We start from the raw sequence: 226,626 nt of genomic DNA, 5'->3' as shown, positions 1-226,626 counted from the left end.
TACTTCGGCAATGTCATCTACCGCCACACCGCACAGAACTTCAATCCGCTGATGGCGACCGCCGGGCGTATCACGGTGGTGGAAGTGGAAGAGATCGTCGCGCCGGGCGAGCTGGATCCGGCGGCGATCCACACCCCCGGCATCTACGTCGATCGGCTGATCCAGGGCACCTTCGAGAAGCGTATCGAACAACGCACCCTGCGGGCATAAGGAGAATTCGCATGCTTACCCGTGAACAAATGGCGCAGCGCGTGGCGCAAGAGCTGAGGGATGGTTACTACGTCAACCTGGGCATCGGCATCCCGACGCTGGTGGCCAACTACGTGCCGGCGGGCATGGACGTGATGCTGCAGTCGGAAAACGGCCTGCTGGGGATGGGCGAGTTCCCGACCGAGCAGCAGCTGGACGCCGACATGATCAACGCCGGCAAGCAGACGGTCACCGCGCGCCTCGGCGCGTCGATCTTCGATTCGGCGCAGTCGTTCGCCATGATCCGCGGCGGCCACGTCGATCTGACCGTGCTGGGGGCGTTTGAAGTGGACGTCGAGGGCAACATCGCCTCGTGGATGATCCCCGGCAAGATGGTCAAGGGTATGGGCGGCGCGATGGATCTGGTGGCGGGGGCGGAGAACATCATCGTGGTGATGACCCACGCCTCGAAGAGCGGCGAGTCCAAGCTGCTGCCGCGCTGCACGCTGCCGCTGACCGGCGCCCGCTGCATCCGCAAGGTATTGACCGATCTGGCCTACCTGGAAATTGAAGACGGCGCCTTCGTGCTGCGCGAACGCGCGCCCGGCGTCAGCGTGGCGGAGATTGTCGCCAAAACCGCCGGCCGGCTGATCGTGCCGGATCAAGTGCCTGAAATGCGTTTCTGAGACGGAGGTGAATGTGCAACAACGTGAAGTGGTGATCGTGGCGGCGACGCGTACGCCGGTCGGCAGTTTTCACGGCGCGTTGGCGCCGTTGACGGCGGTGGAATTGGGCACGGCGGCGGTGCAAGGGCTGCTGGCGCAAAGCGGGGTGGCGCCGCAGCAAATTGATGAAGTGATCCTCGGCCAGGTGCTGACCGCCGGCTGCGGGCAGAATCCGGCGCGCCAGACCGCGCTGAATGCCGGGCTGCCCGTTACGACGCCGGCGCTGACCATCAATAAGGTGTGCGGCTCTGGTTTGAAGGCGGTGCATCTGGCGGTGCAGGCGATCCGCAGCGGCGACGCCGACGCGGTGATCGCCGGCGGCCAGGAGAGCATGAGCCAGTCGCCTTACCTGATGGCCGGCGCGCGCGCCGGTCTGCGCCTCGGCCACGCGCAGATGGTGGACAGCGTGATCCACGATGGCCTGTGGGACGCGTTCAACGACTACCACATGGGCATCACCGCCGAGAACCTGGCGGAGAAATACGCCATCAGCCGTGCCGAGCAGGACAGCTTTGCGCTGCGCTCGCAGCAGAAGGCGCAGGCGGCGCAGCAGGCCGGGCGTTTCGCGCAGGAGATCACGCCGGTGACGGTGCCGAAGCCGAAGGGCGAGGCGCTGCTTGTTAAGCACGACGAGCAGCCGCGCGACACCAGCCTGGAGGCGCTGGCGCGGCTGCGCCCGGCGTTTCGCAAGGAGGGCACGGTGACCGCCGGCAACGCCTCTTCGCTCAACGACGGCGCCGCCGTGGTGTTGCTGATGAGCGCGGAAAAAGCCGCTGAATTGCGTTTGCCGGTGCTGGCGCGCATCGCCGGTTACGCCTCGTCGGGCGTCGATCCGGCGATCATGGGCATCGGCCCGGCGTCGGCCGCGCGCCGCTGCCTGGAGAAAGCCGGCTGGCGGCTGGAGGAGGTCGATCTGATCGAAGCCAACGAAGCCTTCGCCGCGCAGGCGCTGGCGGTGGGCAAAGAACTGGGCTGGGAGGCGGAGCGGGTCAACGTCAACGGCGGGGCGATCGCGCTGGGGCATCCGATCGGCGCGTCCGGCTGCCGCATTTTGGTGTCGCTGCTGTACGAAATGCAGCGCCGCAGGGTGAACAAGGGGCTGGCGATGCTGTGCATCGGCGGCGGGCAGGGCGTGGCGCTGGCGGTAGAGCGCCCGTAAACAACCGAGGAGGGCACGATGCAGTCATCTGACTATGCGGTACTGGGCGCCGGATTGATGGGGGTGGGCATCGCCACCCACTTTATTCGCCACGGCCATGAGGTGCTGCTGTACGACCCGGATCCGCAGCGCCTGGCGGAAGCGCCGGCGGTGGCGAGCGGCATTCTGGCCGAGCTGAGCGACGTCGGGCAGTTTGATAACGATGAGCGCGACGCGGCGCTGGCGCGGCTGCGCGTGACCGGCGATCTGAACGACGTGGCGCGCGCCCGGCTGCTTATTGAGGCGATCCCGGAACGACTCGAGCTGAAGCACGCGCTGTATGAGCAGTTGGAAGGGCTGATCGCCGACGACGCGGTGATTGCCAGCAACACCAGCGGCCTGCCGCCGGACGAGCTGGCGGCGCGCATGACCCACCCGCAGCGCCTGCTGATCGCCCACTTCTGGCACCCGCCGCACCTGATCCCGCTGGTGGAGATCGTGCCCGGCCGCGCCACCGATCCGCGCCATCTGGCGGCGGTGCAGGCGCTGCTCGGCGGGATGGCGCTGGAGGCGGTGCTGCTGGCGCGCGCCGCGCCGGGGTTTGTCGGCAACCGGCTGCAGTTTGCGGTGCTGCGAGAGGCGCTGCACATCGTCCACAGCGGCATCGCCAGCGCCGAGGTGGTGGATCAGGTGATGCGCGCTTCGCTCGGGCGGCGCTACGCGATGGTCGGCCCGCTGGAGGCCGCCGACATGACCGGGCTGCCGACGGTGGCGGACATCGCCCACCACCTGTTCCCGGAACTGGCGACCGGCGACGAGATGATGGCGCTGGTGGAACAGCGGCTGCAGCGCGGCGATACCGGCCAGCGCAGCGGCCGGGGATTTTATCTTTGGGATGACGCACGCAGGGAACGCATTCAACGGCGACGGGCGCATCAGCTGCGCTTTGCGCTGAAACCGTAATTTCGCACTCCGTACCTGACAATAACAACAACCACCCCAATGGATTTCGGGTTGCAGCCAGGCGGCAAGCGCGTGAATTCCCAGGCGCTTACTTAAGTAAGTGACTGGGGAGAACGCACGCAGGCAACAACGCTGCGGCACGAAAGACGCAGGGGAAAGAGGTGACCGATGAGCGTTTTGATTGCCCTGGCAGCACTGGGATTACTGATGCTGGCCGCCTACCGCGGCTACAGCGTGATTTTGTTCGCCCCGATCGCCGCGCTGGGCGCGGTGCTGTTGACCGATCCCGGCGCGGTGGCGCCGACCTTCACCGGGCTGTTTATGGAGAAGATGGTCGGCTTCGTGAAGCTCTACTTCCCTGTGTTCCTGCTGGGGGCGGTGTTCGGCAAGCTGATCGAGCTGTCCGGCTTCTCCCGTTCGATCGTCGCGGCGGCGATCCGCATTCTCGGCCGGCGTCACGCCATTCCGGTGATCGTGCTGGTGTGCGCGCTGCTGACCTACGGCGGGGTGTCGCTGTTCGTGGTGGCGTTCGCGGTCTATCCGTTCGCCGCCGAGCTGTTCCGCCAGAGCGGTATCCCCAAGCGGCTGATCCCGGCCACCGTGGCGCTCGGTGCTTTCTCCTTCACCATGGACGCCCTGCCGGGCACGCCGCAGATCCAAAACATCATCCCGACCAGCTTCTTCGGCACCAATGCCTGGGCCGCGCCCTGGCTGGGGCTGATCGGCTCGCTGTTCATCATCGCGGTCGGTCTGCTGTATCTTGAACGCCAGCGGCGCAAGGCGCAGCTGAAGGGAGAAGGGTACGGCACCGATCTGTTGAACGAGCCGGAAACCCCGGACGACATCAACCTGCCGAACCCGCTGATCGCCATCCTGCCGTTGATTTTGGTCGGGGTATTCAACCTTGGCTTCACCCATTGGATCCCGCAGTGGTACGGCGCCAGCCACGAGCTGACGCTGCCGGGGCTGGCCAAGCCGATCGCCACCGACGTGGCGAAGATCACCGCCATCTGGGCGGTGGAAGCGGCGCTGGTGTCGGGTATTCTGCTGGTGGTGGCGTTCGGCTTTCGCAATATTCGCGGCCGGCTGGCGGAAGGTAGCAAGACGGCGGTCGGCGGGGCAATTCTGGCGGCGATGAACACCGCCTCCGAATACGGCTTCGGCGCGGTGATCGCCGCGCTGCCGGGCTTTTTGGTGCTGTCGCAGGCGCTGTCGGCGATCCCCAATCCGCTGCTGAACGAAGCGATCAGCGTCACCCTGCTGGCCGGCATCACCGGGTCGGCCTCCGGCGGCATGAGCATCGCGCTGGCGGCGATGGCCGATAATTTCGTTGCCGCCGCCCACGCCGCGCATATCCCGCTGGAAGTGCTGCACCGGGTGGCCTCGATGGCCAGCGGCGGCATGGACACCTTGCCGCACAACGGCGCGGTGATCACCCTGCTGGCGATCACTGGCCTCAGCCACCGGCAGGCCTATGGCGGCATCTTCGCCATCACCCTGATCAAGAGCGCCGCGGTGCTGTTCGTGATCGGCGTGTTCTACCTGACCGGCATTGTTTAAAGGAGCGATACCATGACTGTACAAGGCAAAACCGCGCTGGTGACCGGCTCGACCAGCGGCATCGGCCTCGGGATAGCGTCCGTGCTGGCCGCCGCCGGCGCGCGCGTGATCCTCAACGGCTTCGGCGACGTGGCGCAGGCGCAAGCGCAGGTCGCGCAGCTGGGCGCCGCGCCGGGCTATCACGGCGCCGATCTCGGCGATGCGGCCCAGATAGCCGACATGATGCAGTATGCCGAACGCGAGTTCGGCGGCGTGGACATTCTGGTGAACAACGCCGGCATTCAACACGTGGCGCCGCTGGATCAGTTCCCGGTGGAGAAATGGAACGCCATCCTCGCCATCAACCTGTCGGCGGTGTTCCACACCTGCCGATTGGCGCTGCCGGGGATGCGCGAGCGCAACTGGGGGCGCATCATCAACGTGGCGTCGGTGCACGGGCTGGTGGCGTCGAGAGACAAGTCGGCCTATGTGGCGGCCAAGCACGGCGTGGTGGGGCTGACCAAGACGCTGGCGCTGGAGACCGCGCGCACGCCCGTCACCTGCAACGCCATCTGCCCCGGCTGGGTGCTGACGCCGCTGGTGCAGCAGCAGATCGACAAGCGCATTGCCGCCGGCACCGACCCGCAGCGGGCGCGCGATGAGCTGTTGGCGGAGAAGCAGCCGTCGCAAGAGTTCGTCACGCCAGAGCAGCTCGGCGAGCTGGCGCTGTTCCTGTGCAGCGATGCGGCGGCGCAGGTGCGCGGCGCCGCCTGGAACATGGACGGCGGCTGGCTGGCGCAGTAGTGAATTCTCTTTCCCGGAGCGCGCAACGCGCTCCGTCGTTATTTCCCGCTATGAGTTAATTCCCCTGCGTGACGGTTTACCTGCGGCAATAATATTTATTTGTTATTTGCTATCTTTATTCCCAGATAATCACGCCGGTTTATTTTGGGTGAAACGTGCGGATTGGTTTATTTTGTGCTGCGGTTATTACATTATTTTTCCCTGCGTTACAGATGAACACGTTTTTGCTGAAATTAAATCCAACCTGAAATAATGGCAGGTTATGGCGTGAGTTTTTATATCTTGCGTGCGCTGTTCACATCGGGTAATTATTTCCGCGTGGCTTAAGACCACCGTGTTAATAACAATAATTTTTTCGGGCAGGGGTAATAATGAGAAAAAATACAACGCCAATATTCATTGGCGGCGTCTTGCTGTCGGCGTTATCCGCCGGCGCACAGGCCGAGATCACCATTCTGGATAAAAACCCGCAGAGCAATGTGTTGCTGGCACCGCTCAGTTTAAAGGTGGGCGGCAGCATTCGCCCCGAGTGGATCTTCAATAACGGCCCGGAGCCGGGCTATGACAAAAACGGCCACGACGGCGGCACGCGTTTTCGCTTCAGCGGCGACTATGCGCTGACGCAGAACACCTCGATCATCGGCTATTACGAGTGGGGCGTCGATCTGGCGCACGCGCTCAGCTGGGACGGGCACTATAACGAAGACGGCAAGCGCGACTATCAGCGCCAGCTGTACGCCGGTTTCAAAGACGATCGTTACGGCACCCTGACCTACGGCCATCAATACGGCATCTATTATTCGGTGGTCGGCATCAAAAGCGACGTCTGGGATAACGATGGCCACGCGGGCGGCACCGGCATCGGTATTTCCGGCGACTACGACGGCGGCAATAAACCGAAAAACAGCATCAAGTACACCAATGATTTCGGGCCGGTAACGCTGTACGCCAACTATTTATTGCCGGAAGACGATCTGCACACCGCGGATAACCTGATTTATCGCCGCAAGGGCGGGGGCGGGCTGGGCTTCGATTACAAGGTGACGAAGGATTTCACCTTCAGCGCGGCCTACAGTTATACCGACGCGAAGATCAAAGACAATCTGTACAACGAAAAGGATTATCACCAGCAGCTGTCCGGCACCGCGTTGACCTGGCAGCCGAACAACTGGTACATCGTCGGCACCGCCAGCTACTACAAAGACTATGTGCCGAGCACCCGCCAGCGCACGCTGTCGCACTTCTTCGCCGGTGACGGTTACGGGTTGGAAGGCTTCGTCGGTTACACCTTCAATATCGACAAGCCGTTCCTCAAATCGATCCAGCCATACGTGGCGGCGGACTCGCTGCGGCTGAAGGGGGACGAGGCGTATCACGCCAACCACGTTTACCTCGGCGCGGGCACCACCATCGGTTACGGTCTGTCGGTGTATGTGGAGCGCACGCTGGCCAACAGCAGCGACAACGAGCCGGACTCCACCTGGATTACGGTGTTCTACGACTTCTGATTTTCACCTGCTCCAAGCCGGCGCCTGCGCCGGCTTTTTCACATGGTAATTGCGCCGCCCAGGGTCTCTCCAGAGGCGTTGCGCTCCGCCAGGTAGCGCGCCGGCGGTTTGCCTACCGCCTTTCTGAACATGGTGACGAAGCCGCTGGCGCTCTCGTAGCCCAGATCCAGCGCCACCGTCTGCACGCTCTCGCCCTGCGTCAAGCGCTGCAGCGCCAGCATCACGTGCAGCTGGCGCCGCCAGTGGCCGAAGCTCATGCCCATCTGTTGTTGCAAGGTGCGGCTGAGTGAGCGCTCGCTCATGCCGATGCGCTGCGCCCACTGCCCGAGGGTGGATTTGTCCGCCGGGCAGCTCAGCATGCCTTCGGTCAACTGCCGGATGCGCGCGTCGTCGGATACCGGCAGGTGCAGATTTTCGATCGGCGCGGCTACCAGCTGATCCAGCAACACCGCCGTCAGGCGCCCTTCGGCGCCCTGTTCGTCGTAGAGCGGTTCGAAGGTGGTGGCCTGCAGCAGCAGTTCGCGCAGCAGCGGCGAGACCGACAGCGTGCAGCAGTTTTGCGGCAGACCGGCGGCGGCATGTTGATCGACGAACAGGCAGTAGGCCTCGGTGGAGCCGGCGCCCTGGGCGTTGTGCAACACGTTGCCCGGCATCCACAGTGCGCACTGTGGCGGCACCAGCCACAGCCCGTTTTCCACTTCGCAGCGGATCATGCCGCGCACGGTGTAAATCAGCTGCGCCTTCTGGTGGCGGTGCGGCTCGACTTCCCAATCCTGCTCGAGGGTCGAACCTTGCAGGGCAAACAGCGGGCGCGGCACCTGATCGATATCCAGACAGCGGCGGGGGATCTGTACTTTCATGAGAACAATTCTCAATTTGGCGGAATTGAAAAGTATTATGTCCTGATTGCGCAATGTGGTCTAGCGCCGGTGCCGATAAAGTAAGCGCCAGTCCTAAACCCTTTCCTGAGGAAACTGATTATGTCATTGGATACCGCCGATTTTCCGCTGGTATGGATGCGCCAAAACGGGCGCGATACCCAGGCCGAGCTGGCCGAATTCAGCGCGCTGCTGGCGCGCGCCGAGCCTTTTGTCCTGATGACCGACCGCAGCGTCGGCGATGAAGAAGAAGAACACGATCGCGATGCCCGCACCCAGGTGGCGCTGTGGAAACGCGATAACCGCGAGGCGCTGAAGCTGTGGGTGAAAGGCATGATCATGCTGGAGCCGGACGACGCCAAACGCGCGGCGGCGGAAGAGTTCGCCGAATACGGCGCCAAGTTCTGGGGCTATCCGGTGCTGGTGGCCGCCGATGAAGCCGCCGGCCGGGTATTGGCGCAGACGTTATTGTTAAAATAAGGGGAATACCATGCACCAGCAACAGGTGATTGAACAGCTGCTGGCCTGGATCGAGCAGAGCCTGGATCAGCCGCTGACGCTGGACGACATTGCCGCCAAGTCCGGCTACTCCAAGTGGCATTTGCAGCGGATGTTCAAGCAACATACCGGCCATATTCTCGGCACGTACGCGCGCCGCAGAAGGCTGACCGCCGCCGCGCGCGAACTGCGCCTGACCGGCACCAGCGTGGCCTGCATCGCCGACACTTACCAGTTCGATTCGCAGCAGACCTTCACCCGTTGCTTCCGCAAGCAGTTCGGTTTGCCGCCGGCCAGCTATCGCCGCAGCCAGGATTGGTCGAGCTATGGCCTGCAGCCGCCGCTGCGGCTGACCGAAACACCGTTGCCGCAGGCCGATATCGTGACGCTGCCCGCCATGCAGCTGGTGGGCCATACCCAGCGCCGCAGCTTTACGCTGGGGCAGCTGGCGGCCTCCAAGTGCGAGCTGCGCCGCCACGCCTGGCGGCAGCTGCTGCCGCCGCAGGCGCTGCCGGAGGTGGTATACGGCCTCACCAGCCTGGAGGTCGATCGGCAACGCCGGGGTAACCCGCGCATGGCCTACACCGCCGCTTTGCCGGACGAAGGGGCGATGGGGGAGCGGGTGACTATCGAACAGGGTGAGTATGCCCGCTTCACCTATCAAGGGCAGGAGGAAGGGTTACAAAACTTTATCGTCCGATTGTATGACACCGCGATGCCGCAGATGAACGCCATCCGTCGGCCGGGGCAGGATATCGAGCTTTTCTACCCGGCGCAGGAGGGCCGCTGCCCGCTCGGCGGCGCGGCGATCCGCTGCGAATATCTGATCCCGATCCGGCGGGTAGAAGCGTTGGCCGCCGCCGGTTAGGCGGCGGTTCTCGCAAAAAATCGCCTTCGTGGCGCTTCAGGTTACAAAAAATTGCGATATTACATCGGTAATGGTTCACACTTTGATTGATGTGCACATATAATGCGCATCCGGTCAAATCCCCCCTGTTTTTCAGGCCGCAGCGCTTGGCTGCCGGCTGAAACCCATCGGGGTAAAAGTGGCCGTAGAAACCGATCCCCCTAATCGCCAGTGGCCTTGACCAACACGAAGATGAAAATGAGCATTCGCGCGTTATTAACCCTGTTTACGGCACTGGTTGCATTCAGCCAGGCTGCCTTCGCCGTCGTTTACCCGCTGCCGCCAAAAGACAGCCGTTTGGTGGGCGAAAATATCCAAATCACCGTACCGGAAGACAGCAAACTGCCGCTGGAAAGCTTCGCCGCCCAGTATCAGATGGGGCTGAGCAACATGCTGGAAGCCAACCCGGGCGTGGATCCGTTCCTGCCGAAGGCCGGCAGCACCCTGACCATCCCGCAGCAGCTGATCCTGCCGGACGCGCCGCGTGAAGGCATCATCATCAACAGCGCCGAGATGCGTCTGTACTACTACCCGAAAGGCTCCAACACCGTGGTGGTGCTGCCGATCGGCATCGGCCAGTTGGGTAAAGACACCCCGCTGAACTGGACCACCACCGTGCAGCGCAAGAAAGACGGCCCGACCTGGACGCCGACCGCCAAGATGCGCGCCGAATACGCGGCCGACGGCGAGATCCTGCCTGCGGTGTTCCCGGCCGGCCCGGATAACCCGATGGGGCTGTATGCGCTGTATGTTGGCCGCCTGTACGCCATCCACGGCACTAACGCCAACTTCGGCATCGGCCTGCGCGTGAGCCACGGCTGTGTGCGTCTGCGCGCCGACGACATCAAGTACCTGTTCGAGAACGTGCCGGTCGGCACCCGCGTGCAGTTCATCAACGAACCGATGAAAGCCACCGTCGAACCGGACGGCTCGCGCTACGTGGAAGTGCACAACCCGTTGTCGGCCAACGAAGAGCAGCTGCAATCCAAAGATCCGGTGCCGCTGACCATCTCCGCGCCGGTCGGCAAAGTGCTGATGGACGCCGGCGTCAACCAGAGCGAAGTGGACGCGGCGATCAAGGCCCGTTCCGGTATGCCGGTGAAAGTGAACTGATTGCCTTCCGGCCTCAGTGAAAATGCCAAAAAGACGCCTGCGGGCGTCTTTTTTTATGCCTGTAAAACATGCTGTTGCGTGTGCGTGCGCAATGATGCCCTCAACGTTGCACTGAAAGAAGTCATTATGCGCGTCATCATGCAAATCGGGTTTCTCATGGTGGTCGTCATCAATGTTTAAAGCGATGCTGGCGGGGGGGAATGCACTGGAAAAGTGTCTCACTAAGTGCTACGTTTTTACGGGAAGCCCATCGCAATGCGTACATTTAAAACTTGTTGGTTTAGCAGGAAAGCTCGGGCTCACGGCATCACCGATAAGGCGTTGTGTCGGGCAGTAAAAGATGTGCAACGGGGTTTGGCTGCAGATTTAGGCGGTGGCGTATTTAAAAAACGTCTTAATCATAATCGCGACCGCGCGTTGGTATTAGCGAAAAATGGTCGGCACTGGGTGTTTGTTTTTTTGTTTGCCAAGCAGGCCCAGACCAATATTACAGGGGCAGAATTACACGCTTTTCGCAAGTTAGCGATGCAGTTTGGCGCGTTGAGCGACGACCAGGTCGAATCCCTGGTTGTGAAAAAAGAATGGGTGGAGATTTGCCATGAAGCAGGAAAAAACGTTTCGGAGTCAGGCCTTTGAGGCGATTCACAGCGCCGCTGAAGGATTGCATCGTGCTGGCGCCATTTCTCTGGAAACCCTACGCAGTTTTGATGAGTCTTGCCTTGCTCCGGTCGAGATGTTGCAGCCCCAGGAGATCAAAGCGTTGCGCGAGCAGTTACGTTTAAGCCAACCGGTTTTTGCCCGTTATCTGAATACCAGCGTGTCGACCATACAGAAATGGGAGACGGGGGTGAAACGGCCGGGCGGCGTGTCGCTTAAGCTGCTTTCGATCGTACGCAAGCACGGGCTTGAGGTCTTGTTGTAGTGACCGTTTGGGCTGTCACTATTATCACATTATCCCCTCTGGCTTTGGTTCTCTGAAATGCCCGCCTCGCAATTATTCCAATAAAAACTATCGCTAATTAATAAGTTATATCTCTTCCGTTATCGCCTGCCATTGAAAAAATTCTCGCAAAAAATCCACACTGTGAAAATAAGATCACACAAGCGTAACAAAAGGTAAACAAACCCCTCCTATATTGGCTGCTTCGCTTTTGGGAGGGAGTGTCATGCGTAACTGGAACGAACCGAAAAAGAACAAAGCGCACATCGAACTGATCCCGATGATCGACGTGATGATGTTTTTATTGGTGTTTTTCGTCTTGATTAGCCTGAACGTCATTCCTGCGCTCGGGCTGAAAACGCAGCTGCCGTCCGCCGGCAGCGCGCAGCAGCTGAAGCCGCAGAAGAAAGCGATCATCACGCTGGGGGCCGACGAACAGCTGCAGCTGGATGGCCAGCCGATCGCGCTCGACGCGCTGGTCAACACGTTGAAGCAACAGCAGCAGGCCAACCAGACCACCACCATCATCGTCAACAGCGACAAGGGCGTGGCGGTCGAGCGGCTGGTGGCGGTGATGGACAACCTGCGCCAGGGCGGTTTCTTCTCCGTCTCCATCGCGACACGGAAGCTGTGACATGTATCTGCTCTATCGCTCACGTCATCTTTTCAGCTGGTTGCCGGCGCTGATTGTCGCCGGTTGCCTGCTGTTCGCCAGCCAGCAGGCGGCGCTGAAGATCCAGCCGCGCTACGACGAAACCGCCATCGAACTGGCGCTGGTGGAGCCTGAACCGGCGCCTGAACCTCAACCGGAAACGCCGCCGGAGCCCCAGCCAGAACCGCCGCCGCCCGAGCCGGAGCCGGAGCCGATCCCCGAACCGGTAGTGCCGGCGCCGGAACCGATCGTGGAAGCCAAGCCGGTGCCAAAACCGCAGCCGAAGCCCAAACCCAAACCGGTGAAAGAGAAAGCCAAACCGGTAGAGAAGCCTAAACCGACGCCGGCGCCCGCCGCCCCGCGCGCGCTGGTCAGCAAACCGGCGGCGCAGCCCGCACCGACCGCCCCGGCCGCGCCGAAGGTGAATGCGCAGGCGATCGAAAACGGCTATCTGCTGGCCTTGCGCCGCGAGCTGGAACAGCGCAAGCGCTACCCAAGCGGGCGCCAGGCCTCGCTCGAGCGCCCGCAGGGCAACGTCGAAGTGTGGCTGGAGGTCGATCGCAGCGGGCGGGTGCTCTCTTCCGGCATCGCCAACAAAGCCGCCAGCATGCTGCTGAACCGCGCGGCGATGAGCAGCCTGCAAAGCATCAGTTCAGTAAAGCCGTTCCCGAGCGAGGCGTTCGCCGGGCAAACAACCAAAAGATTTACCGCGACGTTCAATTATCAGGCGCCTTAGCGCAAGGGTTAATCGTTTGATTTTTATGGGATGCACACAATGAAATCGTTTAATCGTTCTGGGATCTATCTGGCGGTGATGTCGGCGATGCTGCCGGGCGCCGCGCTGGCGGCCGACGCCACCGATGTCGGCACCATCAGCGTCAAGGGGCAGTCGCTCGGCGGCGGCATGATGGTGCAGGATGACAGCGCCAAGGCTCGCTCCACCGTCACCAAAGAAGCGATGGATAAAATGCCGTCGGCGGCCAACGCCATCGATAAGCTGAAATACACGCCGGGCCTGAACGTCAACAGCAACGACGCCAGCGGCCTGAGCGGCGTGGACTACACCATGCGCGGCATGAACTCGGATCAGATCGGCCTGTCGATGGACGGCATCCCGATCAACGACTCCGGCAACTACGCGGTATACCCGAACCTGCTGGGCGATGCGGAGAACCTGGAAGAGGTGTTCGTCACCCAGGGCTCCTCCGAAGCGGACGGCCCGCACATCGGCTCCAGCGGCGGCAACATTGGCCTGGTGACGCGCCGCCCGGCGAAAGACTTCGGCGGTTTCCTCAAACAGACGCTGGGCAGCAATAACCTGAGCAAAACCTTCGCCCGTCTGGAGACCGGCGAATACAACGGTTTCAGCAACTGGATATCTTATTCGCACACCGAGGCGAAGAAGTGGCGCGGCGAAGGGCGCCTGTACTCCGACAAGTTCGAGATGAACTCGCTGTATGAAGACGGCAACGGCAACAGCAGCAATCTGGTGATGAAGTACAACCGCCAGAACAACACCAACTACAACACCCTGAGCAAGGCGCAGTTCCAAAACGATGGGCGTGGTACCGATTACGCCACCACGCCGGAGTACAACAGCAAAGGGCAGTTGAACAAGTATTACAAGATCGAACGCAACCCGTTCGAGAACTTCACGCTATCGTTCACCCAGAAACTGCAGCTGCGCGACGACCTGTCGCTGACCCTGCAGCCGTATTACTACTGGGGCAACGGCGGCAGTTTCAACGGCCAGACGGCATCGGTACTGTCCAGCACGTCGGACAGGGCCGGGCAGTATGACCTCAGCAACCTGCAGTCCAACACCTATTACCGCCCGTCGTGGACCCAAACCTGGCGGCCGGGCATCACCACCAAGCTGAAGTGGGACATCAACGAGCAGCACAGCCTGGATATCGGCTACTGGTATGAGCGTGCGCGCCAGCTGCAAACCCAGCCGTTCATCAGCATCAAGGACGACGGCAACCCGGCGCAGATTTGGGGAAAACCTGGCGGCTCCGATCAGGTGAAGGACGCCAACGGCAATACGGTGCAGGGGCGCAACCAGTACACCATCACCCCGGCGCAGAAGGTGTGGCTGCAGGATACCTGGTTCGCCACGCCGGACTGGACCTTCGTCGGCGGCCTGGCCTATCAGTATGTGGAGCGCAAAGGGGACAACCGCGGCAGCCTGTACAATGTGCCGGAGAAGCGCAAAGCCACCTATCATGAATTCCTGCCGAACTTCAGCGCCAGCTATAAGGTGAACCAGGAAAACCAGGTGTTCTACAACCTGACGCGCAACATGCGCACGCCGCCCAACTACGTGCTGTACAACGTCGGCGACTCGCTCAGCACCAAGCCTGAGCTAAGCTGGAACCACGAACTGGGCTGGCGTTTCCAGCAAGAGGACATGCTGCTGAGCGCCACGCTGTTTTACATGCGCTACAGCGATCGCCAGATCTCCACCACCAACGCGGCCGGCGACTACGAGATGATGAACATCGGCAACGTGGAGAACAAAGGGCTGGAGCTGGAGTGGAGCGGCCAGTTGCCGCATAACTTCAACTACTACACCTCGTATACCTACACCGAATCGAAGCAGAAGAACGATATCGTCAGCAACGGCGGGCTGCCGCTGCCGACCTCCGGCAAAGAGGTGCCGAACGTGCCGAAAAACCTGCTGAACATGACGCTGGGTTATGACGACGGGCTGTATTACGGCAGCGTCAGCGGCAAGTACGTCAGTGCGTTCTACGGCGATCTGACCAACGACGAGAAGATCGGTGGCCGCACGGTGTTCGATCTGGCGGCGGGCGTGCATCTGCCGGTGGACAAGAAAATTGTCAAAAGCGCCGCGCTGCGCTTTGGCATCAGCAACCTGTTTGACAAGGAATACCTGACCTCGGTGCGCACCACCACCTTCAACGCGGCGCCTTACGGCGGCGTGAGGGCCAGCACGCCGTATTACAACGTCGGCGAAGAACGCACCTTCAGCGTCTCGCTGGAAGCCACCTTTTAACTGAATGCCCCGCCGCCTGCCGGGTGGCGGGGAAGAGGACCCCTGTATGGACGCCAATCTGTTGCACGACATTATTTTCTACGTGATGTACGCCGCGCTGGCGATTGCGCTGGTGATCATCATCGAACGCACGCTGTACTTCGCCTACACCCAGCGCCAGGCGCGCCGGCTGGAGCAGGCGCTGACGCCGGACGTGCGCCGCGCCGCCGATCTGCCGGACGAGCTGACCCAGCGCAACAGCCTGCCGATGACGGTGATCGCGCCGGTATTGGCGCAGAAACACCGCGCCGGCGACCGTGAGGCGATCGGCGATCTGATCGACGCCCAGTACCTGCTGAGCAAGCCGCCGATGGCGCGCGGCCTGTGGCTGCTGGAAACCGTGGTCACCGCCGCGCCGCTGCTGGGGCTGCTGGGCACGGTGATGGGGATCATCGAAACCTTCAAGGCGCTGGCCGCCTCGGGGGTGTCCGAGCCGAGCCTGGTGTCGGCCGGGATGGGCACCGCGCTGTACGCCACTGGCCTCGGCATCGCCATTGCGCTGCTGTGCCTGGTGGCCAACAACTTCCTGCAGAGCCGCATGGAGCGCATCAACGAACTGCTGAAGGTGCTGCTGATCCGCGCCGGCCAACCGGCCAGCCGCCCGGAGAGCGGCAGCGGCGAACAATGGGTTGACAGCGGGGCGCCGCGCTATGCCTAATGGCCATCCAGTACGGCGGCCGCTCGGCCGCCTTTATACGGCATTGTGGGGCGGTTGTTTGTTGATGTTGAGCCAGAGCGCCGCGGCGCGTTTTGCTATTCCCGGCTATGAGCTGGTGTACACCGCACCGGTGGAAACCGCGCTGCAGGCCGACGATCTGCGCAACACCGCCGAGGTGTGGCGCGAGATGTTCGACGCGGCGAAGACCCGCATCGATCTGGGGCAGTTTTACGTGGCGAATCAGGACGGTTCGCTGCTGGACGGCGTGCTGCAGCACCTGAAGGCGGCCGGCGAACGCGGGGTGAAAATCCGCTTTTTGCTGGAAGAGAAGGGCCTTCGCATGTCTACCGCCGAGACGCTGGAACAGCTGAAGGCGATCCCCAATCTGGAGCTGCGCATTATTCCTTACCAGAAGCTGAGCGGCGGCATTCTGCACGCCAAATATCTGCTGGTGGACGGGGAGCAGGCGTTCGTCGGCAGCCAGAACTTCGACTGGCGCGCGCTGGAACACATTCACGAAACCGGGCTGCGCATCAGCGACGCCAAGGTGGTGGGGCAGATCCAGGCGATCTTCGAACAGGACTGGCAGGCGCAGGCGCTGTTGGCGCAGGATAAGCCGGTGCCGGCGCTGCCCGATTCGCCGCCGACGGCGCAGCCGCAGGGCAACTATCTGGCGGCCAGCCCGCGCGCCTACAACCCGGCGGGGGTGATTGACTCGCAGGCCGAGCTGCCGCGCCTGCTGGCCGGCGCCAAGCGGCGGGTGCGGGTGCAGGTGATGGACTACGCGCCGCTGTCGTTCGGCCCGGAACGCAGCCGCCCCTTCTATGCGGTGATCGACAACGCGCTGCGCAGCGCGGCGGCGCGCGGGGTGCAGATTGAGCTGATGGTGGCCAACTGGAACACCAAAAAGCCGGATATCGCCTGGCTGAAGAGCCTGGCGCTGGTGCCGAATGTGCAGATCAAGGTGGTGACCATTCCGCCGGCCAGCAGCGGCTTCATTCCGTTCGCCCGCGTCATCCACAGCAAGCTGATGACCATCGACGATGAGATTGCCTGGGTGGGCACCAGCAACTGGACCGGCGGCTATCTGGACAACTCGCGCAATCTGGAGCTGGTGATGCACAGCGCGGCGATGAGCGGGCGATTGGACAAGCTGTACCAACAGCTGTGGAACAGCGTCTACGCCGAACCGTTGCGGCTGGATTACGACTACCCGCCGCCCAAGCCGGGCGGCGAATCCTGATGAGCAGGGCGCGGTTAATCCCCGCGCCCTGTGTTTTTTAGCGCCGCCAGCCGGCCTTCTCCAGCGCCGTCACCAGCTGCTCGGCGCTCAACCCTTCCGCCCGGTGGCCGTTGCCGCTGACGGTATTGGCCGCCAGCAACGCATTGACGATCGCTTCCTCCACCGCTTCCGCCGCGGCGGCGAACAGCGCCGAAATATAGTCGTTGTTCACCATGCGCAGCGGCGTGGTGAAGGCGCCTTTATTGGCGTAGTCGGCGGGCGGCAGGCCGTCGTTGCCGGTAGCGAAGGCGATGAAAATATCGCCGCTCGAATCCTCGGTGCCGCCGCCGGTGCGGGCGATGCCGATGCTGGCGCGCTGCGCCAGCCGCGCACACTGGTGCGGCAGCAGCGGCGCGTCGGTCGCCAGCGCCACCACGATGGAGCCCATGCCGGGATGCGGCAACTGCGGCGTGAACGGCGAGGGGAGATGCCCCAGGTGCCGGCCCACCGGGTAACCGCCTACCAGCAGCGACTCGCGCTTGCCGTGGTTGGCCTGCACGATGGCGCCCACTGTCCAGCCGCCCTGATCGGCGGGCAAGCGGCGCGACGCGGTGCCGCTGCCGCCTTTGAATTCATGGCAGATCATGCCGCTGCCGCCGCCGACCGCGCCTTCCTGCGGCAAGCCGCCCCGGGCCGCCTGCTGCGCCTGGCGCACGTGCTCGGCCTTGACGTGAAAGCCGTTGATGTCGTTGAGCAGGCCGTCGAAGGTTTCCATCACCACCGGCATATTCCAATACACCGCGTTGTCGCCCGCGGGCAGCGTTTCACGCTCCAGCGCGATCAGCGCATCGCGCACCACGCCTACGCTGTGGGTGTTGGTGAAGGCGATCGGGCTGGTCAGCAGGCCCGCTTCGCGCACCCATTCCAGGCCGGTGGCGTCGCCGTTGCCGTTCAGCACGTGCACCCCGGCAAAGCAGGGCGCGTGGCGGGCGGAGCCGGGGCGCGGTTCGATCACCGTCACGCCGGTGCGCACGCTGCGCCCGTCCGCCAAATCGGCATGAATGCTGGCATGGCCGACGCGCACGCCGGGCACGTCGGTGATGGCGTTCAGCGGGCCGGGCGTGCCCTGTCCGATGATAATGCCCAGATCCTGAGCGCGCTGCGTCATGGTTATTCTCCTTCTATTGAGGGGGCGGCGAGGGGCGCCGGTTGGCGGCCGCGCAGATGGTTCAGCGCCAGCCCGAAGCCGATGATGCCGGCAATGATAATAAAGTCTTTCAGGCTGCTGGCGATCAAAATCGTCCACAGCACGTACAGGCAGCACAGCAGCGCCACCACCACCGGCAGCGGCCACAGCGGCATCAGGTACGGGTGGTGGAAGTGGCGGCGACGGCGGCTGATCAGCGCCGCTACCGCCATGATGATGTACACCAGCAGCAGCAGGATCACGGTGAACGAGGTCAGCGATTCGAGATCGGAGCAAAACGCCAGCAGCGCCGACGGCACGCCGAACAGCAGGGTGGCGATCCAGGGGGTGCCGAAGCGCGGGTGGATGATTTTCAGCGCCCGGTTAAACGCCGACAGCCAGAAACCGTCGCGCCCGCTGGCGAACATCATGCGGCTGAACTGCGCCACGATGGCGATGATGGCGTTGAACACTGACAGATAAATCGCGCCGCTTACCACCCGCGCCAGCGTCGGGCCGCCGAGCTCGGTGACCACATAGCCGACCGGATCGGCCTGTTTGGCCATCTCCGTCAGCGACGGCGAGCCGATCAGCAGGGCGGTGAACGGCACCAGTTCCACCAGCACCACGATGACCAGCGTCAGCATGATCGCGATCGCCATCGGCCTGCCCTGTTCGCGCATGTCTTCCGCCATGTACACCGCCGCGCCGTAGCCGTTGTAGGAGAACAGCGCGACCCCGACCATGGCGACGATCAGCGGCAGCGACACCGGCGCCAGGCTGCCCTGCGCGTCCAGCATCACCGGCGCGGTGAGGATCTCCGTGCTCTGATGCGGGTGGCTGAAGCCGAGCCAGGCGATCAGCGCCAGCACCGCCACTTCCACCACCAGAAAGGCGCCGGTCAGCAGGGCGTTGGCCTTGATGTTGAAAATGGCGCAGATGCCGCCGACCAGCACGGTGAGCATGCCGGCGGTCGAGGCGTCGAACTGGGTGCCCAGCGCGGTGTTCAGGTAGGGCACCGCGCCGGTGGCCAGCACCGCCGGCACGAACAGCGAGGCGCTGAGGATAAACAGATAGGTCTGCAACCCGCACAGGGTGCCGAACAGGCGCTTGATGATGCTGTATTCGCCGCCGGCGCTGGGGTGTGCGGCGCCGAGTTCGGCATAGCACAGCGCGATGGCGGCGGCGACGCAGGCGGCGATCAGAAACGACAGAAAGGCGCCGCTGCCGGCGTTGGCGATCGCCAGCGGGGCGATGACGAAGATCGAACTGGCCGGCGTCACGCCGGACGCGGTGATCATCACCACGTCGAGGACGCTGAGATTGCCTTTGAAGGTGTGTTCAGGGGCGGACTCTTTCATGGGATAACGACTCCATTAACGTGTGAGTGAATTATTGTTTTGCTGCACAGGCTGTACGCAGGAATCAAATGGAGCGCGCGGAAAATCCCCTGCGCCTTTCAAGCCGCAGCGTTGTTGGCCGCAGATCATTCGCACCAGTCACTTACTTAAGTAAGTGACTGGAGACGAATGACTTTGCCGCCTGGCTGCAACTTGAAATTCGTTGGGGATAAGTTTGTTATTTTTATCCCGACGGGAAGCTGAAGCTGGCGCGCCGGGCATCGCCGGAGGCCGGCCAGCGCTGGGTCACGGTCTTGCGTTTGGTGTAGAACCTGACGGCGTCCGGGCCGTAGGCGTGCAGATCGCCGAACAGCGAGCGCTTCCAGCCACCGAACGAGTGGTAGGCCACCGGCACCGGCAGCGCCACGTTGATCCCCACCATGCCGACCTGAATGCGGCTGGAGAAGTAGCGCGCCGCCTCGCCGTCGCGGGTGAACAGACAGGTGCCGTTGCCGTATTCGTGGGCGTCGATCAAGGCCATCGCCTCCGGCAGCGACGCCGCGCGCACCACGCCGAGCACCGGGCCGAAGATCTCCTCCTGATAGATGCGCATGCCGGGCGTCACGCGATCGAACAGCGTCGGGCCGAGGAAATAGCCCTGGCTGGGGCGGCCGTCGGCGCCGGTCACGCTCAGTTCGCGCCCGTCCACCAGCAGCTCGGCGCCTTCGGCCACGCCCTGATCGATATAGCCTTTCACCTTCTGATAATGCTGTTGGGTCACCAGCGGCCCCATGTCGTTGCGGTTGTCGCTGCCGGGGCCGACGCGCATGGCGGCCATCTGTTGCCGCAGCCCGGCGATCAGCGCTTCGGCGGTGCCGTCGCCCACCGCCACCACCAGCGGGATGGCCATGCAACGCTGGCCGCAGGAGCCGAAGGCCGCGCCCATCAGCGCGCCGACCGCGCCGGGGATATCGGCGTCCGGCAGCACCACCGCGTGGTTCTTGGCGCCGCCCAACGCCTGCACCCGTTTGTTCTGCGCGCAGCCGGTGTGATAGATGTGCTCCGCCACCGGCGTCGAACCGACGAAACTGATCGCCTTCACGCGCCCGTCATGCAGCAGCGTCTCCACCGCTTCGCGATCGCCGTTGACCACGTTGAGCACCCCCGGCGGCAGCCCGGCCTCCGTCGCCAGCCTCGCGATATACAGCGGGGCAGAAGGCACGCGCTCGGAAGGCTTCAGCACGAAAGTGTTGCCGCACGCCACCGCCATCGGCCACATCCACAGCGGCACCATCGCCGGGAAGTTGAACGGCGTGATGCCCGCCACCACCCCCAGCGGCTGAAACTCGCTCCAGCTATCGATGCCCGGGCCGGCCTCTTTGCTGTGTTCGCCCTTCAGCAGTTCCGGCACATAGCCGGCGTATTCGATATTCTCGATGCCGCGCTGCAGTTCGCCCAGGGCGTCGCTGAGCACCTTGCCGTGCTCGGCGGTGATCAGTTGGCAGATGGCGTCGGCGTGCTGCTCCAGCAGATCCTTGAGCTTCATCATGATGCGCGCACGCTTCAGCGGCGGGGTGTCGCGCCAGGCGGGATAGGCCTGTTCGGCGGCGGCAATGGCGCGCTCCACCGTGGCGCGGTCGGCCAGCTGCACCTCCTGCGCCGATTGGCCGGTGGCCGGGTCGTAAACCGGCTGGCTGCGTTCGCCGCCGGCGGCGGGCTCGCCGTTGACCCAATGGGTAATGGTCATGGTTCTCTCCTTATTCGGTGGCGTTGAGGGCGTCGCCCACGGCGTTGATCAGCGCATCGATCTGCGCTTCGCTGCTGATGAACGGCGGCGCCAGCTGCAGGGTGTCGCCGCCGTAGCGCACGTAAAATCCGCTTTCCCAGCAGCGCATCGCCGCCTCGAAGGGGCGCCGCGCCAGTTCGCCGGGCTGTGCCGCCAGCGTAATGCCGGCCGCCAGGCCGATGTTGCGAATGTCGGCGACGTGTTTGGCCCCCTGCAGGCTGTGCACCGCGCGCTCGAAGTAGGGCGCCAGCGCCTGTACGCGCTCCACCATCTGTTCGCGCTGCAGGATGTCCAGCGTCGCCAGCGCGACCGCGCAGCTGACCGGGTGGGCGGAGTAGGTGTAGCCGTGCGGGAATTCGAGCTGGTAGTCCGGCTCGCCGCCGTTCATGAAGGTGTGGTAAATCTCCGGCCGCACCACCACTGCGCCCATCGGTTGCGCGCCGTTGGTCACCTGTTTGGCGATGTTCATGATGTCCGGCGTGACGCCGAACGCCTCGGCGCCGGTCATCGCGCCGCAGCGGCCGAAGGCGGTGATCACTTCGTCGAAGATCAGCAGGATGTCATGCTGGGTGCAGATTTCGCGCAGGCGCTGCAGGTAGCCGACCGGTGGCACGATCACCCCGGCGGAGCCGGAGAAGGGTTCGACGATCACCGCGGCGATTGTTGAGGCGTCGCGCAGCGCGATGATGCGGTTGAGCTCTTCCGCCAGCTCCGCCCCCTGTTGCGGCATGCCGCGCGAAAAGGCGTTGCCGGCCAGCAGGGTATGCGGCAGGTGGTCCGCCTCGGCGCCGGCGCCGAACGTTTTGCGGTTGCCGGCGATGCCGCCGACCGAGATACCGCCGAAGTTAACGCCGTGATAGCCCTTTTCCCGGCCGATAAAGCAGGTTTTGCCCGCCTGGCCTTTGGCGCGCCAGTACGCGCGCGCCATTTTCAGCGAGGTATCCGCCGCTTCCGATCCGGAGCCGGTGAAGAACACGTAATCCAGCCCCGCCGGCGTCAGTGCCTTGATCTTGTTGGCCAGTTCGAACGACAGCGGGTGGCCGAACTGAAACGCCGGCGAGTAATCCAGCGTCGCCAGCTGGCGCTGGGCGGCGTCGGTGATTTCCTGCCGGCCGTGCCCCAATCCGCAACACCATAATCCGGACAGGCCGTCGAAAATCTTTCTGCCGTCATGGCTGGTGTAATACGCCCCCGCGGCTTGAGTAATGATGCGCGGCTGCGCTTTAAAATTACGGTTACCGGTAAAAGGCATCCAATGGGCCTCTAACCCTTCGGCATCGAGACTATTTAGCGGGTGATTTTCAGCGGCCATGTTTTCCTCCGAACAGGAAAATAAGAGCGATTAATGAAATAAACCGAGTTGTTAACGAATTGTTGTGCGAAATTGACTATGTACCGCTTGTTCTCTACTGTGAATAATCATATGTCGAAACTTACTTAAGGTTTTATGCAAGTAAAAAAGCGCGCGCTGTTAGGGCAATTGTCGGATATGGATCTGCGTTTGCTGCGGGTATTCAAGGCCGTGGTCGACTGCGGCGGCATGAGCGCCGCCGAGCTGGAGCTGAACATCAGCCTGTCGACCATCAGCAAGCACATCAAGGATCTGGAGCAGCGGCTGGGCCTGACGCTGTGCCAGCGCGGGCGCGAGGGCTTTGCGGTCACCGACGAGGGGCTGTTGATCTACCAGGAAACGGTCAACCTGCTGGCGGCCACCGAGGCGTTCCGGCGCGGGGTGGACGAGGTGCACCAGCGCCTGGGCGGGCAGCTGCACGTGGCGATATTCGACCATACGGTCAGCAATCCGCAGGCGCAGATCGGCCGGGCCATCGCGTTATTCAGCGAGCGCGCGCCGGAGGTTTCTTTGCAAATGTACGTGGAGCCGATTAATACCATTGAGCGCGGCGTCATTGACGGGCAATTTCAGGTTGGCGTTATTCCCATGCACCGCAGCGCGGAAAGTTTATCTTATCATTCGTTATTCAGTGAGAGGATGTTCTTATATTGCGGCGCGCAGCATGAATTATTTTCCGCCCCCCATGAAACATTAAATTGGGATCTGCTGCACAATTATGCCTTCGCGGGATTAGGCTACCATTCGCCGAATATGGAACTGAGCCTGCAGCAACATTTGCATCGCAAGGCGACGGGGTTCGCGCAGGAGTCGATCGCCACGCTGATCCTCTCCGGCAAATACGTCGGCTTTTTGCCGGATCACTACGCGGCGTTTTTCGTGGCGCAGAACCTGATGCGGGCGATCAAACCGGCGCTGTTCCGCTATCACTGCGAATACTCCAGCGTGCTGCGCCGCTCGCCGGTGCCGCAGCGGGTGGTGAAGCTGTTCCATGAGTGCCTGCTGGCGGCCCACGGAACAGCGTGACGCTTACTGCTCTTTCTTCTTGCCGAAGATTTTGATCAGCGCGCCGACCAGGATGCCGACCGCGATGCCGGCGAAGATCCAGCCGATGATGCCCATTTCCTTAACTCCTGCTAGTGCGTTGATCTGATTATACCCGTCATACTTGAAACTGCATCTGTGTTGGCTGCGAGCGCGTACGCCAGTCACTGACTTGAGTAAGCTCCTGGCGAGCCGCCTCTTGCCGCCGGGATGCAGCTCCAACTATTTAGAGTAGAAATAGTCATTCGACGCGAAACGCCTCTTCGATCATCCGTTGCCGCTGCGCCGGCGCATAGTCGATCCAGGAATTCTTGCTGTTGGATTTGTCCAGCGCAACCGCCAGTTCCTGGCCGGAAATCGGCAAATCGTCCTGCCAGAACGGCGCGATGGCGTGGCGGGTGATGAAATCGGTCAGGTAGCTCTCCGGGCTGCCCTGCCAGTGCGGGTACAGGCGCGCGGCCAGTTCGGCCATCAGCGCGCGTTGCTGCGGCTGTTCGCTGCTTTCCAGCAGGGCGAGGAACGGCAGCAGCAGGCGGCCGCAGACCTGGCCGTGGTGGTAGTCGCGCAGCGCGCCAATCTCGCCGGCGATGCCGTGGATCACCCCCAGCCCGGCGGCGCTCAGCGTCAGCCCCCCGAGGTAGGAAGCCTGCATAATCGCTTCGCGCGCCGTATCGCTGCGGTTGAGCGCCGGCCAGGCCGCAAGGAAGTGGCGGATGCCGCTCAGCGACATGTCGCGCGTCATGGCGCCGGCGGTTTTCGACAGATAGGCCTCGAACAGGTGGGTGAAGGCGTCGATGGCGCAGTAGGCCAGCACCTTGTCCGGCGCGCCCGCCAGCAGCAGCGGATCGAGAATGGCGGTGTGCGGCACGAAGTTATTGTGGCGCAGCGAGGCCTTCACTTTGCTGACCTGGGTGTCGGTGATCACCGCGTTCTGCGTCACCTCGCTGCCGGTGCCGGCGGTGGTGGGAATGGCGATCAGCGGCAGGGTGGCGCCGCTGATTTTGCTGTCGCCCACCTTTTCCATATAGCGCAGCGTCGGCAGCGGATGCTCCACCAGCGCGGAGAACGCCTTGGCGGCGTCCAGCACGCTGCCGCCGCCGATGGCCACCACGCGCCGCGCCTGGCCGCGCCAGCGCGCCACCCAGGCGTCAATTTCCTGCGGTGACGCCTCGTGGCTGACGATCTCGGTGCCGATGAACAGTGGCGCCAGCGATTCGCGCAGGCCGGCGTACACCGGGCCGTTGAGAAAAGATCGGCAGCTGAACAGCAGCGTTGGCTGCGGATCGGCAAGCAGCAGCGGCGGCAGTTGCCGGATGCTGCCGTGGCCGAACCAGGTCTGGCGGTTGGCGATGATGTGGCTGACGGACATGAGGTCTCCTTGACGGCGTTGCAGGGCGCGATGCCACAGCATAAGCCAGCGGGCGCAGAGCGGCCACCGCTTTCCCCGCTGCGGCAACTTGTGAGTTGTTTAACATGTAAACGATCGCGTTCTTGCATTTCGGCACGCCTGATGCTTTTTTTAACAGTACTGGCCGTCATGCGGCCAACCCCATCCGAAATCGGTAGATTGTTAATGTATTAATAATGGCGAGGCGGGTATGGATATTCAGGTTGAACGCTTGTCTGCGGTGATCGATGCGGTGGCCAGCCCGCGCTTTTATCCCAGCCTGTTGAACTGGCTGGAAGGGTTTTTCGCCTTCGACAACGCCATCGTTTATGCCTTCGAACGCGGCCGGCCGCCGCGCTGCCTGATCAAAACCGAGCGGGATAACAGCGATGCGGTCAACCAGATCTACCAACAGGGCGCCTATCTGCAGGATCCGTTTTACCGTGCGCTGAACGACGGCGGCGCAGGCGAGGTACTCACGCTGCGCCAGCTGGCGCCCTGCGGGTTTTATCACAGCGACTATTACCGTAATTTTTATCGCAAGACCGGCTGGCACGACGAGGCCGGCGTGCTGCTGCAGCTGACGCCGGAGCGCGGGCTGGGGGTGTTCTTCGGCTCGGCGCGCCGCACGGTGGCGGTGCGCTACCCGCAGCGGGCGGATCTGCGCAGCGCGCTGACGCTGGTGAAAAGCGTGGCGCGGCTGCACGGCGAAGTGGTGGCGGCGCCGGCCGAGGCCGACACGGGGAACGACGATGGCGCGCAGGCGCGCTATCTGCTGACGCCGCGCGAGCGCGAGATTGTCGATCTGATCCTCGCCGGCTGCGGTTCGCAGCAGATTGCCGACCGGCTGTTCATCAGCCTCGGCACGGTAAAAAATCACCGCAAGAACATCTACGGCAAGCTGAACATTGGCTCGCAGGCCGAACTGTTCAGCCTGTTGCTGACCGCCCCGCAGCGCCGCAGCGCGTGAATGTATCGATCTATCCCCTATAGCTTTCAAGCTACAGCTAGGCGGCCAGGACGAGCGTCCCCAGGAGCTTACTTAGGTAAGTGACTGGGGTGAACGTCAGCAGCCAACAACGCTGTAGTTTGAAAGATGAAGGGGACGAATGTCCCTAAGGGGACATAGCGGCACGGCTGCCGGCTCCCGATAATCCGATGTCATGGCATAGGCAATCGGGAGTGCGGCAGTGAACAACGAAATCGAGTCCTTAACCTACTACGCGGCGACCAAAAAATACGATCTGCGCTTCCCGACGCTGGAAGAGGATCTGGACGTCGACGTGGTGATCATCGGCGGCGGCTTCTCCGGCATCAACACTGCGCTGGAGCTGGCGGAGAAGGGCATCACCAACATCGCCATTCTCGAAGGCCGCTATCTGGGTTACGGCGGCACCGGGCGCAACGGCGGCCAGGTGATGGCCGGCATCGGCCACGATCTGGAGAAGATCAAGCGCCACGTTGGCCCGGCCGGGCTGGAAACCATCTTCAAAATCAGCAACCTCGGCGCCGGCATCATCCGCGAGCGCATCAAGAAATATGACATCGACGCCGACTTCTGCTTCGGCTACGGCTATCTCGGCAGCAACGCGCGCCAGGAGAAGACCCTGCGCGGCTGGCTGAAGGAGTTCAAGGCGGTAGCGCCGCAGGAGGAGATTGAGCTCTATACCGGGGCGGAGGTGAAGCAGGTGGTGGGCTCCGACGCCTACACCTGCGCGCTGAAACACATGGGCGGCGGCCACGTGCATTCGCTCAACCTGCTGCTGGGCGAGGCCAAGGCGCTGAGCGGCTACGGGGTGAAAATCTTCGAGAACAGCAGCGTGCTCAACGTGGAGTACGGGCCGCGCATCACGGTGCGCACCGCCATGGGCTCGGTGCGCGCCAACAAGATGCTGTGGGCCTGCAACGGCTTCCTCAACGGCATGGAGCCGCAGATTTATCGCAAGACCATCAATACCTACGCCTTCCAGCTGGCCACCGAGCCGCTGTCTGACGATCTGATCCGCCAGATCAGCCCGATCCGCGGCGCCTACAGCGACATCCGCCCGGTGATCGACTATTACCGGGTGACCAACGAAAACCGGCTGCTGTTCGGCAGCGCCACCCGCCTGATCGAATACTTCCCGTCGGATCTCAAGGCCTGGAACCGCAACCTGATGCTGAAGGTGTTCCCGTACCTGAAAGACGTGAAGATCGATCTGGCCTGGGGCGGCCCGCTGTGCTGCAGCGCCAACCTGTTCCCGCAGATCGGCACGCTGCCGGATCGCGACAACGTGTTTTACGTGCAGGGCTACTCCGGCTTCGGCGTGACGCCGAGCCACATCGTGTGCAAGGTGCTGGCGGAAGGTATGAGCGAAGGATCCGATCGCTACGATCTGATGAGCTCGATCCCGCACGTCAACATCTTCGGCAAGGACAAGCTGCGGCGGGTGATGACCACCGCCGGTAAGGTTTGGCACCAGACATCCGGCTACTGGAAAGGCCGCCGTTAACCCTCAGAGGAGAATGACATGAAACCGTTACTGCTTAAACAACCGCTGCCGGAACTGCTGGAGATCGGCAGCGTCAGCAACCTGGGCGCCACGGTGATCGCCGGCACGCCGACCGTCGGCGTAGCCAGCATCTTCGGCGAGCCGACCGACAACCTGAACTGCGGCGTGTTCAGCTGCACCCGCGGCAGCTTCGTGATGGAGTATCCGTTCGCCGAGCACGCCACGGTGTGGGAAGGCAGCGCGACCCTGACCAACGAACGCACCGGCGAATCGGTGCAGTATCAGGCCGGCGATTCCTGGTTCGTCGAGAAAGGCACCCCGGTGCGCTGGGACATCACCTCGGATCGCTTCGTCAAACACTACCTCGCCATCGTCGAGGGCTGACGCCGTCATGCCCCCCTCGGCCCGCTGAGGGGGAGCGCCTTAGCCTAACGCTCGCGCAATAAAATCGGTCACTCGCTTGAGGATCCGATCCTTATTGGTTTCGTTAAAGCTCTCGTGCCGCCCGCCCGCATTGATCATCCGTTCGAAATCGTCGCCGCGCAGACGATCGAGCGCGGTTTGCGTTTCGCTCATCAGCACCAGCCGATCGTCGTTGCCGTGGATCCACAGCGTGGGCAGCGCGCCGAAGCCCGGCCCGGCGTTGATGGCGGCGAGGATCCGCTGCATGGCGCGCAGGGTGGGGCGCTTGAACGGCCCGTGCCACACCAGCGGATCTTCCTGATACGCCGCGCCAACCGCCGGATCGCGCGCCAGGGTAGCGGTATCCAGCGGCGCGTCGGGGATCGTCGGCAGTTCGGCCAGATCGGAGATCGCCGTTCTGTCGCCAAGCAGCGGGCCGGACAGCACCAGCGCGCGCACCTCCTCGCCATAGCGCTGCACGTAGCGGGTAGCGATCATACCGCCCATCGAGTGGCCGATCACCACCAGCGGCAAGGTGGGGTATTGCTGCCGGAAATGGCTGACCACGCGCTGCACGTCGTCGACCACGGCGTCATAATCCTCGATCAGCACGCGTTCGCCCTGCGACAGGCCGTGGCCGAGATGGTCGGGGCCAAACACCCGCGCGCCCTGCGCCTGTAGCGTGCGCGCCACGTATTGGTAACGGCCGAGATGCTCGCCGTAGCCGTGTATCAGCAGCGCCAGATAGCGCGGCTGGTCATTTCCCCAATCATGCACGGCGATGTCGCCGTGACGGCCTTTGATAAAGCTGACGGTTTGTTCGGGCATCTTATTGTTCTCATGGTGGTAGGGTTGCCCTTCAGCGTAGCGGCTGGCGACGAAGTTGTCAGGGGCGCCGGGTGCGGCGCCCGCAGAGAGGGGATTACAGGCCGAACTGGCGCGCCAGTTCGTCGAGCGCTTCGCGCTGGAAGCGGTTGAAGGCGTCGCGCGGCTGCTGTTGCTGGATGAACGCCAGCAGCGGATCCTGCACTTCAGTGCGCACGCCGCTCAGCTGTTCCATCACCGCCAGCCCGCAGAATGGCACGTAGGATTCGGCGTAGCCGCCTTCGTGCACCATCACCAGCTTGCCGCCGCACAGCCGGTCGGCGGCGTCCTGTACCCGCGCGGTCATGGCGCGGAAGCTGTCGCTGTGCAGCTGCATGCGCGCCAGCGGATCGAGCGCGTTGGCGTCGTAGCCGCAGGCGACGATGATCAGCTCCGGCTCGAATTTTTCCAGCGCCGGGATGATGATGCGCCGTATGGCGTGCAGGTAGCCGTCGTCGCCGGCGCCGGCCAGCATCGGCACGTTAACGTTGCAGCCCGCCCCGGCGCCTTCGCCGCGATCCCGTTCGCCGGAATAGCCCGCCGGGAAGCAGCCGTCCTGATGCAGCGACAGCGTCAGCACGTCGCCGCGCTGCCAATAGATGTGCTGGGTGCCGTTGCCGTGGTGCACGTCCCAGTCGAGCACCGCTACCTTGCCGAGGCCGTAGCGGGCCTTGGCGCGCTCGATGGCGATGGGAATATTGGCCAGGAAGCAGAAGCCCATCGATTGATCCGGCAGGCAGTGGTGGCCCGGCGGGCGCGACAGCGCATAGGCGTTATCCAGCTCGCCCTGCAGCACCGCCTCCACCGCCGCGCAGGCCAGCCCGGCGGAGAGTTTGGCGATTTCATAGCTGCCCGGCCCCAGCGGCGCTTCCTCCCCCAGCAGGCCGCCGCCGCTGTCGCTCACCTGTTTGAAACGCTGCAGGTAGTGGGCGGGGTGAATGCGCAGCAGGTCTTCTTCCGTCGCCGGTTCGGCGCTCAGCAGGGTGAGCTGGCGCGACAGGCCGGACACGTCCATCAGGTTCTTCATACGCCGTTTGGTTTCCGGCGACTCGGCGTGGCCGGCGCCCGAGGGCGGTTGTACCCAGCCGCCGACCGGCAGGGTGGTGGCGTGCAGGCCGGTGCTGTGCCAGAAACAGCGTTCATCAAACAAGAAACCGGTTGTTCTTTTCACCTTTCTCCTCCTGTTATACGGCGCGGTGCGCGCGGTGAAGCCAGCGAAATCAACAGCAGCGACAGCAGCGCGCAGCCCAGCGCGCCGAACAGCAAGGCGTTGAAACCGCCGAAAGATTCGATCAGAGAGCCGGCCAGCGTCGGGCCGATGGCCATGCCGCCGCCGATCATCAGGTTGATGCCGTTCATCAGCTTGCCGTCGTTATCCAACCCGGCGACCCGCGCCAGAATGAACGGCAGCACGAAGGTCCAGGTGAATTTGAACAGCAGGGCCGCCAGGGCGAAGCGCAGCAGCAGGGGCTGGCCCGTCAGCAGCGCCACGCTGGCCAGCAGCAGGGCGTACCCCAGTACGATCGGGCGCCCGCCGCCGAAGCGCGCGCCGATCAGCGCCGCGGCCCCCGCGCCGACGATGCCGAGCAAGGTGGCGACGGCCAGCACCTGGCCGCTGTGGGCCGGCGACAGCCCGGCGCCGGCGGCGATGCCGCCGATAAAGGTCCAGACCGCGCTCAGGCTGATGTAAAAGGTCAGCACCGCCAGCACGGCGCACAGCTTGCGCGCCAGCGAGGCGGCGGGGCCGCTGCGGGCGGCGCGGGCAGCGGTGAAACCGTTGGGGAACGCCGGGATGAGCGGCAGGCAGCACAGCATGATGGCCGCCAGAATCAGGTAGACCGCCATCAGGCCGAAGTGCGCGAACAGCGGCGGCAGCACCAGCAGCCCGACCGCGCCCAGCACCAGCTGGCCGAGCACCCAGAAGGCATAGACCCGGCTGGGATTGGCGGTGCCGGCGGCGCAGGTGATGCACAGGATCATCAGGGTGCCACCCGCCAGCGAGGCGATAAAGCGCAGCGGCAGCAGCAGGGTAAAATCCTGTGCCAGCGCCGAAGCCAGGTTGCCGGCGATAAACACCAGCGCCGACAGCGTAGCGACCCGCCGCCAGTTGATGCGCCCAATCCACCACCACGCCGGCAGCGTGGCCAGGCTCATGGCGCCGAGTTCGGTGGAGAACAGGTGGCCGATCTGCGCCGGGCCGAGCTGCCACTGCGCAGCGAGCTGGGCGGCCACTGCGGGGGCGGTCATCAGAATGCCCGGCGCGATGGCGGCGAAGACGATAATGGCGGTCAGCAGCCGCGGAGGGCAGGGGAGCGCCGCGCCGACGGCGGGCGCGGAAACCGAATCACTGGACATAAACCTTATTCCCCAAGCGTTAAGTGACGATGAAATATCCCGCCCGGCCCGATTGCGGGCAGGGGGAGGCCGCGCCATAAATGGCGAATACGTTTTGGCGTTATTTTCCGGCCGTCGGCAGCGGCGGCCGTTATCGGGCGTTAACCGTGGGCGAGAAAGCCGCCGGCGACCAGTTCGGTGCGGTTCACCACGTCGGTTTTGGCGAAAATATTGCGCATATGGGTTTTCACCGTGGACAGCGAAATACCCAGCTTCAGGGCGATGCGCTTATTGCTGGCGCCTTCGCGCACCAGGTTGACGATCTCTTGCTCTTTGGCGGTCAGCATCTGCGCCTCGCCGTCGGGCAGCAGATCGCGCGTCGCCAGCTCGATCAGTGGCAGCACCGCGCGCAGGCGGCCGCGCTCCACTTCGGTAAACGGCGTATCGCGGATCAGCGATACCCCGGCGACGATGCGCTTGCGCTGGCGGATGAAGATCTCCGTCATGTCGCGCATGTCGTTCGGCAGCATAAAGTCATGGTAATAGCGGCGGTTGCCGGCGATCGCCGCCGGGCTCATGCCGACCATGGTGATGTCCTGGCGATGGAAATTGGCCGGCTGCAGCGGGTCTATCTGTTGGAAGTGGTTCAGATACTGCTGATGCGTTTTATCGGGCATGCCATACAGGATGTAGTGATCCGGCCGCAGGTCGCGATCGACCAGATAAAACACCCCGGCGGACACCGGGATCAGGTGCGTAATGGTCGCCAAACAACTGTTGATAAAGGCATCGGATGCTGTGCTGTGCATGATTCGTGTTCCTCCCTTTATCGTTCAATCTGGAGAAGGTTGGCGGTCAATATATGAACGATACAAGCATAGTTGTAGCAATTTGGCAACACAATAAAAACATATTAACAACGTGAGGCCGATTGCAATAAAACACATAAATAACAAGATGACACTGCATTAATCAGGGCTTTTCAGGGCGGATTTTTCGCGATTTTCATTAATAGGTTAATGAAATAATTCACCGCTTTTCCCGCTGAATTTACAGCGCTTTTCAATGTTTGCCCGGACGAAGCCCTCGCCGCCCTGCGCGTGCTACAGCCGATGCCGTCGCCGTCGTCCCTCGTTCTTAAGAACGATAGCCAGGCTTTTCCGCCGCTTCCTACACTGCGAATTGAAGATAGCGCCAGGCGGCGCCAAACGTATAAGACGAAAAAATGATGACCTTTCTCGGGCTGAGGCGTCGGGTTGTTCAGTCCGCATGACCATACGGGGAACGAACGATGCAGAAAAAAACGTTGGCGGTGGCGTTGAGCGGCGCCTTATCGGGCCTGGCGCAGGGGGCGGACGCCGATCGCCCCAATGTGCTGATCATTCTGGTGGACGACATGGGCTACTCCGACATTAGCCCGTTCGGCGGTGAGATACCGACGCCCAACCTGCAGGCGTTGGCCGAACGGGGCGTGCGCATGAGCCAGTACTACACCTCGCCGATGTCGGCGCCGGCGCGCTCGATGCTGATGACCGGCAACACCAATCAGCAGGCCGGCATGGGCGGCATGTGGTGGTATGAGAGCACCGCCGCGCAGCCGGGCTATGAAATGCGCCTGACCGACCGCGTGACCACGCTGCCGGAGCGTTTTCGCGACGCGGGTTACGCCACCATGATGGCGGGCAAATGGCACCTGGGCTATGTCGACGGCGCCAAACCGACCGATCGCGGCTTCGAGCGCGCCTTCGCCTTTATGGGCGGCGGCACCAGCCATTTCGACGATGCGAAACCGCTGGGCACCGTGGAGGCGTTCCACACCTTCTACACTCTGAACGGCAAACGCGTGTCGTTGCCCAAAGATTTCTATTCCAGCAAGGCCTATGCCGATCAGCTGGAACAGTGGATCCGCGATACGCCGCAAAATAAGCCCGTCTTCGCCTATCTGGCCTTCACCGCGCCGCACGATCCATTGCAGGCACCGGATGACTGGATCGCCAAATTCGACGGCAAATACGACGCCGGTTACCAGCAGGCCTATCAGCAGCGCATTCAGCGCCTGAAAGCGCTGGGGCTGATTTCCGAGCGTACGCCGATGCCGACGCTGGCGCTGGATAAGGCCTGGAACGCGCTGACGCCCGAGCAGCAAAAATATGAAGCCAAGACCATGCAGGTGTACGCGGCGATGATCGCTTACATGGACGATCAGGTCGGTGCGGTGCTGAACACCCTCAAGCAGACCGGCCGCGACCAAAATACGGTGATCGTGTTCGCCACCGACAACGGCGCCAACCCCGCCAGCGGCTTTTACTACGGCTCGAAGCCGGAGTATTGGCGGCAGTTCGACAATAGCTACGCCAACCTCGGCCGCAAGGGATCGTTCATCTCCTACGGGCCGCACTGGGCCAACGTCAGCAACGCGCCGTACGCCAATTACCACAAAACCACCAGCGCGCAGGGCGGCATCAATACCGATTTCATCATCTCCGCGCCGCGGCTGAAGGGGCGCGGCGGCATCGACCGCACGCCGATGGCGGTGTATGACATCGCCCCGACGCTGTATGACTATGCCGGCATCGACGCCAACAAACCGCTGAAGGCCAAACCGACGCTGCCGATGGTCGGCGTCAGCTTCAAACGCTATTTCAGCGGCGAGGCCGACCGCGTGCCGCGCGCGACCTACGGCGTGGAGCTGCATAACCAGGCCGCCTATGTGGACGGCGTCTGGAAGCTGCGGCGGTTGGTGAAGGCCGGGCCGACGGCGCAGATGGCGCCGTGGGGGCTGTTCAACCTGCATGACGATCCGCTGGAAACGCGCGATCTGGCCGCCACCAACCCGGAGCGAGTCAAACGGCTGAGCGAGGCGTATCGCCGCTTTGCGCAGCAGGGCATGGTCATTGAAGCCAAAGGCGCAGCGATCGACTACCTCGGCGTCGACGCCGGCACCGGCGACTACATCGGCCTGGATCCGTTGACCCACAAACCGTTGCCGCAGGCGGCGCCATGAACCTGGCCCAGCTGCGCGCGCAGCAGATCCCGGTAGAGAGCGAACCGCGCGCGGCGGCGCCTTTTCATCTGTTGGTGAAGCCGATCGGCGCCGGCTGCAACCTGGGCTGCCGCTACTGCTACTATCCGCAGCGCCAGCAGGAGCGGACGCGCAAGATGGACGACGACCTGCTGGCGGAATTTATCCGCGGCTACATCGCCGCCCAGCCGCGTTACAGCCGCGAGATCAACTTCGTCTGGCAGGGCGGTGAGCCGCTGCTGGCGGGGATCGGTTTTTACAAGCGGGCGCTGGCGTTGCAACGCCGCTACGCGCCGCCGGGCGTGCGGATCAGCAACAGCCTGCAGACCAACGGCACCCTGCTGAACGACGCCTGGTGCCGGCTGTTCCGGCAGCATCACTTTATCCTCGGCGTCAGCCTGGACGGCGATCGCGAGGTGCAGGACGCCCACCGGCCGGACAAGCGCGGCGGTGCCAGCTATGACGCCGCGCTGCGCGGCATTGCGCTGTTGCAGCGCCATCAGATCGATTTCAACCTGCTGATGGTGGTGCACGACGGTGTCGCGGATCGCGCCGAGGCGATCTACGATCATGCGGTGGCGATCGGGGCGCGCTATCTGCAGTTCCAGCCGCTGATGCTGGAAGGGGATGCGCCCACCGCCGGCTATGGGCTGAGCGCCGCCAACTGGGGGCGCTTCATGCTGGCGGTATACCGCCGCTGGCGCAGCCGCGGGCACGTCGGCCAGGTGTTTGTGATGAACATCGAACAGGTCTACGCGCAGTATTTCACCCACGTCAGCCCCAGCTGCGTACACGCCGAACGCTGCGGCGGCAATCTGGTGATGGAGCCGGACGGGCGGCTTTACGCCTGCGATCATCTGATCAACGCGCAGCACCTGCTCGGCCATGCCGATCGCCACACGCCGCTCGCCACCTTGGCGGCAAGGGCGGCGGAGATGCCGTTCGGTAAAAACAAGAGACTGCGCCGCGAGTGCCAATGCTGCAGCGTGAAAAGCGTCTGCCAGGGCGGCTGCCCGGCGCATGTGGGCGAAGATCGTTACAACCGGCTGTGCGCCGGCTATTACGCCTTCTTTTCCGCGCTGCTGGCGCCGCTGCGCGCCTACCCGCGCAGCCCGCAGGGTGCGATGCAGTGGCGCGCCGCCGTGAGCACGGCCGCAGGTTGAAACCGTCTCGTCCTTAAGGACGATAGTCAGCATTTTCCTTTCCTCTCTATAGTGAGATGACCGCCGCTGGCGGTGAAAAACCTGCAAGCACCTGCATGCATCAGGCCAAAACTATAAGAGGAAATAACCATGAACCTGTCGTCGCGGTTGCACGCCCACCTGGCTCGAGGCAAGGTCGGCTTTCCCACCACCCTGGCCAGTTCGGTCGGGGTGATCATGGCCAGCCCGGTGATTCTGACGGTCACCAGCGGCTTCGGCATCGGCGGCGACACCTTCGCGCTGGCGATGCTGATCGCCTTCATCATGATGCAGGCACAGCTCACCACCTTCTCCGAAGCGGCGGCGCTGCTGCCGACCTCCGGTTCGGTTTACGACTACATCTCCTGCGGCATGGGGCGCTTTTTCGCCATCACCGGCGCGCTGTCGGCCTACCTGATCGTGCACATCTTCGCCGGTACCGCCGAGACCATTCTCTCCGGCATCATGGCGCTGGTGAACTTCGAGCACCTCAACACCCTGATGGAAAGCCACAACGCCTCCTGGATGGTCGGCGTCGGGCTGGTCATCGTGTTCGGCCTGCTCAACGCGTTCGGCATCGAGGCCTTCGGCAAAGCGGAGATCGTGCTGACCTTCGCCATGTGGAGCACGCTGGTGATTTTCGGCATCGTCGGGCTGCTGTCGCCGCGTGCGGTGCCGCTCGAGGGCTGGTTCGGCAGCACGCTGAGCCTGAACGATCCCTTCGCGGTATTCAGCCTGATCGGCATGGCGATGTTCATGTTCGTCGGCTGTGAGCTGGTGACGCCGATGGCGCCGGAGATCAAACGCTGCGATCGGGTGATCCCGCGTGCGATGGCGCTGGGGCTGTGTGGCGTGGCGGTGTGCATGGCGCTGTATGGCGCGGCGCTCAGCCACCAGGTGGAAAACGTGGTGATCGACGCCGCCAGCGGCACGCGCCTGCTGGAAACGCCGATGGCCATCCCGGCGTTCGCCGGCCAGGTAATGGGCCAGTTCGGCAAATACTGGCTCGGCGTCGGCCTGCTGCTGGCCGGCGCCGCGACCATCAACACGCTGATGGCGGCGGTGCCGCGCATTCTGTACGGCATGGCGCTGGACGGCGCGCTGCCGCGCATGTTCGCTTATCTGCACCCGCGCTTTAAAACGCCGGTGGTCGGCATTCTGGTGGCGGTATTGATCCCCTGCGTACACGCCTTCGCCATTCAGGGCAACCTCGACAGGATCATTCCGCTGGTGCTGGCGGCGGTGTGCGCCTGGGGCGTGGCCTACCTGCTGGTGACCTGCTCGGTGGTGATCCTGCGCGTACGCCGCCCCGATCTGCCGCGCGCCTATAAATCGCCGTGGTTCCCGCTGCCGCAGATCGTTTCCAGCGTCGGTATCGTGCTGGCCATCGTTTACATCACGCCGCCGGGAATGAACCCGAGCGACATCTACATTCCCTTCGGCTGGATGATCGGCCTGACCGCCGCCTATGCGCTGTTCTGGACGCTGTGCGTGCAGAAAGTGAATCCGTTCAAGCCGGTGCCGGTCGAGCAGGTGCTGGAGAACGCGTTCGCCAAGGGTGAAACCGAGGAGGCGCAGTTTGATCGGCTTACTTCCCTCACTTAATCGCGCCTGGCGGCGAGCGCCGTCGGGCTATCGGCCGGGCGCCGCGCTGGATCGTCTGGCGCGCAACCTGGAACCCTACGCGTGCGAACGCCTGGCGCCGGGCCTGCTGCGGCTGACGCTGCCGCAGGGGCCACAGATCGAGATCGGCGAACAGGTGCAGGGGCTGTTTATGGCGCATATCGTCAGCCACCGCTTTCGGTTGCAGGGCGCGTGCGCAGCGCAGCCCCCGCTGACGCTGGACGTGGTGACCGGCGGCTGGCTGCGGCGGCGCGGGGTGCGTTATCTGCTGCGCCAGCGCCACGCGGCCGCGCAGCGGGTGCTGGACGGCCTGCAGCGCTACCCGCAGATCGGCGAGACGCTGGCGCAGCTGGATTTTCGCCGCGTGCGGCTGACGGTGAACGACGGGCGCTGGCAGGTGGATATCGAGCATTTTGCCGCGTCGGAGGTGGTCAGCCGTTTGCCGGCCGGCCGCCGCTACCTGCGGCTGGATGCCGAACAGCGGCGGCTGCTGTTGAGCAGCCTGCTGATGCTCGGCCAACTGATGGAGAAGCTGAATCATGAATAGAGTGGTTGTGATTACCGGCGGCGGCACCGGCGTCGGCGCCGCCTGCGCCCGTCTGCTGGCGGCGCAGGGCGATCGGGTGTTCATCATCGGCCGCCGCCCGGAACCGCTGGCGGCGCTGGCGCAAGAGATCGGCGCGCAGGCGCTGGTGGGCGATGCCGCCAGCGGCGAGAGCTGGAACCACGCGCTGCTGCCGGCCATTCTGCGCGACGCCGGGCGCATCGACTGCCTGATCGGCAGCGCCGGCGGCATGGGCTTCAAGCGCATCACCGAGATGACCGACGCGCAGTGGCAAGGGGCGATGGACAGCAACCTCAACAGCGCCTTCGCCAGCGCGCGCGCCTGCCTGCCGGAGCTGATTAAAAGCGGCGGCAACCTGCTGTTTGTCGCGTCGATCGCCTCGCTGGCCGCCGGGCCGGAGGTCTGCGGCTACGTCACCGCCAAGCACGCGCTGATCGGGCTGATGCGCTCCATCGCCCGCGACTATGGCCCGCTGGGCGTGCGCGCCAACGCGGTGTGCCCGGGCTGGGTGACCACGCCGATGGCGGACGAAGAGATGCAACTGCTGATGGACGCCCATCAGATTTCGCTGGAGCAGGCTTACCAGATGGTCTGCCGCGACGTGCCGCTGCGCCGTCCGGCCAGCGCCGAGGAGATCGCCCGCGTGTGCCGTTTCCTGTGTTCCAGCGAGGCTTCAATCATTACCGGCGCGGCGCTGGTGGCCGACGGCGGCTCCACCATCGTCGATGTGCCGACCCTGGCTTTCACTTCCCTGTAAGGAGCATTTCCATGAGTTCAGAAGCGGTATTCATTCAGGTTGGCGCGCTGGCGGAAGGCTTTGCGCCGCACAGCAATACGCTGGAACGGCAGCACGGGTTGGCGGGCACCACGCTGACGCTGCACTTTAGCGACGGCGCGACGCAGCGCTGCCGGTTTACCGACGAGCAGACGCTGGAGTGGGGCGAACGGCGCGGCGTCGCCTATCGCGCCACCAGCATTCGCCCCGGTGTGCTGTTTATCGATTTTCTCGATCCCGCCCGCGCCAACGCCAGCATTACGCTGGTATGCGACCGCAATCAGGGCAACTTCACCGCGGTATACGGCCAGCTGCCGGACGAAGCGCAGGCGCGGCTCGATGCCTTCAGCCGGGTGGAACAGGGGCTGCCGCTGACCGCGGTCGGGGCCGAATTCCGCTTCGGTACGCTGGACGACGCCGACGTGGCGCCGCCGGGCTTTACCGATGAGCTGATCGGCATGCGCAATATGTACACCTACAGCCCGACCGAGCGGTACGAGCACATCTACCTGAACGACAACTTCTACGCCTGGCAGTGTCTGGACGGGGTGGAGAAAGGGCTGGCGGACGTCGATCGCTGCCACTACGTGAAGGTGGCGGAGCAGCTTTATCTGTTCGTCTGGCGCGAGAAGATCATCCCGACGCTGGGCGTGGTGATGATCGATCTGCAGGGCATGCGCACCGACGGCAAGATCCTCGGTTATCAGGGCAGCGATTTCAGCGCGCTGAGCAACTTTGCGGTCGGCGCCCATGCGCAGGTGCTGAACACCACACGCCACCCGCGAGGATAGGGCGATGAGCGCAACCTATGCGGCCGACGCCTTCTCGGGGCAGGCGGTGCTGGTGACCGGCGGCGCGCAGGGCATTGGGCTGGCGATCGTCAGCGCCTTTGCCCGGCTGGGCGCCGAGGTGACGATCGCGGACGTGCAGCTGCCGCAGGCGCAGGCGGCGGCGCAGGCGCTGCGGGACGAAGGGCTGAGCGTGCAGGCGCTGGTCTGCGATCTGGCCGAACCGGGGCAGATCGCCGAGCTGGTGGCGGCGGTGGGCGAGCGGCATCAACGGCTGGACGTGGTGATCCACAACGCCGCTTACTTTCCGCTGACGCCGTTCGCCGCCATCGACGCGGCCCTGCTGCAACGCACGCTGAGCGTCAATCTGATGGCGCCGTTCTTTCTGGCGCAGGCGGCGCTGCCGTGGATGCGCCGCCGGGGCGGCGGCTGCCTTCTGGTGACTTCGTCGGTGACCGGCCCGCGGGTGGCCTACCCGGGGCTGGCGCACTACGCTGCCTCCAAGGCCGGGGTGAACGGGTTTATTCGCGCGGCGGCGCTGGAGCTGGCGGCGGAGAAAATTCGCGTCAACGGCGTGGAGCCGGGGATGATCCGCACGCCGGCGATGGCCAACCTGGGCGACGCGCAGGTGAATCAGGCGATCGCCGCCTCGGTGCCGCTCGGGCGGCTGGGGGAACCGGAAGACATCGCCGCGGCGATGGTGTTTCTCGCCTCGCCGGCGGCGGCCTACATCACCGGCCAGACGCTGGTGGTGGACGGCGGCGCGCTGTTGCCGGAAACGAATTCTCTGCTTACTTGACGCTGCAGCGTTGTTTGCTGCAACGCCAATTAATTTGAGAATTCCGGTTGGTTAAATCACTTCTTAGTGGGATGCGCGGTGACGTTGGCGGGCAGGCTGTCGCCCAGGGTGATCAGCTCGTCCAGCAGCGCCATCAGCTGGTCCATTTTCTGCCGCGAAAAGGCGGCTTCAATCTCGGCGTAGCCCTGTTCCACCTGGTGGCGCGCCACTTCATACAGATCCTGGCCCTGCTGGGTCAGCGACACGTACAGCTTGCGCTGATCGTTGACCGGCTTGAGGCGGAAGATCAGCTTGTCACGCTCCATGCGCGAGAGAATGCCGGTCAGGCTGGGGCGCAGGATGCAGGTTTCCGCCGCCAGCTCGTGGAATTCGATCGAGCGGCTGTTGGCCAGCACGCGGATGATGCGCCACTGCTGTTCGGTCAAATTGTGGCTTTTCAGGATCGGGCGGAAGAACCCCATGGCGGTTTCACGCGCCTGCAGCAGGGCGATGGTTAACGATTCATGCATAAGTTTGGCCTTAGCTATCAAGGTGTTCGTTGTTACGGCGCTCGTTATGGGGGCGCCCGCCCCGCAAAGCCCGATTTTGTTAATAACTTAATAGTAGCCAAAGTTACCCGTAGGGATAAAGCAAAAATGCGTGCCGCAGCGAAAAATGGCGAGAAAAATGATTAATACGTTGAATAATCACGCTAATGTTCGTTATTTGTGAATATTTTGTTATCACGATCACAAATCGCTCCAAGCGCGTTGCGTAAAAGCTGCACAGCGTATAAAAGTAATCATTAATATATTAATGAATGCCGGTTGTCATGTTTTGCCATTGGAGGAGTTCGCATGAAAGGCACCGTATTTTCCGTTGCGCTGAACCACCGCAGCCAACTGGACGCCTGGGATCAGGCGTTACACCAGCCACCGTATCAGACCCCGCCCAAAACCCCGGTGTGGTTTATCAAACCGCGCAACACCCACCTCGCCAACGGCGGGGCGATCCCGTTTCCGGCCGGTGAAACCGTGCAGAGCGGCGGCACGCTGGCGGTGATCATCGGCGATACCGCGCGCAAGGTGCCGGTTGAGCAGGTGAGCCGTTATCTGGCCGGCTACGCGTTGGCCAACGACGTCAGCCTGCCGGAAAGCAGCTTCTATCGCCCGGCGATCAAGGCCAAATGCCGCGACGGGTTCTGCCCGCTGGGGGAGATCGGCCAGCTGGAGGCTGCCGATCGGCTGGAGATCGTCACCGAGATCAACGGCGTGGAGCAGGATCGCTGGTCCACCGCCGATCTGGTGCGCTCGGTGCCGGAGCTGATCGCCGCCATCAGCGACTTTATCACCCTGCAGCCGGGCGATGCGGTGCTGATCGGCACCCCGCACCAGCGGGTGGAGATCAAACCGGGGGATGAGGTGACGGTGCGCGCCGCCGGCCTGCCCACGCTGACCAACCGCGTCACCCAAGCAGGAGCCGCATCATGAAACATGCCCGTATTCGCCATCATGGCCAGGCCGTCAACGTCCAAGTGGACGACCAGCTGCGCGTCACGCTGCCGAACGGCGAGGTGCTGCAGGAGCGCGAAGTGGAATGGCTGCCGCCGGCGCAGGGCACGGTGTTCGCCCTCGGGCTGAACTATGCCGACCACGCCAGCGAGCTGGAATTCAAGGCGCCGGAGGAACCGCTGGTGTTCCTCAAGGCGCCGAACACCCTGACCGGGCACCGCCAGGTGTCGGTGCGCCCGGCCGGCGTGGAGTACATGCATTACGAAGCCGAGCTGGTGGCGGTGATCGGCAAGACCGCGCGCAACGTCAGCCGCGAGCACGCCATGGAGTACGTGGCGGGTTACACCCTGTGCAACGACTACGCCATCCGCGATTACCTGGAAAACTACTACCGGCCGAATCTGCGGGTGAAGAGCCGCGACACCCTGACGCCGATCGGACCGTACATCGTCGATCGCGACGACGTCGCCGATCCGCACCGGCTGGCGCTCAGCACCTACGTCAACGGCGAGCTGCGCCAGCGCGGCAGCACCGCCGACATGATTTTCGACATTCCGTTCCTGGTCGCCTACCTGAGTGAATTCATGACGCTGCAGCCGGGCGACATGATCGCCACCGGCACGCCGAAAGGGCTGGCCGACGTGCAGCCGGGCGACGAAGTGGTGGTGGAGATCGAGGGCATCGGCCGTCTGGTTAACCACATTATCAGTGAAAAAGATTACGAGGAGAGCCTGCGATGAAAACCATCAACCATTGGATCAACGGCAAGAACGTCGCCAGCAAAGAGTATTTCACCACCACCAACCCGGCGAACGGCGAGGTGCTGGCGGAAGTGGCCTCCGGCGGCCAGCTGGAGATAGACCAGGCGGTGGCGGCGGCGAAAGAGGCGTTCCCCAAGTGGGCGAATACGCCGATGAAAGAGCGCGCGCGCCTGATGCGCCGCCTGGGCGAGCTGATCGACCAGAACGTGCCGCAGATCGCTGAACTGGAAACTGCCGACACCGGCCTGCCGATCCACCAGACCAAAAACGTGCTGATCCCGCGCGCTTCGCACAACTTCGAGTTCTTCGCCGAGGTGTGCCAGCAGATGAACGGCAAGACCTACCCGGTGGACGACAAGATGCTCAACTACACGCTGGTGCAGCCGGTGGGGGTATGCGCGCTGGTGTCGCCGTGGAACGTGCCGTTCATGACCGCCACCTGGAAAACCGCGCCTTGCCTGGCGCTGGGCAACACCGCGGTGCTGAAGATGTCCGAACTGTCGCCGCTGACCGCCGATCGCCTGGGCGAGCTGGCGCTGGAGGCCGGCATTCCGGCCGGGGTGCTGAACGTGGTGCAGGGCTACGGCGCCACCGCCGGCGACGCATTGGTGCGCCATAAAGACGTGCGCGCGGTCTCCTTCACCGGCGGCACCGCTACCGGCCGCCGCATCATCGAAAGCGCCGGGCTGAAGAAGTTTTCCATGGAACTGGGCGGCAAGTCGCCGGTGCTGATCTTTGAAGACGCCGACATCGAGCGGGCGCTCGACGCCGCGCTGTTCACCATCTTCTCGATCAACGGCGAGCGCTGCACCGCCGGTTCGCGCATCTTCATTCAGGAGAGCATCTACCCGGAATTCGTCAAACGCTTCGCCGAGCGCGCCAACCGTCTGCGCGTGGGCGATCCGCAAGATCCCAACACCCAGGTGGGGGCGCTGATCAGCCCGCAGCACTGGGAAAAAGTCTCCGGCTATATTCGCCTCGGGGTGGAAGAAGGGGCGACCCTGTTGGCCGGCGGTCCGGACAAACCGGCCGGTTTGAGCCACGGCAACTTCCTGCGCCCGACGGTGCTGGCGGATGTCGACAACCGGATGCGCGTGGCGCAGGAAGAGATCTTCGGGCCGGTGGCCTGCCTGCTGCCGTTCAAGTCGGAAGAAGACGGCCTGCGCATGGCCAACGACGTGGAATACGGCCTGGCGTCGTACATCTGGACGCAGGATGTGAGCAAGGTTCTGCGCCTGGCCCGCGGCATCGAAGCGGGCATGGTTTTCGTCAACACCCAAAACGTACGCGATCTGCGCCAACCGTTCGGCGGCGTGAAAGCCTCCGGCACCGGCCGCGAAGGCGGCGAATACAGCTTCGAAGTGTTCGCCGAAATGAAGAACGTGTGCATTTCCATGGGCGACCACCCGATCCCGAAATGGGGCGTCTAAGCCTCGGGCCACAATAATAACGAAAGAGATGAGAACAATGACGACAAAACTTACCACTAATGCTGTCCCTGCTCCCGACGTCGTGCGCTGTGCCTACATGGAAATTCAGGTCACGAACCTTAAAGCCGCACGCGAATTTTACGTCGATATCCTCGGCCTGGTCGTGACCGCCGAGGATGACAAAACCCTCTACCTGCGTTCGATGGAGGAGTTCATTCACCATAACCTGGTGCTGCGCGAAGGCCCGGTCGCCGCCGTTGCGGCGTTTGCTTTCCGCGTGCGCACGCCGGAAGACGTCGATCGCGCCGAAGCGTATTTCAAGGCGCTTGGCTGCCGCACCGAGCGTCGGGTGAACGGGTTCGCCAAAGGCATCGGCGATGCGGTGCGGGTCGAGGATCCGCTCGGCTTCCCGTATGAGTTTTTCTACGACGTGCAGCACGTCGAGCGTCTGGCCTGGCGCTACGATCTGTATACGCCGGGCGCGCTGGTGCGCCTCGACCACTTTAACCAAATCACCCCTGACGTGCCGCGCGCCGTGGAATACATCCAGGGGCTGGGCTTCCGCGTAACGGAAGACATCCGCGATGAAGACGGCGTGGTTTACGCCGCCTGGATGCGCCGCAAGGCGACGGTGCACGATACCGCGATGACCGGCGGCGCCGGGCCGCGCATGCACCACATCGCCTTCGCCACCCATGAAAAGCACAATATTTTGGCCATCTGCGACAAGCTCGGCGCGCTGCGCAAATCCGATTTGATCGAACGCGGCCCCGGCCGTCACGGTGTCTCCAACGCGTTCTACCTCTATCTGCGCGATCCCGATGGCCACCGCGTGGAGATCTACACGCAGGATTACTACACCGGCGATCCGGACAACCCGACCGTGACCTGGGACGTGCATGACAACCAGCGCCGCGACTGGTGGGGTAATCCGGTGGTGCCGAGCTGGTATACCGAAGGATCGCTGGTGCTGGATCTCGATGGGCAGCCGCAGCCGGTCATCGAACGCAGCGCGCCCAGCGAAATGGCCGTCACCATCGGCGCAGACGGTTTTTCCTACACCCGTGAGGGCGATACGGAAAAAGGTTTCAAACTTGGCAATACGCTGTAAATGCCGCTGCGCGGGCCGCGCCCGCGCCTATGCGCCGTCTGGAGAACGCTATGCCCCATTTTTACGCTGAATGTACCGACAACATCCGCCGCGAGGCGGATTTGCCCACCCTGTTCGCCAAGGTCAACGAAGCGCTGGCGGCGACCGGCATCTTTCCGCTGGCCGGCGTACGCAGCCGCGCCATCTGGCTCGACACCTGGCAGATGGCCGACGGCAAGCAGGACTACGCCTTCGTGCACATGACGCTGAAGATCGGCCACGGCCGCAGCCTGGAAAGCCGGCAGCAGGTGGGCGAGATGCTGTTTGCGCTGATCAAGGAACACTTCGCCGCGCTGATGGCGCAGCGTTACCTGGCGCTCTCTTTCACTATGGAAGAGCTGGATCCGGTGCTGAATTACAAACAGAACAATGTCCACGCGCTGTTCAACAAGGCGTGAATAAGGGGTCGTAAATGCTGGATAAAGAGCAGGTTAACCGCGCCGTACAGCGCCTGCATCAGGCGGAAAAGAGTCGTGAACAGATCCGCGCGCTGTCGCTCGATCATCCCGAGATCACCATCGAGGACGCCTACGCCATTCAGCGGCAGTGGGTGGAGCTGAAGATCGCCGAGGGGCGCAAGCTCAAGGGCCACAAGATCGGCCTGACCTCGCGCGCCATGCAGGTGAGCTCGCAGATCACCGAGCCGGACTACGGCGCGCTGCTGGACGACATGTTCTTCAATGACGGCAGCGACATTCCGATCGATCGCTTTATCGTGCCGCGGGTGGAGGTGGAGCTGGCGTTCGTGCTGGCCAAGCCGCTGCGCGGGCCGAACTGCACGCTGTTCGACGTCTACAACGCCACCGACTACGTCATTCCGGCGCTGGAGATCATCGACGCGCGCAGCCACAACGTCGATCCCGAGACGCAGCGGCCGCGCAAGGTGTTCGACACCATCTCCGACAACGCCGCCAACGCTGGGGTGGTAATGGGCGGGCGGCCGATCAAGCCGGATGCGCTGGATCTGCGCTGGATCGCCGCGCTGCTGTACCGCAACGGCGTGATTGAAGAGTCCGGCGTGGCGGCGGCGGTGCTCAACCACCCGGCCAACGGCGTGGCCTGGCTGGCCAACAAGCTGGCGCCGTATGAGGTGGAGCTGGAAGCGGGGCAGGTGATCCTCGGCGGCTCCTTCACCCGGCCGGTGCCGGCGCGGCGCGGCGACACCTTCCACGTCGACTACGGCCCGATGGGCTGCATCAGCTGCCGCTTTGTCTAATAAGCAGGCTCGGCGAACCGGGCCGCAATAAACCGGGCGGGGGGCCATGCGCTACGCCCGCTTGTCAGGGAGAATGCGATGTTAACCAACCACTTCAAGCGTGCGCTGCAGGAAAAACGCCCGCAGATCGGGCTGTGGCTCGGGCTGTGCAGCAGCTACAGCGCCGAGCTGCTGGCCGGCGCCGGTTTCGACTGGCTGCTGATCGACGGCGAACATGCGCCCAACAACGTGCAAACGGTGCTGGGGCAGCTGCAGGCGGTCGCGCCTTACCCGAGCCGGCCGGTGGTGCGGCCGCCGTGGAACGACGCGGTGATCATCAAGCAACTGCTGGACGTCGGCGCGCAAACCTTGCTTATCCCGATGATTCAAAACGCCGAACAGGCGCGCGATGCGGTGCGCGCCACGCGCTATCCGCCGCACGGCGTACGCGGCGTCGGCAGCGCCCTGGCGCGCGCTTCGCGCTGGAACCGGGTGCCCGATTACCTGCAGCAGGCCGACGAGCAGATGTGCGTGCTGGTGCAGATTGAAACCCGCGAAGCGGTGAAAAACCTCGACGCCATTTTGCAGGTGGAAGGGGTGGACGGCGTGTTTATCGGCCCGGCGGATCTCAGCGCCGATATGGGCTTCGCCGGCAATCCGCAGCACCCGGAGGTGCAGCGCACCATCGACGACGCGATTGCGCGCATCCGCGCCGCCGGCAAGGCGCCCGGCATTTTGATGGCCAACAAGGCATTGGCGCAGCGCTATCTGGAAGCCGGCGCGCTGTTCGTCGCGGTGGGGGTGGACACCACCCTGCTGGCGCGGGCGGCGGAAGCCCTGGCTGACGAGTTCAAACAGGGCGGGGTGCAAGCGCCTTCATCGGGAGTTTACTGAACCATGAACCACGTCGATTCGCTGCCGCCGGCCAACCCGGCGCAGCAACATAAAGCGTTAACCGCCGCCGAGCAATCGGTGATTAAAAAGTTGTTTCGGCGCCTGATCATTTTCCTGTTCGTGTTGTTTGTTTTCTCTTTCCTCGACCGTATCAACATCGGCTTCGCCGGGCTGACGATGGGCAAAGATCTCGGCCTCAGCTCGACCATGTTCGGGCTGGCGGCGACGTTGTTCTATGTCACCTACGTGATCTTCGGCATTCCGAGCAACATGATGCTGAGCCGGGTCGGCGCGCGGCGCTGGATCGCCACCATCATGGTGCTGTGGGGCATCGCCTCCACCTGCACCATGTTCGCCACCGGGCCGACCAGCCTGTACGTGCTGCGCATGATCGTCGGCATCACCGAGGCCGGTTTCCTGCCGGGCATTCTGGTGTACCTCACCTACTGGTTCCCGGCGTTCTACCGCGCCCGCGCCAACGCCTTGTTCATGATCGCCATGCCGGTGACCATGGCGATAGGTTCGCTGGTCTCCGGCTATATCCTGGCGCTGGACGGGGTGATGAACCTGAAGGGCTGGCAGTGGCTGTTTCTGCTGGAAGGCATTCCGTCGGTGCTGCTGGGCGTGGTGGTGTGGTTCTACCTCGACGATACGCCGGCCAAGGCCAAGTGGCTGACCGACGAGGAGAAAGCCAGCCTGCAGGCGATGATGGAGGCCGACAAGCTTCAGTTGGTGCAGCCCAACGGGCCGAGCAGCCACCGCGCGCTGCAGCAACGCAGCCTGTGGCGCGAGATTTTCACGCCGATCGTGCTGATGTACACGCTGGCCTATTTCTGCCTGACCAACACCCTGAGCGCGATCAACATCTGGACGCCGCAGATCCTGCAAAGCTTCAACCAGGGCAGCAGCAACGTGACGATCGGCATTCTGGCGGCGATCCCGCAGATCTGCACCATCGCCGGCATGGTGTGGTGGAGCAAACGATCCGACAGGCTGCAGGAGCGCAAGCATCACACCGCGCTGCCGTATCTGTTCGCTGCCGCCGGCTGGCTGCTGGCGTCCGCCACCGATCACAGCCTGATCCAGCTGCTGGGGATCGTGATGGCCTCGGTCGGCTCCTTTACCGCCATGGCGATCTTCTGGACCACGCCGGATCAGTCGATCAGCCTGGAAGCGCGCGCGGTGGGGATCGCGGTGATCAACGCCACCGGCAATATCGGATCGGCGCTCAGCCCGCTGTTGATCGGCTGGTTCAAGGATCTGACCGGCAGCTTCAACTCCGGGCTGTATTTCGTCTCGGCGCTGCTGATCGTCGGCGCCGTGCTGGTGTGGCGCATCCCGATGAAGGATTCGCGCCCGAGGGCGACGCCTTGATGCACAAGTGGGCATGATTGCAGGAGGTCATGAGGTGCGGAAAAGTACCGGCTTTATCGCCAACATCGATATTTGCAAAGAGTATGACGCGCGTTACGCCGCCGACGAGGTGCACTACGAAACCTTCGCCGGGCTGGCGGCATTCTTCGGCCGCGACATGCAGGTGCACTGGCACGACTGCTTCTTCCAGGTGCATTTCCTGGAAACCGGCAAGATAGAGCTGCAGCTCGACGATCAGCACTATTCGGTGCAGGCGCCGCTGTTCATCCTTACGCCGCCGTCGGTGCCGCATGCGTTCTTCACCGAACCGGACAGCGACGGCCACGTGCTGACGGTGCGCCAGGAGCTGATTTGGCCGCTGCTGGAGCGCCTGTATCCCGGCAGCAACCTGGCGCTGGACATGCCGGGCATCTGCCTGTCGCTGGCCGATGCGCCGCAGGAGCTGACGGCGCTCAGCCACTACTGGGCGCTGATCCGCCGCGAGTTCGGCCAGAACCTGGCCGGGCGCGAACAGACGCTGGCGCTGCTGGCGCAGGCGGTGTTCACGCTGCTGCTGCGCAACACCGCGCTGGAAGACAACGCCAACAGCGGCGTGCGCGGCGAACTGCAGCTGTTTCAGCGGTTCAACAAGATGGTGGACGAGCGTTTTCGCGAGCACCTGCCGGTGCCGGAGTATGCGCAGGCGCTGGGAGTGACCGAATCGCGGCTCAACGACCTGTGCCGGCGCTTCGCCAACCGGCCGCCTAAGCGGCTGATCTTCGATCGGCTGCTGCGCGAGGCCAAACGCATGCTGCTGTTCAGCGCCTGCACGGTGCATGAAACCGCCTACAGCCTCGGCTTCAAGGATCCGGCCTATTTCGCCCGTTTTTTCAATCGGCTGGAAGGCTGTTCCCCCTCGACCTACCGCGCGGCGCAACACGCCCTTTCGTAACCGCGATCACAGTTTGCCGCGAAAGCGGCAAACTGACCTGAAAAGTACCGGCGATTGCCGCAAAAGTCTCTTCTCGAAACCGGCTTTGGCAGCTTCAATTAAGCAACCAAAAAAAAACATTATTTTAACAAATGGCCGGATCCACGGCCTGAAAAATGCCGATGACGAGGAAGACCCGATGAAACCAGAAGACTTTCGTGCCGACAGCAAACGCCCGTTTACCGGCGCCGAATACCTGAAAAGTTTGCAGGATAGCCGCGAAATCTACATTTACGGCGAGCGCGTGAAAGACGTCACCACTCACCCGGCGTTCCGCAACGCGGCGGCGTCTGTCGGCCAGCTGTATGACGCGCTGCACGATCCGGCCAGCCAGGATCGCCTGTGCTGGAATACCGACACCGGCAACGGCGGCTACACCCACAAGTTCTTCCGCTATGCCCGCAGCCCGGAAGAGATGCGCCAGCAGCGCGACGCCATCGCCGACTGGTCGCGCCAAAGCTACGGCTGGATGGGGCGCACGCCGGACTACAAGGCGGCCTTCGGCTGCGCGCTGGGCGCTTATCCGGAGTTCTACGGCCAGTTCGCCGACAACGCGCGCCACTGGTACAAACGCATTCAGGAAACCGGGCTCTATTTCAACCACGCCATCGTCAACCCGCCGATCGACCGCCACAAGCCGGTCAACGAGGTGAAGGACGTTTACATTCAGGTGGAGAAAGAGACCGACGCCGGCATCGTGGTCAGCGGCGCCAAAGTGGTGGCCACCAACTCGGCGTTGACCCACTACAACTTCATCGGCTTCGGTTCGGCGCAGGTGATGGGTGATAACCCGGACTTCGCGCTGATGTTCGTGGCGCCGATGGACGCCGAAGGGGTGAAGCTGATTTCGCGCGCCTCCTACGAGCTGGTGGCCGGCGCCACCGGATCGCCGTTCGACTACCCGCTCACCAGCCGCTTCGACGAGAACGACGCGATCCTGATTATGGATCATGTGCTGATCCCGTGGGAAAATGTGCTGATCTACCGCGATTTCGACCGCTGCCGTCGCTGGAGCACCCAGGGCGGTTTCGCCCGGCTGTTCCCGCTGCAGGCCTGCGTGCGCCTGGCGGTGAAGATGGACTTCATCACCGCGCTGCTGCAAAAGAGCCTCTCGTGCACCGGCGTGCTGGAGTTCCGCGGCGTGCAGGCCGATCTGGGCGAAGTGGTGGCCTGGCGCAACCTGTTCTGGTCGCTGAGCGACGCGATGTGCGCCGAAGCCACAAAATGGGAAAACGGCGCCTACCTGCCGGATTCCGCCGCGCTGCAGACCTACCGCGTGATGGCGCCGATGGCCTACACCAAGGTGAAACACATCATCGAGAAGAACGTCACCAGCGGCCTGATCTACCTGCCGTCCAGCGTGCGCGACATGAACAACCCGGAGATCGACAAGTACCTGGCGCGCTACGTGCGCGGATCGGACGGTATGGATCACGTCGAACGCATCAAGATCCTCAAGCTGATGTGGGATGCGATCGGCAGCGAATTCGGCGGCCGCCACGAGCTGTATGAGATCAACTACGCCGGCAGCCAGGATGAGATCCGCCTGCAGTGCCTGCGCCACGCGCAGGGATCCGGCAACATGGATCGCATGATGCAGATGGTCGACAAGTGCCTGGCCGATTACGATCAGCACGGCTGGAAGGTGCCGCATCTGCGGAACAATGACGATATTAATCAGTTGGATAATCTGCTGAAGTAATTCAGGAGGAGGTTGTATGTCTCAGGAAAATGAACAGCGCCTGCGCTTTCGCGACGCCATGGCCAGCCTGTCGGCGGCGGTGAATATCGTCACCACCGACGGCCCGGCGGGGCGCTGCGGCATCACCGCCACGGCGGTGTGCTCGGTAACCGATACGCCGCCGACGCTGCTGGTGTGCATCAACCGCAACAGCGCGATGAACCCGGTGTTTCAGGAAAACCGCAGGCTGTGCATCAACGTGCTCAACCACGAACAGGAGCTGATGGCGCGCCACTTCGCCGGCATGACCGGCGTCAGCATGGAAGATCGTTTCCGGCTGGAAGAGTGGCAGCTCGGCGCGCTGGGGCAGCCGGTGCTGCGCAATACCCTGGCCAGCCTGGAAGGGGAGATCGAGCAGATCCAGAGCATCGGCACCCACCAGATGTACCTGGTGCAGATCAAGCAGATCGCGCTGAGCGAAGCCGGCAACGGGCTGATCTACTTCAAGCGCAATTTCCATTCGGTGATCCACCCGATGGCGGTGCCGGCCTGAGGCGTTGGGGCGCAGCAGGCTGCGCCCCGCATATCAGCTCTTGTTGGCCGCCAGATCGCTCACCAGGCGGTTGACCGGATCGCTCATGTTGGTGAATTTGCTCAGCTCCGAGCGGGTCACCACCACGAACACCCCGACGTTTTTCGCCGGGATCATCGCCATGTAGGTAATGAACCCGCCGCCGCCGCCGGTCTTCTGAATGATGCCCGGCAGCCCGTCCTTCGGCGCCATATACACCCAGCCCAACCCCAGCGCATCCGCTTGCCCCGGCACGTCCATGCCCTTCAGCGACACCAGATCGTGACGCTGGAAGTACATGGTTTGCTCGCTGGCGGCGGTGGCTTTGCGCGGGCCGCTGGCGCTGGAGGAGAGGAACTGCTGCATCCAGCGCTGCATGTCGCGCGGGGTGGAGTAGACGCCGCCGCTGCCGGCCGCGGCGGTGGTGTCGCGGCAGGCGCTCGGGCCGGCCGCCGCCACCATCAGGCGCGAGCACTGTTCGGGGCTCGGCGTCAGCGTGGTGTCGACCATGCCGAGCGGCGCGGTGATTTTCTCTTTCAGCAGCGCGTTGTAAGGCTTGCCTGCGGCGCGCGACAGCGCGTCGGCCAGCAGGTCATACGCCAGATTGGAGTAGGCGGCGCGTACGCCCGGCGGCACCGTGACGTTGGCATGCGCCAACCACTGCCAGCGCTGGGCCTTGGTCGGCCAGGTGAACACCGGCGTTTTCGGCGGCTTTTTGCCCGGCTGCTCGCGCGGCAGCGCGCTGGTGTGCGTCGCCAGGTTCAGCAGGGTAATCGGTTGGCCGGCGTTGTAAGCCGGCACATAGGCGCCTTTGGGGGCGTACTTGCGCAGCGGGTCGGTCAGTTTGACCTGGCCTGCCGCCGCCATTTTCACCATCACTTCGCTGGTCATCAGCTTGGTGATCGAAGCGATGCGGATCAGCGAATCCGGGCGCGGGCGCAGGTTGTTGCCGGGTTTGGTATCGCCAAAGCTGCGGTTAACCACCTGATTGCCGTCGATCACCACCAGCGCCATGCCGGTGGCGCCGCTGTTGTAGAAAATATGTTCGGCATACTGGTCGACGATTTGCGAAGCCAGCTGCGGGGGGGCGGCCAGCGCGGCCAGCGGCGCGGCGCACAGGCCCAGCGCCAGCAATAAAGCGGAGACAGAGTTCTTCAACGGTCGTTATCCATTTAACAATGCAGCGGGGAAAGGGCTTATTCGTCGCCCAGTGTAATGCGCTCAGGCCCCGGCTGCATGTAGAAAAAAGAGCGGTGACGATAAATTTTTTAACCGCCGGCGGCCTACTGCGCGCGGGCGAAAATGGCGATCACTTCATCGAGGTGCACCTTCATCGCCTTGCGGGCGCCGCGCACGTCGCGCGCTTCGATCGCCGCCAGGATCGCCCGGTGTTCCAGCTCGGAACGGTGCGGCATGTCGTCCGGCGTATAGTGGCGCTGCAGCACGCGAAACATGCTGCCGTAACGGTGGCCGAGCAGGTGGCCGATAATGAACGCATAGGCCGGGTTGCCGCTGGCCTGGGCGATGCGGATGTGGAACAGCCGATCGCCGGGGTGAGTGGCGGAGCCGGCGCGGTTATCGCGGCAGTTCTGCTCGTAGGCGGCGCGGATGCCCGCCAGCTCTTCGTCGGTGGCGTGGCGCGCGGCCAGCGCGGCGGTCTCCGGTTCAATCAACAGGCGGGTTTGCAGCAGTGAAAATGGCGGCAGCTCGGCGTTGAAATCCAGTTCAATATTCAGTTCGTCGTCGATCTCCGCCCATTGGTTGCGGCCGGCCTGCGCCATCACCGGCTCCTGCGACGGCGCCAGCGGCGTTTGCGAGCGCACGATCACCCCGTTGCCGACCTTGACGTCCACCAGGCCGATCACTTCCAACGCGATCAGCGCTTCGCGCACCGACGCGCGGCTGACCTGCAACTGCTGGGCGAGATCGCGCTCCGAGGGCAGGCGGCTGCCCGGCGGAAATTCGTTATTTTCGATCAGACGTTTGAGTTGGTCTGCTATCTGTCTGTAAATTCTTGGGTTTTCCAGTCGGGTAATCGGCATTTTTGACCTTTGACGATTCGGCGTTCAGTGATTTGGCGCACAATTATGCGACAAGGCGCTTGAGTAATCGTTATTCAAGTGTAAAAAAATGGTTAATTGAAATGCGGTTTCAAGGCTGTTTTATTAACTTCTTCCCCCAACGATAACGCGTAAAGCGTCTTTTGTCATGTTAGAGGCCTGACCTTTAACCGCCTTTAGTGGCCTGACCATTAGACCTTTAGGCCGAGGAGTCAAGATGGATTTAACCGGGAAACGCGTACTGATCACCGCCGCCGGGCAAGGGATCGGTTTTACCACCGCCAGGCTGTTCGCCGCCGCCGGTGCCGAGGTGATCGCCAGCGACATCAACCTCGAGCGCCTGCAGGGCTGCGCCGGGATCCGCGCGCTGACGCTGAACGTCACCGATCCGGCCGCCATCGCGGCGGCGGCGGAAGCGATCGGCCCGATCGACGTGCTGTTCAACTGCGCCGGCGTGGTGCACAGCGGATCGATCCTCGATTGCAGCGAAGATCAGTGGGCGTTCGCGCTCGAGCTCAACGTTACCGCGATGTTCCGCATGATCCGCGCCTTCCTGCCGGGCATGTTGGCGCGCGGCAAAGGCTCGATCATCAACATGTCCTCGGTGGCCTCGAGCGTGAAAGGGGTGCCGAACCGCTTCGCTTACAGCGCCAGCAAGGCGGCGGTGATCGGCCTGACGCGCTCGGTGGCGGCGGACTACGTCACGCAGGGCATCCGCTGCAACGCCATCTGCCCCGGCACGGTGGAGTCGCCGTCGCTGCGCCAGCGCATTGCCGAGCAGGCGCGCGAGCAGGGGCGCAGCGAGCAAGAGGTGTATCAGGCGTTCGTCGCCCGTCAGCCGATCGGGCGCATCGGCACCACCGAGGAAATCGCCCAACTGGCGCTGTATCTGGCCTCCGACGCCAGTTCGTACACCACCGGCACGGTGCAGATCATCGACGGCGGCTGGAGCAACTGAGCCGCCATTTTTGAGAGAGGAACGCATGAAACTTTTACGTTACGGGCAACCCGGGCAAGAGCGCCCCGGCATGTTGGATGCGCAGGGGCGCCTGCGCGATCTGTCGCAGCATATCGCCGACGTTGGGGGCGCCGCGTTATTGCCGGCGTCGCTCGCCAAACTGCGCGCGCTGGACAGCGCCGCGCTGCCGCTGGTCGAAGGGCAGCCGCGCCTCGGCGCCTGCGTCGGCGGCATCGGCAAGTTTATCTGCATCGGCCTGAACTACGCCGATCACGCGGCGGAGACCGGCGCGGCCATTCCTGAAGAACCGGTGGTGTTCAACAAATGGACCAGCGCGGTGGTCGGCCCCTATGACCAGGTGGAGATCCCGCGCGGCTCGCAGAAAACCGACTGGGAAGTGGAGCTGGGCGTGGTGATCGGCCAGGGCGGGCGCTACATCAGCGAAGCGGACGCCATGCGCCACGTCGCCGGCTACTGCGTGATCAACGACGTTTCAGAACGCGAATATCAAATTGAACGCGGCGGCACCTGGGACAAGGGCAAAGGCTGCGACACCTTCGGGCCGATCGGCCCCTGGCTGGTGACCGCCGACGAGATCGCCGATCCGCACAGCCTGAACCTGTGGCTGGAGGTGGACGGCAAGCGCTATCAGGACGGCAACACCAGCACCATGATCTTCCGCATTCCGCAGATCGTCAGCTACCTCAGCCGCTTTATGAGCCTGCAGCCGGGCGACGTGATCTCCACCGGCACGCCGCCGGGCGTCGGCATGGGGCAGAAACCACAGCCCGTCTATCTGCGGGCGGGCCAGACGATGCGTCTGGGCATCGAAGGGCTGGGCGAACAGCGCCAGCAAACCGTACAGGCCTAACCGGGAGCGCCGCCATGACCACCATTACCGCACTGCGGGTTGAAGACATTCGTTTCCCCACGTCGCTGGGGCTGGACGGATCCGACGCCATGAATCCGGATCCCGACTATTCCGCCGCCTACGTGATCCTGGAGACCGATCGCGCGGATCTCAGCGGCCACGGGCTGACGTTCACCATCGGCCGCGGCAACGAGATCTGCTGCGCGGCGATCCGCGCGCTGGAGCATCAGATCGTCGGCGAGCGGCTGGAAGATATCGCCGCCGACATGGGCGCCTTCTGGCGGCGCTTCACCAGCGACAGCCAGCTGCGCTGGATCGGGCCGGACAAGGGCGCCATTCACCTGGCGACCGGTGCGGTGGTCAACGCGGTGTGGGATCTGTGGGCCAAATCGGTCGGCAAGCCGGTGTGGCGGCTGGTGGCGGAGATGACGCCGGAGGAGCTGGTGCGCTGCATCGACTTCCGTTACATCACCGACTGCATCACGCCGCAGGAAGCGCTGGCGCTGCTGAAACAGCGTGCCGAGGGCAAAGAAGAGCGCCTGGCGCGGCTGCTGCAGGAGGGGTATCCCTGCTACACCACCTCCGCCGGCTGGCTGGGTTATCCGGACGACAAGCTGCGCCGCCTGTGCCAGGAAGCGGTCGACGCCGGTTTCTCCTATCTGAAGCTGAAGGTCGGGCGCGATCTGGAAGATGACATCCGCCGGGTGCGCATCGCCCGCGACGTGATCGGCCCGGATCGCCGGCTGATGATCGACGCCAACCAGGTGTGGGAGGTGAACGAAGCCATTCCGTGGGTGAAGCATCTGGCGTTCGCCAAACCCTGGTTTATCGAAGAGCCGACCAGCCCGGACGACGTGGAAGGGCACCGCCGCATCCGCGAAGGGGTGGCGCCGGTCAAGGTGGCCACCGGCGAGATGTGCCAGAACCGCATCATGTTCAAGCAGTTCATCATGCGCGGCGCGGTAGACGTGGTGCAGATTGACGCCTGCCGCCTCGGCGGCGTCAACGAAGTGCTGGCGGTGATGCTGATGGCAGCCAAATACCAACTGCCGGTCTGCCCGCACGCCGGCGGCGTCGGGCTGTGCGAGTACGTGCAGCACCTGTCGATGATCGACTACCTGTGCATTGCCGGCACCCACGAAGGCCGGGTGATCGAGTACGTCGATCATCTGCATGAACACTTTGTCGATCCCTGCGTGATCAACGGCGCGGCCTACATGCCGCCGAGCCGCCCCGGCTATTCGATCGAGATGCATTCGTCGTCGATCGAGCAGTATCGGTTCCGCGGGTGAGGCGGGAGGATCGCATGCCGCGCATCGATGCTCACCAGCACTACTGGCGCTATCACCCACAGCACTACCCGTGGATCGACGAGCGGATGCGCGTGCTGCGGCAGGATTTCGATCCGCCCCGGCTGCGGCCGCTGTTGCAGGAACAGGGGTTCGACGGCGCGCTGGCGGTGCAGGCGCGCCCCAGCGAGGAAGAGACGCTGGCCCTGCTGGCGCTGGCTGAGCAGAGCGAGGGCGTATGCGGCGTGGTGGGCTGGCTGGATATCGCTTCGCCACAGCTGGCGCAGCGTCTGGAAACTTTTCGTCCGCGTACCGCGCTGCGCGGGGTGCGCCATCAGGTGCAGGACGAAGCGGATCCGGCGGCCTGGCTGGCGCGGCCGGAAGTGAAGCGCGGCATGCAAACGCTGCAGCGCGCCGGGTATGTGTACGAGATCCTGGTGACGCACCGGCATCTGGCGGCCGCGGCGGCGTTCGCCGCCCGCCACGATGAGCACTGGTTGGTGTTGGATCATCTCGGCAAGCCGGATATCGCGCGCGGCGCGCGGCACTGGGCGCAGCAAATTCGGCCGCTGGCGGCGCTGCCGCACGTGGCCTGCAAGCTGTCGGGGCTGATCACCGAGACGCCGGGTGGCCGGTGGCGGGCGGAAGAACTGCTGCCGTTCTTCGACGCCGCGCTGGAGGCGTTCGGCCCGCAGCGGCTGATGTTCGGCTCCGACTGGCCGGTGTGCCTGCTGGCCGGCGATTACCGCCAGGTGGTGCAACTGTGCGAACGGGCGCTGTCGACGCTGGGCGCCGCCGAGCAGGCGGCGATTTGGGGCGACACCGCCTGGCGAATTTACGGTTTAACGGAGTCTGGTTATGGATCTGTATCTGCAAGATAAGGTGGTGCTGGTCACCGGCGGCGGTGCCGGCATCGGCGCGGCGATTGCACATGTGCTGGCCGAGGAAGGCGCGATCCCGGTGTTGGTCACCAACGCCGCGCCGGAGGCGGCGCTGCTGGCCGATTTGCAGCGGCTGCAGCCGCGTACCGAGGTGATCCTCACCGAACTGTGCGACGAGGCGGCCTGCCGCCGCGCGGTCAGCCAGACGCTGGCGGCCTTCGGCCGCATCGACGGGCTGGTGAATAACGCCGGGGTCAACGACGGCGTCGGGCTGGAGGCGGGGCGCGAAGCCTTCGTCGGCTCGCTGGAAAAGAACCTGGTGCACTACTACCTGATGGCGCACCTGTGCCAGGCGGCGCTGCAGGAGAGCCGGGGCGCTATCGTCAACATCGCCTCCAAGACCGCGCTCAGCGGCCAGGGCGGCACCAGCGGTTACACCGCCGCCAAGGGCGCGGTGCTGGCGCTGACGCGTGAATGGGCGGTGTCGCTGCGCCATGACGGCGTGCGGGTGAACGCGGTGGTGCCGGCAGAGGTGATCACCCCGCAGTACCAGCGCTGGCTCAACACCTTCGCCGAGCCGCAGCGGCAGATGGCGAAAATCACCGAGCGCATTCCGCTCGGGCAGCGCATGACCACGCCGCAAGAGATCGCCGATACCGTGGCGTTTCTGTTGTCTTCGCGGTCGTCGCACACCACCGGGCAGTGGCTGTCAGTGGACGGCGGCTACCTGCATCTCGATCGGGCGCTGACGTGAGCGGCGCGACGGCAGGGCGGCGCCGTTTCTGCCAGGCGCTCGATCTGATTGACTCACCGGCGCTGATTGCGGAGTACCAGCAGCATCATCAGCGCATCTGGCCGGGCATCGCCGCGCATTTGCGCGAGCACGGCATTCTGGACATGGAGATTTACCGGTTGGGCACCCGGCTGTTCATGATCGTGGAGGTCAGCGCCGATTTCGACGCTGCGCGCTTTGACGCCGCCAGCCTGAACAACCCCGAAGTACAGCGATGGGAAGCGCTGATGTGGCACTACCAGGCCGCCACCCCCTGGACGCCGCAGGGCGAAAAATGGGTGGAAATGGCGCGGATATTTTCTCTGCAACAGCAATAACGCCAACATCATCATCGCCAGACGATACGAGGGTATCACCATGCTTGCTGAAAAAAGTGCGGCCTCCGCGCAGCCGGGCGTCGCCGTGACCGCCAATCTGCGCTGGGCCTTTATCCTGGTCACCAGCCTGTTCTTCATGTGGGGGCTGTCCTATGGCCTGCTGGACGTATTAAACAAACATTTTCAGGAGACGTTGCACGTCACCAAGGCGCAATCAGGGCTGCTGCAGGCGGCCTATTTCGGCGCCTATTTCCTGGTGGCGCTGCCCGCCGGGTACTTTATGGACCGCAAGGGCTATAAGGCGGGCATTCTGGTCGGGCTGTGCCTGTATGCGCTGGGGGCGCTGCTGTTCGTGCCGGCGGCATCGGCCAACAGCTTCGGCGTGTTCCTGTTCGCGCTGTTCGTTATCGCCAGCGGCCTGGGCTGCCTGGAAACGGCCGCCAACCCGTACGCCACGGTGCTGGGCGACGCGCAGGGCGCCGAACGGCGGCTCAACCTGGCCCAGTCGTTCAACGGCCTCGGGCAGTTTATCGGCCCGCTGATCGGCGGCACGCTGTTCTTCTCCGCCAGCCAGTCCGCCGGCGGCGGCGATCAGAGCGCGGTGAAGATGACCTATGTGGCGATCGCCGTGCTGGTGCTGCTGATCGCGCTGTTGTTCAGCCGCACCCGGCTGCCGGCGATCCGCGAAGAGGAGAAACCGGTGCACGGCGTGATAGCGCAGGGATTATGGCAGCATCCGCATTTCGTCGGCGGGGTGATCACGCAGTTCTTCTACGTGGCGGCGCAGGTGGGCGTGGGGGCGTTCTTCATCAACTACGCCACCGAACACTGGCGCGATGTGTCTAACCAAAGCGCCTCTTACCTGCTGTCGATCGCCATGATCTGCTTTATGGTCGGGCGCTTCTTCAGCACCTGGCTGATGGGGCGAGTCAAACCGGCGACGCTGCTGGCGGCCTATGCGCTGATCAACATCGCGCTGTGCGGCGTGGTGATGCTGAGCGTCGACGGGGTGTCGGTGGTGGCGCTGATCGCGGTGTTCTTCTTTATGTCGATCATGTTCCCGACCATTTTCGCCCTGGGGGTGAAAAACCTGGGTAAACACACCAAGCGCGCCAGCTCCTTTATGATCATGGCGATCGTCGGCGGCGCCATCATGCCGTACTTTATGGGGGCGCTGGCCGACCGTTACAGCACCGCGCTCTCTTATCTGCTGCCGCTGCTGTGCTTCGCGGTGGTGCTGGTTTACGGCCTGCGGCAGCGCCGCGCCTGATTCAACCCGGCGGCGAATCGGCCTTCGCCGCCGTTGTCAGCGCCTGTGGGCGCGTTCGCATCAGGATCGCCAGCGCCAGCAGCAGCACGATGCCGGACAGCACACCGTTTATCGTCAATCCCCCTGCATCCACCACCAGCCCGCCCGCCAGTGAACCGCAGGAAATCGCCAGATTAAACAGCGCGATATACAGCGAAGAGGCGACCTCGACCGCATTGGGCGCCGCCTTGAGCATCCACGCCATCAGCGACACGGAAACGCCGCCATAGGCGATGCCCCACAGCAGGAGGAAAGCGCCGCCGCTCAGCGGCGCGCGGCCCAGCAGCGGCAGCAGCAGGACGGCGAGCGCCAGCCCGAGGGCGATCAGCGCCAGGGTGCGGCGCAGCCGTTTGGCGGCGGCCTGGCCGGCGATGAAATTCCCGACGATACCGGCGACGCCGTAGGCGAACAGCAACGCCCCCACCCAGCGGCTCTCGATGCCGGCGACCGTCTGCAGCAGCGGGCGGACAAAGGTGTAGGCCATAAAGTGGCCGGCGACCAGCAGAAACGTCAGCAGCAGCCCGAGGAGCAACCGGCGATTCGCGCGCTGCGCGGTGAACAACCGCCAGCTCACCGCCTGCGTGACCGGCAGCGGCGGCAGCACGCACAGCAGCAGGAGCAGGGTCAGCGCCGCCAGAACGGCGACGGCCAGAAACGCCATGCGCCAGCCCAGCGCTTCGCCGAGGAACACCCCGAGCGGCACGCCGAGCACCGAGGCCGCCGCTACGCCGCCGAAGATGACGGACAGCGCCAATCCGACGGAGGCCGGCGGCACCAGACGTTCCGCCAATCCGCCGGCGATGGCCCAGATACCGCCGATGCAAAAGCCCAGCAGGATGCGCGCAGCGAACAGCAGCGCCATGGAGGTAGCGGCGGCGGCCAGCAGGTTGGCGGCGATCAGCAGCAGCAGAAAGACGATCAGCAGGCTGCGGCGATCCGTGCGCCGGGCGCCCAGCACCACCAGCGGGGCGAACAGCGCGGCGAACAGGGCAGGCAGGGAAATCAGCAGCCCGGCGCGGCCTATCGATGCGTTCAAGGTGCTGACTATCGGGGTCAGCAGCCCGACGGGCAGCATTTCTGCCGTGACGACGGTAAAGGTGGATAGGCCGATGGCGAAGGTTGCCAGCCAGGGTTTTGCGCCGCCGCCGGCGTGTAAGGCACTCATAATGACTCTCCCAACAGATGAAGAGCCTCAGTGTATCCGCGCAAAAATGGCTGATAAACTGGCCTGAATGCGCAACATTGGGGACAAATCGTGGCTAATTTACCGTCTATGCCGTTGGATAACCTGAGCGACCTGCTGGTGTTCATTCGCGTCGCCGACGCCTGCAGCTTCACGCTGGCGGCCGAGAGGCTGGGCATCTCCCGCTCGGCGGCGGGCAAATGCGTGATCCGATTGGAGGAGCGATTGGCCACCCGGTTGCTGCAGCGCACCACGCGCAGCGTCAGCCTGACCGAAGACGGCGCGGTGTTTTACGAGTATGCGCAGCGCATTCTGTCGCAGGCCGAAGAGGCGGAAACGGCGCTCAATACGCGGCGGCAAACCCCACGCGGGCGGCTGCGGCTGGATCTGCCGGTCTCGTTGGGGCGGTTGCATATCCTGCCGATTCTGCGGGAGTTTTTGGCGCAGTGGCCGGAGGTGGACGCCGACGTCAGCTTCTCCGACGATTACAGCGATCTGGTGCGCGACGGCATCGACGTGGCTGTCCGCGTCGGCGGCAACGACGACAGCCGGCTGGTGCGGCGGGTGCTCGCGCCACATCGCCTGATCACCTGCGCGGCGCCGGATTATCTGGCGCGGCACGGCACGCCTGCAAAACCGGAGGCGCTGGGCGATCACGAGACGCTGGTCTTCAGCCATCAGGGGCTGCCGGCGCCCTGGCGCTATTTGGTCAACGGCCAACTGCACGAACAGCCGGTGCGCGGCCGGATGCGTTTCAACAACGTCGAGGCCTTGCGGGATGCGGCCGTCGCCGGAGCCGGTCTGTGCCAGGTGGGGGCGTTTCTGGTCGGCGAGCAGATTGCGGCCGGCACGCTGGTGCCGGTGCTGGAGCGCTATTGCCGCCCGGGGCCGCCGATCTGCGCCGTCTATCCCAGCCGGCGCCATCTTTCCCCCAAGGTGAAACTGTTCCTGGCGGCGATCGAACGGCGCTGGCAGGGCAAGGCGATTTGGGAAACCGCTTAGCGCGAGCGATTCACGCCGCTTTCAAGGCCAGCGTTCGCCGCATTAAGCGGTAGCCGCCGGCCGCCACCAGCAGCACGATCAGCCCGGCGGTGAGCGTGACGCTGAAGCCGGCCGCTATCCCTGCGGCATCGATCGCCAGGCCCGCCAATGCGGCGCCGAGCGCCACGCCTATCCCCAGGCCGGTGACCATCCAGGTCAACCCCTCCGTCAGCCGGGAGGGCGGCACGATGTTTTCAACCAGCCCCATGGCAATGATCATGGTCGGCGCAAAAAACAGTCCGGCGACAAACATCGCCGCCGCCAGCGTCAAGACATCGTGCACCCACAGCAGCGGCACGGTGGTGAAGGCGGTGGCGAACGCCGCGTATAAGAACAGGCGAGGCAAGGGGACGGGGATCTTCATTGCGCCGAAAATCAGCCCGGCCAGGCAGGAGCCGAACGCATAAACCGACAGCACGATGCTGGCGGCGGCCGGCTGTCCTTGCTGCTCGGCGAAGGCCACGCTGATGACGTCCACGGTGCCGACGATGGTGCCCAGGGCGATCAGCGCCAGCAGCAGGATCTGCATTGACGGCATGGCCAGGATGGCGCGCTGCCGCTGGTTATTGCGGGTGTAGACCGGGGGCTGAGTGCTTTTTTGGGAGGCGAATGCCGCAACGCCCGCCACCAGAAGCAGCGCGGCCACCAGAGGACCGGCTTCTGGGAAGAGTGAAACGCTAAGCCCCACGGCGATCGGTGGGCCGACGATAAAGGCCACTTCATCTAACACGGACTCGAATGAAAATGCCGTGTGCAGCTGTGGCGTGCCGCGATAAATTTCGCTCCAGCGGGCTCTGACCATCGCGGAGATGCTAGGCATGCCGCCCGCGAGCGCGGCGAAGACGAACAGCGTCCAGTCCGGCGCCCGATAGTGGGTGCAGAGCAACAGCAGTAGCAGGGCGAGCGTGCTGATCCCGGTGGCATACGGCAGCACGCGGCTTTGGCCGTGACGATCCGCCGCGCGCGCGATTTGCGGCGCAAGCAGCGCCATGGAAAAGGCGAACGTCGCCGCTACCGCGCCCGCCAACCAATAAGAGCCGCGTACCTGTGAGAGCATGGTGATGATGCCGATACCGGTCATCGAGACCGGCAGGCGCGCGATCAGCCCGGCAGAGGAAAACGCCTTGCTGCCCGGGGCGTTGAACAGGTTGAAATAAGGATTTGCCATGGAAAGGGCTCCAGAAGTTGGCGGCTCAGTATTCGCTCAATGGCCATCGTTGACATACGCCACGTATGTTACGTTAATTGACATACATGGCGTATGTCAATTATAACGTTCATCAATAACGAGGCGGGAGTGGACCCATGGCACGTAAAGCGCGCGCAGAAATGATTGAAGAAACCCGACAAAAACTGGTGGCGGCCGCCCGTCAGCAGTTCGGCAGCGTGGGGTATGCCGAGACGGTGATGGATGAACTCACCGCGCAAGCCGGCATGACGCGCGGTGCGCTCTATCACCATTTTGGCGATAAAAAGGGGTTGTTCCTGGCGGTTGTGAAGGCGATTGACGCTGAAATGGATGCGCGTCTTGCCGACATTACCGCGCGTACGGCGGATGGCTGGGAGGCGTTTGCGGCGCGTTGTCGCGGTTATTTGATCATGATGACGGAGCCGCAAGCGCAGCGCATTCTGCTGCGCGATTCACCTTCGGTGCTGGGGGCTGAATATTTGCAGGCCAGTAAGCTGCAATGCATTGTCTGGATGACGGGCGCATTGCAGGTGTTGATGGCGCAGGGGCGCATCGCCATCGCCGAGCCGGAATCGCTGGCGCATTTGATCAACGGCGGCCTGATGGATGCCGCGCTTTGGATCGCGCACCAGCCGGATGAGAAAACCGCTTTGGAGCAGGCGTTGGGCGGTTTGTCGCTGTTGCTGAACGGCTTGCGGCCAACGGCCGCTTAACCGGGCAGGGTATTTACTCCTGCGGCAGCAGCAGGGCGGGCTGGACGTTTTGCGCCAGCTGAATATTGTTGCGGCCGCTGTGCTTCGCCAGATAGAGCGCGGCGTCGGCCGCGCCGATCGCCGATTCGACGTCCAGTTTTTCCAATGCCGAGATGCCGGCGCTGAGCGTCAGCGTACCGCTGTGCTGCGAGCTGGCGCCGTGCGGGATATTCAGTTCCGCCACCCGTTGGCGCACCCGTTCGGCCAGCTGCGCCGCGTAGCCTTCGTGCACGTTGGTCAGCAGCACCAAAAACTCTTCCCCGCCGTAGCGCACCACGATGTCGCGCGAACGCACCGCATCGCGGATGGCGATCGCCACCTGCACCAGCGCCCGGTCGCCCATGGCGTGGCCGTAGCTGTCGTTGTAGACCTTGAAGTGGTCGATATCCAGCAGCAGCACGTAGTGGCGGCCGGTTTGCGGTTCCAGCAGCATGTTGATCTTATTCTCCAGCCCGCGACGGTTATAAAGGCCGGTCAGGGGATCGAGCATGCTCAAATTATTGAATTTGTCCCGCTCGTTATACAGGTTGGCCACCAGCGCGTGGGTAAAGATTTCACTGCGTTTCAACATCAGGTGATGAATGGAGAAAGCGATAATAGGCAATAGCGTGGTGAATAATATCCGCAGGGTATTATGCATACCGTCTAAAGCCAGGATCATCATTGCGGAAGGCACAGCGTGTAAACAAAAGGCGGTAAAGTTGTCCGTCAGAGAAATAGCGCTGATAAAAAAGATGCTGAACAAACTAATTAATAAAAAATCTTGGTTATTCGGCAGGCAATATTGACTTTTAACGTAGATATGCGCAGCCCACAGCAGGCCGAGCACGCTGGCGAACAGGTTGAGTTTGTACAGGTATTGCCGCGGCGTATGCAGAGAAAATAGCGCCGCCGCCAGACAAAATAACGGGATGCATAATAAAGGCAGAGTAAAAGAAGGGACATCCCTAAAAGGGAACAATAACGTAAATATGGAAGAGGCGGCATTCATCATTAGAAAAAGAAATAATGCCAGGCGCTGCTTGCTGTTCAGTAATTCCTGATAAGAACGGGCGTTCATACGGAGGTCACTCTTTGCAAAGTCGTACTGTCGAATAATTAAGGTTGAGAAGCATTCCCTTGGCGCGAAATATCCACTTGAATTGCATGGTTGACCGTTGTGATTATTATCATGCAAACAGGACTAGGAATTTTCTTATGTCAAATTATCATTTTTTCCTGCTGGTGTCATCTGGGTTTGGTCATCGCAGCGAAAATGATGCGGCGGCCAAAAAAGTGTTATATGATATTGGTTATCATTATCACTTGAGGGGATTGTCATGCTCACTGCCATGATTGCCGCATGCGGGCTGTGGGGCGTCAGCTGGTGCCTCGGCGATCGCCTGGCCAGCGCCTGGGGCGTTTTGCTGCCGTGCGCGCTGATGCCGCTGCTGGCCTTGATCGATCTGGATATGATGCAGCTGCGCAGTCTGATCGTGATAGCGATGTTGGCGACGCTGGTGATGCTGTTCAACAGCCGGCTGCGTCATTATCTGCTGCTGCCTTCCTGCATGGCGCTGGCGGGTGGCCTGGCGGCGGTCAGCCTCAACTTCAGCTTCGGGTAAAACGCCGGAAACGGCAAAACCACGCTTAGGCGTGTTGTTCATCAATGCGTTGGGATTTTTTCGAAGGGACTATCGGAGAGATCATCAATTGGTGCGAAGAGAGGGACTTGAACCCTCACGTCCGTAAGGACACTAACACCTGAAGCTAGCGCGTCTACCAATTCCGCCACCTTCGCACAGTCGATGTTGTTGCTTTGATTTATATTACGTCGCCAGCGTGGTGCGAAGAGAGGGACTTGAACCCTCACGTCCGTAAGAACACTAACACCTGAAGCTAGCGCGTCTACCAATTCCGCCACCTTCGCATCGATGCTGAGTGCAATATAAATCATGTGGTTATTTGGTGCGAAGAGAGGGACTTGAACCCTCACGTCCGTAAGGACACTAACACCTGAAGCTAGCGCGTCTACCAATTCCGCCACCTTCGCGTACCAGAAACATTACCGGAGTAACGTTACCACGGAGGCGAATTCTAGAGATTTTGGCGGGTACGTCAACAGTTATTTCCCCGCATTGCGGGCGTTTGCTGGAAAAACAGCCATATCGCCGCTTTTCCGCTGGTCAAACAGCCAAATCAGCCAATCAATCAACACCCTGACCCGTGGCGCCAGGAAACGGCCGGGCGGATACATGATGTAAATCGGCATCGGCGGCGGCGGCGTGTCCGCCAGCACTTCCACCAGTTTGCCCCGTTCCAGCCAGGGGGCAAGCGAATAGCGCGCCGCCTGAATCAACCCCATGCCGGCCCGCGCGCCGGCGATGTAGGCGTCGGCGCCACTGACGCTCAGCCGGGCGGGGAGTTCGCGCAGTTCCACCTTGCCGCCGCGGCAGAATTCCAGCGGGTAATCGCGGTTGCTGGCCAGGGAAAAATACCCTACCGCGCGGTGCGGCTCCAGGCTATCAATGTCGAGCGGCGTGCCGCAGGCCTGCAGGTAAGCGGGGGAAGCGCAGGTGACCTGCGGCAACTGGGCGATGCGCCGCGCCGCCAGGCTGTCGTCCTCGGTTTCCCAGGCACGCAGCACGCAGTCCACGCCTTCACGCAACAGATCGACGTGGGTGTCGTTGGCGCCCAGCGCCAGGGTGATGTCGGGATAGCGGCGGTAAAAGTCGTCCAGCGCCGGAATGACGATCTGGCGCGCCAGCGAATGGGGCATATCGATGCGCACTTTGCCGGACGGTTGCAGCTTATGGTGGCTGAACAGCGTGTCCGCCTCCTCAAGCGCCCCCAGCAACTGTACGCAGCGTTGATAGTAGAGGCTGCCTTCGCTGGTCACCTGCACCTGGCGGGTGGTGCGGATCAGCAGGCGCACGCCCAGCCGCTGCTCCAGCCGTTTCAACGCGTTGCTGACCGTGGCGCGCGGCAGCTGCAGGCGCTCGGCCGCCCGGCTGAAGCTGCCCAGTTCGACGATGCGGATAAAAATGCGCATGGCTTGAACCTGATCCATGTCCACTCCGGATTGTTGGTGATTTTTGAACAGTTATGTGCAATCTGCATTATTTATCTTTGTAGCGTAAACAACCAGACTTTGCTGCGTTATCCGTTCATCGCATGAGGGCAGCACAATGCAACAACGTAAACTGGGTTCTCACGGCCCCCTCGTCTCCGCCTTGGGGCTGGGATGCATGGGCATGAGCGACTTCTACTCCACCGGCGCCGATCGGCAGGAAGCCATCGCCACGCTGCACCGGGCGCTGGAGCTGGGCGTCACGCTGCTCGACACCGCCGACATGTATGGCCCGCACACCAACGAGGAATTGGTGGGGGAAGCGATCAAGGGCAAACGGCAACAGGTGTTCCTGGCCACCAAGTTCGGCATCCTGCGCGATCCGGCGGATCCTTCGGCGCGCGGCGTCAGCAGCCGGCCCGAGTATATCCGGCGCTCGGTGGAAGGCAGTCTGCGGCGCTTGGGCGTAGAAGAGATCGATCTTTATTATCAGCATCGGGTCGATCCGCAGGTGCCGATCGAAGACGTCGTGGGCACGATGGCGGATCTGATCCGCGAAGGCAAGATCCGCCATATCGGCCTGAGCGAGGCGTCGGTCGCCACGCTGGAGCGGGCGCACAAGGTGCATCCGATCACCGCACTGCAGACCGAGTATTCGCTGTGGACGCGCGATGCCGAACAGGGCGTGCTGGCAGCCTGTGAGCGCCTCGGCATCGGCTTTGTGCCTTACAGCCCGTTAGGGCGCGGTTTCCTCACCGGCGCTATCCGGCGGCCGGAGGATCTGGCCGAGGACGATTTCCGCCGCGGCAACCCGCGCTTCCAGGGGGAAAACTTCGCCCGCAACCTGGCGCTGGTGGAGAAGGTGGGTGAGCTGGCGGCACAGAAGGGCGTCAAGCCTTCACAGCTGGCGCTGGCCTGGGTGTTGGCGCAGGGCGAGCACATCGTGCCGATCCCCGGCACCAAACGCCGTCGCTACCTCGAAGAGAACGTCGCGGCGGCGGAGATAACGCTGAGCGCGGCCGAGCTGGCGGCGATAGACGCGGTGTTTCCGCTGAGTGCAGCGGCCGGCGATCGCTACGGCGCCGAGTCGATGACCTATATCAACGGCTAAAAAAAAACGCGGCCTCAGGCCGCGCTCTGTCGTTTTCCGCCAACGGCGAATTATTTCTTCTTCGGCGCGCGCGGTGGGCGGCCGACGGTGGCCTGATACACCTTGAAGCGGCCGTTCTGCGCCAGCACTTCGTGGCTGCCGAAGGTGGCGTCCAGAATGTCCGGGTACGGCAGGAAGGCGTTGGCGACGATGCGTAGCTGGCCGCCGATCGGCAGGTGTTTCACCGCGCCGCGGATTAGGGTTTCGGCGGCGGTCAGGCTGGTCTGCAGCCCGTCGTGGAACGGCGGGTTGGAGATGATCATGTCGAAACGGCCGGTGATGTCGGAGTAAACGTTGCTGACGATCACGTCGCCTTCGATGCCGTTGGCGGCCAGCGTCGCGCGGCTGGATTCCACCGCGGCGGCGTTGACGTCGCTGAGGGTCAGTTTCACCTTCGGCGACAGCTTGGCCATCACCGAGGCCATCACGCCGGCGCCGCAGCCGATGTCCAGCACCTTGCCTTTCATGTGTTTTTCCAGCGTCGACAGCAGCAGTGAGCTGCCGACGTCCAGGCCGTCGCGGCTGAACACGCCCGGCAGCGTTTTCACTTCCAGATCGTGCAGCTGATAGCTGTCCCACCAGTCGTTCAGGTCGAATTCGGTCTGCGCGTCCAGGCGGCCGTGATACAGGCCGCAGCGGCGCGCGCTGTCGATTTTCACCAGCGCAACGTGGCCTTCCAGCGTTGGCTCGGCGCTGCGCACGCCGCTGCGGTTTTCACCGACCACGAACACGTCTACGCCCACCGGCAGCAGCGACAGGATGTTGCACAGCTGGAATTGCGCTTCCTGCTTGCTCTTCGGCCAGTAGTAAACCAGCGTGTCGCAGTCGGCGACGAAAGCGGGATCGACGGTCAAACCGAACTGCACGTTATCGCCCATCGTCCGGTTCAGTAACTGCCAGTGATGGTATTGCTGAGTGTGGACGCGCACGTCCGCGGCCTCGAATTGGGCCGGCAGGCTGTCCTGCAGGTCGCCGGCAAACAGCACGCGGCGTTCGATAAATTCATCACTGTGGCGCAGCATGACTTCACTGGCGGGGGTTAATGCAGACATCAGATATTGGCTCCTGGAAATGAGACCGGGGATTATAGAGCTTTGTGGCGATATGTTCGACGGGTTTGTTGGCGCGGGCTGCGCGGGTTTGTTAGCATAGCGCGGCGCATGGCAGGCATGGCGCACCACAACGGGTAGGAATCGGCATGGCATCAAAACGCGACTGGCTGTTACAACAACTGGGTATTACGCAGTGGACATTGCGCCGCCCGGGCGTGTTGCAGGGCGAAGTGGCGGTCAGTCTGCCGCCCGAGGCGCGCCTGCTGGTGGTGGCGCAGATGCTGCCCGCACCGGACGATCCGCTGTTTTGCGACGTGCTGCGCAGCCTGGGGCTGACGCCGGCGCAAACTTACAGCCTGACGCCGGAACAGGCGGCGATGCTGCCTGAAGAGACCGCATGCAACAGTTGGCGGCTGGGCGTGGCGGAACCGCTTGCGGTCGCCGGCGCGCAGCTACACAGCCCGGCGCTGGCCGAGCTTTCCCAAGACGCGGGGGCCAAACGCGCCCTCTGGCAGCAGATTTGTCATCATGAACACGATTTCTACCCTGACGGCGGCCGACCTGGCCACGGCCTTCACCATTGAGCAAGCCAGCCACGCTTTTCCCTGGACGGAAACCACCTTCGCCAGCAATCAGGGCGATCGCTACCTTAACCTGAAGCTGAGCGCCGACGGGGAGATGGCGGGGTTCGCCATCACGCAGATCGTGCTGGACGAAGCCACGCTGTTCAACATCGCCATTCATCCGCAGTACCAGCGCCGTGGCTTTGGCCGCCTGCTGCTCAACGCGTTGATTGAACGGCTGGAGAGCCGCGGCGTGGTCACGCTGTGGCTGGAAGTGCGCGCCTCCAACCAGGCGGCGATCGCGCTGTATGAAGATCTCGGTTTCAACGAGGTTACCGTGCGCCGCAATTATTACCCGAGCGCCCACGGCCGCGAAGACGCGATCGTGATGGCGCTGCCGCTGGCGTAATCTAAACACATCCTGTTTATTGTTTTCCTTTCCTTTTACAACTAAAAAGTTGTTTTCTGATTAATTTACATCGAATAAGTTGTTTTTTGCCATGGCGACAACTAATTTGTTGTTTATTGTTGGTGAGACAATCAATGCGTAGTTGGGAGGTGCGGATGAGAAAATTATCAGAAATATCAGCGTTGCTGAAAGAAAAACGCATTGAGTTGGGCTGGAGCCAAAAAGACTTTTTAATGAAGATTGGCATGACCCAACAGCAATATCAGCGTATTGAAACGGGTAGCGATATGCGGGTAAGCACGCTGCTACGGATATTGGCGGCGATGGATTTGGAATATGTCATCGTGCCGAAAAAGCCTGCCCGTGATGTGGAGTGCTTGCTGCAACAGGAAGTGAGTCGCGCGCCGGAAGCCGGTAAGCCGCATAATTTCGAAAAAAAACTGAAAGATCTCGAGGACTAGCTGATGAAAGGGCCGCGACAGGTTGAATCGGTGCAGGCATTAGCCTTGATATTGCATGGCGTGCGTGTTGGCGTGCTGGCGCATTACAGCGGCGGCAGAAACATCCTGACCTTTGATCCGCACTACCTCGCTTTGCCGGAGCATGCTCGTCCCTTGTTTACGCTAAGGCAGAGGGCGCACCCGGGGTATCTTGAGCAAGTTTTACAGTCATCGCAGCGCCTGCCGCCCGTCTTATCCAATTTGTTACCCGAAGGCGCACTGCGCGGTTGGGTGGCCCAGTCGTTGAAAGCCCATGTGAACGAGGAGTTTCCCTTAATTGCCTGGGCCGGGGGAAACCTGCCGGGAGCGCTTGAAGCCCGGCCGCTGGCCGCCAGTGACATACCCGCCTGGGCGTTAACGTCGCGCGGCGAGCTGGAAGCCGTGCAAATTAATGTTGGCGTGGAGGCGCAAAAGTTTTCTTTGGCAGGGGTACAAATGAAGTTTTCCTCTGTGCGCAAAGAGGGCCGCTTCAACATTTCTTCTCAGGTCGGCGCCGATAGCTGGATCATTAAAACGCCTTCAACGGTCCATCGTCATCTCCCTGAAAATGAATATACGGCAATGCGCTTGGCGCAAGCCATCGGCGTGGATATTCCTGATATTGAGTTGGTTGAGCTGACACGACTTGAGCACTTGCCTGATATTCGCTTGGCGGATGAACCTTATGCTTATGCCATCCGTCGTTTTGACCGCAGCGAAAACGGGCGAGTACATGCAGAAGATTTTGCTCAGATATTCGAGATTTACGCGCACGATAAATACCGCGGTAAAAATTACGATCAGATAGCGGCTTATCTCTATGAGTATGGCAGTGAACCTTTAGCGGATGCGCAGCAAATGGCACGCCGTCTGTTGGCGAATATTTTGCTCGCCAATGGCGATGCTCACGTAAAGAATTGGTCCATGATCTATCCAAACCAGACCGATGTTCGGCTTTCTCCCGCTTATGACATCGTCACTACGTTGGCCTATATTCCTGGTGAATCTGAGGCCGCGCTCAATATGGCGAAGGAAAAACGCTGGGATAGGATCTCAATGCAAACCTTCGAGCGCTGGGCTGAGCGGGTCGATATTCCCTGGCCTGCGATTCGTGTGCACCTTGTGGATGCCATCGACAAGGCGCGAAATTTGTGGCCGGAATTATTGGAAAACCTGCCGATGGCGGACGATCACAAATCGGTATTGCGTCGGCATTGGGCCGCTTTGCCCCCCGATTTCCGCCTGCGTTAGCGGGAAATCGGATCCATTGATTGTCACCGGTTGGCAAATCGGCGAAAATGCCCGGCTGTTATCTTTTATTCACCGCTTTGCCCGGCGCCGCGATCGGCGCGTTCTGATGATGTCGCAGGGCGGACTAACCGTAGAACCTGAAAACCATGTCTCCTAGTGAATTTGCCCGCGAAGTCTTCAAAAGAAGAACTTTCGCCATCATCTCGCACCCCGATGCCGGTAAAACCACCATTACCGAAAAAGTGCTGCTGTTCGGACAGGCGATCCAGACCGCCGGTACGGTAAAAGGCCGCGGCTCCAGCCAGCACGCCAAATCCGACTGGATGGAAATGGAAAAGCAGCGTGGGATCTCGATCACCACCTCGGTGATGCAGTTCCCGTACCGCGACAGCCTGGTCAACCTGCTGGATACCCCGGGGCACGAAGACTTCTCCGAAGATACTTACCGTACTCTGACCGCCGTCGACTGCTGCCTGATGGTGATCGACGCCGCCAAGGGCGTTGAGGATCGCACCCGCAAGCTGATGGAGGTTACCCGTCTGCGCGACACGCCGATCCTGACCTTCATGAACAAACTGGACCGCGATATCCGCGATCCGATGGAAGTGATGGATGAAGTCGAGCGCGAACTGAAGATCGCCTGCTCGCCCATCACCTGGCCGATCGGCTGCGGCAAGCTGTTCAAGGGCGTTTACCACCTGTACAAGGATGAAACCTACCTGTACCAGACCGGTAAAGGCCACACCATTCAGGAAGTGCGCATCGTCAAGGGTCTGAACAACCCGGAGCTGGATGCGGCGGTGGGTGAAGATCTGGCGGCGCAGCTGCGCGATGAGCTGGAGCTGGTGCAGGGCGCTTCCCACGAGTTCGATCAGGAGGCTTTCCTGAGCGGCGAGCTGACCCCGGTGTTCTTCGGTACCGCATTGGGCAACTTCGGCGTGGATCACATGCTGGACGGCCTGGTGGCCTGGGCGCCGGCGCCGATGCCGCGCAAAACCGACACCCGCGAAGTGACGGCGGCGGAAGAGAAATTCACCGGCTTCGTGTTCAAGATCCAGGCCAACATGGATCCGAAACACCGCGACCGCGTGGCCTTTATGCGCGTGGTTTCCGGCCGCTACGAGAAGGGCATGAAGCTGCACCAGGTGCGCACCGGCAAAGACGTGGTGATCTCCGACGCGCTGACCTTTATGGCCGGCGACCGTTCGCACGTGGAAGAAGCCTATCCGGGCGACATCATCGGCCTGCACAACCACGGCACCATTCAGATCGGCGATACCTTCACCCAGGGTGAAGACATGAAGTTCACCGGCATCCCGAACTTCGCGCCGGAACTGTTCCGCCGCATTCGCCTGCGCGATCCGCTGAAGCAGAAACAGCTGCTGAAGGGGCTGGTGCAGCTGTCCGAAGAGGGCGCGGTGCAGGTGTTCCGTCCGATCGCCAACAACGATCTGATCGTCGGTGCGGTCGGTGTGCTGCAGTTCGACGTGGTGGTAGCGCGCTTGAAGAGCGAGTACAACGTGGAAGCGCTGTACGAGTCGGTCAACGTGTCGACCGCGCGCTGGGTCGAGTGCGACGACGTGAAGAAGTTCGAAGAGTTCAAGCGCAAGAACGAGATCAACCTGGCGCTGGACGGCGGGGACAACCTGTCCTATATCGCGCCGACCATGGTGAACCTCAACCTGACGCAGGAACGTTATCCTGACGTGACCTTCCGCAAGACGCGCGAACACTGATCAATCGGCAGGGCGCCCAGTGCGCCCTGCACGCCTCTCCTATTCCCACTGCGCTAATTAATAAACCTCCCTCATATTTTTCTTGCGAACCTAGGACACCAGGCGATGTTCGTTCGGCCTGCATTTTCTGTCTAATGGTCTATCTTTAACGGGATGTCCGCACATTGCTTGAGAGTAAATCACTGTAATATGTTGTTTGTTTGGTGAGTTATTCTGATGTGTTGCCGATAGGAGACAGTCAGTGTCTTTAAATATCAATGAGATAACTATATTTCAGTTTTGTGTGACTTAGCCTGTCGTCAATAGGCGACAGTTTTTTGGCTAAAAATCCAACGTCTGATTTGTTTTCTTTGATTTTTAAGGTTTTTTTTGAGTTGGCACGGCCGTTGCAATATTCCCGTCGTGAACGCTTAATCGTATAGCGATGATGAAGTATTTACCGAGAAGGCCGCGTGAAGGTGGCCGCAGGGTTCCGGCGCTCTGGCGTTGTGAGCCCCCAACAAAAGGAAGAGATCGATGAAAAAGACCAAATTTGCACACTCGCTGATGGCTGTTGTATTGGGTTCTGTGTTGGTCAGCGGCAGTGCGCTGGCCGAAGAGAGTCTGCTCAACAAGGCGTCTAACGCCGCGGACAGTGCCGGTGCCAAAATCGATAGCTCCATGAAAAAAGTTGACGGTTACATGGATGACAGCGCGATAACGGCTAAAGTTAAAAGTGCGTTGGTGGAAGATAAAACCATCAAAAGTTCCGACATTTCGGTGAAAACCGAAAAAGGCGCCGTGACCCTGAGCGGGTTCGTCGGCAGCCAGGCGCAGGCGGAGCATGCGGTCGCTGTCGCCGGCAAGGTGGAAGGCGTCAAGACCGTCAGCGACAAGCTGCACGTGAAAGATGAAGCCAACCAGTCGATCAAATCGTATGCCGGCGACACCGCCACCACCAGCGAGCTGAAAGCCAAGCTGCTGGCCGATGACATCGTGCCGTCGCGCAATGTGAAAGTGGAAACCACCGATGGCGTGGTGCAGCTTTCCGGTGAGGTGAAAACGCAGGCGCAGTCTGAGCGTGCGGAAAGCATCGCCAAGGCCATCGACGGCGTGAAAAGCGTGAAAAACGACCTGGTGGTCAAGCCGTAATCCCGCCAGGCGCCCGTAACAAGTAACAACAAGCCGTATCGGTCGGGCCGTGAAGGCGGCCCGACATGTACCACCAAAAAAAGAAACTGATTTGCCGTCGACGCCCCGTTGTCGGGGCGGTAGACAGCAGCGAATTTTTTCACAATGGTAAGGAGAAGCTTATGTTTCGTTGGGGCATTATCTTTTTAGTCATCGCGCTTATCGCTGCGGCACTGGGGTTCGGTTCGCTGGCGGGCACCGCCGCTTGGGCGGCTAAAATCGTGTTTGTTGTCGGCATTATCCTGTTCCTGGTCAGCCTGTTCACCGGCCGCCGGCGCCCTTAGCCGGCCGGTATTTTCCTGCAAACTGTAACAAAGCTTAATTCCTTTTCTCACGTCGGGGAGGGCCGGCCATGAACAGCGACATCATCGTCGGGCGCTGGAAACAGCTGAAAGGCCAGGTATGGCAGGCATTGGCCGAATGGTCCGGCAGCGATTGCGTCTGGCTGGCCGGCAGCAATGATTTCCTCGCCGGCGTGCTGCAAGAGGATTACGGAAGAGAGCGAGACGCGGTATCCTCGGAGAAAACGTCTCACTGAGGATGCCAAGTTGGGATACAGAATACCCATCACGCTCGGCAATATAGAACCGCTGGCGTCTAAGCCCTTTCGGCCAGGCAAGATGGCGCTGGTCTGCGAAGGCGGCGGCCAGCGCGGCATTTTCACCGCCGGCGTGCTGGACGAGTTTCAGCGCGCGGGCTTTAACCCTTTCGACCTACTGATCGGCACGTCGGCCGGCGCCCAGAATCTGTCCGCCTACATTTGCGGGCAGGTGGGCTACGCGCGCCGGGTGATCACCCGTTACACCACCTCGGCTCAATTCTTCAATCCGCTGCGCTTCGTGCGCGGCGGGCATCTGATCGATCTCGATTGGCTGGTTGATACGGCGGCGGCGCAGATGCCGCTGGCGATGGACGTGGCGGAACGGCACTTTACCGACGGGCGCGAGTTTCTGCTGTGCGCCTGCCGCAGCGACGATTTCGAACCGACCTATCTGCCGGCGCAGCGCGAGCGCTGGCTGCCGGCCATCAAGGCGTCCAGCGCCATTCCCGGCTTCTATCGCCAGGGCGTGGAGCTGGACGGCATCAGCTATCAGGACGGCGGCATCAGCGATGCGATCCCGGTGGAAGAGGCCTATCGCCGCGGCGCCGACACCATCGTGGTGATCCGCACCGTGCCTTCGCAGATGTACTACACCCCGCAGTGGATGAAGCGCATGGAGCACTGGCTGAGCGACAGCAGCTTGCAGCAGATGGTGCGTATCCTGCAGCATCACGAGCAAAGCTATCACCGCATCCAGCGCTTTATCGAGAAGCCGCCGGGCAAGCTGCGCATCTTCGAGATCTTCCCGCCGAAGCCGCTGGCCAGCAATGCACTGGGCAGCCGACTGGGGTCGCTCAATCAGGATTATCACCTGGGGCGCCGCTGCGGCCGCTATTTCCTGGCCACCGTCGGCCAGTGGATGGCGCAGCCAGAGCCGGACGGCATGAAGGTGAAAAAAGCGCTGTCGCGCCGCCTGATCCAGCCGGAGAACGTCAGAATGCCTTCGCCGATCGTGACCGACATCGTCATGCCGTCCGATCTTGGCGCGCAGCCGGAGGCCGCGGTGGTGGCGCCGAAGATCATTCTGCCGGGCGATCTGCCGCCGGGTGAAGGGGGCGCACTGTGAGCTATGCCTTTACCGACACCCACTGCCATTTCGATTTCCCGCCCTTTACCGGGCATGAGGGCGAGAGCCTGGTGCGGGCGGCAAGCGCCGGCGTCACGCGCATCATCGTCCCGACGGTCACCGCCGATCGCTTCGCGCGGGTGCTGCGGCTGGCGCAGGATCACGCGCCGCTGTTCGCCGCGCTGGGGCTGCATCCGCTGTATATCGCGCAGCATCATGGGCCGCAGTTGGAGCAACTGGCGGCGCTGCTGGCCGAACGGCCGCGCAAGCTGGTGGCGGTGGGGGAGGTCGGGCTCGATCTGTATATGGACAACCCGCAGTTCGAGCGCCAGCAAAGCGTGCTGCTGGCCCAGCTGCGGCTGGCGAAACAGCATGACCTGCCGGTGATCCTCCATTCGCGCCGCACCCACGATCAGCTGGCTGCGGCGCTGCGGCGCGTGCAGCTGCCGCGTCGCGGCGTGGTGCATGGCTTCGCCGGCAGCCTGTCGCAGGCGCAGGCGTTTATCCGCCTCGGCTATTACATCGGCGTGGGCGGCACCATCACCTATGAGCGGGCGCAGAAAACGCGCGGCGTGATGGCGCAGCTGCCGCTCGAGGCGCTGTTGCTGGAGACCGATGCGCCGGACATGCCGCTGGCGGGCTATCAGGGACAGCCGAATCGCCCCGAACGCGCCGCCGAGGTGTTTCAAACGCTGTGCGAGCTGCGGCCGGAACCGGCCGACGAGATCGCCGCCCATCTGCAGTGCAATGCTCAGGCGCTGTTTGCCATGCCGGATTGATGAGGTTATAACGTGACCTGTGTCACGTTATAAGATTTTCATTTGCGTCTCGTTGTATGCATTTGTGACATAAATCGGTGCGAGAGTGACCTCGCTCAGTATAATCCCCCCGAAACTCTCCAATAGCAGACCTCTCTTTATGAGCAGGGATGTATTTTATTTTTTGCAACAGGGAAACTTTGCATGCAACTCATCATGAGCCTAGTCGGCATGGCGGTGCTGATCGCCATTGCGGTGCTGCTCTCAAGCAACCGCCGGGCCATCAAACTGCGCACCGTCGCGTGGGCGTTCATCATTCAGGTCGGCATTGGCGCGCTGGTGCTGTATGTGCCGCTGGGCCGCAGCATCCTCGGCAGTATGTCGAACGGCGTGGCAAACGTTATCGCCTACGGCAATCAGGGCATTTCGTTCATTTTCGGCGGGCTGGTGTCCGACAAGATGTTCGAGGTGTTCGGCGGCGGCGGCTTCGTGTTCGCGCTGCGTGTCCTGCCGGTGATCGTGTTCTTCTCCTCGCTGATTGCGGTGCTGTACTACCTCGGCATCATGCAGTTGGTGATCCGCGTGCTGGGCGGCGGGCTGCAAAAGCTGTTGGGCACCTCGCGCACCGAATCGCTGTCGGCGACCGCCAACATTTTCGTTGGTCAGACCGAAGCGCCGCTGGTGGTGCGTCCGTATATCGCCACCATGAGCCAATCAGAACTGTTCGCGGTGATGTGCGGCGGCCTGGCCTCGGTGGCCGGTTCGGTGCTGGCGGGATATGCGCAGATGGGCGTGCCGCTGGAATACCTGATCGCCGCGTCCTTCATGGCCGCGCCGGGCGGGCTGCTGTTCGCCAAGCTGATGGTGCCGGAAACCGAGCAGACCCACGATAAAGACGATGCGATGAAGCTGATCGCCGAAGAGGATCGTCCGGCCAACGTGATCGACGCGGCGGCTTCCGGCGCGGCCTCCGGCATGCAGCTGGCGCTGAACGTCGGTGCGATGCTGCTGGCGTTTATCGCGTTGATCGCCTTGCTTAACGGCATTCTCGGCGGTATCGGCGGCTGGTTCGATTATCCGCAGCTGTCGCTTGAACTGATCCTCGGCTGGGTGTTCTCGCCGATCGCCTTCCTGATCGGCGTGCCGTGGAGCGAGGCGATGACCGCCGGTTCGTTCATCGGCCAGAAGATCATCGTCAACGAGTTCGTCGCCTACATGAACTTCGGCGCCTATCTGCGTCCGGACGACGTAGTGGCGGCGGAAGGCCTGCAGGTGCTGTCGGCCCATACCAAGGCGATCATCTCCTTCGCGCTGTGCGGCTTCGCCAACCTTTCCTCGGTGGCGATCCTGCTGGGCGGTCTGGGCAGCATGGCGCCCAATCGTCGCCACGACATCGCGCGCTTCGGTCTGAAGGCCGTGGCGGCGGGCACGCTGTCCAACCTGATGAGCGCCACCATCGCCGGCTTCTTCCTGGCGCTGTAAGCCATCCCGAGGCCCGCGACGGCGCGACCGATCGCGGGACTCCGCCTATACTCTAAGCAACGCGGGTGCGTGCCGCACCCGCGATCTTCAGCCGCTTCTTTAGCGAATTTGTGAACGATATCGCGTTATTTTGTGATGTTCTTCACATATAATTCCGGTCTGTTACAGTGCTATTTCATATAGTGTGACGATGAGCGCGAATCGCCCCCGGCATTCGTGTTCAAATAGCTATTACTGGCCGGCCGCAAGGCGGGTGGCCATGTGCGGTGAGAAGGATCTCAGTTGCCGCCGCGGGAACGCCGTTCCCCAGCGCTATCTTCATGGAACCAAGTCCGCTCGCCAACACCCAGGTACTCAGTTGGAGAGTTTTATGACCGAATTAACCGCAGCAGCGCAACGTGCGCTGAATTTGATGGATTTAACCACGCTGAATGATGATGACACCGACGAGAAAGTGATCGCGCTGTGTCGTCAGGCCAATAGCCCGGCCGGCCACACGGCGGCCATCTGCATCTACCCGCGTTTTATTCCGGTAGCGCGCAAGGCGCTGCGCGAGCAAGGCACGCCGGATATCCGCATCGCCACCGTGACCAACTTCCCGCATGGCAACGACGATATCGACATCGCGCTGGCGGAAACCCGCGCGGCCATCGCCTATGGCGCGGATGAAGTGGACGTGGTGTTCCCTTACCGCGCGCTGATCGCTGGCAACGAACAGGTCGGCTTCGAGCTGGTGAAACAGTGCAAGCAGGCTTGCCAGGCGGCCAACGTGCTGCTGAAAGTGATCATCGAAACCGGTGAGCTGAAGCAGGCCGATCTGATCCGCAAGGCGTCCGAGATCGCCATCAAGGCCGGGGCGGACTTTATCAAGACCTCCACCGGCAAGGTGCCGGTCAACGCCACGCTGGAAAGCGCCGAGCTGATGATGTCGGTGATCCGCGATCTGGGCGTGGCGAAGACGGTGGGCTTCAAGCCGGCCGGCGGCGTGCGCACCGCAGAGGATGCGCTGCATTATCTGCAGCTTGCCGATCGTATTCTGGGCGAAGGCTGGGCCGATGCGCGGCATTTCCGCTTTGGCGCTTCCAGCCTGCTGGCCAGCTTGCTGGCCGCGCTGGGCCACCAGACCCAGACCGCCGGCGGCGGCTACTGATCGATTTCGTTGGCGGGCGCCAGGCGCGCCCGTCTGCACCGACTCTCGGCGACACAGGGGGATGCCTTGTTCCTGGCTCAAGAAATTATTCGTAAGAAACGCGACGGCCAGCCGTTAAGCGAAGCGGAAATCCGCTTTTTCATCAACGGCATTCGCGACAACGTGGTGTCGGAAGGGCAGATCGCCGCGCTGGCGATGACCATTTATTTCCATGACATGAGCATGCCGGAGCGTGTGGCGCTCACCATGGCGATGCGCGATTCCGGCACCGTGCTGGACTGGAAAAGCCTGGCGCTGAACGGCCCGATCGTCGACAAGCATTCGACCGGCGGCGTGGGCGACGTGACCTCGCTGATGCTCGGCCCGATGGTGGCGGCCTGCGGCGGCTATGTACCGATGATCTCCGGCCGCGGCCTGGGGCATACCGGCGGCACGCTGGACAAGCTGGAAGCCATTCCGGGCTTCAATATTTTCCCGGACGATAACGCCTTCCGCAAAATCATTCAGGACGTCGGCGTGGCGATCATCGGCCAGACCAGCTCGCTGGCGCCGGCGGACAAACGTTTTTACGCCACCCGCGACATCACCGCCACCGTGGATTCGATCCCGTTGATCACCGCCTCCATTCTGGCCAAGAAGCTGGCGGAAGGGCTGGATGCGCTGGTGATGGACGTGAAGGTCGGCTCCGGCGCCTTTATGCCGACCTATGCGCTGTCACAAGATTTGGCGCAGGCGATCGTCGGCGTGGCCAACGGCGCGGGCTGCAAGACCACCGCGCTGCTGACCGACATGAACCAGGTGTTGGCCTCCAGCGCCGGCAACGCGGTGGAAGTGCGTGAAGCGGTGCGCTTCCTGACCGGCGAATACCGCAACCCGCGCCTGCTGGAAGTGACGCTGGCGCTGTGCGTGGAAATGCTGCTGTCCGGCGGCCTGGCGCAAGACGAGGCCGACGCGCGCGCCAAACTGCAGGCGGTGCTGGACAACGGCAAGGCGGCGGAGGTGTTTGGCCGCATGGTGGCGGCGCAGCAGGGGCCGATAGACTTCGTCGAACGCTACGATAGCTATCTGCCGGCGGCAACGCTGAGCAAGCCGGTGTATGCTGAAAAGCCGGGCATCGTCAGCGCCATGGATACCCGCGCGCTGGGCATGGCGGTGGTTGCGCTGGGCGGCGGCCGTCGCCGGGCGAGCGACGCCATCGATTACAGCGTTGGCCTGACCGAGGTGGCGCGCCTGGGCGAGAAAGTGGATGCCCAGCAGCCGCTGGCGATGATCCACGCCAACGATGAAGAGAGCTGGCAGCAGGCGGCCGATGCGGTGCGCAGCGCGATGACGCTGAGCGACAAGGCGCCGGAAGCGACGCCGGTGGTATATAAGCGCATCACGGAATAACCCAAGAATCAGGAACGGTCGCGGCTTTTTCGCGGCCGTCCAAAGCGTGAGAACACGCAGGAGAGCACAGATGAAACGCACATTTATTATGGTATTGGACTCCTTCGGCATCGGCGCCAGCGAAGACGCCGAACGTTTTGGCGATCAGGGTTCCGACACCCTGGGCCACATCGCCGAGGTTTGCGCGCGCGGTGAGGCCAACGTGGGCCGCCAGGGCCCGCTGACGCTGCCTAACCTGAGCCGTCTGGGCCTCGGCAAAGCGGCGGAAGAGTCCACCGGCAACTTCCCGCAGGGGCTGGATCGCAACGCCGACATCATCGGCGCTTACGCTTACGCCAGCGAACTCTCTTCCGGTAAAGACACGCCGTCGGGCCACTGGGAAATCGCCGGCGTGCCGGTGCTGTTCGACTGGGGCTATTTCAAGGACGAGCACAACAGCTTCCCGCAGGCACTGCTGGACAAATTGGTCGAACGCGCCAAGCTGCCGGGCTACCTGGGCAACTGCCACTCATCCGGCACCGTGATCCTCGATCAGCTGGGTGAAGAGCACATGAAAACCGGCAAGCCGATTTTCTACACCTCCGCCGACTCGGTATTCCAGATCGCCTGCCATGAAGAAACCTTCGGCCTGGATCGCCTGTACGAGCTGTGCGAAATCGCGCGTGAAGAGCTGACCGAAGGCGGGTATAACATCGGCCGCGTGATCGCGCGTCCGTTCGTCGGCGACAAGCCGGGCAACTTCCAGCGCACTGGCAACCGTCACGATCTGGCGGTAGAGCCGCCGGCGCCGACCGTGCTGAAAAAGCTGGTGGACGAGAAGGGCGGCGAAGTGGTGTCGATCGGTAAAATCGCCGACATCTACGCCAACGTCGGCATCACCAAGAAGGTGAAGGCGACCGGCATCGACGCGCTGTTCGACGCGACCCTGATCGAAATGGAAAAGGCCGGCGACAACACCATCGTGTTCACCAACTTCGTGGACTTCGATTCCTCCTATGGCCACCGCCGTGACGTGGCGGGCTACGCCGCCGCGCTGGAGCTGTTCGACCGCCGCCTGCCGGAGCTGTTGAAGCTGGTGAAAGACGAAGACATCATCATCTTCACCGCCGACCACGGCTGCGACCCGACCTGGCCGGGCACCGACCACACCCGCGAGCACATTCCGGTGCTGGTTTACGGCCCGAAAGTGAAGCCGGGCTCGCTGGGCCACCGCGAGACCTTCGCCGACATCGGCCAGACCGTCGCCAATTACTTTGGCCTGTCGCCGATGGATTACGGTAAGACCCTGTTCTAAGCCCTGTCTTTCAAGCCGCAGCGTTGTTAGCTTCATGCGTGAACCCCAGTCACTTACTCAAGTAAGCTCCTGGGGATTCACCCGCTAGCTGCCTAGCTGCAACTCGAAATTCAAGGCTTAGATGTTTGACGTTTTTATTAAATAAGATTTCTAAAGGAAGAAAATTATGGCTACGCCGCACATTAATGCTGAGATGGGTGATTTCGCTGACGTAGTACTGATGCCGGGCGATCCGCTGCGTGCAAAATACATCGCCGAAACCTTCCTGGAAGGCGCGGTGGAAGTGAACAACGTGCGCGGCATGTTGGGCTTCACCGGCACCTACAAAGGCCGCCGCATCTCCGTAATGGGCCACGGCATGGGCATCCCGTCCTGCTCCATCTATGCGCGCGAGCTGATCGCAGAATTCGGCGTGAAGAAGATCATTCGCGTGGGCTCCTGCGGCGCGGTGCGTGACGATATCAAACTGCGTGACGTGGTGATCGGCATGGGCGCGTGCACCGACTCCAAGGTGAACCGTCTGCGCTTCAAGGACAACGACTACGCGGCGATCGCCGACTTCGACATGGTGCGCAACGCGGTCGACGCGGCGGCGGCGCAGGGCATCCCGGCGCGCGTGGGCAACATCTTCTCCGCCGATCTGTTCTACACCCCGGATCCGGACATGTTCCAGGTGATGAAGAAGTACGGCATCCTGGGCGTGGAAATGGAAGCGGCCGGCATCTACGGCGTGGCGGCGGAGCTGTACGAAGAGTTCGGCTGTAAGGCGCTGACCATCTGCACCGTGTCCGACCACATCCTGCGTCACGAAGCGACCACGGCGGCGGAACGCCAGACCACCTTTAACGAAATGATCGTTATCGCGCTGGAATCCGTGCTGCTGGGCGACAAAGCGTAATACCCCGGCGGGCGTCATCATGGCGCCCGCCCGTCAATCTATTCATTCCGCTTGGCCAGTTTTGGCTAACGCTTTACCTTTCAACTGGTTATTGATGAAGCCGTTACGGGCAATCTATTCACCGAAAGGACAATAAACGGCACGATCACATTCAGCGCCTGGCCTGAGTTACCCCTTCTTCGGCGCTTCCTGTTTTGCCTCCGGCGCATCCTCTTCGTCGTCTTCCACCGTATTGCCTTCTGCCAACGGCGTGTTGGCGGTCAACAGGTACGGCGACTGCTGCCAGCGGCTGCGGCGGTGTTGCAGCAGGGTGCGCGCCAGAATGATGCCGATCGCCAGCGCCAGCAGGATCATCAGGCGCAGCAGGTTGGTGGTGTTGTCCACCTGCTTGGACTCGGTCGCCAGCACGTGGGTGTCGAGGGTGATGCGGATAAAGCCGATCGGGCCGTCTTTGCCCTGAATGGATTCGACCAACTGGTGGTTGAAGTAGCTGCCGGCGCGTTTGCCGTCGAGCGACAGGCGATCGCGTATACTTATCTGCTCCCCGGCGTGGGAGACCAGCGTGCCGTCCAGCTGATACACGCTGACGTCGAGAATGCGGCTGTGATCGGTGAGCTGCTTGAGGATGGCGTCGATGCGCGGGTTGTTGCCGTCGTCGTCCAGCAGCGGCGCCAGGCTGTAGGCGACCTGTTTGGTCAGCGTCTGCGCCAGCTCTTCGACCTGTTCGGATCGCGCCATTTGGTGACTCAGGCTAAAATAAGAGGCACCCTGCATCAGCAGCACCAGCAAAGCCAGGCAAATCAGGATAATAGCGGTACGGTGCAGGCGAAATTTCAGTTTAGCGCGAGCCATGCAGGTTCCTTGGGCATCGGGGACACTTTATGTTGCCAGAACCGCTGGCGATAGGATAGCTTGATGCGTCGTTTTATCATGCAGCGTTTTTGTCCATTCAGGAGTCAATGATGTCAAACAGTCTGACCTATTGCGATCTTCCGGCGGAGATCTCTCAATGGCCGGGTCTTCCCCTTTCGCTCAGCGGCGACGAAGTGATGCCGCTGGACTACCGGGCGGGCAATACCGGGTGGCTGTTATACGGCAGAAAGCTGGACAAGGCGCGCATTACACAATTCCAACGCAAGCTGGGCGCGGCGATGGTGATCGTCACCGCCTGGGGCGTGGACGACTATCAGGTGGTGCGCCTGGCGGGCACCTTGACGCCGCGTGCCAAGCTGCTGGCGGCGGAGAGCGGGCTGGACGTGGCGCCGCTCGGCAAGATCCCGCACCTGCGCACGCCGGGGCTGCTGGTGATGGACATGGATTCGACGGCGATCGAGATCGAGTGCATCGACGAGATCGCCAAGCTGGCGGGCGTCGGCGAACAGGTGGCGGAAGTCACCGAACGCGCGATGCGCGGCGAGCTGGACTTTACTGCCAGCCTGCGCCAGCGCGTCGGCACGCTGAAAGGGGCCGACGCCAACATCCTCAAGCAGGTGCGCGACGAGCTGCCGCTGATGCCGGGGCTGACCAGCCTGGTGGGCAAGCTGCAGGCGATGGGCTGGCATGTGGCGATCGCCTCCGGCGGCTTCACCTACTACGCCGAATACCTGCGCAACCGGCTGCGGCTGGTGGCGGCGGCGGCCAATGAGCTGGAGATCCGCGACGGCAAGCTGACCGGCGAAGTGCTGGGGCCGGTGGTGGACGCGCAGTTCAAAGCCGATACGCTGCTGCGGCTGGCGGAGAAGCTGGAGATCCCGCTGGCGCAGACCGTGGCCATCGGCGACGGCGCCAACGATTTGAAAATGATGCAGGCGGCGGGGTTGGGCATCGCCTACCACGCCAAGCCGAAAGTGTATGAAAAAGCGCAGGTGGCGATCCGGCATGCGGATCTGATGGGCGTGCTGTGCATTCTCACCGGCAGCCTGAAACACGAAGTGCGATAACGAAAGATTGAGGTAAGACGTGGCAAAAGTGGCAAAACGGGCATTTGTGTGCAATGAGTGCGGGGCGGACTATCCGCGTTGGCAGGGGCAGTGCAGCGCCTGTCATGCCTGGAACACCATCACGGAAGTGCGTTTGGCCGCGTCGCCCGCTGCGGCGCGCAACGATCGCCTCAGCGGTTATGCCGGCGACGCCGGCGTCAGCAAGGTGCAGAAGCTGTCGGAAATCAGCCTGGAGGCGCTGCCGCGTTTCACCACCGGCTTTCTCGAGTTCGACCGCGTGCTGGGCGGCGGTGTGGTGCCCGGCAGCGCCATTCTGATCGGCGGCAACCCCGGCGCCGGCAAGAGCACCCTGTTGCTGCAGGTGCTGTGCAAACTGTCCGAGCAGATGAAAACCCTGTACGTCACCGGCGAGGAGTCGCTGCAGCAGGTGGCGATGCGCGCTCATCGTCTGGGGCTGCCGACCGGCGGCCTGAACATGCTGTCGGAAACCAGCATCGAGCAGATCTGCCTGATCGCCGAGCAGGAACAGCCGAAGCTGATGGTGATCGACTCGATCCAGGTGATGCACATGGCGGACATTCAGTCTTCGCCGGGCAGCGTGGCCCAGGTGCGCGAAACCGCCGCCTACCTGACGCGCTTCGCCAAGACGCGCGGCGTGGCGATCGTCATGGTCGGCCACGTCACCAAAGACGGCTCGCTGGCCGGGCCGAAAGTGCTGGAACACTGCATTGACTGTTCGGTGCTGCTGGACGGCGACGCCGATTCCCGCTTCCGCACCCTGCGCAGCCACAAGAACCGCTTCGGCGCGGTCAACGAGCTGGGGGTGTTCGCCATGACCGAACAGGGGCTGCGCGAAGTCAGCAACCCTTCGGCGATCTTCCTCAGCCGCGGCGATGAAGTCACCTCCGGCAGCTCGGTGATGGTGGTGTGGGAAGGCACCCGGCCGCTGCTGGTGGAGATCCAGGCGCTGGTGGATCACTCGATGATGTCCAACCCGCGCCGCGTGGCGGTGGGCCTGGAGCAGAACCGGTTGGCGATCCTGCTGGCGGTGCTGCACCGGCACGGCGGGCTGCAGATGTCGGATCAGGACGTGTTCGTCAACGTGGTCGGCGGGGTGAAGGTCAGCGAGACCAGCGCCGATCTGGCGCTGCTGATGTCGTTGGTGTCGAGCCTGCGCGATCGGCCGCTGCCGAACGATCTGGTGGTGTTCGGCGAAGTGGGGCTGGCGGGAGAAATCCGTCCGGTGCCGAGCGGCCAGGAGCGCATCTCCGAAGCGGCCAAGCACGGTTTCAAGCGCGCCATCGTGCCGCACGGCAACATGCCGAAGAAGCCGCCGGCCAACATGCAGGTGTTTGGGGTCAAGAAGCTGGCGGACGCGCTCGACGTGCTGGAAGAGTTTTATTAATGTCGCCGACGGCGAGTAAGATATGCTATTTTGTTTAGCATACTAAACGGAGGTGGCCATGCCGCAATTTGATTACCTGAAGACGTCCATTAAGCAAAAGGGCTGTACTTTGCAGCAGGTGGCGGATGCCAGCGGCATGACCAAGGGCTATCTGAGCCAGCTGTTGAACGACAAAATCAAAAGCCCGAGCGCGCAAAAGCTCGAGGCGCTGCACCGTTTTCTCGGGCTGGAGTTCCCGCGTAAAGAGGTCAAAGTCGGCGTGGTGTTTGGTAAATTTTACCCGCTGCACACCGGCCACATCTATCTGATCCAGCGCGCCTGCAGCCAGGTGGACGAACTTCACGTTATCTTGTGCCACGATGAACCGCGCGACCGCGAGCTGTTCGAGAACAGTTCGATGTCGCAACAGCCAACGGTCAGCGATCGCCTGCGCTGGCTGCTGCAGACCTTCAAGTACCAGAAAAACATCCATATCCACTCGTTCGACGAGCAGGGCATCGAACCCTATCCGCACGGCTGGAACGTGTGGAGCGACGGCATGAAGGCCTTTATGGAACAGAAGGGCATCGTGCCGAGCTTCATCTATTCCAGCGAAGCGCAGGATGCGCCGCGCTACCGCGAGCATCTGGGCATCGAAACCATCTTGGTCGATCCCGAGCGTTCGTTCATGAACATCAGCGGCAATCAGATCCGCCAGGATCCGTTCCGCTATTGGGACTACATCCCGACCGAGGTGAAGCCGTTCTTCGTGCGCACCGTGGCGATCCTCGGCGGCGAGTCGAGCGGCAAGTCGACGCTGGTCAACAAGCTGGCCAACATCTTCAACACCACCAGCGCCTGGGAATATGGCCGCGATTACGTGTTTTCGCACCTGGGCGGCGACGAGATGGCGCTACAGTACTCCGACTACGACAAAATCGCTCTCGGGCAGGCGCAATACGTGGATTTCGCGGTCAAGTACGCCAACAAGGTGGCGTTTATCGATACCGATTTCGTTACCACCCAGGCGTTTTGCAAAAAGTATGAGGGGCGTGAACACCCCTTCGTGCAGGCGCTGATCGACGAATACCGTTTCGATCTGGTGATCCTGCTGGAAAACAACACGCCGTGGGTGGCGGACGGCCTGCGCAGCCTTGGCAGCGCCGCCGATCGCCTGGCGTTCCAGCACCTGCTGGAGGAGATGTTGCGCGCCAACAACATCGAGTACGTGCACGTTGAATCCAGCGATTACGAAGAGCGTTTCCTGCGCTGCGTCGAGCTGGTGCAGCAGCTGCTGGCGGCGGACGCTGGCCGGTTGGCGAATGCGCCCGCCCATCGCCACGCCGGAGGCTGAGAAAATTAGCGGAATGTGCGGTCGCGGCGGCAGAAACGCCTCTGTGGCGCACATTTAACGGCTTGTTTAAACATGGTTCATTCGGTAGCGACTAGGTTAAGATTTTCTTTACAATAACGCTCAGAAGAAGACATGTCTTATCGCTTACTCGTTCTCTGGTTGATCTGCTATGCCGCAGCCTGGACGCTGCTGACCGTTCATCTCGATCCCACTCTGCCTTACGACGCCGTCGAGGCGCTCAACTGGGGCCTCAACGCCGAGTGGGGCTCACCGAAAAATCCTTGGCTGGTCGGTGCGGCGATGCAGCCGGCGATCTGGCTCCCGTGGCTGCCGCTGAACCTGTACTGGTATGGCGGGCACTTCATCGCCATCGCCATCGGCATGTTGGGCGTCTGGCTATTGGCGCGCCGCCTGAGCGGCAGCACCTCGCTGGCCTGGATGGCGCTGCTGACGCTCAACCTGTCCGGCATCATCAATTTCGACATCATTCCCTACAACGACAATTACCTGTTGGTGATGCTGTGGCCGTGGATGGCGCTGTTCTTCCACCTGGCGATCTCGCGTTCGGCCAACTGGTGGCCGGCTTTCGCATTGGTGGCCGGTCTGGCGATGATGGCGAAATACTCGACCTTCGCCTTCGTCTATTTCGCGGCGCTGTCGACGCTGTTCGTACCGCAGATCCGCCGCTGCTATCGCCAGCCGCAGTTCTATCTGGCGGTGGCGATCTGGTTGGCGCTGGTGCTGCCGAACCTGTTCTGGCTGTGGAACCATGACTTCGCCGCCTTCAAGTGGGTGGATTCGCAGATCAAGATGCAGCTCAACCTCGATATGCTGCAGTCGCTGCTGCTGGTGTTCTATCCGTCGCTGGCGCTGTGGGTGATCCTGCGGCGCAGCGGGGCGGTGCTGGCCTGGCCAGCGGCGTTGCCGATGCGGGTGTTGCTGTGGGTCTACCTGTTGCCGCTCGGCATCATTACCTTCTGGTTCTCTTTCAACGTCGGCGGCCGGCTGACCGAGTGGCTGCAGCCGTTCTTCATGTTGGCGCCCGCGCTGCTGGTTGGCTGCGTGCGCCAGCCGCCGGTGCGTTCGCTGCGCGCGGCGACCATCGGGCTGATGTGCGCGGCGCTGGCGGTCTATCTGGGGTATGCCGCGGTGATGCTGGGCAACGTGCGCAACGCCGGCCAGAAAATGGTGGGTATCAAGGCGTTCAGCGTCGGAGTGGAGCGGCTGTGGCAGGAGCGGTATGGCGTCAGCCTGCGCTACGTCGGCGGCGAATACCTGTCGCAGTGGATGACGGTGTACGCCGGCTCCCGGCCGCAGACCATTACGCGCTGGTCCAATCATACGCGGCCGAATATCTACAACGTCAACATCAGCTATCCGCAGATTGCGCAGCACGGCGTCGCTCTGTTCGGGCGGTTGGGTGAAGACTGCGCGCACAGCGACTTCGGCGGCGAGCTGGCCCACTGGCCGAAGATGCGCCTCGATTGGCAGCAGACGCTGACGTTCCGCGCCGATCCGCATGCCGACGAGCAAGCGCTGTGCGTCGGCTTCGTTCGTCCGCAGTAACGGCGGCGCAAAACGCCGCCGCGATTCAGGCTTAGTAAGCGATAACCAGCTTGCCTTGCATATGGCCGCCGAGCAGCTGTCGATGCGCGGCGGTCAGCGTTTCTACCGACAGCCCGTGCAGAGTTTCGCTCAGCGTGGTGCTCAGCTTGCCCTCGTCCAGCAGCTGCGCCACCTGTTGGAGGATCTGGCCCTGCTGCGCGATGTCCGGGGTGGTGAACATGCTGCGGGTGAACATGAATTCCCAGTGCAGCGCGGCGCTCTTCAGCTTCAGCGCGTTTTGATCCAACGGCTGCGCGTTCTCGACGATGGTGCAGATATGGCCCAGCGGCGCGACCAGCTCGGCCATCGCCGGCCAGTGGCCGTCGGTATCGTTCAGGCACAGGATGTAATCCACCTGCTCGATGCCGTGCTGCGCCAGCTCGCCCTTCAGATCGCGGTAGTCCACCACCAGATCGGCGCCGCGCTCACGGCACCAGGCGGCGGATTCCGGCCTTGAGGCGGTGGCGATCACTTTCACCTTGCTGCGCAGCGCGGCCAGCGGAATGGCCAGCGAGCCGACGCCGCCGGCGCCGCCGATGATCAGCAGCGTCTTGTTCTCCGGCGCGTCCTGAATGTTCAGGTGTTCGAACAGCGCTTCCCAGGCGGTGAGGGCGGTGAGCGGCAGGGCGGCGGACTCGGCCCAGTTCAGGCTGCGCGGCTTGTGCGCGGCGATGCGTGAGTCGATCAACTGGTGGCTGCTGTTGCTGCCGGGGCGGGTGATGTCGCCGGCGTACCACACTTCATCGCCGGGCTTGAAGCCGCTGACGCCGCTGCCCACGTCTACCACCACGCCGCTGGCGTCCCAGCCGAGGATGCGCGGCTGCTGCAGGCCGCTCTTTTGCAGACCGGCGTGCACTTTGGTGTCCACCGGGTTGACCGACGCCGCTTTCACTGCCACCAGCAGATCGTACTGGCCGGGAACCGGCATCTCCGGTGAGATTTCGATGAAACCGGCGGGGTTCTGCGGGTCTACGGCAATGGCTTTTATCGACATGATTGTGCTCCTTTTAAATGATGTCCCCAGTGTAGACCCGCGGCAGTGGGGTGATAAGATGGACAATATCTAACGGAGTGTTCGTTTAAGGTGAACAATGGAATTCAAACAGCTGCAGGACATGGCGCTGTTCGCGCTGGTGGCGGAGTGCGGCAGTTTCACCGCCGCCGCGCAGCGCGTCGGGTTGCCGAAGTCCAGCGTCAGCCAGCGCATCAGCCAGCTCGAACAGACGCTGGGGCTGCGCTTGCTCAATCGCACCACGCGCCAGCTGAACCTGACCTTCGCCGGTGAGCGCTATCTGGAACATTGTCAGGCGATGATGTCCGCCGCGGAACGCGCCGATCTGGCGTTGCAGCGGCTGCGCGATAACCCGAGCGGCCGCCTGCGGATTTCAACGCCCGCCGGGCTGGGGGCGACCCTGGTGGCGCGGCTGGCGGCGGATTTTCAGCGCCAATACCCGGACGTTTCGCTGGAGGTGTCGGTGTCCGACGCCATGGTGGATCTGGTGCAGGAAGGCTTCGACGCCGCGCTGCGCACCGGCAAGCCGCAGGATTCTTCGCTGATCGGTCGCCGTCTCGGGTATGCGCCGCGCTATCTGTTGGCCGCGCCGTCCTATCTGGCGCAGCATCCGCCGATCGAACACCCGCAACAACTGCAACAGCATCGCTGCATTGCCCACCGCGCCTGGACGGCCTGGAACCTGCGCTGCGGCGACGACTACTACCGTTGGCAGCTGCCGCTGGCGCACACCACCGACAACCTGCTGTATGCGCGTGAATGCGCTATCGCCGGCGCGGGGATCACGCTGTTGCCGGCGTTTCTCAGCCGCGAGGTGGTGGCGCAGAAGCTGTTGGTGGAAGTCTTGCCGGCGTGGCGCGCGGAGGGCAACGAGCTGTATCTGGTTTACCCGAGCCGCAAGCTGAATTCCCCGGCGCTGGCCTGCTTCATCGATGTGGTGCTGCAGCATCCGGCGTTCGACGACTACGCCCGCGAGCTGCCGCGGGAATAAGAACCAAGGAAGCCCAGGCCGCTCCTGGGTTAAACAAGATATTACGTCACTTGCACGATGCGTTTTCCTGTGTTTTCCCCCGCCAGCAGGCCAACCAGGGCCGCGGGCAGCAGCTCAAAACCGGCGATCAGATCTTCGATGACCGCTAATTTCTCCTCCGCGACCCAGGCCGTGAGCGCCGTCAGCGCCTGTTCTTGTCGGTGAAGGAAGTCGGCCAACAGGAACCCCCGCATCGTCAAGCTGTTGACGATCAGCAAACCGGGGATCCCGGCCGGCGCGGCCGGTGGGGAGGCCGTATCGTACTGCGACACCGCGCCGCAGCAAACAATGCGCCCCTGTTTCGCCATGTGCGGCAGGCAGGCCGCCAAAATATCGCCGCCGACGTTGTCGAACAGCACGTCAATGCCGTTGGGGCACGAGCGGCGCAGGCCGTCATGCAGATTCCCCGCCTTATAATCTATCGCCGCATCGAAACCCAGCCTGTCCGTCAGCAGAGCCGTTTTGGCGGCGCCGCCGGCAATGCCCACCGTGCGGCAGCCGTGGAGTCGGGCGATTTGTCCGGCGAACATGCCTACCGCCCCTGCGGCGGCGGAAATGACGACGGTTTCATCGGCCTTGGGGCGTCCGCATTCCAGCAGGCCGAAGTAAGCGGTGAGTCCGGGTACGCCGTAAACGCTGAGTAAGTGCGTATGCGGAACGATGTCCGGCTGTTTGAGCGCCTCAGCCGCCGGCAGGGCCGTGAAGGTTTGCCAGCCGGTTTCCGCCAACACGATATCGCCGGCGGCCAGCAGGGGAGAGCGCGACGTGACGACTTCGGCCAGCGTCGTCGCGGCCATGATGTCTCCTGGCTGCAATCCGGAACGATAGGTGACGCCCTGCATCCAGGCTCTGCTGGCCGCATCCAAAGGCACGTAAAGCGTGCGCAACAGAACCTCTCTGGGGCCGGGGATCGGCATCGGGGTCTCGTGAGTCTGAAAACAATCGACGGTCAGCTTTCCCTGTGGGAGTTTGCCGAGGATGATTTGGCGATTCTGCATAGGGGGCTCCTGTTTAAATCTTGCCGAAGATGTCGATGCCGGTGAGTTGCGCCGACAATTCCCACAGGCGTTGGGCCTGTTCAGGATCGACGGCGTAGCTTTTTACGCCGCTGAAGGAAAGGCCCTCGTCATCGTTGCGCCGGGCGATATCGCAGTCTTCGCAATACAATCCGCCAAGGCCATTGAGTTGAGGCGATGTCGCCGCCCACACCTGGGTTGCCGCACCCTGTTGCGGCGTTTTCAGCATTTCCGGGTGGGCGGGTTTGCCGTCGGCGTCGATCCAGTCCAATGCGAGCATCTCTTCCTGCGAGAGGTAACGCTGCAGTGGCGTGGGGATCATGCCGGGATGCAGCGTGAAGGCGCGTACACCGGCGGCTCGTCCTCGTTTGTCGAGGTGCACGGCGAATAACGCATTAGCGGTTTTCGACTGGCCGTAGGCCCGCCACTTGTCATAGCCGCTGTGAAACTGCACGTCATTCCAGCGTATGGCGCTGGCATGGTGGCCGGAAGAGGAGATGACGACAACGCGGGCGCCGCCCGCCAATGCCGGCCAGAGGTGGTTCACCAGCGCGTAATGCCCCAGGTGGTTGATCGCGAATTGAGCCTCCCAGCCTGGACCGATGCGGGTTTCAGGACAGGCCATGATGCCGGCGCCGCAGATCACCATATCGAGGTGGGCGCCGGTCGCCAGAAGATGTTGCGCGAACTCTCTGATGTTGTTCAGATCGGCCAAATCAAGCTCATAAATGTCGACGTTGCTGATACCGGCGAGGGCCAGACGAGTGCGGGCGATGACGGGATCGCGGGCGGCGACAATCACCTGTGCTCCCGCCTGCGTCAATGCGCGAGTCGTTTCCAACCCCAGGCCGGAATGGCCGCCGGTGACCAGCGCCGTCATGCCGGCCAGTTGACGATCTTTGAGCACGTCGGCGGCGGTGGTGGTGGCGTTGAAGCCAGAGCCGATGGGCGTTTGTTTGTTCATTGGGGATTCCTCGCTGTGGTTGGCTGTGACACAGGGAGTGTAAATCGGCGCTATCCGGCGGATGAATGCAACAAAAACCTAATTTCTGTCGCCATCGTCCTAAAGTCTTCGGCCAGCGCATCGCGCGGGTTATGCTCTTGCAAGATCTTTATGGGGAGAGGATATGGATCCTTTATCGGAAGTGCTGGCGCCACTGAACAGCCAGAATGCGTTTTTCGGCGGCCTGAAGGCCGGCGGCGACTGGGCCGTTCATTTTCCCGCTCCGCAAGGCGGGAAGTTCAATGCGGTGGTGCGCGGCGGCTGTTGGTTGGCGGCGGAAGGGCTGGCAGAACCGCTGTGGCTGGCGGCCGGCGACTGTTTACTGCTGACTCGCAGCCTACCGCTGACCGTCGGCAGCGACTTGTCTCTTCCGGCGCTCGACGCCGACGCGCTTTATCTGCAGGCGCAAAACGGCGTGGCGCGCTGCGGCGAGGGGGAAACGTGCCTGTTTATCGGCGGCCGTTTTAGCTTTGGCGAGGAGGTGGAGCGGCTGTTCGGCAGCCTGCCCGCGTTGATGGTGATCCGCGGGGGCACGGAAGAGGCAGCCGTGCTGCAATGGGCGCTGCAGCGGCTGGCGGATGAGCTGGTGAGGCCTTCGCCGGGCAGTACGTTGATGGCGCATCATCTTGGGCAAATCATGTTGACCCAGGCGCTGCGGATTTACCTGATGGGGGAGGAGAGTGCGGCGTCCGGCTGGCTACCCGCTTTGTTCGATCCGCGCATCGGCGCCGCGATGCAGGCGGTACATGCCGATCCGGCCCGGCGCTGGACGGTGGCGGCGTTGGCCGATGCGGCGAGCGTTTCCCGTTCGACGTTGGCGCTGCGCTTCAAGCAGAAAGCCGGCATGGCGCCGCTCGAGTACGTGTCGCGCTGGCGTATGCTGCTGGCGGCGCGGGCGCTGCGTACCGGCGGCGAACCGATCTCCGCTATCGCGCAGCGTTTGGGGTACGATTCCGACAGCGCTTTCAGCCACGCGTTCAAACGCGTGATGGCGTGCTCACCGCGCGACTATCGCCGGGCGCAGGCGTAAAAAAGGCGCCGCATGCGGCGCCTCGGGCATTACTTGGCGATCTTCTTGTACTTGATGCGGTGCGGCTCGAGTGCGTCGGCGCCCAGCGTACGCTTTTTGTACTCTTCGTACTCGGTGAAGTTGCCTTCGAAGAATTCCACCTTGCCTTCATCCTGGTAGTCCAGAATGTGGGTGGCGATACGGTCGAGGAACCAACGGTCGTGCGAGATCACCATGGCGCAGCCAGGGAATTCCAGCAGGGCGTTTTCCAGCGCGCGCAGGGTTTCGATATCCAGGTCGTTGGTCGGTTCATCGAGCAGCAGCACGTTGCCGCCAACCTGCAGCAGCTTGGCCAGGTGCAGACGGCCACGCTCACCGCCGGACAGCTCGCCCACGCGTTTGCCCTGATCGACGCCCTTGAAGTTGAAGCGGCCGACATAGGCGCGGCTCGGCATCTCGGTGTTGCCGATGCGCATGATGTCCTGCCCGCCGGAGACTTCTTCCCACACGGTTTTCGAACCGTCCATGCTGTCGCGGAACTGATCGACGGATGCCAGCTTGACGGTGTCGCCCAGCACGATGCTGCCGGAATCAGGCTGTTCCTGGCCGGACATCATGCGGAACAGCGTGGATTTACCCGCGCCGTTCGGGCCGATGATGCCGACGATTGCCCCTTTCGGCACCGAGAACGACAGGTCGTCGATCAGCAGGCGGTCGCCGTAGGACTTGCGCAGGTTGCTGACTTCGACCACTTTGTCGCCCAGGCGTGCGCCAGGTGGAATGAACAGTTCGTTGGTTTCGTTACGTTTCTGGTATTCGGTGTTGTTCAGCTCTTCGAAACGGGCCAAACGGGCCTTGCCTTTGGACTGACGGCCTTTGGCGCCCTGACGCACCCACTCCAGCTCTTTCTCGATCGACTTGCGGCGAGCGGCTTCGGCGGACGCTTCCTGCGCCAGACGCGCGTCTTTCTGCTCCAGCCAGGAAGAGTAGTTGCCTTCCCATGGAATGCCCTCGCCGCGGTCCAGTTCGAGGATCCAGCCGGCCACGTTATCCAGGAAGTAACGGTCGTGGGTGATCGCCACCACGGTGCCTTCGAAGTCGTGCAGGAAGCGTTCCAGCCAGGCCACGGACTCGGCGTCTAGGTGGTTGGTCGGTTCGTCCAGCAGCAGCATGTCCGGTTTTTCCAGCAGCAGGCGGCACAGCGCGACGCGGCGGCGTTCACCCCCGGACAGGTGGGCGATTTTGGCGTCCCAGTCCGGCAGGCGCAGCGCGTCGGCGGCGCGTTCCAGCTGGGCGTTGAGGTTGTGACCGTCGTGCGCCTGAATGATCTCTTCCAGGCGGCCCTGTTCGGCGGCCAGCTTGTCGAAGTCTGCGCCTTCTTCGGCGTACAGCGCGTACACTTCGTCCAGGCGTTTCAGCGCGCCGACCACTTCCGCCAGCGCTTCTTCCACCGACTCACGCACGGTGTGTTCGAGGTTAAGCTGCGGCTCCTGCGGCAGGTAACCGATCTTGATGCCCGGCTGCGGGCGCGCTTCCCCTTCGATATCGGTATCGATGCCGGCCATGATGCGCAGCAGGGTGGACTTACCGGCGCCGTTCAGACCCAGTACGCCGATTTTGGCCCCAGGGAAGAAGCTCAGGGAGATGTTTTTCAAAATATGACGCTTCGGCGGTACCACCTTGCCGACGCGGTGCATGGTATAGACGTATTGAGCCACGTTGCTCTAAGCCTCTCTATATCAGTATTTATAGGATGTCTGGCGGCATGAGTGTAGCCCGTTTCGATCTCGGATCCCAGACATCGCTCAGCGATCGCTAAGTATAACCGTTTATGCGCCGATAAAGGCGCATATTGGTGGCTTATGGCGTGACGACGATCGCGACGCGGCGGTTTTCCGCGCGGCCGCTGGAGGTGCGGTTATCGGCAACGGGATCGCGCTTGCCCATGCCGCGGGTTTCGATATTGGCGCGCGGAATGCCGACGCTGGCCAGCAGATCGGCCACCGCATCGGCGCGGCGCAGGGAGAGCTGGTCGTTATAGCTGTCTTCACCGTAGTTGTCGGTATGGCCGTCCAGGCGGAACTTGGTGATGCCGACGCTCAGCAGCGCGCGGCCCATCTTCTGCACCGTCTCGGTGCTTTCCGGGTTCAGCTTGCCGATGTTGTTGCCGAACAGCACTTTATCCGACAGGCCGAACTCCCAGCCGTTATCGGTCAGCTTGAAGCCCTGCGATTGCAGCAGCGCGATCTGCTCGGGCGTCAGGCCCTGCGGTTTGCTCTGGCAGCCGGCGAGCGCCAGCAGGGCGACGAATACCATCGTCAGCAGTGAAAAACGACCTTTAAACAGTTGCTGTATCATAGTCAAAATCCCTAGTTCAAGTGTTATAGCCGGGGCTCTTATTTATGTATAGCCAGCCGCCAGCCTCCGTTATAACGATGCTTTGCCTGATACATCGCATCGTCAGCTTCGTGCAAAAGACCCTGAGGCGTCGACGCGTGATCAGGGTACAGCGCAATACCGATACTCAGAGAGGTAATGACCGCCTCGTCGTTCGGCAAAATGACCGGTTGCGTCATGCAGTCGATGATGTTGTCAGCGATCTGCAGGACATCTTCCGTGCCGTGTACCGGCGCCAGCAGCACGGCGAATTCATCCCCGCCCAGACGCGCGACCAGATCGGTCTCGCGCAGCTGCGCGCGAATGCGCCCGGCAATGGTGGTCAGCACCGCATCGCCTGCGGCGTGGCCGTAACTGTCGTTCACCTCCTTGAAGCGATCGCCGTCGATAAACAGCACCGCCAATTTCGCCGGCGGTTCGATATCGCCCAGCGCCCGGCTCAGCCGCCCTTCGAAGAAGGCGCGGTTCGGCAAGCCGGTCAGGCTGTCGTGCGTCGCCCGGTGAGCCAGCGAGTCGTTCTCCTGCTTCAGATGGGCCTGCCAGGCCTCCAGCTCGTCGAGCAAGCCGTTGAAATCGTTGCTGAGCTCATGCAGCTCGGCGATCGGCGCCGACGGCACCCGCAGGCCGAAGGTGCGATCGCGGCGCACCGCGTGCGCCACGTTGGCGATGTCGTCCAGCGAACTGACGATGCCGACCAGCATACGCCGTGACAACACCAGGGCGCACAGGGTGCTGAGCACCATGCAGGCGATCATGCCGACCAGGCCGCGCAACAGGAAACGCAACAGGCTGCCGCCGTTGCCGCTCAACCAGACCTGGCCGACCTGTTTGCCCCCGTGAGAAATAGGCAGGATGACCGGCTCGGGCAGCGCCCAGTGCGCAACCATCTGCTCCAGACCGTGCAGCGGGCTGTCGGAGGGATGGCGCCAGCTGGCCAGCATCTTGCCTTTATTATCCAGAATGCGCGCCTCCAGGATCTCTTCGTTGGAGGCGATCAGCATCAGCGCCTCACGCGCGGCGGCGCCGTCTTCAAACACCACGGCGGCCTCGACGGTATAGCTGATGGAGCGCGCGATCAGGTGCAGGTTGTGGTCGGCATAGGCGCGCAGCGCAAACAGCGCCACCAGCGTCAAAAAGATGCCGGCGGTGCCGACGGCGATCAGCGCCAGCCCAAGATGCACCCGCTGCAGCACTCGGCCCAGCGTCGGGCGCGCATTGCAGGCGCGGTTTCTGTGCAACAGCCTCATAGCGGCGGCGCCTGTTTGCGTGCCAGCTGCAGCACGTTGGGGTGAACGCGCACGCCGCTGCGCGCCAGAGCGTCCAGGTTGACCTTGAAACTGGCCTGGTCCCCATCGATCTGCAGGCAAAATGCGCTGCCGGCGGAGCATTCGCTATCGTTCTCGCTGATGCTGAGAATGGAGTTGCCGGAAATGCGCTGCATGAAATTTTGTCTCTGCGCGGCGGTGATGTTCCCTAAGTAGATGACATCGCAGCCGGTACTCAGCGTTGGGCTGTCGAACGGCACACGCTCGGCTTTAATCGGACGCGGGGCGCTCAGCAGGATCGGATCGAACAGCCCTTCGGCATACTGGGTGGGTGCGGTCACGCACAAGCGGATCGGATTGGGTTCACGCGACCAGCGGGCGTAGCTGATGATGCCTACCACCACGGTCGTCACGGCGTGCGTGCGTTTTTGATAGGGATCATCGGCGGCGCGCGCAGGCCCGGACAACGTCAGCAGCACCAACAACACGATCAGCAGCAGGCGACCGATATTCAGACGTGCGCCAAGGAAGCCCGGCACGGGGCTTTTTGCGCAACGCATCGCTATCGCGGTCTTATTCGCCATCTTCACCCGCCATTCCGGCCTGAACCACCGCCCGCAGGCCGTGGCCTGACAAGGAAAAGTTCGGCCCGCTTGAAGGGACAATCGTTTTGCTGAAAGCTGTCAGTCGCACTGCCTAATGAACACTATCTCACCCATAATTGGCGCGGATTGTATTATAAGATGTCTTCGTTGGGCGCTTTATGTGCTGTTTTCTCGGAATTATCCTACTTATTTTTGATAGTATAAAAATGCCTACCCGGGTTTGCCACCGCTTTTCTGCAAAGTTGGCGCGTTTGGCCAGCTGTCAGGCGATTTGCGCAACGGCAGCGTCATCTCACAAATGCAATAATGTCATAGCTAATAATTAAAAATTATTTTACTTCTCTCATAAATGCCGGGGTGGCTAATAAAAATCCGGTGGCTGGAAATATCCCGTCGGCCTGATTTGTCAGCCAAAGTAAACGTTTTTACCTGGCTCCCGTCATGGCGATACACTTCTTCTTCTACAGTATTGAATGGATGAGCGATTGCGCTGTCTATGGTAGATATCTGCGTCCGGGCCGTGCGCCCGGCTTTATTTTGTCCCGCTGCGCCGTGGCGCGGCGGTCACCGGGGAGCTGGGCGGCTCCTGCGGTCCAACCAGTGAGGAAAGAGCGAGGATGGTCAAGGTGGACAAGCGACGGCTGTTGGCAATGGGCCTGTGCCTGACGGCGTTTTCAGGCGCGGCGCTGGCGGATTCTCTGGATGCGCAACGTCAGCGCTACCAGCAGATCAAACAGGCATGGGACGGCAATCAGATGGGCGTGGTGGCGCAGCTGATGCCGACGCTGCGCGATTATCCGCTTTATCCTTACCTGGAATACCGCGAGCTGACACAGGATCTGAGCCAGGCGGGGTTCTCCGAGGTGAACGACTTTATCAAACGCAACCCGACGCTGCCGCCGGCGAAATCACTGGCCCCGCGCTTCGTCAATGAGCTGGCGCGGCGCGAAGACTGGCGCACCCTGTTGGCCTTCAGCCCGCAGCCGCCCAAACCGGTGGCGGCGCGCTGCAACTATTACTACGCCAAATGGGCCACCGGCGATCAGCAGGCGGCCTGGAGCGGCGCCGACGAACTGTGGCTGAACGGCAAAACGCTGCCGGGCGCCTGCGATCGGCTGTTCAGCGTCTGGCGCGGCGCAGGCAAGCAGACGCCGCTGGATATTCTGGCGCGCATGAAGCTGGCGTTGAAGGAGGGCAACAGTTCGCTGGTCAGCAACCTCTACAGCCAGCTGCCGGCCGACTACCAGACCATGGGCAACGCCCTGGTGCGCTTGCAAAACGATCCGACCACCGTGGAAGCCTTCGCCCGCAGCGTGGGGCCGACCGACTTTACCCGCGCCGCCACCGGCATCGCCTTTGAGCGCCTGGCGCGGCAGGATGTGGAAAACGCGCGGGCGATGATCCCGACGCTCGCGCGGCTGCAGAAAATGAGCGACGACGAGCGGCTGGGACTGGAAGAGGCGGTGGCCTGGCGCCTGATGGGCAGCGATGCCACCTATGAACAGGCGCAGTGGCGCGATCGGGTGATTCTGCGCAGCCGTTCGCCTTCGCTGCTGGAGCGCCGGGTGCGCATGGCGTTGGGCAACGGCGATCGGCAGGGCGTGGCGACCTGGCTGGCCCGCCTGCCGGAGGCGTCGCGCAACAAGGATGAGTGGCGCTACTGGCGCGCCAGTCAGTTGATGGACGAAGGCAAACGCGCCGAAGGCGAGGAGATATTGCGTAACCTGATGACCGAACGCGGCTTCTATCCGATGGCGGCGGCGCAGAAGCTGAACGCCACTTATCCGGTGATGGTGGCGGTGGCGGCCAAGCCGCGCGCGTCGCTGGTCGACGGGCCGGAGGTTGCCCGGGTGCGCGAGCTGATGTACTGGAACATGGACAACCTGGCCCGCAGCGAGTGGGGCTCCTACGTCGCCAGCCGCAGCCGGCCGGAACAAGAGGCGCTGGCGCGCTACGCCTTTGAGCAAAAATGGGCCGATCTGAGCGTGCAGGCGACCATCGTCGGCAAGCTGTGGGATCATCTGGAGGAGCGCTTCCCGGTCGCCTGGCCGCAGGAGTTCCGCCGCGCCACCGATGACAAGGGGATCACCACCAGCTACGCGATGGCGATAGCGCGCCAGGAGAGCGCCTGGAATCCGAAGGCGCAGTCGCCGGTTGGCGCTTCCGGCCTGATGCAGGTGATGCCGCGCACCGCGCAGCATACGGTGCAGATGTTCAATATTCCCGGCTACGTCGGCCCGAGCCAGCTGTTCGATCCGCAGACCAACATCACCATCGGCACCAGCTATCTGGAGTCGGTCTATCAGCAGTTCGGCCGCAACCGGATTCTGTCGAGCGCCGCCTATAACGCCGGCCCGTCACGGGTGAACACCTGGCTGGGCAACAGCGCGGGGCGTATCGATCCGGTGGCGTTCATCGAAAGCATTCCGTTCTCGGAAACCCGCGGCTACGTCAAGAATGTGCTGGCCTACGACGCGTTTTACCGCTATCTGACGCACCGGCCGGCCAAGGTGCTGACCGACGCCGAGTGGCAGAGACGTTATTGATTTTGACGGCCCTATGGTATGCTGCTGTACTAGTTAAATAGTATGGTGGCTGCCATGACGCAATTATCGTTAAACGACCCCGCTCTTTCAGAACAAGGCAATGAGGATTGGCTGCGCTTCGTCGCGCTGCTGCAGAATTCGTTTGCGCAAGAGCTGCATCAACCGCTGCTGCAGCTGATGCTGACGCCGGACGAGCGCACCGCGCTGGGCACCCGGGTGCGGATCATTCAGGAGCTGATGCGCGGCGAGATGAGCCAGCGCGAGCTGAAAAATGAACTGGGCGCGGGGATCGCCACCATCACCCGCGGCTCGAACAGCCTGAAAGCGGCTTCACCCGAGCTGAAACAGTGGCTTGAGCAGCAGCTGTTGCACGACGCGCCCTAGCGGGATCGGTGCTATTGCTGATAGATGGCGTTGTGAAACGGCACCAGCGCCAGCAGCAGCGCCTGGTGGTAAACGCTGGTGCGGCTCAGCCGGCCGTCGGTGAAGACGCCGATGGCGCCGCCCTGGCGCTTCACCTCGGCATTGCCGGTGATCGCCGCCATTTCGCTGCCCAATTCGCGACCGGCGCGAATACCTTGTAAGATGACTTCCGGCAGCATCAGGCTCGCCGAGCGGGATTCGCCGCGGATGTGCGGGTTCTCGATGGTCATCCAGGCGAAGGTCATATTCTCTTCAATCCCGGCTTCCACGCCGACCCAAAAATCGGCCTCGGGCCTGACCTGGCGCGCTTCCATGACGCGTTGACGCGAGCCGGTGCGGGTTTCGTGGTTGCCTATCGGCTGCAGCGAGACGCCGCTGGCGACGTCAACGGATTCAATGCGGTATTGGTTCGCGCCAAAGACGTCATCGAAGGCCAGTTGAATAGCCTTGATCTTTGCCGGGTTGGTAGTTGCAGCGACAACATGGTACATAACGGGTTTGATATCCTTCTGGCCGATACGCCGGGCAGCGGCAAAAGCGCCGCCGGGCCGGGGATAAACGCAAATTTCACGCAGTATAACGGAAAACAAAAATGTTACAGGTATACCTCGTTCGCCATGGCGAAACGGAATGGAACGCGGCTCGCCGCATCCAGGGTCAGTCCGACAGCCCGTTAACCGCCATGGGTGAACACCAGGCCCGTCTGGTCGCCAGGCGCGTCAGCAAGGAAGGCATTACGCACATCATTACCAGCGATCTGGGGCGCACGCGCCGCACCGCGCAGATCATCGCCGAAGCCTGTGGCTGCGAAGTGATAGGCGATCCGCGTTTGCGTGAGCTGCACATGGGGGTTCTGGAAGAACGCCTGATCGACAGTTTGACGCCGCAGGAAGAGCAGTGGCGCAAACAGATGGTCGATGGTACTCCTGACGGCCGTATCCCTCAAGGCGAATCCATGGAGGAACTGGGCGAGCGCATGCGCGCCGCGCTGGAGAGCTGCCTGATGCTGCCGGAAGGCAGCAAACCGTTGCTCGTCAGCCATGGCATCGCGTTGGGGTGTTTGATCAGTACGGTGCTGGGGCTGCCGGCCTATGCGGAACGCCGTTTGCGCTTGCGCAACTGTTCACTGTCGCGCGTCGATCACCAGCAGAGCCCGTGGCTGGCTTCCGGCTGGATCGTGGAGACCGCGGGCGATGTCACGCATCTGGACATGCCCGCGTTGGACGAACTGCAGCGTTAACGCCGAATCGGGATCAGGTAGTCGCACTTGATCTCGATAGGTGCCTGATGCGGACGGCGTTCGCCTTTCGGGTAGAAGCGTTCGATGTCGTGCCCTTTGCGGCGCGTCAGCTGGAGCGCCGGTAGGCAGGTGCCGTAGACCGTCAGAATAAAGTCTTGCAGGCCCTCAGTGGGCCCTTCGTAGCTGAACATCGCAAACTCACCGCCCGGCAACACCAGCGGCTGGCCTTCCTGCGCCTTGTCAGGCACCTGATCCGGCTCCAGCGCCGTGGTGTACAGCACTTCCTGTTCGTCGTCCTTCTCCTGGCTCGGCCGCGAGTGGTGCAGCCCGTACAGTACCGGCGGCAGGGTTTCGACGTCACCGAGGAATTGGCGCCAGAACTGCGAGCGCAGCTCGGTGCGCACGGTGGTGATCTGTTCCAGCGTACAGGAGTAGCTTTGGGTCAGGCCGACCAGGCGCTTGTCCGGCAGCGAGACGAATTCCGGCTGCGGCAGGGTAAAAGCCCCCAGACGGATCGGCGGGCAGATGCCGAATGCGTTCCAGTCTTCGGCGCGGCGGTACAGCGCCGGCGTTTGCGCAAACTGTTTTTTGAAGGCGCGGGTGAAGGTCTGCTGCGAGTCGAAGCGATACTGCAGGGCGATATCCAAAATCGGCCGGCTGGTCAAACGCAGCGCGACGGCGGCTTTGGACAGCCTCCTTGCCCGGATGTAAGCACCGATGGCGTTACCGGTAATATCTTTGAACATCCGTTGCAGGTGCCATTTGGAATAGCCGGCCTTGGCCGCCACGTTATCCAGCGACAAGGGTTGGTCCAAATGGCTTTCCAGCCAGCTAAGCAGATCACGAATGATACCGGCTTGATCCATAGATCTTCCTCGTAAAGCTTGGGGGTAGGAACCCGAACTGTTGATTCGTCACGCTGGTGCTGCGCTATCAGACCGATCCATGAGCCATTATGCGTTGCACTCTTTGCCTCTGCTGCGCTTGCCGCGCCAGAGTTGGATTGGGGTACACCGTAGTGGGCGCAAAGAAATAACGACGCCGCATCATAGCAATTTTTTTACTCCGCGACTCTCAAAGATTTTTGTCACGCTCTGTGCTAAAACGGACGGTGCGGACCCGTAAAAAACCGATTCCGTGAGCTTAGACATAAATAATGGCGATCGCCGAACCTATTTTTGCGGCAAGGTTATATCGGAGTTAAGTAAATGAAAAAAGGCTGGATATTTTTATTCGGTTTGGTTTGCGCAACCGTTGGCAGCGCGCAGGCGGAGCAGGTGGGCTCCGTTGATACCGTGTTTAAATTGTTGGGGCCGGACCACAAAATCGTGGTGGAAGCGTTCGACGATCCGGATGTTAAAAATGTAACTTGTTATATCAGCCGCGCCAAAACCGGCGGCATCAAAGGCGGCCTGGGGCTGGCGGAAGACACCGCCGACGCGGCCATTTCCTGCCAGCAGGTGGGGCCTATCGAGCTGAGCGACAAGATCAAAAACGGCAAGTCGGAAGGTGAGGTGGTATTCCAGAAACGCACCTCGCTGGTGTTCAAGAAGCTGCAGGTGGTGCGCTTCTACGACGCCAAGCGCAATTCGCTGATTTACCTGAGCTACTCCGACAAGGTGATCGACGGTTCGCCGAAGAACGCGCTGAGCGCGGTGCCGATCATGCCGTGGGCTGAGACGAAATAAAAAAACGGGGTTCAGCATGCTGAACCCCATTTTCATGACGGCAGGCCGGAATTACTCTTCCAGATCGCCGCAGAAGCGGTAGCCTTCGCCGTGAATGGTGGCGATGATTTCCGGCGTGTCCGGCGTCGATTCGAAGTGTTTGCGAATGCGACGGATGGTGACGTCCACGGTGCGGTCATGCGGCTTCAGCTCGCGGCCGGTCATTTTCTTCAGCAGTTCGCCGCGGGACTGGATCTTGCCCGGGTTTTCGCAGAAGTGCAGCATGGCGCGGAATTCGCTGCGCGGCAGCTTGTACTGTTCGCCGGCCGGGCTGATCAGCGAGCGGCTGTTGATGTCCAGCTCCCAACCGTTGAACTTGTAGCTCTCGACCAGGCGGCGCTCTTCGCCCAGGCTGCCCAGGTTCATGGTGCGCGACAGCAGGTTGCGCGCGCGGATGGTCAACTCACGCGGGTTGAACGGCTTGGTGATGTAATCGTCGGCGCCGATTTCCAGGCCGAGGATTTTGTCCACTTCGTTATCGCGACCGGTCAGGAACATCAAGGCGACGCTGGCCTGTTCACGCAGTTCGCGCGCCAACAGCAGGCCGTTTTTGCCTGGCAGGTTGATGTCCATGATGACCAGATTGATATCATTTTCAGACAGGATATTGTGCATCTCTGCACCATCATTGGCTTCATGAACAATGTAGCCTTCCGCCTCGAAAATGCTCTTCAGGGTGTTACGAGTGACTAACTCGTCTTCGACAATCAGAATGTGCGGGGTCTGCATATTTGCTACCTAAAATTGCCAACAAAATAGAAAATAGGAAGTACAGAAGTCTTTGTTTTCTTAGAGGAGGGCAGAGATAGCGCCACGTTCCCTCTCAGCAAATGACTAAAGTACGTAAACTCGTTCTTGATGCACTTTCCATCTCATGTCAACAAGATCGCTAGCCTGGTGGGGATGCTGTTCCCTACAACCCCTGGGGTGCCAAATTGGCGCATATCCTAACCCCATTAACAGCAATATAACAGCGCGTGCCGAATTCATCACCCAACAAAACTACGCTTTGTTGACATATATCAAATTCAATTGTAGCACGTTAACAGATTTGTGAAAAACACTTACAGAAATGCCAGTTTAAGTCACAGAACCTCAAATTCTGTGAACGATTCAGCATTATCCTGCCCGATAGGATACAATTATTCGCTTATTGATCATCGCCTTGTTTTAACTCATTGATAAATAGATGCAGTAAAACATAAGCACGAATAATGACTATTACGACGGGTTTATTAGCTCAACGAGCCGTTTAATCTTGTTTGTTGCTATTAACGCGTTTATTGTTACGCAATTGTAAATATAAGCGGGCGCTGCGCCACCGTCAAAAGCGCAGGCCTGCCTTCGGTGGAAGAGTGATGCAGCTTCATATTGTTTTAGTGGCTCCGGCGCGGCCGGAAAATGTCGGCGCGGCGGCGCGCGCGATGAAAACCATGGGCTTCACGTCGTTGCGCATCGTCGACAGCGAGGCGCACCTGCAGCCGGCGGCGCGCTGGGTGGCGCACGGAGCCGGCGAGATCCTCGACGGCGTGCAAACGTTCGCCACGCTGGAACTGGCGCTGGCGGACGTGGATTTCACCGTCGCCACCACCGCCCGCAGCCGCGCGCGTTTTCACTATTACTGCACGCCGCCCGAGCTGCTGGAACAGCTGAGCGAGCGCAAGCAGTGGGTCGGCCAGGCCGCGCTGGTGTTCGGCCGCGAAGATTCCGGCCTGACCAACGAAGAGCTGGCGCTGGCGGATTTGCTGACCGGCGTGCCGATGCAGGCTGACTATCCGTCGCTTAACCTGGGCCAGGCGGTGATGGTGTACTGCTACCAGCTGGCGAGCCTGATGGGCGTCAGCACGCCGCAGGAAACGGCGGCCTCGGAAGGGCAGCTCAAGGCGCTGCGCCGCCGCGCCGATGCCTTGTTGAACGCATTGGATGTCGGCGATGACCAAAAATTGCGCGACTGGCTGCACCAGCGGCTCGGCGCGCTGCAACAGCGCGATACGGCGATGTTGCATACGCTGCTGCACGACATCGAAAAAAAACTCGCCAAGTGATAGCGGCTCCATCAGACGGTTACCCAGCGTGATCCACTGGTAAATCGGCTTTAAGTTGTTTTTTTGTTCTGTCGTTTTGCTTTTCACCTGTTGCATCGCGCATTACCGCCACTGAACGGAAAATAAGCAAAAAAAAGAAATCGTTTGACTTGGGATAGCGATTGCTTTAACCAATAGAGGGGACAGAGTATTTCATGAGACAGACAGACAACATGCGCAACATCAGCCTGAAAACCACAATTATTACCACCACCGATACCACAGGTAACGGGGCGGGCTGACGCGCACAGGAAACACAGAAAAAAGCCCGCACCTAATCAGTGCGGGCTTTTTTTTCGGCTTAAATTCGGAGAGATCACACATGCGAGTGCTGAAATTTGGCGGAACCTCGGTGGCGAATGCAGAACGTTTTCTGCGCGTTGCCGACATCATGGAGAGTAATGCGCGTCAGGGACAGGTAGCCACGGTCTTGTCCGCCCCTGCAAAGATCACCAACCATCTGGTGGCGATGATCGACAAAACGGTGGCGGGCCAGGACATTCTGCCGAATATCAGCGACGCCGAGCGGATCTTTGCCGATCTGCTGAGCGGCCTGGCGCAGGCGCTGCCGGGCTTTGAATACGATCGCTTGAAAGGCGTGGTCGATCAGGAGTTCGCGCAGCTCAAACAGGTGCTGCACGGCGTTTCGCTGCTGGGGCAGTGCCCGGACAGCGTAAACGCGGCGATCATCTGCCGCGGCGAAAAGCTCTCCATCGCCATCATGGAAGGGGTGTTCCGCGCCAAGGGCTACCCGGTCACGGTGATCAACCCGGTGGAGAAACTGCTGGCGCAAGGCCACTACCTGGAGTCCACCGTGGACATCGCCGAGTCCACGCTGCGCATCGCCGCGGCGGCGATCCCGGCCGACCACATCGTGCTGATGGCCGGTTTCACCGCCGGTAACGACAAGGGTGAACTGGTGGTGCTGGGCCGCAACGGCTCCGACTATTCCGCCGCGGTGCTGGCCGCCTGCCTGCGCGCCGACTGTTGCGAAATCTGGACCGACGTCGACGGCGTGTATACCTGCGATCCGCGCACCGTGCCGGACGCCAGGCTACTGAAGTCGATGTCGTACCAGGAGGCGATGGAGCTCTCCTACTTCGGCGCCAAAGTGCTGCACCCTCGCACCATCACGCCGATTGCCCAGTTCCAAATCCCTTGCCTGATTAAAAACACCTCCAACCCGCAGGCTCCCGGCACGCTGATCGGCAAAGACAGCACCGATGACGCGATGCCGGTGAAAGGCATCACCAACCTGAACAACATGGCGATGATCAACGTCTCCGGCCCGGGCATGAAAGGCATGGTTGGCATGGCCGCGCGGGTGTTCGCCGTGATGTCGCGCGCCGGCATTTCGGTGGTGCTGATCACCCAATCCTCTTCCGAATACAGCATTAGCTTCTGCGTGCCGCAGGGCGAACTGCTGCGTGCGCGCCGCGCGCTGGAGGAAGAGTTCTATCTGGAGTTGAAAGACGGCGTGCTGGATCCGCTGGACGTGATGGAACGCCTGGCGATCATCTCGGTAGTCGGCGACGGCATGCGCACCCTGCGCGGCATCTCCGCGCGCTTCTTCTCTGCGCTGGCGCGCGCCAACATCAATATCGTCGCCATCGCCCAGGGCTCTTCCGAGCGTTCAATCTCGGTGGTGGTCAGCAATGAATCCGCCACCACCGGCGTGCGCGTCAGTCACCAGATGCTGTTCAACACCGATCAGGTGATCGAAGTGTTCGTCATCGGCGTCGGCGGCGTCGGCGGAGCGCTGATCGAACAGATTTACCGCCAGCAGCCGTGGCTGAAGCAAAAGCATATCGACCTGCGGGTGTGCGGCATCGCCAACTCGCGCGTGATGCTGACCAACGTACACGGCATCGCGCTGGACAGCTGGCGCGACGAGCTGGCCGGCGCGCAGGAGCCGTTCAATCTCGGCCGCCTGATCCGGCTGGTGAAGGAGTATCACCTGCTGAACCCGGTGATCGTCGACTGCACTTCCAGCCAGGCGGTGGCCGATCAGTATGTGGACTTCCTGGCGGACGGTTTCCACGTGGTGACGCCGAACAAAAAGGCCAACACCTCGTCGATGAACTATTATCAGCAACTGCGCGCTGCCGCCGCCGGTTCGCACCGCAAGTTCCTCTACGACACCAACGTCGGCGCCGGTTTGCCGGTGATTGAGAACCTGCAAAACCTGCTGAACGCCGGCGATGAGCTGGTGCGTTTCTCCGGCATCCTGTCCGGCTCGCTGTCCTTTATCTTCGGCAAGCTGGATGAAGGGCTGTCGCTGTCGGCGGCGACCTTGCAGGCCAGGGCCAACGGCTATACCGAGCCGGATCCGCGCGACGATCTGTCCGGTATGGACGTGGCGCGCAAGCTGCTGATCCTGGCGCGCGAGGCCGGTTACAAGCTGGAGCTGAGCGATATCGAGGTCGAGTCGGTGCTGCCGCCGTCCTTCGACGCGTCGGGCGACGTGGAGCATTTCCTGGCGCGCCTGCCGGAGCTGGATAAAGAGTTCGCGCGCAACGTGGCCAACGCCGCCGAGCAAGGCAAGGTGCTACGCTATGTCGGCCTGATCGACGAAGGGCGCTGCAAGGTGCGCATCGAGGCGGTGGACGGCAACGATCCGTTGTATAAAGTGAAGAACGGCGAGAACGCGCTGGCCTTCTACAGCCGCTACTATCAGCCGCTGCCGCTGGTGCTGCGCGGCTACGGCGCCGGTAACGATGTGACCGCAGCGGGCGTGTTCGCCGATCTGCTGCGCACACTGTCATGGAAGTTGGGAGTTTAATATGGTTAAGGTGTATGCACCGGCCTCGATCGGTAACGTCAGCGTCGGTTTCGATGTGCTGGGCGCGGCGGTTTCGCCGATCGACGGCACGCTGCTGGGCGACTGCGTCAGCGTAGAAGCCGCCGAGACGTTCAGTTTGCAGAATGCCGGGCGCTTCGTCAGCAAGCTGCCGGCCGAGCCGAAAGAGAACATCGTTTATCAATGCTGGGAGCGCTTCTGCCAGGAGATCGGCCGCGAAGTGCCGGTGGCGATGCGGTTGGAAAAGAACATGCCGATCGGATCGGGGCTGGGCTCCAGCGCCTGTTCGGTGGTTGCCGGGTTGATGGCGATGAACGAATTCTGCGATCGGCCGCTGGATGAGACGACGCTGCTCGGCCTGATGGGCGAGCTGGAAGGCCGCATTTCCGGCAGCGTGCATTACGACAACGTGGCGCCATGCTACCTGGGCGGCCTGCAGCTGATGCTGGAAGAAGAAGGCATCATCAGCCAGGAGGTGCCGTGCTTCGACGATTGGCTGTGGGTCATGGCCTATCCGGGCATCAAGGTCTCCACCGCCGAAGCGCGCGCCATTTTACCCGCGCAATACCGTCGTCAGGATTGCATCAGCCACGGTCGCTATCTGGCCGGCTTTATCCATGCCTGCCACACCCGTCAGCCGCAGCTGGCCGCCAAATTGATGCAGGACGTGATCGCCGAACCGTACCGCACCCGGCTACTGCCGGGCTTCGCCGAAGCGCGCAAGGCGGCGCAGGACATCGGCGCGCTGGCCTGCGGCATCTCCGGCTCCGGCCCGACGCTGTTCGCCGTCTGCAACGACGGCGCCACCGCGCAACGCATGGCCGCCTGGCTGCAACAACACTATCTGCAAAACGACGAAGGTTTTGTTCATATTTGCCGTCTGGATACCGCAGGCGCTCGACTACTGGGATAACGCATGAAACTGTACAACCTTAAGGATCACAACGAGCAGGTCAGCTTCGCGCAGGCGATCAAACAAGGCCTGGGCAAGCAGCAGGGGCTGTTCTTCCCGCTGGAGCTGCCGGAGTTCGAACTGACCGAGATCGACCAACTGCTGGAGCAGGACTTTGTCACCCGCAGCAGCCGCATTCTGTCGGCCTTTATCGGCGAAGAGGTGCCGGAAGCGGCGCTGAAGAAACGCGTGCAGGCCGCTTTTGAGTTCCCGGCGCCGGTGGCGAAAGTGGCCGAAGACGTCTCCTGCCTGGAGCTGTTCCACGGCCCGACGCTGGCGTTCAAAGACTTCGGCGGCCGCTTTATGGCGCAGATGCTGGCGGAAGTGGCCGGCGATCAGCCGGTGACCATTTTGACCGCCACCTCCGGCGACACCGGCGCCGCCGTGGCGCACGCCTTCTACGGCCTGAAAAACGTCCGGGTGGTGATCCTCTATCCGCAGGGCAAAATCAGTCCGCTGCAGGAGAAGCTGTTCTGTACCCTGGGCGGCAACATTCACACCGTAGCGATCGACGGCGACTTCGATGCTTGCCAGGCGCTGGTGAAGCAGGCGTTCGACGATCGGGAATTGAAGGACGCGCTGCACCTGAACTCGGCCAACTCGATCAACATCAGCCGCTTGCTGGCGCAGATCTGCTACTACTTCGAAGCGGTGGCGCAGCTGCCGCAGGAAGCGCGCAATCAGCTGGTGATTTCGGTGCCGAGCGGCAACTTCGGCGATCTGACCGCCGGGCTGCTGGCCAAGTCGCTGGGCCTGCCGGTGAAGCGCTTTATTGCCGCCACCAACGCCAACGACACCGTGCCGCGCTTCCTGACCAGCGGCCAGTGGCAGCCGCACGCCACGGTCGCGACGCTGTCCAACGCCATGGACGTCAGCCAGCCAAACAACTGGCCGCGCGTGGAAGAGCTGTTCCGTCGTAAGGTCTGGCAGCTGAAAGAGCTGGGCCACGCGGCGGTCAGCGATGAGACCACCCGGGAAACGATGCGTGAACTGGCCGAGCTGGGTTATATCTCCGAACCGCACGCGGCCATTGCCTATCGCGCGCTGCGCGATCGGCTGCAGGAAGGGGAGTTCGGTCTGTTCCTCGGCACCGCGCACCCGGCCAAGTTTAAAGAGAGCGTAGAAGCGATCCTCGGCCAGGAGCTGCCGTTGCCGAAAGCGCTGGCGCTGCGGGCCGATCTGCCGCTGCTGTCGCACACGCTGCCGGCCGGCTTTGCCGAGCTGCGCAAGTTCCTGATGGCGCTGCCGGCCTGAGGTTCGGCAGGCTAGAATGCGAAAAGCCGTCTTGCGACGGCTTTTTTTATGCCTGCTCCGGGCGTTTGAACACCAGTTCATTGCCCTGCGAGGCGGCTTCGTCGAAGGCGTAGCCTTCCAGGTTGAAGTCCACCAGCTGCTCGCTGCGCGTCAGGCGGTTCTTGATGATAAAGCGGCTCATCAACCCGCGCGCTTTCTTGGCGTAGAAGCTGATGACCTTGTACTTGCCGTTCTTCTCGTCGAGGAACACCGGTTTGATCAGCGCGCCGTGCAGTTTGGTCGGCTTCACCGCCTTGAAATACTCGTCGGACGCCAGGTTGACCACCACGTCGTCGCCCTGCTGCTCCAGCGCTTCGTTGAGTTTCTGGGTGATTTTATCGCCCCAGAAGCTGTACAGGTCTTTGCCTTTCGGGTTTTCCAGCCTGATGCCCATCTCCAGCCGGTACGGCATCATCAGATCGAGCGGGCGCAGCACGCCATACAGGCCGGACAGCATGCGCAGATGCTGCTGGGCGAAGTCGAAATCGGCTTCGCTGAAATCCTGCGCCTGCAGGCCGGTGTAAACGTCGCCCTTGAACGCCAGCAGCGCCTGACGGGCATTGTCCGGGGTAAATTTCGGCTGCCACTCGCTAAAGCGCGCGGCGTTCAGCCCGGCCAGCTTGTCGCTGATGCTCATCAGGCTGGCGATTTGCGCCGGCGTCAGCTCGCGGCAAATTTTGATCAGCTGTTTCGACTTGTCCAGCATTTCGGGCTGCGTGAAGCGTTCTGTTGCCAGCGGGCTGTCGTAATCGAGAGTTTTTGCAGGGGAAATAATAACGAGCATGGCCAGATCCTGTTTATCCAAGTGCGGATACTGTAGCAAAAAGCGCGGGAAAAAGGGGCAATCGGTCCAATAGGCAGGGGCGCGCACCGCACGCGCCCCGGAAAACTCATCGCGGCGGCTTTTGGTCGTCCCACACGCCCGGCTCCAGCTGCGACTTCAGCTCCGGATAACGGTTGGCGTCAAAGGTCGGCAGCTTGCCCAGACGGCGTTGGCGATGGTAGTCATCGGCCAGCTTAAGCGCCACCCGCGACAGCAACAGGATGGCCGTCAGGTTGGTGATGGCCATCAGCGCCATGGAGGTATCCGCCATTTTCCACACCAGCGGCAGCTCCGCCAGCGCGCCGAACATCACCATGCCCAACGCCACGCAGCGGAAAATCAGCAGGCCGCCCGGATGGTTGTGCTCGAGGAACACCAGGTTGCTCTCGGCATAGGCGTAGTTGGCGATGATCGAGGTGAAGGCGAAGAAGAAAATGGCGATGGCGACGAACGGCGCCCCCCAGCTGCCGACGGCGGTCGACAGCGCGCGCTGGGTCAGATCGATGCCGCTGATGCTGTCGGTCGGCTGATCGAGAATGCCGGAGGAGAGGATGATCGCCGCGGTGGCGCTGCAGATGACGATGGTATCGATAAACACCCCGAGCATTTGCACATAGCCCTGTGAGGCCGGATGCGGCGGATAAGGTGAAGCGGACGCCGCCGCGTTGGGCGCCGAGCCCATGCCGGCTTCGTTGGAGAACAGGCCGCGCTGCACGCCCTGGGTCATCGCCTGGGAGATGCCGTAACCGACGGCGCCGGCCGCGGCTTCCTGCAGGCCGAAGGCGCTTTTGAAGATCAGCGTCAGGATCGCCGGCATGTGTTCGATGTTATGGCCAATCACCCAGAGGGCCAGTAACAGGTAGGCGCCGGCCATCAGCGGCACCACCAGCTCGGCCACTTTGGCGATGGAGCGGATGCCGCCGAAGATCACCACGCCGCTCAGCAGCACCAGGCCGATGCCGACGTGCAGCGGCTGCAAATGGAAGGCGACGGCGGAGGCCTGCGCGATGGAGTTGGCTTGCACGGCGTTGAACACCAGGCCGAAAGCGATGATCAGGAAGATCGAGAACAGCACGCCCATCCAGCGCATGCCGAGGCCCTTTTCCATGTAGTAGGCCGGGCCGCCGCGGTAGTTGCCGTTATCGTCTTTGGTTTTGTAGAGCTGCGCCAGCGAGCTTTCCACAAAGGAGGTGGCCATGCCGATAAACGCCACCACCCACATCCAGAAGATGGCGCCGGGGCCGCCGGCGGTCAGGGCGATGGCGACGCCGGTCAGGTTGCCGGTGCCGACGCGCGCCGCCAGCGTGGTGCACAGCGCCTGGAAAGAGGAGATGCCGGCGCTGTCGCTCTTATTGCTGTTTTTCAACACCGAGAACATGTGGCTGAAGTGGCGGAGCTGGATAAAGCGGGTGCGCAACGTGAAGTAGATGCCGGTGCCGAGCAGCAGATAAATCAGCACCGACCCCCACAAAATGTTGTTTATAAAATTCATCAGGTCCGTCAAGGGATCCCTCCTTTTATCGAAATTTAATGCGCACCTTGCAGCATCCACCGCAGGTGAAAAACATTGGCCTATTTTTTACAAGAGCTTAGCTGGAATCTGTCCGGCGTCAGTCGATTAAGATTTTTCGCAGATTAGCGGACGAATTGCATCAATTTTTTCGAATTTAACATAATTTATTCGGACAATAGCACGTTATTGCCTTTCCATCCGCTCGGTAATGGCGAAAGATATCGGCGTAAACGGTTGCTCGCCCAAGGATAAAACAGATGCCTGCGCGCCGCGGTTTTCCAGCCTTGCACCGGGCTTGGCGCATGTTATTATCAGGGCAGGGCATGGTTGAACAATGCCAAAAGTTCATGCACAAACGATGAGATAATGCCAACATGACCGACAAATTAACTTCCCTGCGCCAGCTGACCACGGTGGTTGCAGATACGGGTGATATCGCGGCAATGAAGCTGTATCAACCGCAGGACGCCACAACCAACCCTTCGCTGATCCTCAATGCAGCCCAAATTCCTGAATACCGTAAACTGATTGACGAAGCCATCGCCTGGGCGCGCGGCCAGAGCAGCGATCGCGAGCAGCAAATCGCCGACGCCGCCGACAAGCTGGCGGTCAACATCGGTCTGGAAATCCTCAAACTGGTTCCGGGCCGCATCTCCACCGAAGTGGATGCACGTCTGTCTTACGACACCGATGCCAGCGTGGCCAAGGCCAAGCGCCTGATCAAGCTGTACAACGAAGCCGGCATCAGCAACGATCGCATTCTGATCAAACTGGCCTCGACCTGGCAGGGCATCCGCGCGGCGGAGCAGCTGGAGAAAGAAGGCATCAACTGTAACCTGACGCTGCTGTTCTCCTTCGCTCAGGCTCGCGCCTGTGCCGAAGCCGGCGTTTACCTGATCTCGCCGTTCGTCGGCCGTATCCTCGACTGGTACAAAGCCAACGGCGACAAGAAAGAGTTCGCCCCGCATGAAGATCCGGGCGTGATCTCCGTGACCGAGATTTACCAGTACTACAAACAGCACGGTTATAACACCGTGGTGATGGGCGCCAGCTTCCGTAACGTCGGCGAAATCATCGAACTGGCCGGCTGCGACCGTCTGACCATCGCCCCTGCGCTGCTGAAAGAGCTGGCGGAGAGCGAAGGCGCGCTGGAGCGCAAACTGTCTTACACCGGTGAAGTGAAGGCGCGTCCTGCCGCACTGACCGAACCTGAGTTCTACTGGCAGCACAACCAGGATCCGATGGCGGTTGAGAAACTGACCGACGGCATCCGCAAGTTCGCCGTAGACCAGGGCAAACTGGAAAAAATGATCGCCGACCTGCTGTAATTCCGGCAGATCGTGCAGTAAAAAGGTGGCTCAGGCCACCTTTTTTTATGCCCGACGCACCCGCCGGCGGGGGAAGCCCTTATACTCTCGGCAATGACAACAGAACGGGGACGAACCCGTTCGGACCCCATCAGGTTGTAGAGGTTACGCATGGATATTTTACGTATTGGTTTGGTTTCCGTTTCCGACCGCGCTTCCGGCGGCGTTTATCAGGATAAAGGCATTCCGGCGCTGGAGGAATGGCTGAGCGGCGCGCTGGCGACGCCGTTCAAGCTGGAAACCCGGCTGATCCCCGATGAGCAGACGCAAATTGAACAGACGCTGTGCGAGCTGGTGGACGAAATGGGTTGCCATCTGGTGCTGACCACCGGCGGCACCGGGCCGGCGCGACGCGACGTCACCCCCGACGCCACGCTGGCGATCGCCGATCGCGTGATGCCCGGCTTCGGCGAGCAAATGCGTCAGATCAGCCTACACTATGTGCCAACGGCAATTCTTTCTCGCCAGGTGGGGGCGATCCGCAAGCAGGCGCTGATCATCAACCTGCCCGGCCAGCCGAAGTCGATCAAGGAAACGCTGGAAGGGGTAAAAGATGAGCAGGGCAATGCGGTGGTGCACGGTATCTTCGCCAGCGTGCCTTATTGCATTCAACTGCTCGACGGGCCTTACGTCGAAACGCACGCCGCGGTGGTAGCAGCATTTCGGCCAAAGAGCGCGCGTCGCGAGATAAACCTCTAAATTTCAGCGTTCTGCGAGATCGGCTTCAGCCCGTCTGGTGTGAAAATAATTTGCCGCTATAGTAAGGATTCTTTTACAGAAAGCCTGCGGCTTTTATTTTTACAGCCTTTACCGACGGTGCCCTATGCCTCACGACAATAATCGCCGGCTGAACCGGCAAGACTACAAAACGCTGACGTTGGCCGCGTTGGGCGGCGCGCTGGAGTTTTACGACTTCATCATCTTCGTGTTCTTCGCCGCCGTGGTCGGCGATCTGTTCTTCCCGGCGGACATGCCGGAATGGCTGCGGCTGGTGCAAACCTTCGGCATCTTCGCCGCTGGCTATCTGGCCCGTCCGCTGGGCGGCATCGTGATGGCGCACTTTGGCGATCTGGTCGGCCGCAAAAAGATGTTTACCCTGAGCATTCTGCTGATGGCGTTGCCGACGCTGGCGATGGGCCTGCTGCCGACCTACGCCAGCATCGGCATCGCTGCGCCGCTGCTGCTGCTGTTGATGCGCGTGCTGCAGGGGGCGGCGATCGGCGGTGAGGTGCCGGGCGCCTGGGTCTTCGTCGCCGAACACGTGCCGCGCCGGCGCATCGGCTTCGCCTGCGGCACGCTGACCGCCGGGCTGACGGTGGGCATCCTGCTGGGCTCGGTGGTGGCGACGGTGATCAACACCACGCTCAGCCCGCAGAGCATTGTCGGCGGCGGCTGGCGCATTCCTTTCCTGTTGGGCGGCATGTTCGGCCTGGTGGCGATGTACCTGCGCCGCTGGCTGCAGGAAACGCCGATCTTCATCGAGATGCAGGCGCGTAAAGCGCTGGCCGAAGAGCTGCCGCTGAAGTCGGTGGTGCTCAACCACAAACGGGAGGTGGCGGTGTCGATGCTGCTGACCTGGCTGCTCTCCGCCGGCATCGTGGTGGTGATCCTGATGACCCCGACCTATCTGCAAAAGCAGTTCGGCATCGCGCCGGCCTTGACGCTGCAGGCCAACAGCATCGCCACCATCATGCTGATCGCCGGCTGCATCGTCGCCGGTTTGTCGGCCGATCGCTTCGGCGCCAGCAAAACGCTGGTGGTCGGCAGCGTGCTGCTGGCCGGCTGCAGTTGGCTGTTCTATCAAACGGTGGGCGTGCGCCCGGAAATGCTGTTCGCCTGCTATGCCCTGGTGGGGTTCAGCGTAGGCGTGGTGGGGGCCGTGCCGTACGTGATGGTGCGGGCTTTCCCGGCGGAAGTGCGGTTTACCGGTATCTCGTTCTCATATAACGTCTCGTACGCTATTTTTGGCGGTTTAACCCCTATTTTTGTGACGCTGATCATGAAATTAACCCCGTTAGCACCCGCTTACTACGTGCTGGCGCTGTCGCTCATCGGGCTGTTGCTCGGTGTCTACCTGCATCGCGACCTGAACAGCGAAGCCGGGGAGCGGCAAGCCGATTCCTACAGCTAAAAAAAAAGCCCTGCAATGCAGGGCTTTTTCGTCAGGGAAGGGCGATTATGCGGTGACCGGTGAGGTCGCGACGCGTGCCGGGGCCGGTTCGCCAATCGGCAGCACGGTGCGGCCGTATTGCTCGTTGAGCACTTCGGCCATCGCCAGGTAAATGGCGCTGGCGCCGCAGATGATGCCTTCATAGCCGGCGAAGGTCAGCAGCGCGTGGTTGCCGGTGATGTTGCCGACGGCCAGCAGGGCGAACAGCAGCGTCAGGCTGGCGAACACGAACTGCAGTACGCGGTTGGCGCCCAAGGTGCCGAAGAACATGAACAGGGTGAAGACGCCCCATAGCGCCAGGTAGATGCCCAGCACGTGCGCCTCGGTGGCCTCAGCCAGGCCCAGACGCGGCAGCAGCAGCAGGCCGACCAGGCTCAGCCAGAAGCTGCCGTAGGCGGTGAAAGCGGTCATGCCGAAGGTGTTGCCCTTCTTGTATTCCAGCAGACCGGCCAGGATCTGGGCCAGGCCACCGAAGAAAATCCCCATGCTGATGATGGCGGAGTTCAGTGGGAAAAAGCCCGCGTTGTGCAGGTTCAGCAAGACGGTGGTCATCCCGAAGCCCATCAGGCCGAGAGGGCCGGGATTCGCCAACTTGTTGGTGTGCATAAGTCCTCTGCGATAACAGAAAATTAACGGAAACAGCGAAGTAAAATAATAAATGGTCTGAATGGCCAAAAAATCGAAGTTTTCCATCAGAGCGCGCGCATCATAATGATCCCCGCAGCCGGAAACAATGATCTGAATGACGATAAAAAAAAGAAATTTTTTTCCCCTTGCCCCTTGATGCCGGATTGGATGGCCCCATCTTATTTGCAACCGCAGCTGCTAACCGCGGGCCGCACTGAGATATCGGGCAGTTGAAAAGCAAAAAATCGCCCGCATATAGGTTAGCAACCTGACTGATTATGAATTTTTTAGTGGAGACGTTTAGATGGGCAAAATTATTGGTATCGACCTGGGTACTACCAACTCTTGCGTAGCAATTATGGATGGTGCCAAGGCACGCGTGCTGGAAAACGCCGAGGGCGACCGCACCACTCCTTCTATTATCGCATATACCCAGGACGGTGAAACTCTGGTTGGCCAGCCGGCTAAGCGTCAGGCAGTGACCAACCCTGAAAACACCCTGTTCGCCATCAAGCGCCTGATCGGTCGCCGCTTCCAGGATGAAGAAGCGCAGCGCGACAAAGCGATCATGCCGTACAAAATCGTCGAAGCCGACAACGGCGACGCCTGGCTGGAAGTGAAAGGCCAGAAAATGGCTCCGCCGCAGATCTCTGCGGAAGTGCTGAAAAAAATGAAGAAAACGGCGGAAGATTACCTGGGCGAACCGGTAACTGAAGCGGTTATCACCGTACCGGCTTACTTCAACGACGCCCAGCGTCAGGCGACCAAAGACGCCGGCCGCATCGCGGGTCTGGAAGTAAAACGCATCATCAACGAACCGACCGCTGCGGCCCTGGCCTACGGCCTGGACAAAGAAGTCGGCAACCGCACCATCGCGGTTTATGACCTGGGCGGCGGTACTTTCGATATCTCCATCATCGAAATCGACGACGTTGACGGCGAAAAAACCTTCGAAGTGTTGGCGACCAACGGTGACACCCACCTGGGTGGCGAAGACTTCGACAGCCGTCTGATCAACTACCTAGTGGAAGAGTTCAAGAAAGATCAGGGTATCGATCTGCGCAACGATCCGCTGGCGATGCAGCGCCTGAAAGAAGCCGCTGAGAAAGCGAAGATCGAACTGTCTTCCGCTCAGCAGACCGACGTTAACCTGCCGTATATCACTGCAGACGCGACCGGTCCAAAACACATGAACATCAAAGTGACTCGCGCCAAACTCGAGTCGCTGGTTGAAGATCTGGTTGCGCGCTCTATCGAGCCGCTGAAAGTGGCGCTGAAAGACGCAGGCCTGTCGGTTTCCGACATTCAGGACGTGATCCTGGTGGGCGGCCAGACCCGTATGCCAATGGTGCAGAAGAAAGTCGCAGACTTCTTCGGCAAAGAACCGCGTAAAGACGTGAACCCGGACGAAGCGGTTGCCGTGGGCGCGGCGGTACAGGGCGGCGTGTTGGCCGGTGATGTGAAGGACGTTCTGCTGCTGGACGTGACCCCGCTGTCGCTGGGTATCGAAACCATGGGCAGCGTGATGACGCCGCTGATCACCAAAAACACCACGATCCCGACCAAGCACAGCCAGGTGTTCTCTACCGCTGAAGACAACCAGTCTGCGGTAACCATCCATGTGCTGCAGGGTGAGCGTAAGCGCGCCAGCGATAACAAATCTCTGGGCCAGTTCAACCTGGACGGCATCCAGGCGGCACCGCGCGGCATGGCGCAGATCGAAGTGACCTTTGATATCGATGCCGACGGCATCCTGCACGTGTCCGCCAAAGACAAGAACACCGGCCGTGAGCAGAAGATCACCATCAAGGCATCTTCTGGCCTGAACGAAGACGAAATCCAGAAAATGGTGCGCGACGCCGAGCTGAACGCTGAAGCCGACCGCAAGTTCGAAGAGCTGGTGCAGACGCGTAACCAGGCGGATCACCTGATCCACGGCACGCGCAAGCAGCTGGAAGAAGCGGGCGACAAACTGCCGGCGGAAGACAAAACGGCGATCGAAGCGGCGCTGAAAGATCTGGAAGCGGCGGTGAAAGGCGAAGACAAAGCCGAGATCGAAGCGAAGACTCAGGCTCTGGTGCAGGTTTCCGGCAAATTGCTGGAAATGGCTCAGGCGCAGCAGGCTCAGCAGGGTGCTGACGCCGGCGCGGACAACGCGGCGCAGAAAGACGACGACGTGGTTGACGCTGAGTTCGAAGAAGTTAAAGACAAAAAATAATCGCCCTTAAGCGGGCACGGGGCGGCCGAGGTGCCGTTCCCGGAAACCAGCACGGGCGTCGAGGCAACTCTGCGCCCGTGCACGCATGTTAAGGGTAAGCAAAAGAATGGCGAAGAAAGACTATTACGAGATTCTCGGCGTCAGCAAGACGGCGGATGAACGTGAGATCAAAAAGGCGTACAAACGCCTGGCGATGAAATACCATCCTGACCGCAACCAGGAACAAGACGCCGAAATCAAGTTTAAAGAAGTTAAAGAAGCTTACGAAGTCCTGACCGACGACCAGAAACGCGCGGCCTACGACCAGTATGGGCACGCGGCCTTTGAACAGGGCGGCATGGGCGGCGGCGGCTTTGGCGGCGGTGCCGACTTCAGCGATATCTTTGGCGACGTGTTTGGCGACATCTTCGGCGGAGGCCGCCGTCAGCGCGCCAGCCGCGGTTCCGATCTGCGCTATAACATGGAGCTGACCCTCGAGGAAGCGGTACGTGGCGTCACCAAAGAGATCCGCATCCCGACGCTGGAAGAGTGCGACGTCTGCCACGGCAGCGGCGCCAAGCCGGGCAGCTCGCCGGTGACCTGCCCAACCTGTCACGGCCAGGGCCAGGTGCAGATGCGCCAGGGCTTCTTCACCGTGCAGCAGGCGTGTCCGCACTGCCATGGCCGCGGTCAGATCATCAAAGATCCGTGCAACAAGTGCCACGGCCACGGCCGGGTAGAGAAATCCAAAACGCTGTCGGTGAAAATTCCGGCCGGCGTCGATACCGGCGACCGCATCCGCCTGGCGGGTGAAGGCGAAGCCGGCGAGCACGGCGCACCGGCGGGCGATCTGTACGTTCAGGTGCAGGTGAAGGCGCACCCGATCTTCGAGCGTGAAGGCAATAACCTGTACTGTGAAGTGCCGATCAACTTCGCCATGGCGGCGCTGGGCGGCGAGATTGAAGTGCCGACGCTGGACGGCCGGGTGAAACTGAAGGTGCCTTCGGAGACCCAAACCGGCAAGCTGTTCCGCATGCGCGGCAAGGGTGTGAAATCGGTGCGTGGCGGCAGTCAGGGCGACCTGCTGTGCCGCGTGGTGGTGGAAACCCCGGTCAATCTGAACGACAAGCAGAAGCAGCTGCTGCGTGAGCTGGAAGAGAGCCTGGGTGGCCCGTCTGGCGACAAGAACAGCCCGCGTTCGAAGAGCTTCTTCGACGGGGTGAAAAAGTTCTTTGACGATCTGACTCGCTAACCTTCTGTTTCTGTTGGTTTATGTTCTAACCCCGGGCGTTTGTCCCGGGGTTTTTATTTGCACGCCACGCCCCTAATCCCCTATAAATAATGTGACTTATTCGTGCTTTTGATCGGTTTTATCGAGCTATTTAGCATTTATAAACTTATTTTTTCGAACTAAAACGCCCTCTATACTCACTTCATGACTGTGGTTTGCAGGGCGCTACGCCCTGCACAGATTTGGAGAGACGTACTGTGACCAATATCATTCGTCAATTTTTACGTCAGGAAGCTGCGGGCGGCATCATTCTGATCGCGGCGGCAATCGTCGCCCTGATCATGGCCAACACCCCGGCGCAGGGGATCTATCAGGCATTCCTTAACCTGCCGGTGATGGTGAAGATTGCTTCGCTGGAGATCGCCAAGCCGCTGCTGCTGTGGATCAACGATGGCCTGATGGCCATCTTCTTCCTGGTGGTGGGGCTGGAGGTCAAGCGCGAGTTGATGCAAGGCTCGCTGTCCGGGCGCGACAAGGCGGTGTTTCCGGCGATCGCCGCGCTGGGGGGCATGCTGGCGCCGGCGCTGATTTACCTGTTGTTCAACGGCGCGGATGAAGTCACCCGTCAGGGCTGGGCGATCCCGGCCGCGACTGATATCGCCTTCGCGCTGGGCGTAATGGCGCTGCTGGGCAACCGGGTGCCGACCAGCCTGAAAGTGTTCCTGCTGGCGTTGGCGATCATCGATGACCTGGGCGTGATTATCATCATCGCGCTGTTCTACACCCACGAAGTGTCGATGGTGGCGCTGGGCGTGGCGGCGGCGGCGACGGTGCTATTGGCGGTAATGAACTGGCGTGGCGTGGGTAAAACCTCGCTGTATATGATGGTCGGCCTGGTGTTGTGGGTAGCGATCCTCAAGTCCGGGGTGCATGCGACGCTGGCCGGGGTGATCGTCGGCTTTATGATCCCGCTGAACGTGAAGAAGGGGCCGTCGCCGTCGGAAACGCTGGAACATGAGCTGCACCCCTGGGTTGCGTTTATGATCCTGCCGCTGTTCGCTTTCGCCAACGCCGGGGTTTCTTTGCAGGGCGTATCGCTGGAAGGATTGACGTCGCTGCTGCCGGTTGGGATTGCGGCCGGCCTGTTTATCGGTAAGCCGCTGGGGATTTTCCTCTTCAGCCTGCTGGCGGTGAAAATGGGCATCGCCCGTTTGCCTGAAGGCATCGGCTTCAAACAGGTGTTTGCCGTTTCGGTGCTCTGCGGCATTGGTTTCACCATGTCGATTTTTATCGCCTCGCTGGCGTTCGGCGATGCGGATGCGGCGCTCAGCACCTATTCCCGCCTGGGGATCTTGTTGGGCTCCACCGCTGCGGCGGTGGTAGGGTATGGATTGCTGCGTCTGGCGTTGCCGCGCGTACGTTAATCCTGAATGTGCCCGGTAAGGGCACATAATAAAATGGCTGGTCGGAGCTGCACGGTATAAAATATGTGCAGCTTCGGCCGTTGTTCGTTGGGACTAATGGGGCTATACGTTGTCTGAAGCAGGGAAAGGAAGTTTGTCGCTCGTCACGGCACACCGTTTGCCGCTGCGAAACGTTGTTAAGGAGAGCCGCTCGTGAGGATGTCGCATATCAACTTTAATCACCTTTACTATTTCTGGCAGGTCTGCAAGGCCGGTTCCGTGGTCGGTGCCGCCGAAGCGTTGTTTCTGACGCCGCAGACCATCACCGGCCAGATCAAGGCGCTGGAAGAGCGGTTGGACGGCAAGCTGTTCAAACGCCAGGGGCGCGGGTTGGTGCCTTCGGAGCTGGGGCAACTGGTGTTTCGTTATGCCGACAAGATGTTTATGCTCAGCCAGGAAATGCTGGATATCGTCAACTACCGCAAAGAGTCGAATCTGCTGTTCGACGTCGGCGTGGCCGATGCGCTGTCGAAGCGCCTGGTCAGCCAGGTATTGGAAACGGCGGTGGTGGTGGACAACGAACAGATCCACCTGCGTTGCTTTGAATCGACGCACGAGATGCTGCTGGAGCAGCTCAGCCAGCACAAGCTGGATATGATCCTGTCGGATTGTCCGGTGGACTCCAGCCAGCAGGAAGGGCTGTTCTCGCTGAAGCTGGGCGAGTGCGGCATCAGCTTCTTCTGCCGCCAGCCGGCGCCGGAGCTGCCGTTCCCGGCTTGTCTGGAGCAGCGCAAACTGCTGATCCCCGGCCGCCGCTCGATGCTGGGGCGCAAGCTGCTCAACTGGTTCAATACGCAGGGCATTCAGGTGGAGATCCTGGGCGAGTTCGACGATGCGGCGCTGATGAAGGCCTTCGGCATGTATCACAATGCGATTTTCGTGGCGCCGACGCTGTATGCGCAGGATACCTACAACGATGACAACGTGGTGGAGATTGGGCGCATCGACAGCGTGCAGGAGGAGTATTACATCATCTTCGCCGAGCGCATGATCCAGCATCCGGCGGTGCAGCGCGTGTGCAACAAAGATTTTTCTGCGCTGTTTTCCTGCTAGCGGTTCACTGAACGCAGGACGTAAAAAAACCGGCCTGAGCCGGTTTTTTTATCAAGCAGATAACGAAATGCTTATTGCATTGCGTTGATGCGTGCAGTCAGGTTTGACTTATGACGCGCTGCTTTGTTTTTGTGGATCAGGCCTTTAGCTGCCTGACGGTCCACCAGTGGCTGCATTACCAGGAATGCATTTTGTGCTGCTTCTTTGTCGCCAGCTGCGATAGCTGCGTCTACCTTCTTGATGAAGGTACGCACCATTGAGCGACGGCTTGCGTTATGCTTGCGGCGTTTCTCAGACTGTACGGCGCGTTTCTTAGCTGATTTGATATTAGCCAAGGTCCAACTCCCAAATATATTCTATTGAGGACAATTCAAAGGCCGAGGAATATGCCCTTTTAGCCTTCGTTTGTCAATGGATTTGTGCAAATAAGCGCCGTTTGTACAGGCGGCACTCGCTACGTTGTGATGGCGCAGGATTTTACCAGCTTCGCTCTTGGGAATACAGTGTTTCGCGAGAAAATTCGCCAATGTTTTGCCGCGGCGGGCGCAAGCCGTTGGCTGCGGTCGAGAATCGGCCCGGCGGCGCCGGATAAACTGCGGCGAAGCCGTTTCACGCGCAGATTATCTCCGGTATGGTGTGTCTATTACATAAAGGCACCAATCGCGGGTTAACCTTACCGGCTGTACAAGGTATAATCCGCCGATTTCCACTGTTTTGAGCCAGCTATGGAGCTAATTCGCGGCATTCACAATATCCGGGCGCGCCACCATGGTTGCGTGCTCACCATCGGCAACTTTGACGGCGTGCATCGCGGTCATCAGGCGTTGCTGGAGCAGTTGAAGCAACAAGGGCAACGCCTCGGGCTGCCGGTGATGGTCATGATCTTTGAGCCGCAGCCGCTGGAGATGTTCGCCGCAGACAAGGCGCCGGCCCGCTTGACGCGCCTGCGCGACAAGGCCAACTACCTGGCGCAGGCGGGCGTCGACTACCTGCTCTGCGTCAAGTTCGATCCGCGTTTTGCCGCCAACACCGCGCAGGCGTTCGTCGCCGAGCTGCTGGTGGAAAAACTGGGCGTCAAATTCCTGATGGTGGGGGATGATTTTCGCTTTGGCGCCGGGCGCCAGGGCGATTTTCCGCTATTGCAGCAGGCCGGAAAAGAGTACGGCTTCGAGGTGGTCAGCACCCCGACCTTCCGCGAAGGCGATCGGCGCATCAGCAGCACCGCGATCCGCACCGCGCTGAGTGAGGACGATCTGCCGCTGGCGGAGACCCTGCTGGGTCACCCGTACAGCATCTCCGGGCGCGTGGTGCATGGCGACGAGCTGGGCCGCACCATCGGCTTCCCGACCGCCAACCTGCCGCTCAAGCGCCTGGTGGCGCCGGTGAAAGGGGTGTATGCGGTGGAAGTGTACGGCCTGGGGCCGCAGCCGCTGCCGGGCGTGGCCAATATCGGTACGCGCCCGACCGTCGCCGGCGTGCGCCAGCAGCTGGAAGTGCATCTGCTGGATGTCACAATGGATCTTTACGGGCGCCATATTGAGGTGGTGCTCCGCGCAAAATTGCGCAATGAACAGCGGTTTGCTTCGCTCGATGCCCTGAAGCAGCAAATCGCCAATGATGTGGTGACGGCCCGGAAGTTCTTCGGGCTACAGACACCGGTTTAATCTCTATAGCCGAAAACGGAACCGAGAATCTAATGAGTGACTACAAGAATACCCTGAACTTGCCGGAAACAGGGTTCCCGATGCGCGGCGATCTCGCCAAGCGCGAACCTGGCATGCTGCAACGTTGGTATGAACAGGATCTGTACGGGATTATTCGTACTGCCAAAAAGGGCAAAAAAACCTTCATTTTGCATGACGGCCCTCCGTATGCGAACGGCAGCATTCACATTGGTCACTCGGTTAACAAGATTCTCAAAGACATTATCATCAAGTCGAAAGGGATGGCCGGCTTCGACTCGCCTTATGTGCCGGGTTGGGACTGCCACGGCCTGCCGATCGAACTGAAGGTTGAACAGCTGTACGGCAAACCGGGCGAGAAGCTGACGGCGGCCGAGTTCCGCCAGAAGTGCCGCGAGTACGCGGCCGAGCAGGTTGAAGGCCAGAAAAAGGACTTCATCCGCCTGGGCGTACTGGGCGACTGGGATCGCCCATACCTGACCATGGACTTCAAAACCGAAGCCAACATCATCCGCGCGCTGGGCAAGATCATCAGCAACGGCCACCTGCTGAAAGGCGCCAAGCCGGTTCACTGGTGCACCGACTGCGGATCGTCGCTGGCGGAAGCGGAAGTGGAGTATTACGACAAGACTTCGCCGTCGATCGACGTGACTTTCCATGCGGCCGACGCGGCTGCCGTGGCGGCCAAGTTCGGCGTGAGCAACTTCAGCGGCGCCATCTCCCTGGTTATCTGGACCACCACCCCGTGGACCCTGCCGGCCAACCGCGCGATCTCGCTGCACCCGGACTTCACCTATCAGCTGGTGCAGGTTGACGGCCAGTGCCTGATCCTGGCGGCCGAGCTGGTGGAAAGCGTGATGAAACGCGCCGGCATCACCGAATGGACGGTGCTGGGCAGCTGCAAAGGCGCCGATCTGGAGCTGCTGCGCTTCAAACACCCGTTTATGGGCTTCGACGTGCCGGCCATTATGGGCGAGCACGTGACGCTGGACGCCGGTACCGGTGCGGTGCATACCGCAGGTGGCCACGGTCCGGATGACTTCGTCATCAGCCAAAAATACGGTCTGGAGATCGCCAACCCGGTAGGGCCGAACGGCTGCTACCTGACCGGTACCCATCCGCTGCTGGACGGCAAGTTCGTCTTCAAGGCCAACGATCTGATCGTCGACCTGCTGCGTGAGAAAGGTGCGCTGCTGCACGTCGAGAAGTTCCTGCACAGCTACCCGTGCTGCTGGCGCCACAAGACGCCGATCATCTTCCGCGCCACGCCGCAATGGTTCATCAGCATGGATCAGAAAGGCCTGCGCCAGCAGTCGCTGGAAGAGATCAAAGGCGTGCAGTGGATCCCGGATTGGGGCCAGGCGCGCATCGAAATGATGGTGGCCAACCGCCCGGACTGGTGCATCTCGCGTCAGCGCACCTGGGGCGTGCCGATGTCGCTGTTCGTGCATAAAGAAACCGAGCAGCTGCACCCGCGCAGCGTTGAGCTGATGGAAGAAGTGGCCAAGCGCGTCGAGCAAGACGGCATTCAGGCCTGGTGGGATCTGGACGCCGCCGACATCCTCGGCGCGGACGCCGCCGACTACGTGAAAGTGCCGGATACGCTGGACGTGTGGTTCGACTCCGGTTCCACCCACGCTTCGGTGGTCGACGTGCGTCCTGAGTTCCACGGCCACAGCGCCGACATGTATCTGGAAGGCTCCGACCAACACCGCGGCTGGTTCATGTCATCGCTGATGATCTCCACCGCGATGAAAGGCAAGGCGCCTTATAAAGAAGTGCTGACTCACGGCTTCACCGTCGACGGCCAGGGCCGCAAGATGTCCAAGTCGATCGGCAACACCGTCAGCCCGCAGGACGTGATGAACAAGCTGGGCGGCGACATTCTGCGTCTGTGGGTGGCGTCGACCGATTACACCGGCGAGATTGCGGTGTCCGACGAGATCCTCAAGCGTTCCGCCGACTCTTATCGCCGCATCCGCAACACCGCGCGTTTCCTGCTGGCCAACCTGAACGGGTTCGAGCCGAGCACCGATTGCGTGGCGCCGGAAGACATGGTGGTGCTGGATCGCTGGGCGGTCGGCCGTGCGCTGGCGGCGCAGCAGGATATCGAGCAGGCTTACGCCAACTACGATTTCCATGAAGTGGTGCAGCGTCTGATGCAGTTCTGCTCGGTCGAGATGGGCTCCTTCTACCTGGATATCATCAAGGATCGTCAGTACACCGCGAAGAGCGACAGCGTCGCCCGCCGCAGCTGCCAGACCGCGCTGTATCACATCGTGGAAGCGCTGGTGCGCTGGATGGCGCCGATCATGTCGTTCACTGCGGACGAAATCTGGGGCTTCATGCCGGGCAAACGCGCGCAGTACGTGTTCACCGAAGAGTGGTACGACGGCCTGTTCGGGCTGGCGGAAGGCGAGCCGATGAACGACGCTTTCTGGGCCGAGCTGCTGAAAGTGCGCGGCGAAGTGAACAAGGTGCTGGAGCAGGCGCGTGCCGACAAACGCCTCGGCGGTTCGCTGGAAGCGGCGGTGACGCTGTATGCCGACAGCGAGCTGGCGGCGCGCCTGAACAGCCTGCAGGATGAGCTGCGCTTCGTGCTGCTGACCTCTGCGGCGAGCGTGGCGCCATTGGCGGAGGCGCCGGCCGACGCGCAGGCTTCCGAGCTGCTGAAAGGGCTGAAGATCGCCTTCAGCACGGCACCGGGTGAGAAGTGCCCGCGCTGCTGGCATTACACCACCGATATCGGCCTGGTGGCGGAGCATGCAGACATCTGCGGCCGCTGTGTAAGCAACGTCGCCGGTGACGGCGAGAAGCGTAACTTTGCCTGAGAACTCGCGCCTGATGAGTAAATCAATTTGTTCGACCGGCCTGCGTTGGCTGTGGGTTGTGGTGGCGGTGCTGGCGCTGGATTTCGGCAGCAAGCAGTGGATCCTCGCTAACTTTACGCTGGGGCAGTCCCAGCCGTTGATCCCGTCGTTCAACCTGTTTTACGCGCGCAACTACGGCGCCGCGTTCAGCTTCCTCGCCGATCACGGCGGCTGGCAGCGCTGGTTCTTCGCCGGCATCGCCATCGCCATCGTTGCGGTGCTGCTGGTGATGATGTACCGCAGTGCGGCGCAGCAGAAGCTGAACAACATCGCCTACGCCTTTATCATCGGCGGGGCGCTGGGCAATCTGTTCGACCGCCTGTGGCACGGTTTCGTGGTCGATTTCATCGACTTCTACGTCGGTGACTGGCACTACCCGACCTTCAATCTGGCGGACAGCTTTATCTGCGTGGGCGCGGCGATGATCGTGCTGGAAGGTTTCCTGTCGCCGGCGAACAAAAGCGCAAAGAGTAAAGGTGAGTAATATGACGGCTCAGGTTATCAGTGACAGCGCGGTGCTGGTTCACTTTACGCTGAAACTGGAAGACGGTTCGACCGCCGAATCCACCCGCAGCAGCGGCAAGCCGGCGCTGTTCCGCCTGGGTGACGGCAGCCTGTCGGCACCGCTGGAAGCGCAGCTGCTTGGCCTGCGCGCGGGCGACAAATGCGCCTTTACCCTGCAGCCGGAAGCGGCGTTCGGCGCGGAGAACCCGGATCTGGTCCAGTTCTTCTCGCGCCGCGACTTCGCGGAAACCGGCGTGCCGGACGTGGGCACCATCATGCTGTTTACCGCCATCGACGGCAGTGAAATGCCGGGCGTGGTGCGCGCGGTGGCGGAAGATTCGATCACCGTCGATTTCAACCATCCGCTGGCGGGCCATCCGGTGACCTTCGATATCGAAGTGCTGGAGATCGATCCGCAGCAGGAGGAGATGCATGCAAATATTGCTGGCTAACCCGCGCGGCTTCTGCGCCGGGGTTGATCGTGCGATCAGCATCGTGGAACGCGCGCTGGAGCTGTATGGCGCGCCGATCTACGTGCGGCATGAAGTGGTGCACAACCGCTACGTGGTCGACAGCCTGCGTGAGCGCGGCGCGGTGTTTATCGAAGAGATCGCGGAAGTGCCGGACGGCTCTATCCTGATCTTCTCGGCGCACGGCGTTTCTCAGGCGGTGCGCGCCGAAGCCAAGGCGCGCGATCTGACCATGCTGTTCGACGCCACTTGCCCGCTGGTGACCAAGGTGCATATGGAAGTAGCGCGCGCCAGCCGCCGCGGCACCGAAGCGATCCTGATCGGCCACGCCGGGCACCCGGAGGTGGAAGGCACCATGGGCCAGTACAGCAACCCGCAGGGTGGCATGTACCTGGTCGAATCGCCGGAAGACGTGTGGAAGCTGCAGGTGAAAGACGAAAACAACCTGTGCTTCATGACGCAGACCACGCTGTCGGTGGATGATACCTCGGACGTGATCGACGCCTTGCGTCAGCGTTTCCCGAAAATTATCGGGCCACGTAAGGATGATATCTGCTACGCCACCACCAACCGTCAGGAAGCGGTGCGCAACCTGGCCGGCGATGCGGACGTGGTGCTGGTGGTGGGGTCGAAGAACTCCTCCAACTCCAACCGTCTGGCGGAACTGGCGCAGCGCGTCGGCAAACCGGCTTATCTGATCGACTCGGCGGCGGATATTCAGGAAAGCTGGCTGAGCGAAGCGCGCAATATCGGCGTTACCGCCGGCGCCTCGGCACCGGACGTGCTGGTGCAGGAGGTGATCTCTCGCCTGAAAGCGCTGGGTGGCCTGGACGTGCATGAAATCAGCGGGCGTGAAGAGAACATCGTGTTTGAAGTGCCTAAAGAGCTGCGCGTGGACGTTCGTCAGATCGACTGACATGCGCCGGCGGATGACAACGGGGAGCTTAGGCTTCCCGTTTTTTTTGGAAAGCGCGCCGCGTAAAAAAATAATATTCCATGCATATTCAAATTTTCTGCTAACTAAAGTCAAATTTATTCTGAGTATTTGAAATAACGTCGATGTGATTAATTATATAGGCTGGCGAAAAGTCATTAATAAAAATATCATTAGGCTGCAATCTAAATGGGGCCCGGTGTTGGCAAGGTGATTACAATAATTACAATAATAGATGTTGCAGATGTTTCTTATTTTATTCCTGCCGAATATGTTCTACGGGGCTTAATCCCTTCTCCTGCAAATAGAGTTTCATATGTTCAAGCAATCGTCTGACTTTTAATGGCTGGATCTCCCTGCGCGGCATAATGGCATAGCAATTAATTTCCGGTAACCGCCAATCGGGCAATATTTCAATCAGCTCGCCGCTGCGCAATTCACGTTCAACGTTGGCGAAGAAATTGCGAATGATACCCTTGCCGGTCAGCGCCAACTCCTTCATCGCCATACCGCTGTTGGTGAACAAGCGCCCGGTCATACGCATGCGGTGTTCACCGCCGTTGCGATGGATCAGGCGGACAAACTGCGGGTTGCCGAGCGGCGTAAAGGTGACCCATTGGTGGTGCGTCAGCGCCTGTGGCGAATCCGGCACGCCGTGATGCGCCAGGTAGGCCGGCGAGGCGCACAGCACTTCGCGGCAGCGCGCCAGCCGCGTGGAAACGTAGCTGGAGTCGGCCAGCACGCCGCCGCGTATCGCCAGATCGATGCGCTGCGTGATGAGATCTATCTTCTCATCGTGAATTTCCAGCCGCAGCGTGAGACGGGGATGTTCGTCGAGAAAACTTTGCAGCGCCGGCACCAGATAGTGAGTGGCGAATTCGGTGGAGGTGGCGACGCGCAGCTCACCGACCAGTTCGCCGCGCAGCGCGGCGATCCGTTGTTGGCCACGTTCGGCGGCGTGGATCATCAGCAGGCAATCTTCATAAAAGCACAATCCGGCTTCGGTCAGACTCAATGAACGCGTCGATCGCAGCAGTAATTGAATGCCCAGATGTTCCTCCAACTGGCGAATATGCTGGCTGACGGCGGAAGTCGTCATGCCCAATTCTTTTGCCGCCATGCTGAATGCGCCGCAATCGACCACTTTTGAGAAAATGGCCATGCGTTTTAAAATATTGCTCATAGTTTGTTAAGCACAACTTAACCAAGATTGTGAATTATACGGGCTAATAATATAGCACTATCTCTTCTATATTGCCTGAAGCACATAAACGCCGGGCTGATTATTATTTCGCAGAGTTTTTTCTCTTTTTGATAAATCTTATTGCGCTTATCAATAATGCACCCGCGCCACATCGCAACAGGAGCTCATTGTGGACAGCGCTCAGAAAGAAGAAATATCGTTAAAAATCCTACGTGAATTATTGCAATACCGCCGCCGCTTCCCCGGCGACGATACCTCGATTGCTGAAGAAGAACGGCGGGTCACTCAGGTGCAATTGCCGCGCATTCGGGCATTCATTGAAAACGAGCAACGTATCGAATTCGTGCTGCCGGCCTTTCCCACCAAGTCGCCCAACACCAACAAGGTGATCGGCGCGGTGCCGGACATGGCGGAGCGGCTGTCGCTGATCTTCCTCAACTCGCTGTGCCAGCGCATTCAACTCTATTACCCGCCGGGGGCGCATATCGTTATCTGCTCCGACGGCCACGTGTTCGGCGATCTGATCCGCGTCAGCGATGAAGCGATCAACCACTATCAGCGTGAGATTGAAAGCCTGCTGCATGAAGTGGGCGCGACGCACCTGAGCGTGTTCAACCTCGGCGACGTCAAAGGCCTGGCGGAACATACCGATGATTACGATCTGCTGCGCCGGCTGTTGGTGGAGGGCTATGCCGAATCGGAAGAGGCGATCAAGCAACAGCTGATGCAGGACGAACAGGGCCTCTTGCTGTACCGCGCCATCACGCGCTTCCTGTATGAAGACAGCCAGCTGCCGGGCTACAGCGGTTCCAACGCCGCGCTGCAGAAAGACGCCAAACAACGTGCCTGCGGCGTGATCCAGCGCAGCTGGGCCTGGGGCAACCTGCTGGCGCAGCATTTCCCGGCGGCGATCCGCCTGTCGATTCACCCGCAACCGGCCGACAGCCTGAAAATGGGCATCCACATGATGCCGACCAAAGACGACTGGCTGACGCCGTGGCACGGCGTGGCGGCCAACGTGAACGGCCAGTTCGTGCTGATGAAGCGTAAAGACGCGCAGAGCCTGGACGGCGAACTGGTGGAGATCCGCGGCACGCCGAGCCATTACCTGATCGAACAACCGCAGATGGCCTGAGGCCGTGGCGGGCTTTTGCGCCCGAAATCCTGGCGGGCGCGTTTTTGACGGCACGTTGCCGTGTGAGCAGCACATTCGATGCAAGGAGAATCACCGATGAACAACCAACCGCTTAATTGCCATATTCAACCGAATACCCCGTTTGGCGCGATCCTGACGCCGCAGCATCCGGGGCAAAAGATCGGCGAGCTGCCGGTGGCGGCGCTGCGGGCGCTGGCGCAGGAACACCACTTGCTGGTGCTGCGCGGATTCGACTCGGGTTTCAGCGAGGCGGAAGTTCTGACTCGCTACGCTGAGCAGTGGGGCGAGATCATGATGTGGCCGTTCGGCGCGGTGCTGGACGTGAAGGAGCATCCGGACGCCAAGGATCATATCTTCGACAGCAGCTACGTCCCGCTGCACTGGGATGGCATGTATAAGCCGACCATCCCCGAGTTCCAGCTGTTCCACTGCGTGGCGGCGCCGTCGCCGGACGAAGGCGGATGCACCACCTTCGTCGACACCACGCGGCTGTTGGCCAATGCGGACGAAGCGCTGCTGGATCAGTGGCTGTCGGTCTCGATCACCTACCGCATCAAGCAGGTGGTGCATTACGGCGGCGAAGTCTGTTCGCCGCTGGTGGTGCAGCACCCGAACGGCAGGGGCTTAATCATGCGCTACAATGAACCGCCGACGGAAGGAAAAAAATTCCTCAATCAACATGCGCTGGAATACCACGGCGTGCCGGAACACCAGCAGGAACAGTTCCACCACACTCTGCAGCAGCACCTGTACGATCCGCGTCACTATTATGCCCATCAGTGGCAGCAGGGCGACGTGGTGGTGGCGGACAACTTCTCGCTGCTGCACGGCCGTGAGGGCTTTACCGCCCGTTCCGCGCGTCATTTGCAGCGCGTGCATATTCAGAGCAACCCAGTGTGCGCCAATCTGGCGCTGAAGCCGGCCAACGCAGAAGCGTAAAGGAGCATTATGGCAAGGATACTGATGGCGGCAGTCGCCACTCCGGGGCACGTCTACCCGATGTTAGCCATCGCTCGCCACCTGATTGCCCAAGGGCATCAGGTGCGGGTGATGACCGGCGCGCTGTTTCGCGAACGCGCCGAGGTGGCGGGCGCGAGCTTCGTGCCGTTCGACGCGCAGGTGGATTTCGATTACCGCCACCTGGAAGAGCACTTCCCCGAGCGCGCCGCGCTGCCGCCGGGCAATGCGCAGATGGCGCTGGCGCTGAAGGATTTCTTCGCCGCGCCGATCCCGTTGCTGGATCGGCAGCTGCGTGCGACCATCGCCGCCGAAAAGACCGATCTGCTGATGGTGGAGAACTGCTTCTACGGCGTGCTGCCGCTGCTGCAGTCCGCCGCGCGGCCGCCGGTCTTCGGTATCGGCGTTACGCCGCTGTCGTATTCTTCGCGCGACGCTATTTTTTATGGCCCGCGTATCCCGCCGGCGCTGCTGCCGCAGGCGTTGACCCGTGAGCAGTTGGTGGATGAAGAAACGCGCGTGCTGATCGATGACGTGCAGCAGAGCTTCGATGCGGCGCTGCTGCAGGCGGGCGGTCGGGCGCTGGATCGCCCGTTCACCGACGCGCTGATCGGCGGCTGCGAGCGTTTCCTGCAGCTGGCTACCACGGCGCTGGAATATGAGCGTGACGATCTGCCGAGCGGCGTGCGATTCGTCGGCCCGCTGCGCAGCGGCGGCCAGCCGGCGGCGGAAGAGACGCTGTGGGAGGCGGACGATCGTCGGCCGCTGGTGATTGTGACACAGGGCACGCTGGCCAATGTCGATCTGCATCAGCTGATCGTGCCGACGCTGCAAGCGCTGGCGCATTTGCCGGTGCGAGTGCTGGCCACCACCGGCGGACGGGCGACGGAAGGGCTGATGGACGCGCTGCCGGGCAATGCCAGAGTGCGGGAGTTTATCTCCTTCGAACGCTGGCTGCCGGAGACGGCGCTGCTGATCACCAACGGCGGTTACGGTTCGATCAGCTATGCGCTGGACAGCGGCGTGCCGCTGATCGTCGCCGGCACCGGCGAGGACAAGCTGGAGGCGGCCGCGCGTGTGGTGGCCGCCGGCTGCGGCATCAGCCTGCACACCAGCACGCCGAGCGCCGAACAGATCCTGGCGGCGGCGACGCGCATTCTACAGCAGCCGATCTATCGGCAACGTGCGGCGCTGGTGCGTGAGGACTATGCCCGCCACGACGCGCTGACGGCGATCGCCAACGAAGTGGCCGCCATTACCGCCTGACCTCGCCGTTCTCCCTTCCACAGGCGCCGTTTTCGGCGCCTTTTTTCCGCATTTTTTTGCCATGGAAACTGCATGATTATGTACAATCGTCGCAGGCCGCCAAATCGGTTGAATGTTAATCTCACGACAGCGCCGCTGATGAAAGCGGGGGAATATCATAATTTTCTAATTATGAAATGAATCCTCTGGCGACGCTGAAGCGGGGCGGTTACCCTGAATCGATAGCCTAATGGGATAGGCGTCAAATCAAGAAGAGAGCAAGCATGAGTGATACACAAATCCGCATTGCGATTGCGGGCGCCGGCGGCCGGATGGGCCGTCAGTTGATCCAGGCGGTGCAGCAGGCGGAAGGCGTGGTATTGGGGGCGGCGCTGTCGCGCCCGGGTTCCAGCCTGATCGGCGTCGACGCCGGTGAGCTGGCGGGCATTGGCGCGCTGGGCGTCAAGGTGAGCGACAGTCTGGAGAAGGTGGCGAACGAGTTCGATATTTTGATCGACTTCACCCGCCCGGAAAGCACCCGGGGCTACCTGGATTTTTGCGTGGCGCACCACAAGGCGATGGTGATTGGCACTACCGGCTTCGATGACGCCGGCAAGCAGGCGATCCGCGATGCGGCGCAGCATATCGGCATCGTGTTCGCCGCCAACTTTAGCGTCGGCGTCAACCTGGTGCTGAAACTGCTGGAGAAGGCCGCGCAGGTGATGGGCGACTATACCGATATCGAAATCGTTGAGGCGCACCACCGCCACAAAGTGGATGCGCCGTCGGGCACGGCGTTGGCCATGGGCGAAGCGATCGCCGGCGCGCTGGGGCGCGATCTGAAAAGCTGCGCGGTCTATGCGCGCGAAGGCCATACCGGCGAGCGCGATCCGAAAAGCATCGGCTTTGCCACCATTCGCGCCGGCGACATCGTCGGCGAGCACACCGCGATGTTCGCCGACATCGGTGAACGGGTGGAAATCACCCATAAAGCCTCCAGCCGTATGACTTTTGCCAGCGGCGCGGTGCGCGCGGCTTCCTGGTTGCATAACCGTGATAAAGGTCTGTTTGATATGCGCGACGTGTTGAATTTGGACCAATTATAATTGATTTGCATACCATCGTGATGTGGTTGTATTGATCATAATGCTATGATAATCGGACAATAAATTTATTGTCCTTTTTTTTAACACGAAAAATGAAGTGTTGGTGTTATTTTGTTGTCGTGATTGTTATTTATCGGTTCTTATCTCGCTAATCACCCCGTTTTCATCCACCAGATCCCATTTCAGCGTCTTTTTGAGCCCATTCTGGCGCCATTTTCCGTCATTCAGCTTCGCAACCGTTTTCCAGCCCCGGTTTTCTGTGTTTTTATCGACGCTCAAGCCGCATGAGCGCCGAGAACTGCAAAAATAAAACAAAAAACGGCAGTTTGGGTAGACAAGCCGGGCACTCATCATTAAAATGCGCCCAATTTGCCAAAAATTGGCCTCGCGGACGGTTTTTGCATTGATTTAGATCGCGATATCTGAATTAATATGCAAATATTGTGATTGATTATTCCTCGGAGGATGTTTTGATAAAGTCAGCGCTATTGGTTCTGGAAGACGGAACCCAATTCCACGGTCGGGCCATCGGGGCAGAGGGAACGGCAGTGGGGGAAGTGGTCTTCAATACGTCGATGACCGGTTATCAAGAAATCCTCACTGATCCTTCCTATTCCCGCCAGATCGTTACTCTTACTTATCCTCATATCGGCAATGTCGGCACCAATGCTTCCGACGAAGAATCCTCCGCAGTACACGCCCAAGGCCTCGTCATTCGTGACCTCCCGCTGATCGCCAGCAACTACCGCAACGAAGAAAGCCTGTCCGACTACCTCAAGCGTCACAACATCGTGGCGATCGCCGATATCGATACCCGTAAATTAACCCGCCTGCTGCGCGAGAAGGGCGCCCAGAACGGCTGCATCATCGCCGCCGACTCGCCGGACGCCGCGCTGGCCCTGGCCAAGGCGCAAGGTTTCCCGGGGTTGAAGGGCATGGATCTGGCGAAAGAGGTCACCACCCAAGAGGCTTACAGCTGGCAGCAAGGCAGCTGGACGCTTGAAGGCGACCTGCCCGAAGCCAAAACCGCCGCGGAGCTGCCGTTCCACGTGGTGGCTTACGACTACGGCGCCAAGCGCAACATCCTGCGTATGCTGGTGGATCGCGGCTGCCGCCTGACCGTGGTGCCGGCGCAGACCCCGGCCGAGGAGGTGCTGAAAATGAATCCGGACGGCATCTTCCTGTCCAACGGCCCGGGCGACCCGGAGCCGTGCGACTACGCCATCGCCGCCATCAAACAGTTCCTGGAAACCGACATCCCGGTGTTCGGCATCTGCCTGGGCCACCAGCTGCTGGCGCTGGCCAGCGGGGCGAAAACCATGAAAATGAAGCTCGGTCACCACGGCGGCAACCACCCGGTGAAGGATCTGGACAACAACACCGTGATGATCACCGCGCAGAACCACGGCTTCGCCGTCGATGAAAACAACCTGCCGGCGAACCTGCGCGTCACGCACAAATCGCTGTTCGACCACACGGTGCAGGGCATTCACCGCACCGACAAGGCGGCATTCAGCTTCCAGGGGCACCCGGAAGCCAGCCCAGGCCCGCACGATGCCGCGCCGCTGTTCGATCACTTTATCGAACTGATTGAGACTTACCGTTCTAACGCCAAATAATCAGGAGCAGTAAAAAAATGCCAAAACGTACAGACATAAAAAGCATCCTGATCCTCGGCGCTGGTCCGATCGTTATCGGCCAGGCGTGTGAGTTCGACTACTCGGGTGCACAGGCGTGTAAAGCGCTGCGCGAAGAGGGTTACCGCGTCATTCTGGTCAACTCCAACCCGGCGACCATCATGACCGACCCGGAAATGGCCGACGCGACCTACATCGAGCCGATCCACTGGGAAGTGGTGCGCAAGATCATCGAAAAAGAGCGCCCGGATGCGGTGCTGCCGACCATGGGCGGCCAGACGGCGCTGAACTGCGCGCTGGAGCTGGAGCGTCAGGGCGTGCTGGCCGAGTTCGGCGTGACCATGATCGGCGCCACCGCCGATGCGATCGACAAGGCCGAAGACCGTCGCCGTTTCGACGTGGCGATGAAGAAAATCGGTCTGGATACCGCGCGTTCCGGCATCGCGCACACCATGGAAGAAGCGCTGGCGGTCGCCGCTGACGTCGGCTTCCCGTGCATCATCCGCCCTTCCTTTACCATGGGCGGCACCGGCGGCGGCATCGCCTACAACCGCGAAGAGTTCGAAGAGATCTGCGAACGCGGCCTGGATCTGTCACCGACCAACGAGCTGCTGATCGATGAATCGCTGATCGGTTGGAAAGAGTACGAGATGGAGGTGGTGCGCGATAAGAACGACAACTGCATCATCGTCTGTTCCATCGAAAACTTCGACGCCATGGGCATCCACACCGGCGACTCGATCACCGTCGCACCGGCCCAGACCCTGACCGACAAGGAATACCAAATCATGCGCAACGCCTCGATGGCGGTGCTGCGTGAGATCGGCGTCGAAACCGGCGGCTCCAACGTGCAGTTCTCGGTCAACCCGAAAACCGGCCGCCTGATCGTTATCGAAATGAACCCGCGCGTGTCGCGCTCTTCGGCGCTGGCGTCGAAAGCCACCGGCTTCCCCATCGCCAAGATCGCCGCCAAGCTGGCGGTGGGCTACACCCTCGATGAGCTGATGAACGACATCACCGGCGGCCGCACCCCGGCATCGTTCGAACCGTCCATCGACTACGTCGTGACCAAGATCCCGCGCTTCAACTTCGAGAAGTTCGCCGGCGCCAACGACCGCCTGACCACCCAGATGAAGTCGGTCGGCGAAGTGATGGCCATCGGCCGCACCCAGCAGGAGTCGCTGCAAAAAGCGCTGCGCGGCCTGGAAGTGGGCGCCACCGGCTTCGACCCGAAAGTGAGCCTGGACGATCCGGAAGCGCTGACCAAAATCCGCCGCGAGCTGAAAGACGCCGGCTCTGACCGCATCTGGTACATCGCCGACGCCTTCCGCGCCGGTCTGTCGGTTGACGGCGTCTTCAACCTGACCAACGTCGACCGCTGGTTCCTGGTGCAGATTGAAGAGCTGGTGCGCCTGGAAGAGCAGGTGGCCGAAGCGGGCATCAACGGCCTGAACAAAGCGTTCCTGCGCACCCTGAAGCGCAAGGGCTTCGCCGATGCGCGTCTGGCCAAGCTGGCCGGCGTCGCCGAGAGCGAAATTCGCAAGCTGCGCCACAGCCACGGCCTGCATCCGGTGTACAAGCGCGTGGATACCTGCGCGGCGGAATTCGCCACCGACACCGCCTACATGTACTCCACCTATGAAGAAGAGTGCGAGTCCAACCCGACCAACGACCGGCCGAAAGTGATGGTGCTGGGCGGCGGGCCGAACCGTATCGGCCAGGGCATCGAGTTCGACTACTGCTGCGTGCACGCCTCGCTGGCGCTGCGCGAAGACGGCTACGAGACCATCATGGTCAACTGCAACCCGGAAACCGTCTCCACCGACTACGACACCTCCGACCGTCTGTACTTCGAGCCGGTAACGCTGGAAGACGTGCTGGAAATCGTGCGCATTGAGAAGCCGAAGGGCGTGATCGTGCAGTACGGCGGCCAGACCCCGCTGAAGCTGGCGCGTGAGCTGGAAGCCGCGGGCGTGCCGATCATCGGCACCAGCCCGGACGCCATCGACCGCGCCGAAGACCGCGAGCGCTTCCAGCAGGCGGTTAACCGTCTGGGCCTGAAGCAGCCGGCCAACGCCACCGTCACTGCCATTGAGCAGGCGGTGGAGAAGGCGGCGGGCATCGGCTATCCGCTGGTGGTGCGCCCTTCCTACGTGCTGGGCGGCCGGGCGATGGAAATCGTCTATGACGAAACCGACCTGCGCCGCTACTTCCAGACCGCGGTCAGCGTGTCCAACGATGCGCCGGTGCTGCTGGACCGCTTCTTGGACGACGCGGTGGAAGTGGACGTCGACGCCATCTGCGACGGCGAGCGCGTGCTGATTGGCGGCATCATGGAGCACATCGAGCAGGCGGGCGTGCACTCCGGCGACTCCGCATGTTCGCTGCCGGCGTACACCCTGAGCCAGGAAATTCAGGACGTGATGCGTCGTCAGGTGGAAAAACTGGCGTTCGAGCTGCAGGTACGCGGCCTGATGAACGTGCAGTTCGCGGTGAAAGACAACGAAGTCTACCTGATTGAAGTCAACCCGCGCGCCGCGCGTACCGTGCCGTTCGTCTCCAAAGCGACCGGCGTGCCGCTGGCCAAAGTGGCCGCGCGCGTAATGGCGGGCAAAACGCTGGTCGAGCAGGGCGTGACCGAAGAAATTATCCCGCCGTACTACTCGGTGAAAGAAGTGGTGCTGCCGTTCAACAAATTCCCGGGCGTCGACCCGATTCTGGGGCCGGAAATGCGCTCTACCGGGGAAGTGATGGGCGTGGGCCGCACCTTTGCGGAAGCCTTCTCCAAAGCGATGCTGGGCAGCAACTCGGGCATGAAGAAACAGGGCCGCGCGCTGCTGTCGGTGCGTGAAGGCGACAAGGCTCGCGTGGTCGATTTGGCCGCCAGCCTGCTGAAGCAAGGCTTCGAGCTGGACGCCACCCACGGCACCGCGGTGGTGCTGGGCGAAGCGGGCATCAACCCGCGCCTGGTCAACAAGGTGCACGAAGGGCGTCCGCACATTCAGGACCGTATCAAAAACGGCGAGTACACCTACATCGTCAACACCACGGCCGGCCGTCAGGCGATTGAGGACTCCAAGCTGATTCGCCGCAGCGCCCTGCAGTACAAGGTGCACTACGACACCACGTTGAACGGCGGCTTCGCCACCGCGATGGCGCTGAAAGCGGATCCGACCGAGCAGGTGACGTCGGTGCAGGAAATGCACGCGCGCATCGGCAAGTAACCGCGCGATAACGCTACGCCAGGGGCGCTGCAGTTCAATGCAGCGCCCTTTTTTTATTCAGCGAATTTGTCGGCAGGCGTTAAAAATTTCCGCTATCAATCAGTGGCCAAACTGTCACCCTGTGTGATTGGTATATGCTTGGTGTATTGGCAAGGAACGAAGGAACGACGATAACAATGATTCTGATAATTTACGCTCACCCGTATCCCCGGCATTCGCATGCCAATCAGCGCCTGCTGCAGGCGGTGAGGGATCTCCCCGAGGTAGAGGTGCGCTCGCTGTATGAGCTGTACCCCGATTTCAATATCGATATCAACGCCGAGCAGCGGGCGCTGGAGCGCGCCGACCTGGTGGTGCTGCAGCATCCGATGCAGTGGTACAGCTTCCCGCCGCTGTTGAAGCTGTGGATCGACAAAGTGCTGGAGCACGGCTGGGCCTACGGCCACGACGGCAACGCGCTGGTGGGTAAAGACTGCCTGTGGGCGGTGACCAGCGGCGGCGACGAGCACCACTTCGAGCTGGGCGACTTTCCCAACTTTGCTGCGCTGGCGCAGCCGCTGCAGGCCACGGCGATCTACTGCGGCATGAACTGGCAACCCTATTTTGCCGTACATAATACTTTTACCTGCAACGAACCGGCGCTGCTCGCCGCCGGCGAAGCCTACCGGCAGCGGTTGGTCGACTATCTGATGGAACATGCCGAAGCGGAAACTCGGGAGGCCAGCCATGGATAATCACCACATGATGATCGAGGGGCTGATCTACCTCGGCTCCGCCGCGCTGTTCGTGCCGATCGCGGTGCGTCTGGGGCTGGGCTCGGTGCTCGGCTACCTGATCGCCGGCTGCATCATTGGCCCCTGGGGACTGAAGCTGGTGTCGGACGCCGAATCGATCCTGACCTTCGCCGAGATCGGCGTGGTGCTGATGCTGTTTATCATCGGCCTGGAGCTGGATCCCAAGCGGCTGTGGACGCTGCGCGCCTCGGTATTCGGCGGCGGCAGCATTCAGATGGTGGGCTGCGGCCTGGCGCTGAGCGCCTTCTGTTACTTCCTCGGCCTCAACTGGAAGGTGGCGCTGCTGATAGGTTTGACGCTGGCCCTCTCATCCACCGCCATCGCCATGCAGGCGATGAGTGAACGTAATTTGACGCCGTCGCCGATCGGCCGCAGCGCGTTTGCGGTGCTGCTGTTCCAGGATATCGCGGCGATCCCGCTGGTGGCGATGATCCCGCTGCTGGCCAGCAGCGGCGCCACCACCACGCTGGGCGCTTTCGTGTTGTCGGCGGCCAAGGTGGTGGGCGCGTTGACGATGGTGGTGCTGCTCGGCCGCTACGTCACCCGCCCGCTGCTGCACTTCGTCGCCCGTTCGGGCATGCGCGAGGTGTTCAGCGCCGTGGCGCTGTTCCTGGTGTTCGGCTTCGGCATCCTGCTGGAGATGGCCGGGCTGTCGATGGCGATGGGGGCGTTCCTCGCCGGGGTGCTGCTGGCGAGCTCGGAATACCGCCACGCGCTGGAGAGCGATATTCAGCCGTTCAAAGGGCTGCTGCTGGGGCTGTTCTTTATCGGCGTCGGCATGTCGATCGACTTCGGCACGCTGTTCCATCACCCGCTGCTGATCGCCTCGCTGTTGCTGGGCTTTATGCTGATCAAGGCGGCGCTGCTGTGGCTGATTGGGCCGCTGCTCGGCGTGCCGAAGCGCCAGCGCGGCCTGTTTGCCATTCTGCTGGGGCAGGGCAGTGAATTCGCCTTCGTGATCTTCAGCGCCGCGCAGCTGGCCGGCGTACTGCCGGTCGAATGGGCCAAGTCGCTGACGCTGGCGGTGGCGCTGTCGATGGCGGCCACGCCGCTGCTGTTGGTGATCGCCGCGCAGCTGGAGAAAAATGCGCCGAAAGAGGAGCGCCCGGCGGACGTCATCGACGACGAAAATGCCAGCGTGATCATCGCCGGCTTCGGCCGTTTCGGCCAGATCGCCGGCCGCTTGCTGCTGGCCAACGGCGTACACACCGTGGTGCTGGATCACGATCCGGACCATATCGAAACGCTGCGCAAATTCGACACCAAGGTGTTCTACGGCGACGCCACGCGCGCCGATCTGCTGGAGGCCGCTGGCGCCGCCCACGCCAAGGTGCTGATCAACGCCATCGATGACGTGGAAGACAGCCTGGCGCTAACCGAGCTGGCCAGGCAGCACTTCCCGCATCTGAAGGTGGTGGCACGGGCGCGCGACGTCGATCACTGGTATCAGCTGCGGCAGCTGGGGGTGGAAAAACCGGAGCGCGAAACCTTCGAAAGCTCGCTGCGCGTCGGCCGTGAAACGCTGGAGCTGCTGGGGCTGGACGCCTATGAGGCGCGCGAGAAGGCGGACACGTTCCGCCGCTATAACCTGAAGATGCTGGAAGACACGCTGGAGAATTATCAGGACACCGAGTTCCGCATCGCCAGCCTGCAGCGGGCCAAGGAGATGCTCAGCGCGGCCATCGAGCAGGATCAGAATCGGCTGGCGCGGGTGCAGCAGACCGGCTGGCGCGGCAGTATCGATGGCAAGGCGCCGGAGGACGAGGTGGTGGAAGCCAAAGGATAAGAGTAGGGGCGCCAGATCGGCGCCCCTTCTTTTGCTTAGCTCAGCGCGACCTTGATGCCCAGGGCGATCAGCATGCCGCCCAGCAGCTTGTCGACGATCTTCTGGGTCTTTTCCAACCCGCGGCGCACCGGCCCGCTCTGGATCAGGAACACCAGCAGCGGCCACCAGATAACCGACAGGCCGAGAATAATCCCCGCGTACCACAGCTTGTCGCCCAGACCGGAATCGATCTGCAGCACCTGGGTGAACACCGCCAGGAAGAACAGGGTGGCCTTCGGGTTCAGCAGGTTGCACAGGTAACCTTGCGCAAAGGCGCTCTTCAGGCTGACCTGCTGCTGCGGCAGATTGCTGACGTTCATCTTGCCGCCGCCGCGCGACAGCAGCGCCTGGATGCCGATCCACACCAGATAGACCGCCCCGGCGTATTTCAGCAGGTTAAACAGCCACGGCGTGGTGGTGATCACCACCGCCAGCCCGGCGACACAGTAGGACATGTGGGTGGCGACGCCGCAGATCACGCCGAAGGCGGTCATCATGGCGGCCAGCCGCGGATAGCGGGCGGCGTTTTTGATCACCAGGAAAAAATCCGGGCCGGGGGAGAGCATGCCGAGGGCGGCAATGCCGGCGACGAACAGCGAAGTTTCAAGCATGGGAGCGTCTCGCGCAAAAGACAGAGTTCTGGCGATAATAACGCCGCTTCCTCTGATGCGCATCAACCCAATGAGGTATTGTTAGGCTCTATGATAATAATTCATCTACCGCCAGCAACGGAGCACCATGCAGCAGACTAACGCCACAGACCGGCCGGAGCCGCACCGGCAACAGCGTGAAATTACCCGCCTGTGCATTCAATGCGCGCTGCTGCTGTTGCAGCACGGCGCCGAGAGCACGGTGGTGGAACAGCTGTCGACCCGCCTGGGGCTGGCGCTGGGGATGGACAGCGTGGAAAGCTCGATCTCCGCCAATGCGGTGGTGTTGACCACCCTCAGCCACGGCGCCTGCCTGACCACCACCCGCAAGAACGTCGATCGCGGCATCAATATGCAGGTGGTGACCGAAGTGCAGCATATCGTGATCCTCGCCGAGCACCACCTGGCGGATGCGCACGACGTGGCGCGCCGCTTTGACAGGATCCGGCCGCTGCGTTACCCGCGCTGGCTGGTGGTGCTGATGGTGGGGTTGTCCTGCGGGTGTTTCAGCATGCTCAACGGCGGCGGCGGCGATGCTTTCCTGGTGACCTTTATCGCCAGCGGCGCGGCGATGCTGGTGCGCCAAATCCTCACCGCCCGCCATATGAATCCGCTGATCAATTTTTGCCTGACGGCGTTTGTCGCTACGTCGATCTCCGGACTGCTGCTGCGCCTGCCGGCGTTTAAAGACACCTCGAGCGTGGCGATGGCCGCCAGCGTGCTGTTGCTGGTGCCGGGCTTCCCGCTGATCAACGCGGTGGCAGACATGTTCAAGGGGCACGTCAATACCGGGCTGGCGCGTTGGGCGATGGCCAGCCTGCTGACGCTGGCGACCTGCATCGGGGTGGTGATGGCGATGTCGCTGTGGGATCTGCGGGGGTGGTCATGAGTCTGCTGTGGGCCTTGCTGCAGGAGATGCTGTTGGCGGCGGTGCCGGCGCTGGGCTTCGCCATGGTGTTCAACGTGCCGCTGCGCGCGCTGCGCTATTGCGCGTTGCTCGGGGCTATCGGGCGCGGCTCGCGCATGCTGATGATGCACGGCGGCATGAACATCGAGTGGGCCTCGCTGCTGGCGGCGATCCTGATCGGTATCATCGGCATCTACTGGTCGCGCTGGCTGCTGGCGCACCCGAAGGTGTTCACCGTGGCGGCGGTGATCCCGATGTTCCCCGGCATTTCCGCCTATACCGCGATGATAACGGTGGTGGAGATCTCGCATCTGGGCTACAGCGAAGCCCTGATGGAGACCATGATCACCAACTTCCTCAAGGCCAGTTTTATCGTTGGCGCATTGTCGATCGGCCTGTCGTTGCCGGGCCTGTGGCTGTACCGCAAACGCCCCAGCGTGTGAAATGACCTGGCGGGAGATCGTTGGTTATTAGATATACTGATAAGAGCTATCTTATATATTCATCTTGCTTGATTAGCCTATCGACGGCACTCAGGCCTTTACGTATAGTGTCACCAATTTTGCTGCCTACACAGGGTTAAACAATGATTATCAGCCTGATCGCTGCCTTGGCGGCGGATCGCGTTATTGGCATGGAAAACGCCATGCCGTGGCACCTGCCGGCGGACCTTGCGTGGTTTAAACGCAACACGTTGAATAAGCCGGTTATTATGGGCCGCAAGACCTTCGAGTCCATCGGCCGCCCGCTGCCGGGCCGCCACAATATCGTTTTGAGCAGCCGCCCGGGCAATGCCGCCGGGGTGACCTGGGTGACCTCGCTGGATGAAGCGCTGGCCGCCGCGGGCGAGGTGGAAGAAGTGATGGTGATCGGCGGTGGGCGCATCTATACCCAGCTGCTGCCGCGCGCCGATCGCCTGTACCTGACGCACATCGACGCCGAAGTCGGCGGCGATACCCACTTCCCGGATTACGAGCCGGACGAGTGGGAAACCACATTCAGCGAATTCCACGACGCCGACGATCTGAACTCGCACAGCTACTGCTTCGAAATCCTGCAGCGCCGCTGATTTAAGCGCGTTAGCCAACTCTCCCCGGGGGCGCAAGCAATTGCGCCCCCGGCCTTTTTGCGTCCGTCGTTTGTAACCTTTCCGTCACATTACCTGATTAGTATGAAGCCCAACTCCGAGCGCCACGGCAACTCTGGTGAATCTTGACCGCGGCGCCATAACTAAAAAGGTAACCACGCTATGACCAAGCAAATTGAGCAATTAGACGCCGACCGCCTGATCGATCCCACTCGCCGCAAACTGCTGCTCGGCAGCGCCGGCGCCGTCGGCCTGGCCGGTTTTCTCGGCGGCGGCATCTGGTCGGTCTCCAGTGAGGCGTTGGCCGAGGATCTGCCGCCGAACAAGCTGTTGGGCTTTCAGGGTATCGCCGCGTCTACCGCCGATGAGGTGACCATCGCGCCGGGCTACCGCGCCGAGGTGCTGATCTCCTGGGGCGAGCCGCTGGTGGACGGCGCGCCGGCTTTCGATCCGCAGGGCAACAACAGCGCCGCCGATCAGGAAAAACAGTTCGGCGACAATAACGACGGCATGAGCTTCTTCCCGATCGATGACAATCACGGCGTGATGGCCATCAATAACGAATACGTTAACGAGCAGTACCTGTTCGCTCACGGCGGCGCCAAGGCCACCAGCCTGGAAGAGGTGCGTAAATCGCAGGCGGCGCACGGCGTCTCCATCGTGGCGGTAAAGCGCGTCGGCGACGGCCAGCGCTGGGAGGTGGAGCGCCCGTCGCGCTATAACCGCCGCATCACCGCCAATACCGAAATGCAGTTCAGCGGCCCGGCCGCCGGGCACCCGCTGCTGCAGACCGCCGCCGATCCGAGCGGGCGCAAGGTGCTGGGCACTTTCGGCAACTGCGCCAACGGCAAGACGCCGTGGGGCACCTACCTGACCTGCGAAGAAAACTTCGATACCTACTTTGGCACTCATCAGGCTGATTACAAAACCACGCCGGAACAGAAGCGCTACACGCTGAAGGCCAGCGAACCGGAGCGCAACTGGCCGGACTATGACGAGCGCTTCGACGTGGCGAAGAACCCCAACGAATTCAACCGCCACGGCTGGATCGTCGAGATCGATCCGCTGAATCCGACCTCGACGCCCATCAAGCACACCGCGCTGGGCCGCTTCAAGCACGAGAACGCGGCGGTGACCGTGGCCAAAGATGGCCGTTTGGTGGTGTACATGGGGGACGACGAGCGCGGTGAACATATCTATAAGTACGTTTCCAAAGGCGTGGTCGACGCCGCCAATCCGGCCAACAACCGCACGCTGCTGGACGAAGGGACGCTGTACGTGGCGCAGTTCGACGGCGATGAGGCCGGCACGCCGCTGAAGGGCAAAGGGCGCTGGATTGCGCTCGAGTTCGGCAAGAACGGCCTGACGCCGGAGAACGGTTTCCGCGACGAGGCCGAAGTGCTGATCTTCGCCCGCAAGGCGGCGCAGCAGGTCGGCGCCACCAAAATGGATCGCCCGGAGTGGATCGCGGTGAACCCGCATGACGGCCGCGCGTACTGCACGTTGACCAACAACAGCAAGCGCGGCGAGGAAGGGATGCCGCTGAACGCCGCCAACCCGCGGCCGAACAATATCTATGGCCAGATCATTCGCTGGGACGAGGGCGGCGACGCCACCGCCGGCACCTTCGCCTGGGACATCTATGCGCTGTGCGGCAACCCGATCGCCCACCCGGAAGGCGTCAACCGTGGCACGCCGAACATCACGGCGGACAACACGTTCAACAGCCCGGATGGGTTGGGCTTCGATCGCGCCGGCCGTTTGTGGATCCTCACCGACGGCAAGTACAGCAACAAGGGCGATTACGCCGGGCAGGGCAACAACCAGATGCTGGTGGGCGATCCGATCAGCGGCGAAATTCGCCGTTTCATGGTGGGGCCGAAGTCCTGCGAACTGACTGGCATCACCTTCACCCCGGACTACAAGACGATGTTCGTCAACGTGCAGCATCCGGGAGAAGAGGGCGATTCGCACTTCCCGAACAATAGCCCGCGCCCGCGTTCATCGGTGTTGATGATCACGCGTGAAGATGGCGGGGTGATTGGGGCGTAAGGCGGTAAAGAGAGCAAAGGCGGCCTGGGGCCGCCTTGATGTTTTCAGAACGCGGCCAGCCTGCCGGCGTGGTCAGGCGCCTCACCGCGGTTAGCGGGCTGCGTGAAGTAACGGCGGTCTTCCCAGCGTAGCATCGTCAGATCGCCACCCCAGCAGCAGCCTGTGTCCAGCCCGATCACGCCTTCCGGCGTGCCCTTGCCTTCCAGCGAGGCCCAGTGGCCGAAGACGATGGTGTATTCCGGATCCACCAGGCGCGGCAGCTCGAACCACGGTTTCAGCGGCGCGGGTGCGGTGCCCGGCGCATCTTTGCAGATCATGTCGAGCTGGCCGTTGGGGAAGCAATAACGCATGCGCGTCAGCGCATTGGTGCTGAAACGCAGGCGCGCCAGGCCGCTCAGCTCCGGCGTCCAGTTGTTCGGCATATCGCCGTACATGGCGTCGAGGAACAGCGGGTAGCTGTCGCTGCTTAATACCGCTTCCACTTCGCGCGCGCACATTTTCGCGGTGTCGATATCCCACTGCGGGGTGATGCCGGCGTGCGCCATCACCAGCTTTTGCTCATCGTCCACCTGCAGCACCGGTTGACGGCGCAGCCAGTTGATCAGCTCGTCGGCGTCCGGCGCCTCCAGCAGCGGGGTGATGCGATCTTTGGGTTTGTTGCGGCTGATGCCGGCGTAAACCGCCAGCAGGTGCAGATCGTGGTTGCCCAGCACCATGCGCACCGCCGGGCCGAGCGAGCGCACGAAGCGCAGCACGTCCAGCGAGGCGGGGCCACGCGCCACCAGATCGCCGGTCAGCCACAGTTGATCGCGCTCGGGATCGAACGCAACCTGAGCCAGCAGCGACTTCAGTTCATCGAAACAGCCGTGAACGTCGCCGATAAGGTATGTCGACATAATTAATGGATCAGCGTTGGAATGGCTAAGCGAAACACGGGAATAGCGGTGCGGAACGGCTGACCCTGGTGGTCAACCATTTCGTAATGGCCTTCCATGGTGCCCAGCGGCGTTTCCAGAATGGCGCCGCTGGTGTACTGAAACTCTCCGCCGGGCGGAATGACGGGCTGTTCGCCGATCACGCCTTCGCCCTGAACTTCGGTTTGGCGGCCGTTGCTGTTGGTGATCAGCCAGTAACGGCCCAGCAGTTGCACGTCGGTCCGCCCCAGATTGCGGATGGTGATGGTATAGGCGAAGACGTAACGCTCTTCTTCAGGGATCGACTGTGATTCCACATAGATGCTCTGAACCTGAATACACACGCGGGGCGAATCAATCATGACAACAACTCCTTATTGCTGCGGCGCCGGATTGGCTGACAGCCAGTTCGCCAGCTTGCAGTACTGCGCCACAGAAATATTTTCTGCTCTGAGCGAAGGATCGACGCCCAGCTCCGTCAGCTGCTCCGGCGTGAACAGGTCGCCCAGGCTGTTGCGGATGGTTTTCCGCCGCTGGTTGAACGCCTGCGTGGTGATGCGGCTCAGCATGCGCACGTCGCCCACCGGATTCGGCAGCACGCTGTGCGGCACCAGACGCACCACGGCGGAATCGACCTTCGGCGGCGGCGCGAACGCGGTCGGCGGCACTTCCAGCACCGGAATGACGTTGCAGTAGTACTGCGCCATCACGGTCAAACGCCCGTAGGCCTTGCTGTTAGGGCCGGCCACCAGACGGTTGACCACCTCTTTTTGCAACATAAAATGCATGTCGCGGATTGCCTGAGTATAGCTGAAAAGGTGGAACATCAGCGGCGTCGAAATATTGTACGGCAGGTTACCAAATACGCGCAGCGGTTGGCCAGCTTCCTCGGCCAGTTCGGCGAAATTCACCGTCATGGCGTCCTGCTGGTGGATGGTCAGCTTGTCCTTCAGCCGCGGGTGGTTTTCCAGCCGGGTGGCCAGATCGCGGTCCAGTTCGATCACCGTCATGCGGTCCATGCGCGCGCCGACCGGCTCGGTCAAGGCGCCGAGGCCGGGGCCGATCTCGACCACCGCTTCGCCCGGCTGCGGGTGAATGGCGGAGACAATGCTATCGATGACAAACTGATCGGTTAAAAAGTTTTGTCCAAAGCGTTTGCGGGCAAAGTGCCCTTGGTGGACTCTGTTATTCATTACAATTAATTATCATTTTAATGGCGAGATTCAGGGCCGTTTGGAAACTGCCGACATCGGCGGTGCCGGTGCCGGCCAGTTCCAGAGCGGTACCGTGGTCGACCGAGGTGCGTATGAAAGGCAAACCGAGGGTGATATTCACCGCGCGGCCGAACCCTTGGTATTTTAGCACCGGCAGCCCCTGATCGTGATACATCGCCAGCACCGCATCGGCATCTTGCAGATATTTGGGCTGGAACAGGGTGTCCGCCGGCAGCGGGCCGACAAGATGGATGCCCTCAGCGCGCAGCGCGTCGAGCGCCGGGATGATGGTGTCTATCTCTTCGTGCCCCATATGGCCGCCTTCCCCGGCGTGGGGGTTCAGGCCGCAGACGTAAATGTGCGGCCGGGCGATGCCAAATTTGGTTTTCAGATCGTGGTCGAGGATGCGGATGACTTCGAACAGGCTCTGCTGCGTGATGGCGCCCGGCACCGCCAGCAGCGGCAGGTGGGTGGTCGCCAGCGCCACGCGCAGCTCTTCGGTCGCGAGCATCATCACCACGCGATCGCAGCGGCTGCGATCGGCAAAGAATTCGGTATGGCCGATAAACGGCACGCCGGCGTCGTTGATCACGCCCTTGTTCACCGGGCCGGTGATCAGCGCAGCGAATTCGCCGTTGAGGCAGCCGTCGCAGGCGCGCGCCAGGGTTTCCACCACGTAGGCACTGTTGCCGACGTTCAGCTCCCCGGCGGTGACCGGGTGAGCGAGCGGGACCGGCAGTACGGTCAGCGTGCCGGCGCGTTGCGCTTCGGCCGGTTGCTGCGGCTGGTAGTCGCGCAGCGTCAGCGGCAGGCCCAAACGCTTGGCGCGTTCAAGCAGCAGAGCCGGATCGGCGCACACCACCAGCTCAACAGGCCAATCCTGTTGCGCCAGCGCTGCCACCAAATCCGGCCCTACCCCGGCGGGTTCACCGGGGGTAATGACGACGCGTTTATTGCTGTGCATCGCTGCCATCGAGGATCTTCACGTAAGCCTGGGCGCGCTGTTCCTGCATCCAGGTCTGCGCTTCTTCGGCGAATTTACGGTTGAACAGCATGCGGTAAGCGCGATCTTTCTGCGCGGCGTCGGTCTTATCCACCTGACGAGTGTCCAGCAGCTGAATCAGGTGCCAGCCGAAGGAAGAGTGGACCGGCGCGCTGATTTCACCCTTGCTCAGCTTCAGCAACGCATCGCGGAAGGCCGGATCGTAGATGTCCGGGGAAGCCCAGCCCAGATCGCCGCCCTGCATGGCAGAACCCGGATCCTGCGACAGCTGTTTGGCTTCGTCGGCAAACTTGGCGCGGCCGCTCTTGATCGCTTCCGCCACGGATTGCAGCTTGGCGCGCGCCTGATCGTCGGTCAGCACCACCGAAGGTTTCAGCAGGATGTGACGGGCGTGCACTTCGGTAACCGACACCGACTGGCTGGCGCCGCGGATGTCGTTCACTTTCAGGATGTGGAAGCCGACGCCGGAACGGATTGGGCCGACGACGTCGCCTTTCTTGGCGCTCACCAGACGTTCCGCGAACAGGGTCGGGATCTCTTGCAGCTTGCCCCAGCCCATGTTGCCGCCTTTCAGCGCCTGAGAATCGGCGGAGTAGGTGATCGCCAGCTTGCCGAAGTCGGCGCCGCTGTTGATCTCACCCACCAGGCGTTTGGCCAGCTCTTCGGCTTTGTCGACCTGCTGCTGCGACGGATTCTCCGGCAGCGGGATCAGGATGTGGCTGATGTTCATTTCGGTGTCGCTGCCGTTCTGCGCGCCCACCTGCTTGGCCAGCGCGTCCACTTCCTGCGGCAGGATGGTGACGCGACGGCGCACTTCGTTGTTACGCACTTCGGAGATCAGCATCTCTTTGCGGATCTGCGAACGGTAGGTGTTGTAGTTCAACCCTTCGTACGACAGGCGGCTGCGCAGCTGATCGACGCTCATCTTGTTTTGCGCGGCGATGTTGGCGATTGCCTTGTCCAGATCGGCGTCGGACACGGTGATGCCCATTTTCTTGGCCATCTGCAGCTGGATGTTATCCATGATCAGGCGTTCGATGATCTGATGGCGCAGCGTCTTGTCGTCCGGCAATTGCTGGCCGGCCTGCTGGGCGTTGAGCTTCACTGACTGCAACAGACCGTTGACGTCGCTTTCGAGTACCACGCCGTTATCCACGACGGCGGCGACTTTATCCACTTCTTGGGGTGCTGCGAACGCGGCATTGGCGCAAACCACCAATCCGAGAATAAGCGTTCTCCAGTTCTTCATACATTTCCCATTATGTAATCCGCAAATGCGGGTGAAAGTTCTCGTTTTCAAAGTGTTGCAAAGCGTCAGAATGCGCGCTGATACGGCAGAATGCCGGAGCGCAGCATTTCTGCGGAGCCGAGACTATGATCGCTGCTCAGGCCGCGCAGTTCGACGTTGAACGAAACTCTGTTGTCGTAAACGCTGGTATTGTTGCTGTTGTTCCAATCGGTGATCTTGCGCTCATAGCCCAGGGTCACCGCCCAGCAGCAGGTGTTGTACTTCAGCCCCACCAGCTGATCGGCGGATTGCTTGGCGCGGGTGTCGTAGTAATACGCCCCGACCACCGCCCAACGATCGGCGATCGGCCAGCTGCCGGTGATGCCCACCTGCGAGATGCCGTCCTGGAAGGCCGGAACCGTTTTGGTGTTCAACGCCGTCTGGATGTATTCCGGCGTGGCGTAACGGTAGTTCAACTGCACCACGCGCTCGGCGTCCTGGCGGTATTCCACCACGCCGTTGCCCAGCGAGACGCTGTTCAGGCGGGTGTCGTACTGCAGGCCGCCGCGCAGGCCCCAACGATCGTCGATTTTCCAATAGGTATCGCCGGCCCAGGCCACGCTGCCGGTATCGTCGTTGTTGTCGTACCCGGTTACCTGATCGCCGGTGCGCGAACGGCTGAAGTAGTAGATTTGACCCACGGAAGCGTTAAAACGTTCAACCAGCGCGTCATCATAAATGCGGGTGGTCAAACCGGTGGAGACGCGGTTCTGCGAAGCGATGCGATCTAGGCCGCTGTAGGTGCGGTCGCGGAACAGGCCGGAGTAGTCGGTCTGCAGCAGCGTGGTGTCGTAGGTGTAGATGTTGCTCTGGTCGCGGTACGGCACGTACAGGTACTGTACGCGCGGCTCCAGCGTCTGGGTGGCGCCTTCGGCCCAGATCATCGGGCGTTCGAACACCAGCTTGCCGTCGACCTTGAACTGCGGCAATACGCGGTTGACCGAATCATCAAGCTCCGGTGCAACGGCGCCTTTGCGGCTCTGGTAGTTGGCGGCGAAACCGTCAGGAATATCCTGCTGGTAGTGGGTCGCCATCACCTTGGCTTCGGTGTTCAGGCTGGCCCAGCCGTTGGTGAGCGGCAGGTTGAGCGTCGGCTCCATATGCAGACGGGTGGCGTCCGGGCTGTACGGGTTGACGCTGGTGAACTTGGCCGCCTGGCCGTAAATATGGAAGTCGAACGGGCCGAGGTCGTTTTTGTAGTAGTTCAGATCCAGCTGCGGCTGAACTTTATACGATTCCGACTGTGAGCGATCGGTATCGTCGTAAATCTGGAACTGCTTGGAACTCAGCGTGGCGTTCCAGTTCTCGTTGGCGTAGCCGAGGCTGAATTTCTGCGTGGCGTAGCCGTCGGTGGTGGAACCGTACTTGGAGTCCAGATCGGTGAAGTATTTGGAATCGCTGACCTTGGTGTAGTCGACGTTGAAGCGCCACACCTGATCCATGACGCCGTTGTGGTTCCAGTAGAACAGCCAGCGCTTGCTGTCGTCATGATCTTTGCCGTATTCCTTGTCGTCCGGCAGCCAGTCGAACTCCATCAGGCCGAGACCCGGCTGCACCAGATAACGGAACTCGGTCTGCCACTGCAGGCCGCGCTTGGACATATAGTGCGGCGTGATGGTGGCGTCGTAGTTCGGCGCGATGTTCCAGTAGTACGGCAACATGAACTCGAAGCCGTTGTTGCTGCCGTACTTGGCGTTCGGGATCAGGAAGCCGGAACGGCGCTTGTCGCCGACCGGCAGCTGCAGGTACGGGCTGTAGAACACCGGCACGCCACCGATGCGGAAGCGGGCGTTCCACACTTCCGCCACCTGCTCTTCGCGATCGTGGATCACTTCGGAGCCGACCACGCTCCAGCTGTCGTCGCCCGGCAGACAGGAGGTAAAGGTGCCGTTTTCCAGAATGGTGTAACGGTTGGCGCCGCGCATTTTCATCTTGTCGGCGTCGCCACGCCCCTGACGGCCTACCATTTGGTAGTCGCCTTCATAGACGTCGGTATCTTTGGTGTTCAGGTTCGACCAGGCCTTCGGGCCTTTCAGTTTGATCTGATTGTCGCTGTAGTGCACGTCGCCGGAGGCGGTGACGGTGCGCACCGGCTCCGCCTGGCCAGGGTTTTGCGTCTGGTTCAGCTCGACTTCTTTGGCGGTCAGGGTGCTGTTGCCCTGCTCGATATGCACGTTACCGCTGAACAGGGCGCTTTTCGGATAGTCGGCGCGTGAGTCATCGGCATTGATGGTGACCGGCAGGCTGTTCGGATCGCCGCTGACCAAAGGTTTGTCGTAAACGGGAACGCCAAGCATGCATTGCTCGGCCAGATCAGCCAGCGCGTGCTGACTGTAGAGTGCCGTCCAAATCATCGTGGCCAGCAGTGTTGGGAAACTTTTTTTCATACGCGGTTTTGGTGTTCCGTCATCAGAGGCGTCATGTCCGGCAAACGGTCAGAGACTATATTACTCATCTGCGTTGCGCTAGTGCTAAATCCAGCCGTTTACTTGCGTCGTCGTTAGGCGCAAAGATAAATGACAGGTATGATAATCCAAATTCTGGGAAAAATCGCCTGCGCCCTTTCCTGAAGCGAAGGGGGCGGGCGGCTTTCGGCATGATAATTGAGGAGTATATGCAGTATTGGGGAAAACTGCTCGGCGTCATCGTCGCCATTTGGTCTGGCGCGGGATTCTGGGGTGTAGTTCTGGGGCTGATTATCGGTCATATGATCGATACGGCGCGCAGCAATAAGCGCAGCCGGGGTTTCTTCACCGACCAGCAAACGCGGCAAACGCTGTTTTTCCGCACCACTTTTCAGGTGATGGGCCACCTGACCAAATCCAAAGGACGCGTTACCGAGGCAGATATCCAGATCGCCAGCCTGTTCATGGATCGCCTGCAGCTGCACGGCGAAGCGCGCACCGCGGCGCAGCAGGCGTTCCGCGAGGGGAAACAGAGCCAGTTCCCGCTGCGTGAGACGCTGCAGCAGTTCCGCAGCATCTGTTTTGGCCGCTTCGATTTGATTCGGATGTTTCTGGAAATTCAGATTCAGGCGGCGTTCGCCGACGGCTCGCTGCACCCGAATGAACGCCAGGTGCTGTATGTCATCGCCGAAGAGCTGGGCATTTCGCATGCGCAGTTCGATCAGTTTCTCAGCATGATGGAGGGCGGGCGTCAGTTCGGCGGCGGTCAGCAGGGCGGGTATTCGCAGGGCGGCTATCAGCAGGCTCAGCGCGGCCCGACGCTCGACGATGCGTGCAAGGTGCTCGGCGTGCGCAGCAGCGACGATGCCGCCACCATCAAACGCGCCTACCGCAAATTGATGAGCGAACACCATCCGGATAAGCTGGTGGCGAAGGGCTTGCCGCCGCAGATGATGGAAATGGCCAAGCAGAAAGCGCAGGAAATTCAGGCGGCGTACGATCTGATCAAACGCGAGAAAGGCTTCAAATAACGATACCCGTCATACTTCGAGCTGCAGGTGTGTTGGCTGCCTGCGCTTACCCCGGTCACGTACTTTTTGTACGCTCCCGGGGCTGCGCTTAGTTGCCGCCTTCCTGCAACTCGAATTATTTAGGGTATCCCTGAGATTAGCCTCAGAAATCCGGTTCGGCGCGAAAGTGCATCGGCGTCTGGAAGGCGGGGTGGGTGATACGCAGCTCTTGCGCATGAAGCTGCAGCCGCGGCGCCATCGCCTTGGCCTCCGGTGGGGCGTAGAAACCGTCGCCGAGGATCGGATGCCCCAGCGCCAGCATGTGCACCCGCAGCTGGTGCGAGCGGCCGGTGATCGGCGTCAGCTTCACGCGCGTGCTGCCGTCGGCGTCGCGCGACAGCACCTGATACTCCGTCTGCGCCGCTTTGCCGGTGTCAAAACACACCTTTTGCAGCGGCCGGTTCGGCCAGTCGCAGATCAGCGGCAAGTCCACCAACCCTTCGTCATGCGCCATATGCCCCCAAACGCGGGCGATATAGGATTTCTTCGGTTCGCGTTCGCGGAACTGACGCTTCAGCTCGCGCTCGGCGGCCTTGTTGAGCGCCACCACGATCACCCCGCTGGTGGCCATGTCCAGCCGGTGCACCGATTCGGCGGCCGGATGATCGGCCTGAATGCGGGTCATCAGGCTGTCTTTGTTTTCCGGCGCGCGGCCGGGCACCGACAGCAAGCCGCTGGGCTTGTTGACCACCATGATGTGTTCATCCTGATACAGGATGTGCAGCGGGTCCTGCGGGGGATTGTAGGGTTCCATCTTGGCTCCGCGAAAAGGGCCGAACGGGGAGGCGGTTGCCGCCCCGCGTCGCGCCGGTTACTGGTGGGTGACCACCACCAGACGAATGGCGTCGAGACGCCAGCCGGCTTCATTAAGGTTGGCCAGCACCTGACGGCGGTTGAACTCCAGCGCTTCGACTTCGTCGTCGCGGATGTTCGGGTTGACCGCCTTCAGCGCTTCCAGACGCGCCAGCTCGGCGCTCAGCTTGTCGTCCGCCTCTTGCTTCGCCTGTTCGATAAGCGTGCGCGCCTGCGCTTCCACCAGGCTTTCCGCCTGCTGCAGCATGGCGTGCACGTCTTGCTGCACGGCGTTGACCAGCTTGCTGGAGGTGTGGCGGTTGACCGCGTTCAACTGGCGGTTGAAGCTTTCGAACTCGACCTGCGCCGCCAGATTGGTGCCCTTGCGATCCATCAGCATGCGGATCGGCGTCGGCGGCAGGAAGCGGGTCAGCTGCAGGTGCTTCGGCGCCTGAGCCTCCACCACGTACACCAGCTCAACCAACAGGGTGCCGACCGGCAACGCTTTGTTTTTCAACAGGGACACCGCGCAGCTGCCGGTATCGCCGGACAGGATCAGATCCAGGCCGTTGCGGATGATCGGGTGTTCCCAACTGACGAACTGCGCGTCTTCGCGCGACAGCGCCCGATCGCGATCGAAGGTGACGGTGCAGCCGTCCTGCGGCAGGCCCGGGAAGTCCGGCACCAGCATATGGTCGGACGGCGTCAGCACGATCAGGTTGTCGCTGCGGTCTTCCTGGTTGATGCCGACGATGTCGAACAGGTTGAGCGCAAAGCCCACCAGATTGACGTCGTTATCCTGCTCGGCGATGGCGGCAGCCAGCGCCTGGGCTTTGTCGCCGCCGTTGGAGTGCATCTCCAGCAGGCGGTCGCGGCCCTGTTCCAGCTGCGCTTTCAACTGATCGTGCTGCTGGCGGCAGGCGTGGATGAATTCGTCAAAGCCTTCCTGTTCGGTCGGCGCGGCCAGATAACCGATCAACTGCTCGTAGCAGCTGTCGTAGATGGTGCGGCCGGTCGGGCAGGTGTGTTCGAAGGCATCCAGCCCCTCGTGGAACCAGCGACCCAGCACCGCCTGCGCGGTGTGCTCCAGGTAAGGCACCATGATTTGGATATCGTGCATCTGGCCGATACGGTCCAGACGGCCGATACGCTGTTCCAGCAGGTCCGGGTTGAACGGCAGATCGAACATCACCAGCTGGCTGGCGAACTGGAAGTTGCGGCCTTCGGAGCCGATCTCGGAACACAGCAGCACCTGCGCGCCTTCCTCTTCGGAGGCGAAGTAGGCGGCGGCGCGGTCGCGCTCGATAATCGACAGCCCTTCGTGGAACACCGCGGCGCGGATCGCTTCACGCTCGCGCAGCACCTGCTCCAGCTGCAGCGCGGTGTCGGCCTTGGCGCAGATCACCAGCACTTTTTCGTTGCGGTTGGCCAGCAGGTAGTCCAGCAGCCACTCGACGCGCGGGTCGAAGTTCCACCAGGTGGCGTTTTCGCCCTCGAATTCTTGGTAGATCTGCTCCGGGTACAGCATGTCGCGCGCGCGCGCTTCGACGGACTTCTTGGCGCCCATGATGCCGGACACTTTGATCGCAGTCTGATACTGGGTCGGCAACGGCAGCTTGATCTGGTGCAGGTTGCGGTGCGGGAAGCCCTTCACGCCGTTGCGGGTGTTGCGGAACAGCACGCGGCTGGTGCCGTGGCGATCCATCAGCATGGAAACAAGCTCCTGGCGCGCCTGCTTGGCGTTGTCGCCTTCGCTGTTGGCGGCTTTGAGCAGCGGTTCGATGTCCTGCTCGTCGATCAGCTCGCCCAGCAGATTCAATTTGTCGTCGGCCAGGCGTTTACCGCTCAGCAGCAGGGTGACGGCGTCGGCCACCGGGCGGTATTTCTGCTGCTCGGCGACGAACTCGCCGTAGTCGTGGAAACGGTTTGGATCGAGCAGGCGCAGGCGCGCGAAGTGGCTCTGTTGGCCCAGCTGTTCCGGGGTGGCGGTCAGCAGCAGCACGCCGGGGATATGCTCGGCCAACTGCTCGATCACCTGATATTCGCGGCTCGGCGCTTCTTCGCTCCAGGCCAGGTGGTGCGCTTCGTCGACCACCAGCAGATCCCACTGGGCGTCCGCCAGCTCTTCCAGGCGCTGCTTGTTACGGCGCACGAAGTCCAGCGAGCAGATCACCAGCTGTTCGGTTTCGAACGGGTTGCTGCTGTCGAGCTTGGCTTCGGCGTAGCGGCTGTCGTCGAACAGCGAGAAGTAGAGGTTGAAGCGGCGCATCATCTCCACCAGCCACTGGTGCTGCAACGTTTCCGGCACCACGATCAGCACGCGCTCGGCGCGGCCCGCCAGCAGCTGCTGGTGGATGATCATGCCGGCTTCGATGGTTTTGCCGAGGCCGACTTCGTCCGCCAGCAGCACGCGCGGCGCATGGCGCTGGCCGACTTCATGGGCGATGTGCAGCTGGTGCGGGATCAGGCTGGCGCGCATGCCGCGCAGGCCGGCGAACGGCAGGCGATACTGCTCGCTCTGGTACTTGCGCGCGCGAAAACGCAGCGCGAAACGGTCCATGCGGTCAATTTGGCCGGCGAACAGGCGATCCTGCGGCTTGCTGAAGGTCAGCTTGCTGTCCAGTAGGACTTCGCGCATCGCCACACCGCTCTCCTGGGTGTCCTGGCGGGTGCCGATATAGGTCAACAGACCGTTTTCCTCTTTCACCTCTTCCACCTGCAGCTGCCATCCTTCGTGGCTGCTGACGGTATCGCCCGGGTTGAACATCACGCGGGTGATCGGCGAATCGTTTCTGGCATAGAGGCGGTTTTCACCGGTGGCGGGGAAAAGCAGGGTAATCATGCGCGCGTCCAGCGCCACGACGGTGCCCAGTCCTAATTCGCTTTCCGTGTCGCTGATCCAGCGTTGACCAAGAGTAAAAGGCATATATTGTCGGCTCGATTCTTTGTAAGTAAGTCTTGTTACCGGGCGGGAAGGGCCGCGGCACCTGTACTGAACGTCTGCTATCCCGGTTTGTTTTAAATTTGACGGGCAATAGCCGTTCACGCCATGCAGACGTCGCGAGACGGCAGGGCTAAGCGTGGTTCAGTTTTGGGAAGGGCGCTATGGTAATGGAAGGCGGCGCGTTCGTCACCTGCAAAACCGGATGATTTTTCTTAACCTGGCGCAATCTCAAAACAGCCCCATCTGCCCGGTGACCAGCGTGGTGAAATCGTCGTGCAAGAAAGGGAGTATAGCGTCTGCCACCGGTTGCAGCTGGCGTTCGAGGTAATGCTGATAGTCGATGGGCGAATGGCGCGTTTCCAGCGGTTCCGGCCCGGCGACGGTCATCACGTAGCTGATCCAGCCGCCGTTCTGATACTGCAGCGGCCGCCCCTGGCTGCGGTTGTAGTCGTCGGCGATGCGCGCGGCGCGGGCGTGCGGCGGCACGTTGCGCTGATAGTCGTCGAGTTTCCTGCGCAGGCGCTTGCGGTACACCAGCTGATCGTCGAAGTCGCCGTTCAGGGTTTTGCCGACGTAGTCGCGCACATAGTCCTGGTAGGGCTGCCGTTTGAAGATGCGCTGATAGAGCTGCTGCTGGAACTGCTGCGCCAGCGGCGTCCAGTCGGTGCGCACCGTTTCCAGGCCTTTGTACACCATCTCTTCCTCGCCGCCGCCGCGTGCGATCAGGCCGGCGTAGCGCTTCTTGCTGCCCTGTTCGGCGCCGCGAATGGTCGGCATCAGGAAGCGGGAATAGTGGGTTTCGAACTCCAGCTCCAGCGCGTTCTCCAGCCCGAACTGCTGCTGCAGATGCTGCTGCCACCAGGCGTTGACCCGCTGCACCAGCGCCCGGCCGATCTGCGCCGCCTGCTGCTCGTCATGCGGCTGTTTCAGCCACACGAAGGTGGAGTCGGTATCGCCGTAAATCACCTGATAACCTTCGGCTTCGATCAGCTCGCGGGTTTGACGCATGATCTCGTGGCCGCGCAGGGTGATCGACGACGCCAGCCGCGGATCGAAGAAGCGGCAGCCGCTCGATCCCAGCACGCCGTACAGCGCGTTCATGATGATCTTCAGCGCCTGCGACAGGGGCTTGTTGTGCTGGCGCTTGGCGGCCTCGCGCCCTTGCCAGATCTGCTCGACGATTGCCGGCAGGCAGTGTTTGCTGCGCGAGAAGCGGGCGTTGCGAAAGCCGGGCACCGAATCGGCGTCGTTTGGGTGGCGCATGCCTTCCACCAGCCCGACCGGATCGATCAGGAAGGTGCGGATGATCGACGGGTACAGGCTTTTATAGTCCAGCACCAGCACCGAATCGTACAGGCCGGGCCGGGAGTCCATCACGAAGCCGCCGGGGCTGTGTTCCTCCGGCTGTTCGCCGAGGTTGGGGGCGACAAAGCCCAGGCGGTGCATGCGCGGCATATAAAGGTGGCTGAAGGCCGCCACCGATCCGCCGCTGCGATCGGCCGCCAGCCCGGTGACGGTGGCGCGTTCCAGCAGAAAGTTGAGCAGATCGGCCTTGGCGAAGATGCGCGTCACCAGCTCGCAGTCCTTCAGGTTGTAGCGGGCCAGCGCCGGCTTGTCTTCGGCGAAGCGCCGGTCGATCTCCGCCATGCGTTGATAAGGGTTGTCGATCGCCTTGCCTTCACCCAGCAGTTCCTGCGAAACGTACTCCAGGCTGAAGGAGGGAAAGTTCCAGGTGGCGGACTTCAGCGCTTCGATGCCGTCGATGATCAGGCGGCCGGCGGCGGCGGCGAAAAAGTGGTTCTGCTTGAAGCCGTGCTCGCGCCACTCCAACAGGTTGCCGCCGCGCCCCAGCCGCAGCGGGATTTGGTAGCGTTCGGCGTGCTTTTGCAGCACCCGCAGATCGAACTGCACCAGGTTCCAGCCGATGATGGCGTCGGGATCGTGGCGCTCCAGCCACGCGTTGAGTCGTTCCAGCAGTTGGGGGCGGCTGGCGCAGTATTCCAGATCGAAATCCAGCGGCGCATCGCCGCCGTTGGCCGGCCCCAGCATGTACACCTGCCGCTGGCCGCAGCCTTCCAGCGCGATGGAGTAAAGCTCGCCGTGGGCGGTGGTTTCGATATCCAGCGACACCAGCCTGAGCGTCGGGCGGTAGTCCGGCGCCGGCTTCATCTGGCCATTGAGCAACGGCCCGCCGCCGTTGGCCTGGCCGTTGAACCACACCGGCGCGGTGATGAAGCGCTCCATCAGATAGCGTTCGGGCGGGCGAATGTCGGCCTCGTAGACCGTAACGCCGCCTTCCCGCAGCAGTTTTTCCAGCTTGATGAGCTGACGGTGCTGGCGGCAGTACAGCCCCAGCATCGGGCGGTGATGAAAATCCGTCAGTGCCAGCGGTTTCAGTTCCACCTGCCGTTCTTCGCGCAACAGCAGTTCCGCGCGCGGCTTTTGTTCGGCGGGGATAAACGCCACCGAGATTTGCGGCGGCAAGCGCAGCTGACGCGGGCCCGCGTCGGTCGCCAGCCAAAATTCGACCTCGGTGCCGGCGGGCGTGTCGCGCCAGTGGCGAGTGAGCAGGAAACCCTGTTGCAGTGCTGTCATAACCCCTTCGTCTTCCGCCGGGCGGCGTGCGCGACATTCAGCGAGATGTCGGTTTTGGCGCTAATATAGATAAATTATAGTATGTGTTTTTATACAGTCATTGTCCATCGGCGTTCGGCGCTGCCAAATACGCATACAATTCATCGATTGACTCGCCAGCGGCGGCGCTGGAAAATCCTCGGCCCCGTTTGGCCGAATAATCCGCAGAGGTGTAATGGAAGCTTATTTACAAGATTTGATCACCCAGTCGCTGGCTTTCACCCTGATGGTCGTCCTGCTGGTCGCTTTTCTCGAGTCGCTGGCGCTGGTGGGGCTGCTGCTGCCCGGCACGGTGATGATGGCCAGCATCGGCGCGCTGATCGGCAGCGGCAAGGTGGACTTCTACTACGCCTGGGCGGCGGGGATCGTCGGCTGCCTGCTCGGCGACTGGATCTCTTATTTCGTCGGCCGCGCCTTCAAGGGGCCCTTGCACCGCTGGTCGTTCCTGAAGAAGAACAAAGCGCTGCTCGACAAAACCGAGCACGCCTTGCACCAGCACAGCATGGCGACCATTCTGATCGGCCGCTTCGTTGGCCCGACGCGCCCGCTGGTGCCGATGGTGGCCGGCATGCTCGATCTGCCGCCGTACAAGTTTGCCTTGCCGAACATCATCGGTTGCCTGACCTGGCCGCCGGTCTATTTCTTCCCTGGCATCCTGGCGGGCGTGGCGATCGACATTCCCGCCGGCGCCAACAGCGCGATGTTCAAGTGGCTGCTGCTCGCCGCGGCACTCACGATCTGGCTGGCTGTGTGGCTGAGCTGGCGCTGGTGGCGTGAGGATAAGCGCAGCGCCGATCGGCTGAGCCGTTGGCTGACGCCGCTGCGGCTGCGCGTGGTTTGCGGATTGAGCTGGCTGGCGGCGCTGGCGGTCGGTTATCTGCTGAGCCAGCAGCCCTTGATGCCGGTGTATCGGCACCTGCTGTGGCAGGTGCTGTCCGGGCAATGATTGCGGGGGCGTAAGCCCCCTTCGTATTACTGAAAGAACGCTTCCAGCTGTTCAAATACCCGCACGTCTTCGCTGTGGCGCTTCACCTGCAGCACGTCTTCCAGCTTTTCCACCTGGCTGATCATTTGCTCCAGCCGCTGATCGTCGGCGACCAATAGCCAAATGCGGCTCTGCTGGCCGTCCTTCAGCGGCAGACACAGAATGCCTTCGACGTTGAACGCGCGGCGAGCGAACAGCCCGCAAACGTGCGACATGACGCCGGGATGGTTGCGCACGGCCAGCTCCAGGATCACCTGGGGTTTATCTTGTGGTTGCAGCATGGCTTATTCTCCAATCATGTCGATGTTGGCGGCGCCCGGCGGCACCATCGGGAACACTTTTTCGTTGATATCGATCAGCGCGTGAATCAGGCAGGGCCCCGGGCGTTGGATCGCTTCGGCCAGCGCCGCCTGCGGATCTTCCGCGGCGTTCAAATCGCAGGTATCCAGCCCGAATCCGGCGGCGATCTTCAGGAAGTCGGTGCGCTTCGGATAGGCGGCGGCGAAGATGCGCTGCTGGTAGAACAGGGTTTGCTGCTGGTGCACCAGCCCCAGCGCCTGGTTGTTCATCAAAATGATTTTCACGTCCAGATCGTGTTCGACGGCGGTGGCCATTTCCTGAATGTTCATCATCAGGCTGCCGTCGCCGGAGAAGCACAGCACTTTACGCTCGGGCTCCGCCAGCGCCGCGCCGATCGCCGCCGGCAGACCGAAGCCCATGGTGCCCAGGCCGCCCGACGTCAGCCACTGGCGCGGCCGACTCAGCGGATAGGCCTGCGCCACCCACATCTGATGCTGGCCCACGTCGGTGGTGATAATGGCGCTGTCGTCCACGCAGCGCGCGGCGGCCAGCACCAGGCCGTAATGGCTCAGCGGATCGTCGGCGTTCGGCATGTTGAACGGGAACTCGCGCTTCAGGTCGTTGACGGTGCTCAGCCACGCGCTGCGCGGCTGCGTGTCGATCTGCGGCAGCAGCTGTTGCAGTACCTGGCCGACGTCGGCATGGATCGCCACGTTGGCCTGTTTGACCTTGCCCAGCTCGGCGCGATCGATATCCACGTGAATGATGGCGGCGTTAGGGCAGAACTGCTCGGTTTTGCCGATTGCCCGATCGTCGAAGCGCGCGCCCAGCACGATCAGCAGATCGGCCTCCTGCAGAATGAAGTTGGTGCTGCGCGCCGCGTGCATGCCCAACATGCCCAGCGACAGCGGGTGTTCCACCGGCATCGCCCCCAGCGCCATCAGCGTCATGGTGGTGGGCAGACCGGCGCGCTCGGCCAGTTCCAGCGCCTGCCGGTGAGCGTCGGCGCAGATGATACCGCCGCCCAGGTAGAGGATCGGGCGTTTCGCCTGGTTGATCATCGCGGCGGCCTGCGCAACCAGCGCCGGATCGAAGGTTGGGGCGGCGTCCGGCACGGCGATCGGCGGCAGCTCTTCCAGGGTGATGGTGGCGGTCTGCACGTCTTTCGGCACATCGATCCAGACCGGGCCGGGGCGGCCGGATTCGGCGATGCGGAACGCGTCGCCGATCACCTGCGGCAGCTCGCGGATATCGCGCACCAGATGGTTGTGCTTGGTGATCGGAATGGAAATGCCGTAGGTGTCCACCTCCTGGAAGGCGTCGGTGCCGATCATTGAGGAGGGCACCTGACCGGTGATGCACACCAGCGGAATGGAGTCGAGCTTGGCGTCGGCGATGGCGGTGACCAGGTTGGTGGCGCCCGGCCCGCTGGAGGCGATGCACACCGCCGCTTTGCCGTTGGCGCGCGCCATGCCCTGCGCCATAAAGCCCGCGCCCTGTTCGTGGCGCGCCAGCACGTGGTGAATGCGGGTGCTTTGGCTCAGCGCGTCATACAGCGGCAGCGCGGCGCCGCCGGGGATGCCGGCGACGGTGGTGATACCCTGCCGCTCCAGCAGATGAACGATCAATTGTGCGCCGGTGAAGCTGGTGCCCGGTTGAGGCGTGCCCGAAGTTGCCATGTTCCTGTCCTTTCTCAAGGCCGGTGAGCTTTGCTGGGCAGGGTGCTAAAACAAGAAACCCCGCCCGGTTTGCGCCGGCGGGGTTTGGGAATCGATGCGTTGATTCGGACCCTACGGCGCATTGCCGACGACCACCACCACACGCACGACGACCACCGCGGCTGGTAGCGCGGTAACTAGTAGGGTCGAAGTCAGCGAGGATGCGATCACAGGGAACCTTATCATCAGTAAAAAGAGTCAGGTTTTTATAAAAACACAGGCGCAAAATTCGCACAACAGGTTTATTGGCGCAGCATAAAAAACGCGCGTCAGATCACGCTTTACCCGAAATGCCCAGCACGCGCGCTTCGGGCGCGCTGCCGTCCAGCAGCGCCTGCGTCGGGCCGTTGTAATAGATGCGGCCGTCTACCACCAGCAGCGTGCGCGGGGCGATGCGCGCGGCGTCGTCGAGGTTGTGCGACACCATCAGCAGCGTCAGGTTGCGCTGTTCGCACACCGTCTGCAGCAGCTGCAGCATCTCGTTGCGCAGCGCCGGATCGAGCGCCGAGAAGGGCTCGTCGAGCAGCAGGATCGGCCGTTGGCGAATCAAACAGCGCGCCAGCGCGGCGCGCTGACGCTGGCCGCCGGAAAGCTGCGACGGCAGGCGCTCCAGGTGCTCTTCCAGGCCGACCTGACGAGCGATATGCGCCCGCTGTTGGCGCTGCTGCTCAGTCAAGCGCAGACCGGGATCCAACCCCAGCCCGATGTTCTGCGCTACCGTCAGGTGCGCGAACAGGTTGTTCTCCTGAAACAGCATCGACACCGGCCGTTTGGCCGGCGGTGTGGCGGTGTGGTCTTCGCCGTTCAGCAGCAGCCGGCCGCTGGCCGCCGGCAGAAAACCGGCGATCAGGCTCAGCAGGGTGCTTTTACCGGCGCCGCTGGGGCCGAGCACCGCGACGCGCTCGCCCGGCTGGATGCGCAGATCAAAGCGCATCGGCAGGTGTTCATACAGATAGGTCAGTTTTTCAAGCGTCAGCATGGCGCCCCGGTAAGCGTTCGATCAGGGTAAACAACAGGAAGCACAACAGCAGCAACAGCAGCGCGGTCACCGCCCCGTCGTTGCTGCGGTAGGCGCCAATCTGCTGATACAGGTAAAAAGGCAGGGTACGGAAATGCTCGTTGCCAAACAAGGCGACTACGCCGAAATCGCCGATCGACAGCACGCAGGCGAAGGCCAGCGCCTGCGCCAGCGGGCGGCGCAGCGCGCGCAGTTCGATCAGCCGCAGCCGTTGCCAGCCGTGGATATCCAGCGACAGGCACAGTGGGTTGTAGCGTTCGGCGAGGTCGCGCATCGGGTTCTCCAACACCTTCAGCGCATAGGGCACCGCCATCAGCGCATTGGTGAGGATCACCAGCGCATAGGGTGACTGCGGCAGCCCGATCGTATCGCTCAGCAGCAGGAAGAAGCCGGTGGCCAGCACGATACCCGGCATCGCCAGGATCACCATGCCGCTCAGCTCCAGCGCCTGGCCGCCGCGCAGATGCTGCCGCAGCTTCAGCTCGCGGCTGCTCCACAGCAGCATCATCGTGAGCGCCACGCACAGCAGCCCGGCGCCGAGGGCGATGCGCAGCGACGTGAACAGCGCCTGCCACAGCACCGGCTGGCGCAGCACGCTGACGATAGCCTGATTGGCGCCGTCGGCGATCACCGCCAGCAGAGGCGGCAATAACAGCAACAGCGCGGCGGCGATCAGCAGAAAATCGCCGACGCGCCGCCACAGGCTGTCTTCCGGGTTGCGCCAGCGCTGGGCGTGGGTATGGCCCACCGGCAGCGCCTGGCTCAGCCGCTGGCTGATCAACACCAGCCCCAGACAACAGCTTAACTGGATCAGCGCCAGCATGGCGGCGCGGCCCAGATCGTAGTCGTAACTCAGCGCCTGGTAGATCGCCAGTTCGATGGTGGTGGCCTGCGGCCCGCCGCCCAGCGACAGCACGGTGGCGAAGCTGGCGAAGCACAGCATGAAGATCAACGCGCCGCTCGGCAGGATCTGGCGACGCAGCGCCGGCCATTCGACGAAACGGAACTGCTGCCAGCCGTTCATGCCCAACTGGGCGGCCAGCTGGCGCTGCTCCACCGGAATGTTCTCCAGCGCCTGCAGCAACAGGCGGGTGGCCAGCGGCAGGTTAAAGAACAGGTGCGCCAGCAGAATGCCCTGCAGGCCGTAGGGCGAGAAGCCATACTCGACGCCCAGCCAGCCGCACAGCGCTGCCAGCCAGCCCTGACGCCCATAGACGCTGAGCAGGCCGAACACCGCCACCAGCACCGGCAGCACCAGCGTCATGGCGCACAGCCGCAGCAGCAGCTGCCGGCCGGGGAAACGGCGGCGATAGAGCGCGCGTGCCAGCAGAACGGCGGGCAGCACCGAAATCAGCGCCGACAGCAGCGCCTGCCAAAAGGTGAAGCGCACCACGTGCCACAGGTAGCTGTCCTGCCACAGGCCGCGCCAGTCGCTGCCCGGCGCGTGACGCCACAGCGAGCCCATCGCCAGCGCGGCGACCAGCAGGATCACGCCGGCGGCCAGCAGCCCCGGCCAGAGCCAGCGGGGGATCAGCGGCTGACGGCGGTTTGCCATGCCCGGATCCAGCCGCCGCGTTGTTTGGCCACCTCTTCGGCGCTGTATTGCAGCGCGGTCTGCGGCACGTTCATCTGCTCAAAGCCGACGGGCAGTGGGGTGTTGATCACCGGGTACATCCAGTTGCCGGTCGGGATGGTGTTCTGGAACGCCGGCGTCACCATGAACTGCATGAAGCGCTCCGCCAGCTCAGGCTGTTTGGCGGCCTTCAGCTTGCCCGCCACTTCCACCTGCAGGTAGTGGCCTTCGCTGAACGTGGCGGCGGCGTAGAGATCTTTTTTCTCTTCGATCAGGTGATAGGCGGGAGAGGTGGTGTAGCTGAGCACTAGATCGCCTTCGCCTTTCAGGAACAGGCCGTAGGCTTCGCTCCAGCCTTTGGTGACGGTGACGGTCTTCTTCGCCAACTGCTGCCAGGCGGCCGGCGCCTTGTCGCCATACACTTTTTGCATCCACAGCAGCAGGCCGAGGCCCGGCGTGCTGGTACGCGGATCTTCGTAGATCACTTTCCAGTTGCGATCGCTGCTGACCAGCTCCTGCAGGCTTTTCGGCGGGTTCTTCAGCTTTTCTTTGTTGTAGACGAAGGCGAAGTAACCGTAGTCGTAAGGCACGAAGGTCGCGTCCTGCCAGCCGCCCGGCACCGTCAGTTTGGCGGTGTCGACGCCGCTCGGCGCGAACAGGCCGGTTTGCTGCGCCGCCTGCAACAGGTTGTTGTCCAGCCCCAGCACCACGTCGGCGGCGCTGTTCTTGCCTTCCATGCGCAGGCGGTTCAGCAGCGAGACGCCGTCTTCCAGCGCGACGAACTTCAATTCACAGTCGCACTCGGCTTCGAAGGCTTTTTTCACCGCCGGGCCGGGGCCCCAGTCGGCGGCGAAGGAATCGTAGGTGTAAACCGTCAGCGTCGGCTTGGCGAACACCGGCGCGGCGCACAGCAGCAATAAGCAGGGCAGATATGTTTTGACCACGTTGCACTCCTGAAAAATAAGGGGGCAAGGGCATCTGAGGGGGCGAGGCGGCGTCGCCGGTTCGCTGGGCTCAAATCCCTCCGCCGGTATTGACCGGATCAGGTTCGACGGGTGTGCTCTCAGCGGAAAATCGGGCTTATCATGCGGCCCGACTTACCGCACCCCGTTGAGACGGCGCTATTGTAAAGATTAACCGACCCGGGCGAAAGGCGCTTATGCCTCCGGCGGGGCAAACCAGGCGGACTTGAAGTCGAACCAGCCGAGGGTGTTCATCCGCACGCCGCGCATGCTGCGCTGGCCGTGCAACTGCAGCCAGTGATGGAACAGCGGATGCAGCTGGTGGTTGCTGACCAGACGCTGGCAGAACTCCGCCAGCGGCAAGCGGTTGGCGCGCCACAGCGCCGCGTCCTGCGCCAGATCTTCGTTCATGCAGTGCTGCACCAGCGGCAGTTCGTACAGCGTGGCGAACAGCGAAAACTCCAGCGGCAGATAGAAGTTGGCGCTGCCGAGCCACAGATCGCTGCGCGCGTCGCCCTGGTGCCAGGTGGCGTAATCCACGCTTTGCACAATCAGGCGGATGCCGTGCTGCGCCAGCAGCGGTTCGATCGCCTGGCGAATGGCGTGAAACTCCGAATGCTCATTGAAGTGGGTCATCGTCAGTTCGGTCAGGCCCGCGGGCTTGGGCTGCTGCGCCAGCGTGCGGTTGTGGTGCCAGCGCGGCAGCAGGCCGTACGCCGGCGACCAATAGCGCTGGTAGAGCGGCCCGGCGTGGCTCAGCAGCGAAATGGGGTTGATCAATTCGCACAGCCAACTGCGAATGGCGGGATCGGCGGCCAGCGGGGAGCGCTGATCGAACAGCAGGAAATAGCAGCCCTCTTCCAGTCGGCTTTCCAGCTCGCTGTTGCCGGTTTCATCGCCCTGCAGCTGTACGCCGGAGTGCACCAGCTCTTCGGAAAACTCCGGCAGCACCCAGATGTTCACCTCGTCGATCAGCGCCCGGTAGCCGAAATAGTCGTCGAAGGCGTGGATCTTCATCTGGCTGGGATGGTTGCGCACCATGCGGTAGGGGCCGGTGCCGACCGGATGGCGGGCGAAATCAGGCAGTTCGCGCCATTCGCGCGGCAGGATCATGGCCTGCACGCTGCCCAGCAGCCAGGGCAGCCAGTGGTCGGGGCTGCGCAGCTGCACGTCGATCACGAACGGCGTCGGCGAGGTGACGCTCTCGATATGCGAGAACAGCGGTTGCGAGGTCAGACGCGAGAGGGAAGTGATGACGTCCGCCATCTCCAGCTCGCGGCCGTGATGAAAATGGATCGCCGGGCGCAGGTAAAACCGCCAGTGCAGCGGCGTCAGCGCCTGCCAATGGTGGGACAGATCGGACTCGAGTTCCCCGTTTTCCTCATTTATGCGCGTCAGGCCGTTGAAGATCTGGCGCGCCAAATGGGTCTCCGAACGCCGCAGCGCCGAGCCGGGCAGCAGGTTGTACAACTGCCGGTAGTAGAGCACCCGCAGGATATGTTTCCCCTGACGGAAGCTGCGCCCCAGCTGCGACAGCAGCATCTGGCGCACCACGTTTTTGTCGCCCACCAACTGCACCAACTGATCGATGCGGTCCTGTTCCAACAGCTCCTCGGCCCGCTGTTGCTGCAGCGCCAGGCCGGTGTAGTGGAAGGTTAGCCGCGAACGTTTGCCGCGCCCCGACTCCGCCTGCCAGGTGAGCCAGCCCTCTCGCTGCATGGCGCTCAGCAGGGAGCGTACGTGGCGCCGCGAGCAGCTCAGCACCTCCGCCAGATCCTGCAGCGTGGTGTCGGTGGTTTCACCGTGGCAGCGCTGCCACAGGCGGATGAACTGCTGCTGCAATCGGGACGTGGACATAAAAGAGGAACGCTCCTGCCTCAACTCGTCAATTTTTCTTTCCCTATATTACGCCGATAATTTTCATCAATGAAAGGGGGAGGGCGTAATGATGAAAGCTTTCTTATCCAGACAGTTCTACCAGCGCTATTTCAGCGCGGTGCGCCGTCAGCGCGCAGACTGGCTGAGCGTGGTGCCCGAGCAGGCGCGGCTGGCGATGCTGGCGCACCTGACGCAATGGGACATCAAAGAGATGACCGATAAGCAGTATCGCGAGCACCTGTAGGGGCTCCGGCAACCAATTTCTGAGTAATGGTGCTGTTTCACCAGCCAGTGGGGCGACCCACTGGTTTTTTTATGCGTGGTCATGGCAATGCGCTTGCATTTTTCTCGCCGTGGCCTAAGGTTCTTTTTTCTGCTTTGAGGTCAGGGAAGACGATATGCAACGCCTGAGCCGGTTGTCACAGCGCATCAATCCCATCTTTGCCGCATTCCTGCTGATTGCTTTTCTTTCTGGCATCGCCGGCGCGTTGCTGACGCCGACGCTCAGCCTGTTTCTGACCACCGAGGTCAAGGTGCGGCCGCTGTGGGTCGGGCTGTTTTACACCGCCAACGCGGTGGCCGGCATCGTCGTCAGTTTTCTGCTGGCCAAACGCTCCGATACCCGCGGCGATCGGCGCAGGCTGATCCTGCTGTGCTGCCTGATGGCGGTCGGCAACTGTCTGCTGTTTGCCTTTAACCGCGACTACCTGACGCTGATCACCGCCGGGGTGCTGATGTCCGCCGTTGCCAACACCGCCATGCCGCAGATTTTCGCGCTGGCGCGGGAATACGCCGACAGCGAGGCGCGTGAAGTGGTGATGTTCAGCTCGGTGATGCGCGCCCAGCTATCGCTGGCGTGGGTGATTGGCCCGCCGCTGTCGTTTGCGCTGGCGCTCAGCTACGGGTTCACCGTGATGTTCCTGATCGCCGCCGCCACCTTCGCGGTCTGCGTGCTGCTGGTAGGATTCATGCTGCCTTCGGTGCCGCGCGCGGCGGATGGCGAAGGGTTGCGGGAAGGCGCTTCCGCGCCGATTGCGCCCGCCAGCGCCTGGCGCAATCGCGATGTGCGGCTGCTGTTCATCGCCTCGATGCTGATGTGGACCTGCAATACCTTGTACATCATCGATATGCCGCTGTATATCACCGCCGATCTCGGCCTGCCGGAGGGGCTGGCCGGGGTGCTGATGGGCACCGCCGCCGGGTTGGAGATCCCGGCGATGCTGTTGGCCGGTTATTACGTCCAACGCTTCGGCAAACGCAACATGATGCTGCTGGCGGTGGCGGCGGGCGTGCTGTTTTATCTCGGGCTGACGGTGCTGGAGAGCAAGCCGGCCCTGATCGCGCTGCAGTTGCTCAACGCGGTGTTTATCGGCATCGTCGCCGGTATCGGCATGCTCTATTTTCAGGATTTGATGCCGGGCCGGCCGGGCGCCGCCACCACGCTGTTCACCAACAGCATCTCTACCGGGGTGATCCTGGCCGGGGTGCTGCAGGGCGCGTTGGTGGAGAATTTCGGTCATGGCTCGGTGTATTGGATGGCGGCGCTGTTGGCGCTGGCGGCGCTCGGGATGAGCGCCAAAGTGCGTGAAGTGTGAGGTCAAACGACGGCATTCTTGATGCAAGTCATTGAGAAGGCTGAACCGGACGCCCAAGCTGAAGACATATGGCGCGCGATCGTTGCGCCCACGCCCATCTCGCTATTGAGATGCCGCCTTGTCGTTTAGAACAGTGGGAACGTTATGGATAAACTCACACCGCTCAAACCGCTTCCTTCCCTGTGCGCCCTTGCCGCCACGCTGATTATCTGGTTCCTCATTCCCGTGCCGGAGGGCGTCGCGCCTAATGCCTGGCAGCTGCTGGCGCTGTTTATCGGCACCATCATCGCCATCATCGGCAAGGCGATGCCGATCGGCGCAGTCTCGGTGATCGCCATCGCCCTGGTGGCGGTGACCGGCGTCACCAATCCCGGCAAGCCGGGCGCCGCGCTGGACGACGCGCTCAGCGGCTTTTCCAACCAGCTGATCTGGCTGATCGGCTTTTCGATCATGATCTCCCTCAGCCTGAATAAAACCGGGCTGGGCGCGCGCATCGGCTATTACTTTATTTCGCTGTTCGGCAAAAAAACGCTGGGCATCGCCTATGCGCTGACGCTGGCGGAAACCACGCTGGCGCCGGTGACGCCGAGCAACACCGCGCGCGGCGGCGGCATCATTCACCCGATCATGAAGTCGATCGCCGACAGCTTCGGCTCCAAACCCGAGCTCAATACCTCCGGAAAAATCGGCCGCTACCTGTCGCTGGTGAACTACAACATCAACCCGGTCACCTCGGCGATGTTTATCACCGCTACCGCGCCTAACCCGCTGATTGTCAGCCTGATCGCCAAAGGCACACACGGCAGCTTCGAGCTGTCCTGGTCGATGTGGGCAGTCGCCGCTCTGGTGCCGGGACTGTGCTCGCTGATCGTGATGCCGCTGGTCATCTATCTGCTGTATCCGCCGGAGGTGAAAAGTACCCCGGACGCGCCGCGCTTCGCGCGCGAAAAACTGCAGGCGCTGGGGCCGGTAACGCTGCCGGAGAAAATCACCCTCGGGGTGTTCGCGCTGTTGCTGGTGCTGTGGGCCGGCATTCCGGCGATGATCTTCGGCCCGGCGCTGGCGGTCAATCCCACCACCGCGGCGCTGATCGGCCTGGCGGTGCTGCTGGCCACCGGGGTGCTGAGCTGGGAGGATGTGCTCAAGCATAAAGGCGCGTGGGACACCGTGGTGTGGTTCTCGGCGCTGGTGATGATGGCCAGCTTCCTCGGCAAGCTGGGGCTGATCGGCTGGCTGTCGCAAACCGTGGGCAACGGCATCGACCATATGGGCATGAGCTGGGTGGGCGGCACGATCTTGCTGACCCTCATCTATTTGTATTCGCACTATTTCTTCGCCAGCACCACCGCGCACGTGACGGCGATGTTCGCCGCCTTCTTCGCCGCAGGCATTGCGCTCGGCGCGCCACCGGCGCTGCTGGGCCTGATCCTGGCGTTCTCTTCCTCGCTGATGATGTCGCTGACGCATTACGGCACCGGCACCGCGCCGATCGTCTTCGGCTCCGGCTACGTGACGCTGGGGGAATGGTGGAAAGCGGGATGGGTGATGAGCGTGGTTAACTTGCTGATCTGGATAGTGATCGGCGGAGCATGGTGGAAGCTGCTGGGCTACTGGTGAGGAAAAAAACTCACCCGCCGGGCGGCGGGTGAAGGGGATTAATTCAAAAACGCCGGCTGCTGTGCTTCGTAGCGGGAGATGTCCGCTTCGTGCTGCAGCGTCAGGCCGATGCTGTCCAGCCCGTTGATCATGCAGTGGCGGCGGAAGCTGTCGATTTCGAACGGATAGCTTTTGCCGCCGGCGTTGACCGTCTGGTTCTCCAGATCCACCACGAACTCCGTTCCCTCGTTGGCGTCCACCAGCTTGAACAGCTCATCCACCTGCTGTTCGCTCAGCGTCACCGGCAACAGCTGGTTGTTGAACGAGTTGCCGTAAAAGATATCGGCGAAGCTCGGCGCGATCACCACTTTGAATCCGTAATCGGTCAGCGCCCAGGGCGCGTGTTCGCGCGAGGAGCCGCAGCCGAAGTTCTCGCGCGCCAACAGGATGCTGGCGCCTTTATAGCGCGGTTTGTTCAGCACGAATTCCGGGTTCGGCTGCTGGCCGGCGTCGTCGAGGAAGCGCCAGTCGTTGAACAGGTGCTGGCCGAAGCCGGTGCGGGTGACCTTCTGTAAAAACTGCTTGGGAATAATGGCGTCGGTGTCGACGTTGGCCGCATCCAAAGGCACCACTAAGCCGGTATGTTGAGTAAATTTAGCCACGTTAGCCCCTTAGTGAATATCACGGATGTCGGCGAAGTGACCGGCAACGGCGGCCGCGGCGGCCATCGCCGGGCTGACCAGGTGGGTGCGCCCACCGCGCCCCTGACGCCCTTCGAAGTTACGGTTGCTGGTGGATGCGCAGCGCTCGCCCGGATTCAGGCGGTCGTTGTTCATCGCCAGACACATCGAGCAGCCCGGCAAACGCCATTCGAAACCGGCTTCGATAAAGATTTTGTCCAACCCTTCGGCTTCCGCCTGGGCCTTCACCGGGCCGGAGCCCGGCACCACGATGGCCTGCACGCCGCTGGCGACCTTGCGCCCCTTGGCGATCGCCGCCGCCGCGCGCAGATCTTCGATGCGCGAGTTGGTGCAGGAGCCGATGAACACTTTGTCGATCGGCACGTCGGTCAATTTGATGCCCGGTTTCAAGTCCATGTAGGCCAAGGCTTTTTCCGCGGAGGCGCGCTCGACCGGATCGCTGAACGATTCCGGCGCCGGGATCGCCTGATTGACGGCGATCACCTGGCCGGGGTTGGTGCCCCAGGTGACCTGCGGCGCGATCTCTTCGGCGCGCAGCGTCACCACGGTATCGAATTGGGCGTCGGCATCGGACTTCAGCGTGCGCCAATAGGCGACCGCCTGCTCCCAGTTTTCGCCGGTTGGCGCGAACTGACGCCCCTTCAGGTAGGCGAAGGTGGTGTCGTCCGGCGCGACCAACCCGGCCTTGGCGCCCATTTCGATCGCCATGTTGCACAGGGTCATGCGGCCTTCCATGCTCAATGCTTCGATCGCCTTGCCGCAGAACTCCACCACGTGGCCGGTGCCGCCGGCGCTGCCGGTTTTGCCGATCACCGCCAGCACGATGTCTTTGGCGGTAATACCCTCGGCGGCGTCGCCGGTGACTTCAATCTTCATGGTCTTGGCGCGGCCCTGCTTCAGGGTCTGGGTCGCCAGCACGTGTTCCACTTCGGAGGTGCCGATGCCGAACGCCAGCGAGCCGAAAGCGCCGTGGGTGGCGGTGTGCGAGTCGCCGCAAACGATGGTCATGCCCGGCAGCGTCATGCCTTGCTCAGGCCCGATCACGTGCACGATGCCCTGGAACGGGTGGTTCAGGTCATACAGCGAAACGCCGAATTCCGCGCAGTTCTTGATCAGCTCCTGCATCTGGATGCGCGCCATCTCGCCGCTGGCGTTGATGTCTTTGGTCTGGGTCGACACGTTGTGATCCATGGTGGCGAAGGTTTTGCCGGGCTGGCGCACCTTGCGGCCCATGGCGCGCAGGCCGTCGAACGCCTGCGGCGAAGTGACTTCGTGCACCAGGTGACGGTCGATATACAGCAACGGCGTTTCGTTCGGCGCTTCGTGCACCACGTGGGCGTCGTACAGCTTCTGGTATAAGGTCTTGGCCATGTTATGCCCCCTGAGCTACAAAGCGAGCGATGATGTCGCCCATTTCATCGGTGCTGACGGCTTTGCCGTCACCGGCCAGATCGGCGGTGCGGTAGCCCTGTTCCAACGCCTGGTTGATGGCGCGCTCCACGGCGTCGGCCGCTTCATCGGCGCCCAGGCTGTAACGCAGCAGCAGGGTGGCGGACAGGATCTGCGCAATCGGGTTGGCGATGCCTTTGCCGGCAATATCCGGCGCGGAACCGCCCGCCGGTTCGTACAGGCCGAAGCCTTGCTCGTTCAGGCTGGCGGACGGCAACATGCCCATCGAGCCGGTGATCATCGCGCACTCGTCGGACAGGATGTCGCCGAACAGGTTGGAGCACAGCAGCACGTCGAACTGGGACGGATCCTTGATCAGCTGCATGGTGGCGTTGTCGATATACATGTGCGACAGCGACACGTCCGGGTAATCCTTGGCGACCTGATTGACCACTTCACGCCACAGGATGGAGCTTTGCAGCACGTTGGCCTTGTCGATCGACGTCACCTTGTGGCGGCGCTTGCGAGCGGATTCGAAGGCGATGCGCGCGATGCGTTCAATCTCGAAACGGTGATACACCTCGGTATCGAAAGCGCGCTCCTGCATGCCCTGGCCTTCGCGGCCCTTCGGCTGGCCGAAGTAGATGCCGCCGGTCAGTTCGCGCACGCACAGAATGTCGAAGCCGCGGTCGGCGATGTCGGCGCGCAGCGGGCAGAATGCCTCCAGCCCTTGATACAGGCGCGCCGGGCGCAGGTTGCTGAACAGTTTGAAGTGCTTGCGCAGCGGCAACAGCGCGCCGCGTTCCGGCTGCTCGGCCGGCGGCAGGTGTTCCCATTTCGGGCCGCCTACCGATCCGAACAGGATGGCGTCGGCCTGCTCGCAGCCGGCGACGGTCGCCGGCGGCAGCGGGCTGCCGTGGCGATCGATGGCGATGCCGCCGACGTCGTATTCGGCAGTGGTGATGCGAATGTCAAAGCGTTGACGCACCGCGTCCAACACTTTGCGCGCCTGAGCCATTACTTCCGGGCCGATGCCGTCTCCGGGCAAGACGGCAATGTGATAAGTCTTCGTCATGTTCACACCGTTTCCTGATTATTTTGATGTTTGTTTTGCTGCAGGCGCTGCTTTTCTTTTTCTACCTGCTGTGAGCGCCAAATATTGTTCAACACGTGCACCATCGCCTTGGCGGAAGATTCGACGATGTCGGTCGCCAGACCCACGCCGTGGAAACGGCGGCCGTTGTAAGAGACCACGATATCCACCTGGCCCAGCGCGTCGCGGCCATGGCCCTTGGCGGTCAACTGGTACTTCACCAGCTCGATCGGGTAGTCGGTGATGCGATTGATTGCCTGATAAACTGCATCGACCGGGCCGTTGCCGGTGGCGGCCTCGGCTTTCTCTTCGCCGCCGCAGATCAGTTTCACCGAGGCGGTGGCCATGATGCTGCTGCCGGACTGCACGCTGAAGTAGCCCAGGCTGAAGTGCTCCGGCTCTTCCTGCTGTTTGTTGATGAAGGCCAGCGCCTCCAGGTCATAGTCGAACACCTGGCCCTTCTTGTCGGCCAGCTTCAGGAAGGCGGCGTACAGGGTATCCAGGTTATAGTCCTGCTCCTGGTAGCCCATCTCTTCCATGCGGTGTTTCACCGCCGCCCGGCCGGAGCGGGAGGTCAGGTTCAACTGCACGTCCTTCAGGCCGATCGACTGCGGGGTCATGATTTCGTAGTTTTCGCGGTTCTTCAGCACACCGTCCTGGTGAATGCCGGAGGAGTGGGCGAAGGCGTTGGAGCCGACGATCGCCTTGTTGGCCGGGATCGGCATGTTGCACAGCTGGCTGACGATCTGGCTGGTGCGGAAGATTTCCTGATGATTGATGTTGGTGTGCACGTTCATGATGTCCTGGCGCACCTTAATCGCCATGATCACCTCTTCCAGCGAACAGTTGCCGGCGCGCTCACCGATGCCGTTCAGGGTGCCTTCCACCTGACGGGCGCCGGCCTGAACCGCGGCGATGGAGTTGCCGACCGCCATGCCCAAATCGTCGTGGCAGTGCACGGAAATGATGGCTTTGTCGATGTTCGGCACGCGGTCATACAAGGTGGTGATGATGCCGCCGAACTGGTTCGGCGTGGTGTAACCGACGGTGTCTGGAATATTGATGGTGGTGGCGCCGGCGTTGATGGCGGCTTCGACCACGCGGCACAGATTGTCGATCGGCGTGCGGCCGGCGTCTTCACAGGAGAACTCTACGTCGTCGGTGTAGTTGCGGGCGCGTTTGACCGAGCGCACCGCCATCTCCAACACTTCGTCGAACGAGCGTTTCAGTTTCGATTCGATGTGCAGGGTTGAGGTGGCCAGGAATACGTGGATGCGGAACGCTTCGGCGACGCGCAACGCTTCGGCGGCCACGTCGATGTCTTTGTCCACACAGCGGGCCAGGCCGCAGACGCGGCTGTTCTTGATCTGGCGCGCGATGGTTTGCACCGACTCGAAGTCGCCCGGCGAAGAGACCGGGAAACCGACCTCCATCACGTCGACGCCCATTCTTTCCAGCGCCAGCGCAATCTGAATCTTCTCTTTTACGCTCAGGCTGGCCTGCAACGCCTGTTCGCCATCACGCAGCGTGGTATCGAAAATAATGACTTGTTGGCTCATCGGTGCATTCCTTATCGTGTTGATTTCACGCTAAGCGGGCAAAAAAAAACCCGCGCAGTAGCGCGGGTTTCTTATGGGTGATCGGCTGAGTCAGCTCCGAACTTCGTCCACAGGCATACCGCGCAAACAAGATGCGTTGAGTAGTAGGCCTAGTAGACGATGAGTACGGATCATAAGGGTTCAGCTTCTCTTAAATTGGGTGTCTGCCTAATTTGATACGTGATTGGCCTGGCGATGTCAACACCTGATTGAATGCGGGGACAATGCACCAGCCCATTGGCCAAACAGAGGATCATTCGGCAAAAAAGCGACGCCTTAGAGAAAAAATGGGGCCAGTTTGCGCGCTGCTTAGCATAAACGAATCGAATATATACTGCGCTAATTGCTTCTGGATTTCGTTGCGTTAAGATTTGCGATGAAAAAATAAGAGGGATTAATCACGGGGGGCAACAAAATAACATTTTTTATACAAATGATTTAAATTGAATTCATATGATTAATTGATTATTTTAGTCATAATATAACAAAATAATGTAATTTTACACAAAGTGAGCGGTGTTTTTAGATGGTTTGATTGCTTATGATGTGTTTTTATAGTTTGTCTCATACAGTGCAGCTATGTTGTTTAGTTGTATTAATCATTGTTGATACCTAATTATTAGTACTACCTAGGTGGCATTCTTCCCGCTGACGGGAGAAACTACTGACATGTATTCCATATACGACTTATATCGTGTCGATAACACGAGGTTTTTTATCGGTTGATGACGGTAATGGCAGGATTTGTCGTGCAAAGATATGACAATGCGGCGTTTCATTGTTTGTCGAGCATAAGGATTAGATTATCTACACAGGATTTAGTGGAGTGAAATATGGCTGAATATGATTCAGAAATCACTATGGTCAAAGAGCCGGCGGACATTCATTTGCGCAGCGTCGATCTTAATTTGCTGACGGTGTTTGACGCCGTGATGCAAATGCAAAATATTACGCGAGCCGCTAATTCGCTAGGGATGTCGCAGCCGGCGGTGAGCAACGCGGTAGCGCGCCTGAAGGTGATGTTCAACGACGAACTGTTCGTGCGCTGCGGGCGCGGGATCCAGCCCACCATGCGGGCCAGGCAGCTGTTTGGCCCGGTGCGGCAAGCGTTGCAGCTGGTGCAGAATGAATTGCCGGGCGCCGAGTTCGAGCCGCTGACCAGCACGCGAGCGTTTTCCTTGTCGCTGTGCAGTCCGCTCGACTTGCGCCTGGGCGCCGGGATAATCAATCACGTCAAACAGATCGCGCCGCAGCTTAATCTGCAAATAAAGTCATACATCAACAATAATATCGAACATCAATTGCGTTATCAGGACGTCGAGTTTGTCATCGGCTACAGCCGTTTCGAATCGGCAGAGTTTCGCAGTTTGGCGATGTTCGACGACGAATTAGTGCTGGCGGCCGCGCAGGCGCACCCGAGAATGGGCGAGGAGGCGACGCCGGAGCAAATGCTGGCCGAACAACACGCGGCGGTATCCCTGGAAAGTTTTGGATCGTTCAGTAAGCCTTTTTATTTAGAGGAACCGATGCTGCGCGCCGTGACGCAGCAGTGCACGGATCTCTACAGCGTGTTGAATATGGTGTCGCAAACGGAGATGGTGGCGATTGCACCTGCCTGGCTGGTGAGACAACAGACGGAGGCGTTGAAAATAAAGGCGGTTCCTTTGTGCGCCAATCACAATAAAGCAACCTGCTATCTTTCCTGGCATGAATCCTCCGAGCGGGATAAAGGGCACCAGTGGATGAAATCCGTCCTGATTGAGGCGGGTAACCCAAAGTAAATCGATAAAAAATGGGAGCCATATAAAGATAATATTCAACTGAGCGTTTTTTTCTCATGATAAAAACTAAGAACTATCTGTGTTTTTATTAAGATGTTTCTTGGTTTTACGGCGATAAAATAACTTATTTTCATAGTGGGTTTGTTCGTTCAGCAAAAATAATTAATATAAATTAATATTCTGATTTTTACTTTCCGGCTAGTATTTTAAACTAACTCGATGCGGCGGCCCGGATGGGCCGCGTTTTATTGCCGCCGGCAAACCTTTTCCTTCCCGTTCTGTCCAACTGATGAAAGCGCGAAAGCCGGCCTGAGTTTTGGCTCACACTTCTATGCTGAAATCGCTTTTCCCCCTGCCTGAGAGTAGGTAGACTGCGCAGAAAAAAGTAAACACGTGTAAGCTGAGATGAGGGCCGCAAGGCGTCGTTCAGGCTTAACTGTATGATTCATTTCAGGCTTAGAGCACTATGATCACTAATCTGCTGCAATACCATCTGATCCATCGTATACAGCATCAAATCACCCACCGAGCCGATCGCACAGCTTTTCGCCAATGGTCGCCCAACGGCGAGTTGCAACTGACCTGGGGAGCGGCCGCCGCCCGCATTGATCGCATCGCCGCCGGGCTGCTGGGGCTGGGCGTCGAAGTGCAAGAACGCATCGGTATTTTCGCCAATAACACGATGGCCTGGTCGTTGACCGATCTCGCGATCCTGCACCTGCGTGGCGTCAGCGTACCGCTCTATTCCACCAATACGCCGGCGCAGGCGGCGTTTGTCACCAACGACGCCGACATCCGCATACTGTTCGTCGGTGAGCAGGCGCAGCTTGACGCCGCCATAGCGCTGCGCGGCGTCTGCCCACAGCTGCGGCACATTATCGTCTTCGACGAGGGGGCCGATCTGCGCGGCTGCGAGATCGCACAGCATCTGAGCGCCTTCGAGCGCGCTGCCGATCCGGCGGCTTTTGCCGCTCAACGTCGGCAGCGTATTGAAGAGTGCGACCTGCAGGATCTCTTCACCCTGATTTATACCTCGGGTACTACCGGCGAGCCGAAAGGGGTGATGCTGGACTACCGCAACCTGGCGGCGCAGCTCTACCTGCATGATGAAAGGCTGACGGTCGGCGAAGAGGATGTGTCGCTCAGCTTCCTGCCGCTGTCGCATGTGTTCGAGCGGGCCTGGAGCTTCTTTGTGATGCATTCCGGCGCGCAGAACGTCTTCCTGCCGAATACCGACTGGGTGCGGGAAGCGATGGGGCAGGTCCGCCCGACGCTGATGTGTGCGGTGCCGCGTTTCTACGAGAAGATTTTCAGTGCGGTGCATGAAAAAGTGGCGCGCGCCCCTTGGCTGCGCCGTGCGTTGTTCCACTGGGCGATCGTCTGCGGCGAGCGCAAATTCCTGCAGGAGCGGGCCGGCAAACCGTTGGGCAAAGTGTTCGACTTCACCCACCGCTGGGCCGACAAGCTGGTGTTGAGCAAGCTGCGCGGTATCCTCGGCGGCCGGGTGCGCTTTTTGCCGGCGGCGGGCGCCAAGCTGGACGACAATGTGATCCTGTTTTTCCAGGCGATGGGCGTCAACATCAAGTACGGTTACGGCATGACCGAAACCTGCGCCACCGTCTCCTGCTGGGAAGAGGGGCATTTCCGCTTCGGCTCTATCGGCAAACCGCTGCCGGAGGTCGAGGTGCGCATTGGCGAGGAAAATGAAATCCAGGTGCGCGGGCCGATCGTGATGCGCGGCTATTTCAACAAACCGTTGGAAACCGCCGCGACCTTTACCGAGGACGGCTGGCTGAAAACCGGCGACGCCGGTGCGATCGATGAAGAGGGCAACCTGTTCATCACCGAACGGCTGAAGGATTTGATGAAAACCTCCGGCGGCAAATACATCGCGCCGCAGATGCTGGAAGGCACGCTGGCGCAGGATCGCTTTATCGAGCAGGTGGCGATCATCGCCGATGCGCGTAAATTCGTTTCTGCGCTGATCGTGCCGTGCTTTGAGTCGCTGGAAGAGTATGCGAAGTCAGTCAACCTGAAATACCAGGATCGCCTGGAACTGCTGCGCAACGGCGAAATCCTCGAGATGTTCGAAAAGCGCCTGCGCGAGATGCAAAAGGAGCTGGCGCGCTTCGAACAGGTGAAGAAGTTCACCCTGCTGCCGGCAGCCTTTTCGATGGAGTTGGGAGAGCTCACGCCAACGCTGAAGCTGCGCCGCAAAGTGATCCTGCAGCGCTATCAGCGCGAAATTGACTCGATGTACCAGGAACAGGCATGACGCCGCCGCCGGGCCATGTGCCCGGCGAAAAAAGCGGCATATCCTTCACCTGATTTAGTTCTGTAATTTTCCCTCTGTTCGAAACAATGCCTAGCCTGACAACCCTGCGGCTAGCGCATTGTTTTTATAAAGCCGTGATATCCAGCCGCTTGGCAATAACCATGCCTCCGCTAAGCCATTTTGTCGTTTGCCTGCCCCAAATTCTGACGTTATGTTAATTCGATAGCGACAACCCATAAAAGCTTTGGGGCATTGCCCCGCAGCAGGCGCCACGTTCCGACGCCAGAGAAGAATAAGCAAGCCTGGAGGCAAACCCATGGAGATGTTGTCAGGAGCCGAGATGGTCGTCCGATCGTTGATCGATCAGGGCGTTAAGCATGTATTCGGCTACCCCGGCGGGGCGGTGCTCGATATCTACGACGCCCTGCATACGGTTGGAGGGATCGATCATATTCTGGTGCGCCACGAGCAGGGGGCGGTGCACATGGCCGACGGCTACGCGCGCGCCACCGGTGAAGTGGGCGTGGTGCTGGTGACCTCCGGCCCCGGCGCCACCAACGCCATTACCGGTATCGCCACCGCCTATATGGACTCGATCCCGATGGTGGTGCTGTCGGGGCAGGTGCCCAGCTCGCTGATCGGCTACGACGCCTTCCAGGAGTGCGATATGGTGGGGATTTCGCGCCCGGTGGTGAAGCACAGCTTCCTGGTAAAACGCACCGAAGACATCCCGGCGGTGTTGAAGAAGGCGTTCTTCCTGGCTTCCAGCGGCCGGCCCGGCCCGGTGGTGATCGATCTGCCGAAAGATATCGTCGGCCCGGCGGTGCGGATGCCTTATGCCTACCCGCAGGACGTGAGCATGCGTTCTTACAACCCGACGGTGCAGGGGCACCGCGGGCAGATAAAACGCGCGCTGCAAACCATTCTGGCGGCCAAAAAGCCGGTGATGTACGTCGGCGGCGGCGCGATCAACGCCGGTTGCGAAGCCGAACTGTTGGCGTTGGCGGAACAGCTGAACCTGCCGGTGACCAGCAGCCTGATGGGGTTGGGCGCTTTCCCCGGCACCCACCGGCAGAGCGTCGGCATGCTCGGCATGCACGGCACCTATGAAGCCAACAAAACCATGCATCACGCCGACGTGATCTTCGCCGTCGGCGTGCGTTTCGACGATCGCACCACCAACAATCTGGCCAAATACTGCCCGGACGCCACCGTGCTGCATATCGATATCGATCCGACCTCGATCTCCAAAACGGTGGACGCCGATATTCCGATCGTCGGCGATGCCAAACAGGTGTTGGTGCAGATGCTGGAGCTGTTGGCACAGGACGAGAAAGCGCAGGATCACGACGCGCTGCGCGACTGGTGGCAGTCTATCGAGCAGTGGCGTGCCCGCGACTGCCTGGGTTACGACAAGCACAGCGGCACCATCAAACCGCAGGCGGTGATCGAAACCTTGCACCGCCTGACCAAAGGCGATGCGTATGTCACCTCGGACGTAGGCCAGCACCAAATGTTCGCCGCGCTCTATTATCCGTTCGATAAACCGCGCCGCTGGATCAACTCCGGCGGCCTCGGCACCATGGGCTTCGGCCTGCCGGCGGCACTGGGCGTCAAGCTGGCGCTGCCGGAGGAAACCGTGGTGTGCGTGACCGGCGACGGCAGCATTCAGATGAATATTCAGGAGCTGTCCACCGCGCTGCAATATAACTTGCCGGTGGTGGTGGTGAACCTCAACAACCGCTATCTGGGCATGGTAAAGCAGTGGCAGGACATGATTTATTCCGGCCGTCACTCGCAGTCCTACATGGATTCGCTGCCGGACTTCGTCAAGCTGGCCGAGGCTTACGGCCATGTCGGCATCGCCATCCGCACGCCGGATGAGCTGGAAAGCAAGCTGGCGCAGGCGCTGGCGGAAAAAGAGCGGCTGGTGTTCGTCGACGTGACCGTCGATGAAACCGAACATGTTTACCCGATGCAGATCCGCGGCGGAAGCATGGACGAAATGTGGCTTAGCAAAACGGAGAGGACCTGATCATGCGCCGTATTTTATCTGTCTTGCTGGAAAACGAATCCGGCGCTTTGTCGCGCGTGGTCGGGCTGTTCTCCCAGCGCGGTTATAACATCGAGAGCCTGACGGTGGCGCCGACCGACGATCCGACGCTGTCGCGCATGACTATCCAGACCGTCGGCGACGAGAAAGTGCTGGAGCAGATTGAGAAACAGCTGCACAAGCTGGTGGACGTGCTGCGCGTCAGCGAGCTGGTGCAGGGCGCCCACGTTGAGCGCGAGATCATGCTGGTGAAGCTGCAGGCCAGCGGCTACGGCCGTGAAGAGGTGAAGCGCTGCGCCGACATTTTCCGTGGCCAGATCGTGGATGTGACGGCGACGCTGTACACGGTACAGCTGGCCGGCACCAGCGACAAGCTCGACGCTTTCCTGAGCGCGGTGCGTGAAGTGGCGGAGATCGTGGAAGTGGCCCGTTCCGGGGTGGTCGGCGTGTCGCGTGGCGACAAAATCATGCGCTGAGTGCGGTCTGGCGGTGAATAATCAGGGGCGCGGCGTGGCTGCGCCCTTTGTTTTTCGGTATTTTTTGCCCGATTGCTGGCACCTTTCGGCAAAAGCGGTTGCTAGGCAGTGTTTTCTGCTGTTAGATCGCAGAGGCTGGATTGAATAACCGCACGGGATGTCATGGTTAATCCGAGCACAGCCTTCACTTCTATTTTCAGCGTCATTAAGGGGTTAATGTGAAACTGGATGAAATCGCGCGTCTCGCGGGCGTTTCGCGCACGACGGCCAGTTACGTCATCAACGGCAAGGCGAAGCAGTATCGTGTCAGCGATAAAACCGTCGAGAAAGTGATGGCCGTGGTCAGGGAGCATAACTATCACCCGAATGCCGTCGCGGCGGGGCTGCGCGCCGGGCGTACCCGTTCTATCGGTCTGGTGATCCCGGATCTGGAAAATACCAGCTATACCCGCATCGCCAACTACCTGGAACGCCAGGCGCGCCAGCGTGGTTACCAATTGCTGATCGCCTGTTCCGAAGATCAGCCGGACAACGAAATGCGCTGTATCGAGCACCTGCTGCAGCGCCAGGTGGACGCCATCATCGTTTCCACCGCCTTGCCGCCGGAGCATCCTTTCTATCAACGCTGGGCCAACGATCCGCTGCCGATCATCGCGCTGGACCGCGCGCTGGATCGCGAGCATTTCATCAGCGTCGTCGGGGCCGATCAGGAAGACGCCTTTGCACTGGCGCAGGAGCTGCGCACCTTCCCGGCTGAATCGGTGCTGTATCTGGGCGCCTTGCCGGAGCTTTCGGTGAGCTTCCTGCGCGAGCAGGGCTTCCGTCAGGCCTGGCAAGAGGATCCCCGCCATGTCGATTACCTGTACGCCAACAGCTATGAACGTGAAGCCGCCGGCGCGCTGTTCGCCGAATGGCTGAAAACGCACCCGATGCCGCAGGCGCTGTTCACCACTTCGTTCTCGCTGTTGCAGGGCGTGATGGACGTGACGCTGAAGCAACGTGGCCGTTTGCCGACCGATCTGGCAATTGCCACCTTCGGCGACCATGAACTGTTGGATTTCCTCGAGTGCCCGGTGCTCGCGGTGGCGCAGCGCCATCGCGACGTGGCCGAACGCGTGCTCGAGCTGGTGTTGGCCAGCCTGGACGAACCGCGTAAACCCAAGCCGGGTTTGACGCGTATTCGCCGCAATCTGTTCCGCCGCGGCAGCCTGAGCCGCAAGTAGTTCGCTCTACGGGAGCCCGGGTTGTCGGGCTCCTGGTTTAGACGTAGCCCGCCACCCGGAACAGCCGCCGGCAATATTCCAGGAAATAGCCATACACCACGCCCATCGCCATGGAGACCAGCGCATTGCTGGTCACCGCCGCCAGCATTTGTGGGCCGTCGGCGCCTACGCTCCACAGAATGGCGGCATAAACCGGCGACTGGAAGCTGACGTAGGCCAGCAGGTCGGCGAGGTTGCGCAGCACGAACTGGCCGCGCGGGCAGCGGCGCGCCGTGCGAATAAACAGATCGCGATAGCGGCCGTAGGGCCAGGCGATCAGGATGTTGACCGGAATCGACAGCAGGCGCGAAGAGAGGGATTGCTGAAAGCTCATGCCGGAGATCAACACTTCTATCGCCATGCCGGCGATAAAGCAGTACACCACCAGTGCGAACGTATCGGCAGCGGCGCTACGCCAGTGAGCGGCGGGCGAAAGCATGTGTCATCCCCTTTGGTTAACCTGCTGTTAAATTATTAATGCTTGGATGTTAAGTCTGGGTTTTTGCGTTTTTTATAGTGTACTAATCTGCATTATGTTTTTTAACTAGGTTTATATTTTTATTTTTAACATTTGTTCGGTTTTTGTCCCGCGGAACCGGGGAAGAGGTGAGGGCGGAGGGATTAAAATCGGCATTTTAAAATAAACTCATTAAAAACATGTGGTTGCGATTTTTTGCTTCAAGTGAGGATTTTTTCCGGCAGAAATTGTGGAAATAAAGGTGTAAGAAAATGAAACCATAATTGTAAACAGGTATTTTGGGAATAATCTTACCAAATTGATTTAAATCGAAATTACTTCTGCTCGTAATATCCGAGCCATTTATTTTTTTCGCGGCCTCATCACGGCAGTGCAAATTGAAGTAAAATAGCGACCGGTTTTACGGTGAATAACGATTGAGCGTTATTAACTCAAGGAGTTATGGCCTTATTCCGCGATCGATTCGCCAGGCGCCGAGCCTTGGCGGGCGCGGCTCGCCAGCGGTTACCGCACTGAGATTGCCGAGCTGAAAAATGAGACATGGCTTGCAGAAGGAAGTAATGAGTTAATTAATCGCCAGTTCGTCAGGTTTTTAATCAGATTCTTTCCGCTTAGAAAATTCTCTCCGTTTATCATGGTGTTAATTTTTAATCGTCGAATAATCAGAGTTTCTTTCGCGAGTCAGCTCCCAAAATGACCAGAGAAATATTGCCAAAGCGCTGGCGCTCTGGCTTGACAAGGTTTTCATACCCTCCGTAAACTCCATTGTGTGGGAATTTGTGGGGTAAAGTGGTGAAAACGGTCACTAAGGGGTAGCTCAGGAATGTTCCGTGGAGCGACGATGGTCAACCTCGACAGCAAAGGGCGGCTCGCCGTACCTACCCGATATCGGGAATTGCTCAACGAGGAATCGCAAGGCCAAATGGTCTGTACCATTGACCTCCATCAGCCCTGCCTGCTGCTTTATCCTTTGCCCGAATGGGAAATTATTGAACAAAAATTATCACGTCTGTCGAGCATGAATCCCGCCGAGCGCCGCGTTCAGCGCCTGCTGCTGGGGCATGCCAGTGAGTGTCAGATGGATAGTGCCGGCCGTTTGCTGCTCGCCAATACGCTGCGGCAACACGCCGGGCTCACGAAAGAAGTGATGCTGGTCGGTCAGTTCAACAAGTTTGAACTGTGGGATGAACAGACCTGGTATCAACAAGTCAAGGATGATATTGACGCTGAACAGTCGACTCAGGAACCGTTGTCTGAGCGGCTACAGGACTTGTCGCTATAAGCATGTTGGAAAACTATAAACACACCACCGTCCTGCTGGACGAAGCCGTCAACGGCCTCAACATCCGCAGCAACGGCATATATATCGACGGTACTTTTGGTCGCGGTGGCCATTCTCGTCTGATTCTGTCCCAACTGGGGCCGGAAGGACGCTTGCTGGCGATTGACCGTGACCCTCAGGCGATTGCAGCCGCCAAATCTATTGAAGATCCTCGTTTTACCATCGTACACGGCCCATTCTCCGAGTTGTCGCACTACGTGCGGGAACGTGAATTGGTGGGCAAGATCGACGGCGTTCTGCTCGATCTGGGCGTTTCTTCGCCGCAGCTTGACGACGCAGAGCGCGGGTTTTCCTTTATGCGCGATGGCCCGCTGGACATGCGCATGGATCCCTCCACCGGCCTGTCCGCCGCAGAGTGGCTGATGAAGGCCGAAGCGGACGACATCGCCTGGGTGCTGAAAACCTTTGGCGAAGAGCGTTTCGCCAAGCGCATCGCGCGCGCCATCGTGGAAAGAAACCGCGTGGAGCCGATGACGCGCACCAAAGCGTTGGCGGATCTGATTGCCGATGCCAGCCCGTTCCGTGAAAAGCACAAGCATCCGGCGACGCGCAGCTTCCAGGCGATCCGCATCTATATCAACAGCGAGCTGGAAGAGATCGAGCGTGCGCTCGACGGCGCGCTGGAAGTGCTGGCCCCACGGGGCCGTTTGTCGATCATCAGCTTCCACTCGCTGGAAGACCGCATCGTCAAACGCTTTATGCGTCACCACAGCCGCGGCGCTCAGGTGCCGGCGGGCATTCCGTTGACCGAAGAGCAACTGCGCAGCATGGGCGGGCGAACGCTGAAAGCGCTGGGCAAAATGATGCCGTCGGAAGCGGAAGTGGCGGACAACCCGCGTGCGCGCAGCTCGGTGCTGCGTATTGCTGAGAGGATGCCCGCGTGATTGGCAACGAACGTCACGGCCTGGTCGGGGTGATTGGCGGCGATCTGCTGCGCAATGCCAAGATCCCCCTGATTTTACTGATTGCGTCACTGGTCTCCGCGGTTTTCGTGGTGACCACCGCGCACCGCACCCGCCTGCTGACCGCCGAGCGCGAACAGCTGGTGCTGGAGCGCGATGCGCTGGATATCGAGTGGCGCAACCTGATTTTAGAAGAGAACGCCCTCGGCGATCACAGCCGGGTTGAACGTATCGCGACAGAAAAACTGCAGATGCAACACGTTGATCCATCGCAGGAAAATATCATCGTTAAACAATGAATGGTTTAACCGGAATAATGACACGGAGTAGAAAGGAAACGCATGAAAGCAGCGCGCCCCGGTAAGTTGAGACGCCAGGAAGATCAGGCCAGCTTTGTCAGCTGGCGTTTTGCGTTGCTGTGCGGCTGCATTTTGCTGGCGATGGTCGGCCTGATGCTGCGCGTCGCGTACCTGCAGGTCATCAACCCCGATCGTCTGGTGAAAGAAGGCGACATGCGTTCGCTGCGCGTGCAGGAAGTGCCGACCGCGCGCGGCATGATCAGCGATCGCGCCGGCCGGCCGTTGGCGGTCAGCGTGCCGGTCAATGCGGTGTGGGCGGATCCGAAAGAGCTGAACGAGCGCGGCGGCATCACGCTGGACAGCCGTTGGAAAGCGCTTTCCGATGCGCTGAACATCCCGCTGGACCAACTCTCAAACCGCATCAACGCTAACCCGAAAGGGCGCTTCGTTTATCTGGCGCGCCAGGTGAACCCGGCGATCGGCGACTACATCCACAAACTCAAGCTGCCGGGGATCTACCTGCGGCAGGAGTCGCGCCGTTACTATCCGGCGGGGCAGGTGACGTCGCATATCATCGGCGTGACCAATATCGACGGGCAAGGCATCGAAGGCGTCGAGAAGAGCTTCGACCGCTGGCTGACCGGGCAACCGGGCGAGAGAACGGTGCGTAAGGACCGCTTCGGCCGGGTGATCGAAGATATTTCCTCCGTCGACAGCCAGGCGGCGCACAACCTGGTGCTGAGCGTCGATGAACGCCTGCAGGCGCTGGTGTATCGCGAGCTGAACAACGCGGTGGCGTTCAACAAGGCCGAGTCGGGCACTGCGGTGCTGATCGACGTGAACACCGGCGAAGTGCTGGCGATGGCCAACAGCCCGTCTTACAACCCGAACAACATGGCCGGTACGCCGAAAGAGACCATGCGTAACCGTGCTATCACCGATATTTTTGAACCCGGTTCAACCGTGAAGCCGATGGTGGTGATGACCGCGCTGCAAAACGGCGTGGTGAGAGAAAACAGCGTGCTGAACACCATCCCGTACCGCATTCAGGGCCACGAGATCAAAGACGTGGCGCGGTACTCGGAGCTGTCATTGACCGGGATCTTGCAGAAGTCGAGTAACGTCGGTGTTTCAAAGCTGGCGTTAGCGATGCCGTCCTCAGCGTTAGTAGATACTTACTCTCGTTTTGGGCTGGGAAAAGCGACCAATTTGGGGCTGGTCGGAGAAAGCAGTGGCATATACCCAAAAAAACAACGGTGGTCTGACATAGAGAGGGCCACCTTCTCTTTCGGCTACGGGCTGATGGTAACTCCGTTACAGTTGGCGCGAGTCTATGCAACGATCGGCAGCCTGGGCGTATATCGCCCATTGTCGATCACCAAGGTTGACCCTCCGGTCGCCGGCGAGCGCGTTTTCCCTGAACCTCTGGTGCGCACCGTGGTGCACATGATGGAAAGCGTGGCCCTGCCGGGCGGCGGCGGAGTGAAAGCCGCCATCAAGGGATACCGTATCGCCATCAAAACCGGTACCGCGAAAAAAGTGGGCCCGGACGGCAAATACGTCAACCGATACATCGCTTATACCGCCGGCGTCGCGCCGGCAAGTAACCCCCGTTTTGCCCTGGTGGTCGTCATCAATGACCCGCAGGGTGGGAAATACTATGGTGGCGCAATCTCCGCGCCGGTGTTCGGCGCCATCATGGGCGGCGTATTGCGCACCATGAACGTCGAGCCTGACGCGTTGCCTACCGGTGACAAAAGCGAATTAGTGATTAACAAGAAAGAGGGTTCAGGTGGCAGATCGTAATTTGCGCGACTTACTCGCCCCGTGGGTGCCGACGGCACCCGGGCGCGCGCTGCGGGAAATGACATTAGACAGCCGTGTGGCGGCTGCCGGGGATCTGTTTGTCGCCGTTGTCGGCCATCAAACGGATGGACGCCGCTATATTCCGCAGGCCATCGCGCAGGGCGTCGCCGCCGTGATCGCCGAAGCTGACGATCAGGCCGAAGACGGCGCCATCGTTGAAATGCACGGCGTGCCGGTGATCTACCTGAGCCAACTGAACCAGCGCCTTTCCGCGCTGGCCGGGCGTTTTTACCACCAGCCGGGCGAGCGTCTGCGTCTGGTCGGCGTGACCGGCACCAACGGCAAAACCACCACCACCCAACTGCTGGCGCAGTGGAGCCAACTGCTGGGCGAAACCAGCGCGGTGATGGGCACCGTCGGCAACGGCCTGCTGGGCCAGGTGTGCCCGACCGAGAATACCACCGGTTCTGCGGTGGATGTTCAACACGTATTAAACGAGCTGGCGGAACAGGGCGCGACCTTCGCCGCCATGGAAGTTTCTTCCCACGGTCTGGTGCAACACCGGGTGGCGGCGCTGCCGTTCGCCGCGGCGGTCTTCACCAACCTGAGCCGCGATCACCTGGATTACCACGGTGATATGGCCAATTACGAGGCGGCCAAATGGTCGCTGTTCGCCGCCCACAGCGTGGGGCAGGCGATCATCAACGCCGACGATGAAGTCGGTCAGCGCTGGCTGAGCAAGCTGCCGGATGCGGTGGCGGTGACGATGCAGGGCAACCTGCAGCCGGGCGGCCACGGCCGCTGGCTGAAAACCACGGCGGTCGACTATCACGACAACGGTGCCACTGTTCGCTTCAGCTCCAGCTGGGGCGACGGCGAGATCGAAAGCCGCCTGATGGGCGCGTTCAACGTCAGCAACCTGCTGTTGGCCTTGGCGACGCTGCTGTCGCTGGGCTATCCGCTGGAGGCGCTGGTGGAAACCGGCAGCCGTCTGCAGCCGGTCTGCGGCCGCATGGAAGTGTTTAACGCGCCGGGCAAACCGACGGTAGTGGTGGATTACGCCCACACGCCGGATGCGCTGGAGAAAGCGCTGGAAGCCGCGCGCCTGCACTGCCAGGGGCAGCTGTGGTGCGTGTTCGGCTGCGGCGGCGATCGCGACAAGGGCAAGCGTCCGCTGATGGGCGGCATCGCCGAACAGTTCGCCGATCGCGTGGTGATCACCGATGACAACCCGCGTACCGAAGAGCCGCGCGCGATTATCAACGATATCCTGACCGGATTGCTGGACGCCGGGCAGGCGCTGGTGATCCACGGCCGCGCCGAAGCGGTAACCAGCGCCATCATGCAGGCGCAGGAGCAGGATGTGGTGTTGGTGGCGGGCAAAGGCCACGAAGATTACCAGCTGGTGGGCAACCGCCGCCTGGATTACTCCGACCGCACGACGGTCGCCCGACTGCTGGGGGTGCTGGCATGATCCCTGTCTCTCTTCAGACACTGGCTGAGGTATTGAGCGCTGAACCGATCGGCGCCGATTGCCAAATTGTCGAGGTGACGACAGACACCCGCAAGGTGACCGCCGGTTGCCTGTTTGTGGCGCTGAAAGGCGAGCGTTTCGACGCTCACGACTTCGCGGCGGATGCCGTAGCCGCAGGCGCCGGGGCGCTGCTGGTCAGTAAGCGCTTATTGGTGGACGTGCCGCAGCTGGTGGTGCAAGACACCCGTCTGGCGCTGGGGCAGCTTGGCGCCTGGGTGCGTCAGCAGGTGCCGGCGCGCGTGGTGGCGCTGACCGGCTCCTCGGGCAAGACATCGGTGAAAGAAATGACCGCCGCCATTCTGCGCGAATGCGGCGAAGTGCTGTATACCGCCGGCAACTTCAATAACGACATCGGCGTGCCGCTGACGTTGCTGCGTCTGGAACCGCAGCATGATTTTGCCGTGATAGAGCTGGGCGCTAACCACATTGGCGAAATTGCTTACACCACCGCATTGACGCGGCCGCAGACCGCTTTGGTGAACAACCTGGCGGCGGCTCACCTGGAAGGCTTTGGCTCGCTGGCCGGCGTCGCCCAGGCGAAAGGTGAAATCTTTACCGGCCTGCCGGCCGACGGCGTGGCGATCATCAACGCCGATAACAACGACTGGCCGCACTGGCAGAACATGCTGGGCGGCAAAACCGTCTGGCGCTTCTCGCCGCAGGCCGCCGCAGGCGTGGACTTCTTCGCGGATAACGTGCGGGTAAACGGCGCAGGCACGCAGTTCACGCTGCACAGCCCGTTCGGCACCGCCGAGATCGCGCTGCCGCTGCCGGGGCGCCACAACGTGGCCAATGCGCTGGCGGCGACGGCGCTGGCGATGTCGGTGGGCGCCACCCTCGAAGCGGTGCGTCAGGGGCTGAAACAGCTGCAGGCGGTGCCGGGGCGTCTGTTTCCGGTGGCGCTGGCCGAAGGCAAGCTGCTGCTGGACGACAGCTATAACGCCAACGTCGGGTCGATGACCGCGGCGGCGCAGGTGCTGGCAGAGATGCCGGGCTACCGCGTGATGGTGGTCGGCGATATGGCCGAGCTGGGTGCGGAAGCGGAAGAGTGTCACCGTCAGGTGGGCGAAGCCGCCCGTCTGGCCGGGGTCGACAAAGTGATCAGCGTCGGTGGTTTGAGCCGCGTGCTGAGCGAAGCGTCCGGCAACGGCGAACATTATCAGGACAAGACAGCAGTGATCGCGCGCGTGGCGGAATTACTGTCGGAACATGCGGTCATTACCGTGTTAATCAAAGGTTCACGTAGTGCCGCAATGGAGCAGGTAGTACGCGCGTTACAGGAGAAAGCACCATGTTAGTTTGGCTGGCCGAGCATTTGGTCAAGTATTACTCAGGCTTCAACGTCTTTTCTTATCTGACGTTCCGAGCCATTGTCAGCCTGCTGACCGCGCTGTTCCTGTCGCTGTGGATGGGCCCGCGGGTGATCAAGCGCCTGCAAGAAATGTCCTTCGGCCAGGTGGTGCGCAACGACGGCCCCGAGTCGCACTTCAGCAAGCGCGGCACGCCGACCATGGGCGGCATCATGATCCTGACCTCCATCACCATTTCGGTGCTGATGTGGGCTTACCCGTCCAACCCGTATGTCTGGTGCGTGCTGTTCGTGCTGGTGGGGTACGGCATCGTCGGTTTCGTCGACGACTACCGCAAGGTGGTGCGTAAGGACACCAAAGGGCTGATCGCCCGCTGGAAGTATTTCTGGCAGTCGGTGATTGCGCTGATTGTCGCATTCGCCATGTACGCCGTAGGAAAAGACACGCCAGCCACCGAGCTGGTTGTGCCGTTCTTTAAGGACGTGATGCCGCAGCTGGGCCTGCTGTATATCCTGCTGGCCTATTTCGTCATCGTCGGCACCAGCAACGCGGTCAACCTGACCGATGGCCTGGACGGCCTGGCGATCATGCCGACGGTATTCGTGGCGGCCGGCTTCGCGCTGGTGGCCTGGGCGACCGGTAACATGAACTTCGCCAACTACCTGCATATTCCGTATCTGCGTCATGCCGGTGAGCTGGTGATCGTGTGTACCGCCATCGTCGGCGCCGGCCTCGGGTTCCTGTGGTTCAACACTTACCCGGCCCAGGTGTTTATGGGCGACGTCGGTTCGTTGGCGCTGGGCGGCGCGCTGGGCACCATCGCGGTGCTGCTGCGCCAGGAGTTCTTGTTGGTGATCATGGGCGGCGTATTCGTGGTAGAGACGCTGTCGGTGATCCTGCAGGTGGGATCGTTCAAGCTGCGCGGGCAACGCATTTTCCGCATGGCGCCGATTCACCACCACTATGAATTGAAAGGCTGGCCGGAGCCGCGCGTTATCGTGCGCTTCTGGATCATTTCGCTGATGCTGGTGCTGATTGGCCTGGCAACGCTGAAGGTGCGTTAATCATGGCAGACTATCAGGGTAGAAAAGTCGTCATCATCGGGTTGGGCCTCACCGGCCTGTCCTGTGTCGATTTCTTCATGGCGCGCGGCGTGACGCCGCGCGTGATGGATACCCGTATCGCGCCGCCAGGGTTGGACAAACTGCCTGAAAGCGTGGAGCGCCATCTGGGCGATCTGAATCAGGACTGGCTGCTGGCGGCGGATCTGATCGTCGCCAGCCCGGGCGTCGCGCTGGCGACCCCGGCATTGAGCGCCGCGGCGGACGCCGGCGTGGAAATCGTCGGCGACGTCGAACTGTTCTGCCGTGAAGCGCAGGCGCCGATCGTGGCGATCACCGGCTCCAACGGTAAAAGCACCGTCACCACCCTGGTGGGCGAGATGGCGAAAGCCGCCGGTTGGGCGGTGGGCGTGGGCGGCAATATCGGCCTGCCGGCGCTGAGCCTGCTGCGCCAGGAATGCCAGCTTTACGTGCTGGAGTTGTCCAGCTTCCAGTTGGAAACGACGTATAGCCTGCGGGCGGCGGCGGCGACCATCCTGAACGTGACCGAAGATCATATGGATCGCTATCCGTTCGGCCTGCAGCAGTATCGCGGCGCCAAGCTGCGCGTGTATGAAAACGCCGCGGTGTGCGTGGTGAACGCCGACGATGCGCTGACCATGCCGGTGCGCGGCGCCGACGAGCGCTGCGTCAGCTTCGGCGCCGACGTGGGCGACTATCACCTGAACCGTCAGCAGGGGGAAACCTGGCTGCGGGTGCGCGGTGAGAAGGTGCTGAATACGCGCGAGATGAAGCTGACCGGCCGCCACAATTACACCAACGCCCTGGCGGCGCTGGCGTTGGCGGATGCGGTCAATATTCCGCGCGCATCCAGCCTGAAGGCGCTGACCACCTTCACCGGCCTGGCGCACCGCTTCCAGCTGGCTTGGGAGAACAACGGCGTGCGTTGGATCAACGATTCCAAAGCCACCAACGTCGGCAGCACCGAAGCGGCGCTGAACGGCCTGCAGGTAGACGGCACGCTGCATCTGCTGCTGGGCGGCGACGGCAAGTCCGCCGATTTCTCGCCGCTGGCGCGCTATCTGCAGGGCGACAATGTGCGGCTGTATTGCTTTGGCCGCGATGGCGCCCAGCTGGCACAGCTGCGGCCGGAGGTGGCGACGCTGACCGAGACCATGGAGCAGGCGATGCGCACCATCGCCGGCCGCGTACAGCCCGGCGACATGGTATTGCTGTCGCCGGCCTGCGCCAGTCTCGATCAGTTCCGTAATTTTGAAGTGCGCGGCGATGAGTTCGCCCGCCTGGCGCAGGAGCTTGGCGGATGAAACTACGCTTGCCGAACTTCGGGCTGACAGAACGGATGAAAGACTGGGTGACCGGCGCGCGCGACAACGATGCGGTCAACATGGTGCTGTACGATCGCACCCTGCTGTGGCTGACCTTCGGGTTGGCGATCATCGGCTTCGTGATGGTGACCTCGGCGTCGATGCCGATCGGCCAACGCCTGGCAGACGATCCGTTCCTGTTCGCCAAACGTGACGCGCTGTACCTCGGCCTGGCGTTCGGTCTGTCGCTGGTGACGCTGCGTATCCCGATGGAAGTTTGGCAGCGTTACAGCAACGTGATGCTGCTGATGTCGATCGTGATGCTGCTGATCGTGCTGGTGGTGGGGAGCTCGGTAAACGGAGCCTCGCGCTGGATCGCGCTCGGCCCGCTGCGTATTCAGCCGGCGGAGCTGTCCAAGCTGTCGCTGTTCTGCTACCTGGCGAGCTATCTGGTGCGCAAGGTGGAAGAGGTGCGCAGCAACTTCTGGGGCTTCTGCAAGCCGATGGGCGTGATGGTGGTGCTGGCGGTGCTGCTGCTGGCGCAGCCGGACCTCGGTACCGTGGTGGTGCTGTTCATCACCACGCTGGCGATGCTGTTCCTGGCCGGCGCGAAAATGTGGCAATTCCTGGCGATCATCGGCTCCGGCGTGTTCGCCGTGGTGCTGCTGATCATCGCGGAACCGTACCGTATGCGCCGCGTGACCTCGTTCTGGAACCCGTGGGCCGATCCGTTCGGCAGCGGCTACCAGCTGACCCAGTCGCTGATGGCGTTTGGCCGCGGCGAGTTCTGGGGGCAGGGGCTCGGCAACTCAGTGCAGAAACTCGAGTATTTGCCGGAAGCGCACACCGACTTCATCTTCTCCATTTTGGGTGAAGAACTGGGCTATATCGGTGTGGTTTTAGCCCTGTTAATGGTATTCTTCGTCGCTTTTCGCGCGATGTCCATCGGGCGCCGCGCGCTGGAGATCGACCAACGCTTCTCCGGCTTCCTGGCCTGCGCGATCGGCGTATGGTTCAGCTTCCAGGCGCTGGTTAACGTCGGCGCCGCGGCGGGCATGCTGCCGACCAAAGGTCTGACGCTGCCGCTGATCAGTTACGGCGGTTCAAGCTTGCTGATTATGTCGACGGCCATCGTGCTGTTGCTGCGAATTGATTATGAAACGCGCCTGACCAAGGCTCAGGCGTTTGTGAAGAGGTAAGGGATGAGCGGGAAACCTAAGCGTTTAATGGTGATGGCAGGCGGTACCGGCGGGCACGTGTTCCCGGGGCTGGCGGTCGCGCATCATCTGATGGCGCAGGGCTGGCAGGTGCGCTGGCTCGGAACCGCAGACCGAATGGAAGCCGATCTGGTGCCGAAGCACGGGATCGAGATTGATTTTATCCGCATCTCCGGCCTGCGCGGCAAAGGCCTGAAGGCCCAGCTGACTGCGCCGCTGCGGATCTGGCAGGCGGTGCGCCAGGCGAAAGCCATCATGCGCAGCTATCAGCCGGATGTGGTGCTGGGGATGGGCGGTTACGTTTCCGGCCCCGGCGGCCTGGCGGCCTGGCAGTGCGGCATCCCGGTGGTGCTGCACGAGCAGAACGGCATCGCCGGCTTGACCAACCGCTGGCTGGCGCGCATCGCCGCCAAAGTGATGCAGGCCTTCCCCGGTGCGTTCCCGAACGCCGAGGTGGTGGGCAACCCGGTGCGCACCGACGTGTTGGCGCTGCCGTTGCCGGCGGAGCGGTTGCAGGGGCGCGAAGGCCCGATCCGCGTGCTGGTGATTGGCGGAAGTCAGGGCGCGCGCGTGCTGAATCAGACAGTTCCTGAAGTCGCGGCGCGTTTGGGCGATAGAATTACGCTCTGGCATCAGGTTGGCAAGGGCGCGCTGGAAACGGTGCTGCGCGACTACGAAAGGGTAGGGCAGACGCAGCACAAGGTGACCGAGTTCATCGACGACATGGCCGCCGCCTACGCCTGGGCCGACGTGGTGGTCTGCCGCTCCGGCGCGTTGACCGTCAGCGAAATCGCGGCGGCGGGGCTGCCGGCGATCTTCGTGCCGTTCATGCATAAGGATCGTCAGCAGTACTGGAACGCGCGCCCGCTGGAAGAAGCCGGCGCGGCGAAGATTATCGAACAGCCGCAGTTCAACGCCGATGTGGTGGCCGAACTGCTGGCGAGCTGGGATCGCAAGACGCTGCTGGCCATGGCCGAGAAAGCGCGCGCGGTCGCCATTCCGGACGCTACCGAGCGCGTGGCGGCGGAGCTGGTGCGGCTCGCCAAGTAACGAGTGCAGGGGTTCGGTGTGCCGAACCTGAATAAAAGCAATGTGATGTAGGGCCGGGGTACCGGATCCGGATTAGAGAGAGTGATGAATACACAACAACTGGCGAAACTACGTACTATCGTGCCCGAGATGCGTCGCGTCCGGCACATTCACTTTGTCGGCATCGGTGGTGCCGGCATGGGTGGTATCGCCGAAGTGTTGGCAAACGAAGGGTATCAGATCAGCGGCTCCGACCTGGCGCCGAATCCGGTCACCCAACAGTTGAGCGCGCTCGGGGCGACGATTTACTTCAATCACCGTCCGGAAAACGTGCTGGATGCGAGCGTGGTGGTGGTGTCTACCGCCATCTCCGCCGACAACCCGGAGATCGTCGCCGCCCGTGAAGCGCGCATCCCGGTGATCCGCCGCGCAGAGATGCTGGCGGAGCTGATGCGTTTTCGCCACGGCATCGCTATCGCCGGCACGCACGGCAAAACCACCACCACGGCGATGGTCTCGAGCATTTACGCCGAAGCCCGCCTGGACCCGACCTTTGTCAACGGCGGGCTGGTGAAGGCGGCGGGCACCCATGCGCGACTGGGGTCCAGCCGTTATCTGATCGCGGAAGCGGATGAGAGCGATGCGTCGTTCCTGCATCTGCAGCCGATGGTGGCCGTGGTCACCAATATCGAAGCCGACCACATGGACACCTACCAGGGCGACTTCGAGAACTTGAAGCAGACGTTTATCAATTTCTTGCACAACCTGCCGTTCTACGGCCGCGCGGTGATGTGCATCGACGATCCGGTAGTGCGCGAGCTGTTGCCGCGCGTGGGTCGCCATATCACCACCTACGGCTTCAGTGAAGATGCCGATGTGCGCATCGAAGACTACCGGCAGATTGGGCCGCAGGGGCACTTTACCCTGAGCCGTCAGGACAAGCCGTTGCTGACGGTGACGCTGAACGCGCCGGGCCGCCACAATGCGTTGAACGCCGCAGCGGCGGTAGCGGTAGCGACCGAAGAAGGCATCGACGACGAAGATATCCTGCGCGCGCTGGCGGGCTTCCAGGGCACCGGGCGCCGCTTCGATTTCCTCGGTGAGTTCCCGCTGGAGCCGGTCAACGGCAAAGCGGGCAGCGCGATGCTGGTGGACGACTACGGCCACCATCCGACCGAAGTGGACGCCACGCTGAAAGCGGCGCGCGCCGGCTGGCCGGACAAGCGTCTGGTGATGATCTTCCAGCCGCACCGTTATACGCGCACCCGCGATCTGTACGACGATTTCGCCAACGTGCTGTCGCAGGTGGATGTGCTGCTGATGCTCGACGTGTACGCCGCCGGCGAAGCGCCGATCCCGGGCGCGGACAGCCGTTCGCTGTGCCGCACCATCCGCAGCCGCGGTAAGCTGGATCCGATCCTGGTTTCCGATGCCGATACCGTGCCGGAAACCCTGGCGCAGCTGCTGCAGGATGAAGACCTGGTGCTGGTGCAAGGCGCCGGCAACGTGGGCAAAATCGCCCGTAAACTGGCCGAGCTGAAGCTGCAGCCGCCGAAGAAAGAGGAGGAGCACCATGGCTGATAAAGTTGCAGTTCTGCTGGGCGGCACCTCCGCTGAACGTGACGTTTCCCTGCAATCCGGCGCCGCGGTGCTGGCCGGGTTGCGCGAAGCCGGTATCGATGCGCACGGCGTCGATACCCGCGATTTCCCGGTGACCCAGCTGAAAGAGCAGGGGTTCACCAAGGTGTTTATCGCGCTGCACGGGCGCGGCGGCGAGGACGGCACCCTGCAGGGGCTGCTGGAGTTCCTCGAGCTGCCTTATACCGGCAGCGGCGTGATGGCCTCGGCGCTGACCATGGACAAATGGCGCACCAAGATGGTGTGGCAGTCGATGGGCTTGCCGGTGGCGCCTTACGTGGCGCTGAATCGCCAGCTGTATCTCGGCGCTGAAAAAGCGGCGCTGCTGGCGCGCGTGGCGGATCTCGGCCTGCCGCTGATCGTCAAGCCGAGCCGCGAAGGCTCCAGCGTCGGCATGAGCAAGGTCACCGAGAGCGCCGCGTTGGAAGCCGCGCTGGAAGAGGCCTTCCGTCATGACGACGATGTGCTGGTGGAGAAGTGGCTGAGCGGCCCGGAATATACCGTGGCGATGCTGGGCGACCAGGTGCTGCCGTCGATCCGCATCCAGCCGGCCGGCGTGTTTTACGACTATCAGGCCAAGTACATTTCGGACGACACGCAGTACTTCTGCCCGAGCGGTTTGAGCGCCGAGCAGGAAGCCGAGATGGCGGTGTTGGCGCTGCGCGCCTATCGCGGCCTGGACTGCAGCGGCTGGGGCCGCGTCGACGTGATGCAAGACAGCGATGGCAGCTTCTATCTGCTTGAGGTGAATACCTCTCCGGGCATGACCAGTCATAGCCTGGTGCCGATGGCGGCGCGCCAGTTTGGATTAAGCTTCTCGCAGTTGGTGGCGAGAATTTTGGAGTTGGCCGACTGATATGTCGCAAGCTGCCCTGAATGCGCGCGATCGCGAGGTGGATAACGGCCCGCGCCGCAGCAATGGAACCCAGTTGGCGGGAATGATTTTCCTGCTGATGGTGTTGGGAACGGTCGTGTGGAGCGGTTGGGCGGTGCTTGGCTGGATGAAAGACGCCAGTCGCCTGCCGCTCTCAAGGCTGGTGGTGACCGGCGAACGCCACTACACCACCAACGATGATATTCGTCAGGCGATCCTGGCGCTGGGCGCGCCCGGCACCTTTATGACGCAGGATGTGGACGTTATCCAGCAGCAGATCGAGCGTCTGCCGTGGATCAAGCAGGCCAGCGTGCGCAAACAATGGCCGGATGAGCTGAAGATCCATCTGGTGGAGTACGTCCCGGTGGCGCGCTGGAACGATTTGCACATGGTGGACGCCGAAGGTAAAGCGTTCAGCGTGCCGGCAGAGCGGGCGGGCAAGCAGAAGTTGCCGCTGCTCTACGGGCCGGAAGGGAGCGAGCAGGATGTGCTGGAAGGCTATCGGGCGATGAGCGCTTCGTTGGCGGCCAGCAAATATACGCTGAAAATGGCGGCGATGACCGCGCGCCATTCCTGGCAGCTGGCGCTGGACAACGATGTCCGGCTTGAGCTGGGGCGCGATGACCGCAATGGGCGTTTGCAGCGGTTTATCGAGCTTTACCCGGTATTGCAGCAGCAGGGCCAGGCGGAGAGCAAGCGTGTCAGCTATGTCGATCTGCGCTACGAGTCCGGCGCTTCGGTAGGGTGGGCTCCGGTGTTGGTCGATCCGCAGGCGCTTGGCGGTCAGCAAAACAGTAATCAGCAACAGAATCAGGCACAGGCAAAACAACAATGATCAAGTCGACGGACAGAAAACTGGTAGTTGGACTGGAGATCGGTACTGCAAAAGTCTCCGCGTTGGTAGGGGAAGTTCTGCCCGATGGCATGGTCAACATTATCGGGGTGGGCAGCTGCCCGTCTCGCGGTATGGATAAGGGTGGCGTAAACGACCTGGAGTCGGTGGTGAAGTGCGTACAGCGCGCCATCGATCAGGCCGAGCTGATGGCGGACTGCCAGATCTCCTCGGTGTATCTGGCGCTGTCGGGCAAACACATCAGCTGCCAGAACGAAATCGGCATGGTGCCGATTTCGGAAGAGGAAGTGACGCAGGACGACGTGGAGAACGTGGTGCACACCGCCAAATCGGTGCGCGTGCGCGACGAACACCGCATCCTGCACGTGATTCCTCAGGAATACGCCATCGATTATCAGGAAGGCATCAAAAACCCGGTTGGGCTGTCCGGCGTGCGTATGCAGGCCAAGGTGCATCTGATTACCTGCCATAACGATATGGCGAAGAACATCGTCAAGGCCGTGGAACGTTGCGGCCTGAAAGTTGACCAACTTATTTTCGCCGGTCTGGCCGCGAGCTACGCGGTGCTGACCGAAGATGAACGCGAACTCGGCGTTTGCGTGGTGGATATCGGCGGCGGCACCATGGATATGGCGGTGTACACCGGCGGTGCGCTGCGCCACACCAAAGTGATCCCTTATGCCGGGAACGTGGTCACCAGCGATATCGCCTACGCCTTCGGCACGCCGCCGACCGACGCGGAAGCGATTAAAGTTCGACACGGCTGTGCGCTTGGGTCGATTGTTAGCAAGGATGAGAATGTAGAGGTGCCTAGCGTCGGGGGACGTCCTCCGCGCAGTCTGCAAAGACAGACGCTGGCTGAAGTCATTGAGCCACGCTACACCGAACTGTTGAATCTGGTTAACGATGAAATTTTGCAATTGCAGGAGCAACTGCGTCAGCAAGGGGTGAAGCATCATCTGGCGGCAGGTATCGTGCTGACCGGTGGCGCCGCCCAGATTGATGGCCTGGCAGCCTGTGCGCAACGGGTGTTCCACACTCAGGTACGCATCGGCCAACCCTTGAACATCACGGGTCTGACGGATTATGCGCAGGAGCCTTACTACTCGACGGCGGTAGGTCTGCTGCACTATGGAAAAGAGTCTCACCTGAGCGGTGAGACGGAAGTAGAAAAACGCGCCTCGGTGGGCAATTGGTTTAAACGCATCAATAGCTGGCTGAGAAAAGAGTTTTAATGTTTCAACAAAGAGATCATGCTGAGTAATCTTTTTATGATCTCGCAGCGACAGGCACAAAACGGAGAGAAACTATGTTTGAACCAATGGAACTAACCAATGACGCGGTGATTAAAGTCATCGGCGTCGGCGGCGGCGGTGGCAATGCCGTTGAACACATGGTGCGCGAGCGCATCGAAGGTGTTGAATTCTTCGCTGTGAACACGGACGCCCAGGCGCTCCGCAAAACGGCGGTTGGCCAAACCATCCAGATCGGTAGCGGTATTACCAAAGGTCTGGGTGCGGGCGCGAACCCGGAAGTGGGTCGCAATTCAGCGGAAGAAGACCGCGAAGCCCTGCGCGCAGCGCTGGACGGCGCAGACATGGTCTTCATCGCGGCCGGCATGGGTGGCGGTACCGGCACCGGTGCGGCGCCAGTGGTGGCTGAAGTGGCTAAAGATTTGGGTATTCTGACCGTGGCCGTGGTGACCAAGCCTTTCAACTTCGAAGGCAAGAAGCGCATGGCATTCGCGGAGCAGGGTATCGCTGAGCTGTCCAAACACGTGGACTCGCTGATCACCATCCCGAACGACAAATTGCTGAAAGTTCTGGGGCGCGGCATCTCTCTGCTGGACGCGTTCGGCGCGGCCAACGACGTGCTGAAAGGCGCGGTGCAGGGTATCGCCGAGCTGATCACCCGTCCGGGCCTGATGAACGTCGACTTCGCCGACGTGCGCACCGTGATGTCCGAAATGGGCTACGCGATGATGGGTTCCGGCGTGGCTTGCGGTGAAGACCGTGCCGAAGAAGCGGCCGAAATGGCGATCTCCAGCCCACTGCTGGAAGACATCGACCTGTCCGGCGCGCGCGGCGTGCTGGTCAACATTACCGCCGGCTTCGACCTGCGTCTGGATGAGTTCGAAACCGTGGGTAACACCATCCGTGCATTCGCTTCCGACAACGCGACCGTGGTTATCGGTACCTCGCTGGATCCGGAAATGAACGACGAACTGCGCGTTACCGTGGTTGCAACCGGTATCGGTATGGACAAACGTCCTGAAATCACCCTGGTGACGAATAAACAGGCCAGCCAGCCGGTGATGGATCACCGTTATCAGCAGCACGGCATGTCGCCTCTGCCGCAGGAAGTGAAACCTGCCGCCAAGGTGGTCAACGACCAAGCTGCGCAACCGAATAAAGAGCCCGACTATCTTGATATTCCAGCCTTCCTGCGTAAACAGGCAGACTAAGAATATCCTGAGAATTTGGAATCTCCGCTCTTTGTGCTAAACTGTCCCGCCGGCCATGCTGTATGCTTGGCTGGTAGGATGGATAACATTGCGAGATAAAACGATGATCAAACAAAGGACATTAAAACGTATTGTTCAGGCGACTGGCGTCGGTTTGCATACCGGCAAGAAAGTCACGCTGACAATGCGCCCAGCGCCGGCTAATACCGGGGTCATCTATCGTCGCACTGACTTGAATCCACCGGTTGATTTTCCGGCTGATGCAAAATCCGTGCGTGATACCATGCTCTGTACTTGCCTGGTGAATGAGCATGACGTGCGTATTTCGACCGTTGAGCACCTCAACGCCGCGCTGGCTGGGTTGGGCATCGACAACATCGTCATCGAAGTCGACGCCGCTGAAATCCCAATCATGGACGGCAGCGCCAGTCCGTTCGTGTTCTTGCTGCTGGATGCCGGCATCGAAGAACTGAACTCGGCGAAGAAATTCCTGCGTCTGAAAGAGACCGTGCGTGTTGAAGATGGCGACAAATGGGCCGAGCTGTCCCCGCATAACGGGTTCCGCCTGGACTTCACCATCGACTTCAACCACCCGGCTATCGACGCCAGCTCTCAGCGCTATCGTCTTGATTTCTCGGCTGAGTCGTTCGTGCGTCAAATCAGCCGCGCGCGCACCTTCGGGTTCATGCGTGACATCGAATACCTGCAGTCCCGCGGCCTGGCCCTGGGCGGCAGCTTCGACTGCGCCATCGTGGTGGATGACTACCGCGTGCTGAACGAAGACGGCCTGCGTTTCGAAGACGAATTCGTACGTCACAAAATGCTGGACGCCATCGGCGACCTGTTCATGTGCGGCCACAACATCATTGGCGCGTTTACCGCGTACAAGTCTGGCCACGCGTTGAACAACAAACTGCTGCAGGCCGTGTTGGCCAAGCAGGAAGCGTGGGAATACGTGACCTTCCAGGACGAAGCCGAAATGCCATTGGCATTCAAGGCACCGTCTACCGTATTGGCGTAAGGTCTGAATTCCTCGCCCGCTGCGAATAACGGCAGGCGCATCCTTTGAGAGCCTGAGCATTCAGGCTCGTGATGCGGTCTGATGTTTTGCAGTTGTGTCGCTGATTACTTATCACGACTGGTTGTGTTGGTACCCTCTCCGGCCAATGCAGCCAGCCGTTCCAATATCTTGCGCAGTTTTTCCGGGCTACGGCTCGCCAATCCTCTCAGTTCTTCCGCACTTTCCAGACTCAAATGCCGCATCGGCACCGGTTTTTCCGGCGCTTTCTCTGCGTTTTGCACCTGGTGGCTGCCTTTCGCCATCAAGGCCGGATTAATCCTGATGTCGATCGACGACAATGATGGTAGAATTTGCGCTCGTAGTGCAGACAGCAAAGCGGGTTGTTCGTAGCGCAAGCGCATCATCCAACTGGCATTTGCCGTTTCGAGCACTAAAATACCCTGTCGGAAATTCGCGACGCGGCACCAGGGATGCAGGGGAGCGGGCAACAGGCCCTTCACTGCACGGTTAAGCTTGAGCAGCGCCACCGCGCGTTGCTGGACGTTATGCAGCGGCCCTTTGCTGCCGGCAGACGCGTCGTCGAACAGGACATCTAATAATTGTGGACGGCTATCGCGCATAATGGGCTCCGGCGGATTATAAACTCGTGATCGGTATTCTAAATCGTTGGCGACAATTTGGCAGACGTTATTTCTGGCCCCATCTCCTGTTAGGGATGGTTGCGGCCACGCTTGGCGCGTCTTCCAGTTTGTCCGGCGCCCCCGATCAGGCCGCACTGCCGAATACGTCGTCCAGCCTTAACCGGCAAAATGCGGCCAATGGCACCTTCAACAGCCTGGCCCTGCTGCAGGACGCGCACCGCCGTCCTACCTTCAGCGTAGATTATTGGCAGCAACATGCGCTGCGCACCGTCATTCGTCACCTTTCTTTCGCGCTGGCGCCGCAGGCGGTTTATGCGCGGGTGCAGGAGAGCGAAGCCGAAGCGGAACCCCCTTTGCAGGTGGCGCAACTGGCGCTGCTGTCCACCCTCAACGCGCTGCTGACGCACGAGCCGAAGCCGCCGACCATCATTCGCCATACCCACCTTGAGGTGCTGCCAACGCTGGCACGGCACCAGACCGGCCTGTGGGTGGCGCAGGTACAGGGCATTCGCGCCGGGCCTGCCGCGCTCGTCTGACTCCGCCCTTCGGGCACAAAAACCATAAATAATAGCAAGTTGACTGCCGTATCAGGCCGTCATGACAGAGATATCAAACATCATGTTAGTGAAATTATTAACCAAAGTTTTTGGCAGCCGTAACGATCGTACCCTGCGCCGCATGCGCAAAGTGGTTGAGCAGATCAACCGCATGGAACCGGACATGGAAAAACTGTCCGATGATGAGCTGAAAGCGAAAACCAACGAATTCCGCGCGCGCCTGGAGAAGGGCGAATCGCTGGAAAGCCTGATTCCGGAAGCCTTCGCCGTAGTGCGTGAGGCGAGCAAACGCGTGTTCGGCATGCGTCACTTCGACGTGCAGCTGCTGGGCGGCATGGTGCTGAACGATCGCTGCATCGCCGAGATGCGCACCGGTGAAGGTAAAACCCTGACCGCCACGCTGCCGGCTTACCTGAACGCCCTGAGCGGCCGCGGCGTACACGTCGTGACCGTCAACGACTATCTGGCGCAGCGTGACGCCGAAAACAACCGTCCGCTGTTCGAGTTCCTCGGCCTGAGCATCGGCATCAACCTGCCGGGCATGCCGGCGCCGGCCAAGCGTGAAGCTTACGCCGCCGACATCACCTACGGCACCAACAACGAATACGGCTTCGACTACCTGCGCGACAACATGGCGTTCAGCCCGGAAGAACGCGTGCAACGCAAACTGCACTATGCGCTGGTGGATGAGGTGGACTCCATCCTGATCGATGAAGCGCGTACGCCGCTGATCATCTCCGGCCCGGCCGAAGACAGCTCCGAGATGTACATCAAGGTCAACAAGCTGATCCCTAAACTGATCCGCCAGGAAAAAGAAGACTCCGACACCTTCAAGGGTGAAGGGCACTTCTCGGTGGATGAGAAGGCGCGCCAGGTTCACCTGACCGAACGCGGCCTGATCCTGATCGAAGAGATGCTGGTGGAAGCCGGCATCATGGATGAGGGCGAGTCGCTGTACTCGCCGACCAACATCATGCTGATGCACCACGTTACCGCCGCGCTGCGCGCCCACGTGCTGTTCACCCGCGACGTTGACTACATCGTGAAAGACGGCGAAGTGATCATCGTCGACGAACACACCGGCCGTACCATGCAGGGCCGCCGCTGGTCCGACGGCCTGCACCAGGCGGTGGAAGCCAAAGAAGGCGTGGAGATCCAGAACGAGAACCAGACGCTGGCTTCGATCACCTTCCAGAACTACTTCCGTCTGTACGAGAAGCTGGCGGGGATGACCGGTACCGCCGATACCGAAGCCTTCGAATTCAGCTCGATCTACAAGCTGGACACCATCGTGGTGCCAACCAACCGTCCGATGATCCGTAAGGATATGCCGGATCTGGTGTACATGACCGAGAAAGAGAAGATCGGCGCCATCATCGAAGACATCCGCGAGCGTACCGCCAAAGGCCAGCCGGTGCTGGTGGGCACCATCTCGATCGAGAAATCCGAAGTGGTTTCCCGCGAACTGACCAAAGCGGGCATCGACCACAAGGTGCTGAACGCCAAGTTCCACGCCATGGAAGCGGATATCGTCGCCCAGGCCGGCCAGAGCGGCGCGGTGACCATCGCCACCAACATGGCGGGCCGTGGTACCGATATCGTGCTGGGCGGCAGCTGGCAGGCCGAAGTGGCGCTGCTGGAAGCGCCGACCGAAGAGCAGATCGAAGCCATCAAAGCCGCCTGGAAAGAACGCCACGACGCGGTGCTGGCGGCGGGCGGCCTGCATATCATCGGCACCGAGCGCCATGAATCGCGCCGTATCGATAACCAGCTGCGCGGCCGTTCCGGTCGTCAGGGCGATGCCGGTTCATCCCGCTTCTACCTGTCGATGGAAGATGCCCTGATGCGTATCTTCGCTTCGGATCGCGTGTCCGGCATGATGCGTAAACTGGGTATGAAAGAAGGCGAAGCGATTGAGCACCCGTGGGTGACCAAGGCGATCGCCAACGCCCAGCGCAAGGTAGAGAGCCGCAACTTCGACATCCGTAAGCAGCTGCTGGAATACGACGACGTCGCCAACGATCAGCGCCGCGCCATCTACAGCCAGCGTAACGAATTGCTGGACGTGTCCGACGTGAGCGAAACCATCGCCAGCATCCGCGAGGACGTGTTCAAGAGCACCATCGACAACTACATCACGCCGCAGTCGCTGGAAGAAGAGTGGGACATTCAGGGGTTGGAAGAGCGCCTGAAGAACGACTTCGATCTGGAGATGCCGATCGCACAATGGCTGGACAAAGAGCCGGAGCTGCACGAAGAGACGCTGCGCGAACGCATTCTGGAGAACGCCAAAGAGCAGTACCAGCGTAAGGAAGACGTGGTCGGCAGCGAAATGATGCGCAACTTCGAGAAGGGCGTGATGCTGCAGACGCTGGATTCCCTGTGGAAAGAGCACCTGGCGGCGATGGACTACCTGCGTCAGGGTATCCACCTGCGCGGCTATGCGCAGAAGGATCCGAAGCAGGAGTACAAGCGCGAATCCTTCAACATGTTCGCCACCATGCTGGAATCGCTGAAATATGAAGTGATCAGCGTGCTGAGCAAGGTTCAGGTGCGGATGCCGGAAGAGGTGGAAGCGCTGGAACAGCAGCGCCGTGAAGAGGCCGAGCGCCTGGCGCAGCACCAACAGTTGAGCCACCACGACGAGAACGCGCTGGTGACCGAAGATCCGAACGCGCCGGCGACCGCCGAGCGTAAAGTGGGCCGCAACGATCCATGCCCATGCGGCTCCGGCAAGAAATACAAGCAGTGCCACGGCCGCCTGCAGTAATGCCGGCCGCGGTTAACCGACAACACCAGGGGTTCAGCTTGCTGAGCCCCTGTTTTTTGACACCCATCAGGAGGGTGAGATGAAACATTTGAATATCGCCGTGGGCATCATCCGCAATGCGCAACGGGAGATCTTTATTACCCGCCGCGCCGCCGACGCGCACATGGCCGGGTTCTGGGAGTTTCCCGGCGGCAAGATCGAACAGGGTGAAACGCCGGAACAGGCGCTGAGCCGCGAGCTGCGGGAAGAGACCGGTATCGAAGCCGAACGTGCCGAGCTGCTGGAGGTGGTGGAGCATCGCTTCAGCGATCGCATCGTGACGCTGAATTTTTATCTGGTGGAGGCCTGGGCAGGCGAGCCGTTCGGCCGCGAGGGGCAACCGATGCGCTGGGTAAAACAGGCGGATCTGCGTGAAGACGAATTCCCGGAAGCCAACGTCGGCATCATCCGACTGCTGGTGGCGCAGGCGAGCGCCGCGCAATGACAAGCGTGGCCTGGCGCCCGCCAGGCCAACCGTGGGCGATCAGCGATCGTCCATTTCACTCCAGTCTTCGCTTTCCGACAGATCGCTGTTGCTCGGAATGCGCTTCTCTTCATCTGCCCACTCGCCGAGATCGATCAGCTGGCAGCGCTTGCTGCAAAACGGCCGGAACGGGCTGACTTCACCCCAAACCACGCCGGTGCCACAGGTTGGGCATTTTACTACGGTCGTCATAACGGTTCCTTACGCCTTCTGTCAGTGCTGAGAAGGCTTTCTTTCACAAGTTCAACAACAGGCCAGTTCGAACGTCAGGCGTTCAGGCACCACGCCATTTTCGCTGTCCAGCGGCAGGAAACGAATGGCATAACGCGTCTTGTGGCCGGAAATCTGCGGATAAAGCTGCGGCGCCAGATGGAGGCGCAGGCGCAGCAGATCCGCCCCTTCGGCGTTGTCCTGGAAAAAGCCGTTCAGGCTGATTTGATTGCGGAACGGCCCGGACTGGCGGATCAGATCCAGCACCATGGTCAGCGCCTGGTTCAGCGGATCCAGCGACTGCAGCCAGGTGGCGACGTCGGCGTCGCGATCCTGCTGCGGCGCGTGCATCCACATGTGCAGGGTCGGCAGATCGAAGCTGCAGCAGCCGCCGGGAATGTTCAGCCGTTGACGCACCAGGCCGATCAGCCGGTCTTCGCGCAACGCCTGGCCGAGGCGCGGCGCCGCCATCAGCGCCGATGAGCGCGACTTCAACTGGCCGCGCAGCTGATCGATCAGCGCCATATCCACGCCCGGCACATCGGCCCAGGCCAACAGTTTCTGCTGCTGGCGCTCCAGCTCTTTGAGCAGTTCGGTGCGCACTTCGCCGCGCTCCAGCACGTCCAGCAAGTCGGAGACGGTGCGAAAGAAGGTGAGGGCGATGGCGGTTTCACTCAGGGCGCGTTGGCCGTGCAGCTGTTGCAGCAGAAATTCGATGCGCAGCCAGGTGCGCATTTTTTCGTTCAGCGGGTGTTCAAAGAGAACGGTTGGGGAAACATCACTCATGCAGTTTAATCCTGTTGGGGCGCTGTTGCCGCCAGTTCAAGGTAGCGACGATGCAGTGCGGCGACCTGTGGCTCTATCCCCTGAGCGGCGCCGCTGTTGTCAATAATGTCATCCGCCACGGCGAGGCGCTGCCGGCGCGTGGCCTGGGCGGCGAGAATGCTTTGCGCCTGCTCACGGCTGACGCCGTCGCGCGCGATGGTGCGAGCCAGCTGGGTTTCGGCATCGACGTCGATCACCAGCACCCGATCGGCGCGATCCTGCAGGCCGTTTTCCACCAGCAGCGGCACCACCCACAGCGCGTACGGGCTGGCGGCCTGCGCCAGTTGGCGCTGGGTTTCACGGTGTATCAGCGGATGCAGCAGCTGGTTCAGCCAGGTTTTGTCATCGGGATGGCTGAATATGCGCTGACGCAGCGCAGCACGGTTCAACGCGCCGTCCGGCAGCAACATTTCATTACCAAATCGTTCGGCGATCGCGGCCAAGGCAGGGGTGCCCGGCTCGACGACCTGACGGGCGATCACGTCGGCATCGACAAGGGTTGCGCCGTGGCGCGCAAAGGCGTTCGCGACGGTCGTCTTGCCGCTGCCTATGCCCCCGGTCAACGCAACAATGTAGGCCATGGTGTTAGGTGCATCCGATGTTCATAAAAAAATAATAGTCGAATCATAAAGCGATCGCGCAGAAGTGCAAGTCGGCAGGCGGCGCTTGCGCGTCGGCACCGTTCGGGCGGCGAGAAAAAGCGCAGCGGCATGGCAAAAATGAGCGGGCAATCACACTGCGGTTATGCAGGTAAATTTGTCGGATTGTAGCGTAAATAAAGGCGAATTCGCAGTCTTGTTCGGCGATTATTAGCGCGTATTATAACGTCACTGGAACTGGCATTAATCTCGCCGCCGTCTTTTTGCGCCACTGGAAAGCCGTCGGGCAGAGATTCGAACATCCTCCTTGCGATCCGTCGCCATTAACCAGGAAATCATAAGTCATGCGTATTGAAGAAGATTTGAAGTTGGGCTTTAAAGACGTGTTGATCCGCCCTAAGCGCTCCACGCTGAAAAGCCGCTCCGAGGTTGAACTGGAACGTCAGTTTACCTTCAAGCATTCAGGTTGCAGCTGGTCCGGCGTGCCGATTATCGCCGCCAACATGGACACGGTGGGCACCTTCCGCATGGCAGAGGCCCTGGCTTCTTTCGACGTTCTCACCGCCGTACACAAACATTACAGCGTCGAGCAATGGGCTGACTTCGTGCAGCGCATGCCGGAATCGGTGCTGCGCCACGTGATGGTGTCCACCGGCACCTCCGAAGCCGACTTCGCCAAAATGCAGCAGATCCTGGCTCTGTCTCCGGTGCTGAAATTCATCTGCATCGACGTGGCCAACGGCTACTCTGAACATTTCGTCGCCTTCCTGCAGAAAGCGCGCGAAGCCTGCCCGAATCACGTGATCTGCGCCGGCAACGTAGTGACCGGCGAGATGGTGGAAGAGCTGATCCTCTCCGGCGCCGACATCGTTAAGGTTGGCATCGGCCCGGGCTCAGTCTGTACTACCCGCGTGAAGACCGGCGTGGGCTACCCGCAGCTGTCGGCGGTGATTGAATGCGCCGATGCTGCCCACGGGCTGGGCGGCCAAATCGTCAGCGACGGCGGCTGCTCGGTGCCGGGCGACGTCGCTAAAGCCTTCGGCGGCGGCGCTGACTTCGTGATGTTGGGCGGCATGCTGGCCGGCCACGAGGAGTGTGAAGGCACCGTGGTGGAAGAGAACGGCGAAAAGTTCATGCTGTTCTACGGCATGAGCTCCGAGTCGGCGATGAAGCGCCACGTCGGCGGCGTGGCGGAGTATCGCGCGGCCGAAGGCAAAACCGTCAAGCTGCCGCTGCGCGGCGAGGTGGAGTTTACCGTGCGCGATATCCTCGGCGGCCTGCGCTCTGCTTGCACCTACGTTGGCGCCGAGCGCCTGAAAGAGCTGACCAAGCGCACCACCTTTATCCGCGTGGCGGAGCAGGAAAACCGCGTCTTCGGCAGCAAATAAGCCGCACCTTGCATTCGGGCGTCGCGTACCGCGGCGCCCGCTATCCTCTTTTTTATCCCAGCACGCTGCCCAGTTGAAAGATAGGCAGGTACATGGCGATCACCAAAGCGCCGACAATCCCGCCCACCACCAGCATCAGCAGCGGCTCCAGCGTTTGCGCCAGCGTATCGGCCAGCTCGTGCGTCTGCCGTTCATACCACTGCGCCAATTTATCCAGCAAGACGTCCAGCGAGCCCGATTCTTCGCCCACCCGCACCAGCTGCCGGCACAGCGGCGGAAACAGCGGTTGCAGGGCGAGGGCGTGATGAAACGCCTCGCCTTCGGCGAGCTGCCGCTGCACCTGCTCCAGCGCCTGTCGGTACAGCAGATGGTCGGCCGCCAGCGCCGCCGCGTTCAAGCCTTCCACCAGCGTCAGCCCCGCGCGTTGGGTCATGGTCAGAATACGAAAGGTTTGGCTCAGCGCGCCGCCGCTCACCAGCCGGGCGATCAGCGGCAGGCGCAGCAAGGCGGCCTGCTCACGTCGGCGCCACGGCGGGCGCGGATGCAGCCAGCGGCAATAGCCGAACATCAACGCGCCGAGCAGCAGCGCCAAATAGGGGCCAACGGCGATCAGCAGCGCGGACAACCCCAATAACCCTTGGGTAAACCAGGGTAGCGGCGCATCGAACGACTGATAAACCTTGGCGAATTCCGGCAGCACCATCACCAGCATCAGCACGCTGACCAGCAGCGCCACCGCACAGATGAAGAGGGGATAGCGCAGCGCTTTGGTCACTTTGCGGCGCAGCAGCAATTGGGCTTCCTGCTGCTGCGCCAGCTGCAGGCAGCAGTGATCGAGATTGCCGGTTAGCTCGCCGATGGCGATCAGTTGGCGATAGATAAGTGGAAAAACGCCTGGCTGCGCGGCAAGGGTTTCGGAGAGCGGCTGCCCTTCGCGCACCTGTTCTGCCAACTGGCGCAACAGGCAACGCCAGGCCGCCGAAGGGTGCTCTGCCGCCAGAAGCTGCAGCGTATTGACCAGCGGCAACCCGGCCTGCAGCAGGGTGGCGAGTTGGCGGGTGAAGTGGATCAAAGGTTCTCCGCGCCACTGGCCGGGCGTGACGCGTTTGCCGTGCCCGATCCGCCAGGGTTGCATGCCTTGCTCAATCAGCAACCGGCTTACCTGCCGTTTTTCATCGCTCATCAGTTCGCCGCGGCGCAGGGCGCCCTGGGCGTCGAAAGCCTGCCAAAGAAACAGCCGGCGCGCTTTCATGGCGCGGTTACGCCGAGCTGGACGACGTCGATCACGCGGTACAGCTCTTCCAGCGAGGTTGCGCCTTCGCTGGCCAGCGCCAGGCCCGCCTGCAGCAGCGAAAGCTGCCCCTGTTCGCGGGCGATATCCGCCAGCCGGCTGGGAGCGGCGTTCGCCAGCAACGCCGCCTGTATTTCCGGCGTAATGGGCAACAGTTCATACACGCCGATGCGCCCGTAGTAGCCGCCGAAGCAATGCTCGCAGCCATCGGCGCGCCAGGCGGTCAGCGGTTCCGGCCAGACCGAGGCAGGAAAATGCGTGGGTTGGCTGTGCGGGTAGCGGCAGTGGCGACACAGCCTGCGCACCAGCCGCTGCGCGATGACCAGTTTCAGACAGCCGGCGAGCAGGTAGCCGGGGATACCCATGTGCATCAGGCGCGTCAGGGTTTCGCCGGTGGAGTTGGTATGCAGCGTCGACAGCACCAGGTGGCCGGTTTGCGCGGCCTTGACCGCGATCTCGGCGGTTTCCGCATCGCGGATCTCGCCGATCATGATGACATCCGGATCCTGGCGCAGCAGGGCGCGCAGCACCCGGGCGAAGCTCAGCTCGGTTTTGGCGTTGATCTGGGTTTGATTGACGCCGAACAGCGGTATCTCGATCGGATCCTCGACGCTGCACAGGTTGCTTTGCGCATCGTTCAACTGGCGCAGGCCGCTGTACAGCGTTACCGTCTTGCCGCTGCCGGTCGGGCCGGTCACCAGGATCAAACCTTGCGGGCAGGCCAGCGCCGCCGCGTAGCGCGCCAAATCCGCTCGGCTCATGCCCAGTTGATCCAGCGGCAGCTCCTGCTGTTCGCCCTGCTGAACGCGCAGCACCACCTTTTCGCCGTGTAGCGTCGGCAGAGTGGCGATACGCATGGCATAGCGCGCGCCGTCCAACGTCAGGCTGAGCTGCCCGTCCTGAGGCTGACGGCGCTCGGCGATATCCAGCTGGCCGAGGATCTTCAACCGGGCGATGAGGCGTGCGGTCAGCTGGGGTGACGGCGAGGCGAGGGTTTGCAGCACGCCGTCGATGCGCAGGCGAATGCGAAAATGCTGCCGAAAGGGCTCGAAGTGGACGTCCGAGGCGCGACGCTGAATGGCCAGGCGCAGCGTCTGGTTGATGAACTGCACCACCGGCGCGTCGCCGTCGTCGGGGTAGGCGATGTCGGCGCTGTCTTCTTCGGCCGCCAGCGGCGCCGGTAGCGGTTCCTGGCGTTGGTTCAGCGCCTGCTCCAGCCTGGCCGCCGGCCATTGCTCCAGATGGATGCGCTTGCCGGTGGCGAAACGCAGCGCCGCCAGCAGCCCTTGCGGCGCCTCTTCGTTGAGGGCGATCGTCAGGGTGGTCGGATCTTCGTTCAGCGCCAGCGCCTGATAGCGCCGGCACAGGGCGTGAACTTCTTCGCTGATTTGCGCGTTCATCGCCGTTACTCCGCCGCGTTGTCGAAGCGGAAGACTTCCTGGCACACTTCAACCAGCGTTGCGTTTTCGCTGCTGCACAGCCGGCTCCAGCGGGTCAGCCCATCGGCGTTCACTTTGGGGGTTAATGCCACTGCCAGCCCCTGCAGCGTTTGGGTGCCGGTCAGTGTGATCACGCCTTTGACGACTTTCACCCCGCTGACGTAACGCGACGTGCCGCCGGTGGGAATGCCTTTGCTGCCGGCTTCACAACCGGTGGGGGCGCCTTCGTCCAGCACGCACAGCTCGACCGCCAGTTTGTACGGCGACATGGTTTGCAGCATGTCGGTCATCGCCGCTTTCTGGATGTAGCGCTGGTAGGCGGGAATGCCGATGGCACTGAGGATGGCGATGATGGCGATCACCACCATCAGTTCTATCAGGGTAAAGCCGCGTTGCGTTTCCATGCGTTGTCTCCTCCATAAGGGTGTGGAAGGCAACGGTAGCGGTTTGCGCGGGGGCACGGCGAGGGGCTTTTGCGCGTTTCTCGGCGCGTTTCCATCAGTAATGACGTTGTTTGCAGCGGTGAATAAAAGGGTGCGAGGGGCTTCGCAATTTTACGGTAACGCCCCCGGCAGCGGCCGGGGGCGAGGGGATCATTTGAAGCGCATCGACAGATCGAGCGCGGTCACATGCTTGGTCAGCGCGCCGACCGAAATGTAATCCACGCCGGTCTCGGCGAAGGTGCGCAGCGTCTCACTGGTGACGTTGCCGGATACTTCCAGCTGGGCGCGGCCCTGGGTTTGTGCGACCGCCTGGCGCATCATCTCGACGCTGAAGTTGTCCAGCATGATGATGTCGGCGCCGGCGTCCAGCGCCTGCTGCAGTTCATCGAGCGATTCGACTTCCACTTCCACCGGCACGTCGGCGTGCAGCCAGAAGGCTTTTTCCACCGCGTTCTTGATAGAGCCGGAGGCGATGATGTGGTTTTCCTTGATCAGGAAGGCGTCGGACAGCCCCAGCCGGTGGTTGCTGCCGCCCCCGCACAGCACGGCGTATTTCAGCGCGGTGCGCAGGCCGGGCAGGGTTTTGCGGGTATCAAGCAGGCGAGTCCGGGTGCCTTCCAGCAGAGCCACATAGCGGCTGACCTCGGTCGCCACGCCGGAGAGCGTCTGCACGAAGTTCAGCGCGGTGCGCTCGCCGGTCAGCATCACTCGTGCGGGGCCGCGCAGCCGGCAGAGCGGTTGGTTCGGCGTCAGACGGTCGCCGTCCGCCACCAGCCACTCCACCTGCACCTGATTGCCCAATTGAATAAAGACCTCATTCAGCCAGCGGCGGCCGCAGAATACGCCGGCTTCGCGGGTGATGACGGTGGCTTCGGCCTGCTTGTCCGCCGGTAACAATTGCGCGGTAATATCGCGCCCGGCGTCGACTTCACCCCCCAGGTCTTCGCGCAGCGCCTGGGCGACGGCATAGGGAATATCACTTTCAATTCGTTCAAGAAGCTCGGTGCGGCGACTGTCGGCACTGTAGCGGCGTGTCGGCATGGAAAACTCCGAAATGGACGGTTAGATCGTAGGGGAACATGCTACTCTGTTGCAGGAATAAGTACCACCGCAGAGAGGTGTCTGATGCAGTTGGAAAATGGCTGGATTGTCGGGGTGACGCGAGTGGTCTCGCCGCACTGCGATCGGCGCCCGGATGACGAGCCGCCGTCGCTGTTGGTCATCCACAACATCAGCCTGCCGCCCGGCGAGTTCGGCGGCCCCTATATCGACCAGCTGTTTACCGGCACGCTCGATCCCGCGCAGCACCCCTATTTCGCCGAGATCCATCAGCTGCGGGTGTCGGCGCACTGCCTGATCCGCCGCGACGGGGAGATCGTGCAGTACGTGCCCTTCGACCAGCGCGCCTGGCACGCGGGCGTTTCCCTGTATCAGGGGCGCGACCGGTGCAACGATTTCTCCATCGGCATCGAGCTGGAAGGCACCGATCAGTTACCCTACACCGAGGCGCAATACCGCGCGCTGCAGGCGGTCACCGCGCTGCTGGCCGAACATTATCCGCCGCTGGTGGCCAATATCGCCGGGCATTGCGATATCGCCCCCGGCCGCAAGACCGATCCCGGGCCGGCGTTCGATTGGGATCGCTATCTGGCATCTCTGGAACAACGCGGCGCGCCCGCCGACGCTATGCTTGAGACAAGAAAAAGGGAGAGGAATCGCTAATGACGCTGTTTACGCTGTTGCTGGTTTTGGCCTGGGAGCGCCTGTTTAAGCTGGGAGAACACTGGCAGCTGGATCACCGTCTCGAAGTGGTGTTTCAGCGGCTGCATCGGGTTTCGCTGGCGCAGACGCTGGCGATGACCGCCGCCTGGATGGTGGTCGTCTGGGGCGTTCTGTGGCTGTCGTACGGGTTGTTCTTCGGCGTGGTGACGCTGCTGCTGTGGATCGTCATCGATCTGCTGTGCGTCGGCGCCGGCATCAAGCGCAAACACTACCGCGCCTACCTGAAAGCGGCGCGGCAGGGTGATACCCACGCCAGCGATCAGATGGCGGAAGAGCTGGCGTTGATTCACGGTTTACCGGTGGACTGCAGCGAAGAGCTGCGCCTGCGCGAGCTGCAAAACGCGCTGCTGTGGATCAACTTCCGTTATTACCTGGCGCCGCTGTTCTGGTTCGTGGTCTTTGGGCCTTACGGGCCGATCGCGCTGGCGGGGTATGCCTTCCTGCGCGCCTATCAAACCTGGCTGGCGCGCCACAATACGCCGCTGGAGCGTTCGCAATCGGGCATCGATCACCTGCTGAACTGGCTGGACTGGATCCCGGTGCGCTTGGCCGGGGTGGCCTATGCGCTATTCGGCCACGGCGAGCGGGCGCTGCCGGCCTGGTTCGCCTCGCTGGGGGATCGGCATTCATCGTCGTATCAGGTGCTGACGCGGCTGGCACAGTTCTCGCTGGCGCGCGATCCGCATATGGATCCGGTGCAAACGCCGCGGGCGGCGGTGACGCTGGCGCGCAAGGTGACGATGATCATCGTGGTGGTGGTGGCGCTGTTGACCATTTACGGCACGCTGCTTTAAGCGGCAGCGAAAAGCAAAACGGGCGCCGAGGCGCCCGTTTTTTTGGCCATTCGGCCGGGATTACAGCTTGGCGAAGCAGCGACGCGCGGCGTCGATGGTGCGCTGAATGTCTTCCTTGCTGTGCGCCACGGACATGAAGCCCGCTTCGAAGGCGGACGGCGCCAGATACACCCCTTCTTCCAGCATCAGATGGAAGAAGCGCTTGAAGCGTTCCACGTCGCACTGCATCACGTCCTGGTAGCAGGTGACCGCCGGCGCGTCGGTGAAGAACAGGCCGAACATGCCGCCGACGTTGTTGACCACCAGCGGGATATTCTCTTCCTGCGCCGCGTGCAGCAGGCCAGCGGCCAGCATCTCGGTCAGTTCGGTCAGCGTCTGGTGCACGCCCACCTGCGACACTTCGGTCAGGCAGGCATAGCCCGCCGCCATGGCGATCGGGTTGCCGGACAGGGTGCCCGCCTGGTAGACCGGGCCGGTCGGCGCCAGCGCGTCCATCACGTCGCGGCGGCCGCCGAAGGCACCCACCGGCATGCCGCCGCCGATAATTTTGCCGAGGCAGGTCAGATCCGGCTCGACGCCGTAATAGGACTGTGCGCCGGCCAGCGCCACGCGGAAGCCGGTCATCACTTCATCGATGATCAAGAGCGCGCCGTACTTGTCGCACAGCGCGCGCAGGCCCGGCAGGAATTCCGGCAGCGGCGGCACGCAGTTCATGTTGCCGGCGACCGGCTCGACGATGATACAGGCGATCTCGGACGGGTACTGCTCGAAGGCGGCCCGCACCGAATCCAGGTCGTTATAGGTGCAGGTCAGGGTGTGCTTGGCGAAATCGGCCGGCACGCCCGGTGAGTTCGGCTGGCCGAGGGTCAGCGCACCGGAACCGGCTTTCACCAGCAGGCAGTCGGCGTGGCCGTGGTAGCAGCCTTCGAACTTGATGATTTTGTCGCGGTTGGTGTAGCCGCGCGCCAGGCGGATGGCGCTCATGGTGGCTTCGGTGCCCGAGTTCACCATGCGCACCATATCCATCGTCGGCACCAGCTCAGTGACCAGCTGCGCCATTTTGACTTCCATCTCGGTCGGCGCGCCGAAGCTCAGGCCGCGCTGCGCCGCTTCGATCACCGCGTCGCGGATCGCCGGGTGGTTGTGCCCCAGCACCATCGGCCCCCAGGAACCGACATAGTCGATATAGGCCTTGCCGTCGGCATCGAACAGATAAGCCCCGTCTGCCCGCTCGATAAACAGCGGCACACCGCCCACGCCGGTGAATGCACGCACCGGAGAGTTCACCCCGCCGGGGATCAACTGTTGCGCCTGGGCGTACAGACTTTCGGACTTGCTGTGTAGGCTCATAAATCGGCTCCTGGATTCTCTTTTGAATGATTTGACCGCGCTATTCTAGAGGAGAGCGCCGCGTTATGAAACGATCACAGTCAGATACCATTAACGGCAGCGCCCGCCGCCGGGTTGGGGTAGAATAACCGCCTTGCCTATTTGTATTACAAATTACCTAACGAATTACTCGCGATGACGGAATCACAATCACAGCCAGTCGGGACGTTGAGCCCGCGTCTTAGCCGCAGCGATGCGGTGCGTCAGTTTATTCGCCGCGATAAAACGCCGGTGGCGATCCTGGTGATGGCCGCGCTGGTGGGGACGCTGGCCGGTTTGCTCGGCGTGGCCTTCGATAAGGCGGTGGAGTGGGTGCAGCAGCAGCGGCTGGCTTCGCTGGCGCAGGTCGCCGACTCCTGGATCCTGGTGTGGCCACTGGCGTTTATCCTGTCTGCCGCGCTGGCGGCGCTGGGCTATTACCTGGTGCGGCGCTTTGCCCCTGAGGCGGGCGGCTCGGGCATTCCGGAGATCGAAGGCGCGCTGGAGGAGCTGCGGCCGGTGCGCTGGTGGCGCGTTATCCCGGTGAAATTCATCGGCGGCATGGGCACGCTGGGGGCGGGCATGGTGCTGGGGCGCGAAGGGCCCACGGTGCAAATGGGCGGCAACGTCGGGCGCATGGTATTGGACGTGCTGCGCATTCGCGGCGCCGAGGCGCGTCATACGCTGCTGGCGACCGGGGCTGCCGCCGGGTTGTCCGCTGCGTTCAACGCGCCGCTGGCCGGCATCTTGTTCATCATCGAAGAGATGCGGCCGCAGTTCCGCTACAACCTGATCTCGATTAAAGCGGTGTTTATCGGCGTGATCATGTCGAGCGTGGTGTTCCAGCTGTTTAACGGCCAGGGCTCGGTGATCGCGGTCGACAAACTTTCTTCGGCGCCCATTAATACCCTGTGGCTCTATCTGGTGCTGGGGGCGATATTCGGCGCGGTGGGCGTGGGATTCAACGCGCTGATCTTCCGCACTCAGGATATGTTTGCGCGCCTGCACGGCGGCAGAATGCGCAATGTCTTGCTGATGGGCGGGCTGCTCGGCGGCGTGTGCGGCATTCTGGGGCTGATCCAGCCGGAGGCGGCGGGTGGCGGCTTTGGGCTGATCCCGATCGCCGCGGCGGGCAATTACAGCGTCGGCATGTTGATGTTCATCTTTATTACCCGCATCTTCACTACGCTGCTGTGCTTCGGCTCCGGCGCGCCGGGCGGCATCTTCGCGCCGATGCTGGCGCTGGGCACGCTGTTTGGCACCGCCTTCGGGCTGGCCGGGGCGCACCTGTTCCCGCAGTACGGCATCGAGGCGGGCACCTTCGCCATCGCCGGCATGGGGGCGCTGTTCGCCGCTACGGTGCGCGCCCCGCTGACCGGCATCGTGCTGGTGCTGGAAATGACCGACAACTACCAACTCATTTTACCGATGATCATCACCTGCCTCGGCGCCACGGTGGTGGCGCAACTGCTCGGCGGCAAGCCGCTGTATTCGTCGATCCTGGCCCGCACGCTGCAAAGGCAGGAGGCGCAGCTGGCGCGGGAAGCGGCGGAGAAAACAGGTAAGGAAAATACAACAAATGCGGTGAATACTTGAACGCAACACTCAGGTATCGGATAATCGTTAATATTAATCAGGCAGCCATAGTAGCGATCTGATGCTGAACAATGTTGGGAGTAAAGAGTATGAGTGATCAAACGGCACTGCCCCTGCAATTTACCGAGGCAGCAGCAAACAAGGTTAAGTTCCTGATTGCTGACGAAGAAAACCCGAACCTTAAGCTGCGGGTTTACATTACCGGCGGCGGCTGCAGCGGATTCCAGTACGGCTTCACTTTTGACGACAAGGTCAACGATGGCGACATGACCATCGAGAAGCAGGGCGTGGCGCTGGTGGTCGATCCGATGAGCCTGCAGTATCTGGTCGGCGGTTCGGTGGACTACACCGAAGGGCTGGAAGGGTCGCGCTTCGTGGTGACCAACCCGAATGCCAAAACCACCTGCGGTTGCGGTTCGTCGTTCAGCATCTGAGTTTGCCTGTCAGAATATCAACCCGCTCGCCTTACGGCCGGCGGGTTTTTTTATGCCTACCATTCCACGAGGATCACTTCCGCCCCGTTCTCCAGCGCCGGTTGGCGGGTAATGTTCGGCTGCGCCGCCGCATGGCTGCATTCGGCCCGTGGGGCGGCGGCCTCGAGGCGCACGGCGCATTGCGGTTCAATGGTCAGAGTAACGCCGATCCGGCCGCTGACGGCATCGGCATGCGCGGCGCCACTCAGCAGGGCGCCACAGCAGGCAAGCAGGATTTTTTTCATCATTGCGGGAATAGCCATCCGTAAGCAATCTTGTGATGACTTATCGGCAAAAAGTTAAAAAGGTTTAACAGCGCGGGGAGGGGATTAACCTGCGGATAACAGAATTTTACATCGCCACTACGCTATTTATTGGGTGAAAATAATACCAGCAAGCCCGTTTTTAGTCTAATAAATTACCCAATGCGGCGTTGCCAAGCGCCGCCCCACAAGGCGACGGCTCAGCGTTCGAGAATAAAGGCGGGCAATTTGAGGTGCCAGCGGATGGCCGCCAGCCGAATGGCCAGGGTGATGATCATGCCCAGCATCATGGCCTGTTGCAGCGGCATGCTGAAGGTGTAAAACGCCGTGGCGTGCACGATGCCGCCGATGATGCAGGCGGTGGCGTAAATCTCGGTGCGCAGGATCATCGGGATCTCGCGCGCCAGCACGTCGCGGATAATGCCGCCGCCGACGCCGGTGATCACCCCCATGCAGATTGCCACCAGCGGGCCGGTGCCGGCTGCGAAGGCCTTGTTGACGCCGATGCCGACGAACACCGCCAGTCCGACGGCGTCCAGCACCGGTAGCACCCACTGCGGCAGACGGCGCGGCTGGCGCACCAGCAGCAGCGTCAAGACGCAGGTGATCATCGCCACCACCAGATCGGTGGGATCCTTGACCCAGAACACCGGGCCGTTGGCCAGCGCCATGTCGCGGATGGTGCCGCCGCCGACCGCGGTGACCACGCCCAATACCAGCACGCCGAACGGATCCATGCGCAACTTGCCGGCCAGCAGTACGCCGGAGATGGCGAACACCGCCGTACCGAGAATATCCAACCAGAACACCAGCATCAGCGGATCTCCGCCAGCTGGCGGCACAGCTGCTGCGCCGCCAACAGGATGCGCGGCCCGCTGCGGTTGAACCAGTCTTCGTTCAGCGCGATCACCGGCACCTGCAGCTGCGGCGCCCAGAAGGCTTTCACATTGGCGGCTTCTTTCGCGCCGCCGGTGATGACGATGGCCTGCGGCTGACGCGCCAGCACCTGCTCGCGGCTGATTTGCGGCCAAGGGGTGCGGCTGTCGGCGAAGACGTTCTGCCCGCCGCACAGCGCCAGCACCTGGCTTTGCAATGTGGCGCCGGCGCTGGTGAACAGCGGCTGGGTGCCGAACTGCAGCAGCACGCGCCGCGCTGGGTTAGCGGCATACTGTTGTTTGAGAGCGGCGAACTGGCGGCGAAGGCCTTCCGCCGCCTGATGCGCCTGCTCCGGGTGCGGGCTGTATTGCGCCAGCTTATCCAGCAAGCCGGCGATCCCTTCGAGATTGTCGGCGTCCGCATAAAAGATCGGGATGCCGAACGCGGCGAGCTGATCCAGCACGCGCTGCGGATTGCCGCCGCGCCAGGCGAGGATCAGGTCCGGCTTGAGCGCCAGCACCCGCTCCAGATTGATGCCCTGCCAGGAGGCCACCTGCTCCAGCCTGGCGGCCTGCGGCGGATAATCGGAATAGGCGCTCGCCGCCACCAGCACATCGCCCATGCCGGCGGCATAGGCGAGTTCGGTGGCGTTGGGCGCCAGGCTGATCACCCGCTGGGCGCCGCCGGCCGGCATGGCCAGCCAGAGCGCCAACAAACAGAGCATCGAGGTGAAGCGCAGCCTCACATTAACCGCGCTTGGCCAGGGTTTGCAGCATGGCGTTGACCATCAGCGTGGACTGTTTGGCCGCTACCACCAGGAACTCGTCAAAGCTCATGTGCGACTCGCTGTCGGCGACGTCGGAAATGGCGCGCACCACCACGAACGGCGTGCCGAACAGATGGCAGACGTGGGCGATCGCCGCGGCTTCCATTTCCACGGCGGCGACGCGCGGGAAGGTGGCGCGAATGCGCGCCAGCGGCTCGGCGCCGTTGATGAAGGCGTCACCGCTGCAGATCAGGCCGCGCACCGCGTGCAGATCCAGCTGTTTGATGCAGCCTTCCGCCAGCGCGATCAGCGCGTCGTCGGCGACGAACGCCGCCGGGCAGCCGGCCATCTGGCCCGGCTCGTAGCCGAAAGCGGTGACGTCGGCGTCGTGGTAGCGCACTTCTTCCGACACCACGATATCGCCCACGCGCAGGGTGCTGGCCAGGCCGCCGGCGGAACCGGTGTTGATCACCAGATCCGGGCTGCAGTGTTCCAGCAGCAGGGTGGTGCCCATGGCCGCAGAAACTTTGCCGATGCCGGATTTCAGCAGGGCCACCTCAACGCCGCCGATCTGGCCGGTGTAGATTTCGCAGCCCGCGCGCTGAATGGTTTGACGGTTTTCGATTTGCTCGCGCAGCAGGGTGACTTCCTGCTCCATTGCGCCGATGATGCCTACTTTCATAAATAACACTCGCTGATTGGCCGTGAGAATTGCGGCATAGTCTATCATGGCTGTGTGAGAGAGATAATGCGTTGCATCCGCCGCCGGGAATTGTTATCACGGGGGCAGGGCGCAACGGCGGAGAAACAGATGTCCGGGATCGACTTCAAGCAAAAAATCAGCTTCCAACGGCCTTTCAGCAAACCGATCGAGGCCGAGGAAGAGTACGACATCGTGCGGCAGTTCGAGAGCGATCGCGGGCGCATCGTCAACTCGGCCGCCATTCGCCGTCTGCAGCAAAAAACCCAGGTGTTTCCGCTGGAGCGCAACGCGGCGGTGCGCAGCCGCCTGACGCACTCGATGGAGGTGCAGCAGGTCGGGCGCCACATCGCCAAAGAGATCCTCAACCGCTTCAAACAGGCGGGGAGAATTGATGAGCTCGGCCTGACCCGGCTGCTCGATCCGTTTGAAAGCATCGTGGAAATGGCCTGCCTGATGCACGACATCGGCAACCCGCCGTTCGGTCACTTCGGCGAGTCGGCGATCAACGACTGGTTCGCCCAACGGCTCGATCCCGCCAGCTGCGGCAGCGAGCCGGGCAGCCACGATCGCTGCCAGGTGGCGACGCTGCGCCTGCATGAAGGGGAGAGCGATCTGAACCGGCTGCGCAGCCGGATCCGTCAGGATCTCAGCCACTTCGAGGGCAACGCCCAGGCGATCCGCATGGTGTACAGCCTGCTGAAGCTCAACCTGACCTACGCGCAGGTCGGCTGCATTTTGAAATACACCCGCCCGGCCTACTGGGCGAGCGACATCCCCGCCAGCCACAGCTATCTGATGAAAAAGCCCGGCTACTATCTGGCGGAAGAGG

The 226,626-nt window shown here is 61.7% G+C and carries 208 protein-coding genes, 3 tRNA genes, 1 riboswitch and 1 other annotated feature (2 of these 213 only partly in view); of the genes, 139 read left to right on the top strand and 72 right to left on the bottom strand.

Features of this window, described 5'->3' with window-relative positions:
- The 7 genes from ACJ8HB_RS11190 to ACJ8HB_RS11160 form a co-directional block, all read left to right on the top strand.
- Positions 1-210, top strand: partial view of a CoA transferase subunit A gene (locus tag ACJ8HB_RS11190; protein ID WP_033648567.1) — the 3' end only. Its footprint begins 489 nt before the window's first position; only the last 210 of its 699 coding nucleotides appear in the window; its start codon lies beyond the left edge, outside the window; it ends in the stop codon at positions 208-210.
- 11 nt (positions 211-221) lie between these two features.
- Positions 222-875: a CoA transferase subunit B gene (locus tag ACJ8HB_RS11185; protein WP_041037752.1), complete on the top strand. Its 654-nt coding sequence runs from the start codon at positions 222-224 to the stop codon at positions 873-875.
- Positions 876-888: 13 nt separating this feature from the next.
- Complete coding sequence (locus ACJ8HB_RS11180; RefSeq protein WP_047569491.1) at positions 889-2,073, top strand: acetyl-CoA C-acetyltransferase; 1,185 nt, start codon at positions 889-891, stop codon at positions 2,071-2,073.
- Between the two features lie 18 nt (positions 2,074-2,091).
- A complete protein-coding gene (locus ACJ8HB_RS11175; RefSeq protein ID WP_047569489.1) occupies positions 2,092-3,015 on the top strand; it encodes a 3-hydroxyacyl-CoA dehydrogenase family protein in 924 nt (307 codons plus the stop codon).
- Positions 3,016-3,183: 168 nt separating this feature from the next.
- Entirely contained in the window at positions 3,184-4,575 is a 1,392-nt protein-coding gene (locus ACJ8HB_RS11170; RefSeq protein ID WP_041037758.1) for a GntP family permease, read from the top strand.
- Positions 4,576-4,587: 12 nt separating this feature from the next.
- Positions 4,588-5,358 carry a 3-hydroxybutyrate dehydrogenase gene (locus ACJ8HB_RS11165; protein WP_047569487.1) on the top strand — a complete coding sequence of 257 codons (771 nt, stop codon included), beginning with the start codon at positions 4,588-4,590 and terminating at the stop codon, positions 5,356-5,358.
- Positions 5,359-5,729: 371 nt separating this feature from the next.
- A complete protein-coding gene (locus ACJ8HB_RS11160; protein WP_047569485.1) occupies positions 5,730-6,866 on the top strand; it encodes a porin in 1,137 nt (378 codons plus the stop codon).
- Between the two features lie 38 nt (positions 6,867-6,904).
- Here the strand turns inward: ACJ8HB_RS11160 and ACJ8HB_RS11155 are convergent, their stop codons facing one another.
- Complete coding sequence (locus ACJ8HB_RS11155; protein ID WP_047569483.1) at positions 6,905-7,726, bottom strand: AraC family transcriptional regulator; 822 nt, start codon at positions 7,724-7,726, stop codon at positions 6,905-6,907.
- Between the two features lie 120 nt (positions 7,727-7,846).
- On the opposite strand from ACJ8HB_RS11155, the gene ACJ8HB_RS11150 reads away from it, so the two are divergent.
- The 10 genes from ACJ8HB_RS11150 to ACJ8HB_RS11105 all read left to right on the top strand — a co-directional run bounded on the left by ACJ8HB_RS11150 (position 7,847) and on the right by ACJ8HB_RS11105 (position 16,813).
- Positions 7,847-8,224 carry a hypothetical protein gene (locus tag ACJ8HB_RS11150; RefSeq protein WP_033636939.1) on the top strand — a complete coding sequence of 126 codons (378 nt, stop codon included), beginning with the start codon at positions 7,847-7,849 and terminating at the stop codon, positions 8,222-8,224.
- Between the two features lie 10 nt (positions 8,225-8,234).
- Positions 8,235-9,110, top strand: a complete 876-nt coding sequence (locus ACJ8HB_RS11145; protein ID WP_033648560.1) for a helix-turn-helix domain-containing protein — start codon at positions 8,235-8,237, stop codon at positions 9,108-9,110.
- 231 nt (positions 9,111-9,341) lie between these two features.
- Positions 9,342-10,262, top strand: coding sequence for a L,D-transpeptidase family protein (locus ACJ8HB_RS11140; protein ID WP_025305160.1), 921 nt, complete (start codon positions 9,342-9,344; stop codon positions 10,260-10,262).
- Positions 10,263-10,517: 255 nt separating this feature from the next.
- Positions 10,518-10,898, top strand: a complete 381-nt coding sequence (locus tag ACJ8HB_RS11135) for a type II toxin-antitoxin system RelE/ParE family toxin (protein WP_072021590.1) — start codon at positions 10,518-10,520, stop codon at positions 10,896-10,898.
- Complete coding sequence (locus ACJ8HB_RS11130; RefSeq protein WP_047569482.1) at positions 10,861-11,184, top strand: helix-turn-helix domain-containing protein; 324 nt, start codon at positions 10,861-10,863, stop codon at positions 11,182-11,184. The genes ACJ8HB_RS11135 and ACJ8HB_RS11130 overlap by 38 nt, the downstream gene beginning before the upstream one ends.
- Positions 11,185-11,428: 244 nt before the next feature.
- Entirely contained in the window at positions 11,429-11,836 is a 408-nt protein-coding gene (locus tag ACJ8HB_RS11125) for an ExbD/TolR family protein (protein ID WP_004933244.1), read from the top strand.
- A gap of 1 nt (position 11,837) precedes the next feature.
- Positions 11,838-12,590 carry an energy transducer TonB family protein gene (locus ACJ8HB_RS11120; protein WP_047569479.1) on the top strand — a complete coding sequence of 251 codons (753 nt, stop codon included), beginning with the start codon at positions 11,838-11,840 and terminating at the stop codon, positions 12,588-12,590.
- Between the two features lie 39 nt (positions 12,591-12,629).
- On the top strand, positions 12,630-14,873 hold the full coding sequence (locus ACJ8HB_RS11115) for a TonB-dependent receptor family protein (protein ID WP_033636947.1): 2,244 nt from the start codon (positions 12,630-12,632) through the stop codon (positions 14,871-14,873).
- Between the two features lie 46 nt (positions 14,874-14,919).
- Positions 14,920-15,570: a MotA/TolQ/ExbB proton channel family protein gene (locus ACJ8HB_RS11110; protein WP_033636949.1), complete on the top strand. Its 651-nt coding sequence runs from the start codon at positions 14,920-14,922 to the stop codon at positions 15,568-15,570.
- Positions 15,563-16,813: a phospholipase D-like domain-containing protein gene (locus tag ACJ8HB_RS11105; RefSeq protein WP_039567548.1), complete on the top strand. Its 1,251-nt coding sequence runs from the start codon at positions 15,563-15,565 to the stop codon at positions 16,811-16,813. Before ACJ8HB_RS11110 ends, ACJ8HB_RS11105 begins: the two co-directional genes overlap by 8 nt.
- 37 nt (positions 16,814-16,850) lie before the next feature.
- On the opposite strand, the gene ACJ8HB_RS11100 is transcribed toward ACJ8HB_RS11105, so the two are convergent.
- From ACJ8HB_RS11100 to ACJ8HB_RS11085, 4 genes are all read right to left on the bottom strand, one after another.
- Positions 16,851-17,960 carry a DmpA family aminopeptidase gene (locus ACJ8HB_RS11100; protein ID WP_033652835.1) on the bottom strand — a complete coding sequence of 370 codons (1,110 nt, stop codon included), beginning with the start codon at positions 17,958-17,960 and terminating at the stop codon, positions 16,851-16,853.
- 2 nt (positions 17,961-17,962) lie between these two features.
- A complete protein-coding gene (locus ACJ8HB_RS11095) occupies positions 17,963-19,339 on the bottom strand; it encodes an APC family permease (protein WP_047569476.1) in 1,377 nt (458 codons plus the stop codon).
- Between the two features lie 223 nt (positions 19,340-19,562).
- On the bottom strand, positions 19,563-21,065 hold the full coding sequence (locus ACJ8HB_RS11090) for a CoA-acylating methylmalonate-semialdehyde dehydrogenase (protein ID WP_047569474.1): 1,503 nt from the start codon (positions 21,063-21,065) through the stop codon (positions 19,563-19,565).
- A 10-nt stretch (positions 21,066-21,075) separates the two neighbouring features.
- The gene (locus tag ACJ8HB_RS11085; RefSeq protein ID WP_094859828.1) at positions 21,076-22,416 is read right to left on the bottom strand and encodes an aspartate aminotransferase family protein; all 1,341 of its coding nucleotides are present in this window, start codon (positions 22,414-22,416) and stop codon (positions 21,076-21,078) included.
- 135 nt (positions 22,417-22,551) lie between these two features.
- Here ACJ8HB_RS11085 and ACJ8HB_RS11080 point away from each other — a divergent pair, with 135 nt between their 5' ends.
- Positions 22,552-23,481 carry a LysR family transcriptional regulator gene (locus ACJ8HB_RS11080; protein ID WP_033648549.1) on the top strand — a complete coding sequence of 310 codons (930 nt, stop codon included), beginning with the start codon at positions 22,552-22,554 and terminating at the stop codon, positions 23,479-23,481.
- A gap of 259 nt (positions 23,482-23,740) precedes the next feature.
- On the opposite strand, the gene ACJ8HB_RS11075 is transcribed toward ACJ8HB_RS11080, so the two are convergent.
- Positions 23,741-24,868: an iron-containing alcohol dehydrogenase gene (locus ACJ8HB_RS11075; RefSeq protein ID WP_047569470.1), complete on the bottom strand. Its 1,128-nt coding sequence runs from the start codon at positions 24,866-24,868 to the stop codon at positions 23,741-23,743.
- A 229-nt stretch (positions 24,869-25,097) separates the two neighbouring features.
- Between ACJ8HB_RS11075 and ACJ8HB_RS11070 the strand changes: the two genes are divergently transcribed.
- From ACJ8HB_RS11070 to ACJ8HB_RS11060, 3 genes are all read left to right on the top strand, one after another.
- Positions 25,098-25,856 carry a helix-turn-helix transcriptional regulator gene (locus ACJ8HB_RS11070; protein ID WP_047569468.1) on the top strand — a complete coding sequence of 253 codons (759 nt, stop codon included), beginning with the start codon at positions 25,098-25,100 and terminating at the stop codon, positions 25,854-25,856.
- A 220-nt stretch (positions 25,857-26,076) separates the two neighbouring features.
- Positions 26,077-27,378: an NAD(P)/FAD-dependent oxidoreductase gene (locus ACJ8HB_RS11065; protein ID WP_033636959.1), complete on the top strand. Its 1,302-nt coding sequence runs from the start codon at positions 26,077-26,079 to the stop codon at positions 27,376-27,378.
- An 18-nt stretch (positions 27,379-27,396) separates the two neighbouring features.
- A complete protein-coding gene (locus ACJ8HB_RS11060; RefSeq protein ID WP_019454941.1) occupies positions 27,397-27,762 on the top strand; it encodes a cupin domain-containing protein in 366 nt (121 codons plus the stop codon).
- Between the two features lie 39 nt (positions 27,763-27,801).
- Here the strand turns inward: ACJ8HB_RS11060 and ACJ8HB_RS11055 are convergent, their stop codons facing one another.
- The 4 genes from ACJ8HB_RS11055 to ACJ8HB_RS11040 all read right to left on the bottom strand — a co-directional run bounded on the left by ACJ8HB_RS11055 (position 27,802) and on the right by ACJ8HB_RS11040 (position 31,787).
- Positions 27,802-28,608, bottom strand: coding sequence for an alpha/beta hydrolase (locus tag ACJ8HB_RS11055; RefSeq protein WP_047569466.1), 807 nt, complete (start codon positions 28,606-28,608; stop codon positions 27,802-27,804).
- A 94-nt stretch (positions 28,609-28,702) separates the two neighbouring features.
- Positions 28,703-29,815 carry a class II histone deacetylase gene (locus tag ACJ8HB_RS11050; protein ID WP_047569464.1) on the bottom strand — a complete coding sequence of 371 codons (1,113 nt, stop codon included), beginning with the start codon at positions 29,813-29,815 and terminating at the stop codon, positions 28,703-28,705.
- Positions 29,812-30,999 (bottom strand): MFS transporter, encoded by a 1,188-nt coding sequence (locus ACJ8HB_RS11045; RefSeq protein WP_094859827.1) that lies wholly within the window; start codon positions 30,997-30,999, stop codon positions 29,812-29,814. Before ACJ8HB_RS11045 ends, ACJ8HB_RS11050 begins: the two co-directional genes overlap by 4 nt.
- A 140-nt stretch (positions 31,000-31,139) precedes the next feature.
- Entirely contained in the window at positions 31,140-31,787 is a 648-nt protein-coding gene (locus ACJ8HB_RS11040; protein ID WP_033636963.1) for a helix-turn-helix transcriptional regulator, read from the bottom strand.
- Positions 31,788-32,269: 482 nt separating this feature from the next.
- On the opposite strand from ACJ8HB_RS11040, the gene ACJ8HB_RS11035 reads away from it, so the two are divergent.
- The 7 genes from ACJ8HB_RS11035 to ACJ8HB_RS11005 all read left to right on the top strand — a co-directional run bounded on the left by ACJ8HB_RS11035 (position 32,270) and on the right by ACJ8HB_RS11005 (position 39,731).
- Positions 32,270-33,982 carry an arylsulfatase gene (locus tag ACJ8HB_RS11035; protein ID WP_047569462.1) on the top strand — a complete coding sequence of 571 codons (1,713 nt, stop codon included), beginning with the start codon at positions 32,270-32,272 and terminating at the stop codon, positions 33,980-33,982.
- Positions 33,979-35,163 (top strand): anaerobic sulfatase maturase, encoded by a 1,185-nt coding sequence (locus tag ACJ8HB_RS11030; RefSeq protein ID WP_047569459.1) that lies wholly within the window; start codon positions 33,979-33,981, stop codon positions 35,161-35,163. The genes ACJ8HB_RS11035 and ACJ8HB_RS11030 overlap by 4 nt, the downstream gene beginning before the upstream one ends.
- 129 nt (positions 35,164-35,292) lie before the next feature.
- Positions 35,293-36,786 carry an APC family permease gene (locus ACJ8HB_RS11025; RefSeq protein ID WP_094859826.1) on the top strand — a complete coding sequence of 498 codons (1,494 nt, stop codon included), beginning with the start codon at positions 35,293-35,295 and terminating at the stop codon, positions 36,784-36,786.
- The gene (locus ACJ8HB_RS11020; RefSeq protein WP_047569456.1) at positions 36,761-37,351 is read left to right on the top strand and encodes a DUF3156 family protein; all 591 of its coding nucleotides are present in this window, start codon (positions 36,761-36,763) and stop codon (positions 37,349-37,351) included. The genes ACJ8HB_RS11025 and ACJ8HB_RS11020 overlap by 26 nt, the downstream gene beginning before the upstream one ends.
- The gene (locus ACJ8HB_RS11015) at positions 37,344-38,126 is read left to right on the top strand and encodes an SDR family NAD(P)-dependent oxidoreductase (protein WP_033636968.1); all 783 of its coding nucleotides are present in this window, start codon (positions 37,344-37,346) and stop codon (positions 38,124-38,126) included. The genes ACJ8HB_RS11020 and ACJ8HB_RS11015 overlap by 8 nt, the downstream gene beginning before the upstream one ends.
- A gap of 11 nt (positions 38,127-38,137) precedes the next feature.
- Positions 38,138-38,935 carry a molybdenum cofactor biosynthesis F family protein gene (locus tag ACJ8HB_RS11010; protein WP_047569454.1) on the top strand — a complete coding sequence of 266 codons (798 nt, stop codon included), beginning with the start codon at positions 38,138-38,140 and terminating at the stop codon, positions 38,933-38,935.
- Between the two features lie 4 nt (positions 38,936-38,939).
- Entirely contained in the window at positions 38,940-39,731 is a 792-nt protein-coding gene (locus tag ACJ8HB_RS11005; protein WP_047569452.1) for an SDR family oxidoreductase, read from the top strand.
- Positions 39,732-39,787: 56 nt separating this feature from the next.
- On the opposite strand, the gene hpaR is transcribed toward ACJ8HB_RS11005, so the two are convergent.
- Positions 39,788-40,240: a homoprotocatechuate degradation operon regulator HpaR gene (gene hpaR / locus ACJ8HB_RS11000; RefSeq protein ID WP_047569450.1), complete on the bottom strand. Its 453-nt coding sequence runs from the start codon at positions 40,238-40,240 to the stop codon at positions 39,788-39,790.
- 327 nt (positions 40,241-40,567) lie between these two features.
- Here hpaR and ACJ8HB_RS10995 point away from each other — a divergent pair, with 327 nt between their 5' ends.
- The 11 genes from ACJ8HB_RS10995 to hpaC all read left to right on the top strand — a co-directional run bounded on the left by ACJ8HB_RS10995 (position 40,568) and on the right by hpaC (position 51,229).
- On the top strand, positions 40,568-41,200 hold the full coding sequence (locus ACJ8HB_RS10995; RefSeq protein ID WP_047569448.1) for a fumarylacetoacetate hydrolase family protein: 633 nt from the start codon (positions 40,568-40,570) through the stop codon (positions 41,198-41,200).
- On the top strand, positions 41,197-41,961 hold the full coding sequence (locus ACJ8HB_RS10990) for a fumarylacetoacetate hydrolase family protein (protein WP_033648528.1): 765 nt from the start codon (positions 41,197-41,199) through the stop codon (positions 41,959-41,961). The genes ACJ8HB_RS10995 and ACJ8HB_RS10990 overlap by 4 nt, the downstream gene beginning before the upstream one ends.
- A complete protein-coding gene (gene hpaE / locus ACJ8HB_RS10985) occupies positions 41,958-43,412 on the top strand; it encodes a 5-carboxymethyl-2-hydroxymuconate semialdehyde dehydrogenase (RefSeq protein WP_033636981.1) in 1,455 nt (484 codons plus the stop codon). Before ACJ8HB_RS10990 ends, hpaE begins: the two co-directional genes overlap by 4 nt.
- 37 nt (positions 43,413-43,449) lie before the next feature.
- Complete coding sequence (hpaD, locus tag ACJ8HB_RS10980) at positions 43,450-44,523, top strand: 3,4-dihydroxyphenylacetate 2,3-dioxygenase (protein ID WP_004933173.1); 1,074 nt, start codon at positions 43,450-43,452, stop codon at positions 44,521-44,523.
- Positions 44,524-44,573: 50 nt separating this feature from the next.
- Positions 44,574-44,960, top strand: a complete 387-nt coding sequence (locus ACJ8HB_RS10975; protein ID WP_004933172.1) for a 5-carboxymethyl-2-hydroxymuconate Delta-isomerase — start codon at positions 44,574-44,576, stop codon at positions 44,958-44,960.
- Positions 44,961-44,974: 14 nt separating this feature from the next.
- The gene (hpaH, locus tag ACJ8HB_RS10970) at positions 44,975-45,778 is read left to right on the top strand and encodes a 2-oxo-hept-4-ene-1,7-dioate hydratase (RefSeq protein ID WP_039567496.1); all 804 of its coding nucleotides are present in this window, start codon (positions 44,975-44,977) and stop codon (positions 45,776-45,778) included.
- Positions 45,779-45,856: 78 nt separating this feature from the next.
- Positions 45,857-46,651, top strand: a complete 795-nt coding sequence (gene hpaI, locus ACJ8HB_RS10965; protein WP_033636985.1) for a 4-hydroxy-2-oxoheptanedioate aldolase — start codon at positions 45,857-45,859, stop codon at positions 46,649-46,651.
- A gap of 3 nt (positions 46,652-46,654) precedes the next feature.
- Complete coding sequence (gene hpaX / locus ACJ8HB_RS10960; RefSeq protein WP_033652854.1) at positions 46,655-48,025, top strand: 4-hydroxyphenylacetate permease; 1,371 nt, start codon at positions 46,655-46,657, stop codon at positions 48,023-48,025.
- Between the two features lie 34 nt (positions 48,026-48,059).
- Complete coding sequence (gene hpaA, locus ACJ8HB_RS10955) at positions 48,060-48,956, top strand: 4-hydroxyphenylacetate catabolism regulatory protein HpaA (RefSeq protein ID WP_033636987.1); 897 nt, start codon at positions 48,060-48,062, stop codon at positions 48,954-48,956.
- A gap of 178 nt (positions 48,957-49,134) precedes the next feature.
- Positions 49,135-50,697 (top strand): 4-hydroxyphenylacetate 3-monooxygenase, oxygenase component, encoded by a 1,563-nt coding sequence (gene hpaB, locus ACJ8HB_RS10950; RefSeq protein WP_047569441.1) that lies wholly within the window; start codon positions 49,135-49,137, stop codon positions 50,695-50,697.
- Between the two features lie 16 nt (positions 50,698-50,713).
- Complete coding sequence (hpaC, locus tag ACJ8HB_RS10945; protein ID WP_047569439.1) at positions 50,714-51,229, top strand: 4-hydroxyphenylacetate 3-monooxygenase, reductase component; 516 nt, start codon at positions 50,714-50,716, stop codon at positions 51,227-51,229.
- A 33-nt stretch (positions 51,230-51,262) separates the two neighbouring features.
- Here hpaC and ampH read toward each other — a convergent pair whose 3' ends face one another.
- On the bottom strand, positions 51,263-52,405 hold the full coding sequence (gene ampH / locus ACJ8HB_RS10940; RefSeq protein ID WP_047569437.1) for a D-alanyl-D-alanine-carboxypeptidase/endopeptidase AmpH: 1,143 nt from the start codon (positions 52,403-52,405) through the stop codon (positions 51,263-51,265).
- A gap of 125 nt (positions 52,406-52,530) precedes the next feature.
- Positions 52,531-53,289 carry a FadR/GntR family transcriptional regulator gene (locus tag ACJ8HB_RS10935; RefSeq protein ID WP_047569435.1) on the bottom strand — a complete coding sequence of 253 codons (759 nt, stop codon included), beginning with the start codon at positions 53,287-53,289 and terminating at the stop codon, positions 52,531-52,533.
- A 235-nt stretch (positions 53,290-53,524) separates the two neighbouring features.
- On the opposite strand from ACJ8HB_RS10935, the gene ACJ8HB_RS10930 reads away from it, so the two are divergent.
- The 7 genes from ACJ8HB_RS10930 to fucP are packed head-to-tail and all read left to right on the top strand — an operon-like array spanning position 53,525 to position 59,686.
- Entirely contained in the window at positions 53,525-54,265 is a 741-nt protein-coding gene (locus ACJ8HB_RS10930) for an SDR family oxidoreductase (protein WP_047569433.1), read from the top strand.
- 25 nt (positions 54,266-54,290) lie between these two features.
- Complete coding sequence (locus ACJ8HB_RS10925) at positions 54,291-55,136, top strand: fumarylacetoacetate hydrolase family protein (RefSeq protein WP_047569431.1); 846 nt, start codon at positions 54,291-54,293, stop codon at positions 55,134-55,136.
- Between the two features lie 14 nt (positions 55,137-55,150).
- Complete coding sequence (locus ACJ8HB_RS10920; protein WP_047569429.1) at positions 55,151-56,428, top strand: L-fuconate dehydratase; 1,278 nt, start codon at positions 55,151-55,153, stop codon at positions 56,426-56,428.
- A gap of 14 nt (positions 56,429-56,442) precedes the next feature.
- Positions 56,443-57,306, top strand: a complete 864-nt coding sequence (locus ACJ8HB_RS10915; protein WP_047569427.1) for an amidohydrolase family protein — start codon at positions 56,443-56,445, stop codon at positions 57,304-57,306.
- Positions 57,284-58,060 carry an SDR family oxidoreductase gene (locus ACJ8HB_RS10910; RefSeq protein ID WP_041037812.1) on the top strand — a complete coding sequence of 259 codons (777 nt, stop codon included), beginning with the start codon at positions 57,284-57,286 and terminating at the stop codon, positions 58,058-58,060. Before ACJ8HB_RS10915 ends, ACJ8HB_RS10910 begins: the two co-directional genes overlap by 23 nt.
- Positions 58,057-58,416, top strand: a complete 360-nt coding sequence (locus ACJ8HB_RS10905; protein ID WP_047569424.1) for an L-rhamnose mutarotase — start codon at positions 58,057-58,059, stop codon at positions 58,414-58,416. The genes ACJ8HB_RS10910 and ACJ8HB_RS10905 overlap by 4 nt, the downstream gene beginning before the upstream one ends.
- Positions 58,417-58,456: 40 nt before the next feature.
- Entirely contained in the window at positions 58,457-59,686 is a 1,230-nt protein-coding gene (gene fucP / locus ACJ8HB_RS10900; RefSeq protein WP_047569422.1) for an L-fucose:H+ symporter permease, read from the top strand.
- A gap of 1 nt (position 59,687) precedes the next feature.
- On the opposite strand, the gene ACJ8HB_RS10895 is transcribed toward fucP, so the two are convergent.
- Positions 59,688-60,890, bottom strand: coding sequence for an MFS transporter (locus ACJ8HB_RS10895; protein ID WP_047569421.1), 1,203 nt, complete (start codon positions 60,888-60,890; stop codon positions 59,688-59,690).
- A gap of 108 nt (positions 60,891-60,998) precedes the next feature.
- Between ACJ8HB_RS10895 and ACJ8HB_RS10890 the strand changes: the two genes are divergently transcribed.
- Positions 60,999-61,910, top strand: coding sequence for a LysR family transcriptional regulator (locus ACJ8HB_RS10890; protein WP_047569419.1), 912 nt, complete (start codon positions 60,999-61,001; stop codon positions 61,908-61,910).
- Between the two features lie 10 nt (positions 61,911-61,920).
- Here ACJ8HB_RS10890 and ACJ8HB_RS10885 read toward each other — a convergent pair whose 3' ends face one another.
- Positions 61,921-63,117 (bottom strand): MFS transporter, encoded by a 1,197-nt coding sequence (locus ACJ8HB_RS10885; RefSeq protein ID WP_047569417.1) that lies wholly within the window; start codon positions 63,115-63,117, stop codon positions 61,921-61,923.
- Positions 63,118-63,254: 137 nt separating this feature from the next.
- Here ACJ8HB_RS10885 and ACJ8HB_RS10880 point away from each other — a divergent pair, with 137 nt between their 5' ends.
- Positions 63,255-63,851: a TetR/AcrR family transcriptional regulator gene (locus ACJ8HB_RS10880; protein WP_047569415.1), complete on the top strand. Its 597-nt coding sequence runs from the start codon at positions 63,255-63,257 to the stop codon at positions 63,849-63,851.
- A 13-nt stretch (positions 63,852-63,864) separates the two neighbouring features.
- On the opposite strand, the gene ACJ8HB_RS10875 is transcribed toward ACJ8HB_RS10880, so the two are convergent.
- Positions 63,865-64,767 (bottom strand): GGDEF domain-containing protein, encoded by a 903-nt coding sequence (locus ACJ8HB_RS10875; RefSeq protein WP_370739131.1) that lies wholly within the window; start codon positions 64,765-64,767, stop codon positions 63,865-63,867.
- A gap of 442 nt (positions 64,768-65,209) precedes the next feature.
- Here ACJ8HB_RS10875 and ACJ8HB_RS10870 point away from each other — a divergent pair, with 442 nt between their 5' ends.
- Positions 65,210-65,494: a DUF1435 domain-containing protein gene (locus ACJ8HB_RS10870; protein WP_033637006.1), complete on the top strand. Its 285-nt coding sequence runs from the start codon at positions 65,210-65,212 to the stop codon at positions 65,492-65,494.
- Positions 65,495-65,583: 89 nt separating this feature from the next.
- Here ACJ8HB_RS10870 and ACJ8HB_RS10865 read toward each other — a convergent pair.
- The 4 genes from ACJ8HB_RS10865 to ACJ8HB_RS10850 form a co-directional block, all read right to left on the bottom strand.
- Positions 65,584-65,670 (bottom strand) — tRNA-Leu (locus ACJ8HB_RS10865).
- A 42-nt stretch (positions 65,671-65,712) separates the two neighbouring features.
- Positions 65,713-65,799, bottom strand: a tRNA-Leu gene (locus tag ACJ8HB_RS10860).
- A gap of 36 nt (positions 65,800-65,835) precedes the next feature.
- Positions 65,836-65,922: transfer RNA gene (locus ACJ8HB_RS10855), tRNA-Leu, on the bottom strand.
- A gap of 72 nt (positions 65,923-65,994) precedes the next feature.
- Positions 65,995-66,939 carry a LysR family transcriptional regulator gene (locus tag ACJ8HB_RS10850; protein ID WP_047569411.1) on the bottom strand — a complete coding sequence of 315 codons (945 nt, stop codon included), beginning with the start codon at positions 66,937-66,939 and terminating at the stop codon, positions 65,995-65,997.
- Between the two features lie 118 nt (positions 66,940-67,057).
- Between ACJ8HB_RS10850 and ACJ8HB_RS10845 the strand changes: the two genes are divergently transcribed.
- Positions 67,058-68,050, top strand: coding sequence for an aldo/keto reductase (locus tag ACJ8HB_RS10845; RefSeq protein WP_033649117.1), 993 nt, complete (start codon positions 67,058-67,060; stop codon positions 68,048-68,050).
- A 50-nt stretch (positions 68,051-68,100) separates the two neighbouring features.
- On the opposite strand, the gene rsmC is transcribed toward ACJ8HB_RS10845, so the two are convergent.
- Complete coding sequence (rsmC, locus tag ACJ8HB_RS10840) at positions 68,101-69,141, bottom strand: 16S rRNA (guanine(1207)-N(2))-methyltransferase RsmC (protein WP_047569407.1); 1,041 nt, start codon at positions 69,139-69,141, stop codon at positions 68,101-68,103.
- Positions 69,142-69,287: 146 nt separating this feature from the next.
- Between rsmC and ACJ8HB_RS10835 the strand changes: the two genes are divergently transcribed.
- The 15 genes from ACJ8HB_RS10835 to deoD all read left to right on the top strand — a co-directional run bounded on the left by ACJ8HB_RS10835 (position 69,288) and on the right by deoD (position 83,387).
- The gene (locus ACJ8HB_RS10835) at positions 69,288-69,725 is read left to right on the top strand and encodes a DNA polymerase III subunit psi (protein ID WP_047569404.1); all 438 of its coding nucleotides are present in this window, start codon (positions 69,288-69,290) and stop codon (positions 69,723-69,725) included.
- Positions 69,670-70,113, top strand: coding sequence for a ribosomal protein S18-alanine N-acetyltransferase (gene rimI, locus ACJ8HB_RS10830; RefSeq protein ID WP_033649119.1), 444 nt, complete (start codon positions 69,670-69,672; stop codon positions 70,111-70,113). The genes ACJ8HB_RS10835 and rimI overlap by 56 nt, the downstream gene beginning before the upstream one ends.
- Positions 70,114-70,268: 155 nt before the next feature.
- Positions 70,269-70,574, top strand: coding sequence for a helix-turn-helix domain-containing protein (locus ACJ8HB_RS10825; protein WP_047569402.1), 306 nt, complete (start codon positions 70,269-70,271; stop codon positions 70,572-70,574).
- Positions 70,575-70,577: 3 nt separating this feature from the next.
- The gene (locus tag ACJ8HB_RS10820) at positions 70,578-71,843 is read left to right on the top strand and encodes a type II toxin-antitoxin system HipA family toxin (RefSeq protein ID WP_094859825.1); all 1,266 of its coding nucleotides are present in this window, start codon (positions 70,578-70,580) and stop codon (positions 71,841-71,843) included.
- Between the two features lie 146 nt (positions 71,844-71,989).
- Entirely contained in the window at positions 71,990-73,579 is a 1,590-nt protein-coding gene (gene prfC / locus ACJ8HB_RS10815) for a peptide chain release factor 3 (RefSeq protein ID WP_047569401.1), read from the top strand.
- A 516-nt stretch (positions 73,580-74,095) separates the two neighbouring features.
- A complete protein-coding gene (osmY, locus tag ACJ8HB_RS10810; protein ID WP_033637016.1) occupies positions 74,096-74,710 on the top strand; it encodes a molecular chaperone OsmY in 615 nt (204 codons plus the stop codon).
- A gap of 161 nt (positions 74,711-74,871) precedes the next feature.
- On the top strand, positions 74,872-75,033 hold the full coding sequence (locus ACJ8HB_RS10805) for a DUF1328 domain-containing protein (RefSeq protein WP_004857650.1): 162 nt from the start codon (positions 74,872-74,874) through the stop codon (positions 75,031-75,033).
- 68 nt (positions 75,034-75,101) lie between these two features.
- A complete protein-coding gene (locus ACJ8HB_RS10800) occupies positions 75,102-75,287 on the top strand; it encodes a CsbD family protein (RefSeq protein WP_033649120.1) in 186 nt (61 codons plus the stop codon).
- A gap of 10 nt (positions 75,288-75,297) precedes the next feature.
- The gene (locus ACJ8HB_RS10795; RefSeq protein ID WP_033649121.1) at positions 75,298-76,416 is read left to right on the top strand and encodes a patatin-like phospholipase family protein; all 1,119 of its coding nucleotides are present in this window, start codon (positions 75,298-75,300) and stop codon (positions 76,414-76,416) included.
- A complete protein-coding gene (locus ACJ8HB_RS10790; RefSeq protein WP_047569399.1) occupies positions 76,413-77,195 on the top strand; it encodes a TatD family hydrolase in 783 nt (260 codons plus the stop codon). The genes ACJ8HB_RS10795 and ACJ8HB_RS10790 overlap by 4 nt, the downstream gene beginning before the upstream one ends.
- Before the next feature lie 183 nt (positions 77,196-77,378).
- Positions 77,379-78,656 (top strand): NupC/NupG family nucleoside CNT transporter, encoded by a 1,278-nt coding sequence (locus ACJ8HB_RS10785; RefSeq protein WP_033637021.1) that lies wholly within the window; start codon positions 77,379-77,381, stop codon positions 78,654-78,656.
- Positions 78,657-79,026: 370 nt separating this feature from the next.
- The gene (gene deoC / locus ACJ8HB_RS10780) at positions 79,027-79,806 is read left to right on the top strand and encodes a deoxyribose-phosphate aldolase (RefSeq protein WP_046898085.1); all 780 of its coding nucleotides are present in this window, start codon (positions 79,027-79,029) and stop codon (positions 79,804-79,806) included.
- A gap of 66 nt (positions 79,807-79,872) precedes the next feature.
- Positions 79,873-81,195, top strand: coding sequence for a thymidine phosphorylase (gene deoA / locus ACJ8HB_RS10775; protein WP_033637024.1), 1,323 nt, complete (start codon positions 79,873-79,875; stop codon positions 81,193-81,195).
- Between the two features lie 70 nt (positions 81,196-81,265).
- A complete protein-coding gene (gene deoB / locus ACJ8HB_RS10770) occupies positions 81,266-82,489 on the top strand; it encodes a phosphopentomutase (protein ID WP_033637026.1) in 1,224 nt (407 codons plus the stop codon).
- A 166-nt stretch (positions 82,490-82,655) separates the two neighbouring features.
- Positions 82,656-83,387 (top strand): purine-nucleoside phosphorylase, encoded by a 732-nt coding sequence (deoD, locus tag ACJ8HB_RS10765; protein ID WP_004933059.1) that lies wholly within the window; start codon positions 82,656-82,658, stop codon positions 83,385-83,387.
- A 168-nt stretch (positions 83,388-83,555) separates the two neighbouring features.
- Here deoD and ACJ8HB_RS10760 read toward each other — a convergent pair whose 3' ends face one another.
- On the bottom strand, positions 83,556-84,239 hold the full coding sequence (locus tag ACJ8HB_RS10760) for a YtjB family periplasmic protein (protein ID WP_033637029.1): 684 nt from the start codon (positions 84,237-84,239) through the stop codon (positions 83,556-83,558).
- Between the two features lie 110 nt (positions 84,240-84,349).
- Here ACJ8HB_RS10760 and serB point away from each other — a divergent pair, with 110 nt between their 5' ends.
- The 4 genes from serB to ACJ8HB_RS10740 all read left to right on the top strand — a co-directional run bounded on the left by serB (position 84,350) and on the right by ACJ8HB_RS10740 (position 89,631).
- Positions 84,350-85,327 (top strand): phosphoserine phosphatase, encoded by a 978-nt coding sequence (serB, locus tag ACJ8HB_RS10755; protein WP_016929162.1) that lies wholly within the window; start codon positions 84,350-84,352, stop codon positions 85,325-85,327.
- 19 nt (positions 85,328-85,346) lie between these two features.
- A complete protein-coding gene (radA, locus tag ACJ8HB_RS10750) occupies positions 85,347-86,732 on the top strand; it encodes a DNA repair protein RadA (protein WP_047569394.1) in 1,386 nt (461 codons plus the stop codon).
- Positions 86,733-86,790: 58 nt separating this feature from the next.
- On the top strand, positions 86,791-88,065 hold the full coding sequence (gene nadR, locus ACJ8HB_RS10745; RefSeq protein ID WP_047569392.1) for a multifunctional transcriptional regulator/nicotinamide-nucleotide adenylyltransferase/ribosylnicotinamide kinase NadR: 1,275 nt from the start codon (positions 86,791-86,793) through the stop codon (positions 88,063-88,065).
- A gap of 132 nt (positions 88,066-88,197) precedes the next feature.
- The gene (locus ACJ8HB_RS10740) at positions 88,198-89,631 is read left to right on the top strand and encodes a glycosyltransferase family 39 protein (protein ID WP_033649129.1); all 1,434 of its coding nucleotides are present in this window, start codon (positions 88,198-88,200) and stop codon (positions 89,629-89,631) included.
- A 31-nt stretch (positions 89,632-89,662) separates the two neighbouring features.
- Here the strand turns inward: ACJ8HB_RS10740 and ACJ8HB_RS10735 are convergent, their stop codons facing one another.
- Positions 89,663-90,664: a zinc-binding alcohol dehydrogenase family protein gene (locus ACJ8HB_RS10735; RefSeq protein WP_047569390.1), complete on the bottom strand. Its 1,002-nt coding sequence runs from the start codon at positions 90,662-90,664 to the stop codon at positions 89,663-89,665.
- A 97-nt stretch (positions 90,665-90,761) separates the two neighbouring features.
- Between ACJ8HB_RS10735 and ACJ8HB_RS10730 the strand changes: the two genes are divergently transcribed.
- Positions 90,762-91,673: a LysR family transcriptional regulator gene (locus ACJ8HB_RS10730; RefSeq protein ID WP_033637033.1), complete on the top strand. Its 912-nt coding sequence runs from the start codon at positions 90,762-90,764 to the stop codon at positions 91,671-91,673.
- A gap of 41 nt (positions 91,674-91,714) precedes the next feature.
- On the opposite strand, the gene ACJ8HB_RS10725 is transcribed toward ACJ8HB_RS10730, so the two are convergent.
- Together ACJ8HB_RS10725 and ACJ8HB_RS10720 are read right to left on the bottom strand one after the other, a co-directional pair.
- On the bottom strand, positions 91,715-92,710 hold the full coding sequence (locus ACJ8HB_RS10725) for an NADP-dependent oxidoreductase (RefSeq protein ID WP_047569386.1): 996 nt from the start codon (positions 92,708-92,710) through the stop codon (positions 91,715-91,717).
- Positions 92,711-92,723: 13 nt separating this feature from the next.
- Positions 92,724-93,692, bottom strand: coding sequence for an SDR family NAD(P)-dependent oxidoreductase (locus ACJ8HB_RS10720; protein WP_047569384.1), 969 nt, complete (start codon positions 93,690-93,692; stop codon positions 92,724-92,726).
- A gap of 163 nt (positions 93,693-93,855) precedes the next feature.
- Between ACJ8HB_RS10720 and ACJ8HB_RS10715 the strand changes: the two genes are divergently transcribed.
- Positions 93,856-94,761 carry an AraC family transcriptional regulator gene (locus tag ACJ8HB_RS10715; RefSeq protein ID WP_047569381.1) on the top strand — a complete coding sequence of 302 codons (906 nt, stop codon included), beginning with the start codon at positions 93,856-93,858 and terminating at the stop codon, positions 94,759-94,761.
- 29 nt (positions 94,762-94,790) lie between these two features.
- Here ACJ8HB_RS10715 and ettA read toward each other — a convergent pair whose 3' ends face one another.
- The 4 genes from ettA to ACJ8HB_RS10695 form a co-directional block, all read right to left on the bottom strand.
- The gene (gene ettA, locus ACJ8HB_RS10710; protein ID WP_025159620.1) at positions 94,791-96,458 is read right to left on the bottom strand and encodes an energy-dependent translational throttle protein EttA; all 1,668 of its coding nucleotides are present in this window, start codon (positions 96,456-96,458) and stop codon (positions 94,791-94,793) included.
- Between the two features lie 142 nt (positions 96,459-96,600).
- A complete protein-coding gene (locus ACJ8HB_RS10705; protein WP_033649136.1) occupies positions 96,601-97,098 on the bottom strand; it encodes an OmpA family protein in 498 nt (165 codons plus the stop codon).
- 38 nt (positions 97,099-97,136) lie between these two features.
- Positions 97,137-98,384, bottom strand: a complete 1,248-nt coding sequence (locus ACJ8HB_RS10700) for a diguanylate cyclase domain-containing protein (protein WP_047569378.1) — start codon at positions 98,382-98,384, stop codon at positions 97,137-97,139.
- A complete protein-coding gene (locus ACJ8HB_RS10695; RefSeq protein WP_369783288.1) occupies positions 98,381-98,992 on the bottom strand; it encodes a YfiR family protein in 612 nt (203 codons plus the stop codon). The genes ACJ8HB_RS10700 and ACJ8HB_RS10695 overlap by 4 nt, the downstream gene beginning before the upstream one ends.
- Positions 98,993-99,624: 632 nt before the next feature.
- Between ACJ8HB_RS10695 and sltY the strand changes: the two genes are divergently transcribed.
- The gene (sltY, locus tag ACJ8HB_RS10690; RefSeq protein WP_033637039.1) at positions 99,625-101,553 is read left to right on the top strand and encodes a murein transglycosylase; all 1,929 of its coding nucleotides are present in this window, start codon (positions 99,625-99,627) and stop codon (positions 101,551-101,553) included.
- Between the two features lie 54 nt (positions 101,554-101,607).
- A complete protein-coding gene (trpR, locus tag ACJ8HB_RS10685) occupies positions 101,608-101,937 on the top strand; it encodes a trp operon repressor (protein WP_004933017.1) in 330 nt (109 codons plus the stop codon).
- Positions 101,938-101,948: 11 nt separating this feature from the next.
- Here the strand turns inward: trpR and yjjX are convergent, their stop codons facing one another.
- Positions 101,949-102,467, bottom strand: coding sequence for an inosine/xanthosine triphosphatase (gene yjjX, locus ACJ8HB_RS10680; protein WP_033637040.1), 519 nt, complete (start codon positions 102,465-102,467; stop codon positions 101,949-101,951).
- Between the two features lie 101 nt (positions 102,468-102,568).
- On the opposite strand from yjjX, the gene gpmB reads away from it, so the two are divergent.
- Complete coding sequence (gene gpmB, locus ACJ8HB_RS10675; protein ID WP_025305227.1) at positions 102,569-103,216, top strand: 2,3-diphosphoglycerate-dependent phosphoglycerate mutase GpmB; 648 nt, start codon at positions 102,569-102,571, stop codon at positions 103,214-103,216.
- On the opposite strand, the gene robA is transcribed toward gpmB, so the two are convergent.
- A complete protein-coding gene (gene robA, locus ACJ8HB_RS10670; protein WP_033637041.1) occupies positions 103,213-104,082 on the bottom strand; it encodes an MDR efflux pump AcrAB transcriptional activator RobA in 870 nt (289 codons plus the stop codon). The genes gpmB and robA overlap by 4 nt on opposite strands.
- Before the next feature lie 342 nt (positions 104,083-104,424).
- On the opposite strand from robA, the gene creA reads away from it, so the two are divergent.
- A complete protein-coding gene (gene creA, locus ACJ8HB_RS10665; protein ID WP_033637043.1) occupies positions 104,425-104,904 on the top strand; it encodes a protein CreA in 480 nt (159 codons plus the stop codon).
- A gap of 51 nt (positions 104,905-104,955) precedes the next feature.
- Here the strand turns inward: creA and arcA are convergent, their stop codons facing one another.
- The gene (gene arcA, locus ACJ8HB_RS10660; RefSeq protein ID WP_004933003.1) at positions 104,956-105,672 is read right to left on the bottom strand and encodes a two-component system response regulator ArcA; all 717 of its coding nucleotides are present in this window, start codon (positions 105,670-105,672) and stop codon (positions 104,956-104,958) included.
- Between the two features lie 629 nt (positions 105,673-106,301).
- On the opposite strand from arcA, the gene ACJ8HB_RS10655 reads away from it, so the two are divergent.
- The 5 genes from ACJ8HB_RS10655 (at position 106,302) to thrC (ending at position 112,033) form a co-directional block, all read left to right on the top strand.
- Complete coding sequence (locus ACJ8HB_RS10655) at positions 106,302-106,988, top strand: tRNA/rRNA methyltransferase (RefSeq protein ID WP_033652888.1); 687 nt, start codon at positions 106,302-106,304, stop codon at positions 106,986-106,988.
- Between the two features lie 194 nt (positions 106,989-107,182).
- The gene (gene thrL, locus ACJ8HB_RS10650; RefSeq protein WP_071525951.1) at positions 107,183-107,269 is read left to right on the top strand and encodes a thr operon leader peptide; all 87 of its coding nucleotides are present in this window, start codon (positions 107,183-107,185) and stop codon (positions 107,267-107,269) included.
- Positions 107,208-107,325: a sequence feature (Thr leader region), on the top strand. (Overlaps the previous gene by 62 nt.)
- Positions 107,326-107,349: 24 nt before the next feature.
- The gene (gene thrA / locus ACJ8HB_RS10645; RefSeq protein ID WP_033637046.1) at positions 107,350-109,809 is read left to right on the top strand and encodes a bifunctional aspartate kinase/homoserine dehydrogenase I; all 2,460 of its coding nucleotides are present in this window, start codon (positions 107,350-107,352) and stop codon (positions 109,807-109,809) included.
- Position 109,810: 1 nt separating this feature from the next.
- A complete protein-coding gene (gene thrB / locus ACJ8HB_RS10640; protein WP_047569370.1) occupies positions 109,811-110,740 on the top strand; it encodes a homoserine kinase in 930 nt (309 codons plus the stop codon).
- Between the two features lie 3 nt (positions 110,741-110,743).
- The gene (gene thrC, locus ACJ8HB_RS10635; protein WP_047569368.1) at positions 110,744-112,033 is read left to right on the top strand and encodes a threonine synthase; all 1,290 of its coding nucleotides are present in this window, start codon (positions 110,744-110,746) and stop codon (positions 112,031-112,033) included.
- Between the two features lie 46 nt (positions 112,034-112,079).
- Here thrC and yaaA read toward each other — a convergent pair whose 3' ends face one another.
- On the bottom strand, positions 112,080-112,856 hold the full coding sequence (gene yaaA / locus ACJ8HB_RS10630; RefSeq protein WP_047569367.1) for a peroxide stress protein YaaA: 777 nt from the start codon (positions 112,854-112,856) through the stop codon (positions 112,080-112,082).
- A 106-nt stretch (positions 112,857-112,962) separates the two neighbouring features.
- On the bottom strand, positions 112,963-114,399 hold the full coding sequence (locus ACJ8HB_RS10625) for an alanine/glycine:cation symporter family protein (RefSeq protein ID WP_033637048.1): 1,437 nt from the start codon (positions 114,397-114,399) through the stop codon (positions 112,963-112,965).
- 383 nt (positions 114,400-114,782) lie between these two features.
- On the opposite strand from ACJ8HB_RS10625, the gene tal reads away from it, so the two are divergent.
- From tal to ACJ8HB_RS10610, 3 genes are all read left to right on the top strand, one after another.
- Positions 114,783-115,736 (top strand): transaldolase, encoded by a 954-nt coding sequence (tal, locus tag ACJ8HB_RS10620; RefSeq protein ID WP_033637049.1) that lies wholly within the window; start codon positions 114,783-114,785, stop codon positions 115,734-115,736.
- Between the two features lie 150 nt (positions 115,737-115,886).
- Positions 115,887-116,474, top strand: a complete 588-nt coding sequence (mog, locus tag ACJ8HB_RS10615) for a molybdopterin adenylyltransferase (protein ID WP_004932980.1) — start codon at positions 115,887-115,889, stop codon at positions 116,472-116,474.
- Positions 116,475-116,598: 124 nt separating this feature from the next.
- The gene (locus tag ACJ8HB_RS10610) at positions 116,599-117,906 is read left to right on the top strand and encodes an MFS transporter (RefSeq protein ID WP_047569365.1); all 1,308 of its coding nucleotides are present in this window, start codon (positions 116,599-116,601) and stop codon (positions 117,904-117,906) included.
- Positions 117,907-117,951: 45 nt separating this feature from the next.
- On the opposite strand, the gene satP is transcribed toward ACJ8HB_RS10610, so the two are convergent.
- A complete protein-coding gene (gene satP / locus ACJ8HB_RS10605) occupies positions 117,952-118,551 on the bottom strand; it encodes an acetate uptake transporter (protein WP_033649275.1) in 600 nt (199 codons plus the stop codon).
- A 325-nt stretch (positions 118,552-118,876) separates the two neighbouring features.
- On the opposite strand from satP, the gene dnaK reads away from it, so the two are divergent.
- The 4 genes from dnaK to nhaR all read left to right on the top strand — a co-directional run bounded on the left by dnaK (position 118,877) and on the right by nhaR (position 124,516).
- Positions 118,877-120,790 (top strand): molecular chaperone DnaK, encoded by a 1,914-nt coding sequence (gene dnaK, locus ACJ8HB_RS10600; RefSeq protein ID WP_004932972.1) that lies wholly within the window; start codon positions 118,877-118,879, stop codon positions 120,788-120,790.
- Between the two features lie 106 nt (positions 120,791-120,896).
- Positions 120,897-122,021, top strand: coding sequence for a molecular chaperone DnaJ (gene dnaJ / locus ACJ8HB_RS10595; protein ID WP_033637051.1), 1,125 nt, complete (start codon positions 120,897-120,899; stop codon positions 122,019-122,021).
- Between the two features lie 236 nt (positions 122,022-122,257).
- Positions 122,258-123,424, top strand: a complete 1,167-nt coding sequence (gene nhaA / locus ACJ8HB_RS10590) for a Na+/H+ antiporter NhaA (protein ID WP_033649145.1) — start codon at positions 122,258-122,260, stop codon at positions 123,422-123,424.
- A gap of 192 nt (positions 123,425-123,616) precedes the next feature.
- Positions 123,617-124,516, top strand: coding sequence for a transcriptional activator NhaR (gene nhaR, locus ACJ8HB_RS10585; protein ID WP_004932962.1), 900 nt, complete (start codon positions 123,617-123,619; stop codon positions 124,514-124,516).
- A 71-nt stretch (positions 124,517-124,587) separates the two neighbouring features.
- On the opposite strand, the gene rpsT is transcribed toward nhaR, so the two are convergent.
- A complete protein-coding gene (rpsT, locus tag ACJ8HB_RS10580; RefSeq protein WP_004932960.1) occupies positions 124,588-124,851 on the bottom strand; it encodes a 30S ribosomal protein S20 in 264 nt (87 codons plus the stop codon).
- A gap of 390 nt (positions 124,852-125,241) precedes the next feature.
- Here rpsT and ribF point away from each other — a divergent pair, with 390 nt between their 5' ends.
- Genes ribF through ispH form a run of 5 tightly spaced genes read left to right on the top strand, consistent with a single transcriptional unit; the run spans position 125,242 to position 130,958 of the window.
- Entirely contained in the window at positions 125,242-126,180 is a 939-nt protein-coding gene (gene ribF, locus ACJ8HB_RS10575; RefSeq protein WP_033649147.1) for a bifunctional riboflavin kinase/FAD synthetase, read from the top strand.
- A gap of 32 nt (positions 126,181-126,212) precedes the next feature.
- Positions 126,213-129,029 carry an isoleucine--tRNA ligase gene (gene ileS / locus ACJ8HB_RS10570; RefSeq protein WP_033649149.1) on the top strand — a complete coding sequence of 939 codons (2,817 nt, stop codon included), beginning with the start codon at positions 126,213-126,215 and terminating at the stop codon, positions 129,027-129,029.
- 13 nt (positions 129,030-129,042) lie between these two features.
- Positions 129,043-129,552: a signal peptidase II gene (gene lspA / locus ACJ8HB_RS10565; protein WP_041033196.1), complete on the top strand. Its 510-nt coding sequence runs from the start codon at positions 129,043-129,045 to the stop codon at positions 129,550-129,552.
- Position 129,553: 1 nt separating this feature from the next.
- Entirely contained in the window at positions 129,554-130,024 is a 471-nt protein-coding gene (gene fkpB, locus ACJ8HB_RS10560; RefSeq protein WP_033637057.1) for an FKBP-type peptidyl-prolyl cis-trans isomerase, read from the top strand.
- Positions 130,005-130,958 (top strand): 4-hydroxy-3-methylbut-2-enyl diphosphate reductase, encoded by a 954-nt coding sequence (gene ispH / locus ACJ8HB_RS10555; protein ID WP_033637058.1) that lies wholly within the window; start codon positions 130,005-130,007, stop codon positions 130,956-130,958. Before fkpB ends, ispH begins: the two co-directional genes overlap by 20 nt.
- 274 nt (positions 130,959-131,232) lie before the next feature.
- On the opposite strand, the gene ACJ8HB_RS10550 is transcribed toward ispH, so the two are convergent.
- The gene (locus ACJ8HB_RS10550; RefSeq protein WP_223182365.1) at positions 131,233-132,138 is read right to left on the bottom strand and encodes a LysR family transcriptional regulator; all 906 of its coding nucleotides are present in this window, start codon (positions 132,136-132,138) and stop codon (positions 131,233-131,235) included.
- A 211-nt stretch (positions 132,139-132,349) separates the two neighbouring features.
- Between ACJ8HB_RS10550 and pvcA the strand changes: the two genes are divergently transcribed.
- From pvcA to kefC, 8 genes are all read left to right on the top strand, one after another.
- Positions 132,350-133,315: an L-tyrosine isonitrile synthase gene (gene pvcA, locus ACJ8HB_RS10545; protein ID WP_033637062.1), complete on the top strand. Its 966-nt coding sequence runs from the start codon at positions 132,350-132,352 to the stop codon at positions 133,313-133,315.
- A 96-nt stretch (positions 133,316-133,411) separates the two neighbouring features.
- Complete coding sequence (locus ACJ8HB_RS10540; RefSeq protein ID WP_033649154.1) at positions 133,412-134,275, top strand: TauD/TfdA dioxygenase family protein; 864 nt, start codon at positions 133,412-133,414, stop codon at positions 134,273-134,275.
- 24 nt (positions 134,276-134,299) lie between these two features.
- Entirely contained in the window at positions 134,300-135,559 is a 1,260-nt protein-coding gene (locus ACJ8HB_RS10535) for a glycosyltransferase (RefSeq protein ID WP_047569361.1), read from the top strand.
- Between the two features lie 263 nt (positions 135,560-135,822).
- Positions 135,823-136,644: a 4-hydroxy-tetrahydrodipicolinate reductase gene (gene dapB, locus ACJ8HB_RS10530; RefSeq protein WP_033649157.1), complete on the top strand. Its 822-nt coding sequence runs from the start codon at positions 135,823-135,825 to the stop codon at positions 136,642-136,644.
- Between the two features lie 470 nt (positions 136,645-137,114).
- The gene (carA, locus tag ACJ8HB_RS10525) at positions 137,115-138,263 is read left to right on the top strand and encodes a glutamine-hydrolyzing carbamoyl-phosphate synthase small subunit (RefSeq protein ID WP_072021635.1); all 1,149 of its coding nucleotides are present in this window, start codon (positions 137,115-137,117) and stop codon (positions 138,261-138,263) included.
- 17 nt (positions 138,264-138,280) lie between these two features.
- Positions 138,281-141,505 (top strand): carbamoyl-phosphate synthase large subunit, encoded by a 3,225-nt coding sequence (carB, locus tag ACJ8HB_RS10520; RefSeq protein WP_038873387.1) that lies wholly within the window; start codon positions 138,281-138,283, stop codon positions 141,503-141,505.
- A gap of 176 nt (positions 141,506-141,681) precedes the next feature.
- Entirely contained in the window at positions 141,682-142,239 is a 558-nt protein-coding gene (gene kefF / locus ACJ8HB_RS10515) for a glutathione-regulated potassium-efflux system oxidoreductase KefF (protein WP_033637069.1), read from the top strand.
- Positions 142,232-144,085, top strand: a complete 1,854-nt coding sequence (gene kefC / locus ACJ8HB_RS10510; RefSeq protein ID WP_033637070.1) for a glutathione-regulated potassium-efflux system protein KefC — start codon at positions 142,232-142,234, stop codon at positions 144,083-144,085. The genes kefF and kefC overlap by 8 nt, the downstream gene beginning before the upstream one ends.
- Positions 144,086-144,120: 35 nt before the next feature.
- On the opposite strand, the gene ACJ8HB_RS10505 is transcribed toward kefC, so the two are convergent.
- On the bottom strand, positions 144,121-144,735 hold the full coding sequence (locus ACJ8HB_RS10505; RefSeq protein WP_015376619.1) for a LysE family translocator: 615 nt from the start codon (positions 144,733-144,735) through the stop codon (positions 144,121-144,123).
- Between the two features lie 127 nt (positions 144,736-144,862).
- Between ACJ8HB_RS10505 and ACJ8HB_RS10500 the strand changes: the two genes are divergently transcribed.
- From ACJ8HB_RS10500 to ACJ8HB_RS10485, 4 genes are all read left to right on the top strand, one after another.
- Positions 144,863-145,663, top strand: a complete 801-nt coding sequence (locus ACJ8HB_RS10500; protein ID WP_041033215.1) for a threonine/serine ThrE exporter family protein — start codon at positions 144,863-144,865, stop codon at positions 145,661-145,663.
- Entirely contained in the window at positions 145,660-146,124 is a 465-nt protein-coding gene (locus ACJ8HB_RS10495; protein ID WP_033649168.1) for a threonine/serine exporter, read from the top strand. Before ACJ8HB_RS10500 ends, ACJ8HB_RS10495 begins: the two co-directional genes overlap by 4 nt.
- A gap of 143 nt (positions 146,125-146,267) precedes the next feature.
- Positions 146,268-146,750 carry a type 3 dihydrofolate reductase gene (gene folA, locus ACJ8HB_RS10490; protein WP_033637073.1) on the top strand — a complete coding sequence of 161 codons (483 nt, stop codon included), beginning with the start codon at positions 146,268-146,270 and terminating at the stop codon, positions 146,748-146,750.
- Positions 146,751-146,930: 180 nt separating this feature from the next.
- Entirely contained in the window at positions 146,931-148,820 is a 1,890-nt protein-coding gene (locus ACJ8HB_RS10485) for a PhoX family protein (protein ID WP_047569355.1), read from the top strand.
- A gap of 44 nt (positions 148,821-148,864) precedes the next feature.
- On the opposite strand, the gene apaH is transcribed toward ACJ8HB_RS10485, so the two are convergent.
- The 6 genes from apaH to lptD form a co-directional block, all read right to left on the bottom strand.
- Complete coding sequence (gene apaH / locus ACJ8HB_RS10480) at positions 148,865-149,716, bottom strand: bis(5'-nucleosyl)-tetraphosphatase (symmetrical) ApaH (protein ID WP_033637075.1); 852 nt, start codon at positions 149,714-149,716, stop codon at positions 148,865-148,867.
- Positions 149,717-149,718: 2 nt separating this feature from the next.
- Complete coding sequence (gene apaG / locus ACJ8HB_RS10475; RefSeq protein WP_016929119.1) at positions 149,719-150,096, bottom strand: Co2+/Mg2+ efflux protein ApaG; 378 nt, start codon at positions 150,094-150,096, stop codon at positions 149,719-149,721.
- A gap of 12 nt (positions 150,097-150,108) precedes the next feature.
- On the bottom strand, positions 150,109-150,927 hold the full coding sequence (gene rsmA / locus ACJ8HB_RS10470) for a 16S rRNA (adenine(1518)-N(6)/adenine(1519)-N(6))-dimethyltransferase RsmA (RefSeq protein WP_033637076.1): 819 nt from the start codon (positions 150,925-150,927) through the stop codon (positions 150,109-150,111).
- Entirely contained in the window at positions 150,920-151,912 is a 993-nt protein-coding gene (pdxA, locus tag ACJ8HB_RS10465) for a 4-hydroxythreonine-4-phosphate dehydrogenase PdxA (protein WP_033649277.1), read from the bottom strand. Before pdxA ends, rsmA begins: the two co-directional genes overlap by 8 nt.
- On the bottom strand, positions 151,899-153,200 hold the full coding sequence (surA, locus tag ACJ8HB_RS10460; RefSeq protein ID WP_033637077.1) for a peptidylprolyl isomerase SurA: 1,302 nt from the start codon (positions 153,198-153,200) through the stop codon (positions 151,899-151,901). Before surA ends, pdxA begins: the two co-directional genes overlap by 14 nt.
- A gap of 65 nt (positions 153,201-153,265) precedes the next feature.
- Positions 153,266-155,626: an LPS assembly protein LptD gene (gene lptD / locus ACJ8HB_RS10455; RefSeq protein WP_047569352.1), complete on the bottom strand. Its 2,361-nt coding sequence runs from the start codon at positions 155,624-155,626 to the stop codon at positions 153,266-153,268.
- 227 nt (positions 155,627-155,853) lie between these two features.
- Between lptD and djlA the strand changes: the two genes are divergently transcribed.
- The gene (gene djlA, locus ACJ8HB_RS10450) at positions 155,854-156,675 is read left to right on the top strand and encodes a co-chaperone DjlA (RefSeq protein ID WP_033637079.1); all 822 of its coding nucleotides are present in this window, start codon (positions 155,854-155,856) and stop codon (positions 156,673-156,675) included.
- A 142-nt stretch (positions 156,676-156,817) separates the two neighbouring features.
- Here the strand turns inward: djlA and rluA are convergent, their stop codons facing one another.
- From rluA to ACJ8HB_RS10435, 3 genes are all read right to left on the bottom strand, one after another.
- Entirely contained in the window at positions 156,818-157,468 is a 651-nt protein-coding gene (rluA, locus tag ACJ8HB_RS10445) for a bifunctional tRNA pseudouridine(32) synthase/23S rRNA pseudouridine(746) synthase RluA (protein WP_033637080.1), read from the bottom strand.
- 57 nt (positions 157,469-157,525) lie between these two features.
- Positions 157,526-160,432 carry an RNA polymerase-associated protein RapA gene (gene rapA / locus ACJ8HB_RS10440; RefSeq protein WP_047569350.1) on the bottom strand — a complete coding sequence of 969 codons (2,907 nt, stop codon included), beginning with the start codon at positions 160,430-160,432 and terminating at the stop codon, positions 157,526-157,528.
- Positions 160,433-160,678: 246 nt separating this feature from the next.
- Positions 160,679-163,045, bottom strand: coding sequence for a DNA polymerase II (locus tag ACJ8HB_RS10435; RefSeq protein WP_033652902.1), 2,367 nt, complete (start codon positions 163,043-163,045; stop codon positions 160,679-160,681).
- Positions 163,046-163,259: 214 nt separating this feature from the next.
- Here ACJ8HB_RS10435 and ACJ8HB_RS10430 point away from each other — a divergent pair, with 214 nt between their 5' ends.
- The gene (locus tag ACJ8HB_RS10430; RefSeq protein WP_033637083.1) at positions 163,260-164,030 is read left to right on the top strand and encodes a DedA family protein; all 771 of its coding nucleotides are present in this window, start codon (positions 163,260-163,262) and stop codon (positions 164,028-164,030) included.
- Between the two features lie 26 nt (positions 164,031-164,056).
- On the opposite strand, the gene ilvN (ACJ8HB_RS10425) is transcribed toward ACJ8HB_RS10430, so the two are convergent.
- From ilvN (ACJ8HB_RS10425) to sgrR, 7 genes are all read right to left on the bottom strand, one after another.
- Entirely contained in the window at positions 164,057-164,350 is a 294-nt protein-coding gene (gene ilvN / locus ACJ8HB_RS10425; RefSeq protein ID WP_016929110.1) for an acetolactate synthase small subunit, read from the bottom strand.
- A gap of 3 nt (positions 164,351-164,353) precedes the next feature.
- Positions 164,354-166,048, bottom strand: a complete 1,695-nt coding sequence (gene ilvB, locus ACJ8HB_RS10420) for an acetolactate synthase large subunit (protein WP_047569348.1) — start codon at positions 166,046-166,048, stop codon at positions 164,354-164,356.
- 111 nt (positions 166,049-166,159) lie between these two features.
- Positions 166,160-166,273 (bottom strand): ilvB operon leader peptide IvbL, encoded by a 114-nt coding sequence (gene ivbL / locus ACJ8HB_RS10415; RefSeq protein WP_154747116.1) that lies wholly within the window; start codon positions 166,271-166,273, stop codon positions 166,160-166,162.
- Positions 166,274-166,361: 88 nt separating this feature from the next.
- Positions 166,362-167,066, bottom strand: a complete 705-nt coding sequence (gene thiQ, locus ACJ8HB_RS10410) for a thiamine ABC transporter ATP-binding protein ThiQ (RefSeq protein ID WP_047571691.1) — start codon at positions 167,064-167,066, stop codon at positions 166,362-166,364.
- The gene (gene thiP / locus ACJ8HB_RS10405; protein ID WP_047569346.1) at positions 167,053-168,660 is read right to left on the bottom strand and encodes a thiamine/thiamine pyrophosphate ABC transporter permease ThiP; all 1,608 of its coding nucleotides are present in this window, start codon (positions 168,658-168,660) and stop codon (positions 167,053-167,055) included. The genes thiQ and thiP overlap by 14 nt, the downstream gene beginning before the upstream one ends.
- The gene (thiB, locus tag ACJ8HB_RS10400; protein ID WP_033637088.1) at positions 168,636-169,622 is read right to left on the bottom strand and encodes a thiamine ABC transporter substrate binding subunit; all 987 of its coding nucleotides are present in this window, start codon (positions 169,620-169,622) and stop codon (positions 168,636-168,638) included. Before thiB ends, thiP begins: the two co-directional genes overlap by 25 nt.
- Before the next feature lie 57 nt (positions 169,623-169,679).
- Positions 169,680-169,798: riboswitch (TPP riboswitch) on the bottom strand.
- 37 nt (positions 169,799-169,835) lie between these two features.
- Positions 169,836-171,497, bottom strand: a complete 1,662-nt coding sequence (gene sgrR / locus ACJ8HB_RS10395; protein WP_047569343.1) for an HTH-type transcriptional regulator SgrR — start codon at positions 171,495-171,497, stop codon at positions 169,836-169,838.
- An 88-nt stretch (positions 171,498-171,585) separates the two neighbouring features.
- Here sgrR and sgrT point away from each other — a divergent pair, with 88 nt between their 5' ends.
- From sgrT to ACJ8HB_RS10380, 3 genes are all read left to right on the top strand, one after another.
- Complete coding sequence (gene sgrT, locus ACJ8HB_RS10390) at positions 171,586-171,762, top strand: glucose uptake inhibitor SgrT (protein ID WP_170310358.1); 177 nt, start codon at positions 171,586-171,588, stop codon at positions 171,760-171,762.
- 154 nt (positions 171,763-171,916) lie between these two features.
- Positions 171,917-173,113 (top strand): sugar efflux transporter, encoded by a 1,197-nt coding sequence (locus tag ACJ8HB_RS10385; protein WP_033652907.1) that lies wholly within the window; start codon positions 171,917-171,919, stop codon positions 173,111-173,113.
- Between the two features lie 144 nt (positions 173,114-173,257).
- Positions 173,258-174,730, top strand: a complete 1,473-nt coding sequence (locus ACJ8HB_RS10380; protein ID WP_033649188.1) for a DASS family sodium-coupled anion symporter — start codon at positions 173,258-173,260, stop codon at positions 174,728-174,730.
- 38 nt (positions 174,731-174,768) lie between these two features.
- On the opposite strand, the gene leuD is transcribed toward ACJ8HB_RS10380, so the two are convergent.
- The 4 genes from leuD to leuA are packed head-to-tail and all read right to left on the bottom strand — an operon-like array spanning position 174,769 to position 179,451.
- Positions 174,769-175,371: a 3-isopropylmalate dehydratase small subunit gene (leuD, locus tag ACJ8HB_RS10375; RefSeq protein WP_025159634.1), complete on the bottom strand. Its 603-nt coding sequence runs from the start codon at positions 175,369-175,371 to the stop codon at positions 174,769-174,771.
- A 9-nt stretch (positions 175,372-175,380) separates the two neighbouring features.
- On the bottom strand, positions 175,381-176,781 hold the full coding sequence (gene leuC, locus ACJ8HB_RS10370; protein WP_033637093.1) for a 3-isopropylmalate dehydratase large subunit: 1,401 nt from the start codon (positions 176,779-176,781) through the stop codon (positions 175,381-175,383).
- Position 176,782: 1 nt separating this feature from the next.
- Complete coding sequence (gene leuB / locus ACJ8HB_RS10365) at positions 176,783-177,874, bottom strand: 3-isopropylmalate dehydrogenase (RefSeq protein WP_047569341.1); 1,092 nt, start codon at positions 177,872-177,874, stop codon at positions 176,783-176,785.
- 2 nt (positions 177,875-177,876) lie between these two features.
- A complete protein-coding gene (gene leuA, locus ACJ8HB_RS10360; protein WP_004932820.1) occupies positions 177,877-179,451 on the bottom strand; it encodes a 2-isopropylmalate synthase in 1,575 nt (524 codons plus the stop codon).
- Between the two features lie 872 nt (positions 179,452-180,323).
- On the opposite strand from leuA, the gene leuO reads away from it, so the two are divergent.
- The 5 genes from leuO (at position 180,324) to cra (ending at position 187,298) form a co-directional block, all read left to right on the top strand.
- Positions 180,324-181,271, top strand: a complete 948-nt coding sequence (gene leuO / locus ACJ8HB_RS10355) for a transcriptional regulator LeuO (protein WP_033649194.1) — start codon at positions 180,324-180,326, stop codon at positions 181,269-181,271.
- 466 nt (positions 181,272-181,737) lie between these two features.
- A complete protein-coding gene (locus tag ACJ8HB_RS10350) occupies positions 181,738-183,546 on the top strand; it encodes an AMP-dependent synthetase/ligase (RefSeq protein ID WP_033652908.1) in 1,809 nt (602 codons plus the stop codon).
- 316 nt (positions 183,547-183,862) lie between these two features.
- Positions 183,863-185,581, top strand: coding sequence for an acetolactate synthase 3 large subunit (gene ilvI / locus ACJ8HB_RS10345; RefSeq protein WP_033652909.1), 1,719 nt, complete (start codon positions 183,863-183,865; stop codon positions 185,579-185,581).
- 2 nt (positions 185,582-185,583) lie between these two features.
- Complete coding sequence (gene ilvN, locus ACJ8HB_RS10340; RefSeq protein WP_004932806.1) at positions 185,584-186,075, top strand: acetolactate synthase small subunit; 492 nt, start codon at positions 185,584-185,586, stop codon at positions 186,073-186,075.
- Positions 186,076-186,293: 218 nt separating this feature from the next.
- The gene (gene cra / locus ACJ8HB_RS10335; RefSeq protein WP_004932801.1) at positions 186,294-187,298 is read left to right on the top strand and encodes a catabolite repressor/activator; all 1,005 of its coding nucleotides are present in this window, start codon (positions 186,294-186,296) and stop codon (positions 187,296-187,298) included.
- Between the two features lie 37 nt (positions 187,299-187,335).
- Here cra and ACJ8HB_RS10330 read toward each other — a convergent pair whose 3' ends face one another.
- Positions 187,336-187,776 carry an L-alanine exporter AlaE gene (locus tag ACJ8HB_RS10330; RefSeq protein ID WP_033637098.1) on the bottom strand — a complete coding sequence of 147 codons (441 nt, stop codon included), beginning with the start codon at positions 187,774-187,776 and terminating at the stop codon, positions 187,336-187,338.
- 862 nt (positions 187,777-188,638) lie between these two features.
- Between ACJ8HB_RS10330 and mraZ the strand changes: the two genes are divergently transcribed.
- The 16 genes from mraZ (at position 188,639) to lpxC (ending at position 206,490) form a co-directional block, all read left to right on the top strand.
- Positions 188,639-189,097: a division/cell wall cluster transcriptional repressor MraZ gene (mraZ, locus tag ACJ8HB_RS10325; RefSeq protein WP_025159638.1), complete on the top strand. Its 459-nt coding sequence runs from the start codon at positions 188,639-188,641 to the stop codon at positions 189,095-189,097.
- A 2-nt stretch (positions 189,098-189,099) separates the two neighbouring features.
- Complete coding sequence (rsmH, locus tag ACJ8HB_RS10320; protein WP_033637099.1) at positions 189,100-190,041, top strand: 16S rRNA (cytosine(1402)-N(4))-methyltransferase RsmH; 942 nt, start codon at positions 189,100-189,102, stop codon at positions 190,039-190,041.
- On the top strand, positions 190,038-190,358 hold the full coding sequence (gene ftsL / locus ACJ8HB_RS10315) for a cell division protein FtsL (protein WP_012005204.1): 321 nt from the start codon (positions 190,038-190,040) through the stop codon (positions 190,356-190,358). Before rsmH ends, ftsL begins: the two co-directional genes overlap by 4 nt.
- A gap of 42 nt (positions 190,359-190,400) precedes the next feature.
- Positions 190,401-192,164, top strand: coding sequence for a peptidoglycan glycosyltransferase FtsI (locus ACJ8HB_RS10310; protein WP_004932790.1), 1,764 nt, complete (start codon positions 190,401-190,403; stop codon positions 192,162-192,164).
- Entirely contained in the window at positions 192,151-193,638 is a 1,488-nt protein-coding gene (murE, locus tag ACJ8HB_RS10305; protein WP_094859824.1) for a UDP-N-acetylmuramoyl-L-alanyl-D-glutamate--2,6-diaminopimelate ligase, read from the top strand. Before ACJ8HB_RS10310 ends, murE begins: the two co-directional genes overlap by 14 nt.
- On the top strand, positions 193,635-194,996 hold the full coding sequence (gene murF, locus ACJ8HB_RS10300; protein ID WP_094859823.1) for a UDP-N-acetylmuramoyl-tripeptide--D-alanyl-D-alanine ligase: 1,362 nt from the start codon (positions 193,635-193,637) through the stop codon (positions 194,994-194,996). Before murE ends, murF begins: the two co-directional genes overlap by 4 nt.
- Entirely contained in the window at positions 194,990-196,072 is a 1,083-nt protein-coding gene (mraY, locus tag ACJ8HB_RS10295) for a phospho-N-acetylmuramoyl-pentapeptide-transferase (RefSeq protein ID WP_004932782.1), read from the top strand. The genes murF and mraY overlap by 7 nt, the downstream gene beginning before the upstream one ends.
- Before the next feature lie 2 nt (positions 196,073-196,074).
- Positions 196,075-197,394, top strand: a complete 1,320-nt coding sequence (gene murD, locus ACJ8HB_RS10290) for a UDP-N-acetylmuramoyl-L-alanine--D-glutamate ligase (RefSeq protein WP_033641855.1) — start codon at positions 196,075-196,077, stop codon at positions 197,392-197,394.
- Entirely contained in the window at positions 197,391-198,593 is a 1,203-nt protein-coding gene (ftsW, locus tag ACJ8HB_RS10285) for a cell division protein FtsW (protein ID WP_004932776.1), read from the top strand. The genes murD and ftsW overlap by 4 nt, the downstream gene beginning before the upstream one ends.
- 3 nt (positions 198,594-198,596) lie before the next feature.
- On the top strand, positions 198,597-199,661 hold the full coding sequence (gene murG / locus ACJ8HB_RS10280) for an undecaprenyldiphospho-muramoylpentapeptide beta-N-acetylglucosaminyltransferase (RefSeq protein WP_004932773.1): 1,065 nt from the start codon (positions 198,597-198,599) through the stop codon (positions 199,659-199,661).
- 84 nt (positions 199,662-199,745) lie between these two features.
- Entirely contained in the window at positions 199,746-201,221 is a 1,476-nt protein-coding gene (gene murC / locus ACJ8HB_RS10275) for a UDP-N-acetylmuramate--L-alanine ligase (protein ID WP_025301571.1), read from the top strand.
- Entirely contained in the window at positions 201,214-202,134 is a 921-nt protein-coding gene (locus ACJ8HB_RS10270) for a D-alanine--D-alanine ligase (protein ID WP_094859822.1), read from the top strand. The genes murC and ACJ8HB_RS10270 overlap by 8 nt, the downstream gene beginning before the upstream one ends.
- A gap of 1 nt (position 202,135) precedes the next feature.
- Complete coding sequence (gene ftsQ, locus ACJ8HB_RS10265; protein WP_033637108.1) at positions 202,136-202,987, top strand: cell division protein FtsQ; 852 nt, start codon at positions 202,136-202,138, stop codon at positions 202,985-202,987.
- Positions 202,984-204,240, top strand: a complete 1,257-nt coding sequence (gene ftsA, locus ACJ8HB_RS10260) for a cell division protein FtsA (protein WP_004932758.1) — start codon at positions 202,984-202,986, stop codon at positions 204,238-204,240. Before ftsQ ends, ftsA begins: the two co-directional genes overlap by 4 nt.
- A gap of 74 nt (positions 204,241-204,314) precedes the next feature.
- Positions 204,315-205,469, top strand: coding sequence for a cell division protein FtsZ (gene ftsZ / locus ACJ8HB_RS10255; protein WP_004932757.1), 1,155 nt, complete (start codon positions 204,315-204,317; stop codon positions 205,467-205,469).
- Positions 205,470-205,572: 103 nt separating this feature from the next.
- A complete protein-coding gene (gene lpxC, locus ACJ8HB_RS10250) occupies positions 205,573-206,490 on the top strand; it encodes a UDP-3-O-acyl-N-acetylglucosamine deacetylase (RefSeq protein ID WP_025159644.1) in 918 nt (305 codons plus the stop codon).
- Between the two features lie 104 nt (positions 206,491-206,594).
- Here the strand turns inward: lpxC and ACJ8HB_RS10245 are convergent, their stop codons facing one another.
- The gene (locus ACJ8HB_RS10245) at positions 206,595-207,110 is read right to left on the bottom strand and encodes a DUF721 domain-containing protein (protein WP_033637110.1); all 516 of its coding nucleotides are present in this window, start codon (positions 207,108-207,110) and stop codon (positions 206,595-206,597) included.
- A gap of 26 nt (positions 207,111-207,136) precedes the next feature.
- On the opposite strand from ACJ8HB_RS10245, the gene secM reads away from it, so the two are divergent.
- The 3 genes from secM to mutT all read left to right on the top strand — a co-directional run bounded on the left by secM (position 207,137) and on the right by mutT (position 210,942).
- Positions 207,137-207,667 (top strand): secA translation cis-regulator SecM, encoded by a 531-nt coding sequence (gene secM / locus ACJ8HB_RS10240; protein WP_033649205.1) that lies wholly within the window; start codon positions 207,137-207,139, stop codon positions 207,665-207,667.
- Positions 207,668-207,749: 82 nt separating this feature from the next.
- Positions 207,750-210,458: a preprotein translocase subunit SecA gene (gene secA, locus ACJ8HB_RS10235; protein ID WP_033637114.1), complete on the top strand. Its 2,709-nt coding sequence runs from the start codon at positions 207,750-207,752 to the stop codon at positions 210,456-210,458.
- Positions 210,459-210,537: 79 nt separating this feature from the next.
- Positions 210,538-210,942, top strand: coding sequence for an 8-oxo-dGTP diphosphatase MutT (mutT, locus tag ACJ8HB_RS10230; RefSeq protein WP_094859821.1), 405 nt, complete (start codon positions 210,538-210,540; stop codon positions 210,940-210,942).
- Between the two features lie 39 nt (positions 210,943-210,981).
- On the opposite strand, the gene yacG is transcribed toward mutT, so the two are convergent.
- Genes yacG through coaE form a run of 3 tightly spaced genes read right to left on the bottom strand, consistent with a single transcriptional unit; the run spans position 210,982 to position 212,597 of the window.
- Positions 210,982-211,173 (bottom strand): DNA gyrase inhibitor YacG, encoded by a 192-nt coding sequence (gene yacG, locus ACJ8HB_RS10225; protein WP_004932737.1) that lies wholly within the window; start codon positions 211,171-211,173, stop codon positions 210,982-210,984.
- A 51-nt stretch (positions 211,174-211,224) separates the two neighbouring features.
- Complete coding sequence (zapD, locus tag ACJ8HB_RS10220; protein WP_033652917.1) at positions 211,225-211,977, bottom strand: cell division protein ZapD; 753 nt, start codon at positions 211,975-211,977, stop codon at positions 211,225-211,227.
- A 5-nt stretch (positions 211,978-211,982) separates the two neighbouring features.
- Complete coding sequence (gene coaE, locus ACJ8HB_RS10215; protein WP_033637119.1) at positions 211,983-212,597, bottom strand: dephospho-CoA kinase; 615 nt, start codon at positions 212,595-212,597, stop codon at positions 211,983-211,985.
- A 362-nt stretch (positions 212,598-212,959) separates the two neighbouring features.
- Here coaE and ACJ8HB_RS10210 point away from each other — a divergent pair, with 362 nt between their 5' ends.
- A complete protein-coding gene (locus ACJ8HB_RS10210; RefSeq protein WP_047569323.1) occupies positions 212,960-214,003 on the top strand; it encodes a GMP reductase in 1,044 nt (347 codons plus the stop codon).
- Between the two features lie 52 nt (positions 214,004-214,055).
- Here the strand turns inward: ACJ8HB_RS10210 and hofC are convergent, their stop codons facing one another.
- From hofC to nadC, 4 genes are all read right to left on the bottom strand, one after another.
- On the bottom strand, positions 214,056-215,255 hold the full coding sequence (gene hofC, locus ACJ8HB_RS10205) for a protein transport protein HofC (protein ID WP_047569321.1): 1,200 nt from the start codon (positions 215,253-215,255) through the stop codon (positions 214,056-214,058).
- The gene (gene gspE, locus ACJ8HB_RS10200; RefSeq protein WP_047569318.1) at positions 215,252-216,694 is read right to left on the bottom strand and encodes a type II secretion system protein GspE; all 1,443 of its coding nucleotides are present in this window, start codon (positions 216,692-216,694) and stop codon (positions 215,252-215,254) included. Before gspE ends, hofC begins: the two co-directional genes overlap by 4 nt.
- Positions 216,695-216,699: 5 nt before the next feature.
- Positions 216,700-217,137 carry a prepilin peptidase-dependent pilin gene (ppdD, locus tag ACJ8HB_RS10195; protein WP_041033285.1) on the bottom strand — a complete coding sequence of 146 codons (438 nt, stop codon included), beginning with the start codon at positions 217,135-217,137 and terminating at the stop codon, positions 216,700-216,702.
- A gap of 189 nt (positions 217,138-217,326) precedes the next feature.
- Positions 217,327-218,217, bottom strand: a complete 891-nt coding sequence (nadC, locus tag ACJ8HB_RS10190; RefSeq protein ID WP_019455086.1) for a carboxylating nicotinate-nucleotide diphosphorylase — start codon at positions 218,215-218,217, stop codon at positions 217,327-217,329.
- A gap of 84 nt (positions 218,218-218,301) precedes the next feature.
- Here nadC and ampD point away from each other — a divergent pair, with 84 nt between their 5' ends.
- A complete protein-coding gene (gene ampD, locus ACJ8HB_RS10185; RefSeq protein WP_047569314.1) occupies positions 218,302-218,898 on the top strand; it encodes a 1,6-anhydro-N-acetylmuramyl-L-alanine amidase AmpD in 597 nt (198 codons plus the stop codon).
- Positions 218,898-219,752 (top strand): beta-lactamase regulator AmpE, encoded by an 855-nt coding sequence (gene ampE, locus ACJ8HB_RS10180; protein ID WP_047569311.1) that lies wholly within the window; start codon positions 218,898-218,900, stop codon positions 219,750-219,752. Before ampD ends, ampE begins: the two co-directional genes overlap by 1 nt.
- Positions 219,753-219,812: 60 nt before the next feature.
- On the opposite strand, the gene hemL is transcribed toward ampE, so the two are convergent.
- Positions 219,813-221,102, bottom strand: a complete 1,290-nt coding sequence (hemL, locus tag ACJ8HB_RS10175) for a glutamate-1-semialdehyde 2,1-aminomutase (protein WP_033637128.1) — start codon at positions 221,100-221,102, stop codon at positions 219,813-219,815.
- A 174-nt stretch (positions 221,103-221,276) separates the two neighbouring features.
- Here hemL and clcA point away from each other — a divergent pair, with 174 nt between their 5' ends.
- The gene (gene clcA, locus ACJ8HB_RS10170; RefSeq protein WP_033637129.1) at positions 221,277-222,716 is read left to right on the top strand and encodes a H(+)/Cl(-) exchange transporter ClcA; all 1,440 of its coding nucleotides are present in this window, start codon (positions 221,277-221,279) and stop codon (positions 222,714-222,716) included.
- An 89-nt stretch (positions 222,717-222,805) separates the two neighbouring features.
- Entirely contained in the window at positions 222,806-223,150 is a 345-nt protein-coding gene (gene erpA / locus ACJ8HB_RS10165; protein WP_004932708.1) for an iron-sulfur cluster insertion protein ErpA, read from the top strand.
- A gap of 56 nt (positions 223,151-223,206) precedes the next feature.
- Here erpA and ACJ8HB_RS10160 read toward each other — a convergent pair whose 3' ends face one another.
- From ACJ8HB_RS10160 to mtnN, 4 genes are all read right to left on the bottom strand, one after another.
- Positions 223,207-223,452 carry a hypothetical protein gene (locus tag ACJ8HB_RS10160; RefSeq protein WP_033652924.1) on the bottom strand — a complete coding sequence of 82 codons (246 nt, stop codon included), beginning with the start codon at positions 223,450-223,452 and terminating at the stop codon, positions 223,207-223,209.
- A gap of 200 nt (positions 223,453-223,652) precedes the next feature.
- The gene (locus ACJ8HB_RS10155) at positions 223,653-224,267 is read right to left on the bottom strand and encodes a TRIC cation channel family protein (RefSeq protein ID WP_033637131.1); all 615 of its coding nucleotides are present in this window, start codon (positions 224,265-224,267) and stop codon (positions 223,653-223,655) included.
- Complete coding sequence (gene btuF / locus ACJ8HB_RS10150; protein ID WP_047571690.1) at positions 224,267-225,052, bottom strand: vitamin B12 ABC transporter substrate-binding protein BtuF; 786 nt, start codon at positions 225,050-225,052, stop codon at positions 224,267-224,269. The genes ACJ8HB_RS10155 and btuF overlap by 1 nt, the downstream gene beginning before the upstream one ends.
- A gap of 22 nt (positions 225,053-225,074) precedes the next feature.
- Positions 225,075-225,776, bottom strand: a complete 702-nt coding sequence (gene mtnN / locus ACJ8HB_RS10145; protein ID WP_033652925.1) for a 5'-methylthioadenosine/S-adenosylhomocysteine nucleosidase — start codon at positions 225,774-225,776, stop codon at positions 225,075-225,077.
- Positions 225,777-225,905: 129 nt separating this feature from the next.
- Between mtnN and dgt the strand changes: the two genes are divergently transcribed.
- Positions 225,906-226,626 carry the beginning of a dGTPase gene (gene dgt, locus ACJ8HB_RS10140; RefSeq protein ID WP_033649226.1) on the top strand. Its footprint extends 797 nt past the window's final position, so only the first 721 of its 1,518 coding nucleotides appear in the window; its start codon is at positions 225,906-225,908; the stop codon falls past the right edge of the window.

Source organism: Serratia sp. CY27727, assembly GCF_052169275.1.
GTDB lineage: Bacteria > Pseudomonadota > Gammaproteobacteria > Enterobacterales > Enterobacteriaceae > Serratia > Serratia sarumanii.
This window is presented reverse-complemented; position numbering and strand designations above follow the sequence as displayed.

Excerpts from the sequence above, each read along its gene's own strand:
- ACJ8HB_RS11185 (WP_041037752.1), top strand. The coding sequence starts at position 222 with ATGCTTACCCGTGAACAAATGGCGCAGCGCGTGGCGCAAGAGCTGAGG.
- ACJ8HB_RS11175 (WP_047569489.1), top strand. The coding sequence starts at position 2,092 with ATGCAGTCATCTGACTATGCGGTACTGGGCGCCGGATTGATGGGGGTG.
- ACJ8HB_RS11170 (WP_041037758.1), top strand. The coding sequence starts at position 3,184 with ATGAGCGTTTTGATTGCCCTGGCAGCACTGGGATTACTGATGCTGGCC.
- ACJ8HB_RS11165 (WP_047569487.1), top strand. The coding sequence starts at position 4,588 with ATGACTGTACAAGGCAAAACCGCGCTGGTGACCGGCTCGACCAGCGGC.
- ACJ8HB_RS11160 (WP_047569485.1), top strand. The coding sequence starts at position 5,730 with ATGAGAAAAAATACAACGCCAATATTCATTGGCGGCGTCTTGCTGTCG.
- ACJ8HB_RS11155 (WP_047569483.1), bottom strand. The coding sequence starts at position 7,726 with ATGAAAGTACAGATCCCCCGCCGCTGTCTGGATATCGATCAGGTGCCG.
- ACJ8HB_RS11150 (WP_033636939.1), top strand. The coding sequence starts at position 7,847 with ATGTCATTGGATACCGCCGATTTTCCGCTGGTATGGATGCGCCAAAAC.
- ACJ8HB_RS11145 (WP_033648560.1), top strand. The coding sequence starts at position 8,235 with ATGCACCAGCAACAGGTGATTGAACAGCTGCTGGCCTGGATCGAGCAG.
- ACJ8HB_RS11140 (WP_025305160.1), top strand. The coding sequence starts at position 9,342 with ATGAAAATGAGCATTCGCGCGTTATTAACCCTGTTTACGGCACTGGTT.
- ACJ8HB_RS11135 (WP_072021590.1), top strand. The coding sequence starts at position 10,518 with ATGCGTACATTTAAAACTTGTTGGTTTAGCAGGAAAGCTCGGGCTCAC.
- ACJ8HB_RS11130 (WP_047569482.1), top strand. The coding sequence starts at position 10,861 with ATGAAGCAGGAAAAAACGTTTCGGAGTCAGGCCTTTGAGGCGATTCAC.
- ACJ8HB_RS11125 (WP_004933244.1), top strand. The coding sequence starts at position 11,429 with ATGCGTAACTGGAACGAACCGAAAAAGAACAAAGCGCACATCGAACTG.
- ACJ8HB_RS11120 (WP_047569479.1), top strand. The coding sequence starts at position 11,838 with ATGTATCTGCTCTATCGCTCACGTCATCTTTTCAGCTGGTTGCCGGCG.
- ACJ8HB_RS11115 (WP_033636947.1), top strand. The coding sequence starts at position 12,630 with ATGAAATCGTTTAATCGTTCTGGGATCTATCTGGCGGTGATGTCGGCG.
- ACJ8HB_RS11110 (WP_033636949.1), top strand. The coding sequence starts at position 14,920 with ATGGACGCCAATCTGTTGCACGACATTATTTTCTACGTGATGTACGCC.
- ACJ8HB_RS11105 (WP_039567548.1), top strand. The coding sequence starts at position 15,563 with ATGCCTAATGGCCATCCAGTACGGCGGCCGCTCGGCCGCCTTTATACG.
- ACJ8HB_RS11100 (WP_033652835.1), bottom strand. The coding sequence starts at position 17,960 with ATGACGCAGCGCGCTCAGGATCTGGGCATTATCATCGGACAGGGCACG.
- ACJ8HB_RS11095 (WP_047569476.1), bottom strand. The coding sequence starts at position 19,339 with ATGAAAGAGTCCGCCCCTGAACACACCTTCAAAGGCAATCTCAGCGTC.
- ACJ8HB_RS11090 (WP_047569474.1), bottom strand. The coding sequence starts at position 21,065 with ATGACCATTACCCATTGGGTCAACGGCGAGCCCGCCGCCGGCGGCGAA.
- ACJ8HB_RS11085 (WP_094859828.1), bottom strand. The coding sequence starts at position 22,416 with ATGGCCGCTGAAAATCACCCGCTAAATAGTCTCGATGCCGAAGGGTTA.
- ACJ8HB_RS11080 (WP_033648549.1), top strand. The coding sequence starts at position 22,552 with ATGCAAGTAAAAAAGCGCGCGCTGTTAGGGCAATTGTCGGATATGGAT.
- ACJ8HB_RS11075 (WP_047569470.1), bottom strand. The coding sequence starts at position 24,868 with ATGTCCGTCAGCCACATCATCGCCAACCGCCAGACCTGGTTCGGCCAC.
- ACJ8HB_RS11070 (WP_047569468.1), top strand. The coding sequence starts at position 25,098 with ATGGATATTCAGGTTGAACGCTTGTCTGCGGTGATCGATGCGGTGGCC.
- ACJ8HB_RS11060 (WP_019454941.1), top strand. The coding sequence starts at position 27,397 with ATGAAACCGTTACTGCTTAAACAACCGCTGCCGGAACTGCTGGAGATC.
- ACJ8HB_RS11055 (WP_047569466.1), bottom strand. The coding sequence starts at position 28,608 with ATGCCCGAACAAACCGTCAGCTTTATCAAAGGCCGTCACGGCGACATC.
- ACJ8HB_RS11045 (WP_094859827.1), bottom strand. The coding sequence starts at position 30,999 with ATGTCCAGTGATTCGGTTTCCGCGCCCGCCGTCGGCGCGGCGCTCCCC.
- ACJ8HB_RS11040 (WP_033636963.1), bottom strand. The coding sequence starts at position 31,787 with ATGCACAGCACAGCATCCGATGCCTTTATCAACAGTTGTTTGGCGACC.
- ACJ8HB_RS11035 (WP_047569462.1), top strand. The coding sequence starts at position 32,270 with ATGCAGAAAAAAACGTTGGCGGTGGCGTTGAGCGGCGCCTTATCGGGC.
- ACJ8HB_RS11030 (WP_047569459.1), top strand. The coding sequence starts at position 33,979 with ATGAACCTGGCCCAGCTGCGCGCGCAGCAGATCCCGGTAGAGAGCGAA.
- ACJ8HB_RS11025 (WP_094859826.1), top strand. The coding sequence starts at position 35,293 with ATGAACCTGTCGTCGCGGTTGCACGCCCACCTGGCTCGAGGCAAGGTC.
- ACJ8HB_RS11015 (WP_033636968.1), top strand. The coding sequence starts at position 37,344 with ATGAATAGAGTGGTTGTGATTACCGGCGGCGGCACCGGCGTCGGCGCC.
- ACJ8HB_RS11010 (WP_047569454.1), top strand. The coding sequence starts at position 38,138 with ATGAGTTCAGAAGCGGTATTCATTCAGGTTGGCGCGCTGGCGGAAGGC.
- ACJ8HB_RS11005 (WP_047569452.1), top strand. The coding sequence starts at position 38,940 with ATGAGCGCAACCTATGCGGCCGACGCCTTCTCGGGGCAGGCGGTGCTG.
- hpaR (WP_047569450.1), bottom strand. The coding sequence starts at position 40,240 with ATGCATGAATCGTTAACCATCGCCCTGCTGCAGGCGCGTGAAACCGCC.
- ACJ8HB_RS10995 (WP_047569448.1), top strand. The coding sequence starts at position 40,568 with ATGAAAGGCACCGTATTTTCCGTTGCGCTGAACCACCGCAGCCAACTG.
- ACJ8HB_RS10990 (WP_033648528.1), top strand. The coding sequence starts at position 41,197 with ATGAAACATGCCCGTATTCGCCATCATGGCCAGGCCGTCAACGTCCAA.
- hpaE (WP_033636981.1), top strand. The coding sequence starts at position 41,958 with ATGAAAACCATCAACCATTGGATCAACGGCAAGAACGTCGCCAGCAAA.
- hpaD (WP_004933173.1), top strand. The coding sequence starts at position 43,450 with ATGACGACAAAACTTACCACTAATGCTGTCCCTGCTCCCGACGTCGTG.
- ACJ8HB_RS10975 (WP_004933172.1), top strand. The coding sequence starts at position 44,574 with ATGCCCCATTTTTACGCTGAATGTACCGACAACATCCGCCGCGAGGCG.
- hpaH (WP_039567496.1), top strand. The coding sequence starts at position 44,975 with ATGCTGGATAAAGAGCAGGTTAACCGCGCCGTACAGCGCCTGCATCAG.
- hpaI (WP_033636985.1), top strand. The coding sequence starts at position 45,857 with ATGTTAACCAACCACTTCAAGCGTGCGCTGCAGGAAAAACGCCCGCAG.
- hpaX (WP_033652854.1), top strand. The coding sequence starts at position 46,655 with ATGAACCACGTCGATTCGCTGCCGCCGGCCAACCCGGCGCAGCAACAT.
- hpaB (WP_047569441.1), top strand. The coding sequence starts at position 49,135 with ATGAAACCAGAAGACTTTCGTGCCGACAGCAAACGCCCGTTTACCGGC.
- hpaC (WP_047569439.1), top strand. The coding sequence starts at position 50,714 with ATGTCTCAGGAAAATGAACAGCGCCTGCGCTTTCGCGACGCCATGGCC.
- ACJ8HB_RS10935 (WP_047569435.1), bottom strand. The coding sequence starts at position 53,289 with ATGCCGATTACCCGACTGGAAAACCCAAGAATTTACAGACAGATAGCA.
- ACJ8HB_RS10930 (WP_047569433.1), top strand. The coding sequence starts at position 53,525 with ATGGATTTAACCGGGAAACGCGTACTGATCACCGCCGCCGGGCAAGGG.
- ACJ8HB_RS10925 (WP_047569431.1), top strand. The coding sequence starts at position 54,291 with ATGAAACTTTTACGTTACGGGCAACCCGGGCAAGAGCGCCCCGGCATG.
- ACJ8HB_RS10920 (WP_047569429.1), top strand. The coding sequence starts at position 55,151 with ATGACCACCATTACCGCACTGCGGGTTGAAGACATTCGTTTCCCCACG.
- ACJ8HB_RS10915 (WP_047569427.1), top strand. The coding sequence starts at position 56,443 with ATGCCGCGCATCGATGCTCACCAGCACTACTGGCGCTATCACCCACAG.
- ACJ8HB_RS10910 (WP_041037812.1), top strand. The coding sequence starts at position 57,284 with ATGGATCTGTATCTGCAAGATAAGGTGGTGCTGGTCACCGGCGGCGGT.
- fucP (WP_047569422.1), top strand. The coding sequence starts at position 58,457 with ATGCTTGCTGAAAAAAGTGCGGCCTCCGCGCAGCCGGGCGTCGCCGTG.
- ACJ8HB_RS10895 (WP_047569421.1), bottom strand. The coding sequence starts at position 60,890 with ATGAGTGCCTTACACGCCGGCGGCGGCGCAAAACCCTGGCTGGCAACC.
- ACJ8HB_RS10890 (WP_047569419.1), top strand. The coding sequence starts at position 60,999 with ATGCCGTTGGATAACCTGAGCGACCTGCTGGTGTTCATTCGCGTCGCC.
- ACJ8HB_RS10885 (WP_047569417.1), bottom strand. The coding sequence starts at position 63,117 with ATGGCAAATCCTTATTTCAACCTGTTCAACGCCCCGGGCAGCAAGGCG.
- ACJ8HB_RS10880 (WP_047569415.1), top strand. The coding sequence starts at position 63,255 with ATGGCACGTAAAGCGCGCGCAGAAATGATTGAAGAAACCCGACAAAAA.
- ACJ8HB_RS10870 (WP_033637006.1), top strand. The coding sequence starts at position 65,210 with ATGCTCACTGCCATGATTGCCGCATGCGGGCTGTGGGGCGTCAGCTGG.
- ACJ8HB_RS10850 (WP_047569411.1), bottom strand. The coding sequence starts at position 66,939 with ATGGATCAGGTTCAAGCCATGCGCATTTTTATCCGCATCGTCGAACTG.
- ACJ8HB_RS10845 (WP_033649117.1), top strand. The coding sequence starts at position 67,058 with ATGCAACAACGTAAACTGGGTTCTCACGGCCCCCTCGTCTCCGCCTTG.
- rsmC (WP_047569407.1), bottom strand. The coding sequence starts at position 69,141 with ATGTCTGCATTAACCCCCGCCAGTGAAGTCATGCTGCGCCACAGTGAT.
- ACJ8HB_RS10835 (WP_047569404.1), top strand. The coding sequence starts at position 69,288 with ATGGCATCAAAACGCGACTGGCTGTTACAACAACTGGGTATTACGCAG.
- rimI (WP_033649119.1), top strand. The coding sequence starts at position 69,670 with ATGAACACGATTTCTACCCTGACGGCGGCCGACCTGGCCACGGCCTTC.
- ACJ8HB_RS10825 (WP_047569402.1), top strand. The coding sequence starts at position 70,269 with ATGAGAAAATTATCAGAAATATCAGCGTTGCTGAAAGAAAAACGCATT.
- ACJ8HB_RS10820 (WP_094859825.1), top strand. The coding sequence starts at position 70,578 with ATGAAAGGGCCGCGACAGGTTGAATCGGTGCAGGCATTAGCCTTGATA.
- prfC (WP_047569401.1), top strand. The coding sequence starts at position 71,990 with ATGTCTCCTAGTGAATTTGCCCGCGAAGTCTTCAAAAGAAGAACTTTC.
- osmY (WP_033637016.1), top strand. The coding sequence starts at position 74,096 with ATGAAAAAGACCAAATTTGCACACTCGCTGATGGCTGTTGTATTGGGT.
- ACJ8HB_RS10805 (WP_004857650.1), top strand. The coding sequence starts at position 74,872 with ATGTTTCGTTGGGGCATTATCTTTTTAGTCATCGCGCTTATCGCTGCG.
- ACJ8HB_RS10800 (WP_033649120.1), top strand. The coding sequence starts at position 75,102 with ATGAACAGCGACATCATCGTCGGGCGCTGGAAACAGCTGAAAGGCCAG.
- ACJ8HB_RS10785 (WP_033637021.1), top strand. The coding sequence starts at position 77,379 with ATGCAACTCATCATGAGCCTAGTCGGCATGGCGGTGCTGATCGCCATT.
- deoC (WP_046898085.1), top strand. The coding sequence starts at position 79,027 with ATGACCGAATTAACCGCAGCAGCGCAACGTGCGCTGAATTTGATGGAT.
- deoB (WP_033637026.1), top strand. The coding sequence starts at position 81,266 with ATGAAACGCACATTTATTATGGTATTGGACTCCTTCGGCATCGGCGCC.
- deoD (WP_004933059.1), top strand. The coding sequence starts at position 82,656 with ATGGCTACGCCGCACATTAATGCTGAGATGGGTGATTTCGCTGACGTA.
- ACJ8HB_RS10760 (WP_033637029.1), bottom strand. The coding sequence starts at position 84,239 with ATGGCTCGCGCTAAACTGAAATTTCGCCTGCACCGTACCGCTATTATC.
- serB (WP_016929162.1), top strand. The coding sequence starts at position 84,350 with ATGTCAAACAGTCTGACCTATTGCGATCTTCCGGCGGAGATCTCTCAA.
- nadR (WP_047569392.1), top strand. The coding sequence starts at position 86,791 with ATGCCGCAATTTGATTACCTGAAGACGTCCATTAAGCAAAAGGGCTGT.
- ACJ8HB_RS10740 (WP_033649129.1), top strand. The coding sequence starts at position 88,198 with ATGTCTTATCGCTTACTCGTTCTCTGGTTGATCTGCTATGCCGCAGCC.
- ACJ8HB_RS10735 (WP_047569390.1), bottom strand. The coding sequence starts at position 90,664 with ATGTCGATAAAAGCCATTGCCGTAGACCCGCAGAACCCCGCCGGTTTC.
- ACJ8HB_RS10730 (WP_033637033.1), top strand. The coding sequence starts at position 90,762 with ATGGAATTCAAACAGCTGCAGGACATGGCGCTGTTCGCGCTGGTGGCG.
- ACJ8HB_RS10725 (WP_047569386.1), bottom strand. The coding sequence starts at position 92,710 with ATGCAGAATCGCCAAATCATCCTCGGCAAACTCCCACAGGGAAAGCTG.
- ACJ8HB_RS10720 (WP_047569384.1), bottom strand. The coding sequence starts at position 93,692 with ATGAACAAACAAACGCCCATCGGCTCTGGCTTCAACGCCACCACCACC.
- ACJ8HB_RS10715 (WP_047569381.1), top strand. The coding sequence starts at position 93,856 with ATGGATCCTTTATCGGAAGTGCTGGCGCCACTGAACAGCCAGAATGCG.
- ACJ8HB_RS10705 (WP_033649136.1), bottom strand. The coding sequence starts at position 97,098 with ATGATACAGCAACTGTTTAAAGGTCGTTTTTCACTGCTGACGATGGTA.
- ACJ8HB_RS10700 (WP_047569378.1), bottom strand. The coding sequence starts at position 98,384 with ATGAGGCTGTTGCACAGAAACCGCGCCTGCAATGCGCGCCCGACGCTG.
- sltY (WP_033637039.1), top strand. The coding sequence starts at position 99,625 with ATGGTCAAGGTGGACAAGCGACGGCTGTTGGCAATGGGCCTGTGCCTG.
- trpR (WP_004933017.1), top strand. The coding sequence starts at position 101,608 with ATGACGCAATTATCGTTAAACGACCCCGCTCTTTCAGAACAAGGCAAT.
- yjjX (WP_033637040.1), bottom strand. The coding sequence starts at position 102,467 with ATGTACCATGTTGTCGCTGCAACTACCAACCCGGCAAAGATCAAGGCT.
- gpmB (WP_025305227.1), top strand. The coding sequence starts at position 102,569 with ATGTTACAGGTATACCTCGTTCGCCATGGCGAAACGGAATGGAACGCG.
- robA (WP_033637041.1), bottom strand. The coding sequence starts at position 104,082 with ATGGATCAAGCCGGTATCATTCGTGATCTGCTTAGCTGGCTGGAAAGC.
- creA (WP_033637043.1), top strand. The coding sequence starts at position 104,425 with ATGAAAAAAGGCTGGATATTTTTATTCGGTTTGGTTTGCGCAACCGTT.
- arcA (WP_004933003.1), bottom strand. The coding sequence starts at position 105,672 with ATGCAGACCCCGCACATTCTGATTGTCGAAGACGAGTTAGTCACTCGT.
- ACJ8HB_RS10655 (WP_033652888.1), top strand. The coding sequence starts at position 106,302 with ATGCAGCTTCATATTGTTTTAGTGGCTCCGGCGCGGCCGGAAAATGTC.
- thrL (WP_071525951.1), top strand. The coding sequence starts at position 107,183 with ATGAGACAGACAGACAACATGCGCAACATCAGCCTGAAAACCACAATT.
- thrA (WP_033637046.1), top strand. The coding sequence starts at position 107,350 with ATGCGAGTGCTGAAATTTGGCGGAACCTCGGTGGCGAATGCAGAACGT.
- thrB (WP_047569370.1), top strand. The coding sequence starts at position 109,811 with ATGGTTAAGGTGTATGCACCGGCCTCGATCGGTAACGTCAGCGTCGGT.
- thrC (WP_047569368.1), top strand. The coding sequence starts at position 110,744 with ATGAAACTGTACAACCTTAAGGATCACAACGAGCAGGTCAGCTTCGCG.
- yaaA (WP_047569367.1), bottom strand. The coding sequence starts at position 112,856 with ATGCTCGTTATTATTTCCCCTGCAAAAACTCTCGATTACGACAGCCCG.
- tal (WP_033637049.1), top strand. The coding sequence starts at position 114,783 with ATGACCGACAAATTAACTTCCCTGCGCCAGCTGACCACGGTGGTTGCA.
- mog (WP_004932980.1), top strand. The coding sequence starts at position 115,887 with ATGGATATTTTACGTATTGGTTTGGTTTCCGTTTCCGACCGCGCTTCC.
- ACJ8HB_RS10610 (WP_047569365.1), top strand. The coding sequence starts at position 116,599 with ATGCCTCACGACAATAATCGCCGGCTGAACCGGCAAGACTACAAAACG.
- satP (WP_033649275.1), bottom strand. The coding sequence starts at position 118,551 with ATGCACACCAACAAGTTGGCGAATCCCGGCCCTCTCGGCCTGATGGGC.
- dnaK (WP_004932972.1), top strand. The coding sequence starts at position 118,877 with ATGGGCAAAATTATTGGTATCGACCTGGGTACTACCAACTCTTGCGTA.
- dnaJ (WP_033637051.1), top strand. The coding sequence starts at position 120,897 with ATGGCGAAGAAAGACTATTACGAGATTCTCGGCGTCAGCAAGACGGCG.
- ribF (WP_033649147.1), top strand. The coding sequence starts at position 125,242 with ATGGAGCTAATTCGCGGCATTCACAATATCCGGGCGCGCCACCATGGT.
- ileS (WP_033649149.1), top strand. The coding sequence starts at position 126,213 with ATGAGTGACTACAAGAATACCCTGAACTTGCCGGAAACAGGGTTCCCG.
- lspA (WP_041033196.1), top strand. The coding sequence starts at position 129,043 with ATGAGTAAATCAATTTGTTCGACCGGCCTGCGTTGGCTGTGGGTTGTG.
- fkpB (WP_033637057.1), top strand. The coding sequence starts at position 129,554 with ATGACGGCTCAGGTTATCAGTGACAGCGCGGTGCTGGTTCACTTTACG.
- ispH (WP_033637058.1), top strand. The coding sequence starts at position 130,005 with ATGCAAATATTGCTGGCTAACCCGCGCGGCTTCTGCGCCGGGGTTGAT.
- ACJ8HB_RS10550 (WP_223182365.1), bottom strand. The coding sequence starts at position 132,138 with ATGGCCATTTTCTCAAAAGTGGTCGATTGCGGCGCATTCAGCATGGCG.
- ACJ8HB_RS10540 (WP_033649154.1), top strand. The coding sequence starts at position 133,412 with ATGAACAACCAACCGCTTAATTGCCATATTCAACCGAATACCCCGTTT.
- ACJ8HB_RS10535 (WP_047569361.1), top strand. The coding sequence starts at position 134,300 with ATGGCGGCAGTCGCCACTCCGGGGCACGTCTACCCGATGTTAGCCATC.
- dapB (WP_033649157.1), top strand. The coding sequence starts at position 135,823 with ATGAGTGATACACAAATCCGCATTGCGATTGCGGGCGCCGGCGGCCGG.
- carB (WP_038873387.1), top strand. The coding sequence starts at position 138,281 with ATGCCAAAACGTACAGACATAAAAAGCATCCTGATCCTCGGCGCTGGT.
- kefF (WP_033637069.1), top strand. The coding sequence starts at position 141,682 with ATGATTCTGATAATTTACGCTCACCCGTATCCCCGGCATTCGCATGCC.
- kefC (WP_033637070.1), top strand. The coding sequence starts at position 142,232 with ATGGATAATCACCACATGATGATCGAGGGGCTGATCTACCTCGGCTCC.
- ACJ8HB_RS10505 (WP_015376619.1), bottom strand. The coding sequence starts at position 144,735 with ATGCTTGAAACTTCGCTGTTCGTCGCCGGCATTGCCGCCCTCGGCATG.
- ACJ8HB_RS10500 (WP_041033215.1), top strand. The coding sequence starts at position 144,863 with ATGCAGCAGACTAACGCCACAGACCGGCCGGAGCCGCACCGGCAACAG.
- ACJ8HB_RS10495 (WP_033649168.1), top strand. The coding sequence starts at position 145,660 with ATGAGTCTGCTGTGGGCCTTGCTGCAGGAGATGCTGTTGGCGGCGGTG.
- folA (WP_033637073.1), top strand. The coding sequence starts at position 146,268 with ATGATTATCAGCCTGATCGCTGCCTTGGCGGCGGATCGCGTTATTGGC.
- ACJ8HB_RS10485 (WP_047569355.1), top strand. The coding sequence starts at position 146,931 with ATGACCAAGCAAATTGAGCAATTAGACGCCGACCGCCTGATCGATCCC.
- apaH (WP_033637075.1), bottom strand. The coding sequence starts at position 149,716 with ATGTCGACATACCTTATCGGCGACGTTCACGGCTGTTTCGATGAACTG.
- apaG (WP_016929119.1), bottom strand. The coding sequence starts at position 150,096 with ATGATTGATTCGCCCCGCGTGTGTATTCAGGTTCAGAGCATCTATGTG.
- rsmA (WP_033637076.1), bottom strand. The coding sequence starts at position 150,927 with ATGAATAACAGAGTCCACCAAGGGCACTTTGCCCGCAAACGCTTTGGA.
- pdxA (WP_033649277.1), bottom strand. The coding sequence starts at position 151,912 with ATGCACAGCAATAAACGCGTCGTCATTACCCCCGGTGAACCCGCCGGG.
- surA (WP_033637077.1), bottom strand. The coding sequence starts at position 153,200 with ATGAAGAACTGGAGAACGCTTATTCTCGGATTGGTGGTTTGCGCCAAT.
- lptD (WP_047569352.1), bottom strand. The coding sequence starts at position 155,626 with ATGAAAAAAAGTTTCCCAACACTGCTGGCCACGATGATTTGGACGGCA.
- djlA (WP_033637079.1), top strand. The coding sequence starts at position 155,854 with ATGCAGTATTGGGGAAAACTGCTCGGCGTCATCGTCGCCATTTGGTCT.
- rluA (WP_033637080.1), bottom strand. The coding sequence starts at position 157,468 with ATGGAACCCTACAATCCCCCGCAGGACCCGCTGCACATCCTGTATCAG.
- rapA (WP_047569350.1), bottom strand. The coding sequence starts at position 160,432 with ATGCCTTTTACTCTTGGTCAACGCTGGATCAGCGACACGGAAAGCGAA.
- ACJ8HB_RS10435 (WP_033652902.1), bottom strand. The coding sequence starts at position 163,045 with ATGACAGCACTGCAACAGGGTTTCCTGCTCACTCGCCACTGGCGCGAC.
- ACJ8HB_RS10430 (WP_033637083.1), top strand. The coding sequence starts at position 163,260 with ATGGAAGCTTATTTACAAGATTTGATCACCCAGTCGCTGGCTTTCACC.
- ilvN (WP_016929110.1), bottom strand. The coding sequence starts at position 164,350 with ATGCTGCAACCACAAGATAAACCCCAGGTGATCCTGGAGCTGGCCGTG.
- ilvB (WP_047569348.1), bottom strand. The coding sequence starts at position 166,048 with ATGGCAACTTCGGGCACGCCTCAACCGGGCACCAGCTTCACCGGCGCA.
- ivbL (WP_154747116.1), bottom strand. The coding sequence starts at position 166,273 with ATGATAAGGTTCCCTGTGATCGCATCCTCGCTGACTTCGACCCTACTA.
- thiQ (WP_047571691.1), bottom strand. The coding sequence starts at position 167,066 with ATGCTGACGCTTGAAAAACTGACCTATCTGTATGAACACCTGCCGATG.
- thiP (WP_047569346.1), bottom strand. The coding sequence starts at position 168,660 with ATGGCAAACCGCCGTCAGCCGCTGATCCCCCGCTGGCTCTGGCCGGGG.
- sgrR (WP_047569343.1), bottom strand. The coding sequence starts at position 171,497 with ATGTCCACGTCCCGATTGCAGCAGCAGTTCATCCGCCTGTGGCAGCGC.
- sgrT (WP_170310358.1), top strand. The coding sequence starts at position 171,586 with ATGATGAAAGCTTTCTTATCCAGACAGTTCTACCAGCGCTATTTCAGC.
- ACJ8HB_RS10385 (WP_033652907.1), top strand. The coding sequence starts at position 171,917 with ATGCAACGCCTGAGCCGGTTGTCACAGCGCATCAATCCCATCTTTGCC.
- ACJ8HB_RS10380 (WP_033649188.1), top strand. The coding sequence starts at position 173,258 with ATGGATAAACTCACACCGCTCAAACCGCTTCCTTCCCTGTGCGCCCTT.
- leuC (WP_033637093.1), bottom strand. The coding sequence starts at position 176,781 with ATGGCCAAGACCTTATACCAGAAGCTGTACGACGCCCACGTGGTGCAC.
- leuB (WP_047569341.1), bottom strand. The coding sequence starts at position 177,874 with ATGACGAAGACTTATCACATTGCCGTCTTGCCCGGAGACGGCATCGGC.
- leuA (WP_004932820.1), bottom strand. The coding sequence starts at position 179,451 with ATGAGCCAACAAGTCATTATTTTCGATACCACGCTGCGTGATGGCGAA.
- leuO (WP_033649194.1), top strand. The coding sequence starts at position 180,324 with ATGGCTGAATATGATTCAGAAATCACTATGGTCAAAGAGCCGGCGGAC.
- ACJ8HB_RS10350 (WP_033652908.1), top strand. The coding sequence starts at position 181,738 with ATGATCACTAATCTGCTGCAATACCATCTGATCCATCGTATACAGCAT.
- ilvI (WP_033652909.1), top strand. The coding sequence starts at position 183,863 with ATGGAGATGTTGTCAGGAGCCGAGATGGTCGTCCGATCGTTGATCGAT.
- ilvN (WP_004932806.1), top strand. The coding sequence starts at position 185,584 with ATGCGCCGTATTTTATCTGTCTTGCTGGAAAACGAATCCGGCGCTTTG.
- ACJ8HB_RS10330 (WP_033637098.1), bottom strand. The coding sequence starts at position 187,776 with ATGCTTTCGCCCGCCGCTCACTGGCGTAGCGCCGCTGCCGATACGTTC.
- mraZ (WP_025159638.1), top strand. The coding sequence starts at position 188,639 with ATGTTCCGTGGAGCGACGATGGTCAACCTCGACAGCAAAGGGCGGCTC.
- rsmH (WP_033637099.1), top strand. The coding sequence starts at position 189,100 with ATGTTGGAAAACTATAAACACACCACCGTCCTGCTGGACGAAGCCGTC.
- ACJ8HB_RS10310 (WP_004932790.1), top strand. The coding sequence starts at position 190,401 with ATGAAAGCAGCGCGCCCCGGTAAGTTGAGACGCCAGGAAGATCAGGCC.
- murF (WP_094859823.1), top strand. The coding sequence starts at position 193,635 with ATGATCCCTGTCTCTCTTCAGACACTGGCTGAGGTATTGAGCGCTGAA.
- mraY (WP_004932782.1), top strand. The coding sequence starts at position 194,990 with ATGTTAGTTTGGCTGGCCGAGCATTTGGTCAAGTATTACTCAGGCTTC.
- murD (WP_033641855.1), top strand. The coding sequence starts at position 196,075 with ATGGCAGACTATCAGGGTAGAAAAGTCGTCATCATCGGGTTGGGCCTC.
- ftsW (WP_004932776.1), top strand. The coding sequence starts at position 197,391 with ATGAAACTACGCTTGCCGAACTTCGGGCTGACAGAACGGATGAAAGAC.
- murG (WP_004932773.1), top strand. The coding sequence starts at position 198,597 with ATGAGCGGGAAACCTAAGCGTTTAATGGTGATGGCAGGCGGTACCGGC.
- murC (WP_025301571.1), top strand. The coding sequence starts at position 199,746 with ATGAATACACAACAACTGGCGAAACTACGTACTATCGTGCCCGAGATG.
- ACJ8HB_RS10270 (WP_094859822.1), top strand. The coding sequence starts at position 201,214 with ATGGCTGATAAAGTTGCAGTTCTGCTGGGCGGCACCTCCGCTGAACGT.
- ftsQ (WP_033637108.1), top strand. The coding sequence starts at position 202,136 with ATGTCGCAAGCTGCCCTGAATGCGCGCGATCGCGAGGTGGATAACGGC.
- ftsA (WP_004932758.1), top strand. The coding sequence starts at position 202,984 with ATGATCAAGTCGACGGACAGAAAACTGGTAGTTGGACTGGAGATCGGT.
- ftsZ (WP_004932757.1), top strand. The coding sequence starts at position 204,315 with ATGTTTGAACCAATGGAACTAACCAATGACGCGGTGATTAAAGTCATC.
- lpxC (WP_025159644.1), top strand. The coding sequence starts at position 205,573 with ATGATCAAACAAAGGACATTAAAACGTATTGTTCAGGCGACTGGCGTC.
- ACJ8HB_RS10245 (WP_033637110.1), bottom strand. The coding sequence starts at position 207,110 with ATGCGCGATAGCCGTCCACAATTATTAGATGTCCTGTTCGACGACGCG.
- secA (WP_033637114.1), top strand. The coding sequence starts at position 207,750 with ATGTTAGTGAAATTATTAACCAAAGTTTTTGGCAGCCGTAACGATCGT.
- mutT (WP_094859821.1), top strand. The coding sequence starts at position 210,538 with ATGAAACATTTGAATATCGCCGTGGGCATCATCCGCAATGCGCAACGG.
- yacG (WP_004932737.1), bottom strand. The coding sequence starts at position 211,173 with ATGACGACCGTAGTAAAATGCCCAACCTGTGGCACCGGCGTGGTTTGG.
- zapD (WP_033652917.1), bottom strand. The coding sequence starts at position 211,977 with ATGAGTGATGTTTCCCCAACCGTTCTCTTTGAACACCCGCTGAACGAA.
- coaE (WP_033637119.1), bottom strand. The coding sequence starts at position 212,597 with ATGGCCTACATTGTTGCGTTGACCGGGGGCATAGGCAGCGGCAAGACG.
- ACJ8HB_RS10210 (WP_047569323.1), top strand. The coding sequence starts at position 212,960 with ATGCGTATTGAAGAAGATTTGAAGTTGGGCTTTAAAGACGTGTTGATC.
- hofC (WP_047569321.1), bottom strand. The coding sequence starts at position 215,255 with ATGAAAGCGCGCCGGCTGTTTCTTTGGCAGGCTTTCGACGCCCAGGGC.
- gspE (WP_047569318.1), bottom strand. The coding sequence starts at position 216,694 with ATGAACGCGCAAATCAGCGAAGAAGTTCACGCCCTGTGCCGGCGCTAT.
- ppdD (WP_041033285.1), bottom strand. The coding sequence starts at position 217,137 with ATGGAAACGCAACGCGGCTTTACCCTGATAGAACTGATGGTGGTGATC.
- nadC (WP_019455086.1), bottom strand. The coding sequence starts at position 218,217 with ATGCCGACACGCCGCTACAGTGCCGACAGTCGCCGCACCGAGCTTCTT.
- ampD (WP_047569314.1), top strand. The coding sequence starts at position 218,302 with ATGCAGTTGGAAAATGGCTGGATTGTCGGGGTGACGCGAGTGGTCTCG.
- ampE (WP_047569311.1), top strand. The coding sequence starts at position 218,898 with ATGACGCTGTTTACGCTGTTGCTGGTTTTGGCCTGGGAGCGCCTGTTT.
- hemL (WP_033637128.1), bottom strand. The coding sequence starts at position 221,102 with ATGAGCCTACACAGCAAGTCCGAAAGTCTGTACGCCCAGGCGCAACAG.
- clcA (WP_033637129.1), top strand. The coding sequence starts at position 221,277 with ATGACGGAATCACAATCACAGCCAGTCGGGACGTTGAGCCCGCGTCTT.
- erpA (WP_004932708.1), top strand. The coding sequence starts at position 222,806 with ATGAGTGATCAAACGGCACTGCCCCTGCAATTTACCGAGGCAGCAGCA.
- ACJ8HB_RS10160 (WP_033652924.1), bottom strand. The coding sequence starts at position 223,452 with ATGGCTATTCCCGCAATGATGAAAAAAATCCTGCTTGCCTGCTGTGGC.
- ACJ8HB_RS10155 (WP_033637131.1), bottom strand. The coding sequence starts at position 224,267 with ATGCTGGTGTTCTGGTTGGATATTCTCGGTACGGCGGTGTTCGCCATC.
- btuF (WP_047571690.1), bottom strand. The coding sequence starts at position 225,052 with ATGCTCTGTTTGTTGGCGCTCTGGCTGGCCATGCCGGCCGGCGGCGCC.
- mtnN (WP_033652925.1), bottom strand. The coding sequence starts at position 225,776 with ATGAAAGTAGGCATCATCGGCGCAATGGAGCAGGAAGTCACCCTGCTG.